Source organism: Cytobacillus sp. C11.1 (assembly GCF_058145115.1).
Window position 1 is genome coordinate 1,554,763 of record NZ_CM176935.1, and the last position, 230,686, is coordinate 1,785,448.

226 protein-coding genes, 21 tRNA genes, 3 rRNA genes, 5 pseudogenes and 3 riboswitches (2 of these 258 running past the window's edge) are annotated in these 230,686 nt (G+C 41.2%); of the genes and pseudogenes, 185 read left to right on the plus strand and 70 right to left on the minus strand.

Features of this window, described 5'->3' with window-relative positions; translation table 11 throughout:
* Window positions 1-1,489: pseudogene (locus AC3ZVC_RS07620) on the plus strand (MMPL family transporter); it begins 1,639 nt to the left of the window's first position.
* Between the two features lie 131 nt (window positions 1,490-1,620).
* Here AC3ZVC_RS07620 and AC3ZVC_RS07625 read toward each other — a convergent pair.
* Window positions 1,621-2,337, minus strand: coding sequence for a 3-ketoacyl-ACP reductase (locus tag AC3ZVC_RS07625; RefSeq protein ID WP_490067757.1), 717 nt, complete (start codon window positions 2,335-2,337; stop codon window positions 1,621-1,623).
* A gap of 144 nt (window positions 2,338-2,481) precedes the next feature.
* Here AC3ZVC_RS07625 and AC3ZVC_RS07630 point away from each other — a divergent pair, with 144 nt between their 5' ends.
* Window positions 2,482-3,474, plus strand: coding sequence for an LLM class flavin-dependent oxidoreductase (locus tag AC3ZVC_RS07630; protein ID WP_490067758.1), 993 nt, complete (start codon window positions 2,482-2,484; stop codon window positions 3,472-3,474).
* 472 nt (window positions 3,475-3,946) lie between these two features.
* Here AC3ZVC_RS07630 and AC3ZVC_RS07635 read toward each other — a convergent pair whose 3' ends face one another.
* Both AC3ZVC_RS07635 and liaG read right to left on the minus strand, forming a co-directional pair.
* The gene (locus AC3ZVC_RS07635; RefSeq protein ID WP_490067762.1) at window positions 3,947-4,636 is read right to left on the minus strand and encodes a C39 family peptidase; all 690 of its coding nucleotides are present in this window, start codon (window positions 4,634-4,636) and stop codon (window positions 3,947-3,949) included.
* Window positions 4,637-4,761: 125 nt separating this feature from the next.
* Window positions 4,762-5,619, minus strand: a complete 858-nt coding sequence (liaG, locus tag AC3ZVC_RS07640) for a LiaG family protein (RefSeq protein WP_490067764.1) — start codon at window positions 5,617-5,619, stop codon at window positions 4,762-4,764.
* Between the two features lie 172 nt (window positions 5,620-5,791).
* Here liaG and AC3ZVC_RS07645 point away from each other — a divergent pair, with 172 nt between their 5' ends.
* From AC3ZVC_RS07645 to AC3ZVC_RS07675, 7 genes are all read left to right on the plus strand, one after another.
* Window positions 5,792-5,938 (plus strand): hypothetical protein, encoded by a 147-nt coding sequence (locus AC3ZVC_RS07645; protein ID WP_490067765.1) that lies wholly within the window; start codon window positions 5,792-5,794, stop codon window positions 5,936-5,938.
* Window positions 5,939-5,973: 35 nt separating this feature from the next.
* Complete coding sequence (locus tag AC3ZVC_RS07650; RefSeq protein ID WP_490067767.1) at window positions 5,974-6,195, plus strand: GNAT family N-acetyltransferase; 222 nt, start codon at window positions 5,974-5,976, stop codon at window positions 6,193-6,195.
* A 113-nt stretch (window positions 6,196-6,308) separates the two neighbouring features.
* Window positions 6,309-6,866, plus strand: a complete 558-nt coding sequence (locus AC3ZVC_RS07655) for a tyrosine-type recombinase/integrase (RefSeq protein WP_490067769.1) — start codon at window positions 6,309-6,311, stop codon at window positions 6,864-6,866.
* Between the two features lie 17 nt (window positions 6,867-6,883).
* A complete protein-coding gene (locus AC3ZVC_RS07660; RefSeq protein ID WP_490067772.1) occupies window positions 6,884-8,374 on the plus strand; it encodes a potassium/proton antiporter in 1,491 nt (496 codons plus the stop codon).
* A gap of 162 nt (window positions 8,375-8,536) precedes the next feature.
* Window positions 8,537-8,728, plus strand: coding sequence for a helix-turn-helix transcriptional regulator (locus tag AC3ZVC_RS07665; RefSeq protein WP_214723836.1), 192 nt, complete (start codon window positions 8,537-8,539; stop codon window positions 8,726-8,728).
* Window positions 8,721-9,299, plus strand: a complete 579-nt coding sequence (def, locus tag AC3ZVC_RS07670; RefSeq protein WP_490067773.1) for a peptide deformylase — start codon at window positions 8,721-8,723, stop codon at window positions 9,297-9,299. The genes AC3ZVC_RS07665 and def overlap by 8 nt, the downstream gene beginning before the upstream one ends.
* A gap of 121 nt (window positions 9,300-9,420) precedes the next feature.
* The gene (locus AC3ZVC_RS07675; protein ID WP_490067774.1) at window positions 9,421-9,633 is read left to right on the plus strand and encodes a hypothetical protein; all 213 of its coding nucleotides are present in this window, start codon (window positions 9,421-9,423) and stop codon (window positions 9,631-9,633) included.
* Between the two features lie 36 nt (window positions 9,634-9,669).
* On the opposite strand, the gene AC3ZVC_RS07680 is transcribed toward AC3ZVC_RS07675, so the two are convergent.
* A complete protein-coding gene (locus tag AC3ZVC_RS07680; RefSeq protein WP_490067775.1) occupies window positions 9,670-9,801 on the minus strand; it encodes a hypothetical protein in 132 nt (43 codons plus the stop codon).
* Window positions 9,802-9,933: 132 nt separating this feature from the next.
* Between AC3ZVC_RS07680 and AC3ZVC_RS07685 the strand changes: the two genes are divergently transcribed.
* From AC3ZVC_RS07685 to AC3ZVC_RS07710, 6 genes are all read left to right on the plus strand, one after another.
* Window positions 9,934-10,680 carry a DUF2935 domain-containing protein gene (locus AC3ZVC_RS07685; protein ID WP_490067776.1) on the plus strand — a complete coding sequence of 249 codons (747 nt, stop codon included), beginning with the start codon at window positions 9,934-9,936 and terminating at the stop codon, window positions 10,678-10,680.
* A 274-nt stretch (window positions 10,681-10,954) separates the two neighbouring features.
* Window positions 10,955-11,773, plus strand: a complete 819-nt coding sequence (locus tag AC3ZVC_RS07690; RefSeq protein WP_490067777.1) for an amino acid ABC transporter substrate-binding protein — start codon at window positions 10,955-10,957, stop codon at window positions 11,771-11,773.
* A complete protein-coding gene (locus tag AC3ZVC_RS07695; RefSeq protein ID WP_490068859.1) occupies window positions 11,760-12,461 on the plus strand; it encodes an amino acid ABC transporter permease in 702 nt (233 codons plus the stop codon). Before AC3ZVC_RS07690 ends, AC3ZVC_RS07695 begins: the two co-directional genes overlap by 14 nt.
* 24 nt (window positions 12,462-12,485) lie before the next feature.
* Entirely contained in the window at window positions 12,486-13,220 is a 735-nt protein-coding gene (locus AC3ZVC_RS07700; RefSeq protein WP_394139709.1) for an amino acid ABC transporter ATP-binding protein, read from the plus strand.
* A 234-nt stretch (window positions 13,221-13,454) separates the two neighbouring features.
* Window positions 13,455-14,333: a GNAT family N-acetyltransferase gene (locus AC3ZVC_RS07705; protein ID WP_490068860.1), complete on the plus strand. Its 879-nt coding sequence runs from the start codon at window positions 13,455-13,457 to the stop codon at window positions 14,331-14,333.
* A gap of 74 nt (window positions 14,334-14,407) precedes the next feature.
* Window positions 14,408-15,043 (plus strand): adenine nucleotide alpha hydrolase family protein, encoded by a 636-nt coding sequence (locus tag AC3ZVC_RS07710; protein ID WP_490067778.1) that lies wholly within the window; start codon window positions 14,408-14,410, stop codon window positions 15,041-15,043.
* Between the two features lie 94 nt (window positions 15,044-15,137).
* On the opposite strand, the gene AC3ZVC_RS07715 is transcribed toward AC3ZVC_RS07710, so the two are convergent.
* From AC3ZVC_RS07715 to spoIIP, 3 genes are read right to left on the minus strand one after another with little or no spacing between them, the layout of a single operon-like run.
* Window positions 15,138-15,893 (minus strand): (S)-benzoin forming benzil reductase, encoded by a 756-nt coding sequence (locus tag AC3ZVC_RS07715; RefSeq protein WP_490067779.1) that lies wholly within the window; start codon window positions 15,891-15,893, stop codon window positions 15,138-15,140.
* 57 nt (window positions 15,894-15,950) lie between these two features.
* Entirely contained in the window at window positions 15,951-16,136 is a 186-nt protein-coding gene (locus tag AC3ZVC_RS07720; protein ID WP_490067780.1) for a hypothetical protein, read from the minus strand.
* The gene (spoIIP, locus tag AC3ZVC_RS07725; RefSeq protein WP_490067781.1) at window positions 16,120-17,256 is read right to left on the minus strand and encodes a stage II sporulation protein P; all 1,137 of its coding nucleotides are present in this window, start codon (window positions 17,254-17,256) and stop codon (window positions 16,120-16,122) included. The genes AC3ZVC_RS07720 and spoIIP overlap by 17 nt, the downstream gene beginning before the upstream one ends.
* A gap of 130 nt (window positions 17,257-17,386) precedes the next feature.
* Here spoIIP and AC3ZVC_RS07730 point away from each other — a divergent pair, with 130 nt between their 5' ends.
* The 5 genes from AC3ZVC_RS07730 to AC3ZVC_RS07750 all read left to right on the plus strand — a co-directional run bounded on the left by AC3ZVC_RS07730 (window position 17,387) and on the right by AC3ZVC_RS07750 (window position 21,433).
* The gene (locus tag AC3ZVC_RS07730; RefSeq protein WP_490067782.1) at window positions 17,387-17,998 is read left to right on the plus strand and encodes a LysE/ArgO family amino acid transporter; all 612 of its coding nucleotides are present in this window, start codon (window positions 17,387-17,389) and stop codon (window positions 17,996-17,998) included.
* Window positions 17,999-18,012: 14 nt separating this feature from the next.
* Entirely contained in the window at window positions 18,013-18,159 is a 147-nt protein-coding gene (locus AC3ZVC_RS07735) for a hypothetical protein (RefSeq protein WP_490067783.1), read from the plus strand.
* Window positions 18,160-18,329: 170 nt separating this feature from the next.
* Window positions 18,330-19,088, plus strand: a complete 759-nt coding sequence (locus AC3ZVC_RS07740; RefSeq protein ID WP_490067784.1) for a FixH family protein — start codon at window positions 18,330-18,332, stop codon at window positions 19,086-19,088.
* Window positions 19,089-19,193: 105 nt separating this feature from the next.
* Window positions 19,194-19,976, plus strand: a complete 783-nt coding sequence (locus AC3ZVC_RS07745) for a DUF4931 domain-containing protein (protein ID WP_490068861.1) — start codon at window positions 19,194-19,196, stop codon at window positions 19,974-19,976.
* Between the two features lie 284 nt (window positions 19,977-20,260).
* Window positions 20,261-21,433, plus strand: a complete 1,173-nt coding sequence (locus tag AC3ZVC_RS07750; RefSeq protein ID WP_214723866.1) for an FtsW/RodA/SpoVE family cell cycle protein — start codon at window positions 20,261-20,263, stop codon at window positions 21,431-21,433.
* A gap of 37 nt (window positions 21,434-21,470) precedes the next feature.
* Here AC3ZVC_RS07750 and AC3ZVC_RS07755 read toward each other — a convergent pair whose 3' ends face one another.
* The 4 genes and pseudogenes from AC3ZVC_RS07755 to AC3ZVC_RS07770 all read right to left on the minus strand — a co-directional run bounded on the left by AC3ZVC_RS07755 (window position 21,471) and on the right by AC3ZVC_RS07770 (window position 26,676).
* A complete protein-coding gene (locus tag AC3ZVC_RS07755) occupies window positions 21,471-22,529 on the minus strand; it encodes a Ger(x)C family spore germination protein (protein WP_490067785.1) in 1,059 nt (352 codons plus the stop codon).
* Window positions 22,526-23,629 carry a GerAB/ArcD/ProY family transporter gene (locus AC3ZVC_RS07760; protein WP_490067786.1) on the minus strand — a complete coding sequence of 368 codons (1,104 nt, stop codon included), beginning with the start codon at window positions 23,627-23,629 and terminating at the stop codon, window positions 22,526-22,528. Before AC3ZVC_RS07760 ends, AC3ZVC_RS07755 begins: the two co-directional genes overlap by 4 nt.
* 63 nt (window positions 23,630-23,692) lie before the next feature.
* Window positions 23,693-25,186, minus strand: a complete 1,494-nt coding sequence (locus AC3ZVC_RS07765; protein ID WP_490067787.1) for a spore germination protein — start codon at window positions 25,184-25,186, stop codon at window positions 23,693-23,695.
* Window positions 25,187-25,705: 519 nt separating this feature from the next.
* Window positions 25,706-26,676, minus strand: a pseudogene (locus AC3ZVC_RS07770) (ABC transporter substrate-binding protein).
* Window positions 26,677-26,997: 321 nt separating this feature from the next.
* On the opposite strand from AC3ZVC_RS07770, the gene AC3ZVC_RS07775 reads away from it, so the two are divergent.
* The 5 genes from AC3ZVC_RS07775 (at window position 26,998) to AC3ZVC_RS07795 (ending at window position 30,966) form a co-directional block, all read left to right on the plus strand.
* Window positions 26,998-27,999, plus strand: a complete 1,002-nt coding sequence (locus AC3ZVC_RS07775) for a FecCD family ABC transporter permease (protein ID WP_490067788.1) — start codon at window positions 26,998-27,000, stop codon at window positions 27,997-27,999.
* Window positions 27,999-29,054 (plus strand): FecCD family ABC transporter permease, encoded by a 1,056-nt coding sequence (locus tag AC3ZVC_RS07780; protein ID WP_490067789.1) that lies wholly within the window; start codon window positions 27,999-28,001, stop codon window positions 29,052-29,054. Before AC3ZVC_RS07775 ends, AC3ZVC_RS07780 begins: the two co-directional genes overlap by 1 nt.
* Before the next feature lie 78 nt (window positions 29,055-29,132).
* Window positions 29,133-29,951, plus strand: coding sequence for an ABC transporter ATP-binding protein (locus AC3ZVC_RS07785; protein ID WP_490067790.1), 819 nt, complete (start codon window positions 29,133-29,135; stop codon window positions 29,949-29,951).
* 2 nt (window positions 29,952-29,953) lie between these two features.
* Window positions 29,954-30,703 carry an IucA/IucC family C-terminal-domain containing protein gene (locus tag AC3ZVC_RS07790; protein ID WP_490067791.1) on the plus strand — a complete coding sequence of 250 codons (750 nt, stop codon included), beginning with the start codon at window positions 29,954-29,956 and terminating at the stop codon, window positions 30,701-30,703.
* Between the two features lie 17 nt (window positions 30,704-30,720).
* On the plus strand, window positions 30,721-30,966 hold the full coding sequence (locus tag AC3ZVC_RS07795; RefSeq protein ID WP_490067792.1) for a YusU family protein: 246 nt from the start codon (window positions 30,721-30,723) through the stop codon (window positions 30,964-30,966).
* A 135-nt stretch (window positions 30,967-31,101) separates the two neighbouring features.
* Here AC3ZVC_RS07795 and AC3ZVC_RS07800 read toward each other — a convergent pair whose 3' ends face one another.
* From AC3ZVC_RS07800 to AC3ZVC_RS07810, 3 genes are all read right to left on the minus strand, one after another.
* Window positions 31,102-31,455, minus strand: coding sequence for a spore coat protein (locus AC3ZVC_RS07800; protein ID WP_214723884.1), 354 nt, complete (start codon window positions 31,453-31,455; stop codon window positions 31,102-31,104).
* Between the two features lie 14 nt (window positions 31,456-31,469).
* Window positions 31,470-31,742 (minus strand): hypothetical protein, encoded by a 273-nt coding sequence (locus AC3ZVC_RS07805; protein ID WP_490067793.1) that lies wholly within the window; start codon window positions 31,740-31,742, stop codon window positions 31,470-31,472.
* Between the two features lie 234 nt (window positions 31,743-31,976).
* Window positions 31,977-32,108, minus strand: coding sequence for a YuzL family protein (locus AC3ZVC_RS07810; protein ID WP_214724073.1), 132 nt, complete (start codon window positions 32,106-32,108; stop codon window positions 31,977-31,979).
* A 287-nt stretch (window positions 32,109-32,395) separates the two neighbouring features.
* On the opposite strand from AC3ZVC_RS07810, the gene AC3ZVC_RS07815 reads away from it, so the two are divergent.
* The 28 genes from AC3ZVC_RS07815 to AC3ZVC_RS07950 all read left to right on the plus strand — a co-directional run bounded on the left by AC3ZVC_RS07815 (window position 32,396) and on the right by AC3ZVC_RS07950 (window position 62,491).
* Entirely contained in the window at window positions 32,396-34,777 is a 2,382-nt protein-coding gene (locus tag AC3ZVC_RS07815) for a 3-hydroxyacyl-CoA dehydrogenase/enoyl-CoA hydratase family protein (RefSeq protein ID WP_490068862.1), read from the plus strand.
* A 39-nt stretch (window positions 34,778-34,816) separates the two neighbouring features.
* The gene (locus AC3ZVC_RS07820) at window positions 34,817-35,992 is read left to right on the plus strand and encodes an acetyl-CoA C-acetyltransferase (protein ID WP_490067794.1); all 1,176 of its coding nucleotides are present in this window, start codon (window positions 34,817-34,819) and stop codon (window positions 35,990-35,992) included.
* A 298-nt stretch (window positions 35,993-36,290) separates the two neighbouring features.
* On the plus strand, window positions 36,291-38,075 hold the full coding sequence (locus AC3ZVC_RS07825) for an acyl-CoA dehydrogenase FadE (protein WP_490067795.1): 1,785 nt from the start codon (window positions 36,291-36,293) through the stop codon (window positions 38,073-38,075).
* Between the two features lie 406 nt (window positions 38,076-38,481).
* Window positions 38,482-38,841, plus strand: a complete 360-nt coding sequence (locus tag AC3ZVC_RS07830) for an arsenate reductase family protein (protein WP_490067796.1) — start codon at window positions 38,482-38,484, stop codon at window positions 38,839-38,841.
* A gap of 90 nt (window positions 38,842-38,931) precedes the next feature.
* The gene (gene gcvH / locus AC3ZVC_RS07835) at window positions 38,932-39,315 is read left to right on the plus strand and encodes a glycine cleavage system protein GcvH (RefSeq protein ID WP_490067797.1); all 384 of its coding nucleotides are present in this window, start codon (window positions 38,932-38,934) and stop codon (window positions 39,313-39,315) included.
* Window positions 39,316-39,420: 105 nt separating this feature from the next.
* Complete coding sequence (locus AC3ZVC_RS07840; RefSeq protein ID WP_490067798.1) at window positions 39,421-39,678, plus strand: YusG family protein; 258 nt, start codon at window positions 39,421-39,423, stop codon at window positions 39,676-39,678.
* A 773-nt stretch (window positions 39,679-40,451) separates the two neighbouring features.
* On the plus strand, window positions 40,452-40,805 hold the full coding sequence (locus AC3ZVC_RS07845) for a toprim domain-containing protein (protein ID WP_026584726.1): 354 nt from the start codon (window positions 40,452-40,454) through the stop codon (window positions 40,803-40,805).
* Window positions 40,806-40,815: 10 nt separating this feature from the next.
* Window positions 40,816-41,121: a thioredoxin family protein gene (locus tag AC3ZVC_RS07850; protein WP_490067799.1), complete on the plus strand. Its 306-nt coding sequence runs from the start codon at window positions 40,816-40,818 to the stop codon at window positions 41,119-41,121.
* A 211-nt stretch (window positions 41,122-41,332) separates the two neighbouring features.
* On the plus strand, window positions 41,333-42,604 hold the full coding sequence (locus AC3ZVC_RS07855; protein ID WP_490067800.1) for an MFS transporter: 1,272 nt from the start codon (window positions 41,333-41,335) through the stop codon (window positions 42,602-42,604).
* Between the two features lie 156 nt (window positions 42,605-42,760).
* Window positions 42,761-43,090, plus strand: a complete 330-nt coding sequence (locus AC3ZVC_RS07860; RefSeq protein WP_490067801.1) for an SCP2 sterol-binding domain-containing protein — start codon at window positions 42,761-42,763, stop codon at window positions 43,088-43,090.
* 68 nt (window positions 43,091-43,158) lie between these two features.
* A riboswitch (SAM riboswitch) is annotated at window positions 43,159-43,261 on the plus strand.
* A gap of 479 nt (window positions 43,262-43,740) precedes the next feature.
* The gene (locus tag AC3ZVC_RS07865; protein WP_490067802.1) at window positions 43,741-45,057 is read left to right on the plus strand and encodes an O-acetylhomoserine aminocarboxypropyltransferase/cysteine synthase family protein; all 1,317 of its coding nucleotides are present in this window, start codon (window positions 43,741-43,743) and stop codon (window positions 45,055-45,057) included.
* Between the two features lie 147 nt (window positions 45,058-45,204).
* Window positions 45,205-45,308: riboswitch (SAM riboswitch) on the plus strand.
* Between the two features lie 176 nt (window positions 45,309-45,484).
* Window positions 45,485-46,510, plus strand: coding sequence for a methionine ABC transporter ATP-binding protein (locus AC3ZVC_RS07870; protein WP_490067803.1), 1,026 nt, complete (start codon window positions 45,485-45,487; stop codon window positions 46,508-46,510).
* Window positions 46,503-47,171: a methionine ABC transporter permease gene (locus AC3ZVC_RS07875; protein WP_490067804.1), complete on the plus strand. Its 669-nt coding sequence runs from the start codon at window positions 46,503-46,505 to the stop codon at window positions 47,169-47,171. The genes AC3ZVC_RS07870 and AC3ZVC_RS07875 overlap by 8 nt, the downstream gene beginning before the upstream one ends.
* An 11-nt stretch (window positions 47,172-47,182) precedes the next feature.
* Entirely contained in the window at window positions 47,183-48,031 is an 849-nt protein-coding gene (locus tag AC3ZVC_RS07880) for a MetQ/NlpA family ABC transporter substrate-binding protein (protein WP_490067805.1), read from the plus strand.
* Window positions 48,032-48,183: 152 nt separating this feature from the next.
* Window positions 48,184-48,555: a carboxymuconolactone decarboxylase family protein gene (locus AC3ZVC_RS07885; protein ID WP_144540942.1), complete on the plus strand. Its 372-nt coding sequence runs from the start codon at window positions 48,184-48,186 to the stop codon at window positions 48,553-48,555.
* Window positions 48,556-49,087: 532 nt separating this feature from the next.
* The gene (locus AC3ZVC_RS07890) at window positions 49,088-49,240 is read left to right on the plus strand and encodes a YuzK family famiily protein (RefSeq protein ID WP_490067806.1); all 153 of its coding nucleotides are present in this window, start codon (window positions 49,088-49,090) and stop codon (window positions 49,238-49,240) included.
* Between the two features lie 389 nt (window positions 49,241-49,629).
* The gene (gene sufC / locus AC3ZVC_RS07895) at window positions 49,630-50,415 is read left to right on the plus strand and encodes a Fe-S cluster assembly ATPase SufC (protein ID WP_490067807.1); all 786 of its coding nucleotides are present in this window, start codon (window positions 49,630-49,632) and stop codon (window positions 50,413-50,415) included.
* A gap of 17 nt (window positions 50,416-50,432) precedes the next feature.
* The gene (sufD, locus tag AC3ZVC_RS07900; RefSeq protein ID WP_490067808.1) at window positions 50,433-51,743 is read left to right on the plus strand and encodes a Fe-S cluster assembly protein SufD; all 1,311 of its coding nucleotides are present in this window, start codon (window positions 50,433-50,435) and stop codon (window positions 51,741-51,743) included.
* On the plus strand, window positions 51,743-52,972 hold the full coding sequence (locus AC3ZVC_RS07905; RefSeq protein ID WP_490067809.1) for a cysteine desulfurase: 1,230 nt from the start codon (window positions 51,743-51,745) through the stop codon (window positions 52,970-52,972). Before sufD ends, AC3ZVC_RS07905 begins: the two co-directional genes overlap by 1 nt.
* Window positions 52,962-53,411 carry a Fe-S cluster assembly sulfur transfer protein SufU gene (gene sufU / locus AC3ZVC_RS07910; RefSeq protein WP_214723918.1) on the plus strand — a complete coding sequence of 150 codons (450 nt, stop codon included), beginning with the start codon at window positions 52,962-52,964 and terminating at the stop codon, window positions 53,409-53,411. The genes AC3ZVC_RS07905 and sufU overlap by 11 nt, the downstream gene beginning before the upstream one ends.
* Window positions 53,412-53,591: 180 nt before the next feature.
* On the plus strand, window positions 53,592-54,989 hold the full coding sequence (sufB, locus tag AC3ZVC_RS07915) for a Fe-S cluster assembly protein SufB (protein ID WP_490067810.1): 1,398 nt from the start codon (window positions 53,592-53,594) through the stop codon (window positions 54,987-54,989).
* 523 nt (window positions 54,990-55,512) lie between these two features.
* On the plus strand, window positions 55,513-55,728 hold the full coding sequence (locus AC3ZVC_RS07920) for a helix-turn-helix domain-containing protein (protein WP_490067811.1): 216 nt from the start codon (window positions 55,513-55,515) through the stop codon (window positions 55,726-55,728).
* A 103-nt stretch (window positions 55,729-55,831) separates the two neighbouring features.
* Window positions 55,832-56,773 (plus strand): IS3 family transposase, encoded by a 942-nt coding sequence (locus AC3ZVC_RS07925; RefSeq protein WP_490067812.1) that lies wholly within the window; start codon window positions 55,832-55,834, stop codon window positions 56,771-56,773.
* A gap of 358 nt (window positions 56,774-57,131) precedes the next feature.
* Entirely contained in the window at window positions 57,132-57,977 is an 846-nt protein-coding gene (locus AC3ZVC_RS07930) for a DUF72 domain-containing protein (RefSeq protein ID WP_490067813.1), read from the plus strand.
* Between the two features lie 129 nt (window positions 57,978-58,106).
* Complete coding sequence (locus AC3ZVC_RS07935) at window positions 58,107-58,409, plus strand: YunC family protein (protein ID WP_490067814.1); 303 nt, start codon at window positions 58,107-58,109, stop codon at window positions 58,407-58,409.
* Window positions 58,410-58,575: 166 nt separating this feature from the next.
* Complete coding sequence (locus AC3ZVC_RS07940; protein WP_490067815.1) at window positions 58,576-59,670, plus strand: HD-GYP domain-containing protein; 1,095 nt, start codon at window positions 58,576-58,578, stop codon at window positions 59,668-59,670.
* Window positions 59,671-59,732: 62 nt separating this feature from the next.
* Window positions 59,733-60,479, plus strand: a complete 747-nt coding sequence (gene yunB / locus AC3ZVC_RS07945) for a sporulation protein YunB (protein WP_214723935.1) — start codon at window positions 59,733-59,735, stop codon at window positions 60,477-60,479.
* Window positions 60,480-60,546: 67 nt separating this feature from the next.
* A riboswitch (Lysine riboswitch) is annotated at window positions 60,547-60,753 on the plus strand.
* A 157-nt stretch (window positions 60,754-60,910) separates the two neighbouring features.
* Window positions 60,911-62,491 (plus strand): Na+/H+ antiporter NhaC family protein, encoded by a 1,581-nt coding sequence (locus AC3ZVC_RS07950; RefSeq protein ID WP_490067816.1) that lies wholly within the window; start codon window positions 60,911-60,913, stop codon window positions 62,489-62,491.
* Window positions 62,492-62,630: 139 nt separating this feature from the next.
* Here AC3ZVC_RS07950 and AC3ZVC_RS07955 read toward each other — a convergent pair whose 3' ends face one another.
* Window positions 62,631-63,509, minus strand: coding sequence for a YsnF/AvaK domain-containing protein (locus AC3ZVC_RS07955; protein ID WP_490067817.1), 879 nt, complete (start codon window positions 63,507-63,509; stop codon window positions 62,631-62,633).
* A gap of 519 nt (window positions 63,510-64,028) precedes the next feature.
* Here AC3ZVC_RS07955 and AC3ZVC_RS07960 point away from each other — a divergent pair.
* A complete protein-coding gene (locus tag AC3ZVC_RS07960) occupies window positions 64,029-65,540 on the plus strand; it encodes a sodium-dependent transporter (protein WP_490067818.1) in 1,512 nt (503 codons plus the stop codon).
* Window positions 65,540-65,647, plus strand: a complete 108-nt coding sequence (locus AC3ZVC_RS07965; RefSeq protein WP_490067819.1) for a methionine/alanine import family NSS transporter small subunit — start codon at window positions 65,540-65,542, stop codon at window positions 65,645-65,647. The genes AC3ZVC_RS07960 and AC3ZVC_RS07965 overlap by 1 nt, the downstream gene beginning before the upstream one ends.
* A gap of 57 nt (window positions 65,648-65,704) precedes the next feature.
* Here the strand turns inward: AC3ZVC_RS07965 and AC3ZVC_RS07970 are convergent, their stop codons facing one another.
* The gene (locus AC3ZVC_RS07970; RefSeq protein WP_490068863.1) at window positions 65,705-66,646 is read right to left on the minus strand and encodes a M23 family metallopeptidase; all 942 of its coding nucleotides are present in this window, start codon (window positions 66,644-66,646) and stop codon (window positions 65,705-65,707) included.
* A gap of 386 nt (window positions 66,647-67,032) precedes the next feature.
* Between AC3ZVC_RS07970 and lipA the strand changes: the two genes are divergently transcribed.
* The gene (gene lipA, locus AC3ZVC_RS07975; RefSeq protein ID WP_490068864.1) at window positions 67,033-68,007 is read left to right on the plus strand and encodes a lipoyl synthase; all 975 of its coding nucleotides are present in this window, start codon (window positions 67,033-67,035) and stop codon (window positions 68,005-68,007) included.
* Between the two features lie 61 nt (window positions 68,008-68,068).
* On the opposite strand, the gene AC3ZVC_RS07980 is transcribed toward lipA, so the two are convergent.
* Window positions 68,069-68,755, minus strand: coding sequence for a YhcN/YlaJ family sporulation lipoprotein (locus AC3ZVC_RS07980; protein WP_490067820.1), 687 nt, complete (start codon window positions 68,753-68,755; stop codon window positions 68,069-68,071).
* Window positions 68,756-68,922: 167 nt separating this feature from the next.
* Between AC3ZVC_RS07980 and AC3ZVC_RS07985 the strand changes: the two genes are divergently transcribed.
* Window positions 68,923-69,198 (plus strand): YutD family protein, encoded by a 276-nt coding sequence (locus AC3ZVC_RS07985; RefSeq protein WP_214724080.1) that lies wholly within the window; start codon window positions 68,923-68,925, stop codon window positions 69,196-69,198.
* Window positions 69,199-69,241: 43 nt separating this feature from the next.
* Here AC3ZVC_RS07985 and AC3ZVC_RS07990 read toward each other — a convergent pair whose 3' ends face one another.
* From AC3ZVC_RS07990 to glpX, 3 genes are all read right to left on the minus strand, one after another.
* On the minus strand, window positions 69,242-69,529 hold the full coding sequence (locus AC3ZVC_RS07990; protein WP_214723951.1) for a cytosolic protein: 288 nt from the start codon (window positions 69,527-69,529) through the stop codon (window positions 69,242-69,244).
* Window positions 69,530-69,637: 108 nt separating this feature from the next.
* Window positions 69,638-69,904: a DUF3055 domain-containing protein gene (locus AC3ZVC_RS07995; protein WP_214723953.1), complete on the minus strand. Its 267-nt coding sequence runs from the start codon at window positions 69,902-69,904 to the stop codon at window positions 69,638-69,640.
* 52 nt (window positions 69,905-69,956) lie between these two features.
* Window positions 69,957-70,925, minus strand: a complete 969-nt coding sequence (gene glpX, locus AC3ZVC_RS08000; RefSeq protein ID WP_490067821.1) for a class II fructose-bisphosphatase — start codon at window positions 70,923-70,925, stop codon at window positions 69,957-69,959.
* A gap of 301 nt (window positions 70,926-71,226) precedes the next feature.
* Between glpX and AC3ZVC_RS08005 the strand changes: the two genes are divergently transcribed.
* From AC3ZVC_RS08005 to AC3ZVC_RS08020, 4 genes are all read left to right on the plus strand, one after another.
* Window positions 71,227-71,553, plus strand: a complete 327-nt coding sequence (locus AC3ZVC_RS08005; RefSeq protein ID WP_490067822.1) for an EAL domain-containing protein — start codon at window positions 71,227-71,229, stop codon at window positions 71,551-71,553.
* A gap of 147 nt (window positions 71,554-71,700) precedes the next feature.
* Entirely contained in the window at window positions 71,701-72,141 is a 441-nt protein-coding gene (hepT, locus tag AC3ZVC_RS08010; protein ID WP_490067823.1) for a type VII toxin-antitoxin system HepT family RNase toxin, read from the plus strand.
* Window positions 72,142-72,247: 106 nt separating this feature from the next.
* Entirely contained in the window at window positions 72,248-72,874 is a 627-nt protein-coding gene (locus tag AC3ZVC_RS08015) for a helix-turn-helix transcriptional regulator (RefSeq protein WP_490068865.1), read from the plus strand.
* A gap of 289 nt (window positions 72,875-73,163) precedes the next feature.
* Window positions 73,164-73,931 (plus strand): TIGR01457 family HAD-type hydrolase, encoded by a 768-nt coding sequence (locus AC3ZVC_RS08020; RefSeq protein ID WP_490067824.1) that lies wholly within the window; start codon window positions 73,164-73,166, stop codon window positions 73,929-73,931.
* Between the two features lie 35 nt (window positions 73,932-73,966).
* On the opposite strand, the gene AC3ZVC_RS08025 is transcribed toward AC3ZVC_RS08020, so the two are convergent.
* On the minus strand, window positions 73,967-74,470 hold the full coding sequence (locus tag AC3ZVC_RS08025; protein WP_214723961.1) for a phosphatidylglycerophosphatase A family protein: 504 nt from the start codon (window positions 74,468-74,470) through the stop codon (window positions 73,967-73,969).
* A 201-nt stretch (window positions 74,471-74,671) separates the two neighbouring features.
* On the opposite strand from AC3ZVC_RS08025, the gene yutH reads away from it, so the two are divergent.
* The 5 genes from yutH (at window position 74,672) to thrB (ending at window position 80,268) form a co-directional block, all read left to right on the plus strand.
* Window positions 74,672-75,679 (plus strand): spore coat putative kinase YutH, encoded by a 1,008-nt coding sequence (gene yutH, locus AC3ZVC_RS08030; protein WP_490067825.1) that lies wholly within the window; start codon window positions 74,672-74,674, stop codon window positions 75,677-75,679.
* 72 nt (window positions 75,680-75,751) lie between these two features.
* Entirely contained in the window at window positions 75,752-76,720 is a 969-nt protein-coding gene (locus AC3ZVC_RS08035; RefSeq protein WP_490067826.1) for a 2-hydroxyacid dehydrogenase, read from the plus strand.
* Between the two features lie 253 nt (window positions 76,721-76,973).
* On the plus strand, window positions 76,974-78,272 hold the full coding sequence (locus tag AC3ZVC_RS08040) for a homoserine dehydrogenase (protein ID WP_490067827.1): 1,299 nt from the start codon (window positions 76,974-76,976) through the stop codon (window positions 78,270-78,272).
* A complete protein-coding gene (gene thrC, locus AC3ZVC_RS08045; RefSeq protein ID WP_490067828.1) occupies window positions 78,269-79,330 on the plus strand; it encodes a threonine synthase in 1,062 nt (353 codons plus the stop codon). Before AC3ZVC_RS08040 ends, thrC begins: the two co-directional genes overlap by 4 nt.
* On the plus strand, window positions 79,327-80,268 hold the full coding sequence (gene thrB, locus AC3ZVC_RS08050; protein ID WP_490067829.1) for a homoserine kinase: 942 nt from the start codon (window positions 79,327-79,329) through the stop codon (window positions 80,266-80,268). The genes thrC and thrB overlap by 4 nt, the downstream gene beginning before the upstream one ends.
* A 117-nt stretch (window positions 80,269-80,385) precedes the next feature.
* Here the strand turns inward: thrB and AC3ZVC_RS08055 are convergent.
* Window positions 80,386-80,607: pseudogene (locus AC3ZVC_RS08055) on the minus strand (NifU family protein); the annotation flags it as partial.
* 185 nt (window positions 80,608-80,792) lie between these two features.
* Here AC3ZVC_RS08055 and AC3ZVC_RS08060 point away from each other — a divergent pair.
* On the plus strand, window positions 80,793-81,119 hold the full coding sequence (locus tag AC3ZVC_RS08060; protein ID WP_490067830.1) for a YuzD family protein: 327 nt from the start codon (window positions 80,793-80,795) through the stop codon (window positions 81,117-81,119).
* 113 nt (window positions 81,120-81,232) lie between these two features.
* Here the strand turns inward: AC3ZVC_RS08060 and AC3ZVC_RS08065 are convergent, their stop codons facing one another.
* Window positions 81,233-82,300 (minus strand): NAD(P)/FAD-dependent oxidoreductase, encoded by a 1,068-nt coding sequence (locus AC3ZVC_RS08065; RefSeq protein ID WP_490067831.1) that lies wholly within the window; start codon window positions 82,298-82,300, stop codon window positions 81,233-81,235.
* Between the two features lie 448 nt (window positions 82,301-82,748).
* Between AC3ZVC_RS08065 and AC3ZVC_RS08070 the strand changes: the two genes are divergently transcribed.
* Window positions 82,749-82,988, plus strand: a complete 240-nt coding sequence (locus tag AC3ZVC_RS08070; protein ID WP_214723977.1) for a YuzB family protein — start codon at window positions 82,749-82,751, stop codon at window positions 82,986-82,988.
* 81 nt (window positions 82,989-83,069) lie between these two features.
* Here AC3ZVC_RS08070 and AC3ZVC_RS08075 read toward each other — a convergent pair whose 3' ends face one another.
* Entirely contained in the window at window positions 83,070-83,759 is a 690-nt protein-coding gene (locus tag AC3ZVC_RS08075) for a DUF2225 domain-containing protein (protein ID WP_490067832.1), read from the minus strand.
* A gap of 201 nt (window positions 83,760-83,960) precedes the next feature.
* On the opposite strand from AC3ZVC_RS08075, the gene AC3ZVC_RS08080 reads away from it, so the two are divergent.
* Complete coding sequence (locus AC3ZVC_RS08080; protein ID WP_490067833.1) at window positions 83,961-84,323, plus strand: HesB/IscA family protein; 363 nt, start codon at window positions 83,961-83,963, stop codon at window positions 84,321-84,323.
* A gap of 126 nt (window positions 84,324-84,449) precedes the next feature.
* Here AC3ZVC_RS08080 and AC3ZVC_RS08085 read toward each other — a convergent pair whose 3' ends face one another.
* On the minus strand, window positions 84,450-85,448 hold the full coding sequence (locus AC3ZVC_RS08085) for an NAD(P)/FAD-dependent oxidoreductase (RefSeq protein ID WP_490067834.1): 999 nt from the start codon (window positions 85,446-85,448) through the stop codon (window positions 84,450-84,452).
* Between the two features lie 394 nt (window positions 85,449-85,842).
* Between AC3ZVC_RS08085 and AC3ZVC_RS08090 the strand changes: the two genes are divergently transcribed.
* The 5 genes from AC3ZVC_RS08090 to AC3ZVC_RS08110 all read left to right on the plus strand — a co-directional run bounded on the left by AC3ZVC_RS08090 (window position 85,843) and on the right by AC3ZVC_RS08110 (window position 89,612).
* On the plus strand, window positions 85,843-87,060 hold the full coding sequence (locus AC3ZVC_RS08090; protein WP_490067835.1) for an NAD(P)/FAD-dependent oxidoreductase: 1,218 nt from the start codon (window positions 85,843-85,845) through the stop codon (window positions 87,058-87,060).
* Window positions 87,061-87,409: 349 nt separating this feature from the next.
* The gene (locus tag AC3ZVC_RS08095) at window positions 87,410-87,901 is read left to right on the plus strand and encodes an NUDIX domain-containing protein (protein ID WP_490067836.1); all 492 of its coding nucleotides are present in this window, start codon (window positions 87,410-87,412) and stop codon (window positions 87,899-87,901) included.
* A gap of 158 nt (window positions 87,902-88,059) precedes the next feature.
* Complete coding sequence (locus AC3ZVC_RS08100) at window positions 88,060-88,185, plus strand: YuiA family protein (protein ID WP_490067837.1); 126 nt, start codon at window positions 88,060-88,062, stop codon at window positions 88,183-88,185.
* Between the two features lie 187 nt (window positions 88,186-88,372).
* A complete protein-coding gene (locus tag AC3ZVC_RS08105) occupies window positions 88,373-88,696 on the plus strand; it encodes a YuiB family protein (protein WP_490067838.1) in 324 nt (107 codons plus the stop codon).
* A gap of 202 nt (window positions 88,697-88,898) precedes the next feature.
* Window positions 88,899-89,612 carry a 3D domain-containing protein gene (locus AC3ZVC_RS08110; RefSeq protein ID WP_490067839.1) on the plus strand — a complete coding sequence of 238 codons (714 nt, stop codon included), beginning with the start codon at window positions 88,899-88,901 and terminating at the stop codon, window positions 89,610-89,612.
* A 238-nt stretch (window positions 89,613-89,850) separates the two neighbouring features.
* Here the strand turns inward: AC3ZVC_RS08110 and AC3ZVC_RS08115 are convergent, their stop codons facing one another.
* From AC3ZVC_RS08115 to AC3ZVC_RS08125, 3 genes are all read right to left on the minus strand, one after another.
* Window positions 89,851-90,636: a cobalamin-binding protein gene (locus AC3ZVC_RS08115; protein WP_490067840.1), complete on the minus strand. Its 786-nt coding sequence runs from the start codon at window positions 90,634-90,636 to the stop codon at window positions 89,851-89,853.
* A gap of 15 nt (window positions 90,637-90,651) precedes the next feature.
* Window positions 90,652-91,128 carry a divergent PAP2 family protein gene (locus tag AC3ZVC_RS08120; protein WP_490067841.1) on the minus strand — a complete coding sequence of 159 codons (477 nt, stop codon included), beginning with the start codon at window positions 91,126-91,128 and terminating at the stop codon, window positions 90,652-90,654.
* A 431-nt stretch (window positions 91,129-91,559) separates the two neighbouring features.
* Window positions 91,560-92,228: a hypothetical protein gene (locus AC3ZVC_RS08125; protein WP_490067842.1), complete on the minus strand. Its 669-nt coding sequence runs from the start codon at window positions 92,226-92,228 to the stop codon at window positions 91,560-91,562.
* A gap of 161 nt (window positions 92,229-92,389) precedes the next feature.
* Here AC3ZVC_RS08125 and AC3ZVC_RS08130 point away from each other — a divergent pair, with 161 nt between their 5' ends.
* The 5 genes and pseudogenes from AC3ZVC_RS08130 to AC3ZVC_RS08150 all read left to right on the plus strand — a co-directional run bounded on the left by AC3ZVC_RS08130 (window position 92,390) and on the right by AC3ZVC_RS08150 (window position 98,171).
* A complete protein-coding gene (locus AC3ZVC_RS08130; RefSeq protein WP_490068866.1) occupies window positions 92,390-92,767 on the plus strand; it encodes a DUF309 domain-containing protein in 378 nt (125 codons plus the stop codon).
* 100 nt (window positions 92,768-92,867) lie between these two features.
* Window positions 92,868-94,370, plus strand: coding sequence for a leucyl aminopeptidase (locus AC3ZVC_RS08135; protein WP_490067843.1), 1,503 nt, complete (start codon window positions 92,868-92,870; stop codon window positions 94,368-94,370).
* A gap of 587 nt (window positions 94,371-94,957) precedes the next feature.
* Window positions 94,958-96,270: pseudogene (locus AC3ZVC_RS08140) on the plus strand (Na+/H+ antiporter family protein).
* A 412-nt stretch (window positions 96,271-96,682) separates the two neighbouring features.
* Entirely contained in the window at window positions 96,683-97,276 is a 594-nt protein-coding gene (locus AC3ZVC_RS08145; protein WP_490067844.1) for a sulfite oxidase-like oxidoreductase, read from the plus strand.
* 133 nt (window positions 97,277-97,409) lie between these two features.
* A complete protein-coding gene (locus AC3ZVC_RS08150) occupies window positions 97,410-98,171 on the plus strand; it encodes a DeoR/GlpR family DNA-binding transcription regulator (protein ID WP_490067845.1) in 762 nt (253 codons plus the stop codon).
* 255 nt (window positions 98,172-98,426) lie between these two features.
* Here the strand turns inward: AC3ZVC_RS08150 and AC3ZVC_RS08155 are convergent, their stop codons facing one another.
* The 5 genes from AC3ZVC_RS08155 to AC3ZVC_RS08175 form a co-directional block, all read right to left on the minus strand.
* Window positions 98,427-98,948 (minus strand): MerR family transcriptional regulator, encoded by a 522-nt coding sequence (locus tag AC3ZVC_RS08155; RefSeq protein ID WP_490067846.1) that lies wholly within the window; start codon window positions 98,946-98,948, stop codon window positions 98,427-98,429.
* 101 nt (window positions 98,949-99,049) lie between these two features.
* On the minus strand, window positions 99,050-99,484 hold the full coding sequence (locus AC3ZVC_RS08160) for a phosphatase PAP2 family protein (protein ID WP_490067847.1): 435 nt from the start codon (window positions 99,482-99,484) through the stop codon (window positions 99,050-99,052).
* Window positions 99,485-100,050: 566 nt separating this feature from the next.
* Window positions 100,051-101,082 carry an alpha/beta fold hydrolase gene (locus AC3ZVC_RS08165; RefSeq protein WP_490067848.1) on the minus strand — a complete coding sequence of 344 codons (1,032 nt, stop codon included), beginning with the start codon at window positions 101,080-101,082 and terminating at the stop codon, window positions 100,051-100,053.
* Window position 101,083: 1 nt separating this feature from the next.
* Window positions 101,084-101,467 (minus strand): hypothetical protein, encoded by a 384-nt coding sequence (locus AC3ZVC_RS08170; RefSeq protein WP_490067849.1) that lies wholly within the window; start codon window positions 101,465-101,467, stop codon window positions 101,084-101,086.
* 75 nt (window positions 101,468-101,542) lie between these two features.
* The gene (locus tag AC3ZVC_RS08175) at window positions 101,543-102,316 is read right to left on the minus strand and encodes an SDR family oxidoreductase (RefSeq protein WP_490067850.1); all 774 of its coding nucleotides are present in this window, start codon (window positions 102,314-102,316) and stop codon (window positions 101,543-101,545) included.
* Window positions 102,317-102,506: 190 nt separating this feature from the next.
* Between AC3ZVC_RS08175 and AC3ZVC_RS08180 the strand changes: the two genes are divergently transcribed.
* Complete coding sequence (locus AC3ZVC_RS08180) at window positions 102,507-102,752, plus strand: hypothetical protein (protein ID WP_490067851.1); 246 nt, start codon at window positions 102,507-102,509, stop codon at window positions 102,750-102,752.
* A gap of 49 nt (window positions 102,753-102,801) precedes the next feature.
* Here the strand turns inward: AC3ZVC_RS08180 and AC3ZVC_RS08185 are convergent, their stop codons facing one another.
* Window positions 102,802-104,211 carry an alanine/glycine:cation symporter family protein gene (locus AC3ZVC_RS08185; RefSeq protein WP_490067852.1) on the minus strand — a complete coding sequence of 470 codons (1,410 nt, stop codon included), beginning with the start codon at window positions 104,209-104,211 and terminating at the stop codon, window positions 102,802-102,804.
* Window positions 104,212-104,529: 318 nt separating this feature from the next.
* Between AC3ZVC_RS08185 and AC3ZVC_RS08190 the strand changes: the two genes are divergently transcribed.
* The 3 genes from AC3ZVC_RS08190 (at window position 104,530) to AC3ZVC_RS08200 (ending at window position 107,635) form a co-directional block, all read left to right on the plus strand.
* A complete protein-coding gene (locus tag AC3ZVC_RS08190) occupies window positions 104,530-105,786 on the plus strand; it encodes a PucR family transcriptional regulator (RefSeq protein WP_490067853.1) in 1,257 nt (418 codons plus the stop codon).
* Between the two features lie 117 nt (window positions 105,787-105,903).
* Entirely contained in the window at window positions 105,904-107,034 is a 1,131-nt protein-coding gene (gene ald / locus AC3ZVC_RS08195) for an alanine dehydrogenase (protein WP_490067854.1), read from the plus strand.
* 355 nt (window positions 107,035-107,389) lie between these two features.
* A complete protein-coding gene (locus AC3ZVC_RS08200) occupies window positions 107,390-107,635 on the plus strand; it encodes a hypothetical protein (protein ID WP_490067855.1) in 246 nt (81 codons plus the stop codon).
* A gap of 58 nt (window positions 107,636-107,693) precedes the next feature.
* Here the strand turns inward: AC3ZVC_RS08200 and AC3ZVC_RS08205 are convergent, their stop codons facing one another.
* Window positions 107,694-107,963 (minus strand): YuzC family spore coat inner layer protein, encoded by a 270-nt coding sequence (locus AC3ZVC_RS08205; RefSeq protein WP_490067856.1) that lies wholly within the window; start codon window positions 107,961-107,963, stop codon window positions 107,694-107,696.
* Window positions 107,964-108,390: 427 nt separating this feature from the next.
* Here AC3ZVC_RS08205 and AC3ZVC_RS08210 point away from each other — a divergent pair, with 427 nt between their 5' ends.
* Window positions 108,391-109,014, plus strand: coding sequence for a DedA family protein (locus AC3ZVC_RS08210; RefSeq protein ID WP_490067857.1), 624 nt, complete (start codon window positions 108,391-108,393; stop codon window positions 109,012-109,014).
* A gap of 48 nt (window positions 109,015-109,062) precedes the next feature.
* Here the strand turns inward: AC3ZVC_RS08210 and AC3ZVC_RS08215 are convergent, their stop codons facing one another.
* Entirely contained in the window at window positions 109,063-109,245 is a 183-nt protein-coding gene (locus AC3ZVC_RS08215) for an asparagine synthase (protein WP_214724031.1), read from the minus strand.
* 106 nt (window positions 109,246-109,351) lie between these two features.
* On the opposite strand from AC3ZVC_RS08215, the gene AC3ZVC_RS08220 reads away from it, so the two are divergent.
* A complete protein-coding gene (locus AC3ZVC_RS08220) occupies window positions 109,352-109,735 on the plus strand; it encodes a hotdog fold thioesterase (protein WP_490067858.1) in 384 nt (127 codons plus the stop codon).
* 145 nt (window positions 109,736-109,880) lie between these two features.
* On the opposite strand, the gene mnhG is transcribed toward AC3ZVC_RS08220, so the two are convergent.
* The 7 genes from mnhG to AC3ZVC_RS08255 are packed head-to-tail and all read right to left on the minus strand — an operon-like array spanning window position 109,881 to window position 115,637.
* Window positions 109,881-110,249, minus strand: a complete 369-nt coding sequence (gene mnhG, locus AC3ZVC_RS08225) for a monovalent cation/H(+) antiporter subunit G (protein ID WP_490067859.1) — start codon at window positions 110,247-110,249, stop codon at window positions 109,881-109,883.
* Window positions 110,233-110,517 carry a Na(+)/H(+) antiporter subunit F1 gene (locus AC3ZVC_RS08230; RefSeq protein ID WP_110064770.1) on the minus strand — a complete coding sequence of 95 codons (285 nt, stop codon included), beginning with the start codon at window positions 110,515-110,517 and terminating at the stop codon, window positions 110,233-110,235. The genes mnhG and AC3ZVC_RS08230 overlap by 17 nt, the downstream gene beginning before the upstream one ends.
* Complete coding sequence (locus AC3ZVC_RS08235) at window positions 110,517-110,993, minus strand: Na+/H+ antiporter subunit E (RefSeq protein WP_110064771.1); 477 nt, start codon at window positions 110,991-110,993, stop codon at window positions 110,517-110,519. Before AC3ZVC_RS08235 ends, AC3ZVC_RS08230 begins: the two co-directional genes overlap by 1 nt.
* A gap of 2 nt (window positions 110,994-110,995) precedes the next feature.
* Window positions 110,996-112,489 carry a Na+/H+ antiporter subunit D gene (locus tag AC3ZVC_RS08240; protein WP_490067860.1) on the minus strand — a complete coding sequence of 498 codons (1,494 nt, stop codon included), beginning with the start codon at window positions 112,487-112,489 and terminating at the stop codon, window positions 110,996-110,998.
* Window positions 112,482-112,823: a Na(+)/H(+) antiporter subunit C gene (locus AC3ZVC_RS08245; protein WP_026584029.1), complete on the minus strand. Its 342-nt coding sequence runs from the start codon at window positions 112,821-112,823 to the stop codon at window positions 112,482-112,484. The genes AC3ZVC_RS08240 and AC3ZVC_RS08245 overlap by 8 nt, the downstream gene beginning before the upstream one ends.
* Window positions 112,823-113,245, minus strand: a complete 423-nt coding sequence (locus tag AC3ZVC_RS08250; RefSeq protein WP_026584030.1) for a Na(+)/H(+) antiporter subunit B — start codon at window positions 113,243-113,245, stop codon at window positions 112,823-112,825. Before AC3ZVC_RS08250 ends, AC3ZVC_RS08245 begins: the two co-directional genes overlap by 1 nt.
* On the minus strand, window positions 113,232-115,637 hold the full coding sequence (locus AC3ZVC_RS08255; protein ID WP_490067861.1) for a Na+/H+ antiporter subunit A: 2,406 nt from the start codon (window positions 115,635-115,637) through the stop codon (window positions 113,232-113,234). Before AC3ZVC_RS08255 ends, AC3ZVC_RS08250 begins: the two co-directional genes overlap by 14 nt.
* A gap of 839 nt (window positions 115,638-116,476) precedes the next feature.
* Here AC3ZVC_RS08255 and AC3ZVC_RS08260 point away from each other — a divergent pair.
* Window positions 116,477-116,695, plus strand: a complete 219-nt coding sequence (locus tag AC3ZVC_RS08260; RefSeq protein ID WP_490067862.1) for a hypothetical protein — start codon at window positions 116,477-116,479, stop codon at window positions 116,693-116,695.
* Window positions 116,696-116,736: 41 nt separating this feature from the next.
* On the opposite strand, the gene AC3ZVC_RS08265 is transcribed toward AC3ZVC_RS08260, so the two are convergent.
* Window positions 116,737-117,279: a hypothetical protein gene (locus AC3ZVC_RS08265; RefSeq protein ID WP_490067863.1), complete on the minus strand. Its 543-nt coding sequence runs from the start codon at window positions 117,277-117,279 to the stop codon at window positions 116,737-116,739.
* Between the two features lie 164 nt (window positions 117,280-117,443).
* Between AC3ZVC_RS08265 and AC3ZVC_RS08270 the strand changes: the two genes are divergently transcribed.
* Window positions 117,444-118,001, plus strand: coding sequence for a DUF5366 family protein (locus AC3ZVC_RS08270; RefSeq protein WP_490067864.1), 558 nt, complete (start codon window positions 117,444-117,446; stop codon window positions 117,999-118,001).
* 117 nt (window positions 118,002-118,118) lie between these two features.
* Here the strand turns inward: AC3ZVC_RS08270 and AC3ZVC_RS08275 are convergent, their stop codons facing one another.
* On the minus strand, window positions 118,119-119,975 hold the full coding sequence (locus AC3ZVC_RS08275; protein WP_490067865.1) for a transglycosylase domain-containing protein: 1,857 nt from the start codon (window positions 119,973-119,975) through the stop codon (window positions 118,119-118,121).
* Window positions 119,976-120,191: 216 nt separating this feature from the next.
* On the opposite strand from AC3ZVC_RS08275, the gene kapD reads away from it, so the two are divergent.
* Window positions 120,192-120,812: a 3'-5' exonuclease KapD gene (kapD, locus tag AC3ZVC_RS08280; protein ID WP_490067866.1), complete on the plus strand. Its 621-nt coding sequence runs from the start codon at window positions 120,192-120,194 to the stop codon at window positions 120,810-120,812.
* 39 nt (window positions 120,813-120,851) lie between these two features.
* Here kapD and kapB read toward each other — a convergent pair whose 3' ends face one another.
* Entirely contained in the window at window positions 120,852-121,232 is a 381-nt protein-coding gene (gene kapB, locus AC3ZVC_RS08285) for a kinase-associated lipoprotein KapB (protein WP_490067867.1), read from the minus strand.
* A gap of 160 nt (window positions 121,233-121,392) precedes the next feature.
* Between kapB and AC3ZVC_RS08290 the strand changes: the two genes are divergently transcribed.
* The 5 genes from AC3ZVC_RS08290 to AC3ZVC_RS08310 all read left to right on the plus strand — a co-directional run bounded on the left by AC3ZVC_RS08290 (window position 121,393) and on the right by AC3ZVC_RS08310 (window position 124,622).
* Window positions 121,393-122,124, plus strand: a complete 732-nt coding sequence (locus AC3ZVC_RS08290) for a peptidylprolyl isomerase (RefSeq protein ID WP_490067868.1) — start codon at window positions 121,393-121,395, stop codon at window positions 122,122-122,124.
* Window positions 122,125-122,239: 115 nt separating this feature from the next.
* Entirely contained in the window at window positions 122,240-122,449 is a 210-nt protein-coding gene (locus AC3ZVC_RS08295; protein WP_490068867.1) for a hypothetical protein, read from the plus strand.
* Between the two features lie 106 nt (window positions 122,450-122,555).
* Entirely contained in the window at window positions 122,556-123,119 is a 564-nt protein-coding gene (locus AC3ZVC_RS08300; protein WP_490067869.1) for a superoxide dismutase family protein, read from the plus strand.
* Between the two features lie 115 nt (window positions 123,120-123,234).
* Entirely contained in the window at window positions 123,235-123,609 is a 375-nt protein-coding gene (locus AC3ZVC_RS08305) for a PH domain-containing protein (RefSeq protein ID WP_490067870.1), read from the plus strand.
* A 98-nt stretch (window positions 123,610-123,707) separates the two neighbouring features.
* Window positions 123,708-124,622, plus strand: coding sequence for a nuclease-related domain-containing protein (locus tag AC3ZVC_RS08310; RefSeq protein ID WP_490067871.1), 915 nt, complete (start codon window positions 123,708-123,710; stop codon window positions 124,620-124,622).
* Window positions 124,623-125,375: 753 nt separating this feature from the next.
* On the opposite strand, the gene AC3ZVC_RS08315 is transcribed toward AC3ZVC_RS08310, so the two are convergent.
* A complete protein-coding gene (locus tag AC3ZVC_RS08315) occupies window positions 125,376-126,545 on the minus strand; it encodes a MalY/PatB family protein (RefSeq protein WP_490067872.1) in 1,170 nt (389 codons plus the stop codon).
* 119 nt (window positions 126,546-126,664) lie between these two features.
* Here AC3ZVC_RS08315 and AC3ZVC_RS08320 point away from each other — a divergent pair, with 119 nt between their 5' ends.
* The gene (locus tag AC3ZVC_RS08320) at window positions 126,665-126,925 is read left to right on the plus strand and encodes a DUF1871 family protein (RefSeq protein ID WP_110064786.1); all 261 of its coding nucleotides are present in this window, start codon (window positions 126,665-126,667) and stop codon (window positions 126,923-126,925) included.
* Between the two features lie 73 nt (window positions 126,926-126,998).
* Here AC3ZVC_RS08320 and AC3ZVC_RS08325 read toward each other — a convergent pair whose 3' ends face one another.
* Complete coding sequence (locus AC3ZVC_RS08325) at window positions 126,999-127,838, minus strand: alpha/beta fold hydrolase (protein WP_490067873.1); 840 nt, start codon at window positions 127,836-127,838, stop codon at window positions 126,999-127,001.
* 255 nt (window positions 127,839-128,093) lie between these two features.
* Between AC3ZVC_RS08325 and AC3ZVC_RS08330 the strand changes: the two genes are divergently transcribed.
* Window positions 128,094-128,597 (plus strand): Lrp/AsnC family transcriptional regulator, encoded by a 504-nt coding sequence (locus AC3ZVC_RS08330; RefSeq protein WP_214726626.1) that lies wholly within the window; start codon window positions 128,094-128,096, stop codon window positions 128,595-128,597.
* On the plus strand, window positions 128,597-129,778 hold the full coding sequence (locus AC3ZVC_RS08335) for an aminotransferase (protein WP_490067874.1): 1,182 nt from the start codon (window positions 128,597-128,599) through the stop codon (window positions 129,776-129,778). The genes AC3ZVC_RS08330 and AC3ZVC_RS08335 overlap by 1 nt, the downstream gene beginning before the upstream one ends.
* Before the next feature lie 112 nt (window positions 129,779-129,890).
* Here the strand turns inward: AC3ZVC_RS08335 and AC3ZVC_RS08340 are convergent, their stop codons facing one another.
* Both AC3ZVC_RS08340 and AC3ZVC_RS08345 read right to left on the minus strand, forming a co-directional pair.
* The gene (locus tag AC3ZVC_RS08340; RefSeq protein ID WP_214726628.1) at window positions 129,891-130,253 is read right to left on the minus strand and encodes a helix-turn-helix domain-containing protein; all 363 of its coding nucleotides are present in this window, start codon (window positions 130,251-130,253) and stop codon (window positions 129,891-129,893) included.
* Between the two features lie 227 nt (window positions 130,254-130,480).
* On the minus strand, window positions 130,481-131,824 hold the full coding sequence (locus AC3ZVC_RS08345; RefSeq protein WP_490067875.1) for a sodium-dependent transporter: 1,344 nt from the start codon (window positions 131,822-131,824) through the stop codon (window positions 130,481-130,483).
* A gap of 435 nt (window positions 131,825-132,259) precedes the next feature.
* Between AC3ZVC_RS08345 and yugI the strand changes: the two genes are divergently transcribed.
* From yugI to AC3ZVC_RS08360, 3 genes are all read left to right on the plus strand, one after another.
* Window positions 132,260-132,658: a S1 domain-containing post-transcriptional regulator GSP13 gene (yugI, locus tag AC3ZVC_RS08350; RefSeq protein WP_490067876.1), complete on the plus strand. Its 399-nt coding sequence runs from the start codon at window positions 132,260-132,262 to the stop codon at window positions 132,656-132,658.
* A 317-nt stretch (window positions 132,659-132,975) separates the two neighbouring features.
* Window positions 132,976-134,403 carry a Na+/H+ antiporter NhaC gene (gene nhaC / locus AC3ZVC_RS08355; RefSeq protein ID WP_490067877.1) on the plus strand — a complete coding sequence of 476 codons (1,428 nt, stop codon included), beginning with the start codon at window positions 132,976-132,978 and terminating at the stop codon, window positions 134,401-134,403.
* Window positions 134,404-134,553: 150 nt separating this feature from the next.
* Window positions 134,554-134,919: a group I truncated hemoglobin gene (locus AC3ZVC_RS08360; RefSeq protein WP_490067878.1), complete on the plus strand. Its 366-nt coding sequence runs from the start codon at window positions 134,554-134,556 to the stop codon at window positions 134,917-134,919.
* A gap of 283 nt (window positions 134,920-135,202) precedes the next feature.
* On the opposite strand, the gene AC3ZVC_RS08365 is transcribed toward AC3ZVC_RS08360, so the two are convergent.
* Window positions 135,203-136,624, minus strand: a complete 1,422-nt coding sequence (locus AC3ZVC_RS08365; protein WP_490067879.1) for a sigma-54 interaction domain-containing protein — start codon at window positions 136,622-136,624, stop codon at window positions 135,203-135,205.
* A gap of 216 nt (window positions 136,625-136,840) precedes the next feature.
* Between AC3ZVC_RS08365 and pruA the strand changes: the two genes are divergently transcribed.
* From pruA to AC3ZVC_RS08380, 3 genes are all read left to right on the plus strand, one after another.
* Entirely contained in the window at window positions 136,841-138,388 is a 1,548-nt protein-coding gene (pruA, locus tag AC3ZVC_RS08370) for an L-glutamate gamma-semialdehyde dehydrogenase (RefSeq protein ID WP_490067880.1), read from the plus strand.
* A gap of 120 nt (window positions 138,389-138,508) precedes the next feature.
* Complete coding sequence (locus AC3ZVC_RS08375; protein WP_490067881.1) at window positions 138,509-139,708, plus strand: ornithine--oxo-acid transaminase; 1,200 nt, start codon at window positions 138,509-138,511, stop codon at window positions 139,706-139,708.
* A 78-nt stretch (window positions 139,709-139,786) separates the two neighbouring features.
* Window positions 139,787-141,073 (plus strand): Glu/Leu/Phe/Val family dehydrogenase, encoded by a 1,287-nt coding sequence (locus tag AC3ZVC_RS08380; protein ID WP_214726096.1) that lies wholly within the window; start codon window positions 139,787-139,789, stop codon window positions 141,071-141,073.
* A 68-nt stretch (window positions 141,074-141,141) separates the two neighbouring features.
* Here AC3ZVC_RS08380 and AC3ZVC_RS08385 read toward each other — a convergent pair whose 3' ends face one another.
* A complete protein-coding gene (locus tag AC3ZVC_RS08385; protein ID WP_144546736.1) occupies window positions 141,142-141,375 on the minus strand; it encodes a DUF378 domain-containing protein in 234 nt (77 codons plus the stop codon).
* A 219-nt stretch (window positions 141,376-141,594) separates the two neighbouring features.
* Between AC3ZVC_RS08385 and AC3ZVC_RS08390 the strand changes: the two genes are divergently transcribed.
* From AC3ZVC_RS08390 to AC3ZVC_RS08405, 4 genes and pseudogenes are all read left to right on the plus strand, one after another.
* A complete protein-coding gene (locus AC3ZVC_RS08390) occupies window positions 141,595-142,758 on the plus strand; it encodes an iron-containing alcohol dehydrogenase (protein WP_490067882.1) in 1,164 nt (387 codons plus the stop codon).
* A gap of 40 nt (window positions 142,759-142,798) precedes the next feature.
* Complete coding sequence (locus tag AC3ZVC_RS08395) at window positions 142,799-143,026, plus strand: hypothetical protein (RefSeq protein ID WP_490067883.1); 228 nt, start codon at window positions 142,799-142,801, stop codon at window positions 143,024-143,026.
* A gap of 225 nt (window positions 143,027-143,251) precedes the next feature.
* Window positions 143,252-144,601: a glucose-6-phosphate isomerase gene (locus AC3ZVC_RS08400; RefSeq protein ID WP_490067884.1), complete on the plus strand. Its 1,350-nt coding sequence runs from the start codon at window positions 143,252-143,254 to the stop codon at window positions 144,599-144,601.
* Between the two features lie 269 nt (window positions 144,602-144,870).
* Window positions 144,871-145,279: pseudogene (locus tag AC3ZVC_RS08405) on the plus strand (YugN-like family protein).
* Here AC3ZVC_RS08405 and AC3ZVC_RS08410 read toward each other — a convergent pair.
* The 3 genes from AC3ZVC_RS08410 to AC3ZVC_RS08420 form a co-directional block, all read right to left on the minus strand.
* Window positions 145,276-146,268 carry a potassium channel family protein gene (locus AC3ZVC_RS08410; RefSeq protein ID WP_490067885.1) on the minus strand — a complete coding sequence of 331 codons (993 nt, stop codon included), beginning with the start codon at window positions 146,266-146,268 and terminating at the stop codon, window positions 145,276-145,278. The pseudogene AC3ZVC_RS08405 and the gene AC3ZVC_RS08410 overlap by 4 nt on opposite strands.
* A 108-nt stretch (window positions 146,269-146,376) precedes the next feature.
* On the minus strand, window positions 146,377-146,526 hold the full coding sequence (locus AC3ZVC_RS08415) for a hypothetical protein (RefSeq protein WP_181396162.1): 150 nt from the start codon (window positions 146,524-146,526) through the stop codon (window positions 146,377-146,379).
* Window positions 146,527-146,776: 250 nt separating this feature from the next.
* Window positions 146,777-148,132 carry a DUF4910 domain-containing protein gene (locus tag AC3ZVC_RS08420; RefSeq protein ID WP_490067886.1) on the minus strand — a complete coding sequence of 452 codons (1,356 nt, stop codon included), beginning with the start codon at window positions 148,130-148,132 and terminating at the stop codon, window positions 146,777-146,779.
* A 706-nt stretch (window positions 148,133-148,838) separates the two neighbouring features.
* Between AC3ZVC_RS08420 and AC3ZVC_RS08425 the strand changes: the two genes are divergently transcribed.
* Window positions 148,839-151,211 carry a M14 family zinc carboxypeptidase gene (locus AC3ZVC_RS08425; RefSeq protein ID WP_490067887.1) on the plus strand — a complete coding sequence of 791 codons (2,373 nt, stop codon included), beginning with the start codon at window positions 148,839-148,841 and terminating at the stop codon, window positions 151,209-151,211.
* A gap of 564 nt (window positions 151,212-151,775) precedes the next feature.
* Here AC3ZVC_RS08425 and AC3ZVC_RS08430 read toward each other — a convergent pair.
* The 6 genes from AC3ZVC_RS08430 to AC3ZVC_RS08455 all read right to left on the minus strand — a co-directional run bounded on the left by AC3ZVC_RS08430 (window position 151,776) and on the right by AC3ZVC_RS08455 (window position 156,093).
* Window positions 151,776-152,369, minus strand: a complete 594-nt coding sequence (locus AC3ZVC_RS08430; protein WP_490067888.1) for a redoxin domain-containing protein — start codon at window positions 152,367-152,369, stop codon at window positions 151,776-151,778.
* A 14-nt stretch (window positions 152,370-152,383) separates the two neighbouring features.
* Window positions 152,384-153,073 (minus strand): hypothetical protein, encoded by a 690-nt coding sequence (locus AC3ZVC_RS08435; protein ID WP_490067889.1) that lies wholly within the window; start codon window positions 153,071-153,073, stop codon window positions 152,384-152,386.
* Entirely contained in the window at window positions 153,070-153,465 is a 396-nt protein-coding gene (locus tag AC3ZVC_RS08440; RefSeq protein ID WP_490067890.1) for an OsmC family protein, read from the minus strand. The genes AC3ZVC_RS08435 and AC3ZVC_RS08440 overlap by 4 nt, the downstream gene beginning before the upstream one ends.
* Window positions 153,466-153,551: 86 nt before the next feature.
* Window positions 153,552-154,622 (minus strand): HAMP domain-containing sensor histidine kinase, encoded by a 1,071-nt coding sequence (locus AC3ZVC_RS08445; RefSeq protein WP_490067891.1) that lies wholly within the window; start codon window positions 154,620-154,622, stop codon window positions 153,552-153,554.
* Window positions 154,609-155,307, minus strand: coding sequence for a response regulator (locus tag AC3ZVC_RS08450; protein WP_490067892.1), 699 nt, complete (start codon window positions 155,305-155,307; stop codon window positions 154,609-154,611). The genes AC3ZVC_RS08445 and AC3ZVC_RS08450 overlap by 14 nt, the downstream gene beginning before the upstream one ends.
* Window positions 155,308-155,379: 72 nt before the next feature.
* On the minus strand, window positions 155,380-156,093 hold the full coding sequence (locus AC3ZVC_RS08455) for a cytochrome c biogenesis CcdA family protein (RefSeq protein ID WP_490067893.1): 714 nt from the start codon (window positions 156,091-156,093) through the stop codon (window positions 155,380-155,382).
* 187 nt (window positions 156,094-156,280) lie between these two features.
* Here AC3ZVC_RS08455 and AC3ZVC_RS08460 point away from each other — a divergent pair, with 187 nt between their 5' ends.
* The 41 genes from AC3ZVC_RS08460 (at window position 156,281) to AC3ZVC_RS08660 (ending at window position 197,666) form a co-directional block, all read left to right on the plus strand.
* Window positions 156,281-157,663 (plus strand): MBL fold metallo-hydrolase, encoded by a 1,383-nt coding sequence (locus AC3ZVC_RS08460; RefSeq protein ID WP_490067894.1) that lies wholly within the window; start codon window positions 156,281-156,283, stop codon window positions 157,661-157,663.
* 704 nt (window positions 157,664-158,367) lie between these two features.
* Window positions 158,368-158,982: a protein kinase family protein gene (locus AC3ZVC_RS08465; RefSeq protein WP_490067895.1), complete on the plus strand. Its 615-nt coding sequence runs from the start codon at window positions 158,368-158,370 to the stop codon at window positions 158,980-158,982.
* 78 nt (window positions 158,983-159,060) lie between these two features.
* Window positions 159,061-159,705, plus strand: a complete 645-nt coding sequence (locus AC3ZVC_RS08470; protein ID WP_490067896.1) for an SDR family oxidoreductase — start codon at window positions 159,061-159,063, stop codon at window positions 159,703-159,705.
* Window positions 159,706-160,286: 581 nt separating this feature from the next.
* The gene (locus AC3ZVC_RS08475; RefSeq protein WP_490067897.1) at window positions 160,287-161,633 is read left to right on the plus strand and encodes a cytochrome ubiquinol oxidase subunit I; all 1,347 of its coding nucleotides are present in this window, start codon (window positions 160,287-160,289) and stop codon (window positions 161,631-161,633) included.
* A complete protein-coding gene (locus tag AC3ZVC_RS08480; RefSeq protein WP_490067898.1) occupies window positions 161,630-162,655 on the plus strand; it encodes a cytochrome d ubiquinol oxidase subunit II in 1,026 nt (341 codons plus the stop codon). The genes AC3ZVC_RS08475 and AC3ZVC_RS08480 overlap by 4 nt, the downstream gene beginning before the upstream one ends.
* A 12-nt stretch (window positions 162,656-162,667) precedes the next feature.
* The gene (gene cydS, locus AC3ZVC_RS08485; RefSeq protein ID WP_375137358.1) at window positions 162,668-162,769 is read left to right on the plus strand and encodes a cytochrome bd oxidase small subunit CydS family protein; all 102 of its coding nucleotides are present in this window, start codon (window positions 162,668-162,670) and stop codon (window positions 162,767-162,769) included.
* Window positions 162,770-162,886: 117 nt separating this feature from the next.
* Window positions 162,887-164,220, plus strand: a protein-coding gene (locus AC3ZVC_RS08490; RefSeq protein ID WP_490067899.1) for an IS3 family transposase whose coding sequence is annotated in 2 segments (ribosomal slippage) — window positions 162,887-163,297 and window positions 163,300-164,220 — 1,332 coding nt in all. Because the reading frame shifts where the segments join, the coding sequence is not laid out codon by codon here.
* Between the two features lie 292 nt (window positions 164,221-164,512).
* A complete protein-coding gene (locus AC3ZVC_RS08495; RefSeq protein ID WP_490067900.1) occupies window positions 164,513-166,450 on the plus strand; it encodes an asparagine synthase-related protein in 1,938 nt (645 codons plus the stop codon).
* A 14-nt stretch (window positions 166,451-166,464) separates the two neighbouring features.
* Window positions 166,465-166,596, plus strand: coding sequence for a paeninodin family lasso peptide (locus AC3ZVC_RS08500; RefSeq protein ID WP_490067901.1), 132 nt, complete (start codon window positions 166,465-166,467; stop codon window positions 166,594-166,596).
* A 143-nt stretch (window positions 166,597-166,739) separates the two neighbouring features.
* Window positions 166,740-167,681, plus strand: a complete 942-nt coding sequence (locus AC3ZVC_RS08505) for an aldolase (protein ID WP_490067902.1) — start codon at window positions 166,740-166,742, stop codon at window positions 167,679-167,681.
* Complete coding sequence (locus AC3ZVC_RS08510) at window positions 167,671-167,964, plus strand: lasso peptide biosynthesis PqqD family chaperone (RefSeq protein WP_490067903.1); 294 nt, start codon at window positions 167,671-167,673, stop codon at window positions 167,962-167,964. The genes AC3ZVC_RS08505 and AC3ZVC_RS08510 overlap by 11 nt, the downstream gene beginning before the upstream one ends.
* A 27-nt stretch (window positions 167,965-167,991) precedes the next feature.
* A complete protein-coding gene (locus AC3ZVC_RS08515) occupies window positions 167,992-168,444 on the plus strand; it encodes a lasso peptide biosynthesis B2 protein (RefSeq protein ID WP_490067904.1) in 453 nt (150 codons plus the stop codon).
* A 12-nt stretch (window positions 168,445-168,456) separates the two neighbouring features.
* Window positions 168,457-169,635 (plus strand): nucleotidyltransferase domain-containing protein, encoded by a 1,179-nt coding sequence (locus AC3ZVC_RS08520; RefSeq protein WP_490067905.1) that lies wholly within the window; start codon window positions 168,457-168,459, stop codon window positions 169,633-169,635.
* A gap of 12 nt (window positions 169,636-169,647) precedes the next feature.
* Entirely contained in the window at window positions 169,648-171,441 is a 1,794-nt protein-coding gene (locus AC3ZVC_RS08525; RefSeq protein ID WP_490067906.1) for an ABC transporter ATP-binding protein, read from the plus strand.
* A gap of 175 nt (window positions 171,442-171,616) precedes the next feature.
* A complete protein-coding gene (locus AC3ZVC_RS08530) occupies window positions 171,617-172,339 on the plus strand; it encodes a YveK family protein (protein WP_490067907.1) in 723 nt (240 codons plus the stop codon).
* Window positions 172,317-172,988: a CpsD/CapB family tyrosine-protein kinase gene (locus tag AC3ZVC_RS08535; RefSeq protein ID WP_490067908.1), complete on the plus strand. Its 672-nt coding sequence runs from the start codon at window positions 172,317-172,319 to the stop codon at window positions 172,986-172,988. Before AC3ZVC_RS08530 ends, AC3ZVC_RS08535 begins: the two co-directional genes overlap by 23 nt.
* A 278-nt stretch (window positions 172,989-173,266) precedes the next feature.
* Window positions 173,267-173,407 (plus strand): hypothetical protein, encoded by a 141-nt coding sequence (locus tag AC3ZVC_RS08540; protein WP_490067909.1) that lies wholly within the window; start codon window positions 173,267-173,269, stop codon window positions 173,405-173,407.
* 33 nt (window positions 173,408-173,440) lie between these two features.
* A complete protein-coding gene (locus AC3ZVC_RS08545) occupies window positions 173,441-175,270 on the plus strand; it encodes a polysaccharide biosynthesis protein (protein ID WP_490067910.1) in 1,830 nt (609 codons plus the stop codon).
* A 17-nt stretch (window positions 175,271-175,287) separates the two neighbouring features.
* On the plus strand, window positions 175,288-176,169 hold the full coding sequence (gene galU / locus AC3ZVC_RS08550; RefSeq protein ID WP_490067911.1) for a UTP--glucose-1-phosphate uridylyltransferase GalU: 882 nt from the start codon (window positions 175,288-175,290) through the stop codon (window positions 176,167-176,169).
* Window positions 176,170-176,179: 10 nt separating this feature from the next.
* Window positions 176,180-177,346 (plus strand): glycosyltransferase family 4 protein, encoded by a 1,167-nt coding sequence (locus AC3ZVC_RS08555; protein ID WP_490067912.1) that lies wholly within the window; start codon window positions 176,180-176,182, stop codon window positions 177,344-177,346.
* Window positions 177,309-178,370 (plus strand): glycosyltransferase, encoded by a 1,062-nt coding sequence (locus AC3ZVC_RS08560; protein ID WP_490067913.1) that lies wholly within the window; start codon window positions 177,309-177,311, stop codon window positions 178,368-178,370. Before AC3ZVC_RS08555 ends, AC3ZVC_RS08560 begins: the two co-directional genes overlap by 38 nt.
* Before the next feature lie 11 nt (window positions 178,371-178,381).
* A complete protein-coding gene (locus tag AC3ZVC_RS08565) occupies window positions 178,382-179,479 on the plus strand; it encodes a glycosyltransferase family 1 protein (protein ID WP_490067914.1) in 1,098 nt (365 codons plus the stop codon).
* A 14-nt stretch (window positions 179,480-179,493) separates the two neighbouring features.
* Window positions 179,494-180,393, plus strand: a complete 900-nt coding sequence (locus AC3ZVC_RS08570) for a glycosyltransferase family 2 protein (RefSeq protein WP_490067915.1) — start codon at window positions 179,494-179,496, stop codon at window positions 180,391-180,393.
* Between the two features lie 27 nt (window positions 180,394-180,420).
* A complete protein-coding gene (locus tag AC3ZVC_RS08575; RefSeq protein WP_490067916.1) occupies window positions 180,421-181,491 on the plus strand; it encodes an EpsG family protein in 1,071 nt (356 codons plus the stop codon).
* Between the two features lie 28 nt (window positions 181,492-181,519).
* Window positions 181,520-182,611 (plus strand): UDP-glucose 4-epimerase GalE, encoded by a 1,092-nt coding sequence (gene galE / locus AC3ZVC_RS08580; RefSeq protein WP_490067917.1) that lies wholly within the window; start codon window positions 181,520-181,522, stop codon window positions 182,609-182,611.
* 9 nt (window positions 182,612-182,620) lie between these two features.
* On the plus strand, window positions 182,621-182,788 hold the full coding sequence (locus AC3ZVC_RS08585; RefSeq protein ID WP_490067918.1) for a YwzD family small protein: 168 nt from the start codon (window positions 182,621-182,623) through the stop codon (window positions 182,786-182,788).
* A gap of 3 nt (window positions 182,789-182,791) precedes the next feature.
* Entirely contained in the window at window positions 182,792-183,415 is a 624-nt protein-coding gene (locus tag AC3ZVC_RS08590; RefSeq protein ID WP_490067919.1) for a sugar transferase, read from the plus strand.
* Between the two features lie 36 nt (window positions 183,416-183,451).
* Complete coding sequence (locus AC3ZVC_RS08595) at window positions 183,452-184,270, plus strand: formyltransferase family protein (RefSeq protein ID WP_490067920.1); 819 nt, start codon at window positions 183,452-183,454, stop codon at window positions 184,268-184,270.
* A 90-nt stretch (window positions 184,271-184,360) separates the two neighbouring features.
* Window positions 184,361-185,524 (plus strand): DegT/DnrJ/EryC1/StrS family aminotransferase, encoded by a 1,164-nt coding sequence (locus AC3ZVC_RS08600; protein WP_490067921.1) that lies wholly within the window; start codon window positions 184,361-184,363, stop codon window positions 185,522-185,524.
* A 37-nt stretch (window positions 185,525-185,561) separates the two neighbouring features.
* Window positions 185,562-185,909 (plus strand): helix-turn-helix domain-containing protein, encoded by a 348-nt coding sequence (locus AC3ZVC_RS08605; RefSeq protein WP_490067922.1) that lies wholly within the window; start codon window positions 185,562-185,564, stop codon window positions 185,907-185,909.
* A gap of 25 nt (window positions 185,910-185,934) precedes the next feature.
* A complete protein-coding gene (locus AC3ZVC_RS08610; protein WP_490067923.1) occupies window positions 185,935-186,669 on the plus strand; it encodes a glycosyltransferase family 32 protein in 735 nt (244 codons plus the stop codon).
* A gap of 12 nt (window positions 186,670-186,681) precedes the next feature.
* Window positions 186,682-187,323: an acyltransferase gene (locus AC3ZVC_RS08615; RefSeq protein ID WP_490067924.1), complete on the plus strand. Its 642-nt coding sequence runs from the start codon at window positions 186,682-186,684 to the stop codon at window positions 187,321-187,323.
* 50 nt (window positions 187,324-187,373) lie between these two features.
* Window positions 187,374-188,600: a glycosyltransferase gene (locus tag AC3ZVC_RS08620; RefSeq protein ID WP_490067925.1), complete on the plus strand. Its 1,227-nt coding sequence runs from the start codon at window positions 187,374-187,376 to the stop codon at window positions 188,598-188,600.
* Window positions 188,601-188,618: 18 nt separating this feature from the next.
* On the plus strand, window positions 188,619-189,656 hold the full coding sequence (locus tag AC3ZVC_RS08625) for a glycosyltransferase (protein WP_490067927.1): 1,038 nt from the start codon (window positions 188,619-188,621) through the stop codon (window positions 189,654-189,656).
* Window positions 189,657-189,673: 17 nt separating this feature from the next.
* A complete protein-coding gene (locus AC3ZVC_RS08630) occupies window positions 189,674-190,834 on the plus strand; it encodes a polysaccharide pyruvyl transferase family protein (RefSeq protein ID WP_490067928.1) in 1,161 nt (386 codons plus the stop codon).
* Window positions 190,835-190,849: 15 nt separating this feature from the next.
* Entirely contained in the window at window positions 190,850-192,040 is a 1,191-nt protein-coding gene (locus tag AC3ZVC_RS08635; RefSeq protein WP_490067929.1) for a glycosyltransferase, read from the plus strand.
* Between the two features lie 11 nt (window positions 192,041-192,051).
* Window positions 192,052-193,266, plus strand: coding sequence for a glycosyltransferase (locus AC3ZVC_RS08640; RefSeq protein ID WP_490067930.1), 1,215 nt, complete (start codon window positions 192,052-192,054; stop codon window positions 193,264-193,266).
* An 80-nt stretch (window positions 193,267-193,346) separates the two neighbouring features.
* The gene (locus tag AC3ZVC_RS08645; protein WP_490067931.1) at window positions 193,347-193,790 is read left to right on the plus strand and encodes an acyltransferase; all 444 of its coding nucleotides are present in this window, start codon (window positions 193,347-193,349) and stop codon (window positions 193,788-193,790) included.
* Between the two features lie 147 nt (window positions 193,791-193,937).
* Window positions 193,938-195,146 carry a glycoside hydrolase family 88 protein gene (locus AC3ZVC_RS08650; protein ID WP_490067932.1) on the plus strand — a complete coding sequence of 403 codons (1,209 nt, stop codon included), beginning with the start codon at window positions 193,938-193,940 and terminating at the stop codon, window positions 195,144-195,146.
* Between the two features lie 42 nt (window positions 195,147-195,188).
* Entirely contained in the window at window positions 195,189-196,070 is an 882-nt protein-coding gene (locus AC3ZVC_RS08655; protein WP_490067934.1) for a glycosyltransferase family 2 protein, read from the plus strand.
* Window positions 196,071-196,124: 54 nt separating this feature from the next.
* On the plus strand, window positions 196,125-197,666 hold the full coding sequence (locus AC3ZVC_RS08660; protein WP_490067935.1) for a lipopolysaccharide biosynthesis protein: 1,542 nt from the start codon (window positions 196,125-196,127) through the stop codon (window positions 197,664-197,666).
* A gap of 88 nt (window positions 197,667-197,754) precedes the next feature.
* Here the strand turns inward: AC3ZVC_RS08660 and AC3ZVC_RS08665 are convergent, their stop codons facing one another.
* The 3 genes from AC3ZVC_RS08665 to AC3ZVC_RS08675 form a co-directional block, all read right to left on the minus strand.
* The gene (locus tag AC3ZVC_RS08665; RefSeq protein ID WP_490067936.1) at window positions 197,755-200,907 is read right to left on the minus strand and encodes a chitobiase/beta-hexosaminidase C-terminal domain-containing protein; all 3,153 of its coding nucleotides are present in this window, start codon (window positions 200,905-200,907) and stop codon (window positions 197,755-197,757) included.
* A complete protein-coding gene (locus AC3ZVC_RS08670; protein ID WP_490067937.1) occupies window positions 200,882-201,148 on the minus strand; it encodes a hypothetical protein in 267 nt (88 codons plus the stop codon). The genes AC3ZVC_RS08665 and AC3ZVC_RS08670 overlap by 26 nt, the downstream gene beginning before the upstream one ends.
* A 273-nt stretch (window positions 201,149-201,421) precedes the next feature.
* The gene (locus AC3ZVC_RS08675; protein WP_490067938.1) at window positions 201,422-203,515 is read right to left on the minus strand and encodes a right-handed parallel beta-helix repeat-containing protein; all 2,094 of its coding nucleotides are present in this window, start codon (window positions 203,513-203,515) and stop codon (window positions 201,422-201,424) included.
* A gap of 499 nt (window positions 203,516-204,014) precedes the next feature.
* Between AC3ZVC_RS08675 and AC3ZVC_RS08680 the strand changes: the two genes are divergently transcribed.
* The 7 genes from AC3ZVC_RS08680 to AC3ZVC_RS08710 all read left to right on the plus strand — a co-directional run bounded on the left by AC3ZVC_RS08680 (window position 204,015) and on the right by AC3ZVC_RS08710 (window position 209,390).
* Window positions 204,015-204,482, plus strand: a complete 468-nt coding sequence (locus AC3ZVC_RS08680; RefSeq protein WP_490067939.1) for a VanZ family protein — start codon at window positions 204,015-204,017, stop codon at window positions 204,480-204,482.
* A gap of 295 nt (window positions 204,483-204,777) precedes the next feature.
* Window positions 204,778-204,978, plus strand: coding sequence for a hypothetical protein (locus tag AC3ZVC_RS08685; RefSeq protein ID WP_490067940.1), 201 nt, complete (start codon window positions 204,778-204,780; stop codon window positions 204,976-204,978).
* 60 nt (window positions 204,979-205,038) lie between these two features.
* Complete coding sequence (locus AC3ZVC_RS08690) at window positions 205,039-205,821, plus strand: hypothetical protein (protein WP_490067941.1); 783 nt, start codon at window positions 205,039-205,041, stop codon at window positions 205,819-205,821.
* Window positions 205,821-206,084, plus strand: a complete 264-nt coding sequence (locus tag AC3ZVC_RS08695; protein WP_490068868.1) for a PqqD family protein — start codon at window positions 205,821-205,823, stop codon at window positions 206,082-206,084. The genes AC3ZVC_RS08690 and AC3ZVC_RS08695 overlap by 1 nt, the downstream gene beginning before the upstream one ends.
* Complete coding sequence (locus tag AC3ZVC_RS08700) at window positions 206,074-206,529, plus strand: S24/S26 family peptidase (protein ID WP_490067942.1); 456 nt, start codon at window positions 206,074-206,076, stop codon at window positions 206,527-206,529. Before AC3ZVC_RS08695 ends, AC3ZVC_RS08700 begins: the two co-directional genes overlap by 11 nt.
* A gap of 17 nt (window positions 206,530-206,546) precedes the next feature.
* Window positions 206,547-208,358, plus strand: a complete 1,812-nt coding sequence (locus AC3ZVC_RS08705) for an ABC transporter ATP-binding protein (RefSeq protein ID WP_490067943.1) — start codon at window positions 206,547-206,549, stop codon at window positions 208,356-208,358.
* A 24-nt stretch (window positions 208,359-208,382) separates the two neighbouring features.
* Complete coding sequence (locus AC3ZVC_RS08710; protein ID WP_490067944.1) at window positions 208,383-209,390, plus strand: nucleotidyltransferase domain-containing protein; 1,008 nt, start codon at window positions 208,383-208,385, stop codon at window positions 209,388-209,390.
* Window positions 209,391-209,445: 55 nt separating this feature from the next.
* Here the strand turns inward: AC3ZVC_RS08710 and AC3ZVC_RS08715 are convergent.
* Together AC3ZVC_RS08715 and AC3ZVC_RS08720 are read right to left on the minus strand one after the other, a co-directional pair.
* Window positions 209,446-209,518: transfer RNA gene (locus tag AC3ZVC_RS08715), tRNA-Ala, on the minus strand.
* A gap of 75 nt (window positions 209,519-209,593) precedes the next feature.
* Complete coding sequence (locus AC3ZVC_RS08720; protein WP_214728892.1) at window positions 209,594-210,292, minus strand: MgtC/SapB family protein; 699 nt, start codon at window positions 210,290-210,292, stop codon at window positions 209,594-209,596.
* A 154-nt stretch (window positions 210,293-210,446) separates the two neighbouring features.
* Between AC3ZVC_RS08720 and AC3ZVC_RS08725 the strand changes: the two genes are divergently transcribed.
* Together AC3ZVC_RS08725 and AC3ZVC_RS08730 are read left to right on the plus strand one after the other, a co-directional pair.
* Window positions 210,447-211,361: a DMT family transporter gene (locus tag AC3ZVC_RS08725; RefSeq protein WP_490067945.1), complete on the plus strand. Its 915-nt coding sequence runs from the start codon at window positions 210,447-210,449 to the stop codon at window positions 211,359-211,361.
* Between the two features lie 11 nt (window positions 211,362-211,372).
* Window positions 211,373-211,918 carry a GNAT family N-acetyltransferase gene (locus AC3ZVC_RS08730; RefSeq protein ID WP_490067946.1) on the plus strand — a complete coding sequence of 182 codons (546 nt, stop codon included), beginning with the start codon at window positions 211,373-211,375 and terminating at the stop codon, window positions 211,916-211,918.
* Between the two features lie 40 nt (window positions 211,919-211,958).
* Here the strand turns inward: AC3ZVC_RS08730 and AC3ZVC_RS08735 are convergent, their stop codons facing one another.
* The gene (locus AC3ZVC_RS08735; RefSeq protein WP_214728898.1) at window positions 211,959-212,135 is read right to left on the minus strand and encodes a hypothetical protein; all 177 of its coding nucleotides are present in this window, start codon (window positions 212,133-212,135) and stop codon (window positions 211,959-211,961) included.
* A 666-nt stretch (window positions 212,136-212,801) separates the two neighbouring features.
* Here AC3ZVC_RS08735 and AC3ZVC_RS08740 point away from each other — a divergent pair.
* The 23 genes from AC3ZVC_RS08740 (at window position 212,802) to AC3ZVC_RS08850 (ending at window position 219,802) form a co-directional block, all read left to right on the plus strand.
* A 16S ribosomal RNA gene (locus tag AC3ZVC_RS08740) occupies window positions 212,802-214,351 on the plus strand.
* Window positions 214,352-214,660: 309 nt separating this feature from the next.
* Window positions 214,661-217,595 (plus strand): 23S ribosomal RNA (locus AC3ZVC_RS08745).
* Between the two features lie 126 nt (window positions 217,596-217,721).
* Window positions 217,722-217,838, plus strand: a 5S ribosomal RNA gene (rrf, locus tag AC3ZVC_RS08750).
* Together the 16S, 23S and 5S rRNA genes with 20 tRNA genes alongside form the textbook arrangement of a ribosomal RNA operon.
* Window positions 217,839-217,847: 9 nt before the next feature.
* Window positions 217,848-217,923, plus strand: a tRNA-Val gene (locus AC3ZVC_RS08755).
* Window positions 217,924-217,944: 21 nt separating this feature from the next.
* Window positions 217,945-218,020, plus strand: a tRNA-Thr gene (locus AC3ZVC_RS08760).
* Between the two features lie 30 nt (window positions 218,021-218,050).
* Window positions 218,051-218,126: transfer RNA gene (locus AC3ZVC_RS08765), tRNA-Lys, on the plus strand.
* A gap of 9 nt (window positions 218,127-218,135) precedes the next feature.
* A tRNA-Leu gene (locus AC3ZVC_RS08770) sits at window positions 218,136-218,220 on the plus strand.
* A 9-nt stretch (window positions 218,221-218,229) separates the two neighbouring features.
* A tRNA-Gly gene (locus AC3ZVC_RS08775) sits at window positions 218,230-218,304 on the plus strand.
* 7 nt (window positions 218,305-218,311) lie between these two features.
* Window positions 218,312-218,400 (plus strand) — tRNA-Leu (locus AC3ZVC_RS08780).
* Window positions 218,401-218,416: 16 nt separating this feature from the next.
* Window positions 218,417-218,493: transfer RNA gene (locus AC3ZVC_RS08785), tRNA-Arg, on the plus strand.
* A gap of 5 nt (window positions 218,494-218,498) precedes the next feature.
* Window positions 218,499-218,575: transfer RNA gene (locus AC3ZVC_RS08790), tRNA-Pro, on the plus strand.
* A 13-nt stretch (window positions 218,576-218,588) separates the two neighbouring features.
* Window positions 218,589-218,664, plus strand: a tRNA-Ala gene (locus AC3ZVC_RS08795).
* A gap of 23 nt (window positions 218,665-218,687) precedes the next feature.
* A tRNA-Met gene (locus AC3ZVC_RS08800) sits at window positions 218,688-218,764 on the plus strand.
* A gap of 17 nt (window positions 218,765-218,781) precedes the next feature.
* Window positions 218,782-218,858, plus strand: a tRNA-Ile gene (locus AC3ZVC_RS08805).
* A gap of 15 nt (window positions 218,859-218,873) precedes the next feature.
* A tRNA-Ser gene (locus AC3ZVC_RS08810) sits at window positions 218,874-218,966 on the plus strand.
* An 18-nt stretch (window positions 218,967-218,984) separates the two neighbouring features.
* Window positions 218,985-219,058 (plus strand) — tRNA-Met (locus AC3ZVC_RS08815).
* A gap of 3 nt (window positions 219,059-219,061) precedes the next feature.
* Window positions 219,062-219,138 (plus strand) — tRNA-Asp (locus AC3ZVC_RS08820).
* A 159-nt stretch (window positions 219,139-219,297) separates the two neighbouring features.
* Window positions 219,298-219,370, plus strand: a tRNA-Phe gene (locus tag AC3ZVC_RS08825).
* Between the two features lie 18 nt (window positions 219,371-219,388).
* A tRNA-Gly gene (locus AC3ZVC_RS08830) sits at window positions 219,389-219,462 on the plus strand.
* Between the two features lie 4 nt (window positions 219,463-219,466).
* Window positions 219,467-219,543 (plus strand) — tRNA-Ile (locus AC3ZVC_RS08835).
* A 10-nt stretch (window positions 219,544-219,553) separates the two neighbouring features.
* Window positions 219,554-219,628, plus strand: a tRNA-Asn gene (locus AC3ZVC_RS08840).
* Window positions 219,629-219,633: 5 nt separating this feature from the next.
* Window positions 219,634-219,724 (plus strand) — tRNA-Ser (locus AC3ZVC_RS08845).
* 6 nt (window positions 219,725-219,730) lie between these two features.
* A tRNA-Glu gene (locus AC3ZVC_RS08850) sits at window positions 219,731-219,802 on the plus strand.
* A gap of 155 nt (window positions 219,803-219,957) precedes the next feature.
* Here the strand turns inward: AC3ZVC_RS08850 and AC3ZVC_RS08855 are convergent.
* Entirely contained in the window at window positions 219,958-220,155 is a 198-nt protein-coding gene (locus tag AC3ZVC_RS08855; RefSeq protein ID WP_490067947.1) for a hypothetical protein, read from the minus strand.
* A gap of 224 nt (window positions 220,156-220,379) precedes the next feature.
* On the opposite strand from AC3ZVC_RS08855, the gene glgB reads away from it, so the two are divergent.
* The 4 genes from glgB to AC3ZVC_RS08875 all read left to right on the plus strand — a co-directional run bounded on the left by glgB (window position 220,380) and on the right by AC3ZVC_RS08875 (window position 228,356).
* A complete protein-coding gene (glgB, locus tag AC3ZVC_RS08860; protein ID WP_490067948.1) occupies window positions 220,380-223,412 on the plus strand; it encodes a 1,4-alpha-glucan branching enzyme in 3,033 nt (1,010 codons plus the stop codon).
* A 63-nt stretch (window positions 223,413-223,475) separates the two neighbouring features.
* A complete protein-coding gene (locus tag AC3ZVC_RS08865; protein ID WP_490067949.1) occupies window positions 223,476-224,504 on the plus strand; it encodes a GlgC family sugar phosphate nucleotidyltransferase in 1,029 nt (342 codons plus the stop codon).
* Window positions 224,501-225,952: a glycogen synthase GlgA gene (glgA, locus tag AC3ZVC_RS08870; RefSeq protein WP_490067950.1), complete on the plus strand. Its 1,452-nt coding sequence runs from the start codon at window positions 224,501-224,503 to the stop codon at window positions 225,950-225,952. The genes AC3ZVC_RS08865 and glgA overlap by 4 nt, the downstream gene beginning before the upstream one ends.
* Window positions 225,942-228,356, plus strand: coding sequence for a glycogen/starch/alpha-glucan phosphorylase (locus AC3ZVC_RS08875; RefSeq protein ID WP_490067951.1), 2,415 nt, complete (start codon window positions 225,942-225,944; stop codon window positions 228,354-228,356). Before glgA ends, AC3ZVC_RS08875 begins: the two co-directional genes overlap by 11 nt.
* Window positions 228,357-228,818: 462 nt before the next feature.
* Here the strand turns inward: AC3ZVC_RS08875 and AC3ZVC_RS08880 are convergent, their stop codons facing one another.
* Entirely contained in the window at window positions 228,819-229,667 is an 849-nt protein-coding gene (locus AC3ZVC_RS08880) for a dimethylarginine dimethylaminohydrolase family protein (protein ID WP_490067952.1), read from the minus strand.
* Window positions 229,668-229,832: 165 nt separating this feature from the next.
* Between AC3ZVC_RS08880 and AC3ZVC_RS08885 the strand changes: the two genes are divergently transcribed.
* The gene (locus tag AC3ZVC_RS08885; protein ID WP_110066403.1) at window positions 229,833-230,045 is read left to right on the plus strand and encodes a hypothetical protein; all 213 of its coding nucleotides are present in this window, start codon (window positions 229,833-229,835) and stop codon (window positions 230,043-230,045) included.
* 79 nt (window positions 230,046-230,124) lie between these two features.
* Here the strand turns inward: AC3ZVC_RS08885 and AC3ZVC_RS08890 are convergent, their stop codons facing one another.
* A protein-coding gene (locus tag AC3ZVC_RS08890; protein WP_490067953.1) for a TraR/DksA C4-type zinc finger protein crosses the window boundary here: on the minus strand, window positions 230,125-230,686 show its 3' portion. 194 nt of this gene lie beyond the right edge of the window; 562 of the gene's 756 nt are visible here — the last part of the coding sequence; the start codon falls outside the window, past its right edge; it ends in the stop codon at window positions 230,125-230,127.

Below are 230,686 nucleotides of genomic sequence, written 5' to 3' on the forward strand. Positions count from 1 at the left end.
AGGGATCGCAGGTTCAGAGGAAATTAAAGCAGGATTGGCTAAAACGAAAGCAGGGGCGGAAGAACTTCTTGCAGGCTACCAGCAGCTTTTAGCTGGATATGAATCTGCGGAAGAAAACATTCCTAACTTAATTGGCGGGTACGAACAAATTCAAAACAACTTGAATGAGCTATCTGCAGGCATTGAACAGGCTAATGCAGCATTGTTTAACTATGTTGAGGGCCAATATCCTGAATTGGCACAAGATCAGCAATATCAAGGAATCAAAGGCCAGGTAGCAGGTCTTCAGCAGCAGCTGCCCAAGGTTTCTGAAGGAATCACTGAAGCCAACAAAGGATTATCCCAGCTGCAGGCTGGCTTGGAAATAGCTAATACAAACTTTGAAAAAGCACTAGGCGGCCAAAAAGAATTAGCTGCTGGCCTGCAAAAACTAATCGATGGAATCGATGCACAGCAGGCAGGCCTTGACCAGCTTGCCGACGGCCAGGGACAAATCGTCAATAGCTTCCCGCAGCTGACAAACGGTTTGGCTGGAATCAATGGCGGACAGGAACAGCTGCTTGCAGGCTTTGGTGACCTGGGCGGGCAAATCACCCAGCTGACAGATGGGCTTGGCCAGAGTGCGGATGGCCTGGAACAGGTATCAGAAGGACTGGGCTCAGCACAGGAGTACTTGACAGGACTATCAAGCTCGGAAAATATGGACGGATTCTATTTGCCGCCAGAAGTTCTTGAAGATAAAGAGTTTGCTCAAGTATTCGATACGTACATGTCTGAAGACCGCAAAGTTATGACAATGGACATTGTGCTGGAAGCCAACCCTTATTCCAATGAAGCAATTGGCCAGGTTGATGAAATAAAAGAAGCGGTTGAAAGGGCAACAAAAGGAACAAAACTTGAAAATGCCATTGTGGCAGTCGGCGGTATCACAAGTACGAATGCCGATCTAAGCACAATGTCAGACCAGGATTACTCCCGTACAGTTGTACTGATGCTGCTTGGTATTTCCATCATCCTTGTGTTCCTTTTCAGATCAATTATTATGCCAATCTATCTAATTGGTTCACTGATATTAACGTATTATACAAGCATGGCGATGAATGAGGCCATTTTTGTGAACCTTCTCGGATACTCAGGCATCAGCTGGGCGGTTCCATTCTTCGCGTTTGTTATTTTAGTTGCACTCGGCGTGGACTACAGCATCTTCTTAATGGACCGCTTTAACGAATATCGCGATCTTTCCATAGCAGATGCCATGCTGCTATCCATGAAAAAGATGGGTACCGTCATCATCTCGGCTGCCGTCATCCTCGGAGGAACATTCGCTGCGATGATGCCATCCGGAATGCTATCACTATTACAAATCGCATCCATTGTCCTCATCGGACTCATGCTCTACGCACTGGTCATGCTGCCGCTCTTCATCCCGGTCATGGTCAAAAACTTCGGCCAGGCAAACTGGTGGCCGTTTAAAAGAAGCGTTAATTAAAGAGGGAAGAGGCTATCCTTGTTGGGTAGCCTTTTTTTTGGGACTCCTCCGAAAGAGACCACCGGCAAAAACAAAGGCAAACGCTATATCCTCTAAAAAAAGCAGACCCATACCGGATCTGCCATTAACAATTATGGATTTGTAGACCACATGCCAGCAGTTTTTACAAACACACGCGGATTTAATTTCAGCTGTGCCACGATAAACTCTGCAAGGTCTTCCGGCTGCATCACCTTATCAGGATTGCCGTCAGTCAGGTTTGTTTCAATCGCAAGGTCAGTTGCAACTGTGCTTGGAGTCAGTGCGCTTACACGGATATTATGCTTTCTCACTTCAAGCATTAGCGATTCCGTCAACCCCAGAACCGCAAACTTAGATGCACTGTATGCACTTGTGACTGGGGCACCTTTTTGGCCGGCTGTGGATGCAATGTTGATAATATCCCCGGACTTCTGCTCAATCATATCAGGCAGGACTGCTCTTGTAGCATTATACACACCCATTAAATTAACTTGGATAATGTTTTCCCATTCCTCCGGTGAAAGTTCCAGGAAACCGCCGAATTTGGCTATGCCCGCGTTGTTGATCAGGATATCCACAGAACCGAGATCCGATTTAATATGCTCAACAGCATGTGTTACAGCTTCAAGATCGGCAACATCAGCTGCAGCAGCAGAAACGTTCACATCAAACTGGCTTAGTTCGTCTGCCACTTTTTCAAGGTTCTCCATTGTGCGGCCCAGCAATCCGATGTTGACACCTTCTTTTGCAAGCGCGATAGCGGTTGCACGCCCGATTCCTCTGCCAGCTCCGGTAATCAGTGCTGTTTTGCCTTTTATTGTATGCATCGTTTTTTCCTCCTTTTAAAAAAATCATTCATATACTACCAAAAAGTATGTGAATTTCCTAATAAACCGCCTGCTCAAATTGAATATTTGAGAAAAGCTCCCTCCGTATGGTAAGATCATTTTCAACAAAAAGGAGGGCTGCCCATGAAGCTTAGCATACTGGATCAATCAGTCATCACGAAAGGGGAATCTGCCGGTGATGCTCTCCGCAAAACGGTAAAGCTGGCCCAGTCCGCGGAAGAGCTTGGCTACACCCGGTTCTGGGTAGCCGAGCACCATAACTCCAATGGCATAGCAGGTTCCTCTCCAGAAGTCCTCATCTCCCATATTGCTTCAAGCACCAGCAATATCCGTGTTGGCTCAGGAGGAGTTCTGCTGCCTCAATATAGTCCTTATAAAATTGCCGAAAATTTTAATATGCTAGAGACTCTATTTCCGGGCAGGATCGATCTCGGTTTAGGCCGGTCACCCGGAGGTTCTGCATCTACCCGGCTCGCGCTGACTGATGGATTAAGAAAAAGCCTGAACGAATTTCCGAGGCAGGTAAAGGATCTCCAGGATTTTTTATACAAGAAACTGCCAGAGGGACATCCTTATCAGACTGTCGAAGCTTTTCCACAGGTGGCTGATCCAGCCCAAATGTGGATGCTGGGTATAACGCATCGGGGTGCAAGGCTGGCTGCCGAGTATGGAACCGCATTTACATATGGCCACTTCATAACTCCTGCCAACGGAAAAAGGGCCATGGATACGTATATTAATCAATTTCGGCCCTCAGCCGGGCTATCAAAACCGAAGGCAAATGTGTGCATTTTTGTTGTATGTGCCGAAACACAGGAAAGGGCGGAAGAGCTGGCATTAAGCCAGGACATGTGGCTGCTGGCGGTAGAAAAGGGGAGGGACACGAGGATTATCTCACCCTCAGAGGCAAAAAGCATCACTCTGACACCAGAGGAAAAAGCAAAAGCAGTGGAAAACCGCAAACGGATGATCATCGGTACGCCTGCAAAGGTAAAAGAAGAATTGCAGCTGCTCAGTGAAATATATCAAACAAATGAATTCATGGTCATCACCAATATTTATGATTTTCAGGACAAGCTGAATTCCTACAGACTGCTGTCCGAAGCTTTCACATAATGATAAAAGATCCCCGAAATGAGGATCTTTTACATTATGCACAAGATATCCACGGCTCGAGGATAATTGTTGTTTTATAAAATTAAGAATCGGACCTAATAATCAAATTTTACACAAGTAATCCATCACATAAGGGTTTCTTCCTTCAACTTATACACAACTAATCCACCACATAAGAATGTTCACTTGCAAAAGCGATTTTATCTAATTATGCACAGCTTATCCACCAAATGAAGATAGGGGATCCAAACTGAAGGATTCTTTCTAATTGTGGATAAATAATTCACTGACTTTTTTTATTTTTCTGAAGTAATCCACAATATAATGTGTTTTCAATTAAAATAATCCACATGTAGTGGATAATTCACAACAAGGGCTTCTTTTTCGAAAAGTATCCACAACATAATAATCGATCATTGTACATTCCCTAAAGTTATCCCCAGCCGAAGGTTTTCCCTCCCAGAATCTTTCCTCAATCCACATACGTAATGGCCTGTTTTCCAATCTGCTCCCAGCCGGCAATGAACTCATCCCTTGGGTATTGGGTGTTTTTCTCTTTTAGCGGGTCGTTTGCATAAATATGTTCATCATCATAGCCAGTGACTAAAACGGCGTGCATTCTGTAAGTGACTTTTATCGGGCCATCTTTTGTTTCCCAGGTTTCCCATTCCGATTCAGGCAAGACGTCATAGGTGCTTGTAATAATGACCCATACAGGGCGCCCTTCATCAAGCTGTTCGATGACTTTATCAAAATCACTGCCTGTCAGATCATTAATTCTTCCCGGCAGGTATTTTTCAGCGAGTTCTGCCACAGGTTCGTGGTAGGCTCCAAGTCCGGGTTCATCCAATGTTCGCATGTTGCCTACAAAACCTTCATGGATGTTTCCTTTGTAGCCGTCCTCTTCAAAAGGGACCCGATTGATTTGCTCTGATAGTGTCATTTTATCCGTTTCCACTCCCGCATCATTTAAAAGCATGGCCAGGCTGGTGACTTCGCAGCCTCTTTCCAGCTCAGGCTTTTGCAAATAATGGGGAGCATCAATCAGGACCTTGCCGTTCTCTTGCTCAACAGACTCTTTTTCAGCTTCCTGCCCCGTGTTTCCTGAAGGCGCTGAACATCCCGTGAGCAGTACCATAGCCAGTAAAATAGCTTTCCTCAAAAAATACCCTCCTTTAAAAAATTTCGTTTATCAAAATATCAGTTATAAGATTATTTCCCAATGAAGACCGTGGTTAACCATCCTAAGCACATCAAAAAAAGCCGGTTTCCCGGCTTTACCAATTTTTATTTAATTTCCGCTTTCCCGCTCGATACGGACACATTAATATCATGTTCACCTGTTCCTTGCTTGCCGGAAATATCATTCTTATCCAGATTTTCCTCGTCTAGCGAAAGGCTGCTGCTGATATGTCCGCTGCTCGCTTTCCCTTTCAATGTAAAGTCAGCGTCATCAGGCAAATCAAGGCGAACGAAGCCCGAGCTTGCTTCCACACTTACGGAATCAGTTAATTTTTCCATCATAATATCAAGCTGACCAGAAGAAACTTCCGCATCCAATTTTCCCTGGTAGTTTTGGACTTTTACTCTTCCCGAACTCATGTCAATTTCCCCGCTGCGGGTAATCAGATGATCGGCATCCATCATCCCTGAGGAACCTTCATGCTCAAATTCGTTAGCTTTAATATTTGAAAGGCTGACTTTTCCGGAACTCATATCAATATTCAGCTTTTCAAGCTCGAAAGGTTCGTTCTCAGATTCACCTGCAAAATCCAAACGCCCAGAACCAATATTAATCGACATGGACCTGCTATAATCTTCCGGAATGTAGATCTTCAAGTTGCTTTTATTGTTAAAAAATTGGAAGCCATCAAGCCATTTACGTTTGTATTCCACATGAACTTCATTTCCGGATTTATTTACCGTTACTTTCCCTTTGCCGTCAAGCTGTGCTCTAACATCGCTGCGCTTTTCCGGAATAATCACAGTATCTGAGCCGGAAACATCGATGCTGATCAAGTCCGTTCGATCGTTAATGGAAGCTTCTGTTGCGCTGCCTCCGAAGGTCATCCAGCTAGTGACACCAGTAAACAATAGATAGGAGCCGACCAGGATGATAAAAATCATAAAAATCCTTTTCAACATAATCCCTGCTTTCATTCATTAGATTTCTTATCTTTATTTTATGAAAATCCTCAGCTGAGCACATTGAGCCGCAGATTTAATTTCAGCTAAGACTTGAGGCTTAAAGATTTGTAAAAAAGGATTTTCTTTCACCGTCTATATTTTATCATAAAAGGAAAAATCAGGAGAATGCATGAAAACGATTACGCTTGCAAATGGAAAGACAATTGAAGTGGAATGCCTGAGCTGTGCTCTTACCAGCGGAATGATGGAACCGGATGGCGGAACGATCTTTGAATCAGAGAACTTTCATGCACACCAGAGAGGTCCTCATGATTAAAGCAGAGTTAAACACCTTTAAAATTACAAAGAAATATGAAGCTTCAGCAAATGTCGGTGAAAACAGCATTCCGCAATAGGGGAATCGCCAGAGCGATGCTGCAAGTACTGGAGAGCCAGGCACAAGCAGACGGTTATAAAAAAATTGTCCTTGAAACCCATTTGGCCTGGAATAGCGCCGTCACACTCTATAAAAGCAGCGGATATAAGGAATCTTTACAGGAAGAAAGAATGATCCATCTATTCAAATCAATATAAAGGATTTGCCTCAGGGCAGGTTCTTTTTTTTGTGCTTTATTAAAACGCATATGAAATGCAATGTTACATAATATAGTGTATAATGAACTTATGTTACATTACAGGGTGATCAAATGAAGACTGTTGAAGCAATTAAAGATATTCACAAGCTGGAAGTGATGAAAAAATATCTGGAGCACAGATATTCCCGGGACTACTGTTTATTCCTTTTTGGCATAAACACCGGTGTACGCATCCATGACCTTCTGAACCTCCTGGTCAAGGATGTGCTCGATGAGAACAATCATGTTCTTCCCTTTCTTTCCTCTACTCCATACAATAATCCGCCTGTTTATTTAAACCCAAATGTTCGTCAATCCATCCTAAACTGGATTGAAGAAGGATCCCTTACATCAGATGATTACTTATTTAAATCCAGAAAGGCCAATGCGCCGATTACGCGCCAGCAGGCCTACCGCATTTTAAATGAAGCTGCTAAAGAAGCTGAAATAGAAGGTCCCGTTGGCACTCATACTTTAAGAAAAACGTTTGCCTTACATGCTTATCGGAAGGGAATTGCGATCTCTCTGATTCAAAAAAGGCTGCAGCAATCCTCGCCTGCAGAAACCCTGGCTTATCTCGGCATTTCAGACCGCCATTCCGTTCCCATTGTTCTTGATGTGAATTTATAGAAAGAAGGTGATGACCATTGGCTGAGTTTATTTGGCAAACAGATGCACTTATTTTATTAGCCGCCATTCTCTTTATAATCGGTGTTCTAACAACGAAGTTCTCCGCCCGCCTTGGAGTGCCGGCCCTTGTTCTCTTTATTGCTGTCGGAATGGCTTTGGGTCATTTCATTTATTTTGATAATGCGAGACTTGCACAGATGATTGGCGTACTTGCTTTTATTATTATTCTGTTTGAGGGCGGGCTGCAGACAAATTGGAAAACTGTAAGGACTGTTGTTGCCCCTTCTTTATCATTGGCAACCCTTGGAGTTCTTATCACAACAGGGCTTGTTGCAGTCGCTGCCAAGTTCATTCTAGGGGTGGATTGGGTGGTTGCCCTTCTGTTTGGCGCGATTGTCGGTTCAACAGATGCTGCTGCCGTTTTCGCCGTATTAAAAGGCCAAAATATTAAGCCTAGAATTTCTGCAACGCTGGAGGCTGAGTCAGGTTCCAATGATCCAATGGCTGTGTTCCTGACTGTTGCCATGATCGAACTAATTACAATACCGGAATCAAGTATGTTTTCTCTCATAGGTTCATTCTTTATCCAGATGGGCGTGGGGCTGCTGCTCGGACTGCTATTTGGTAAATTGGCTGTATTCGCTCTTAATCGCATTAATTTGGATTCCAGCGGACTTTATCCTGTATTCGCAACCGGTTTTGCGATGCTGACGTATGGTATTACTGCTTTTTTCGGGGGAAGCGGGCTGCTGGCTGTGTATGTTGCCGGAATTATCATCGGAAATACCGATATTGCTTACCGCCATTCCGTCTTTCGATTTACCGAAGGCTTTGCATGGATGATGCAAATTTCGATGTTCGTCATTTTGGGGCTGCTGGTTTTTCCCGATGAGCTCTTTCATACGGACATATTATTAAAAGGCCTTGCCATTTCTGGTCTTCTTATTTTTGTTGCCCGGCCGGCGGCAGTCTACCTATCTACGATTAAAATGGGCTACACGCATAAAGAATTAATTTTTCTATCATGGGCCGGATTGAAAGGAGCAGTACCAATCGTACTTGCCACTTTTCCGCTGCTATCGGGTGTGGAAGGAAGCCACGAAATTTTCAATGTTGTCTTTTTCGTCGTCCTGACCAGCGCCCTTGTCCAAGGGTCTACGATCACCATCCTTGCTGAAAAACTGGGTCTTTCAGGTCCTGAAAAAACAACGCCTATGCACTCTCTTGAGCTTGTTTCCCTTGGCAAGGCTGATGCTGAAATGATTGAATATGAAATAGAAGAAGATGCCGTTATTATCGGGCATACACTCCTGGAAATTCCTTTTCCTGAAGGCGCACTTGTCAATGCCATTATCCGTAAAGATGAGCTTATTACACCTACAGGAAACACGACCATTGAGCAGGGGGATTTTCTGTATATCCTCACAAAAAGAAAATATAAAAGGGAACTAAAGCAGCTGCTGAAAAAGAAAAAACTGCCTGAAGAACTGGCAGAGGCAGAAGCATAGTTAGCAAAAGGTCTGTCTGTGATAGGGCAGGTCTTTTTTTTCACGGATATAACCGAGATTTCGCGGATAAATTTTTCCGCGCAGAAGAATGTCCAATTAGTTGGACATCACCACAGCCAAAATGATACGATAAATACAGTTTCAGCCCAAAAAGGTGATAATATGAAGAATAAAATAAAAGAAATGCGGAAAAAGCTGGGGATTACACAGGAAATGCTGGCAAAAGAGTGCAGTGTGGTCAGGCAAACGATCAATTGCATTGAAAATAATAAGTATGACCCAACCCTGGAGCTCGCTTTTAAGATTTCCAAAACATTAAATGTAAAGGTAGATGAAGTATTTATTTATGACTAAATTCGATGCAAATACAATAATTACTATGAAAGATATTGTTCGAGAAGGCGATCCGGTTCTGCGCGAAGTGACGAAGGAAGTTACAATACCGCTTACTGAAGAGGACCGTGGAACGTTAATCGCGATGATGCAGTATTTGAAAAATAGCCAGGATCCTGCCACGGCGAAAAAATATAGCCTGCGCCCGGGGATAGGTTTATCAGCAAACCAAATTGGACTGAACAAGCGCATGTTTGCAGCGTATTTTACCAATGAAAAAGGCGAGCCGCAGGAATATTATGTGATTAACCCGAAAATCATCAGCCACTCAGTGGGCGTGATTTTCCTTCCTGATGGGGAAGGCTGCCTGTCTGTAGACCGGGATGTTAAAGGGTATGTCCCGCGTTATGAACGCATTAAGGTAAAAGCCTATAACCTGGAGGGCGAAGAAGTAACCCTTCGTTTCAAGGGCGTCCCATCCATTATTATGCAGCATGAAATCGATCATTTAAACGGGATCATGTTTTATGACAGAATCGACAAAAACGACCCATTCAAAGTGCCGGAAAACTCCGTGATGGATCATCTTTAATAACGAAAGCATAGGACAATAAGGAACTGTGTTCTATGCTTTTTTGTTTTACCTGAGTACAGGTGTGGTAAATATTTAATACTCATTTATCAAATACTAAAACGAAAAAGGAGGAATCTTAATGGACGAGAAAACTGCTGAAACGAATATAAAGCTGAATGAAAAGCTGGAAGATCAGACTGTCCACTCTAAAATGAGCAGCAAGACAGAAACAGAGGATGCCAATCTTAAGCTTCAGGAAGCGATGAATAATAGAGAAGAGCATCAGAACATGGCACCAACCTATCTGTATAACAATACGCCTGCTATTAAAATTACAGGGGACGATGAATAGGAAAAACCGGCTTTGAACAGAAAGCCGGTTTTTCTTTTAATCCAAATCCGTCTTATCGTTTTGATCCTTATTTCGCTTATTGCCTTTGCTGTTATCTCCGCTAACCGGTGATTGATTTCCTCTTGGCGAGTTTTGATTTTTGCTGCCTTTGTTATATTTTTTCGTCATGGTGATTCTCCTTTCTTAAAAATGCTCCCTTATTTTCTGTAATTCACCCCTTTTTTATCCGAAATGCTTAATTCATGATTCATTTTCGAAAAGCATATACATCTAAAAGGATTAATATGGGGGGATAGCAGGATGAATGAAATAGGGCTGACGCCTTGGGAGGAGCATGCCTTTTGGCTGGAAATTCTCGAGGACCATGCGATTTTTGTAAGAGACCATCTTTCACCGACAGAAACAAAATACGTAAAGAGAGCAGATGAATATAGACAAGCCTTTCGAAATCTGCAAAGCAGGCTGAACCAATTTCCGCCTTCCGCACAGGCAAATTCCCAGGAAGCCATTTCTTTTGCGATGGAAGTCTGGCCAATTGCAAACGGCTATTTTCAATTCGAAGGGAAGCTGCAGAATTTACGGATTAATAACGTGGTTAATATTAACCTTTCACCGACATACTTCAACGGTACATTAAGCGAGAACGAGGAATACTTGCGGCTGCTGAGCTATTATGCAATAGGGCTGACACCGCCGCCTCAATCTCTTGTTGACTTACTTGATTTATGGCTGGAGGACCAGCTTGGCCATATTGTTCTGCTGAGGAATTCGATTGATCCAATTGAGGTTTTTGTTGAGGAGCAGGCCGAAGTCTATACGCGGATATTCCAGGGCTTCATGGTGCAGAACCGCCATATGAAGGGATATCTGAAATTCACACATCCGGGATTTCCGCGCCAGCAGGAATTTGCACATGATGTTGGGCTTGCTGTTATTGAAATGAATGAATACATTAAGGGAATTGTTCAAAAATACGCCGGCAAAAGGATCCTTAATAAAACGACGTTAAGATTTCTCGAACACATTTCCCGGAAGCTTGCTATTTAATAAAAAAACTTAGTTACTATGCTCCCGAGCTGGCAGGAGAAGCTTCCAAATGCTCGCTGAAAAAACCTTCTTATTAATAATCCTTCCTTTTAACCTTCTTGCTCAAAGAAGGTTTTTTGTTTGGGAAAAAGTCCCGTTCAAAGAAAGATTGCAGTTGTAATTTGGCTATTAAAGGAAAAGCTATAAAAGTAAGATTTTTTCTTTTGACAGATGTTAATTCATATAATAATATTGCTAATGCTAATAAAACACATCAGAATTAGGGGGATTGAAAATGAAAAAATTTACTATGCTTCTCATGCTGCTTATGAGCACTTTGTTGTTAATTGCAGGCTGTGGAACGAATAAAGCGAATCCAGAAAACACTGCAGAGGAGAAAAATACGAACGAGGACCTATTGGCTAAAGTTCAGGATGAAGGAAAGTTGTTAATCGGAACAGAAGGGACCTACCCTCCATTTACATTCCATGACGATAAAGGGGAACTTACCGGTTTTGATGTTGAAATTGCGAAGGAAGTTGCCAAAAGGCTTGATGTGGAGCCAGTATTCCTGGAAACACAATGGGACGCAATGTTTGCCGGTTTGGATTCAAAACGTTTTGATATGATTGCAAACCAAGTTGGAATTCGACCTGACCGTCAGGAAAAGTACGACTTTTCGGATCCATATATTTCTTCAGCCGCAGTACTGATTACTCATGAATCCAATAATACTGTTTCGAGCTTTGAAGATATTGAAGGACTAAAAGCTGCCCAATCCATGACAAGTAATTATGCCGATCTTGCAAAGTCCAATGGAGCAGAAATTGTGGGTGTGGAAGGATTTAATCAAGCAATTGAGCTAATAAACTCAAAGCGTGCAGATGTTACAATTAACGATAATTTATCGTTTTTAGATTTCAAAAAACAAAAACCTGATGCTCCTGTTAAAATAGTTGCGGAATCTGAAGATGCTTCTCAAAGCGGCTTGATGTTCCGAAAGGGAAGCGACACATTGGTGGAAGAAGTTAACAAAGCCTTAAATGAAATGATTGAGGATGGCACGTATCTAAAAATCTCGGAAAAATGGTTTGGCGAAGATGTTCTTAAGTAGTATTTTTTTAGACCCGGAAAGGGTCGCAAGGCTTATGGAGATTGGCAAGAATTCATTCCAGCCTTTACTTGAAGGTGCCATTATGTATACCATTCCATTAACGCTGATTTCATTTGTGTGCGGTTTGGCATTGGCGATTTTAACGGCTCTTGCACGAATTTCAGGCAAAAAGGTGCTGCAGACAATAGCTAGAATTTATGTATCAGCAGTAAGAGGAACCCCATTGCTTGTTCAGCTTTTTATTATTTTTTATGGGCTGCCGACCATCGGAATCATAATTGACCCATTCCCTTCTGCTATTATAGGATTTTCGTTAAATGTAGGGGCATATGCTTCTGAAATCATACGTGCAGCGATCTTATCGATTCCCAAAGGGCAATGGGAGGCTGGATACTCAATTGGAATGTCATATCCGCAAACTCTTAAGAGGATTATTCTTCCGCAGGCATCCAGGGTATCGATACCGCCTCTTTCTAACACATTTATCAGTCTTGTAAAGGATACATCTCTGGCTTCCATGATCCTGGTTACAGAGATGTTCAGAAGAGCACAGGAAATAGCAGCAACCAATTATGAATTTTTGCTCCTGTACATGCAGGCTGCCCTTATTTATTGGGTAATTTGCTTTTTGCTCTCTGTCGTGCAGGGAAGGATTGAGAACCGCCTTGACCGGTATGTTTCTTCATGAAAAGGCTAGACAAGGAGCAATTCAATGATTAAGATAAAGGATTTGCATAAGCAGTTTGATCAGCTAAAAGTATTAAAAGGAATTAATCTTGAAGTGGCTAAAGGAAAAGTTGTAGTGGTGATTGGACCGTCTGGATCAGGTAAAACAACATTATTGCGCTGCCTGAATGTACTGGAACAGCCCACATCTGGGCAAATTGCGATTGAGGATCAAGTTCTTGATTTCTCACAGCAAGTGCCAAAGAAGAAGATCCCTTCTTTTCGCCGCCTTACCGGAATGGTTTTTCAGAACTACAATCTCTTTCCCCATATGACTGCACTCGAAAATATCATGGAAGGACCTGTAACAGTTAAAGGTGAAAAGAAGGAAGCTGCCAGAAAAAAGGCCGAAATGCTTTTAGGGAAAGTAGGTTTGGGTGATAAGATCCATTATTATCCCTTTCAGCTTTCGGGAGGCCAGCAGCAGCGGGTAGGGATTGCAAGGGCACTTGCTATGGAACCAAAGGTCATGCTCTTTGATGAGCCCACTTCTGCCCTTGACCCTGAGCTTGTTGGGGAAGTGCTGAAGGTGATGAAGGATCTTGCCAATGAAGGAATGACGATGGTCGTTGTTACCCATGAAATGAGATTTGCCAGAGAAGCAGCAGATGAAGTCATTTTCATGGATGCCGGCGTGGTAGTGGAACGCGGCAATCCTGAACAGATATTCTCTAATCCAAAAGAGGCTCGCACCAAACAATTTTTAAATCTGATCCAATAAACAAAAACTCCGCTGATAAACAGCGGAGTTTTTACATATTATCTGCGTTCTCCCTCATAGAATGGCGATTTTCTCTTTTGCAAAAAAAAATGCTTCCAATTTGGAAGCGAAAAAAAGGGGGATTTACACTTGTAGGAATAGTATGTCCAGCCCTATTATTCTTTATTCACGTTTCTATAAAAAAATTCAAAAAAATCTGCTATTCTAATTAGTATAGGGGGAAGGAGCTTGCCTATGCTGAATTTTATCAAAGACTATAAACACCATGAACTGTACCGGGAGAGCTTTAACAGCCTTGCCTGCAAAGTATTCGGAATCACTTTTGAACGCTGGTATAGGGAAGGGTTTTGGGGAGATAGTTATATTCCCTATTCCTATGCGGACAAAGATGAGATTGTCGCCAATGTATCTGTTCATTTTGTTAACCTATTGATACACGGGGAAATCCATAAAGCGATCCAGATCGGAACTGTCATGACACATCCGGATTATCGGGGCAGAGGGCTATCTATAGATTTGATGAATAAGGTAATCAATGATTATGAAAACAAATGCGATCTAATATATTTATTTGCCAATAGGTCTGTGCTTAACTTCTACCCGAAGTTTGGCTTTAAGCCTTATGAAGAAAAGCTTTTTTGGATCGGTACCGGTGACCTTATACCTTCATCGCTGGATGGCATCCGAAAGCTAAATGGTTCGAACAGCGAAGATCTTCAATTCATTCAAAAGTTTGCCTCCAAGAGAATGCCCCTCTCGACCAGCCTGGCAGCTGAGGGTACGGATGACATTCTTATGTTCTACTGCAGCAATGTTTTCAATGAGGATATTTATTGGCTCGAGAATGAAAGAGCGATCGCTCTATTAAAAGAAGAACAGGGAACGCTGCATGTCTACGATGTGATCTCCCACGCAATGATACATATAAAACCTGTCCTTTCCAAATTCATTTCAGGCAGTACGAAACAAATCCTGTTCCATTTCACCCCTGGCTTTCCGGATATTAATCCAGCAGCAAGAAGCTTTTATCCGGATGAGGTGCTTTTTATCCGCGCCACAAAAGAACTGATGCTTCCGGTCAATTTTAAGCATCCGCTGACATCACAGGCTTAGCTCTGGAAGAATAAGGTTTATTCCCCTGTTAGAGTGCTATACTAATTATAGGATCAGGTGAGAGAGGTGTGGAGATGAGAGAAAATATTTTAGTATGTGTCAGTAATCCCAACAATGCGGAAAGGTTGGCCCAAAGAGGAAAAATCTTAAAAGACGCTTTTCAGGGTGAAGGGTATATTCTCTCGGTAGAAAACCAGAAGGATGTAGATCTTGACTTTAATGAGCTGCAAACAAAGTTTCTATTCGAAAGTTTAGCAGAAAAATACGGACTGCAAATGCTATCGAAGTATTCAGAAGGCAAAAAAATTGCCAAAGTGATAGCGGACGCGGCACAGCAATATAAGATCACCCAGATTATTCTTGGGCAGGCTGTCCAGACCAAGCTTGAACGAATGGTAAAGCATTCGCTTATCAATGATTTATTCGAGCTGCTGGAAGGGGTGGACGTCCATGCAGTGGAGGTAACGAGAAAGATCCATAATCCATCAGAGGATTGGGATAAAGGCTTTCCGGCCCAGCTTGTCAAAAAAGGTTCTGAATACCATTTAACAATCGGCGAAAAGCATGAGAAGGGTATCGACGGAATTTTCTTTAAAGAGTTATCTTCTGACTTCTCGAACGGATTTTTCGTTATTCAAAAAGATAAAAACCATGAAGTCGTCCGGATTCACCATGGTGTCGTGGACAGTGATATTTTAGGAAAAGAATAACTTCTATAATTGTCTAGCTCCAGGTGCCTTGTGCTTTTCTAATTAAAATGCCGGCTGTTCAAAAGACCAGCCGGCTTCGCTATTGGAGCTACTATCAGATCAAGTCGTTCACATAATAAACTTTTCCGCTTTCAATCTCCTTATTCAGCATAAGGTCAATCAATGCATTTGCCACGGTATCTGTGTCTCTAAGCATGCCCTTTTCCTTGTATGTTTGGAACTTTTCAAGGTCATGAAAATCTTCCTTTGCCGAGGAACGGATGATGCCCTGCATATCTGTGTCCATTACTCCAGGGCTGTAAGCGATGATTTTATGGCTGCTGCCTGCTGTTTGCTGCTCCAGTGCGGCTGTTTCTGTGAACATATTTATTCCTGCCTTTGTGCTGCAATAAGCACTCCAGCCCTGAATTGGCCTTTCTGCCGCGCCCGAAGTAATATTGACAATCGTCATATCCCGTAAAGCTTCACCCAGCAGAATGTTAGAGATCATGAAAGGTGCGATTAAGTTGACGTGAACATTTTGAATTAAAGCCTTGTGGTCCAGGTTGCCGGCTGTCCCGATTGGATCAATGACTCCGGCATTGTTAAAAACATAAAGAGCTTCCGGCTGCTTTTCCCGCAATAGCCCTGTAACTTCCCTAAAGACGGATTCCACTTCCTCAGGCGAAGCCAGGTTGCAGAAATAGTGACCGTAGAAGACTTGATTCTCTGCAGCAAACTCTGTCAGTTCCGGGTTTTCTGTTCTCGATACAGAGATGATGCCTGTTCCTTCTTTGATCATTCTCTTTGCGATGGAAGCTCCAAGGCCTTTGGAGGCGCCTGTAATTATGGCCAGTTTCAATTTAATCACTCCTATTTCCTGTCTTATTATGTCTATTAAAACAGAAAATAATAAATATTGCCTGCATCAGCTATTGCGGTTCGGCCCGTATTGTTTCATTTCGTCTTCTATTAAGTTGATAATCGAGAGAATGACTCCCGAGAGCAGGCAGGCAACTGTGAGGGTGCTGAGGCCAAACAAAAGGTAGGTAATAATGGTGCTGAAGAATGTAAACAGGAGGCAGTAATGGCTTGGTTTAATTTCCTTCCGCATTGACCGTCTCTGCCTTCCAGTAATATTCGCTGAACACTTCAGCAAAAGCCTCAATCGAATGGTTCAGCTCATCCAGGTTATTTTCCACTCCTCCGAATTCCAGCAGAAGGGCTCGCTCGGAAAGGTCCTGGTTATATATGCCGTTACCCTCGCTTTTCCCTTTTACGAAGACTCCCCTGCTGATCCCTTTATACTTTGCCTCAAGTGCTTTATGGAGCTCCGAGGCTACTTCCAGGTTTTGCTCGTAATTTTTATGCTCTTTTCCAACGACAAAAAACAGCCGTGCATACTGCTTCTGGCCGATTAAAGCCGTTGTTTCCTCCCGGGGAAGTGAATCCCTGTGAATATCAATTAAAAAGTTTACGTCCTTATTCTCAGCCATGGCGGTTTGTACAGTCTCCCTTGAAAGAGAATAAGAGTTTTCCCAGCTCCAGCCCTTCTTTTTTAGCTCTGCGGCTGTATTCGTTTTATCATGCTCAGCGCCTATGCCTTTTCTCGCAAGCTCTTCACTCAGCTTTTTCCCGACAGCTATCACATTAACCTGTTCATTTGGGCTGACCGCTTCATTTGATTCCTTCACATCTTTTAAAAGCGGTGCAAACGACTCCCAGCTATGAGAATGATAGATGAGGACACTTTTTTTATCCGGAATGACTGGCGGGGCGGCGAGGCCCCCGCTATCCCCATTATTCAGAGCAAGCTCTCTTTCTTTTAAAAGAACTTCAAGAGGCGGTGCAGACTCTACCGGGAGATTGGTAAAATCGGTTCCCTCTCCGGCAACGGCAATGCCGGTGTCAAAGATAGAAAAACCAGGCAGTTCGCGTCCAAGGAATGTTCTGACGTCCTGTGGCTGGGTGTTGGTGGCCAGCTTGAAGAGTGTTCCTGAAAGGGAATAGCTTTCGGTTGGCACATCCCGGTAAAAATAATGGTTTTCTGCTTTCAGGAAGTGGATGAACAGCTGATCTGCCTTAATATCCTTTAGCAGCAAATTCATATGGGATGAAGTAAAGGCAGACGGATAAAATGTTACAAGCCCAGCAAGAACCATAACCGCACAAATACTGAACACCCAGCTGTTTATGTAAAAGAAAACAGAATGGACTCTTAATTTTGAATTCATTTGGATCCCTCCATCTCTTCAAATATATGACGGATAAGCTAATTTAGAAGATGAGCAGGAAGGAAAAAGGGAAATGGGAAACGAATAAAAAAAGGTCCATTGTAAAAGAAGCACGAAAGGAATTATTAGTATGTTGACTGCAATTGTCCATGGCTTTGTGCTTGCATTTGGCTTGATTTTGCCTCTTGGTGTCCAAAATGTCTTCATCTTTAATCAGGGTGCACAGCAAAAACCATTTGTAAAAGCCCTTCCTGCCGTTGTTACAGCGTCACTTTGTGATACGATGCTGATTTTGCTGGCTGTGCTGGGAGTGTCAGTCGTTGTCCTGGCTAATGCCGTTCTTAAAACTGTTCTTCTTGGTGCGGGAATTTTGTTCTTGATCTACATGGGGTTTGTAATATTTAGAAACAAACCTGCCACCCAGGAAGATGCCGCAGCTGCTAAGTATTCTCCAAAGAAACAAATCCTGTTTGCTGCCTCCGTTTCTTTATTAAATCCGCATGCCATTCTGGATACAATTGGGGTCATCGGCACCAGTTCCATCAGCTACAGCGGTCAGAATAAATGGGCCTTCGCAGCAACTTGCATAGTCGTATCCTGGCTTTGGTTCACTGGCCTGGCATTGGCGGGCAAGGTAACCGGGGAGCTGAAATCAGCGGGTACTCTTGCTGCCATTAATAAAGTGTCCGCCTTGATCATTTGGGGTATGGCATTGTTTCTGTTTATTGATCATTTTTTATAAAAGGAGAATGCAAGATGAATTCCATTTTAGAAGAGGTCAGTGAGGAGCAAAAGCATGTGCTTGGAAACCTCCTGGAGTACTATGTGTATGAATTTACTACTTATCTGGATATCGACTTAAATGTGGAAGGACGATACGGCTTTAAAGATCTGGATCTATAAATGACCTTGCTTCCGTTTAATATTAGCAAACCCGTGTAATGCTTTTGAAAATTTTTAACAAGAGACCTATAAGGGTCTTTTATTTTTTGAAAAAATTTCATCGTTCTATCACAAATTCCTTTTATATTTACGTTATAAAATGTAAATACAGAAAAAGAGAGGGAAACAAATTGAAAAAATTAATCGTTTTTATAATGGCAAGTTTCTTTATTCTTGGAGGATGCAGCCAGTTCAGCCAGGAAGAGGCCAATGAGAGTGCAGAGACCCCTCAGGTGATTGAAGCGATCTTGCAGGTGCCTGAAACACTGGAAACAAGTGAAGAAGCGTCCCTTTTTGTTACTGTGAAACAAGGCAATGAAGCCGTTACAGATGCAGATGACGTGAAATTTGAGGTTTGGAAGGAAGGCAAGAAAGAAGAAAGTGAAATGATAGAGGCGAAGCATAATAAAGAGGGAAAATATATGGCTGATTATGTATTCGCCGATGAGGGCATCTACTATGTGCAGTCCCATGTTACAGCAAGAAGCCAGCATACGATGCCTAAGGTTTCTATCCAAGTTGGAGACATGAAAGCTGAGAATAATGGCCATGAACATGTGGAAGAAGAGCATAAAGAAAGCCACTCCCACGGCCATGACGGAGAAGTATCCATAGAGCTGAAAACATCTGACCATGTCCATGCAAAAGAGAAGACTGATTTGTCAGTAATGCTTGATAAAGAAGGTAATCCGCTAACAGAAGCTAAAGTTAAGCTCGAAATCTCCCTTGATGGTTCTACACCTGAATGGGTTAACCTAACCGAAAGTAAAGAAGGCGAATACACAGCTGACCATCAATTCTCAGAAACTGGCACATACATCATCACCATCCACGTCGAAAAAGGCGAAGACCTCCATGAACACACCGAAACAAAATTAACGGTAGAATAAAAGTACCAGGTACCTATACCAGTTGGCCGAACTGGTACAGGTACCTGGTACTCGTTTTCATGATAAAATAGGGGGAGAGATTATAGAAAAGCAGGTGTAAGAGTGATGGCAGATACGCATTTGCATTTTAATACCGGGATTGGAGTCCAGAAGCCTAATAGTATTCGGAATAAGGATATTAGCTGCCCTTTTTGTGCGAGGGAGGAGCTGACGGATATTATTGAGATGCAGGATTCAATCATTTTATTGAAAAATAAGTATCCTGTGCTGGAAAATGCATATCAAACAGTTTTGATTGAAACGGATCAATGTGACAGTGAGCTTTCTGTGTATCCTGAGGAGCATTTAATCAGGCTTATTTCATTCGGGTTAAAACACTGGAGTGAAATGGAAGATAGTGGAGAGTATGAATCTGTCCTTTTTTTTAAGAATCATGGACCTTTATCGGGAGGAAGCGTTGCCCATCCGCATATGCAAATTGTTGGGCTTAAAAATATCGATTATAAGGAAAAAGTCCATGCAAACGATTTTGAAGGGCTTCTCATCCATGAAGAAAGCGGAACGGTCTTCACGTTATCGACTTCACCTAGAATCGGCTTCTATGAATTCAATGTCAAGCTTGCCGATGAGGAGGATATTCCGTACTTCGCCAAATGTATCCAGACTGCGGCCCATTACATTTTAAATGGCTTTCCTTTTCCAAGCAACAGCTACAATTTGTTCTTTTATAGGCTGGGCAAGGATATTTACGCCAAAATCGTTCCGCGTTATGTAACCACCCCTATTTTTATCGGCTATAGCATCCCTCAGGTCCCCAACAACCTGGAATGGATGAGAGATGACATTAAAGTGCGTTATTTCAGCGGTGATTATAAAAATAGGTCCTAATCCACCCAGAGAAAACGGCTTTGGGCACCAAGGCTGACCTGCAGCAGTGAGTGCTAGGCAAAAGTAATCATTTTGGTTTCGCAAAAACTTGAAATAATACCCATTGCCTCTTTAGAAGTTGTGATTTATCTCTATAAAAAATATAATGGAATATTGTAGCGAGGATTAATGAGAGGTACATAAACAAATTTCTGGATTCCCTCATTTCCATCCTTAAGCTGCGTCATACTCCGTTATGCCTGGCAAAATTCCAAAGGCAGATGGTTTTTTAAAGGAGAATGATTATGACTTCTAATCGGCATACACCCCCTAAGCTTGATTGGGGCTTAGTATTAATATTGATGCTTTTATTTTTAGTAAGCGCGATCTCGATTTACAGCGCGCAGACAACGGGACAATATACTGAAAATTTCCTTTTGAAGCAGATTGTCTGGTATATCGTTGGAACAGGGATCATTGCCGCTGTTATCACATTGGACTCTGACCAGCTAAAGAAGATTTCCTGGTATGTCTACGGCCTTGGCATCCTGCTGCTCGGCTTTTTGATTATTGCGCCAAGCAGCATTGCTCCTGTCATCAACGGAGCCAAGGCTTGGTATAAGGTTCCTGGGATGGGCTCCCTGCAGCCGGCAGAGCTCGTTAAGGTGTTTATTATCCTTGTTCTGGCAAAAACGATTGATGATCATCATCAAAAAAATGCCATTAAAACCATACAGACCGATTTATGGCTGCTTATTAAACTGGTCGGTTTAACCATGGTACCGCTCATGCTTGTCATGCAGCAGCCGGATTTGGGTACAAGCCTGGTTTTTCTTGCGATTATGCTTGGCCTGATTTTTATATCGGGAATCAGCTGGAAGCTGCTGGCTCCGATTTTTGGCACAGGAGCTGCACTGGCCGGCACCATCCTTTATTTCGTCCTCTGGCATCCTGACATTCTTGAGAAATATCTGGGAGTCAAGGAATATCAGTTTGCGCGTATTTATTCCTGGATTGATCCCTACAATTACCAGAGCTCAACAGGGTTCCAGCTTACCCGGTCTCTCCTTGCCATTGGATCAGGAGAAACAAGCGGCAAAGGGTATGGAACAAGGGAAGTTTATCTGCCTGAAAGCCATACTGACTTTATCTTTAGTATTGTAGGCGAAGAATTTGGGTTTATTGGAGCAAGTATTGTAGTCAGCCTTTTCTTCCTGCTGATTTATCATATTACCAAGATTGGCATGGAAACAAAAAACAACTTCTATACTTATATTTGTGTAGGGGTAATCAGCATGGTCACCTTCCATGTCTTTCAAAATATCGGCATGACCATCGGACTTTTGCCAATTACGGGCATTCCGCTTCCATTCATCAGTTATGGGGGAAGCTCGCTTATGGGGAATATGCTGGCTATGGGGCTTATATTCTCAATCCGCTACCATTATAAAAAATATATGTTCTCAACGAGCGACTAAAAAAGAGCGGGCCCGAAATTAAACGGCCGCTCTTTATTTATTCAATAACACCTGTTTCTTCAATCAGCACATTACATCTAACATTGAAGCTCATATTCTTGTAGTCATCTTCCCATTTCTTAAAGTCAAAATTTCTGTTCTGCGATTTCTTTAATTGGCCTATGCCGATTGGATCGATCCCCTGCTCCTGAAACCTTTTCAAGAGCTTTAAGCATTTTGTTTCCACTTCTTTCTCCAGATTTTTTTCAATCTTTTTTATCACGTCAGGAGTTAAAGCATCACCAGTGAACTCACGGATAACGCCCCTGATTTTTATTTTTATATCTGCTTTATTGTCTAGAATTTTTATTTTATGCTTGGATCTGATGCTTTTTACGGCAGCCTTAGCATCTTTGGATACAGAAACATCAAAATTGCCTTCGCTGTATTTGTCCACTAATAATTTAAAAAAGAACAAATTTTCTACTCGCAGGATATCTACTTCTTTATCCTCCTTAAATAGGCTAATACCGGAGATCTCCACTTTATCCTTGCTGACCTGTTTTAAACGCGGGAGGAACGGGTCCTTTCCTTTTTGGTAAAAATCATGGGCAGCCAGGTGCAGGTTGGTCTTTGGAATATCCCTTTTTTCGACGTTATGGCTAATCATATTATATATGTAGGTGGAATTCCCCCTTGATCCATATTCACCTTTTAATAGATCTTCAGTTTTTCCATCCGAGGTGGCAACAAATAATCTCGCACCGATGCTGGCATCTCTTTGCAGAGAATCCACAATATCATACATTCCCTTTTTTACAACTTCAGGACCGAAGATCGCCAGTTTTAAGCCGCCGGTGACTACAGGTTCAGAAGACTGTTTGGATATTTCCATTCTTATGTCCTGCCTTATAGTGCCCTCACCGCTGAAGGTACGGTTAATCACGCTCTTATCAGGCTGGAATTCCTGGAACAGAACAGTGCCTCTGTATTTATCTTCAGAATCCTCCAGCATGTCATAGCCAACAGCTACCTCAATATTAATATCATCAAGAATTTCTTTTTCTACACATCCTGTAAGAAGCATGGCAAGAAATAATATCAATAGCTTTTTCATTTCTTCTTTCCCTTCTTCTTCAGTTTTTTTGCTATCATAATTGCGAAAAAGAGCATGGGGATATAAATAAAGGTAAACGCAAATCCTATTTTTCCTATATTGTTGTTGAGCATGTTTATTTTTTCGCGTGTATCCAGAAAAGTAATTAAGAACAGAACCGCCCCTACAATAAAGAACACGCCTATTTTTTGCCTGATATTAAAAATTCTTTTTACCAGGCGGGAAGCAATCCACATCGAAATGCAAACATTGGGAAGAATGACTAGATTCCAGTTTGCAATGCCGATATATTCAAAGCGTTCTACAAAGGGCATTTCAACTATTTTCCACATAGTAAGTGTAGCCCAGATTTGTTTTGCCAGCTGTTCTTCTGCAAAATAGGCAAAAGTGATAATTGCTAAAACTGTATAAATGAGGGTAGTGGCCAAAACAGCCAGATGGGCCCATTTTTGGGATTTTTTTGGCTCTTTTATAAAAGGGTAGAAAAACAAGATGATTTCAAACCCAATAAAAGTAAGCGACATATGAAAGGAGGCTGTTAGAATCTCCTTGATGGAATGGTCCCAAATGGGCAAGAGATTATAGAAATTGGCGAATTTGGTAGCCCAGCCAAATGTCAGAAGCAGATAAGCAGGAAGGACAAGGCCGAAGAAGGCTGTCCCGACTACAGTCCGAAATCCGCCAAAAATGATATAAACACAAAGGATCATGAATCCCAAAGAGAACCAGAATGTGTTTAATTCCGGGAACATCCACACCTGAATAACCTCAATAAATGTCCTGACAACTGTTAAGCTGTATAGGATGTAATATCCAATGAAAATGGAGCTGAGGGCCTTGCCGAAGAAATTTCCTAACAGAAATTTATGGGCAGTTACGATGTCCCCGTTAACCGCTTCGCAAATTTTATAGATCATCCAAACAATGACATGAATACATCCCCCAGCAAATAGGATAGATATCCATGCATCATAGCCGGTATCCATGGCAATAATTCGCTGATAGCCCAGGACACCGATTCCAATTTGCATAGACATAATCATATAAAATACCAAAAAAGGGGATATCTTCAGTCTGTCTGGTACTGCCTGCTCCTGCATCTGGTTCACCTCCGCTCCATGCTTGTTAACGGGTGGATCATTATTTGGGCTAGCACTTTCGTGTTATTCATCAATATCCTTTTTCTCCTGTGCCTTTTTCTTGCTAAACCGGATAGGATTTTTTGTTCTTAAATAGATAGGCCTCTTGGATTGCCTTTCAAATGGCAGTCTGATAAGCGCATCTTTCATATCTACAACCCGAGGAGGGTAGAGCGGCTCAAGAAACGGCCTTCCAAGTGAAGTAAGCCGCACTAAATGGGTCAGCAGTAAACAGAAACAGAAAACGATTCCCAGCAGCCCCCAAAGCTCGGCAAAAAATAAGAAAGGGAAGCGCAGCAAACGGATTGTGTTGCCCATCCGATAAACAGGTGTCGTAAAGGAAGCGAGAGCGGCAAGGGCAACGATAATGAGGAGGACGTTACTTGTCAGGCCAGCTTCTACTGAAGCCGTTCCGATAACGATTCCGCCCACGATACCGATTGTCTGGCCGACCTTGGTAGGCAGCCGGGCCCCGGCCTCACGCAGCAGTTCAATTGTCAGTTCCAGAAACAACGCTTCAAGAATAGGTGGGAGGGGAATCTCCCTCCTTGACGTAATCAAAGTACTTAGTAAATCTTTTGGAATGAGTTCATAATGATAAGACAAGGTCGCCACATAAATGGGCGTTACAAGAATTGAAAAAGCAACCGCAAACAGACGAATTAGACGGAAAAAGGATGATAAAATCCAATTTAAAAAATAATCTTCAAATGAACTGAAGAATTCAACCAGAGTAGTTGGCGTGATTAGAACATGGGGCGATCCATCCACCACAATGGCAATTTTCCCTTCAGCCAGAATGCCCGCCACCCGGTCGGGTCTTTCCGTATCCAGAAGCTGAGGGAAAGGGGAGTTCGAGTTATCCGAAATAAGCTGTACAATGTAGGAACTGTCTGTTATGGCATCAAACTTTACATTCGATAGCCGCTGCCTGACGGTATTCACATTGTCCTCGTTTGTAATATTTTCCATGTACAGCATCACGACACTGGTTTTTGACAAACTGCCAAGTTTAAACTCCTCGATTATCAGTTCTTTTACAGGAAGGCGCTTGCGGATTAAATTCAAATTTTGCCCGAGAGACTCAACGAACGCTTCCTTAGGCCCAATAACGGAAAACTCAACCTCCGGCTGGCTGATTCCCCTGACAATTTCTTTTTGCGCTGCGATAAAGCCGAAATGCTTAAGCTCTGTTTCAATTGTCAGCATCACATAGCCGTTCATAACCTTTTGTTCGATTAAAGAAGGGTCATCACAAATTTGGACATCGGCAACAGGTACCAGCTGTTTAATATCCTCAATTTCCCGGAATTCCTCATCCAGCAGATTTGGGAGAATACCTTCCTGAATGATATTTTCATCCACCAAAGTAGACATGAACGTAAGCCCAAATCGAACATTTGTTTTTTGGTTATAATAAAAAACTTTCTTAAAGTCTTTAGATTTTATAAAGGACTGTTCCCATTCCTTGTGCTGAACATCCTCTTTAATTCGCTTATTTTTCAACCATCTTTTCATAGCAAAATCACCATCATTTTCGGCATTACGCTTATTGTTGCCGGTTTTGGAAAACTTATGAATGGAAGGCAATAAAAAAGTGGGGAGTGTCTTGAAAAGGGGAGACGGAGCAATTATTTTATTTTTGGTCTGTTAAAATGTCCTGTTGATTTCCGCTCCAATCAACAGGGTACCCTAATCAAAATGAGTTTTATATTCCTATATAAAAAAAAGGCAAATTTGGCCGTAAAAAAGGAACCTGCACAAGACAGGTTCCTTTATATATGAGCTCTCATAAAAGAGGGGGATTATGGGAGCGCAATCACTAAGTTTTTATTTGAAAAGAGAGTAGTGGTTGATTTCCGCTCCAGGATGCTCAGCGAACCGCGGGGCGGGCGGTGAGCATCTTCGGCGCGCGGCGCCTGTGGGGTCTCACCTGTCCCACTCCTCCCGCTGGAGTCTCGCACCTTCCGCTCCAATCAACCAACCTTGTACCCTTTTAGAAAAGAGCCTTAGAGCAACAAGTTTCGAAAACAGCTTTTACTTAACAAGATATTTCTCAATGTCATCCAGAAGCAGGTTTGCCGCAATGACGCCGCCGGCAGTATTCCAGATGGTGTCGCTGACTTGATAAACATTGCCTTCCTGGGCAACTTTCAGATTTTTAAATAACGGATCTCAATCCATTCCTTTTCAAGCTGGCTTGCTTCGCCGTCGCCTGTTTCATACGTGAAGTAGAACAGTACATCTCCATCCATAGCCGGGATTCGTTCTTTTGTGGCATTTTTTTCAGCAAAGTCATCAACATTTTGGCTTTCAGGACGTGCAAGGCCGATTTGGTCTAGAATAACTCCGGAAAATGAATCTTTATGGTAAATACGGACATCGCCGGCCATAAAGCGGACAATCGATACTTCCTGACTTAATTTGTCGCCAAGGTTTGTTTTAATCTCTTCAATGCGGCTGTCATAATCAGCAATAACCTTTTGCCCTTCTTCCTCTTTATTAATTGCCTTTGCATATAGCTCAAAGTTTTCCTTCCAGTTTCCGCGCAATGTTTCAGCAAAAATGGTAGGAGCAATGTCATTTAATTGATCATAGATTTTTTCCTGGCGCATCTTGTTTCCGATAATAAGGTCCGGCTGAAGTGCAGCGATTGCTTCAACATTTACTTCGCTTTCTGTTCCAACAACCTGGACATCTGTCATATCATCTGCGATGTGCTCATACCATGGATCACCTGTCCAAGACTGTACAGCTCCCACTGGAGTAACGCCCAAGGATAAAAGAGCTTCAGTTCCTTCATTTGTTAAAATGACAACTTTTTCAGGGGTTTTCTCCAAAGTAGTAGTTCCCATTGCATGCTCAACAGTATAGCTTGTATCTGCTGTTTTGTTTCCTTCGTTTTCTTTTTCAGCAGCCTGATCATCTTGTTCATTGTTATTTCCGCATGCGGCTAAGAACAAGATAGTCAAAACTGAAAGTATGGCAAGTAAAGATTTAAATTTCATAATGCATCCTCCAATATGTATTGTTAATGATAATCATTTTCATTTGACAACTTTATAATAAAATGGATTCTTCCGTCTGTCAATGGGTAAATGATAATCATTTTCAATTATTTATTCGATCCTTTAATAACCATTATTAAAGGCTTTTTTGCAAAATTAAATTAGGGAACCACCAGCATATGGGAAAACCATGTCATTACATTAAACGTGATAAATTGCCAGTGAAAATGATTTTCAAACTCATTGACAGCGATTAGCCCTGTACAATAGACTTATATTGTAAATAAACCTTATTAAATAGAAGCTGGAAAGGTTTTCACTATGCTATTAAAAACGAATTTCCTAAGATGGGCAGGGCTTATTTTAACTATGATCCTGCTGTTAGTATTAATGTCTTTCAGCATTGTATACGGATATACGGACACAACCTGGAAGATGGCCATTGATGCATTTACAGAATTTGATGGATCCAATGAACATATCATTATACAATCTGTCCGCCTTCCCAGGGCGTTAATTGCAGCGGCGGTAGGGGCAAGTCTAGCGATAGCCGGGGTATTGCTTCAGACACTAACAAAGAATCCGCTTGCTGCTCCAGAAATATTTGGGATAAACGCAGGGGCAGGATTTGCTGTTGTGATCTCTGTTTCTCTACTATCCATTAGTAATCTTCAGTTTTTTACATGGATATCATTTCTCGGAGCGGCTGTCTCATTTATCTTTGTTTATATTATCGGTTCGATTGGCAGGGAAGGGTTAACACCCATGAAACTGACGCTTGCCGGTGCGGCAATAAGTGCCATGTTTGCCTCCATGACACAAGGCTTTCTTGTTTTAAACGAGACGGCCCTTGAGCAGGTCCTGTTCTGGCTTGCCGGGTCTGTATCCGGAAGGAAATTGGAAACTCTTACTGCGGTGATTCCTTACCTCCTGGCAGGCTGGATTTTTTCATTGGTTATCGCGGGGAAAATGAATGTCCTATCAATGGGCGAGGATGTGGCAAAAGGGCTGGGCTTAAAAACCGGAATGCTTAAGCTGGGTGCCGGCATTATTGTCGTTCTTCTATCCGGAGGGGCTGTAGCGGTTGCAGGTCCTATTGGCTTTCTCGGCATTGTCATTCCTCACCTAACCCGCGCAGTTGTTGGCATTGACCACCGCTGGGTCATTCCATATGCAGGGCTTTTTGGCGGGATGCTTCTTCTGGTGGCAGATATAGCAGCAAGATATATCATCATGCCGCAGGAGGTTCCTGTTGGGGTCATGACCGCTGTGATCGGAACTCCTTTCTTCGTGTACATAGCCAGAAGGGGGTTCAATCAATAATGAAAAAATACTATAATTTGCGCCTTTTTGGCGAGAAGGTTTCCTTCTTAATTGACCGCAGGGCACTAATGATTTTCTTTATCCTGATTGCTTCTGCTGCAGGGGTTTTTATCATTAGTACAGGGACGGGTGAAATGAAGATCGGCCCACTAAAGGTTTTGCAGGTCTTCTTTGGCGGAGGCTCGGATATGGAAAGACTTGTTATTCAATCCTTTAGGCTTCCCCGAATTATCGTTGCTCTCATGGTAGGGATTGCTCTTGCAGTAGCTGGAGGCATTTTGCAGGGGATGATCCGTAACCCGCTTGCTTCACCGGACATTATCGGAATAACCGGGGGTGCCTCTGTAGCGGTGGTCGGTTTTCTTGCCTTTTTTAGTGATGAAAACAATGCATTGACCGTAAGCATAAATTGGATGCCTCTTGCTGCGTTTGCCGGAGCTGCTATTGTAGCTTTTCTTGTTTATTTTTTAGCTTACAAGGACGGAGTTTCGCCGATCCGCCTTGTTTTGATCGGAATCGGCATCGCCAGCTTGATGAAGGCCTTAACGACTTTAATGATGGTTTTCGGCCCGATTTACCAGGCAAGCCAGGCGAATATTTGGATAACTGGCACAGTTTACGGTTCTAATTGGGGAAATGTAGCCATTTTAGTGCCATGGACGCTTATTCTTTTGATTCTGGCATTTATTTTAGCCAGAAATGTCAATATCCAGGAGCTTGGGGATGAAATTGCCACAGGCGTTGGCAGCACGGTGCAAAAATACCGATTCCTGCTCCTGATGGTGAGCACTGCTTTGATAGGCGGAGCCGTGGCATTTGCCGGCGGGATAGGCTTTGTTGGGTTAATGGCACCCCATATGGCACGGAGGCTGGTTGGTTCAGCCTTTGGATCTTTGCTGCCGGCCTCTGCTTTAATCGGAGGAATCCTGGTTATGGCTGCGGATCTGATCGGAAGAACTTTATTTTCTCCGCTGGAAATCCCGGCAGGTGTCTTTACAGCCAGCATCGGTGCACCTTACTTTATTTATTTGCTTTTTAAAACAAGGAACTCATAAGCATAATAAAAGAAAGTTTCTGCAGCGGAAATCAACAGGCCAATTTAACAGAGCCTTAAAAAAAAGGAGAGGGCAGACATGGCAACAGGGCAAGCGATCGCAACAAAGGATTTAACACTGTCATATGGAGATACTATTATCATTAATGAGCTTAACTTGGAAATCCCAAAAGGGGAAATCACCGTTTTTATCGGTGGAAATGGCTGCGGAAAATCGACCTTGCTCAGATCCATTGCCCGGCTGCTGAAACCTAAGTCAGGTGCAGTTTTACTGGAAGGGGAGGCCATAGCCAGGCTATCAACAAAAGATGTTGCCAGGAAAATGGCAATCCTGCCCCAATCTCCTGCAACTCCTGAAGGCTTGACAGTGCTCCAGCTTGTGAAGCAAGGACGGTATCCGTACCAGACCTGGCTGAAACAATGGTCAACAGAAGATGAACTTAAGGTTAGAAACGCTCTGAAAGCAACCGGCATGGAGGAATTAAAGGATCGGACTGTTGATTCCCTATCCGGAGGTCAGCGCCAGAGAGCGTGGATAGCGATGACTTTAGCCCAGGATACAGATACCATTTTACTTGATGAGCCCACCACTTATTTGGATATGACCCATCAAATTGAAATTCTTGACTTGCTCTTTGAATTAAATGAAAAAGAGCAGCGCACGATTGTGATGGTACTCCATGACCTTAATCTGGCCTGCCGCTATGCACATAATATAGTCGCCATAAAAAATCAAAAAGTATTTGCCCAGGGCAAGCCTGAACATGTCATTAATTGCGGATTAGTTAAAAATGTATTTGGCATGGACTGTGAAGTCACGATTGATCCGTTATTCGGCACCCCGCTATGCATTCCGTACGGAAAAGGAAGGTGTATCCTGAAAGGGCAGGGGGTTTAAGAATGGCCCTGCTGACAGAAAAACAGGCAGAAGCACTTACGCAATTCAGGCTCTCCACAGATTCGGCAAACTCTCCTTTTTCCATTGATGTGATTGACCTCCTGGATCCCAAGAAAGCAGGGGGATATCTGGCTAAGGTAAAAGAACATATTGGAGCAAAAGACGAAAAAGCAGCCGCTTCCATTCTGGTTAAAAGATATGCATTTCTGCCTGTGATTTATTTATATAGCATGACCGCCTGGAATCTGAGGCTGGATATTTCGCATGAAAACCTTTCTCTGGAAGGCCAGGAAAAGGACGGACTTTGGCTGCCGGAGTTTCGGTTTAAAAGCCTTAGGGGTGAATGTGCCGGAGCAGACAGGGGGCACTGGAGAGAAGAATCTATTCGTGCTCTATTTAACGGACATGTATTTCCAATCTTGGATAACATCGCAAAAGAAGCGAAGATTTCAAAGCTGATTCTTTGGGAAAATATTGCGATTTATCTATTCTGGCTTTATGAAACGGTCTTGCCAGGAGAAACATCAGTGGCTGAGCAGGCGGACGGGGATTTCAAGTTTATCATGGAAGAAGCCTCTGGGGATCTCTTCGGGGGATATAATCAAAACCCGCTGAAACGGTATCATAACGAGAAAATATTTGTAGAAAGCAAAGGAAAGCTGATCAGGCCGCGAAAAACCTGCTGCTTTTCCTATTTAACGGATAGCGGCAAACGCTGCGGTACTTGCCCTCAGGTTTGCAAGAGCTTATAAAAAGGAGGGAAACGTTAATGGATGACAAATTTAAAGAACAGCTTAATGGACTGCTTGAAAAATATACTGAACTCCTAATTGGCGAGAGCGATCCTGAACTAAAAGAAAAGGTTGAAGCATGGGCATTGTACTCCTTTATCGCTAAATCCATGCCCCCGCTTGCCAAACACTGGAATGATACATATCCGGATGCAAAAGAGGAAATGAAAGCTCTTATTGCTGAAATTAAGAAGATGAATGAGGAATTAAGAAGCAAAAAATGAAATTAAGAATTCATTTTAAATAGGGTTGAAAATGCTTTTTATTCCAGGTTTATTGCAAGTCTCATGATATTTGCAAACTCTTCGTTACTTATGCAAATTTAAAAAAACCGCTGCAGGAAATGCAGCGGTTTTCCTTTATTGCATTTGCCCATTTCCATATGGGAATTGATTGGAATATCCCTGAAATTGCTGATAGGACTGCTGAAGCTTTTGCTGGTCAGCTGCTTCAACTTTATACCAGCCTTTTTTAAACATAAGATTATAAAGGTCTCTCTGGTGGTTTTGCGTTTCATTAAAAACAGTCAGCATATCCTGGTAAAGGCTTTGGTGGCTTGCTTCATTCATCGCAACAGAATAAGCATTTGTCATCCATTTCTCCATTGCCAGCATATCATTTGTAAAGTCGCGGTCGTTCATTTGCGGTGTTTTATTAACCTGGGTTTCAGGATTTTGAATCGTATTTTGGTTTTGATTCTGATTTTGGTTCATTTTTATTTCCCCTCCTATTGCATTCCCATAAAGTTTTGCTGATTTTGCTGATTTAAATGGGTAAGCAGCTGCTCATAATGGCGCTGGTGCATTTGCCCGCACTGTTCGAAATGAGTCTTAAGCTCCTGATCCTGGCACTGTTGAGAGTAAAAATGAGCCTTTTTAAATGCGAGAAGATTCCAGGAAAGCATATCTGTTAAGTACAGGGAATCCTTAGTGGAAACAACTGCAGGAGGCTGCTGCATAATGCCCTGCTGGTTTTGCATGTTCATATTTTGCTGTTGCATAATAAACCCTCCTAATTTATTAATTGACACCGCAAAGCGGTTCGGGAATAAAAGCACTTTTATTCGAACATATCTTTCCTCTGAAAAACGCCAGTTATTCTTAAGGAGAGGATTTATAGATTTACCCTATGTCCATAATGGAAAAAGGCTGACAGACAGCAGCCAGCCTTTGAATGCTAGATGATTACAGCTTGAAGTGCCGCTCATATAAGCCGCCTTGGCATTTAACCCGGATTATCGTTTATATTGATTATTTTGGCTGTTCCTCTTTTTGGGACCTTGTCTCTCAACAGTAGGACCCGCGTCACCCTGCACGCTTGCTGCACTGACACCAGCCCTGGATGGATCCTTCTTCATTTTTCCCATTTTTTTCACCTCCGTTGCAATCAGCTCCTGCCGTCCGACGACAGTTGCTTCTCCTATAGAATATCCAAAAAAACGTTTATCATTTCGCCCAAACAGTCCCAGCAATCATGTTGTCCCTTTAATAAATTTCAAAACATTTTCAAATTTCCACTTAAAATCATTGCGTAAATTTTGCAAATATTTTATAGTTATAACTAACAGGACTCATTCAGATTAGAGGAATATTTTTTTTAGCAGCAAAATGAATGAGTGTTCATTCAAAAAGCTAAAAGGGGGAAATGAAGTTGATCCAACAAATTAAAAAAGCGGCAGTTTTGGGCTCCGGAGTGATGGGGGCAGGAATCGCGGCGCACCTGGCTAATATCGGAATACCAACATTATTGCTGGATATCGTACCTCGTGAACTAACAGATGCAGAAAAAGCAAAAGGGTTTACCCTTGAAAATAAAGCGGTGCGCAACCGCATCAGTGAAAGCAACCGTCAGAAGCTAATAAAGCAAAAACCAGCTCCTCTGACTTCCAAAAAGAATCTTGCTCTGATTGAAGCAGGCAACTTTGATGATGATATGGAACGCCTTAAAGATGTCGATTGGGTAATCGAAGTTGTTGTAGAGAACCTGAATATTAAAAAGCAGGTTTTCGAGAGAGTGGACCAGTACCGCAAACCTGGCAGTATTGTAAGCTCAAATACTTCAGGAATTTCTGTTGAAGCAATGTCTGAAGGCCGCTCGGAGGATTTCCAGAAGCACTTTCTTGGTACACACTTTTTTAATCCGCCACGCTACTTAAAGCTATTAGAAGTAATTCCAACTAAGAATACTGATCCTGAAGTGCTTTCATTCATGAAGCAATTTGGTGAAGATACATTGGGCAAGGGTGTTGTAGAAGCGAAGGATACACCAAACTTTATTGCAAACCGCATCGGCACCTATGGACTCCTGGTCACTGTACAGGAAATGCTGAAAGGCGGCTATAGCGTTGGTGAAGTCGATTCCGTTACAGGCCCGCTGATCGGAAGGCCGAAAAGTGCAACATTCAGAACATTGGATGTGGTAGGCCTTGATACATTTATACACGTTGCGGGCAACGTTTATGAGCAAGTAGAGGGAAAAGAGAAAGAAGTATTTGAAGTGCCGGGCTTCATGAAAGCCATGCAGGAAAAAGGCTGGCTGGGAAGCAAGTCAGGCCAGGGATTCTTCTTGAAAAAGGGAAAAGAAATCCTTGAACTGGATCCGGAAAGCCTGGAATATGGACCTCGCAAAAAGCTTAAAACAGCTTCAGTAGAATTGAGCAAACAGGAAAAGGGCACTGCCGGAAAAATGAAAGCGCTTGTATATGCAGATGATCGTGCAGGCCAGCTTTTATGGAATATTCTTAGCCCGGCGCTTCTTTATTCAGCTCAGTTGCATGGTGAAATTGCAGACGATGTAACAGCAATTGACCGTGCGATGAAGTGGGGCTTTGGCTGGGAGCTTGGACCATTTGAAGCATGGGATGCAATTGGTGTGGAAAAATCAGTGCAAAAGATGGAAAAAGCCGGCGAAGAAGTGCCTGCATGGGTAAAAGACATGCTCGCAAAAGGCTTCACTACTTTCTACAAAGAAGAGGAAGGCCAGCTGTATTTTTATCATAATGGCGAATATAAATTAATCGAAGAAAATCCAAAAGTGATCAACTTAAAGCAGCTTAAAAAGAAAAAGGGTGTTATTAAAAAGAATACTGGAGCAAGCCTAATCGACCTTGGCGATGGTGTTGCCCTTCTGGAATTCCATTCGCAAAGCAATGCGATCGGATTCGATATTATCCAAATGATTAATCTTGCGGTTGATGAAGTGGAGAAAAATTATAAAGGCCTTGTCATCGGAAACCAGGGCAAGAATTTCTGTGTCGGTGCAAACCTTGGAATGATTCTGATGGAAGCACAGGATGACAATATTTACGAGCTTGATATGGTAGTCCGCCACTTCCAGAATGCCATGATGAAAATCAAATACAGCTCCAAGCCGGTTGTGGCTGCTCCATTCGGAATGACACTGGGAGGAGGGGCAGAGGTTTGCCTTCCTGCAGCACATATTCAGGCTTCAAGCGAAACGTATATGGGGCTTGTTGAAGTAGGAGTCGGCCTGATTCCTGGCGGAAGCGGTAACAAGGAGCTATATATTAAGCATCTTGAAAGTATGCCGAATGGCGTCGAATTCGATCTGCAAAAGGTAGCCAACAAAGTATTCGAATCAATCGCTATGGCAAAGGTTTCTACTTCAGGTGAAGAAGCCCGGGATCATAACTTCATGAATATTGCCGATGGCATTAGCGTGAACGGAGACCACCTTCTTTATGATGCCAAGCAGGCTGTCCTCGTCATGCATGAAAAAGGATATAAGCCACGCGTACGCAAGAAGGTGCCAGTGGTTGGAGAAACAGGATATGCAACCCTGCTGCTTGGTGCGCATGCCATGTTCCAATCAGGTTATATTTCCGAGCATGATCTTAACATCGCGAAAAAACTTGCGTATGTGATTGCTGGCGGTAAAGTGCCATATGGAACAGAAGTTGATGAACAATACCTGCTGGACCTTGAGCGTGAAGCGTTCTTAAGCCTGGTTGCTGAGCCAAAATCACAGCAGCGTATGCAGCACATGCTTTTAAAAGGAAAGCCGTTGCGCAACTAATTAATAGATTAAAACATTTATAGAAAGAGAGGGAATAAGATGAGAGAAGCGGTAATTGTTGCAGGTGCCCGGACACCGGTCGGGAAAGCAAAGAAAGGTACGCTTGCAAATGTAAGGCCGGATGATTTAGGTGCGCTTGTTGTAAAAGAAACATTGAAACGTGCAGGAAATTATGAAGGAAATATCGATGACTTGATCATTGGCTGCGCCATGCCCGAAGCAGAACAGGGCTTGAATATGGCGAGGAATATCGGAGCGCTTGCCGGTCTTTCCCACGAGGTTCCAGCCATTACAATCAACCGGTATTGCTCTTCAGGCTTGCAGTCAATCGCTTATGCGGCCGAGAAAATTATGATCGGCCATGCCGATACCATCATTGCCGGCGGAGCGGAATCGATGAGCCTCGTGCCGATGATGGGGCATGTGGTCCGCCCGAACGCCAAATTGGCGGAAACAGCTCCTGAGTACTATATGGGCATGGGACATACAGCAGAGGAAGTGGCCAAGAAATATGGCATTTCACGACAAGACCAGGATGCCTTTGCCGTAAGAAGCCACCAGAGAGCAGCAAAGGCCATTCATGAAGGGCGATTTGCGGATGAAATCGTTCCTGTGGATGTCATCTTAAGATCTGTAGGGAAAGACAATAAACTAACAGAAAAGACAATCCAATTCAGCCAGGATGAAGGCGTACGCCCGGATTCTACAGTTGAAACCCTAGGAAAGCTGCGCCCGGCATTCTCTGTGACAGGAACAGTTACTGCAGGAAACTCTTCACAAACAAGTGATGGAGCAGCGGCAGTAATGGTAATGGACCGTGAAAAAGCAGTATCATCAGGCCTGCAGCCGATGGCTAAGTTCAGAAGCTTCGCAGTAGGAGGAGTTCCTCCTGAAATCATGGGGGTCGGACCGGTTGTAGCAATTCCTAAAGCGCTTAAGCTAGCAGGACTTGAGGTTTCCGATATCGGCTTATTCGAACTAAATGAAGCGTTCGCATCTCAATCCATTCAGATTATCCGCGAACTAGGTTTGGATGAAGAAAAAGTGAATGTTAATGGCGGAGCGATTGCTCTTGGACACCCGCTTGGCTGTACAGGTGCAAAGCTGACTTTATCCCTAATCCATGAAATGAAGCGACGCAACCAGCAATTCGGAGTCGTAACGATGTGTATTGGCGGCGGAATGGGTGCAGCCGGCGTTTTTGAACTTCTATAATACTTAAAGGCTGTTTTAGTAAAGTTTGCTGCTTTTCAACTGCTAACTAAGTTTAACCACCTGAGTTGATTGTAGCGGAGGGCACTTGACTCCTGCGGGAGGAGAGGAAGTGGGAGACCCCACAGGCGAAGCCGAGGAGGCTCCCATTTCTCCCCGCGGAAAGCAAGTGCCCGCAGCGGAAATCAACGGGCAGCATTCATAAGCTAAAACAAAAAAACTATGAATAAAGGTCAACTTACAAAATAACGGAGAAAAGCCCCATCGGCTTTTCTCCCCAAATAGAATGGAGGAAATAAAAATGGCAAATCAAACTGATAACCTAATTAAAGGCGGAAGCTTTTTAATTGAAGATGTTTCCTATGATCGTATGTTTACACCTGAAGACTACACAGATGAGCAGGTTATGATTGCTAAAACAACAGAAGACTATGTGGTAAATGAAGTGGTTCCGCAGATCGAACATTTGGAGAACCATGAGTTTGAACGATCCGTTAAATTATTAAAGCAAGCTGGTGAGCTTGGCCTTTTAGGAGCGGATGTTCCCGAAGAATACGGCGGACTTGCATTAGATAAAGTCAGCTCCGCCCTGATCGCTGAGAAAATGGCGCGTGCCGGCGGATTCTCCATCTCCCATGGTGCACACGTAGGGATCGGTTCCCTTCCTATCGTACTTTTCGGTAACGAAGATCAAAAACAAAAATACCTTCCAGCATTAGCAACAGGAGAAAAGCTGGCTGCATACGCTTTGACTGAACCAAGCTCCGGTTCTGACGCCCTAGGCGCTAAAACAACTGCAAAACTGAATGCAGAAGGTACTCATTATGTATTAAACGGTGAAAAGCAGTGGATCACAAATGCGGGCTTTGCAGACGTATTCGTAGTATATGCAAAGGTTGATGGAGAGCACTTCTCAGCGTTCATCGTTGAAAGAGAGTTCCCTGGTGTTTCTGTAGGGGCAGAGGAAAAGAAGATGGGCATCAAAAGCTCTTCTACCCGTACATTAATCCTTGAAGATGCACAAGTTCCAAAAGAAAACCTGCTTGGCGAATTCGGCAAGGGTCATGTAATTGCTTTTAACATCTTAAATATCGGACGTTACAAATTAGGAGTAGGTGCAGTTGGAGGCGCTAAGCGTGCATTCGAGCTGGCTGTTCAATATGCAAACCAGCGCCAGCAGTTCAAAACACCTATCGCCCAGTTCAACCTGACAAAAGAAAAATTCGGAACAATGGCTTCCAAAATCTATGCAGCTGAAAGTGCAGTGTACCGCACAGTAGGTTTATTCGAAGACCGCATGAGCAAGCTGACTGATGAAGAAGTGAAAGATGGTAAAGAAGTAGCAAACTCAATCGCTGAGTATGCCATTGAGTGCTCCATGAACAAATTCTTCAACACTGAAGTCCTTGACTATGTTGTAGATGAAGGCGTTCAAATCCATGGGGGATACGGATTCATGGCCGAGTATGAAATTGAAAGAGCATACCGTGATTCCCGTATTAACCGTATTTTTGAAGGCACAAATGAAATTAACCGTCTATTGGTGCCAGGCACATACCTTCGCAAAGCTTTAAAGGGCGAGCTTCCATTATTCCAAAAAGCTCAAGCACTGCAGGAAGAGCTTATGATGATGATGCCTGAAGAGCCTGGCGATGAGCCATTGGCACAGGAAAAATATTTAGTTAAAAATGCGAAGAAGATCGGCTTGCTTGCTGCAGGCTTAGCTGCTCAGAAATACGGCAAGGCTCTAGATAAAGAACAAGAAGTTCTTGTAAACATTGCCGATATTATTTCAAATGCATATGCAATGGAATCAGTTGTTCTTCGTACAGAGAAGGCTATCGAAAAAGCTGGTCTTGAAAAGAGCAAACAAAAGCTTCTTTATACACAAATTTTCTGTCAGGAAGCATTCAACAAAATTGAGCAGGATGCAAAAGAAACGCTTGTTGCGGTTGAAAATGGCGATGCTCTTCGCATGATGATGTCAGCACTTCGCAAATTTACGCGCCACACGCCTATCAATGTGATTGCTAAAAAGCGTGAAGCTGCAGAGAAGCTAACAGACGCTGAACGTTTCGTGGTTTGATCATAAGCTGGCTCCCTTCCCCGCGAAGGGGGCTTGTTTTTTTAGCTCTGTAAGCTGATTGTTCATTTTGTACTATATTTAAAGGCGCGGAAGGTGCAAGGCTCCTCGAAAATGCACTTACATTTCCTTCGGGCAAAGTTTATTCGCGGGCGCATATTGCGGGCAAAGGGAGGCCGGCTGGTATAAAACGACCAGGAAGCGGGCGCGGAAAGCATGCGTCGAGCGGTAATCAACAGCGAGTTTATCTGAGACAAACTTTTTAAAAATTTATTCTGCCGGCAGGAACCCTGAAGAAAAATGTCGAATATTATCTTGGTGTTCATTGGTATTCATTTATGGTAGTATTCAATTAAAAGGCAGCAATTTTTTATGAAGCCTGGATATGCTAACATTGGGTGGTGATAGAATGGCGTTGACTTTTTACTGGTATCCCAAATGCGGGACATGCCGGAAAGCGAAGAAATGGCTTGATGAACATAACTTGTCTTATGAAGAAGTACATATTGTGGAGAATCCGCCTTCACGAAGCGAGCTTGAAACGCTTTATAAAAAAAGTGGATTGGACATAAAAAAGTTCTTTAATACAAGTGGCCAGAAATATAGGGAGCTTGGCTTAAAGGACAAAGTGAAAACCTCATCAGAAGAAGAGTTGCTGGATATTTTGGCAACGGACGGCATGCTGATTAAGCGTCCAGTTCTGACTGACGGCCAAAAGGTAACAGTTGGCTTCAAAGAAGAGGATTATGAAAAGGCATGGCTATCCTAAGGGCTGATATTTTGCTCCGATGGGCCATCATGAATTAAGCGATCGATTTTACGATCATAAATTGAAATATAAAAAGTGGAGGGATAAACTATGAGCACACCTAAAGAATTACGTTATTCAGAAGAGCATGAGTGGGTAAAAACAGAAGATGGAAAAGTCCGCATTGGAATTACGCATTTTGCGCAATCAGAACTTGGCGACATTGTATTCGTTGAGCTTCCTGAAGTTGGGGATGAGCTTACTGCAGATGAGCCATTTGGAAGTGTTGAATCCGTTAAAACGGTTTCCGAGCTTTATGCTCCTGTAAGCGGCAAAGTAGTTGAAGTCAACGAAGACCTTAACGACAGTCCTGAATTCGTAAACGAATCTCCATACGAAAAAGCCTGGATGGTTGTTGTTGAGCCTTCAGATTTAAGCGAAGTAGACAAGCTTATGACTGCTGAGCAATACAAGGAAATGACAAACGAAGACTAATTGACTGAAAAGCCGGCTCAATACGAGCCGGCTTTTTTGCTGCATTGCCTTTAATTGCTATTTTTCTTTTATGGAGATAGGGCAAAACTATGAGTACCAAAAGGTATGAAAGGATTGGTTACCATGACATTGAAGGAGCAGAAAATCGATATAACTGACCGGGTTGTCGGCAAGCTGAAAAATGATCATATAGAGCTTTACCTTGAAAATGAAAAAATAGGCCAAATCAGCCTGCCTGAAGGCTCTTCCTTTAATTTGGACCATCATTTTGAAACTGACCAGCAAAAAATTTATCAGAACGTTTCCGTTACAGATGAGGCGCAAGCCCGCTATACTGACTGTGACGAAGGCGGCTGGTGCTAACATCGTAAACAGCGGGAGAATTTCCGCTGTTTATTTAATATGCTAAAGCATAGAAGAAGAGCATATATTGGATTGGATAGTTGGTTCGGTACCATCTAAAGAGCGTCATAATAGGGAGTGGCGCAAATATTCGTAAAAGTGGCGCATAAAACCCGGTAATTGATTCATAAATGTTGAAAGTGACGCATAAATTCCGGGAATTGATTCTTAAACCAAAATAGATGTTAGATAAATTCAAAAACATGCTAGAAAAACCAAGTATCATGCTTGAAAAGAATAAAACATGTTAGACAAATTTAAAAATGACAAAGATTTGCCGGACAAAGCCAAGAAAAAGGGTTTATTTTTTAAAAAGGCATTTTGATTTTACAAGGCTGTTTTAGTAAAGTTTGTTGTTTTTTGAAGGCAAAAGTAATTGTTTTACCCAACTGAGTTGATTGTAGCGAAGGGCACTTGACTCCTGCGGGAAGAGAGGGAAGTGCGAGACCCCACAGGCGAAGCCGAGGAGGCTCGCAACCCTCCCCGCGGAAAGCAAGTGCCCGCAGCGGAAATCAACGGGCAGAATTCATAAACAAACACAACAATCTATGAGAAAAGAAAAGAGCCTTTTACAAATCTAAATTAATAAAATCATCAAAACCCTTCCGCTCAAAAAAAGGCAGGAGATTCACACCATAATCAAGAATAATGAATATATTGGATAAACACTTTCTTTAACGGTTTTTAACTGCAAAGCAATTCAGCTTCAAAATAACTCCTTTCAGGTGATGACGATGAATGAGGCAATTCCGGAGAAAGTTATTATTGTTGAGGGAAAGTCAGATAAAACAAAGGTAAAAAATATCATAAGAGAGCCGGTAGAGATTATTTGCACCAACGGAACAATCAGCATAACGAAACTGGACGAATTAATTGACACACTGTTTGATAAGGATGTATATATATTGGTGGATGCTGATTCAGCCGGGGAAAAGCTGAGGAAGCAATTTAAAAGAGAGTTTCCCGAGGCAGAACATCTATACATCGACAGGATGTACAGAGAGGTAGCCACAGCTCCTGAACATCATTTGGCTACGGTTTTGCTGGGAGCCAATATCGACGTTTATACACAGTACTTAGACAGGTAAGGATGATAAAATGCAGGAATGGTCGCGCCATGAGATTGAAGAAATGGTAAATGGGCAAAAAAGCGCTCTCTTATATTTGTACACGCCTATGTGCGGAACCTGCCAAATGGCGGGCAAGATGCTGGCCGTTGCAGCTGAATTGCTGCCAGACAAAGCAATGGGGAAAGCGGATTTAAATTATATGCCGGAAATCGCTGAAAAGTGGGGAGTCGAAAGCGTCCCTTGCCTCATCATCTTTAAAGAAGGAAAAGTTCACGAAAAGCTATATGCCTTCCGGTCTGTCCCATACTTATTGGAGAAAATCAGGAATATATAAATAAGTGCCATTAGCATGACTGCAGTACCGGCCGAATATTGCCAAAAACCAGGTGTTGATTCCACCTGGTTTTTTCTGTTAAACAACCGAAATCCCACCTTTTAAAATATTCAAAAAATATTTACAAACCTTTGAGGAATGGAGTATGATACTTAGGGAATCGAAATAAAATTGAGTGTGATTTTACATACAGCGCAGGGATGGGATCGAGATGGCATTTTACAGGGAATGGGCTGGCCAGATTAAAGGCTACAATCGCAATATAAAATTTGCCTTTATGGCTAATATACTTACGCAAATAGGCTTTGGAATCTTCATGGTCATTTATAATTTCTATATAAGGGAACTTGGTTACTCCGAAAATATTAATGGTCAGGTTATTTCCATGACTGCGCTCGCAACGGCGATGATTCTTGTTCCGGCAGGGATTGCGAGCGACAGGCTTGGCAGAAAGAAAGCAATGCTGTTTGGAGCTGCAGCCACGGGTGCTGTTATGTTGTTCAGAAGTGTGATTGAATTGCAGTCACTGCTGATTCTGTTTGCATTTTTTACAGGGCTGACGACAGCCTTTTTGCAGGTATCCAGCATTCCGTGGCTGGCCGAAAATTCAAAGGCTGATCAGAGGGTTCACCTATTTAGCATTCATTTTGCGATCATGACCGGAGCTAATGTAATAGGCAATCTGAGCGGCGGGATCCTAACGGACATATTTTCTCTATTTACTACCCACCTGAACAGTCTTCGGATCACGCTTTTAATTGGGAGCCTGTTTTTTATGGCTGGACTGATACCAATACTGCGTTTCAATGAAATGCGTAAAGATAAGAAGGAAGACAAATCCATAAAGAGATTCTCTTTTAAAGACCTTACGTTTAAAAATGACGGTATTAAAATTATTGCCATGTTTGCTTTTGCTCAGCTGCTGATTGGGTTTGGGGCTGGATTAGTTATTCCTTATCTGAATTTGTATTTCGCTGACCGCTTTGCCGCATCAAATTCTGTGATTGGATTTATTATTTCCCTTGGTCAGGCAGCTACTGCTTTTGCAATGATTATCGGCCCTATCGTCGTAAGGAAGGTTGGGGAAGTCAAAGCTGTCGTGTTTCTGCAGCTAATGTCGCTTCCATTCCTGCTTTTGACCGCTTATACGGAACACCTATGGCTGGCTGCCATCGGTTTTCTATTCCGCCAGGCCCTGATGAACGCAGGAAATCCAATCCAAATGTCGCTCATGATGTCCAAGGTAGATGATTCAATGAAGGGGCTCGCAAACTCTATTAATCAAATGGTATTTAATCTTGGCTGGGCGGTAATGGGTCCCGTATCAACCGGAATCGTCATTAAATACGGGGCTTACTGGGGTTATGCACTCGTCTTCTCGATTACTGCGTCATTGTATCTTATCGGATCTCTTTATTTTTTCTTCGTGTTTAGAAGCTACAATAAGACAAAAGCTGCCAATCCTGCAGTAAAAGCAGTATAATCTGACATATTTCTCGGGAAATGAATGATAATGCCTAATAAAAAAAGGGCATTGTCTTTTTTTTATGCTGTATTTGTCGAACAAAAATAAAAGGACTGTAAAACGCAATTACTGAATATAAAAGGAAGAGACCCAGTACGTACAAGGGGTGAGGCTATGGAAGATTTAGCAGATCTATTTGTCAGGGAGAACCAAGCAAAAGGCCATGTAGGATATTTATTAAGAAAATCGACTTTTTCTATCCTTATCCAAGCGGGAAATATTAGCATACCTCTGCAGATTTCAAAAGGGGAAATCAGGAAAGCCAGGCGAACAAAGAAATTTGATGTTAAGATAACAGGTTCTGAAGAGGCTATTCATTCAATTATTTCCGGCAGGGTCAAGCTTAGAGAAGCCCTAACCCGGAAAGATATAGCAATAGACACCACCTTCCGAAAAACTCTTTTGCTTGAGTCCTTTTTCTGTTTAGGCAAGATCAAGATTTGATATGAAAACACTTGACCACTTTTGAAAAAGTATGATAGTATCACTTTAACTTGAAAATTAACTGAATATTCTTATCAAGAGTGGCGGAGGGACTGGCCCAACGAAGCCCGGCAACCGGTAGTTTACACGGTGCTAAATCCAGCAGAGCAATTTGGCTCTGGAAGATAAGAAGAGATGGTATAGCCCTCTTCTTGTGAAGAGGGTTTTTTCGGCTCTTCTAATGGGAAGTTCAAAAAGTCAGGGAAAATTGAAGTACTGCTTTTTTAGCTGAATTTAGTTTATTGGCTGTGTTAAGGCTATTCGTGATTTTGGCACCCTTTTGATTGTAGCGGAAGGCAGAGCTCCTCGTAAATGCATTCGCATTTTCACCGAGTAGGCTCCCGGATCCTGCAGGAAAGTGAGCTATTTTATTAAGGCAGTTTTCTTAGAGTTTGTTGTTTTTTGAAGGCAAACGTATTTTAACCAACTGAGTTGATTGTAGCGAAGGGCACTCGACTCCAGCGGGAAAAGAGGGAAGTGCGAGACCCCGCAGGCGAAGCCGAGGAGGCTCGCAATCCTCCCCGCGGGTTCGCTGAGTGCCCCGTGCTGAAATCAACGGGCAGAATTCATAAATATTTTATTAGACAATAACAAATAAAGGAGAGAGAAACATGACTGACAAACAAAAAAGCTACCGTTTTGAAACACTAGGAGTACATGGGGGACTGAATCCTGATCCGGTTACGGGGGCAAGAGCAGTGCCGATTTACCAGAACAATGCTTACCAATTCAAAAATACAGACCATGCCGCAGATCTTTTTGCATTAAAGGAACCTGGATACATTTATAGCCGGATACATAATCCCACTGTAAGTGTATTTGAGGAAAGAGTGGCTTTGCTTGAAGGCGGAGTCGGTGCTTTGGCGCTTGCAAGCGGTCAATCTGCTATTACTCTGGCAATCCTAAATCTTGCCCAGGCCGGGGATGAGATTGTTGCGGCCTCCAATCTATATGGCGGTACTTATAATTTGTTTGCAGTCACACTTCCTAAGTACGGGATTGATGTCAAGTTTGTGGATCCAAAAGAACCGGAAAACTTCCGAAACGCCATAACAGATAAAACCAAGGCAGTTTTTGCTGAAACAATTGGAAACCCGAGTTTGAAGGTGCTTGATCTTGAAAAGGTGGCTGCTATTGCTCATGAAAACGGTGTTCCAATAATCGTTGATAATACCTTTGCTACACCTTATTTATGCAGGCCGATTGAGCATGGAGCTGATATCGTTATTCACTCAGCGACTAAATGGCTGCTTGGCAATGGAACAACAATGGGCGGCATTATCGTTGATGGCGGAAAGTTTGATTGGAATTCACCGAAGTTTCCTGGCTTCACAGAACCGGATCCAAGCTACCATGATATTGTTTATAGTGAAGCAATTGGCGAGGCTGCTTATATCATTAAAGCCAGAGTACAGCTTTTAAGAGATTTGGGGCCTGCAATGAGTGCGCAAAGTGCATTCCAGTTCACATTGGGACTAGAGACTTTGCATGTGAGAATGAAGGAGCATATTGCGAATACGAAGAAAGTGGTTGAATACCTGGAAGCCCACCCTGCTGTTAACTGGGTGCTTTACCCAGGCCATGAAAGCAATCCGGATAAAGCTCTAGCTGATAAATATTTGCCTAAAGGAGCAGGCGCTGTCGCTGTTTTCGGAATTGCAGGCGGCCGGGAAGCTGGTGCAAAGCTGATTAATAGCCTTCAGCTTTGGGCACATGTTGCCAATGTCGGGGATGCCAAGAGCCTAATCATTCACCCGGCCAGCACGACCCACCAGCAGCTCGATAAAGAAGGTTTAAAGGCTGCAGGGGTACCTGAAGATTTAATTAGGATATCTATCGGGATCGAGAATGCGGATGATTTGATTGAAGATCTTGAGCAGGCAATTGAAGCTGCGACAGGGATAACATCTTTGGCTGCAAAAGCTTAATGACAGCAAGAAAAATTTACCGCCCATTTTTTCAAAAAGTTTAAAAGTTCTTCGTTGACACCTTTTTGAAAGCTATGATACGATAGCAAACGTAATTAAAAAGCTGCTTAAATTATTTAAAGTGTTAATTGAATATAAAACGTTACGCTCTTATCAAGAGAGGTGGAGGGAAGTGCCCTATGAAGCCCGGCAACCGTCATTAATTTGAAATGGTGCCAATTCACTCAAAGCATAGCTTTGACAGATGAGAGAAAGGACTTAAATTTTTAATGCCTTTCTGCTCATGTGCAGAAAGGCATTTTTATTTTTGTGGCTTCAGCTCGTTATTCTGCTCATGAATGAAAGCTGCTGAGCAGTCAAAAACTAGAGAAAAAAGCGGTCTTTTAATTATAATCTGTATTTTCGATTAAAGAGGTGAAATAACACGTTGATTTCCATAAATGATGTAAAGAAGATCTATTCTTCTAAAAAGGGCCAGGTGAAAGCCGTAGATGACGTAAACCTGGAGATAAAAGAAGGAGAAATCTTCGGTGTGATCGGATATAGCGGCGCAGGTAAAAGTACTTTAATCCGCATGCTGAACGGCCTTGAGCTTCCAACACAAGGAAGTGTAATCGTGGCCGGCAATGAAGTTTCAAAAATAAAAGGCAGCAAATTAAGAAAAGCACGCCAGGAAATAAGCATGATTTTCCAGCACTTTAACCTTTTATGGTCGAGAAGTGTCAGGGACAATATTGCATTTCCGCTTGAAATTGCAGGTGTTCCAAGGCAGGAAAGGCTGAAAAGAGTAAATGAACTCATCAAGCTGGTCGGCCTGGATGGCAGAGAGGATGCGTATCCTTCTCAGCTGAGCGGCGGACAAAAGCAAAGGGTAGGGATTGCGAGAGCCCTTGCCAATAACCCAAAAGTGCTGCTTTGTGATGAGGCTACCTCTGCACTCGATCCGCAAACAACTGACTCAATTCTCGATTTGCTTGTTGATATCAATGAGCGTTTAGGTTTAACAATTGTACTGATTACACATGAAATGCACGTAATTCGTAAAATTTGCCACCGTGTTGCTGTCATGGAAGGCGGCAGGATTGTTGAAATTGGTCCTGTGCTGGATGTATTTAAAAATCCTAAAGCGACGATTACGAAGCGCTTTGTCCAGCAGGTCACAGAGCCTGAAGAGACGAAAGAAACAATTGATCATTTAGTGGATTTATATCCGCGCGGAAAAGTAGTGCAATTAGGATTTGTCGGGGAAGCAGCTGAACAGCCATTAATAACGAATTTGATCCGAAATTTCCAAGTGACAGTCAATATTCTTCAAGGGAAGATTTCTCAAACGCAAAATGGCTCTTATGGAACTTTGTTCATCCATTTGGATGGAGATGCAGAAGAAGTTGCCAAAGCAATTGATTATATCCAATCCCAGCAGGTTGGCGTGGAGGTGATTTCCAATGCTTAACGAATGGTTTCCAAATGTAAAATGGGACTCCATGTGGGAAGCTACCTTGGAAACCCTTTATATGACTGCTATATCTGTGGTTGCAACATTTATTTTAGGTGCGATTTTGGGGCTGCTTCTCTTCCTGACCTCAAAGGGGAATATCTGGGAAAATGCTGCAGTCAATAAAGTCATTTCAGCTTTCGTAAATATTTTTCGTTCTATTCCGTTCATTATCTTAATTGTTCTTTTAATACCTTTTACCAAATTCCTAATCGGAACAATGATCGGGGAGGATGCAGCATTGCCTGCATTAATAATTGGGGCAGCGCCATTTTACGCGCGGATGGTTGAGATTGGACTTAGAGAAATTGATAAAGGCGTCATTGAAGCGGCCAAGTCCATGGGTGCCAAAACAAGCACGATTATCTGGAAGGTCCTTCTTCCTGAATCCATGCCAGCCCTAGTTTCAGGTATTACAGTGACAGCCATTGCCCTGGTTGGCTACACAGCTATGGCCGGTGTGATCGGTGCAGGAGGACTTGGCAACCTTGCATACCTGGAAGGATTCCAGAGAAGCCGTAATGATGTCGTTTTGATGGCGACCATTATTATTCTTATCATCGTATTTATCATCCAGTTTATTGGTGATTTAATAACAACAAAATTAGACAAACGATAGGAGAGATCAACATGAAAAAGTGGTTATCACTCGTTCTTGCACTTGCAGTGGCACTTGTACTTGCAGCTTGCGGAACTTCAGAAGAAGAAGGAAATAATGCAGGGGATGGCGGAGATAGCAAAGAAAGCACTAAAATTACTGTAGGTGCTTCCAACGTACCGCACGCTGAAATTCTTGAAGAAGCTAAACCGCTTCTTGAGGAAAAAGGCTTTGAACTAGATGTTGTTACATTCCAGGATTATGTGCTGCCAAACCAGGCTTTAGAGTCTGAAGAGCTTGATGCAAACTATTTCCAGCACATTCCTTACCTTGAATCACAAAAAGCAGAGCATGGCTATGACTTTACAAATGCTGGCGGAATTCATATCGAGCCAATCGGTGTGTATTCTCAAAAATATAAGAACCTTGAAGAGCTTCCTGAAGGTGCAACAATCATCATGAGCAACTCTGTAGCAGACCATGGCCGGATCTTAGCCATGCTAGAAGCAGAAGGCCTTATTACCTTAAACGAAGATGTTGAAAAAACAGAAGCTACCTTAGAAGATATTAAAGACAACCCTAAGAAGCTGGAATTTGATACAGAATATGAAGCTTCCCTGCTTCCGCAAATTTACAACAATGGTGAAGGCGATGCCGTTCTAATCAACTCTAACTATGCAATTGACGCAGGCCTGAATCCATTAGAAGATTCAATTGCGATCGAGGATAAGGAGTCACCATATGTTAACGTGATTGCTGTCCGCAGCGGAGATGAAGAAAAAGAAGGAATTAAAGCTTTAGTAGAAGTTCTTCGTTCAAAGGAAATTCAGGACTTCATTCTTGAAAAATATGAAGGAGCCGTTGTACCGGTTTCCGAATAATAGAGCTAAAAAAAGCAGGCGCGTATGCCTGCTTTTTTGTATGCTTATTAGGTTTCCATTATATGCCCAGCCTATTGGCTTATCTATCCGCATAGTTTGAAAAATAATCAAACATACTAACGTTTATAATAATTTGAATGGAGTGGAGCAAAATGGAACATTATCATGAACCATCAAACTCAATAGAAGCAGCTCTTCATGATTATAAAGTAGGATTAGGTGTATTCACTGAAAAAATGCCTGATTTAGCCCAGCACTATAACGCATTTACAGAAGCTTGCTTTAAGGAAGGAACATTAAGCCAAAAACAGAAGCAGCTCATTGCACTTGGAATCAGTTTATATTCTCAGGACGAATACTGCATTATTTACCATACAAAAGGCTGCCTTGATCAGGGAGCTTCAGAAGAAGAGATTCTAGAAGCGGTAGGTGTAACAGCTGCATTCGGCGGCGGTGCAGCAATGAGCCAGGCAGTTACTCTTGTGCAGGAAGCCATGACTGAATTGAATCAGCTTAAACAATAAATAAACCTTCAGCTCCTGCCTAAAAGCAGGAGTTTTATTTTTTAAGGCTCTTTTCTCATGGATTGTTGTTTTTGTTTATAAATATTGCCCGTTGATTTCCGCTGCGGGCACTTGCTTTCCGCGGGGAGGGTTGCGAGCCTCCTCGGCTTCGCCTGTGGGGTCTCGCACTTCCCTCTCTTCCCGCTGGAGTCAAGTGCCCTCCGCTACAATCAACTCAGTGGTTAAAATACGTTTGCCTTCAAAAAGCAACAAACTTTACGGAAAAGTCTTTTCTATAAGCCTGTATAATTTCAGAAAATTTATGAAACAACCATTTATCAGGAGGAAATAGCCATTATTGTAAGAATGGGCGAGATGGAAGCGCTTCACCAAATCTGGTTCCTTATTTTACTAAAAAAATCAGGTTTTTTCGGCTTTGTGCAGGGTATAAGTTGAGTGTTAAGATTTTAAATGTAAAAACTAAATGCGAAAGCATAAAAACCGAAAGGATTGATTCATTATCAGTCAGTTACAGCTGAACTACACGAGTGAAATGGAGAAAGCAATGCAAGCTGCCCATGGAGTTGGATATGAAGTGTACAGCCGGAAACATGATGTTCGTATGGAAGTTGAAAAGAAACGTGAAGAAGATTATCTACAAAGCCAGCGTTTAGTTGCCGATCTTGAAAGAAAAATTCATTCCTAGGATTTAAACCATATATATAATATAAAGAAGAAAAATGGAAACCAGCTGCTCTGTGCGCTGGTTTTCTTTTTTATAAATATTTTGACTTAACCCTTCAATCCATTCTCATTTAAGCTTTCCATACATGAATCAACCATCTGAGGAAAAAATAAATAGGACATGCCTGTTTTTTTAAGAACGCACTCTTTGATGAAGGATAGATTCTATGATAAAATCTTCATTTAAAGGCTTTCTAAACATTTTTGTTTGAAAAGTTTGTTAAAGGGTCTTAAAGAGTTGCTATGAAATTTCATTTGTTATAAGATTGTAATGAGAATAAAATGAGAATAGAGATTTGCGGCAAACAGCCGATTTACACAAATCTTCTTTTATTGACGGAGGTATATATTATGGCAGGATCAGTACTAACTATCAAAGACCTTCATGTTGCTATTGAGGGGAAAGAAATATTAAAAGGTGTAAACCTTGAAATTAAAGGCGGAGAAATCCACGCAATCATGGGGCCTAACGGAACAGGTAAATCTACATTATCATCTGCAATCATGGGCCATCCTAAATATGAAGTAACTCAAGGCAGCATTACTTTAGATGGTAAAGATGTTCTTGAAATGGAAGTTGACGAACGTGCACAAGCCGGCCTTTTCCTTGCAATGCAATACCCAAGTGAAATCAGCGGTGTTACTAATGCCGATTTCTTGCGTTCAGCAATCAACAGCCGCATGGAAGAAGGCAATGAAATTTCTTTAATGAAGTTTATCCGAAAAATGGACAGCAAAATGGAATTCCTTGAAATGGATCTGGACATGGCTCAGCGTTACTTAAATGAAGGATTCTCTGGCGGTGAAAAGAAGCGCAATGAGATTCTTCAATTAATGATGCTTGAACCAAAAATCGCCATCCTTGATGAAATCGATTCAGGTTTGGATATCGATGCATTGAAGGTTGTTTCTAAAGGAATTAACCAAATGCGCGGAGAAGATTTTGGTTGCTTAATTATCACTCACTACCAGCGCCTTCTTAACTACATCACTCCTGATCATGTACACGTGATGATGCAGGGACGCGTTGTAAAGTCAGGCGGTCCTGAGCTTGCACAGCGTTTAGAATCAGAAGGATATGACTGGATTAAACAAGAATTGGGCATTGAAGACGAAACAGTTGGGCAAGAAGCGTAAGCGTTAGGGGGATCACTATGACAACGGAAATAAAACTACCATTTGACAGGGAATATGTAAGTTCCTTCTCAAAAGATATGGGCGAGCCGGCATGGCTGACAGAACTCCGTCTAAATGCGCTTGCAAACGCGGAAAACCTGCCAATGCCAAAGCCTGATAAAACAAAAATAGATAAATGGAACTTCACACAGTTCGAAAAACACATCGTAGGAAGTGAAGACTTTGCTTCCTTAAACGACCTTCCTGAGGATGTTAGAAATCTGATTGATCTTGAAGCAGGCGACCAGAATCTTTACATTCAGCGCAATAACAGACCAACACATCTGTCTCTTTCAAAAGAGCTTCAGGGAAAAGGCGTTATTTTCACTGACATCTTTACTGCTGCAAGAGAACATAGCGACCTTCTTCAGAAGTACTTCATGAAGGATGGCGTGAAAACAGATGAGCATCGTTTGACTGCGCTGCATGCAGCCCTTTTAAACGGCGGAGCTTTCTTGTATGTTCCTAAAAACGTGGAAATTGAAGAACCTATTCAGGCTGTATATATCCACGATAATAAAGAAGCAAACCTTTTCAACCATGTATTGGTTGTGGCTGATGATAACAGCTCTGTCACATATGTCGAAAACTATATTTCAACAGTTGAAGAAGCAAACGGAATTTTCAATATCGTGACTGAAGTGATTGCCAATGGAAACGCTAAAGTTCAATACGGTGCTGTTGATACGCTTGCAAAAGGCACAACTGCTTATGTTAACCGCCGCGGTGTTGCAGGGCGCGATGCACGCATTGAATGGGCTCTTGGCCTTATGAATGATGGCAACACGGTCTCTGAAAATACGACAAACCTTGTTGGCGATGGCTCCTTTGGAGACACAAAAACAGTTGTAGTCGGACGCGGAGAACAAACGCAAAACTTCACTACAAAGGTCATCCATTTTGGAAAAAATTCAGAAGGATATATTTTGAAGCATGGTGTTATGAAAGATTCTGCCTCTTCCATCTTTAATGGAATCGGAAAAATCGAGCATGGCGCTACGAAGTCAAATGCCGAGCAGGAGTCACGCGTACTAATGCTAAGTGAGAAAGCGCGCGGAGACGCCAACCCAATTCTATTGATCGATGAAGACGACGTAACCGCAGGACACGCAGCATCAGTTGGACGGGTGGATCCTTTGCAGCTTTACTACTTAATGAGCCGCGGGATTTCACAAAAAGAGGCAGAGCGCCTTGTTATTCACGGATTCCTTGCACCGGTTGTTAATGCTCTTCCAATTGAAGGAGTTAAAAAGCAGCTGACAGCCGTCATTGAAAGGAAAGTAAAATAATGAATGTCCGGGATATTCGGCAAATGTTTCCCATCCTGGATCAGGAAGTCAACGGAAAGCCTCTTGTTTACTTAGACAGTGCGGCTACTTCCCAAAAGCCTGCTCCTGTTATTGAAGCGCTTGATAAATACTACCGGGAATACAACTCCAATGTTCATAGAGGAGTCCATACACTCGGAACAAGAGCAACGGATGGCTATGAAGGTGCAAGGGAAAAAGTCCGTAAGTTTATTAACGCTAAATCGACTGAGGAAGTTGTTTTTACAAGAGGAACAACAACAGCAATCAATACAATTGCTGCAAGCTATGGACGTGACAACCTGGATGAAGGCGATGAAATTGTGATTTCCTATATGGAGCATCACAGCAACATCATTCCCTGGCAGCAGGTTGCCAAGCAAACGGGTGCAACACTAAAGTACCTTCCTCTTCAGGAAGATGGAACGATCTCCTTGGATGATGTAAGGGAAACCGTGAATGGCAATACCAAAATCGTTTCGATCATGCAGGTATCGAACGTACTTGGCGTGATGAACCCGATAAAGGAAATTGCAAAAATTGCCCATGAAAATGGCGCTATCATGGTTGTGGATGGCGCTCAAAGTGCTCCTCATATGAAGATTGATGTTCAGGACTTGGATTGTGATTTTCTTGCTTTTTCAGGCCATAAAATGTGCGGCCCTACAGGCATCGGCGTTCTGTACGGAAAGAAAAAGCATCTGGAGAAGATGGAGCCGGTCGAGTTTGGCGGAGAAATGATCGACTTTGTCGGCCTTTATGAATCCACTTGGAAAGAGCTTCCCTGGAAGTTTGAAGGGGGCACGCCAATCATTGCTGGTGCCATTGGTTTAGGTGCTGCAATTGATTTTCTTGAACAGATTGGCTTGGATGAAATTGAAGCATATGAGCATAAGCTCGCTGCTTATGCAATGGAAAAATTGTCCCGCATTGAGGGAATGACGATTTACGGCCCGAAAGAAGCATCTAAGCGTGCCGGACTAGTCACTTTCAATATTGACGATGTCCACCCTCATGATGTGGCTACTGTATTGGATGCAGAAGGAATTGCTGTTCGTGCCGGCCACCATTGCGCACAGCCGCTAATGAAATGGCTCAAGGTTTCTGCAACTGCACGTGCAAGCTTCTATCTGTACAATACGGAAGAAGATATTGATAAGCTTGTTGCAGGGCTTGTCAAAACAAAGGAGTATTTCAGCGATGTCTTCTAAAAATTTAGATACCCTTTACCGCCAGGTGATTATGGATCATTATAAAAATCCTCGTAACAAAGGGGTACTTGAAGATGACAGCTTGACGATCAATATGAATAACCCTACATGCGGAGACCGAATTCAATTGACGTTGAAGCTTGAGGATGGCAAAGTGACAGATGCGAAGTTTGAAGGCGAAGGCTGTTCGATTTCCATGTCTTCAGCTTCGATGATGACTCAAGCCATCAAGGGTAAAAATATTGAAGAAGCATTAAAGCTTTCCAAAGTTTTCTCTGACATGATGCTGGGAAAAGAATATGATGAAGATGATTTGGATCTTGGCGATATCGAAGCTCTTCAGGGTGTATCCCAGTTCCCGGCCAGAATCAAATGTGCCACATTGGCATGGAAAGCCATGGAGAAAGGCATTAACGAGGAAAACGAAGACCAGGAATAATAATTCAATCAAACGTTTGATTGAACCTTTAGGGAAGCTGTTTTATAGCTAAATGTTAACAGAGCCAAAGAAAAAATAATCAAACTTTTGTTCAATAATTTTTTCACCTGCCTTGTGTGATAAAATATTATGAAATGATTGGGCGAGGGCCCTTTCCTAAACGAATGGAGGAATACGACGATGGCAAAAAAAATGCCTGAGATCGGCGATTACAAGTATGGTTTTGCCGATAAAGACGTTTCCATTTTCCGATCAAAACGCGGTTTGACAAAAGAAATTGTTGAAGAGATTTCAAAATTGAAGGAAGAGCCACAGTGGATGCTTGACTTCCGTTTAAAATCATTAGAGCATTTCTATAACATGCCTATGCCGCAATGGGGCGGAGATTTAGCGTCATTAAATTTTGATGAAATTACGTACTATGTTAAGCCTTCTGAAAAAACTGAGCGCTCCTGGGATGAAGTGCCTGAGGAAATCAAGCAAACGTTTGATAAATTGGGTATTCCGGAAGCGGAGCAGAAGTATCTTGCTGGTGTTTCTGCACAGTACGAATCAGAAGTAGTTTATCATAACATGCAGGAAGACCTTGAAGCTAAAGGAATTGTTTTTAAAGATACTGATTCCGCTCTTCGCGAAAATGAAGACATTTTCCGTGAGCACTGGGCAAAGGTTATCCCTCCAACAGACAACAAATTCTCTGCGTTAAACTCAGCGGTTTGGTCTGGCGGATCGTTCATCTACGTTCCTAAAGGTGTTAAGGTGGATACGCCATTACAGGCATACTTCCGCATTAACTCCGAGAACATGGGACAGTTTGAGCGTACGTTAATCATTGTTGATGAAGGTGCACATGTACATTATGTAGAAGGATGTACGGCTCCTGTTTACACAACAAATTCACTTCACAGTGCGGTTGTTGAAATCATCATCAAGAAAGACGCATACTGCCGGTATACAACGATTCAGAACTGGGCGAACAACGTATTTAACCTGGTTACAAAGCGTGCGGTTTGCGAAGCGAACGCAACAATGGAATGGATTGACGGAAACATTGGATCAAAATTAACAATGAAATATCCGGCAGTTATCCTTAAAGGGGAAGGTGCACGCGGTATGACCCTTTCCATTGCTTTAGCAGGTAAAGGCCAGCACCAGGATGCAGGTGCGAAAATGATCCACCTTGCACCAAACACTTCTTCAACGATTGTATCTAAATCGATTTCCAAACAAGGCGGGAAAGTAACATACCGCGGTATCGTACACTTCGGCCGCAAAGCGGATGGAGCACGTGCAAACATCGAGTGTGATACCCTAATCATGGATAATCAGTCAACTTCTGATACAATCCCTTACAATGAAATCCTGAACGATAACATCTCACTAGAGCATGAAGCGAAGGTTTCTAAAGTATCCGAAGAGCAGTTATTCTATCTAATGAGCCGCGGCATCTCCGAGGAAGAAGCAACAGAAATGATTGTAATGGGCTTCATTGAGCCATTCACGAAAGAGCTTCCAATGGAATACGCAGTAGAAATGAACCGCCTGATCAAGTTTGAAATGGAAGGTTCAATCGGATAATAAATATGAGTTGTTAAAATGATTGAACGGTTATCCCGTTCAATCATTTTTTTGTTTGGCTATGTTAAAGCCATTATTGATTTGTACCTTGTTGATTGGAGTAGAAGGCGCCATACTCCAGCGCAGAAGAGCGTGTGGATGAGAGACTGCATGCGGGGAATGCGCCGAGGAGAACACGGATACCTGATGTTTTTTTCCAAAACCCGTTTACTACTCAAGGTAAGCGGGTTTTTAAATAGGAAGGGTTATTTGAATGAACTAGAGGAAAAATCTGCAAATAAAACAAGGGTTTTGCAAATAAGCCTCTGATACCATGCCGCTGTCTTTAAATCCATCAGCTTGAATTAGCCAAAGATGCAGATATATCAAAAAAGTTGCCGAAATATTGCCCGAGTTGATGATATATTTGGAAATTTGACGATAAAATTGCTAAAGTCTTTTAGGACCCCTTAATCATTTGGACACGAACCTACTGGAAAAAGTAAACTAGAGGTAAGGATTCTATGAGGAAAGGAGTGTCCAAATGCCCAAACAAAGAATTGATATTATTGAAGATGTTAAGAAGAAATATGTTCGGATGGCTATAGAGACAGGGAACATTTCTTCCATTGCCCGTAAAGCAGGTATTTCAAGGGAAACTTTAAGAGCCTGGATGCGAACCTATGAAGATGAAGTTCAGGACTTGATGGATAATGAAGGTACAGTGAGGCTTTCTGAGATCCTTCTAAGGATGAGTTAATGGAAAAATACGAACAAGCCATGAAGCTTCTTGGAGAAAAAGAACTTGAAGTAGCTATGTTAAAGAATTTATTAAAAAAAAGAGAGTGACCGTACAGGAGCGTTTGGCAGAGGTTGAACTTTGGGTATCTGAAGGCTTCCCTATTAACAGGGCCATGAAAGCATTGGAGGTTTCTCGATCCATGTACTATTATGAGCAGAATAAGGAAAAGACATCTACAGATGTCAAAAGAGGAAGACCTTTTCCGGGGTATTCTTTGACAAACACAGGAGAAAGAATTCCAGACGAGCAGATAGAAGAATTTTTAATGGAAGCTATCGAAGGAGAAGAAGGAATTTACGGATATAAGAAGCTGACTCATTACCTTCAAAAACAACATAACCTTGTGATTGATAAAAAGAAGGTTTATCGGTTATGTGCGAAGTTAGATATTCTATTACCGAAACGAACTGCTCAATCAAAATTCCCTAGAAGAATGGCTAAACAGCATGTGATCACGCAGCCTAATCAACTATGGCAGCTAGACATTAAGTACGGATCCATTGAGAAGAGTGGAAGGTTCTTTTTTCTGGCTAGTGCCATTGATGTATTTGACCGGAGTATCGTTGGATATTATCGAGGTTCAAAGTGCCAAGCAAAGGATATTACTAACATGCTTAAAGAGGCATTAAAGACCCGTCAGGTTTATAAAACTAACGAAAAAGATGAATATAGTATCATTATAAGAACCGATAATGGCCCTCAATTTGTCAGTCATCACTTCGGGGAGTTTTGTACGGAAAACCAGATATACCATGAAAGAATCCCACCTAAATCTCCTAACTTAAATGCATTCATTGAATCATTTCACAGTGTGATTGAACGGGAGTGTTACCGTAGGTATACTTTTGAGTGCTTTGAGGAGGCCTATTTTCGGATAGATGAATTTATGGAGTTTTACAATTTGCGAAGATTTCATGGGAGTTTGAATTACAGGGCCCCTCTTGAGTTTCATGATATATATAAAGAGCTAGGAAATACAGAAGAAATGGCGATTAGCTTATAGCATCGCAAAGGTACTCCTTCTTCACTTAAACCGCTCATAGATGATGAAGCGAAAGGGTCAAGCGTAGTGGGCTTGACGCTTGAGTGAAATCATCTATTATGCAAAAAGTGAAGAAGGATAGAAAAAATAAAAAACTGTGAAAAGACAAGAAAAGTCGAGTATGTGTCCGAAATTAGGGGGCCAAGCCGAAGTTGATGATATATTATCTTTTTTCTTAAAATAGACCTGTTTTTTCTTAAAAAGAGTACGTGTTTAGGGCCCAAAGTGTCTTTGTTATAAATAAAACTTAAATGTGTGCCAGAATGGGATTTTAAATCAAATTTACAGAGTAAAAAATCAACAAAACGGAGGTGTTTCGATGATTATCATTGGCGTTACAGGGTGGGGTGACCATGATAGCTTATATACGGGCAATATTTCGCAGAGAGATAAATTAAAGGAGTATGCAGGCCATTTTCCGACGGTTGAGGTGGACTCTGCTTTTTATGCGGTGCAGCCAAAAAGGAACTCCTCCAAGTGGGTAAAAGAAACCCCAGCATCTTTTCAATTCATAGTAAAAGCTTATCAGGGCATGACAGGCCATCAAAGGGGAGAAATCCCCTTTGATAATAAAGAAGAGATGTTTGACGCTTTTAAAGACTCTTTGGAGCCATATATCGAAGCTGGAAAGCTCGCTATGGTGCTGTTTCAGTTCCCGCCCTGGTTTGACTGCAAAAAGGCAAATGTAGACTACCTGCGCTGGTGCAAAGAGCAGATGGGCGATATCCCATGCGCGCTTGAATTCAGGAACCAATCCTGGTTCAGGCCTGAATTTAAAGAAAGCACCGTGCATTTTATGAAAGAGGAAGGCTGGATTCACAGCATTTGCGATGAGCCGCAAGCAGGCGAGGGCTCTGTTCCAACCGTTTTGGAAACGACCAGCCTTGATAAAGTGCTTGTTCGCTTCCATGGCCGCAACTTCCATGGGTGGCAAAAGAAGAATGGGGAAAATTGGCGCGAAGTCCGCTATCTTTACCGCTATAACGAAAAGGAACTTACCGAATGGGCGGCCCATTTAAGGGAGCTTGAGAAGACCTGCCAAACCGTCTTTGTCGTATTCAACAACAACTCTGGCGGAGATGCGGCAGACAATGCAAAGCAAATGATTGATTTACTAAATATCGAATACGAACAACTCGCTCCAAGACAGCTCGATCTATTTTAAAAGGTACCAGGTACCTATACCACTTAAGCTAACTGGTATAGGTACCTGGTACTTTTCGCTTTTTAAATACACGCTTTTCCTTGTCCGCACATATTGTGTAATGGAAAAGGGAAAGGAGTGGCGGTAAAATTGATTGATTTGAAACCGATTGATATAGATGGCCATACTTTTTTAAGTGTTTCGGTGCAATTGCCGAAAACGAACTTACTAGTTGTAACCAATGATAAGGGATATATAATGTGCGGTGCGCTGGATGTCGGATTGCTTAATGAAAAGCTGAAGGACCGTAAAGTCATAGCAGGCAGGGCAGTTGGTGTTAAAACGATTGAGCAGCTGTTAAATGCACCTCTCGAGTCTGTAACTTACGAAGCCAAGGAGCTTGGCATCCATAAAGGAACGATTGGAAGGGAAGCTCTTCTGAAAATGCTATAAAGGCATGCCTTATAAGGGCTGCCTTTTTTCAATTTCATTATATCCCTCGCACCTTTCCAACCGAACAATGAAAATTTTGTCGCATAATGTAAATAAACCTTATAAAGACCCGATATGGATATGATTAAAAAGGGTGCAATTTCAAAAATGGAAACAGGAGAAACATATGAGATTAGCTGCAACAGAAACGATTGAAGCTGGCAGCGTTTTAGCCAAGGCTATATATAATGATAAAGGGCAGGTCCTCTTAAATGAAGGGGTAGAGCTGGCAGAAAGGCTGATTAGAAGGCTGCAGGAAATGGGCATCACCTACATTTATATCAGAGATCACCGCACAGAGGATATTCAATACAAAGATCCTTTGCCGTCCCATATGCGCAAGGAGGCCATTCAAACGATTGAATCCGTATTCAGCCAAGTGGAGGAAGACAGGAATTTAACAAGCTTCTTAGTGATTGAAAAAGCTTCTAAACGGTTCTCTGATTTAATTCGCCGGCTGCTTGGAGAGGTAAGAGGAAACAAAGAGCTGCTGACGATTCTTTCTGATGTTTATACATATGACCACTATATTTTTACTCATTCCCTTAATGTCACCCTCTATTCACTGGCAATCGGAATGGAGATGAAAATGGCGCCAAAGGAGCTGGAAACTTTGGGAATGGGGGCCATTTTGCATGATGTTGGAAAAATGAAGATTCCTGCCGATATTTTGCTGAAGCCAGGAAGATTAAATGCTGAGGAGTTCGATGAAATAAAAAAGCATCCGGAAGAGGGCTTTAATATTTTAAGAGGCGTCCAGACAATCCCGCTGATTGTTGCCCATTGTGCATTTCAGCATCACGAACGGCTTAATGGTTCGGGCTATCCGAGAGGTCTGCAGGGGGAACAGATCCATGATTATGGGAAGATTATTGCGGTCGCAGATGTATTTGATGCGGTAACATCCAATCGAATATACAGGCAGGCAATGCTTCCGCATAAGGGCCTCGAAATTTTATATGCTGGAGCGGGAACCCTTTATGAGACAAAACTTATTGGAGCTTTCCGGCAGGCAGTTGCGATTTATCCTGTTGGCATAACAGTTGAATTGAGTGATGGAAGAAAGGGAGTTGTCTGCAGGCAGAATGCAGGACTCAGCGACAGGCCGGTCATTCGGATTTTGGAGGAAAACGGAAGCGGAACCAATCCGTATGAAGCAGATTTAAGGACTGAGCTGAATGCTGTTATTATAGGCTGTGACATTACTTTTGTAAAACAATGAACGATTTTGGATTAGTTCCCTCCTTTATAGCATACATATAGCTTGTAAAGGGGGGATTTGTTTTGGCAAAATTTCGCGGCCGGCTGCCCCGGAAAGGTCCACTGCCGTTTCGGTATGTTTTTCTGCTGACCTTCGTCTTTTTTGTTTTTTCAACAGCTGCCGGCCTATGGATAATCAATGAAGGACTTAAACCCACACTTATGAGCTATGCCGATTCTCAAACAAGAAAAATCGCATCGTTGGTTATCAACAATGCGATCAATAAAAAAATTACAAATGTAATGGATTTGGAAGACATGTTTGAAGCAAGCGAAAGCGGTGTCGTCAGCATAAATGTTGAAAAACTGAACAGGGTAAAGGCTGAAGTGACCGAACTCGTTCAGGATAATATTAAAAAAGCGGAAAAAGGAGATCTCGATGCCTTAGAATCGTTTACAGATGTTGAGATTAATACAGAACAAAAGCAGAGTTCAAATGGCATTGTCTATTATGTGCCGCTTGGGCAGGCGACCAATAATGCGCTTCTCGGGAACTTGGGGCCGAGGATTCCCGTCAAGTTTAATGCAGTTGGTTCTGTTACGTCCAACTTCATAACCGAAACAAAGGACCACGGCATCAATAATGTTGAAGTGAAGGTCCTGGTTCGTTTGGATGTGCAGGTTCAAATCATTATCCCTTTTGCGACCAAAATCATTACCGTCCAAGAAGATGTGCTTGCTGCGTATGGTATATATCCTGGAAAGGTTCCTCAATTCTATAATGGCGGCGGAGGCACATCGCCTTCCATAGAAATACCTGCAGGTCAATAAAGGCTTGCCAGAAGACTCGTAGTTTGCTATACTTATAAATACAATTGTATAAAAACCTTATCATATCCGATGGGGTAGAGGTGCAGGATTCAAGAGTAAGCTGTGTGAGGATGACAACCGTGACCACAGCTAAAAGGGAATTTTGCCGAAGCAGAATAAATGGGTCAGCTTTTATTCCGCTGGGGTTACTTCGAATAGGAGTAACACTGTCATTATGAGGGGAAGGTATGAATATACTTTGTCAAAGCCTTCATAATGGGGAGCTACAGATCGTGATGGAGAAACTAATTACTTCAAAAGAGTAATGATAGATTTTTCTCTATCGTTACTCTTTTTTTATTTTCGCTCTGTCATCATCCATGTTGTTCCCCCTGATTGAAAAACGGACGTGCCTTAATGGTGCGATCCAAAAAACAAGAGGAGGACAAGTAATGGCAAACACGATTTTCTCCCTGCTGCCGCCGCTGGTAGCCATCGCAATGGTCATCCTGACTAGGCGCGTTCTGCTATCATTGGGAGTGGGGATCGTCACAGCAGCCCTGTTGCTGGCTGAATTCAGCATTACAGAAACATTTAGCATTATTTTTGATGCAGTAAAAGGAATTTTTGTTTCAGACGGAGAGCTGAACACCTGGAATGTTTATATTCTTTTATTCTTGCTTGTATTAGGAGTTATTACAGCATTTATATCGATCTCAGGTGGAAGCCGCGCATTTGGCGAATGGGCGATGAAACGGGTAAAAACCCGTGCAGGCGCACAGATTGTCGGAGCTGTTTTAGGAATTATCATTTTTATTGACGACTATTTCAATGCTCTGGCAGTCGGGCAGATTTCACGTCCGATAACGGATCGCCAGCGTGTATCCCGTGCAAAGCTGGCATACCTGATTGATTCAACTTCAGCACCTGTTTGTGTTGTGTCGCCGGTTTCAAGCTGGGGAGCATACATCATTGCTTTAATTGGTACCATCCTTGCTGCCCATAATGTAACCGAGTATTCTGCATTCTCGGCTTTCATTCAGATGATTCCTATGAATCTTTATGTTTGGGCTACTTTGGCTATTGTGTTTATGGTAGCATTAAGAAGAATTGAGATCGGGCCAATGAAGGTTCATGAAAAGCGTGCTGTTGAAGAAGGGTTAGTCATGGATCCCGATAAGCCTGCACCTGGTGAACTAAAAGATGATCTTCCAACAAGCACAAAAGGCTCTGTCGGTGATCTTGTATGGCCGATTGTTGCTCTTGTTATTGGTACAGTAGGCGCAATGATCTGGACGGGTTCCCAAGCAGTTGAAGGAAACGCAACTATTTTGCAAATCTTTGAAAACACAGATGTTTCGAAATCACTTATCCTTGGAGGACTAATTGGGCTATTTGTCACAATGGCTTTATTCCTCCGCCAGGCGTTTGTATTAAAAGGAATTAATTCAAATGTTTTCGGAAGAGGAGTATGGGAAGGCATCAAATCCATGCTTCCGGCCGTTTATATCTTATTATTTGCTTGGGCGATCGTTGATCTGATTGGCCGTCTTGAAACGGGGACATACTTAGCCGGGATTGTTGAAAGCTCAAATATGAGTACTTCATGGCTTCCTATCATCCTATTCCTTATTGCAGGAATCATGGCGTTCAGTACTGGGACTTCATGGGGATCATTCGGCATACTGCTTCCGATCGCGGGTGATATTGCCGCTGCAACAGACATCAATCTATTGTTGCCGGCAATGGCAGCAGTACTTGCAGGAGCAGTATTTGGAGACCATTGTTCACCTATCTCTGATACAACCATACTTTCCTCAACAGGGGCAGGATGTAACCATATTGACCATGTGATGACGCAGCTGCCATATGCGCTGATCTCGGCAGGAATCGCATCGGTCGGATACTTGATCATTGGTTTTACAGGAAGCACAATTTTTGCCTTGCTGACTGTAGCTGTCCTTGTATTTGCCTTTGCACTAATAGCAGGCAATAAAAAAGATGGTACAATGCAAGAAAAAACGGCAAGCTAAACATTTATATCTGAAAAAGGCTTTCTCTTTGTGAGAGAGCCTTTTCTATAGGTAATTTAATTTAGTACGGATTCAGCCCGAATTTTAGTCCTTTTTCCATATTAAAAGGGGGCTCCTTATGGAGACCCCTTCAACTCTATTACCATTTATCGTTATCTTTTCTATTAACCGGACGGTCCATATCTTTTTCCTCAGATACGAACTCACGGCCGCCATCTAGATGAACTTCTTCTTTTTTTAGATCCTCCGTTACCTGCTGTGTTTCCTGTACTTCACGCTTGCCGACAACTACTTCATCGGTTACAACAGGCTTTTTGGAGACTTCCACTCGTTCTTCTGTGATTGGAATGCGGATTGTTTCATCGTCCCCAATTGGTGCAGTACTTGCTGCAGTGGGATCATCCACTTTTCTTCTTTCTACATATACTTCTTCATGCTCAACCGGCACGTTGACGGTTTTTTGTTCTTCCACAACATCCTTATGGACCTCCACTTCTCCAGCCTGAACACGATCCTTTGTCACATCCAGCTGTTCTTCACGAAGCTTTAATGATTGCTCTTCATCTTCAGTTAGACCGTTGCGCTGGTCATAACCATCAGTGTAAGTGCTATCCATTCTAGCTTCAGTTGTTCCTCCTGTAAAACCTGTTGCGGTATCAATTCTGTCGCTATATAAGATGATTTTTCCTTCATTCACATATGTTTCGTATTTGCTGGCTTCATCGTCAGACATGCCCAGCTCTCTAAATTTTTCCACTGTAGAACCTTGATTTGTGCGACCGTCATCAAACCATGATGTTAAACTGTTTAAGAATCCTGCACTTTCACTGCTGTCTCTATCCTTTGTTTCGAAGGTCTCTGCATGAACACCTGTTTTATCTTCAAGAGATGAATCTAGATGTTCTGTTTGAGCGATGATGGATAAATCCTGAACAGGGTATCCGTCATTCTGCAGTTCCTGAATTGCATCTACTACTTCTCGCTGTGAATTATAAACTCCGATAATATTGGCATCCATTATTAAAAACCTCCTATAAATAAAGTTGCGCTTTACGCTTTAAATTTTTTGTTAAAGTGAAGCACATTGATTTTATTCCCGGGTCTTGACAAAGCAAACAAGTTTAATATTGGGAACTTGTCCAAAATTTTCATAATGTGCTATATGATATTAAAAACTCAAGAATTGAAATTTCCGAATATTTAATGAAAGTTTTTGGCTGTTGGGAATAAAGTTTATTAAAGGAGGTGTGGACAACGGATAAAAACCAACACTTGATAAAATAGATCCTGGTACAGTGGTTTTAGTTAAAAATTAAAATAGAAAAATACTAATTTTGAAAGAGATTTTACTTTAGTTTAGTGTTCGGTTAAAGGATTTTGAAAAATATTACTATTGCCAAAATAATGTTTTGACAGAATTTAAAAAAATAGCTATACTAGTTTTATGTTAGATAGAATTATCTGAAAATATAAAAAGTTCCCATTGTTCTTTTTAATTGGGAGAAAAGTAATTTATTTACAGGGGGTAGAAAATACTATGGATAATCGTCCACAGTGGGGTACAAGAGCAGGCTTTATTTTAGCTGCTGTAGGATCGGCTGTCGGCTTGGGAAACATTTGGCGATTCCCGGCAGTAGCCTATGAAAATGGAGGAGGAGCGTTCTTCTTTCCTTATTTATTTGCATTATTGACAGCAGGGATTCCTTTGCTGGTTATGGAATTCACAATCGGCCATAAATATCGTGGATCTGCACCGCTGTCTTACGCCAGATTAAGCAAAAAATATGAGTGGCTTGGCTGGTGGCAGGTAGCAGTATCATTTGTAATTTCCACTTATTATGCAGTTATCATCGCTTGGGCTATGTCTTTCGCAGGTTTTTCATTCAGCCTGAAATGGGGAGATGATCCTGAAGGATTCTTATTCGGAAGCTACTTAAACCTAGCTGAAGCTCCCGGCCAGGTTGGATCCATTGTTCCAGGCGTATTCATTCCATTGATTATCGTTTGGGTCATTACACTTGGAGTCTTATTTAAAGGTGTTAAAAAAGGTATTGAAATTGCGAACAAAATCTTTATTCCTGCACTTGTAGTATTATTCTTAATTATTGTTGTTCGCGCCCTTTCATTGGAAGGTGCTGCACAGGGACTTGATGCTTTCTTCAAGCCTGACTGGAGCCAAATTGCGAACCCAAAAGTTTGGGTAGCAGCATATGGACAAATCTTCTTTAGTTTATCCATTGCCTTTGCAATCATGGTAACTTACTCAAGCTACCTGCCAAAGAAAACTGATATTACAAACAACGCCTTTATTACAGGATTTGCTAACTCAGGATTTGAGTTGCTTGCCGGTATAGGAGTATTCGCTGCTCTAGGATTTATGGCAAATCAAGCTGGAGTCCCAGTCAGTGAAGTTGTATCTGCCGGTGTAGGTTTGGCATTCGTTGTCTTCCCGCAGATCATCAATGAATTCCCTGCGTTAAATGGCCTTTTCGGCTCACTATTCTTCATCTGTTTAGTGCTTGCAGGATTGTCTTCTTTAATCTCAATTGTGGAAACCTTTGTTGCTGGGGTACAGGACAAATTCAAGGTTTCCCGTACAAAAGCGGTTTTATACGGTGGAGGATTATCTGCCATTATCTCGATCTTGTTTGCCACTCAGGGCGGTTTATACTTCCTTGATGCAGCCGATTATTTCATCAACCAATTCGGTGTTGCGCTTGCAGGCCTGGTTGAAGTTGTGATTGTAGCTTGGGTACTAAAAGAGCTTAAGAATCTTCAAAACCATGCAGACAGCATGTCTGATATCCGCCTTGGCGGCTGGTGGAGAGTGTGCTTGGGCATCATTACTCCAGTAGTTTTAGGTTATATGATGGTTCAAAACATCATTACCAACATTAAAGACAATTATGAAGGATATCCTACTAGCTTCCTGCTATATTCCGGCTGGGGAGTGGCAATCGGAGCGATTGTCCTTGGGTTTGTCTTCATGTCCATCAAATGGCAGAAAAATACGCTCGATATGCCTGAAAAGAAGGAGGTATCTCAATAATGTCCGGTAGCGCGATTACAATGATGGTGATTGGGATGCTCATTATTTGGGGCGGCCTAGCAGCAAGTGTTATGAACGCAGTTTCCAAATCGAGAAAAGCTAAATAAGATAAATAAATTAGGACTGTCCCTGATATAAAGAGGCAGTCCTTTTTATTTTTTATATTATTTTTTCCTCGCTTTTATCCGATCTTGCCTTTCCCAAAGTCTTAAGTGAGGATATGGATCATAGGACCATTCAGTATAACCGTTATCCTTGTATATGCCGTAATGAAGGTGGGGAGGGAATTTTCCTGAAGTACCAGGCGGGCCATAGCCTGAACTTCCAACTCCGCCGATTAGCATTCCGGGCTCAACGATTTGGCCAAGCTTAAGGTCCTTGGCAAATCCGCTTAAGTGGGCAAAGTAATGATAATTATTATTTATATCGCGAATGCCGATTCGCCATCCTCCATATTTATTCCAGCCTTTCATTTCAACAATGCCATAGGATGTTGCCCTGACAGGCACTCCATAATCAGCAAAAATATCGGTTCCCTCGTGTATTCTTCTTCCACCCCAGCCCCTTGCGTCCCCCCAAGTATTTCTGTAACTGTAATTGCTCCTTAAAGGAACGGGAAATGCGTGGTCATCGAGGTTAAGGCGTCCAAAATGCTTATACACTTGTGCTTTTCCGATGATGATGCCCACCGTTTTATCGCGCTTATAATAATTCCACAATCCGATTTTTAAATTGTCATGATCTGTACCATAGGCTAGAAGGAAATTTGCAAAGGAATGAAGTACATCTTCATCGCTTTTCAGGCTTGCTTTTCCGTCCCCATCCCCGTCGATTCCCATTCCATCGAAAAATTGAATGGATGTAGGATTCTCATCATGTGTATCCGGGTTTAATATTCCAGCCCACTCTTCAGGCTTAAAATAAATCCCGGTAATGCCATCGGCTTTGGGAATATCCCTTCTGGACTGCCTGACATTCCGCTCATACTGGTCAATTCCGGCAAGGTAGTACCATGGAATATTCGTGACGGCTTCTACTTTTTTATATAGCTCCATCCTTTGCTTATAAGGATCAGACTGATTTTCCTGAGCGCTTACTGTACACATAGAAGTCAGAAATAACGATAAGGCCGCAGCAGCGGTTATTAAAATCCGCACGGAAATCCTCCCTTCTTTTCTGGTCTGCCTATCGCAGTCTAACGGGCAGCGTAGCTAAGCTATTCCCCGTATAGGCCCGGAGTAGGAACTCAGGCTAAAGGGCGCCACAAACTGTGGCAACGCCTGAGTGACCCGCAACGTGCGGGACTCAACTAACACTCAACCACTGAGTGAAGCTTTACTTAATATAGTTTGTGAGTAAAGGTAAATTTAATTAATATCAATTAATGGTAATACCAATATCTTCGGCTTGTCCTCTTTAATTCATTATGATAAAGTGGCATCAGGTGAAGCCTAATCAGCTTAGTCGGAATTTTTTATGACTGGCTTTTTTAATACGTCTAGCTTCGGCGCATGATAAATGCGCTTACGATTTTCTAAGGAGTGGGAAAATGAGCAAAAAAGAAGAGTACTTGCGCAAGCCCGAATGGCTGAAAATAAAATTGAATACGAACGAAAATTATAATGGCCTCAAAAAGATGATGAGAGAGAAAAATTTACATACTGTATGCGAAGAGGCCAAATGCCCAAATATCCACGAATGCTGGGCAGTAAGAAGAACGGCAACATTTATGATACTCGGGGATGTTTGTACGCGTGCCTGCCGCTTCTGTGCGGTTAAAACGGGACTGCCAACAGAATTGGATCTTCAGGAGCCGGAACGCGTAGCAGATTCAGTTGCGCTGATGAACCTAAAACATGCTGTTGTAACTGCAGTGGCACGAGACGACCTAAAAGACGGCGGCGCAGCTGTTTTTGCTGAAACAGTCCGTGCAATCAGAAGAAAAAGCCCATTCACAACGATTGAAGTATTGCCATCTGATATGGGCGGTGTTTATGAAAACCTGAAAACATTAATGGATGCCCGTCCTGATATTCTTAACCACAATATTGAAACCGTTGAACGTCTTACACCAAGAGTGAGAGCACGTGCAAAATACAAGCGTTCTCTTGAGTTTTTAAAGCGTGCCAAAGAAATGCAGCCTGATATCCCAACAAAGTCCAGCTTAATGATCGGCCTTGGCGAAACTAAAGAGGAGATTATTGCAGTCATGGATGATCTTCGTGCGCATGATGTTGATATTATGACAATTGGCCAGTATCTGCAGCCGTCCAAGAAGCATATAAAAGTTGTGAAGTATTATACTCCAGAGGAATTCCAGGAGCTCAGAGAAATTGCCATGGGCAAAGGCTTTAGCCACTGTGAAGCAGGTCCGCTTGTGCGTTCTTCTTACCATGCAGACGAGCAGGTAAATGCCGCTTCCAAACAGAAGCAGCTAATGGGGGAACAAGAAGTTAAGGAAGCTTAATATCAAAAAAAGAGTTCAGCGCCATATCGCTGGACTCTTTTTCGTTTGAAATCATGCTTTTTTAACGGTTTCCTGCTTTTTGGAGAGATTCGCTCAGATCATCTTTATCCATATCGTCATTTCGTTCTCCTTGCATTTCACCGTTTTCATTTTCGCTTTCGCTCATTTTTTCTCCCTGAGGGGATTTGAGCATTTGCTTGATTAATTGTTCTACGCCATGATCTGCATTTCGGCCGTCTGAGTCAACAGTGGCGAAATTCTCCACGTTTTTTCTTAAAGAAGTATTATCACTCACATAAACATGATACCATCTAGGTACAACAGACATTGCCATCTTTTTAACCTGGTCAGCGGTTTGATTGCGATTTTCCGAATTTGTATTGTAGACAATTAGGACTTCCTCATCTGTAACAAGGGTAGATATATCATCTACATTTGGAATTTCAGTACAGTATTTGCCAATAATATCAGCAACTTGTTCACGGTCAATTGCTGCATAATGGTCAGCGGAAACATTGTCCCCCATAATTGGGCTTTTTTGGTGGCGAACATACCCGAAGTCTTCGCCTGCATTGTTTCTTCCATTTCTGCCGTTGCCCATATCCCGGTTATATAATTCTGCACGCTGGTCATTGACGTTAATGGTGTTGCCGCTTTCTTCGTAAATATCCTCCCTTGCAGCATTGTTTTGGCATGCTGTCAGTGCAGCGATTCCGCAAATTCCAAGAATGATTAGTGATTTTTTCACTATAAAACACCTCCTCATCTATAGAATTTCCACCAGCACATTTTTTTCTCTTAGTAATTGATGGGGAATCAGTTATAATTTAAATAGGACATTCAGAATCAGTTTTCATATATCGTTATTTTTCAATATAATACTGATACATAAGCTGTTAAGTTGAGGTGAAAAAGATGGTTTGCATTAATAATATTTGTTATGAAGTAATCGAGGAAGAGCGGGATGGTTTTAATGAGGAAGCGTTTCGCGGGAGATATAGTGAAATTCTGTCCAGATATGATTACATTGTTGGGGACTGGGGTTATGGCCAGCTTCGTCTCCGGGGTTTTTTTGATGACCAGAATCAGAAAGCATCCTTTGATACAAAAATCAGCACATTAACAGAATATCTGTACGAATTCTGTAACTTTGGGTGTGCCTATTTTGTTGTTAAAAAGGTAAAAAGCTAAAAAGGGCTCGGGTGAAACCCGGCCCTTATCCTCTGTCTGATTGTTAAGTCTCTGTATATGGCGGTTCTTCGTTTTTATCGGGATCATCATGGGGAGGATGCGCCCCGTCCATCTGCCGCGGCAGGTTTTGGTGAAGGGACTTGAATTCATAATTGAACGCACTGTAATAACGCTGCCCTTCACGCCAAGGAGTGCTTTTATTTTCTACAGGTTCATCCGCATTCCTGGGAGCGCCATAGGGCCCTTCCGGCAGGTCTTCAGGAATGAGGAAGTTCCTTTGCGTTTCCACATTTGAAAAGTCTGTATAGGTCCTTCTTTCTTTATCGTCCATGCTTTTCACTCCTTAAGAAGTATCTGGATGGAGATTTTTAATACAAAATGAAAAAAGGAGAACCCATTAAACAAGGGTTCTCCTTTAGTATTTGTTGATTATTTAATATTAAACAAGTTCCATCAGAAATGACCGCAGTTCTTCGGCATCTTCTTCTGAAAGCTGGAATACATGTTCAAGGTAGCCTTCTTCCTTCAAATCATCTTCCCCGATGATCGCGAAGCGGCTTCCCTGAATATCAAGCACTAATTGTTTGCCATAATAACGATCAGAACGAATAATGGCGAGATCGAATCGCTGATTTTCACCCATAAAGCTGACAAACCGGGTTTTTGTATTTTCCAGGTCATCGTATAAGAAAAAACGTTCAGCCATATTTGCACTCTCCTCTTTGTGAATAATAATAGACGACATGCAGGCACGGTAGTTATAACATCACCAGGTGAGGTTTATGCTCAAGATGATGGTGCGCCGTTATGTAGCGGACGGTTTTGGTTTTGGAACGCATAACAATAGAGTGGGTTTCAACTAAGTCACCGCCAAGAAAGCGAACCCCATCAAGCAGCTCTCCGCTTGAAACGCCTGTTGCAGCAAAAATGGCGTCATCTCCAGAAACAAGGTCGTTCAGGAACAGAAGCTGTCGCGGGTCCTTTAGGCCCATCCCAATGCATCGTTCTTCCTCTGCTTTTGTATAAGGGACGAGACGTGCCTGCATATCTCCGCCCAGCGCTTTTAAAGCGGCAGCCGAGATTACCCCTTCAGGCGCGCCGCCAATGCCGACAAATAGATCAATCCCTGTATGAGGCAGTGCAGTCGCAATCGCGGCACCCACATCACCATCGCCAAATAATTTAACGCGGGAGCCTTTAGCCCGGATTCTTTCAATTAAATCTTCGTGACGGTCCCGCTCTTGAATAATAACAGTCAGATCCTGGACACGCTTATTGTTTGCTTCGGCTACAATGTCAATGGTCTTCTCGATTGGATCAAGTAAACTCACTTTCCCGGCAGCATTTTTTCCAACAGCGATCTTTTCCATGTACATATCAGGGGCGTGCAGCAGTGTGCCTCTATCAGCAACTGCGATAACTGCCATGGCATTGTTGTGCCCTTTTGCCACAATGCTTGTACCCTCCAAAGGATCAACAGCTATATCTACCCTGGGTCCCATGCCTGTACCAAGCTTCTCGCCAATATAAAGCATTGGTGCCTCGTCAAGTTCTCCCTCTCCAATAACGACAATGCCGTCCATATTAACTGAATCAAACATTCCGCGCATGGCGGCTGTTGCAGCGCCGTCTGCTTCGTTCTTTTTCCCTCTGCCCATCCACTGCGCAGATGCAAGTGCGGCAGCTTCTGTAACACGGACAATATCTAAAGCCAGCTCACGTTCCACCAGGTTCCCCTCCCGTTAGCAATACTCTTTCTAATTTTTGTAAAATCACAGTCGTATAGGCTTATGCGCTTACATTATCAATTTGCATCAGCATGCAGCTTCTGCTTCTGCTTCCTTTACTATTTTATCAGAATTATCCCTAATACTGAATGTCATTCCGGCAAATTCGACAAAATTCCAGCCAATCAATATTTCTATAATAGGAAAAAAAATAAATTCAAAATATTGTGATACAATTGAAACATAGAAATGGAAACGTTTTTGGATGTTTAGATCCAGACACCCGAGAGAAAGAAAAGTTATGGTTCGACATTGTCTAAAGAAAATGAACCCAACCGGAAGTGAACGGTTAGTCAGGGATATAAAAAAGGTGCTGGCCAAAAATAAAAATATCTTTCCCAGCAGGATTATACTCGAAGTTACGGAGAGGGATGCCATTGAAGGGATGGAAAACTTTATATACAATATAAAGGTACTAAGAACTTTGGGATTTCGGGTGGCTGTGGATGACACTGGCGCAGGATACGCCAGTTTGCATTCTATTAGTGAGATTATGCCGGACCTTATTAAAATCGACGGTTCCGTCATTCAGGCATTGATACAAACAGGAGGGCCTTCTTTTTACTAGCAAAAGAAGCGGGTTCTTTAGTTGTTGCCGAGGGAATAGTAAGCGAAGGGAAAGCGTCTGTACTCTCCAGAAACAAAGTCAATTATTACTACGCTCCGCCAGATACTTTAATAAGAGCCTGAAATTTTCTAGGAGGAAGGAAGCATTATGTATTTCGTAGACAGGGAAAAAATAGAAGACACGCTTAATTACTTGGAACAGCAAATCTCCCTTTTTGAAGAAGTGAAGGAGTGGACATCCCCTATTGAAAAGGCCGCACTGGAACGCATCGCCCAAATTATAATCGAGGCCATCCTTGATACAGGAAATGCGATGATTGACGGCTTTATCATGAGGGATCCAGGCAGCTACGAGGATATTGTAGACATTCTTGACGATGAAAAAGTTATCAGCAAAGAGATGAGCGAAAGCTTTAAAGAAGTGATTACATACCGTAAAATGCTCGTACAAAGTTATACAAAGGTTAATCATGAGGAAGTTAAGGCGGCATTCAGCAAACATTTGCTGATGATGAAAGAATTTCCGGACCGTGTAAGGGAGTATTTAATTAATGAATTAGGGCCGGTTTCTGCATTTAAACCGCAATAAAGATCGGAGCAATCCGGTCTTTTTTTTCTAACTGGCCTGATAAAATATAAATAATTGTGATGGTTTGCAGTTTTAAGCTAATATATAAGGAAGGACGGTGAATTTCATGCTTGTTGGAGCAAAATCTACTAAAGATCTTATCCTGCGATTAATTAAGACATCCGGAAGATTGTCCATTATCGAATTGGCGAGCGAATTAGGGATATCCGAAATGGCTGTCAGGAGGCATATCCAGATGCTTGAAAAGGACGTCTATCTAGAGTCAGTTATTCTAAGGCAGACAAAGGGACGCCCTTCAAAGCTTTATCAGCTAACGAAAAAAGGCGAAGACTTGTTTCCTAAAAAATACAAACAGCTGAGTGTCGAGCTCTTAAAAGAACTAAAAAGCATGGGACAGGAAAGCTTAATCACGGAATTGTTCACAAGACGAAAAAACCGCCTGGTACAGCAGTATGAAATTCAAACATCCGAGAAGACCTTTGCGGAAAAACTGGAAATCCTCACTGAAATCCAATCGATGGAAGGCTTCATGCCTGAAATCCGAAAAGAAGAAGGGCAAATCCATCTGAAAGAATACAATTGCCCCTATATTGAAACAGCCGCAGAATTCAAACAAATATGCAAATCTGAAAAAGAATTTATCAAGGACTTTTTAGATACAGAGGAAGTCGAAATCAAATCCTGTATGGCCACCGGTGACGGCTGCTGTCATTATATAATAAACCAAGACTAGTATGGCTCCTGCTGAAGGAGTTTTTTCTTTTTAATCCGGTTGAGATGATTAGAACTGATGAAAGTTCTTATTCATGCATGATCAGAACTAATCGAAGGGGATAGAAGAAGTAGGGGGACCACATGTTTTTATAGATGGAGACACCTAATTTGAGAAACGACCAAATCGTGAAAAATTGCACAAATGCTGACTATCCTTTAAGATAACTTTTATGGGTATTTTACGTAGCTAAAAAGCCAATCTCATACAAATACTAAATTTGGCCATGATAAATTTGGGAGTGATTTTTTTGAAAAAATATAAAGGCTACTTAATAGATCTGGATGGAACGATGTACCGCGGAACAGAGCTGATCAGCGAGGCTGCTGACTTTGTGAACAAGCTGCGTGAGCAAGACTTGCCGTATTTGTTTGTGACAAACAATTCTTCCAAAACACCTGCACAGGTAGCGGATAAGCTTGTTAAGTTCGGTATTCCTGCGGAAGAGGGTCAGGTTTTTACAACAAGCATGGCAACTGCCAACTACATATATGAACAGAAAAATGAGGCATCTGTTTATGTGATCGGTGAGGAAGGAATCCGTGAAGCATTGGCTGAAAAAGGATTAAGCTTTGCCGAGGAGCATGCCGATTATGTTGTGGTAGGGCTTGACCGCTCCATTAATTATGAAAAGCTGTCAATCGCCTGTCTGGCCGTTAGAAATGGAGCCACGTTCATTTCAACAAACGGCGATATTGCCATTCCAACTGAAAGAGGGCTGCTGCCAGGGAATGGTTCATTAACTTCAGTCATCACGGTGTCAACTCAAACCCAGCCTGTGTTTATCGGCAAACCTGAATCGATTATTATGGAACAGGCTTTAAAGGTGCTGGGCACCGCGAAGGAAGAGACGCTTATGGTGGGAGATAACTATGATACCGATATATTGGCAGGCATGAATGCCGGCATGGATACACTGCTTGTCCATACAGGCGTGACAACGAAGGAGTTGCTTAAGGGGTATGAAAAAAAGCCGGCATTTGTGCTTGATTCTTTAGCAGAATGGGATTTAAAATAAACAAAAAAGGATGGAGAACACTCTCCATCCTTTTTCTATTCTACATGTGCAGCGCTGTGTGCCAGGCGGCTTGATGCTGCCGCTGCGATGGCCCCAACAATATCATCAAGGAACGTATGGCATCTGCCTGAGCTTTTATCGTTTAGGTCCTTTAGAATACCAGGCTTTAATTTATCGATATAACCAAAGTTTGTAAATCCGATGGATCCATATACATTAACGATGGATAATGCCAGTACTTCATCCGCTCCATATAACCCTTCGTCAGACTCGATTATCGACTGCAGCGGTTCCAAAAGCTTTTTCTCCTCTGCAAGCATGTCAAGCTGAATGCCTGTCAAAATAGCATTTTGCACTTCTCTTTTTGATAAAACCCTCTGGACATTATTGATGCAGTCTTCCATCTTTAAATCAGGGTGATATTTTTCCTGAAGAAAGAAGACTAAATCAGCTATATCCTGAATTTCCACGCCTCTTTCATGGAGCCATTTCCGCGCTGTCTGTTCTGTAACACTTACTACTTTTTCTTCTCTATTCATTTGGCGTCACCTTTTCTATTTATTTTCCCTATGTATATACCCTTTTTTGCAAAAATATGCCCGCTGCCGGCAAATGTGATTAGTTTCATTTCTTTTATCAATATCTCCATGGTACATAGTCTTATTCAAGAAAACAACAAGTTTTCCTGTGCGCTTTCATATATATTCCCTAAGGACTCATTCCCAAACGAGGTGGTAAAAATGTTTACAAAGTTGCTGAAGGAGCAATTTGGCATAGAGGCAGAAGGTACGATGCGGATCGGAAAATATGATGCATGCCGAAAGCAAGGGCAGCTTTACTTGCTTGTACCTGCGGGGCATGTAGCTGAAGAAGAGCTTGAAGAACTGGAGAAAATGGCTGAGCATCTTGTGAAAAATGGTGACAGGAACATTAGTGCCTTTTTAAAAACGAAGGATGGAAAGCAGTATATTGATTGGCAGAATAGCCGTTATTGTGTTCTGGTCAATCAGCATGATCAAAATCGAAAACTGACTAAGTTTGGCCGAAAGCTGGCCAAATTCCATTATAGAGGAAGGACTATTTCTTTTCCGGTGAAAAAAATGAGCAGAATCGGGCAATGGAAACAGCTCTGGGAACAGCGGCTGGACCAAATGGAAAAGGTTTGGAATGAAATGCTGTTTCAGAAGCCCGATAATGATTTCGAGCGGATGTTTCTGGAATCTTTTCCTTACTATATGGGGCTTGCCGAGAACTCTATACAATATCTTGTTGATGCAGAGCTGGATGATGAGCCGGTCATGGTTGACAGCGGGACGGTTTGCCATGTCAGGTTATTATCTTCCACCTGGGGAGATTCCTATTATATGAAGAATCCATTTGACTGGGTGTTTGACCATTCTTCGAGAGACTTGGCCGAGTGGACGCGGGAAAGGTACTTCCATAATATTAAAACCTACCAGCCGGAGCTTCGCCAATTTTTATCGGAATATCAAAGTGTCGCGCCGCTGTCTTCTTTTTCTTGGAGGCTCTATTACGCCAGGCTCCTGTTTCCGCTTCATTACTTTGAAACGATTGAGGACTATTATGTGACGGATTCTGAGCAGCAGAAACTGCTGCTGCAGGAGCGGCTTCAAAAGTACCTTTGGCAGTCTGATGACCATGAACGCTTTCTTGGAGGATTTTTCGAATTTGCCGAGGTTCCTGTGAAGAAATTCAGGATTCCGGTGCTTGATTGGATCAAGAGTTAAAGAAAAGAGGAAGGGATAATGGCCCATATTAGCGAAAGAAACATACAGAAGAGAAAATAAGAGGGGTGCTGTATGAAACCATATATCTTTATAAGCAGAAAGCTGCCTGATGATGCAGTCGCTATTCTAAAGGAAAAATACGATGTCCATATGTGGGAGCAGGAAGATGTGCCTGTCCCTTATGAAATATTCCTGAAGGAAGCAAAAAAAGCGGATGCCCTATTGACGATGCTTTCCGAACCTGTCAATGAAGAAGTCCTCAATGCAGGCGAGAGGCTGAAAATTGTTGCCAATATGGCTGTTGGCTATGACAATGTGAATGTTGAGGCAGCATCAAGACTGGGAATCACAGTCACCAATACACCTGATGTGTTAAATGATTCAACGGCCGATTTAACTTTTTCCCTTGTGCTGGCTGCTGCCCGCAGAATGGTGGAAGCGGCTGAGTTTGTGAAGGAGGGTAATTGGAGGAGCTGGAGTCCGCTGCTGCTGGCTGGCCAGGATGTGCATCATAAAACGATTGGGATTGTTGGAATGGGGAACATTGGGAAAACCGTAGCGAAGCGTGCAACCGGGTTTGAAATGGAGATCTTATATCATAACCGTTCCAGGAAACCGGACGCTGAGCAGGAGCTTGGAGCCCAATATGTCACCTTTGATGAGCTGTTGGAACGTTCGGACTTCGTTGTCTGCCTGACTCCCTTAACGGACGGCACAAGAAATCTATTTAATCGCGATGCTTTTAAAAAGATGAAGAAGCATGCTGTTTTCGTTAATGCCTCCAGGGGGCCGGTTGTGAATGAACAAGATTTATATAAAGCATTGCAGGAAGGTGAGATCGCAGCAGCGGGCTTGGATGTATTCGCTGAAGAACCAATTGGCTCCGATCACCCCCTGTTAGAACTAAAGAATGTAGTGGCTATGCCTCATATCGGAAGCGCAAGTACGGAAACACGCTATGCCATGATGAAGCTTTGCATGGATAATATCGACCTTGTCCTTTCAGGAAATCCGCCTAAAACACCTGTTAATACGAAATGAATTGTACTAAGCACCCATATAGCTGGGTGCTTTTTCTATAAGATGTTTTATCGCGAAAACACCCACATTTAAAAGAACCTTCAGTAAAAGAAAAATATTTTTACTATTAAAACCGCAATATGATAGGGTGTTAAGCGTTTTCAATATAATTTTTCGGAAAATTGCCTATTGTAAAAATTAGCATACACCCCTATAATGTCTACTATACAAATACAAATGTACTTACATAGTGAACATTAAAGGGGGAGCTAGCGTGGAATCAATCTCAATCGGTTTATTAGGATTAGGAACAGTTGGATCAGGTGTCGTGCAAATCATTGAGAAGCATCAGGATAAGCTCATGCATCAAGTCGGTTGTCCTGTTGTCGTAAAAAAGGTGCTCGTTAAAAACTTGGAAAAGGAAAGAGCGGTCAGGGTGGATCGGAATATGCTGACTGCGAATCCGGATGATATTTTAAATGACAATGATATAGATGTAGTAATTGAAGTAATGGGCGGAATAGAAGAAACCAGAAATCATCTAAAGAAAGCATTGAACAACGGCAAGCATGTAGTGACAGCAAATAAAGATCTAATGGCCGTTTACGGTCCGGAGCTGCTATCTGCTGCTTCGCAAAATGGATGCGACCTCTTTTATGAAGCGAGTGTCGCAGGCGGTATTCCAATTCTAAGAGGACTTGTGGACGGCTTGGCCTCGGACAGAATTACAAAAATGATGGGAATCGTCAACGGAACAACAAACTTTATTTTGACAAAAATGAGCAAGCAGGGCAGCGCTTATGAAGAAGTACTTAAGGAAGCACAGGATCTTGGGTATGCTGAAAGTGATCCGACCGCCGATGTAGAAGGCCTTGATGCAGCTAGAAAAATGGCTATTCTATCAACACTCGGCTTCTCCATGAATATAGACTTGGATGATGTGAAGGTGAAAGGAATAACTGAAATTACTGAAGAGGATCTTCAATATGGCAAACAGCTTGGCTACACAATGAAGCTAATCGGCATTGCCCATCGGGAAGGAGAGAAGGTGGAAGTCAGCGTACAGCCGACATTGCTCGCTGAATCCCATCCGCTTGCGTCTGTTCAGGATGAATATAACGCTGTATATGTATATGGTGAAGCTGTAGGAGAAACCATGTTCTACGGCCCCGGGGCAGGCAGTCTGCCAACTGCAACCGCCGTTGTATCCGACCTTGTTGGTGTGATGAAAAATATGCGTCTTGGCGTTAACGGCAAAAGCGCCGTAACTCCTCAATATGAAAAGAAACTAAAGGATGCAGATGAAATTTATTCAAAGTACTTCCTAAGGCTGCATGTGAAAGATGAAGTTGGCACTTTTGCCAATATAACTTCCATTTTTTCAGACCATCATGTTAGCTTTGAAAAAATCCTGCAGCTGCCTTTAAAGGAGAAGGGCCTTGCTGAAATCGTCTTGGTTACACATCAGGCCTCACTGCAAGATTACGAGGATATTTTAGTAAATTTAAGAGACTTGCCTGCGGTACAAACAATTGAAAGTTCTTACCGAGTAGAAGGGAGTGCAAAGGTATGAGATGGGAAGGGCTAATAAAGACATATAAAGATTTTCTGCCTGTAAATGAAAATACGCCAATGCTGACGCTGAATGAAGGCAACACACCCCTGATCAGGCTTGATAAGCTCTCAAGGGATTGGGGCATTGACCTTTATGTAAAAACAGAAGGTGCCAATCCGACTGGATCCTTTAAAGATAGAGGCATGGTAATGGCAGTTGCCAAGGCGAAGGAAGAGGGAAGCGATGCCATCATCTGCGCTTCAACAGGCAATACGTCTGCTGCAGCGGCTGCCTATGCGGCCAGAGCGGGTATGAGATGTGTTGTTGTCATTCCTGAAGGGAAAATCGCCATGGGCAAGCTCGCACAGGCTGTCATGTACGGTGCAGAGGTCGTTTCAATCGAAGGTAACTTCGACCAGGCGCTGGCGATGGTTCGGAAAATCAGCGAAACAGAACCTATCACTCTCGTAAACTCGGTGAATCCATATCGTCTTGAAGGGCAGAAAACAGCTGCCTTTGAAATCTGCGACCAGCTGGGGGGAGCTCCTGATATCCTCGCTTTGCCGGTCGGCAATGCTGGCAATATTTCTGCCTATTGGAAGGGCTTTAAAGAATACCATGAAGCACGCAAGACTGGACTGCCTAAAATGCACGGAGTCCAAGCTGAGGGAGCAGCAGCCATTGTCCATAACCGTGTTTTTGAAAATCCGGAAACAGTTGCGACAGCAATCCGAATCGGAAACCCGGCAAGCTGGCATTTAGCGAACGCGGCTTTGGCAGAGTCCAATGGGAAAATAGATGAAGTCAGTGATGAAGAAATTCTTTGCATGTACCGCAAGCTTGCTTCATCAGAAGGGATTTTTGCCGAGCCTGCTTCATGTGCTTCACTGGCAGGAATTTATAAGCAGCTGCGGAATGGCGAAATTCCGCATAAAACAAAAGTTGTCGCGATTCTGACAGGAAATGGGCTAAAGGATCCAAGTACAGCTATTGATTGCAGCCCTGTAAAGCCGATGCTGCTGCCAAATGATGAACAAGCGGTGGCTGAGCATATTAAGGGAGTCGTCAATGTATGAGCGAAGGTGAAATGCTCGTCATCAAAGTTCCCGGCAGCACGGCAAATCTGGGGCCAGGCTTTGATTCCATCGGCCTCGCATTAAACTTATATTTAACGCTTGAAGCAGAGAGGTCTGATAGGTTTGAAATGATCCCCCTGTCAGCGCCTTTGAGCATTTACCCTACCGATGAATCGAATTTCATTTTTCAAGTTGCAAGGGATACAGCAAATAAGTATGGAAGAGAGCTTCCGGCCTGCAAAGTCAGGATTACCAGTGATATTCCGTTGACAAGAGGCCTTGGTTCAAGTGCTGCAGCCATAGTAGCCGGAATCGAGCTGGCAGACTCGCTCTGTAACCTTCATTTAAGCCAGCAGGAAAAATTGGAGCTGTCTTCACGAATGGAAGGCCATCCCGATAACGCAGGAGCATCGCTGCTGGGCGGGATGGTGATTGGCTGCCAATCAGAGGAAGAGGTCCATGTCCAATCCATTAAAAATCTTGAATTGGATGTCGTTGCAGTCGTACCAAAGGAAGAGCTTCTTACGAAAGAATCGAGGGGCGTTCTGCCTGAAGAATGGTCTTTTAAAGAGGCGGTACAAGCAGGAGCGGTAGGTAATGTCATGGTAGCGGCTTTGCTGAGCGGCAACTATCCATTGGCAGGGAAGATGATGCAAGCTGACTTATACCATCATCCTTACCGCAAAAAAATGGTTCCACATCTGGAAGTTGTTGAAAAAATGGCTCCTAAGCTTGGCGCCTTTGGTGCAGCCTTAAGCGGTGCAGGACCAGCAGTACTCTGCCTTGCAGAAGCAGGATTGGCTCCATCAGTGGCAGAGGGGCTGCAAAAGCTGCTTCCGGATATGGATATCCTCTGCCTTCAGATTGATCAGGCAGGCAGCAGTGTTTTAAAAAAAAGCCTAGCTGAAGAACAGGAACCGGAATTTGGCCATATATAACCCGCCTTCCGTTCCAGGCAACAGGGTTCCGATATCTACAATAAGCTTTAGCAGAGGCATAAAAAAGAAAGCAAAAAAAAAGCGATGTCATGCCGACATCGCTTTTTGCAAATGAAATTAAAATACTTGTTCTACTTCGACTACACCCGGTACTTCTTCTAAAAGAGCGCGCTCAATACCGGCTTTTAACGTGATTGTTGAGCTCGGACAGCTTCCGCATGCACCAAGAAGGCGTAATTTTACGATACCGTCTTCAACATCCACCAATTCGCAGTCCCCGCCATCGCGAAGAAGGAACGGGCGCAATTTATCTAATACTTCCTGAACTTGTTCAGTCATAGTCGTTTGTTCTGCCATGTGAAATCGACTCCTTTCCTTATATTTATTATAATCAAATCAATCCTAAAAATCTATTCCCGGAACATAATTTCCACACATTAGGAAAAATATTTTCTAATGTTAACTGTTTGTTTATATTGTAAAATGGAGCTAAGAAGAGCGTGAGCAAAGAGGGGGATTATGAAATGAAGAAAGAAATAGAAATAACTGTATATGGAGCAGAACAGCTTTGCCCAAGCTGTGTGAACCTTCCTTCATCAAAGGAGACCTACGAGTGGCTGGATGCAGCCCTATCCAGGAAGTTTGCAGAACAGCCTTTTAGGATCGTGTATGTTGATATCCATAACCCGCCTGAAGAAGAGGATAAAAAGGAATTTGCGCAGCGGGTCATTGAGGAGGATATGTTCTACCCTGTAGTCCTTATTGAGAATGAGATCGTCGGCGAAGGGAATCCCAAGCTGAAAACCATTTATGCAGAAATGGAAAAGTACGGCTATCAGGCTGTTTTATAAAAAGGCTCAATGCTGATTATTGCACTTTGTTGATTGGAGCAAAAATCAACAGGCAAACATAGCCAATAAAAAAGAGCATCCTGGCGAGGATGCTCTTTAAATTTACGGTTGGATCAACCGTTGTGGTACTTGTACATCCATAGAATTCCGGATTTCAAGAGGCGGGCTACACGGCCAGTGATTGGGCGTTCAGCCACCAATCCAAAACCATGTTTCTTCCCTAGAGAACCTAAAACCCCTTTAAGCTTAATGACAGGCAATGACTCAGGAAGTTCTTCACCTTTCCAGCGTTTCAATAGGATTTGAACAATTTGCTCAGCCTGACCTTCAGCAAGCTGTGCACTAGGTGCATGAGGAAGACTTGCACAATCGCCAACTACATATACATGTTCATTGTCAGGAATATTGTGATACTTGGTTAAAACAACACGTCCTTGCTGATCTTTTTCTACATCCATATCCCGGACTACCTTATTAGGCTGTATTCCGGCAGTCCATACGATCGCATCGCAATGGATGGCTTTATCATGATTGAAAAGTGTATTCTCTTCAACTTTCGTTATATTCGAATGGTTAATAATTTCAACATTATGTGATTCAAACCAGTTTTCCACATACGTGCTTAATCTCTCAGGGAATGCTGATAAAATATGCTTGCCTCTGTCGAATAATTTCACCTTCAAATCTGGACGGCTTTCATTCAATTCGGAAGCGAGCTCCACACCGCTTAATCCTGCTCCGACAATCGCAACAACAGATCCTGGAGATAAATTATTTAAGGTTTGGTATGTTCTTCTGGACTTTTCGATCGTTTGAATGCTGTAAGTGTGGACGTCCGCTCCAGGAACATTATGGTACTTATCCTCACAGCCGAGGCCTATTATTATATCATCATAAGAAACAGGCTCTTCATCTTGGAGATAAACCTTATTTTCCTCAATGCTGATTTTTGTTACCTCGCCATATTTAATTGATAATCTTGGATGTTCCGGGTAGGAAACACGTACATGCTGATCGGAAATTGTGCCGGCAGCAAGCGCGTAATATTCCGTCTTCAGGCAATGGTATGGCACTCGGTCTATTAACGTAATGGAGACATCTTCAGGAAGCTGGTTAGGCAAAAGTCGGGCAAGCACCCTCATACCGCCATAGCCTCCGCCAAGTATCACAAGATTTTTCATAGTATAATTCCCCTTTATGTCCGTACTGTTTATCTGTTAAGCTTTGTTAATGCTCAGTGTTGATATTGGCACCCTGTTGATTGGCTCCAGCTGTAGAAGCGGGTCAAAGGGAGACCCCGCGGCGCATGACGAGGAGCGTTGGACCGCCCTCGGAAAGCGAACGCCTGTAGCGAAATCAACTGCTAAATAAGTCTTTCTCTCTTTTATTCAGAACTTTTACTTAAGCGTATACAAATTATCTTAAAAAAATAAATAAATGATATTAATAACCTTAAACCCATAAAAAGTATAACGAAATTGTGACAAAATCACAACACATATCGGCGGGAAACTTGACAATATACGACATGAAGTGGTAAATATGTGCACTTAAAGGAGAGAAAGGAGTCCAAATCTTGCAGAATTCCCTTAAAAAAGGTAGCATTAACAGGGTAGTGAGGTGATAGATGTGATCAAGCCAATCATCGAATTTTGCATAAGCAATTTGGCCAGCGGCTCGCAAAAAGCATTGGAAACATTAGAAAAGGACTATGACCTTGATGTGATTGAATATGGCTGTCTGGGCTATTGCGGAAAATGTGCAAGCACTCTTTTTGCTCTTGTAAATGGGGAAGTCGTTACGGGAGAAACGCCAGATGAACTGGTTGAAAATATATATCAATATCTGGATGATAATCCGATGTTTTAATAGAGAAAGGAGCGAATGGTTCGCTCCTTTTTTGTTTAAGCCTAGTTCTGAATAGGAATCAATGTTTTTTAAATAGCTATTTTAGTTAACCGCTGATTTTTGCTCTGCCCTCATTTCATACCATTGTTCTCTTGCCATTTCAATTAGCTTTGTCTCTTGGCTTCTCTTTTCGATTACTTTTGAAAAATACTTTATATCCTGTTCAATTTGCTGTGTCCTCTTCGAAAGCTCTCCAATCAGATAGAATAGCCTTGTTTCTGAAACTGGCGATCCCCTAAAGTCATCTGCCATATACGATTCCAGATATTCCTTAATGGCGAGTTTCATAAAGCGCTGTTCCTGTTCAATATTTTTCAATGAGCGGTACAGCCAGGCAAGCCTCATATATAATCCGGCGAGGATCAGATGTTTTTCCTTTTTTAATGTCCCGCAATAAACAGCTAGCTTGTATGTGCTAATAGCATCCGTTATACTTCTCTCCCTGCTGTAGTCATGAGGTTTCCAGGCATAGGCTACTTTCATGTTGATAAGTTCCAATGCTCCAGGAGGAAAAAAGGGTGAAAAATCTTCTGATTCTGAAAAGCCGCAATGAGGGCAGGTGTGGATATGGTAATAAAGTGGGTTCATGCCTTCAGCAGAGTAGTTGGGACAAAAATCAGTGTCATAACTGGAGACTTTCACAAATCTGGAGCGAAGTTTTTTAGTGGTAAAACTCTTTTTGCAGACTTTGCATTCTAATTTTTTATCATAAGTGGGCTCTAATTGCTGCATTTGAATACCACCTCCGGGGAAATTTGATGATCATGACTATTGTACCATGTCTTGTTAGTGAAATTGAGTAAAAAGAACTATTTTGAATACGGAATTTATAAATGGCAAATAGATAGTTAAGCTTCTTAAGTTGAGCGCATAACATTTACTGTATATACTATGAATATAGAAGTATCCTTACATTGACAGGAGGGAATAAAAATGGAACAAGTAGTGGTCATTACAGAAGCAGCGGCTTTGCATATAAAAGAAATGATGAAACAAAATGAAGAAGAAAATGCTTACTTGCGTGTGGCGGTAAAGGGAGGCGGCTGCAGCGGCCTTTCATACGGAATGGGATTTGCCCATGAAGTAGAGGAAAGTGATATCCAGGCAGATCACCATGGCATTCAGGTCCTTGTCAGCAAGGAAGATGCGGCGATCTTAAAAGGAACAAAAATCGATTACAAAGAATCCATGATGGGCGGCGGATTCACGATCGACAATCCAAACGCCATCGCATCATGCGGCTGCGGATCCTCTTTCCGTACGGCTACAAACACTGGCACACCTGAAGAGTGCTAATCGAGCAGGAGAGAGAGCTCCTCTTTCCTTAGACCGCGTTTTAATGCAAACTGAAAACGGAACAGGCTAATTATTTCATTCCAACAAAAAAGGGTGGACCCCATCAGGGCCACCCTTTCGCTATTCTTATTTGCCAAACATAGAAGAGCTATGCATTGGCTGTACTTTTGCTTTTGGATCGATAAAGGATTTGGCATGGTTGACTGCAGTTGGTGCTTCACCAAAGCCGCAGGCAATTAGCTTTACTTTGCCATCGTATGTGCAGATGTCGCCTGCAGCATAGATGCCTTCAACGTTTGTTTCCATTCTGGAGTTAACAACGATTGAGTTCTTCTCGATGTCAAGTCCCCATTCCTTGATTGGTCCAAGAGAAGAAACGAAACCGTAATTGACGATTACTGCATCAACGTCGTACACTTCTTTTTCTTTGTCTGTTACGCCTTCAAGAACGACTTGTTTGATTCCTTCATCGTCACCGATTAGCTCTGCAGGTACGTAAGGTGTTTTGACTTCCACCTTGGAGTTTTGCAGGTTTTCCACACTGTGCTCATGCGCGCGGAATTTATCGCGGCGGTGAACAATGGTTACCTTTTCGGCAATTGGTTCAAGCATGAGTGCCCAGTCAACAGCAGAATCTCCGCCGCCGAATACAACCACTTTTTGGCCTGCGAATTTATTTAGGTCATCGATGAAATAATGAAGGTTTTTTCCTTCATATTGTGCTGCACTATCCAGTTCAAGGCGGCGTGGCTGGAATGCGCCATTACCAGCAGTGATGATGATTGTTTTGGAATAGTGGATTTCTTTATTGGTAGTCAGCTTAAAAGTTCCATCAGCCTGCTTTTCCAATTTTTCAACAGACTGTTCAAGAGATACAGTCGGCTCAAATTTAGCCATTTGTTCTTTCAGGTTATCGATTAATTCCTGAGCGCGGACTTTCGGGAAGCCAGCAACATCGTATATGTATTTTTCAGGATAAAGAGCAGATAATTGTCCCCCAAGCTGCGGCAAGCTTTCAATTATTTTAACTGAAGCTTGTCTCATACCCCCGTAGAAAGCAGTGAATAAACCAGTTGGCCCCCCGCCAATAATGGTTATGTCATACACTTTTTGATCTTCATTCATGCTATATCCCCCCAAGTATGTATTTCAATTCCACTCTATATTCTAACATAAATCAAAAAAAACCTCACTAATCGTGGTAAATATTATGAATAATAAAAACTCTCTAAAAAGGATACATAGAGGGATGAGAATCATAAACACGTATATTCTCTTAGAAAGTGTTAAAATTTTTAAGTTTTTCAACTATTTTTTTAGGCTTGAAAAACAATTGGAAGTAGAATAATATGTAAAGTAGGCATAATGTTAATATTTTGTGACAATTTCAAGGCATTTTTTTGAATTTGTTAGTGAATAAAATCACAAACTTTTTTATATTTTTTGAAATAAAAAATATAAAGCAGCGGAAGATAAGAAAAACATTAGAAAATACTTAATAAAGGTGGAAGTGATACACTTGAGAAAGCCAAAGATTCTTATCCTAGGTGCAGGCTACGGCGGATTGATGGTTGCAACCCGTTTGCAGAAATCTTTAGGAACAAATGAAGCAGAAATTGTATTAGTGAATAAAAATGACTACCATTACGAAACAACATGGCTACATGAGGCATCAGCCGGAACCCTTCATCACGATCGTGTACGCTACGATATTAAAGATGTTATTGACCGCAATAAGGTTGAATTTGTTCAGGGAACTGCACTTGAAATTAAAGCAGAAGAAAAGAAAGTCATTTTGGAGAACGGCGAAATTGACTATGATTATCTAGTAGTTTCCCTTGGCGCAGAACCAGAAACTTTCGGAATCAAAGGGCTTAAAGAACATGCATTTTCGATTGTTAATGTGAATGCAGCACGCCAAATCCGTGAGCATATTGAATATCAATTTGCTACTTATAATACAGAAGTAGAGAAAAAGGACGAGCGCCTGACGATCGTTGTCGGCGGAGCTGGCTTCACTGGAATAGAATTCCTTGGAGAATTGGCAAACCGTATTCCTGAGCTTTGCAAAGAGTACGATGTCGATTACCATAAGGTAAAATTAATCTGTGTAGAAGCAGCCCCAATGGTACTTCCTGGCTTTGATCCAGAGCTTGTCGATTATGCGGTGTCCCACTTGGAGAAAAAAGGCGTACAATTCATGATCGGCACTGCCATCAAGGAAGCTACACCTGAAGGCATCATCGTTGGAAAAGGCGAAGATGAGGTTGAAGAAATCAAAGCCGAAACAGTCGTTTGGGCAGCAGGTGTACGAGGAAACTCTATTATTGAGAACTCCGGCATTGAAGCAATGCGCGGCCGAGTAAAAGTTCAGCCTGATTTACGTGCTCCTGGCCATGATAACCTGTTTATCATCGGAGACTGCTCTTTAATAATCAATGAAGAAATTAACCGTCCATACCCTCCTACTGCACAAATTGCTATGCAGCAGGGTGAAGTGTGTGCAAGGAACTTAACTGCACTTATCCGCAACAAGGCTGAGTTAGAAACATTCACTCCTGATATTAAAGGTACTGTATGTTCACTTGGTGAAGACGATGCAATCGGTGTTGCATTCGGCAAAAAAATGGTTGGTTCCAAAGCTTCATTTATGAAGAAAATGATTGATAACCGTGCACTATACATGGTTGGCGGACCTTCCCTTGTATTGAAAAAAGGTAAATTCAACGTTCTTTAATAAAGGCTCTTTTCGTATAGATTGTTGTTTTTGCTTAAGAACTCTGCCCGTTGATTTCCGCTGCAGGCACTCGCTTTCCACGGGGCTACCGGGAGCCTCCTCGACGCTCTGCGTCTGTGGGGTCTCCCTTGGAACGCTACTCCCGTAGGAGTCTCGCGCCTTCCGCTCCAATCAACTCAGTGATTAAAATGGTTTGAAAGCAACAAGCTTTGCGAAAACAGCGTTAATAAAACAGCTCTTATATTATAGTGAAGGGATAGACCTAATGGGTCTGTCCCTTTTTGATGCCCAAATAAGGAGCTAACCGGATTAAGCTCGTGATACAATATTTTTAAAAGGGGGATGTCAGATGGGAGTGGAACATAAAAGGGGTAAAGTCTGGCTGGCTGTATCAGGACTGGTTATTTCTCCTGATGGCAAGTGGCTTGTTGTGAAAAAGAAGTACGGCGGTTTGAAAGGGAAATGGTCACTGCCTGCCGGGTTCGTGGAGCCAGGAGAAACAGCGGATGAAGCTGCAGTTCGGGAAATTGAGGAAGAAACAGGAGTTAAATGCACAGTGAATGGGATGATAGGCTTGCGAACAGGGGTCATAAAAGGCGAAGTCAGTGATAATATGATTCTTTTTATGTTGGATGCAGTGCCTGGTCAAACCTTAAAAGTGCAGGAGAGCGAGCTTTTTGATGTACAATATCGTGATCCGGGGGAGCTGGCAATCGATCCGGACTCTTCAGTTCTTCTAAAATACATATTAAATTCTTCGGATTCCTCTGTAAAACCCTTAATAGATGGAATTAACCCAGGGGATACATTTGGATATACAGCTTACAAAGTATTTTTATAATTTTCTGAAATTTAGAGATAAAGTGAGATTTCAGAAGCAAAACATGCTTGTATGCGTTTCCACCAATAGTTTTTCATGAAATTTGAAGCTTTTCATTTATTCGAATCCTTGGTATATTATCAGAAAATTCAGTTACAAAAACAAAGGAGATGAATGACATGGCAGCTAAGAATTATGAAAACAAAGAGTGTTTGTATTGCTCAGGTAAAGGATATTTCCAATTATTATTGGGAGGTTCAGAAACCTGCTCATGCTGCGGCGGCACAGGCAAGGAAAAAGACTAAGAATGAAACTTCGCGGGGAGCGAAGTTTTTTCTTTGTGAATACTATTATGGCGGAGGAAGGGCTATGACTAAAGGTTAGAACTGCCCGCTAAAATTGGGGCTTTCAGGTGCATGCGCTTTTCTTATTGACTCCCTAACCCACATTAAGTACACTAAATATTGATGTGCTAAGGGAGGAAACAAGTCTATGCAAATGACGATCTTCGTTTTGCCTATCTCCATGCTCCTGTTTTTTGTGCTGTTTTTTGGGATAGGTTTTATATTGAATATGCTGTTGAGAATGTCCTGGATTATGGCCATTATTTATCCAATCATTGCGGTCTTGATTATTGATAAGGTCCGTTTTATTGAATATTTTCAAAATACAGGTGAAGCCTTCTCCAGTCTCGGTGTTGAGTTATCAAGTCTTGCTCTGGCGGATATTCTAATTTTAAGCAGCGGAATGGCAGGGGCCATTGTTGCCGGAATTACAATAAGGCTGCTCCGTAAAAATGGTTATCGTATGTTTTAAAAATACCATTAATATACTAAATCTCTGCTAAAAGCAGGGGTTTTTTTATTTTTTTTGAATAGTGTGTTCAAATTCGGATGAGCCCTTGGCATTATTGGCTCCATGCTGTCTGTAAATGCTTTCTGGAAGCCTTGCGCTCTTTAAAGTTATGAATATTTCTCTGAAAGATGGGAAATGAATAACTTTGGGAGGAGTGTTTTAGATGAACAGATTAAAAAAATGGACAAAACGATCCATCATGTCAGCTTTATTTTTAGGGGCATTGTTAACGACTTTTCACTCGATATCCGGAGTAGAAGCTAGATCGATCGTTAACTTTTATCAAAGTGAAGCTGAGCAAACGAGCAAGGATGAACAATCAGGTTTTGATCATACATTTAAGTCGGTTGGAGTGGCATTTAAATTCTTAAAGCGTGTAGCCAGTCTGGATCCAAAGATTTCAGCCAGCGAAGCGGTTGCAAGCCAACCCCCAACTTTGGAGGAATCCATTGACTGGTCGCAATATCAGACAAAGCAAGTCATTGCTACGGGTTATACGGCATTTTATGAATCAACAGGAAAAAATCCTGATCACCCTTCATTTGGCATTACATACTCAGGAGTTAAAGTAAAACGAGATTTATATTCTACTGTTGCAGCAGATTTAAATGTTTTTCCGATTGGGACAATCCTGTTTATCCCTGACTATGGCTATGGCGTTGTGGCCGATAAAGGCGGCGCGATTAAAGGAAACAAACTTGACCTTTATTATGAAACGGTTGAAGATGTTTATAATAATTGGGGAAAAAAGACGCTTGATGTCTTTATCATTGAAATGGGCGATGGCACTCTGACGGAAGAAGATTTAAGAATACTGAATGAAAATGAGTCGATGCAGGTTTTTAGGCAGCGATATATTCAATCCGAGCAAAAATAAATAGCAAGGAGGCAAATCCAAATTATAACGGATTTGCCTTTTTAGTTTTAAGCTCTGTTAAATTTGCCTGTTGATTTCCGCTGCAGGCACTCCCTTTCCGCGGGCGGTCCGGGAGCCTCCTCGTCGCTTTGCTCCTGTGGGGTCTCCCTTTGAGCCGCACTCCCGCAGGAGTCTCGTGCCTTCCGCTCCAATCAACAGGGTTCTGAAAAACAACAATAAGCTTTAACAGAGCCTAATTTTATAAAGAGGAGAATGCCTCTGGATGAATTTTCTTAGCTAAACTTACCGCTCCTTCAATCAACCGTGGCGATGGCCTGCAATAAAGTTCTTCTTCAAGGACAAGAATCTTATTCTGCTTTACGGCCTCTAACTCGCTCCAGCCGGGACGTTTCAACACTATTTCCGGATTTACCTTTTCCCTTCTGACACCTACCCATGCGAGGCAAATATAATCCGGCTGCCTTTTCAGCACATCATCCCAATCGGTTTGGACACTTGCAAGCTCAACTTCCTTAAATAGGTTCTTAGCTCCAGCAATCTCACTGATCTCTGTGAGCCAATTGACTTTGCCGGGTGTAAAAACAGGCTTCGGCCACCATTCCCAATATAAGCTGGGTTTTTCCCTTATCGCTGCTGAGATTTTCTTGAGCTCTTCTATTTTTGCCCGAAAGTCTTTAGCTGCAGAAATGCCTACTTCAGGCTTACCGATTTTTTCGGCAGCAGTGATTAAATCTTGCTCAATATCCTCCAGGCTTTGCGGGTTTAAAACTATGTGGGGGATGTGCCTTTTCTTCAATTCCTCCACATTCTTTTCCATACCCGGTACGCTTAAAGAGGCAAGCACCAGGTCAGGCTTCAATTCTTCAACCATATCCATATTGATGGACAAGTCGGGCCCCAGCCGCGGAAGCCCGCTAATTTGATCAGGCCAATCTGAGTAATCATCCACACCGGCCAGCATATGGGTAAAACCTAAATATTCCATTAACTCCGTATTGCTCGGACATAAAGAAAGGATTTTCATTTCCAATCACACCTATCAGGATAATAAATAATGAAGTCCTAAAGTTAATAGGATGCCTGTTAAGCCGCCAAATAAAACTTCAACTGGCTTATGGCCAAGCAGCTCCTTCAATTCTTTTTGCTTTTCCTTTTCCTCTTTCTTTTGCCACATCTTTGCTTCTTCAACAAATTTATTGAAATCCGCGACAAGCTGGTTTAAAACGATTGCCTGTTCCCCTGCCTGGCGGCGTACGCCGGTAGCATCAAACATGGTGATGATGGCAAAAACGGCAGAAACGGCAAATACAGCGGAGTCCATCCCGGTTTCAAGTGCAACACCAGTGGAAAGGGCTGTAACAGCCGCAGAATGGGAGCTTGGCATCCCTCCAGTACTTGTCAGCAGTGACCAATCAACTTTCCTGGAAGCGATAAATTGAATAGGCACTTTTACAAATTGGGCAAAGAAGATGGCTGCGAGAGCAGACCATAGAGGGAAGTTCGTGAATAATTCCATTTGAGACCACCTTTAAGTTGTATGTTACTTTACTGGAACTGTCATCGTTTTTTTTAGCATGTTTTCTTATAGATTGTTGTTTTTAGGAATTTGCCCGTTGATTTCGGCTCCAGGCACTCGCTTTCCACGGGGCTACCGGGAGCCTCCTCGACGCTCTGCGTCTCCGGGGTCTCCCTTGGTATGCTACTCCCGTAGGACGTTGAATAAGCTTCCTCGAATGGCACCGCACGAAGAAAATACGATAGGATTTTCGAGGATCTCGTGCCCTCCGCTCCAATCAACTCAGCGGTTAAACTTAGTTAGCCTTCTCAAAGCAGCAAACTTTAAGAAAACAGCCTTTTTTAAAATGCAGTTCAACAGATTGGCTGAAATTTCTTAAAACTTATATCTAATATTCTCTAATAGTTTTCCTCTTCCTGCAAGCAGTTCTCTTATAAGCTTTGTGAAGAGTTATTCTTTTTTTGAAAATGGGCCGTTGCAGTTAAAGAAAGCAAGAGGATTAATTCAAACGCATTAACAGCTGCAGCACTTTCGATAGGGAGCTTTATGGGGCTTCCAATGATCATGATTAGAGATCCGGCAAAAAACCAAAACCATTTTTGTATGCGCCAAATCAAAATTGAGGATGCCAGCAGAACAAGAGAAACGATCAGGACCATGATAGGCGGTCCGCTTTGAGCTTCTGCACTGCTATAACTCAAAACATTGTATTCCCATTGCCGCTCGAGTTTAAGGCCAAACACCTCTGTAATAAGCTCAAGCATAATTAATCCTGCAGTCAGGAGAAATGCTATAATTTTCAGCCAGCTTTTACTCGCCCACTCAATGTCTGCCTGTTTTAAGGTACTCCAGGAATAAAGAACAAGCAAAGGCGTGAAAAAGGCATGAATCCAAAAACGGGCATAATTCAAGAATTCAAGTGCGATTCCCTCTCCGATAAAACGGCCGGCTGCCAGAATTCCATTATCATAAATCAGACCGGCTATAACGGGCAGCAAGAAGGCAGCACTCGCAGACCCACTGTTTTTTACCAAAACGAGCGCCCAGAGGAAAAGCAATATATAAGCGATAGCGAATCCGGCAAATAAAATCGTGTCCATATCGTACTCCTTTCTTTCTCTATTCTTCTTTACCCATTTATGCCGGAATATACTTAATAAAAGGTGCTGAAGCTGTTGATGTGCGAATAATCTTTCCTTTTGCTAAAATGGGCAGTAACAGCAAGGCAGGGGCTTGTAAAATGAAGTGGGAGAGGATGCTCTTGGTAGATTACCCGATTGAATATTATGAGTTCTTCATCAGCTTTAATGAAGGTGACTATTATACGTGCCACGACCTTCTGGAGGAAATGTGGATGACGGACAAGGGCAACCTCTTTTTTAAAGGGCTTCTTCAGATGAGTGTAAGCATTTATCACTACGAGTATGGCAATGTAAAAGGAGCAAGGCTTATGATGCAGGCAGCCCATGATTACTTGCAGTCGTACCGGCCGAAGCATTGGGGGCTCGACTTGGAGAATGTATATAAGTTCATTGAGGAATGTCTCTCTATTTTTCCGAAGCAGATCGATCGGGTGCCATTTAAAGAGGTCGGAAATCTTCCAAAGCTCCCTCAACTCGTATTGTATCTGGAAGATTAGGCAGGAAGGATAGTGTTATAAAATTAGATAGTCGAAATAATTCTGTGTTTTCGATATAATAAGATGAAGTTATGAGTGAAGCTATTATGGGGGTGCTAAAATGTTTTCAGTAAAAAAGGAATTCAATTTTTCAGCTGAACACGAATGCCTGATTGTCGGTGTGTTTGATAAACCAAACAAGTTTGAAGGTGCTCTTGCCAGTGCAGACGAGCAGTTTGACGGCCAGCTGACAGAGCTTGTGAAAAGCGGAGATATTTCTGCAAAGAGAAAAGCTGTTGCAAAAATACATACATTTGGAAAAATTGGGGCCAAGCGCTTAATTGCAGTGGGTCTTGGGAAGGAAAAAGATTTTAGCTTTGAGCTTCTGCGCGAAGCATTGGGCAGAGCTTTTAAAGAGGTGAAATCGTCCAAGCTTCAGGATGCAGCAGTATACCTTGATACTTTTACAAGCGAAAAAGTAGATGCGCTGGACACAGCCCACGCAGTCAGTGAAGCATTTGCTCTTGCTACATACAAATTTGAAGATTACAAACAGAAATCGAATGAACCGGAAAAAGAAATTGAAAGCGTTGTGGTGTATAGTGATGCAGCGGATGAAGAAGATGTTAAGGCATCCCTAACGGTTGGATATGCATACGGAAAGGGAACGAACTCAGCCCGTACACTGGTAAATTTGCCAGGGAATATGCTGACAGCTACAGATATGGCAAATTACGCTTCAGAGCTTGCATGGAGATATGGATTCGAAGTTGAAATCCTTGATAAAGAAGACATGCTTAAGCTTGGCATGGGTGCCCTCTTGGCCGTTAACCAGGGGTCAGCAGAGCCTCCTAAAATGATTGTCCTTAAATATCAGGGCAAGGAAGAATGGAAAGACGTAATTGGTTTGGTCGGTAAAGGGATTACCTTTGATACAGGCGGTTATTCCATTAAGCCGAAGGACGGCATTGTCGGCATGAAAAGCGATATGGGCGGGGCAGCAGCCGTGCTTGGCGCAATGGAAGTGATCGGAGAGCTAAAGCCTGAGCAAAACGTGGTCGCTGTCATTCCTTCCACTGATAATATGATCAGTGGAACAGCCTTCAAGCCCGATGATGTTATCACATCCATGAGCGGCAAGACTATCGAAGTCCTTAATACGGATGCGGAAGGCCGTCTGGCTCTAGCGGATGCGGTAACGTACGCAAAGCATCATGGAGCAAACTACCTGGTTGATGTAGCAACACTGACAGGCGGTGTGATCGTCGCGCTTGGCGAGGAGACAACAGGAGCTTTAGCCAATAATGAAGAATGGTTTGAGCAGGTCCTTGAAGCATCCTATGAAGCAGGCGAACCAATCTGGCGCTTGCCGCTTTTTGAAAAAGACAAGGAAAGAATCAGAAACAGCAAAGTTGCCGATTTGAACAACTCACCTGGCCGCGCCGGGCATGCTATTATGGGCGGAGGATTCGTAGGCGAATTTGCCGAAGACACTCCGTGGGTGCACCTTGATATAGCAGGAACAGCGACAACGACGAAAAACTATGACCTTGGTCCATCAGGCGCAACAGGAGTAATGGTCCGCACACTGGCCCTGCTGGTGGAAAGATTTGAAACTAAATAATATTTTCTTAGAACTCCGGAGAAATCCGGAGTTTTTTATTGGGGAAAATTTGCAGGTAAAGCCTTTTTTTCGGATAAAAAGGGAATATCGAGGATATATTGATTTTTTCACTGATAAATGAAAAACTTCGTTAGAAAGTTCAAAAAAACAGATTTTGTATTCCATTTCCATGAAAATTCAGCTTAAATGCGTCTCTGGCCAAAATTTAATATTAAGAAAGCAGGCAAAAAAGGCCTCTTGCCGGCCGATAGGAACCAAATAGCCAAAACTAGCAAAATACCGGCCGCAGCCGTACATTTACCGGCCAAAACTAGCAAAATTCCGGCCAAACTGCATGCTTTACCGGCCGATCGATAGGTATCAGCCTTAGTACCTGGCAAAGGCCGGCTGCTCCTCTACTTTTCGCAAATCTTCCAGCGTCAAACCCTATTTCCACCTCTGGTCTAAACTCCCAATACCAATCTACTAAAAACAGATTGACACCCAAAGAGAAGGTATGATAATTTAATACTTGTGTTTTAATACTCTACCAATTTAGCAGAGTAAAGTAAAAATAAAAAGGTAGCAAACAGAAAGAGGGTTACATCATGAATGCAGTTGTACTTGCAGTTCTAATCATGCTTGTTCTCAGCCTTTTGCGTGTGAATGTGGTTCTTGCCCTTGTGGCGGGTGCACTAGCAGGCGGGCTGGCAGGCGGTTTAAGCATAGATAAAACAATTGAAATCTTTTCAAACGGACTGGGAGGAAGTGCTGAAGTTGCTTTAAGCTACGCCTTATTAGGTGGCTTTGCCATTGCAATCTCGGCAACAGGCCTGCCAAATCTGATGGTTGAATGGGTTCTCGCAAAAGTCGGCAAGGATGGTGAATCCAGAGGGAAAACTTTATCGAAAGCACTGATCGTATTTTCTATCTTAATGATGGCGATTTTTTCCCAAAACCTGATTCCAATCCATATTGCGTTTATTCCGATTTTAATTCCGCCTTTATTGAAGGTCATGAATGAGTTGAAAATTGACCGCCGATTAATTGCTTCTGTATTGACATTCGGTTTAACGGCACCTTATATTCTATTGCCGGTGGGCTTCGGCCATATTTCCAAGGGATCCTAGCAGAAAATATGGAAAGCAGCGGTTTGGCGGTAAACATGTCCGACATTCCAAAAGCGATGCTGATTCCGACTGCAGGTCTTGTTGTTGGTTTGCTCATTGCGATTTTTGTTTCTTACCGCAAGAAAAGAGACTATCAAACAACAGAAATCGTTGAGATGGAAAAAGGCGAGTACTCAAAAGCGGGCATTATCTTGTCCCTAGTTGCGATTGTTGCAGCATTGGTTGTTCAGCTGCAGCTTGATTCCATGATTTTTGGTGCTTTGGCCGGTATTTTAGTGATTTATATCAGTGGGGCTGTTAAGTGGCGCGAAGCTGATCAGCTTTTAACAGAAGGTATGAAGATGATGGCCTTTATTGGATTTGTTATGCTGGCAGCTTTCGGATTTGCTGATGTTTTAAAAGAAACGGGAGATGTGGAAAGGCTTGTTGAGCAGGCAGCAGGAGTCATTGGTAACAATAAATCGCTTGCAGCATTGCTTATGCTACTTGTTGGTTTGCTTGTGACAATGGGAATCGGTTCCTCATTTTCAACGATTCCAATTATTGCAACCATTTTCGTTCCGCTTGCACTTGAGGTTGGCTTCAGCCCAATGGCGACAATCGCATTAGTTGGAACTGCCGCAGCGCTCGGAGATGCTGGATCCCCGGCATCAGACAGTACTTTAGGGCCGACAGCAGGCTTAAACGCTGACGGGCAGCACAACCATATTTGGGACACTTGTGTGCCAACATTCGTGCACTATAACATCCCGCTGATCCTCTTTGGATGGCTGGCAGCGGTTATTCTTTAATAAAAGACTGTGTATGTAAAGTTTGTTGCTTTGTGAAGGCAATTATAATTTAACCAACTGAGTTGATTGTAGCGGAGGGCACTTGACTCCAGCGGGAAGTGAGGGAAGTGCGAGACCCCACAGGCGAAGCCGAGGAGGCTCGCAACCCTCCCCGCGGAAAGCAAGTGCCCGCAGCGGAAATCAACGGGCAGAATTCATAAACAAAAACAACAATCTATACGAAAAGAGCCTTAATAAAAGGCTATGTGGCACCCTGCTGATTTGGGGGGAAGGTACGAGATCCTCAAAAATCAACAGGCAGCAGAGCATAGTAAAAGCAGCTTCTCTTTTTTAGGGAGGCTGCTTTTCTATATACTTTTAACCACCTTAAAAGTAGGTTACCATAAAGAAAAAACGAACCGAGGTGGCGGCAGTGTATTTTGGGAAAGTAAGAAAACAGGTTTCCGGCAGGGTACCGCCCAACCAGAACGTTACGACGTCCTTTCCTGTTTTGCATTATGGAAATGTCCCCTATTACAGCGATATGCAGGAATGGTCTCTAAAAATTTCTGGGGAAGTGGAAAAGGAGGTTGCGTTATCTTATGACGAGGTGATGAATCTCCCGCAGACTGAGTATAAAAATGACATCCACTGTGTCACGGGCTGGTCAAAACTTGATAATGTGTGGAAGGGAATTTCGGCTGTAGAGCTGGCCAGGATTGCAGGTGTAAAAGAGACTGCAAAATTTGTCATCCTCCATGCAGAGGAAGGATGGACAACTAACCTTCCAATTGATGATTTTCTAAGAGAGACCAGTATGCTGGCGCATACGCATAATGGTGAAATATTAACACCTGAGCACGGATTTCCGTTGCGTGCAGTGATTCCCCATCTTTATTTTTGGAAAAGCGCCAAGTGGGTGAGAGGCATTGAATTTTCAGAATCTGATAAGCCGGGATTCTGGGAGAAAAACGGTTACCATAATTATGGGGATCCCTTTAAAGAAGAACGCTTCAGCTGGGATTAAATCCATCATAAGCATTGGCAGAGTTTTTCATTATATTCACTTGAAAACACTTATAAAAAAAGTTTATAATAAGATAACTACTTATTATTGCTTACGCAAAAGCAATTTCACTTAAAAAAGCAGGCGGTATAATATGTTCCAAGAAGAAAGATTGATAGCGATACTGAATTATCTGGAAAACAATAAGCGGATATCGGCAGAACAAATTTGTACATTGTTTAATGTATCTAGAGACACGGCAAGGCGCGATCTGGTTAGGCTTGAAGAGGAACAGAAGATTATCCGGACAAGAGGGGGAGCAATTCTGCCAACTCCCCGCCATGAAGTAAAGGATTATGCCAATCGGCTAAAGATGGTTTCTTCCGAGAAAAAAAGAATCGGGCAAAGTGCAGCATCCCTTATCCAAGACGGTGAAAGAATTATTTTGGATACCTCCACGACCGTTCAGGCATGTGCCGAAAATATGGGAGAAATTTCTTGTACGGTTATAACTAATTCAATTAACCAGGCGGAAATACTTTCATCAAATCCCAATGCGGATATCCTGCTGCTTGGCGGCATGCTGCAAAAAGAGCACCGCTTTTTATACGGCTCTTCTGTTATTGAAAAGCTTTCACAGTATCAAGTGGATAAAGCATTCATTGGAGTAGTCGGCCTTTCGGAAAGCGGCCTAACTCTTGCTCATGAGGAAGATGGTATGGTTAAAAGAAAAATGATCAGCCAGGCGGACCAGGTAATCGTCCTTGCTGACCATACCAAAATCGGTGTAACCGAGTTTTTTCGGTTTGCCGAGTTAACTGATGTTGATCTTCTTATAACGGATAAAATGCCTAAAAAAGCTTTTATCGACATATTGGAGAGGTTTAATGTGGAATTGCTGATAGCAGAGGGCTAATCAAATAGGCGCTGGCGTAACCCGCTTGGGGCGTGACGGTCTGTGCTCTCTAACTGAAGTATTCCCTTAACCATAAAAGCGTTACTAGCTGGAAAGCAGCTGTAACGCTTTTTTATTAGCAGGATCTGTTTACCTTGCCCGTTGATTTCCGCTGCAGGTGTTCGCTTTTCACGGGCAGTTCAAGAGCCTCTTGCCCCTTCCGCTCCTATCCGCAAAGATCTTTAACACAGCTTATTAGAAGGAGACTGCCGTCCACTAAAACCCAAAGAGCATAGAAAAGATATTTTTCTTTTTAAGCCTTTTCTTTGGTTTTTCCTGATCAAAAACCAAAAGAGTATCAGCCGGAATTTTACGGCTGTTTCCAGCTTGTTTGGCTTCAAGTGCTTCAATCCGTTTATTCAAGCGTTCTATCTCTTTCTGAAATTCTTCTATTTCCCGGCGGTGCTGAAGCAGCTGATAAGAGACAACGTCATCTGCTTTTCCGTTCAGTCTCTGCTCAAGTTCGCTTATTTTTAACAAAACCTTTTCCATGGCTGGGTTCGTTTGTTCGTTTTGGACAGTTCCTTTTCTGGCCTTTTTGCCCCTTACGGTTACATCCTGCAAAATCAATCCCTGATTTAGCTGATCCTGAACCTGCTTCAGCAGATCAATATCTTCATTCGTAAATAAATAATGCCCCAATTCATTCCGTTCCGTCCGGAGTTCCAGTTGTTTGACCCATCGCTGCACAGTGCTTGGTGAAACCCCTAATAATTTGGCTACAGCACTCGTATTCATCCTGATCCCCTCCCGTTTTCCAAACCCAATTCTCTATTGAAAACAAGAAGTCCTTCCCGGGTGACAAAACAAGTTTTCTTTCGCCAAAGATAGTGTTAATTTTACATTTTTTTGAATTCCTCGTTGTGCTCTGAGGAATTCATCTTGAAAAATCTATCGGTAATCCAGCCAACAGTGCTTCCTATCATGGCGCTTCCAATGATGTCAGAAGGGTAATGATGGCCAGCCCAAATACGTGAAAACCCAGTAAGAACTGAAAGCCAGCACAAAACATTGCCTATAAATCGGTTTCCGTTTTGGATGACAACAGAAGCAGCAAATGCCATTACTGTATGCTTGCTTGGAAAAGTGGAATCCCTTTTTGATGGAATCAATATCCCTACCTTTCTTTTTACAAAGGGCCGCGGTTTAAAATAGATAAGCTTGATGAATCTGTTCAGGACTAGTGCGAACAGAGAAGCCAGCACAGCCTTTTTTGCTGTCCTTCTTGCTGGCCCTTTTGCCAGCCACATACCTGCCAGTGCAAATAAAAACACATACCTTGCCTTATTCGAAATGAGAATCATCAGAGATCCAGGGGGGCAAAACGGCCGGATATCCGGGTTATTGCGTTGAAAAACTTTTCATCCATTTTACAATCTCCTTTTGCCTTAATACCCTTAATATTTGCCACTTTGCCCTTATTAACTCAAAACCTGATATGGGAATTTGCTGAAGCAAGCTGTTCGCAGACTAATGATTGTTTCATGGATATATTGCCAGCATAGCGGGAGCCTCCTTAAACAAAACCTCTGTAGTCTGCACTCCCTCAGGACATTAAATAAGCATCGCACGAAGGAAAGGCGAATCCCGCGCTTTACGCTTTAAATCAATAAATACACCCATACGCTTTACCACAGCCTAAAACAAAGTAAAAACCATGCAGCAATAGCATGGTTCTTAACAATACTTAATTTTTAAAAAAGTCTTTGAAAACAAGGGAAGCGAAGCCCATATACGCACTGATGGTATGTCCGCTTTTATCAAAATGGGTGTAATTCCAGAAAAACATTGAGGTACCTCCTTTAAAATTGAACTCCCCCGCTTTGGCAGGGGAAGAGATTTACTTTATCTGTTCAGAACGGACCGAGAGCCATTCGTTCATATAGCCAGGAACCTTTCCATCCGATGTAAGGTTGGCATGTCCGCCCTCCAGCAGGTGAAATTGTTTATCCTTGCTTGACACCAGGTTCATGACGGGAAGAAGCTGTTCTTTCGGTACAAGGCGGTCATAGCTTGAAGCAACTGCAAGGAGATTTGCGTTAATATTGCCAAGAGATGCTTTTTTTCCATCGATGACGAGGCTGCCTTTGACAAGCTTGTTTTCTTTTCCGAGATCATGCAGTATTTGCTTTAAAGCTGCACCGGCAAACGGAATATGGCCATTTGTCCAGTGGTTGAACCGCTTCCACCTTTTGGCGTATTCTTCATTGTCGGCACGGCTCAGAAGGGTTAAATAAGGGGAATAATAGACAGGCGAGGTAACCAGCCGCATTCCCGTTTTAATGGCCGGGGCAGGAATTAGGCCCCATGCATCCAAGATGGAATCCAGGTCAGCGTCTGTTTCCCGCAATTCCTCTGCCCACTGGTCGAACACCGGGACCAGGCTAAAATCAATCGGCGCAACAGATAGGATCAAATTTTTAACAGGCTCTTCTGCAATGGCAGCATAAATGGCTGCAAAAGTCCCGCCCAGGCAAAAGCCCATAACCGTTATTTCCTCTGCTCTGGAATGGTATAGAGCTCTCCTGACACCCTTCTGGATGTATTGGACAATATAGTCATCCATCGTAATGTCTTTATCCTCATAGCCTGGAATGCCGAAATCGAGCAAGTAAACATCATAGCCGCTGTTGGTCAAGGCTTCGATTAAACTATTCTGCGGCCCCAAATCAAGAATAAAAGCTTGATTTACCAAGGAATAAACAAGGAAGACTGGCACCCTGTATTTCTTTTCAGCGGGTGCATAATGCCAGAGAACAGCCTTGTTTTTCTTCCAAGCAGCCGTGCGGGGAGTGAACCCTGTTTCCGGTTCAGGCTGCTTGATGGTTTTGAAAAACCCTTGCAATTTTTTATATAAAGGAGTTTCTGCCATCTTATTGATCCGCGCTTTCACTGCTGCTGGAAGATTCTAATTTTGATTGTGGGCCGCCAAGCGATTTTATTAATTCCTCCATCGATTGAGCCAAAGACATCACTCTTTCATCGATCAGATCCATTTTTTCTTCCGCCTGAACCGTCAATTTAGCGGCATTTGCCACATCTGTTTTTGTAGGGAAATTTAGAGGGATAGAGAGAGTTTCAATGGCTTGCTGCAGCTTTTTCATAGCGGCGGCCGTGACCTCAGAGCGGGTGAGCATATTGTTTAACACATCTTCTTTATTGATGGAGCTCTGGATCGATTCATTCAGCTCTTTCTCCACCTTCATCCCTACCTTTTTTATAGCGTTCAATAGGGCGTCTGTATGGTTTATGGTCATATTCATTCTCCTTTCTATAAGATGCGGTTCAAAAAGTCTAATCCTCCTTTTTGAACGGTAATCATAAATAAAAAACTAAAGTGATACAGTCATACCGCCGTCGACGACTAAAACCTGGCCTGTAACGTAATCAGAGGCTTTTGAGGATAGGAAGACAGCAGCTCCTTTTAAGTCATCATCATTGCCGAATCTTCCAGCAGGAACGTTTTTGAGGATGACTGAGCTTGATTTTTCCAATGCCTTTGTCATTTTGGTTGGAAAAAAGCCTGGAGCAATGGCATTTACCTGGATACCTAAAGGGGCCAGTTTTACAGCTAAATCCTTTGTGAGGGAGATAACTGCTCCTTTGCTGGTGCTATAGGCGACTGCGTCCAGAAAAGCCGAATTTGCCCCCCTCATGCCGTTAACAGAAGAAATATTGATGATTTTTCCGCTGCCCTGTTTCGTCATCACCTTTGCGGCTGCCTGTGAAAATAAAAACAGACCTTTTAAATTTACATTCATGACTTTGTCCCATTTATCAGCAGGCAGTTCCAGTACGGGAGCAATCCATGACGTGCCGCTATTATTGATCAGGATATCAATGCTTCCGAATTTTTCTAAAGTTTTATTGATTACTTTTTGGATGTCTTCTTCGCTCGTAATGTCACACTCCATGGCAAGCGATTCGATTCCTTTTGCAGTTAAGCTGCTGCTGACGCGCTCGCATGCTTCGAGATTGCGTGAACACACTACAACGTTCGCTCCTGCGTCTCCAAGTGCATTCGCCATTTGCTCGCCAAGTCCGCGTCCGCCGCCTGTTACGATTGCCGTTTTATTATCCAAATGAAATAACTCATTCAGTTCCATCGTCATCCCTCCCTTTAGCAAAATTGTGTTTGCCATTCTTTTAGCAGATTTATTTTAAAATAGACTTCGATATAGTATAGACAAGCAAACCGCCAGTGGTGCCAAAATTGGTATTTTCGCCTTGTCCCAAAATGTATAAGGGAGAAGGAAAGAGAAAAGGATGAATAATAAACTGAGGGGAGGCCGAAACATGGACAGGGAACAAATCGAGGAGATCTTTAATGAATCCGGCTCTCAAGTGCTTAACAGCGGACTGGCTTTTAAAGTGTGGCTGAAAGGGGAATGGGATACGGATAATAGGGAGGATATAGAGGAATTTCTGAGTGCTTATTCCTTTGTTGGCGAAAGAGAGCTTTATGCAGATGAACTTCTCTATCACTACCGCATATTTAAATATATCTCGGATAAAAATGAGCTTTCTTTTTTCTCGTGGTAAACAAAAACAAACACAGATCAGAGACCTGTGTTTGTTTTAGATATTATTATTAACTAGCCATTTTCTGCTGCTTGCTAGCTGCTTTGTAGTGGTTTTCAAAGAATTCGTTTGTATCTTTTACAACTACTTTGCTAAGCAGGATTAATGCAATTAAGTTTGGAATCATCATTAATGCGTTTGCCATGTCAGCGAAAGCCCAAACGGTTGTCAAGCTTGCAACTGCTCCAATTCCAGTAGCAAAAATGTATACTCCGCGGTATGCCATAATGCCTTTAGTTCCAACAAGGTATTCAAAGCATTTTTCACCGTAAACATACCAGCCCACGATTGTAGAGAAACCGAAGAAGATAACGGAGAATGCTACAATATACTCCCCGACTGTGCCAAGGGCGTGTGTGAATGCTGCACTCGTTAATGCGCCGCCGTCAAGATTGGCTTCGTGCTGAACGCCTGATAGCAAGCCGCCTGTTGTATCCCAGAATCCTGTAATGATTAGAACTAATCCAGTCATTGTACAAACAACGATTGTAACAATAAAAGTACCTGTCATGGCTACTAGCGCCTGTTTAACAGGGTGGTCTGTTTTTGCGTTACCAGCAATAAGGGCAGCTGTACCAAGACCTGCTTCGTTAGAGAAAATACCTCTCGATACACCGTTTTTAATTGCTTCAGATACAACAACACCGACAAATCCGCCAGTTGCTGCAACCGGATTGAAGGCATAATAGAAGATTGTTTCAAAACCAGGGATGATCTGGTCGTAGTTAACGGCAAGGATAATCAAAGCCCCGCCAATATAAAGAACTGCCATGATTGGTACAAAGAATCCGGCAACTGTACTGATGCGCTGAATTCCGCCAAAAATAATTAACGCTGCAAGTACTGCTAAAACAATCCCTGTTACCCAGTTATTAATGCCAAAAGATGTATCCATTACAGCTGCGATTGTGTTTGATTGAACACTGTTCCCGATTCCAAGTGCTGCAAATGCGCCAAATATGGCAAATGCAACTGCCAGCCACTTGAATTTTTTGCCCAGGCCGCGCTCTACATAATACATAGGCCCGCTGGAATACTCGCCATTTGCATTTTTAACACGATATTTCATAGCCAATAGCGCTTCGGCATATTTGGTTGCCATTCCAAGCAAACCAACGACCCACATCCAAAAGATGGCACCAGGACCCCCTAGCGTGATCGCCGTTGCCACACCGGCAATATTACCGTTACCGATTGTAGCAGCCAGAGCCGTCATAAGGGCTTTGAAGTTACTCACATCTCCCTCATCATTAGAGGAAGCTTGCCCTTCCTTTGTAAATCCTAATTTAAATGCATACAGCAGTCTTCTGAACTGAAGACCTTTCAGCATGACTGTTAATAGAACACCAGTACCAAAAAGCAAAATCAAACTTGGTGTACCCCAAAGCACCCCATTAATTTTATTAAGCGTTTCAAGCATAAAATCGTCGCCTCCCAGATGTTAACGCTTTCAATTTTAATAACCTAAACTAATAAACTATGATAACTTTGTGAACATGTCCTATTGTAAAATTATCTGAATATAACTTCAACCCATTTTCACAAATTAAAACTATTGGGAATTTTATAAAAAAAGTACCAGGTACCACCCGAATTTTGTCGAATCGCCATTATAGCTTTGGTAGAGAGTTGGGGGTGGAATGAGGTATAATATTATAGGTTGGAAATGGTGTTATTGGAATTTCAATAGGATATTAATTATGAGAGTATATATTAGTGGTTTAAAGGGGTTTTAGGATTGGGTGAAGATAAATTGGAAAAAGATCCGTTTAAGAGGACGTTTGGCAATCTCGAGGAACTGGTTGATAAGATTCGGGATGTTTTGGAATGTCCAGTGACAATAGAGGATGTCAATCATCGCCTGATTGCCTACAGTACGCATGACGACCAGACGGATACGGCAAGAATTGCAACGATTATCAGCAGAAAGGTGCCGGAAAAGGTCATTAACCGTCTATGGAAGGAACGGGTGATTCCCCAGCTCATGCAAAGCGGTGAACCTTTGAGAATTCCGGAAATAACGGAAATCGGCCTCGGCAATCGGGTAGCAATCTCCATCCGTAATCATAATGAAGTACTGGGCTATATTTGGGCAGTGGAGGAAGAAGCGCCTTTAACAGCAAGCAAGCTGAACCTTCTAAAACTGGCTGCCCAGTCTGCAAGGACCGAACTGTTAAAACTAAACTCGCAAAAAAAGAAAAGAGTGGAAGGGTACCAGGACTTTTTCTGGGAGCTGTTAACCGGCCATTTTCAAAGCCATAATGAAATTTTGGGCCGATTCGAGGATCTTAATATCAAACCGCCAGCCCCCTTTGCCGTTCTCGTCTTTCAGTTTAAGGAAGAAATCACGTCAAAAATTGAACAAAATATTATCTATCTGATTACTACTAGCCAGAAAATTAATATTACCTTTTATGCAGCGATGGGGAATGAGTTTATTATCCTTGCAGCACCGCCTGAACCTTCTTTATCTGAAAAACCATTCATTGAGTTCATCCAGTTCTTCATCGATCAAATGAAAACCAGGTTTACCATTGACCACATTAGCGGGGCCACCGGAACCATCTACGACCGCTATGAAAAAGTGGAAAAGAGCTACCAGGAGGCATTAAAGGTTCTTAGGCTTAAAGATCAATTTACGGAAGAAACCCAGGAGGTATATAGCTATCAGCAGCTTGGCATATTCCGGTACCTTGATTCGATTCTGGAGAAAAAGCGGGCAGAACCTTATGAGCACCCTGCAATCGAAAAGCTTGTAAAATACGATGCTGAGCATCGAACCAATCTATTAGCTACTCTGGAAGCTTTTATCGACCATGACAGCAATGTAAACGAAACAGCAAAGAAACTTCACGTCCATATGAACACACTTAACTATCGGCTGAAGAGAATCACAGAGATAGGGGAAGTCGATTTAAAAAATACCAATACAAAGCTCTCCTTGTATCTTGAGCTGAAAATAAGGCGTTTGGAAAAAAAGAGCCCTCATTTGTAGATTTCCACAAATGAAGGCTCTTTCATTTTACCGAATTAACAATGACAGCGCTTTTATAAAATTATTATACTGAGTATAGTAAATTTCATACTTGATAGATTGAAAGGGGATTTTTCCATGATTATTGGAGTACCTAAAGAAATTAAAAACAACGAAAACCGTGTTGCTGCAACACCAGCAAGCGTTGATGCACTAGTTAAATCCGGACATAAAGTACTTGTTGAAATCGACGCAGGAATTGGAAGCGGTTTCACAAATGAAGACTATACAGAAGTTGGAGCTGTCATTGTTGATACAGCAGCAGAAGCTTGGGCTGCAGAAATGGTCATGAAGGTTAAAGAGCCACTTCCATCTGAGTATGGATATTTCCGTGAAGGTTTGGTTCTTTTCACATATCTTCACCTTGCAGCTGAACCTGAGCTAGCAAAAGCATTAACTGAAAGTGGTGTTACTGCTATTGCTTATGAAACAGTAGAAGTAAACCGCACACTGCCTCTTCTTACTCCAATGAGTGAAGTGGCAGGACGCATGGCTTCTCAAATCGGAGCTCAGTTCCTTCAAAAAACAAATGGCGGCATGGGAATTCTTTTAGCCGGTGTTCCTGGCGTATCACGCGGCAAAGTGACAATCGTTGGCGGCGGTGTAGTAGGTATCAACGCTGCGAAAATGGCAATCGGCCTTGGTGCACAGGTTACAATTATCGACTTAAGCCCAGAGCGTCTTCGCCAGCTTGATGATATCTTTGGAAACAGCATCCAAACGCTAATGTCTAACCCATTCAATATTGCACAAGCAGTTAAAGAGGCAGATCTAGTAATCGGTGCTGTTCTTATCCCAGGAGCTAAAGCACCTAAGCTTGTAACAGAAGAAATGATCAAAACAATGAAGCCTGGTTCTGTAGTTGTAGACGTGGCAATTGACCAAGGCGGTATTTTCGAAACGGTTGACCATATTACAACTCATGACAACCCAACTTATGAAAAGCACGGCGTTGTACACTATGCAGTTGCGAACATGCCTGGTGCCGTTCCAAGAACATCTACAATCGCTCTTACAAACGTTACAATTAACTACGCTCTGCAAATTGCGAATAAGGGCGTTGTAAAAGCAATTGAAGATAACGCTGCACTTAAGCTTGGCGTGAACGTTGTAAATGGCAGCATCACATACCCAGCGGTTGCAAAAGACCTTGGCTATGACTATGTATCTGCAGAAGAAGCATTTGCTAAAGTTAAAGCAGTAAACTAATATACCAAAAACCCCCTAGCGATGAGGCTCAGGGGGTTTTGCTTTTGGTACTGGCCGACTATTTTTCCACCAAAATATTCTTGTATAAAAACCACCCATAAAAAGACGTCATTCAGCGAATCTTTATAATAAGGTTGGTAAGCCTTAATTATTTCCTCCCTTTCCTGATTAATAGGAGAGGGCTTTTTTATGTGCGCTGGTATGATGAAATAGGTTTGAAATTTGAGCTTGGATAGCTGTCCTGCGCAAAGCGCCTGCCCCCTCGAAGCCTTTTGCTTTTCTTAATAGCCCACTCAAAATGAGGACATCTGCATATTAAATAGAGAAGGCAATGAAAATAAGGAGGTTACCCAATATGCATCACTATAGAAGCCCTTATCATCGCGGGGGCGACAGATTCTTTTTCGGAGGACCGTTTATAGGAGGTCTGCTTGGCGGTTTTTTGGGAGGCGGATTAGGGGCAGCATTATTTACTCCAAGGCCATTCTACGGCCCGCCGCGGCCATTCTATGGGCCCCCGGCACCGTTTTACGGTCCTTATGGCGGCGGATACCCGGGATACGGCCCTTATGGATACGGAGGAAATCCTTATTATCAATAAAAAGTTAAAGCTCTCTGGCTGGAGAGCTTTTTTATTTTCTGCAGAAATGAATCTTATCCTACATCCACCGAAGCTTAAGAGTCAAATCACAGCATTTCACATTACCTTCCTTCTCGGATTCGAAATGAAGGCTGAGGCCATCTGGCGTATAAGACACAGAAGGTACTTGAGAAATGCCTGTTGATTTTATCATCTTTTCAACTTCACTCATTTTTGATTGTTGGGCAGCTGACATCAGATCATACGAAAATTTTTTTGATTCCGCCATGTTTACCAGTAATGTGCTGGCATCCCTCATAATTACTTCCATTTTTTTTGCCGAGCTCATGAACATCTCGGGATCCACACCAGGAAATGTCCTATAAAAGTAAACAGGATGGTAAAAGCCTTGATAATTTACAGGATAATGCTTGAAGCCATGAGGTGGAGAATAGGGTCCTGGCCTTGGGTATCGAAAATAATAATAGGGGTGCATCCGGTTCTGCCCCTTTCTTCATGTATATTCACTGAACGCATTTCCAATATATGAAAAAAGGGCTCTTCCTATGAAAGTCATTTCTGAAATGTTAGGAAACCAAAATTCACTTTTTGTCCTCCGTCATAGAAAAAAGGCTTTCGCATATGGTTGCTTTAGAAGGGCAAATTTTGAAAGGATTGATATAATAATTAAAGGGGTAAAGGAAGGGAATGAAGAATATATAAATGCGTGTTAGTGAAATTGGGAAACACAATTAAAACAGGATAGGAGGCCCCATATGGAATTGGAATTGATTTTGGAAGTCATTGAAAATAACGGGTATTTGGGGCTGTTTCTATGGCTGTGGGTAGGCGTTTTTATTTTTCCTGTTCCCAATGAATTGATTGTTATGACTGTCGGTCTTTCTTCCTCTTTAAAATCGCTTCATCCTGTACTCGCGTTTATCGTGATTTATTTCGGAATACTGGCAGCCCTTACCACTTGCTATACAATCGGCCGTTTTATCGGCAGGCCGCTTCTGAAATATTTTCAGAGAAGCAAAAGGTTTTCCAGAGTGATTGACTCCTCATTAAAGCTAATGGAAAAGTATCATGCCTTTTCTCTCTCCTTCAGTTATTTTGTTCCGGGCATCCGAAATTTCCTTCCCTTTTTGTATGGCTTCAGTAAATTGCCTTTTAAAAAATTCGCTCTGTTTGCATACAGCGGCGCGCTGTTATGGCTTTCCCTAACTTTTACACTGGGATACGTATTTGGGGATCATATTAATACAATAATCAAATATGAAAAGGAACTATTGCTTGGACTGGCGGCTGTAGCTGTGCTTACGATTGCGGTCCGTCTTATTCGAAGAAAGCGCGGGAAAGAACATGAAAAGCTTCATGACCAGGGTTTGGGATTATAGATTAAAAAGGCAGCTGAGCAGCTGCCTTTTGTTTATTAAAAAAGCCGCCTAATACTGATTTCGATGCTCAACAAGGTCGATGGCGCCAAGCACAATATGGGCGAGCCCAAAACCAACGATGGTGTTTGATACTGTTTTATTTGTTCTGCGGCGCTGATTCATTGCATAGCCTGCAGCAGTAACGGCAGTGCCGAGTACAGCCGGAATTAATCCTTCGCGAACACGATTCATGGCGGTCACCTCTTTTATCGTGATTGTCCAACAGGACATACCTATTTTGTTCTTATATAATGAATTATAGTATGACAACATTTTACATAAGAAAGGGGATAGGGGAATGGATTTGAAAGATACATTAATCGAAACGCTTGGAATGGAAATACTGTCTCTTGAGAAAGGCCGTGTGGTGGCTACTATGCCTGTTGACGGCCGGACCCGCCAGCCGTTTGGATTGCTGCATGGCGGGGCTTCCGTCGCTCTCGCTGAAACCGTAGCAAGCATTGGTGCTTACGAGCTTTGTGACAAGGAAACAGAATCAGTAGCCGGCCTTGAAATCAATGCCAACCATATCCGTGCTAAAAAGGACGGAATCGTGACAGCGGTCGCAACAGTCTTGCATCAGGGCCGTACAACTATGGTATGGGATATTAAAATTACGGATGAAGACGATAAACTGATCTGTACCTCAAGATGTACAATGGCAGTTATTAAAAGAAAATAAGGGATTAAAAAAAGCTTGTTTCTGTGGAAACGGGCTTTTTTTGTGGAGAAGAGATGTCGGGCTGCCTCAACAGGCAAGTTTATCAGCCCCTTTTTTAAGCAAGATAAAAACCCGCGGAAGTGCATAACTCCCGCGGGTTTATGATCTATTGATCCTTACTGGCTGACTTTTTCATATGCGGTGCATTTTTCAAATCATCCTGTACGCTTTTATCCCAGAGCTTGACGCCAGAATTATAAGCAGCACGGGCGATTAAATGACCGGCGACAGGAGAAGTCATGAAGATGAACACAATACCGAGCAGCACTCGGGAATTGAAAAAGCCATCTTTTACATAAAAGAAGAGCAGCGTTCCAAGCAGAATGGACATCACACCCAAAGTAGCTGATTTTGATGCCGCATGGTTTCTCGTGTAGATATCCGGAAGTCTAATGACGCCATATGCTGCTACAAGACTTAAAAAGGCCCCGATTATGATTAGCACAATGATGGTAATATTAGCGATCTCGTTCATTTTCTATAATAACCCCCTTCTCCAAATATTTAGAGAAGGCTACAGTCCCGATGAAAGCGAGAATTCCAATAAGAAGGATGACCTCCACAAACGCATTTGTATTCAGGGCGATTGAAATAAGAGCGACAATCGCCACGAGATTAATTCCGATTGCGTCAAGCGCTACCACTCGGTCGGGAGTTGTAGGCCCTTTAATGACTCTGTAAATCAATCCTATGGTGGCAGCCGATATGATTAGAATGGCAATTAACACAACAGTATTCAGCATTATCGGCTCACCTCCATAATCGCTTTTTCAAACGTGTTTTTAATTGAATCAATGGTTTCCTTTGCATCATCGATATCGATCGCATGAATGTATAGGATTTTGTTATCAGGTGAAACGTCTACAACCAGTGTCCCGGGAGTCAGTGTGATCAGGTTGGAAAGCACCATGATTTCCCAATCCTCTTTCAGCACAGTAGGATAGGCAAAAATTCCTGGGCGCATATCAAGCTTTGGCTTTAACAATACTTTAAGCACGCCAATGTTAGCAAGGATAAGCTCCTTAATAAAAATAAACAATAGATTGATCACTGCCACAACTCTTAAAAGATAAAAACGGGAATCGAAAAATCTTCTGAAAGTAAAGATGATGAGCAGGCCAAAAAGGTATCCTTTAAGGAACGCAACCGGTTCATATGATCCTGTTAAAAACATCCACATAAATCCAAGGAACACATTTAATAATATTTGAAATGCCATACTCAATACTCCTTTAAAACTGCTTCAATATAGATATTTGGATTTGCAAGAGTTTCAGCAGCCTGTGAGATATACGGATAAACAAATTCAGAGCCGACACCGTAAAGAACGGCAATGGCAACAAGGATAACAGGGGCAATCATCATTTTTCTTACAGGTACTTTGTCTTCCCCTTTATAAGTGCGAGGAGTTCCCCAGAATCCATTGATAAAAATTTTCATAATTGAAAATAGGACCAGAAGGCTGGACATTAAAACGATTCCAGCTCCCCAGTATTGCTCCGCTTCAAATCCGCCTTTCACAATGAGAAGCTTTCCAATAAAGCCGCTTAGCGGCGGGATTCCAGCCAAGGCAAGCGCTGCGATAAAGAAGGTCCAGCCTAAGCCTGGATAGCGTTTAATCAAACCGCTTATCTTTTGCAAATCACTCGTTCCTGCAATCGCAAAAACGATTCCGGCAAGTAAAAATAATGCCGCTTTAATAATCATATCATGGACCAAATAAAAGATGGACCCGGAAAGAGCATCCGGTGTCATTGCTGAAATACCAAACAGGATGGCACCCACAGCCACAATAATATTGTAGATGATAATCTTTTTAACATCCCAGTATGCAATCGCGCCAATTACACCGACGATAATTGACATAATCGCCAGAATGCTTAGGAGCTGATGGGTAAACCCGATGTCATGGTAAAAGAACAATGTATAGGTCCTTGTGATTGAATACACGCCGACCTTTGTCAGCAAAGCTCCGAATAAAGCCAATATCGGAGCCGGCGGTGCGTAGTACGAACCTGGCATCCAGAAGTATAAAGGGAAAATGGCCCCTTTTAATCCGAAAACGATCAAAAACAGAACGGCTATAACTGTTATAATTCCTGGTTGTGCAACTTGGCTGATTTCGCTGATGCGAACAGAAATATGCGCCATATTTAGCGTGCCGACAACGGAATACAAATAGGCTACAGCTATAACAAATAAAGCGGAAGAAATTACATTCACTAGAATATATTTAATTGACTCCCTGAGCTGGGCTTTCTTCCCCCCCAAAACAAGCAAAACATAGGAGGCCATCAGCATAACTTCAAAAAAGACGAAGAGGTTGAAGATGTCACCGGTTGTGAAAGCACCATTCACACCAACAATCAAAAAATTGAATGCAGCATAATAATAAAACTTTTCCCGATCTTCTCCTATGCTCCAAAAGGAATAAATCAGGCATGCAAAAGCGACTATGCTGGTTGTGAGAACGAGAATGGCAGACATCATATCAGAAACAAGCGTAATGCCAAAGGGTGCCTCCCAGCTTGAAACATCTAAAGTTTGTATCCCGTCAGTCCTCACCTTCTGAACCAATAAAGCTGAAACCATAATGGTTATCACTGATGAAAGGCCTGCAATCCACCTTTGCAGCATGATTTTTTTAGCAAAGAAGATGAGAAGGACTCCCGTAATCAAAGGGATCAGGATGGGCAATATCAAAAAGTTAATCATTTCCTTCAGTTCCTCTCATTCGATCCATATTATCTGTGCCAAGTTCCTGGTAAGCACGGTAGGCCAACACAAGGAAGAAGGCTGTAACCCCAAAGCTGATTACGATTGCAGTCAGGATGAGCGCTTGGGGAATTGGATCTGTATATGAGCTCGCATGTTCGCCGAGCAGCGGGGCAGCTCCCCTCTTTAAACCGCCCATAGTTAAAATCAGCATATGTGCGCCATGGCTCAGAAGGCCTGTCCCGACGATAATGCGCAGCAAGCTTTTTGACAGCATTAGATACGTAGCTGACATAAATAAAATGCCAATAACAAAAGCCATTAATATTTCCATTATTCATCCTCCCCTATCGTTTGAATAATGGTCATCGTAACGCCTACAACAACCAGGAAAACACCCAGATCAAACAGTGTAGCCGTATGGAGTGAAGTATCTCCCAATACAGGCAATTCGACATGACCAAACGCATGGGTTAGGAATGGAACGTTAAACAGCAATGCTCCCGCCCCTGTTCCGATTGAAAAAAGGAGCCCTACTGCAATCATATGAATATAATTGACAGGGAGAATTTTTGATACTGTTTTCATGTCAAAAGCCAATAACAGCAGAACGATTGCTCCGGATGTCAGCAAACCGCCAACGAATCCTCCGCCTGGAGTATAGTGGCCAGCAAAGAAGATATGAACAGAAAAAAGAACAATGATAAACAAAACAACCTTTGTTGCCGTCTGCAAAATAATGTCATTTGTTTTCATTTTTCTTTCCTCCTTCCAGGCGAAGCTTGATCATGGCAAAAATTCCAAGTGCCGCAATCCCGAGAACGGTAATTTCGAACATGGTATCAAAACCACGGAAGTCAACAAGGATAACATTGACCATGTTTTTTCCTGCTGCCTCTTTATACGTATTTTCTACATAGTATTGTGCAATCGAATCAAACATCTTATTGCTGTGTGCTGAAAGGGCTATCATGGTTACAACCGCACCAACTCCCACAGAAATAAGGGCGTTTGTCATTTTAAATCTGATCCGCTCTTCATGCCGCAGCTTTGGCAGATGATAGAATGCGAGCAGGAATAATGAAACAGAAATGGTTTCGATTACAAGCTGTGTCAGGGCAAGGTCAGGTGCACGGAAAATGACAAAGAAAAGCGAAACGGTGTACCCAACTGCTCCCAACAAAATAATGGAAGTCATTCTTGATTTGACAAAAAGGATTGTAATAGAAGCAGCTGCAATCCCTAATGCCAGCAGGACTTCAGCATAATGGATCGGTGCTACATTGCTCGTATCGAATTTAAATGCATCTTTAATAAATAAAGTAGCTGCCAATGCAACAATAAAAAAGGTAAAAATATACACAAGATAGGTCCGGATAAACCCATTCATATATAATCTTGTCAAATTAAAGGAAGCTCTCTGTGAGATTTCAAGCATCCCATCATAAAAACGATTTAATGCAAGCTTCTCAGGGAACATATCATATACTTTTCTCCACTTCGGCAGAGTTGCAAATAGCAATATTCCCAGAGTAATGACACCCAAAGTCATAAACAATTCCGGCGTAAAACCATGCCAGAAGTAAATATGAGCATCATACATATATCCTTCTGCAGGCGGCATAATGGCTGCCTGTGCAGGTGAGATAAGCGTGTTCGCAATAATGTTAGGGAAGAAACCGATAATGATGACCAAAGAAGCCAGTACAATTGGTGAAATCAGCATTCCAATCGGAGCTTCATGCGGTTTCTTTTCCAATTTTTCAGGCTGGAATTTGCCTGTGAATGTTTTGAATACAAGCACCATGCTGTAGATGAATGTGAATACACTTGCCACCCAGGCCAGAACTGGGAATAAGAAGCCCCATGTATCCAAATTGAAAATATCCATATCCAGAACACGGACCATGCCTGTAAAGAACATTTCTTTACTCAGGAATCCGTTGAAAGGCGGAAGTCCTGCCATTGCAAATGTGCCAATGATCGCCAGAGTAAAGGTGATCGGCATAAAATTCATTAATCCGCCAAGCTTGCGGATATCGCGGGTGCCGGTTTCATGGTCGACGATTCCAGCTACCATGAAAAGACTGCCCTTAAAGGTTGCATGGTTGATTAGGTGGAATACAGCAGCTGTTGTAGCAACAGTAAAATAACTATCTTCAACCGTTTCAAAGTGAAGAGCGGCAGCGCCGATTCCGAGAAGGGACATAATCATGCCCAGCTGGCTGACAGTTGAAAAAGCAAGAATGGCTTTTAGATCCGTCTGTTTGACAGCCGAGAAGGAGCCCCAGAATAGCGTTACTATACCAAACCCGGCTACAAGCCACAGCCAAAGCGAATGCTCGGCAAATACCGGACTCATTCTTGCCACTAAGTAAATGCCGGCTTTAACCATTGTTGCTGAGTGCAGGTAAGCACTGACTGGTGTTGGCGCTTCCATGGCATCGGGAAGCCAGATATGAAAAGGAAACTGTGCTGACTTTGTAAATGCACCAAGCAAGATGCAAAGCAAAGCAGGAACAAATAATGGATTCGTAAAAATTTCATCTGATTGTGCAATGATTTCCGTAATGCTGAAGGTCCCAGTCATTAGATATAAGAGAATAATCCCCGCAAGCATGGAAAGACCGCCGAAAACCGTTATGATCATCGATTTTTGTGCACCGTAACGCGATTTTTCTCTGTGATACCAATATCCGATTAACAGGAAGGATGAAAAACTTGTAAATTCCCAGAAAGTATAAAGCACGAGCAAATTATCCGATAGAACAACTCCTAGCATCGCTCCCATGAAAAGAAGCAAATAAACATAGAAGGTATTCAGCTGTTCCTTATTTTTATCCAAATAATAAATGGAATAAAGAACAACTAAGGCTCCAATTCCGGTAATCAGCAAAGAAAACAGCAAGCCTAATCCATCGACTTTAGCCGTGAAATCGATTCCAAGTGATGGAATCCATGAAAAAGATTTTGTTACTGATTGCTGATTAGAGGTGATGGATAAGTAAGAGATAAAATAACTGAATAAAAGGATTGGCAGAGGAAGAATAAACCAACCCGTATGTATTTGCCTAAAAAGCTTGTACGCAATTGGCACAAGTATGGCAAGTAAAAATGGTGAAATTATTGCCAGGTGAAGCAAAGACAAAACATTACCCCCTTTAATATGTATGTAATTTTCAGCAGCATGGCCATTTGTTTTAACACTGTAATCTCTTAAACAGGAAAAATTTCTTACGTATAGAAAGAAAGAATGTATTTTTCCTAATCAGAATGAATAAACTCCCCCTCATTTATCTCCTGAATCTGATTGTAAAAACCTTCACATTGCTCTCCTAAATTAAAGGAAGCGCTTTATAAAAAGTTTTTCCTTCTTGAGTAATAATATCCAATCACATGGCAGTGTGACTTGATTTTGCCAGCCAAATGGAAATCATAAAAGTCAAAAATTCGACCCGCCCATGCACCTAGAACAAATTATACCCTAAATTAAAAGTCTCTGCATTCATCAAACCCTTATCATTACAGGTTTTATCCCTTCTTTATTAAATAGGTAGAAACCCGAATCCATTAGGAAAATTTTTTTGAAATTAATTTTTAAAAATAGCTGTTTTTCGCAAAATTTGTTGCTTACAAACCAGTTTTAATTTACTGAGTTGATTGGAGTGGAAGGCACTTGATCCTCGAAAATGCATTCGCATTTTCTTCGTGCGGTGCTTATTCGAGGAAGCTTATTCAATGTCCTGCGGGAAGAGAGGGAGCGGGAGACCCCGCAGGCGTGAAACGCCGAGGAGGCTCCCGTTCCTCTGGAGCGGAAATCAACGGGCAAGTTTTATAGTCCAAAAACAACAATCTATACGTTGTTTTTAACAAGTAGTGAGAAGAGTTTGATTTCCGCTAAATGGTGTACAGTTTACAAAAAAGCAGCGCATCCCAGTGAATAAATAATACATTAATTATGCACACTACTCTTAGGGTGGTGTTTGTATGATCAGACATAAAGTCTCAGCAGCCATTGCTATCTTTGCCCTGCTTTTCGCAGGAGCCTGGATACTCGATCATCAAACGAAACGGGATTTCTATATTCCTGGAGAAGAAGAAGTGGTCGAGATGATACCGGCAAATTATGAATTGGAAGCCGGGGGCAAACAAAGGCTGAAGGTATTTGAATCAAGGGAATATGTGAGGATACAGACAGCGTCATAATAAAGAGGATGAGTTTCCTCATCCTCTTGACTGCTGTCCTATTAGTATTTGCTTCGCCCGCGGTTGTGAAAAATCATAATGGAAAGCGGGACGGTTATAATAAACGAAAGGAAAAACAAAAATAATAACTTAGAAAATGCCGTAATTTTTTTCTCGATGTCATCTACATACATATCGAAGAATTCACGAATGGAATCATTGCCTAATACATTTGATGCGGTAAGAAATTCTTCTTTGTCAAAGTCATAATAATAAAATTCTTTTTTCTTAAAAATAAATAGTTTATCTCTTTTTTGTTCCAATTCCAGAAATACAACACCGATATGTGAGGAGTATTCCTCGATCTCTTCCTCATTCTCCGAGGTGGAGGGGTCATCTGATGTAACAATTTTTGTAACGTTGCCCTGCATGCCATATGCATCAATGACTGTAAATGAGTTTTCATTATAATAGTGAACAGTACTGCGCAGCTGCTCTTCAAGCACTTCCTCAAATCCTTTTTCCACTTCCGAAGCTCCTGCCGGGTTTATAAATACAACCAATAACAAAAGAATGGCCATAAGAAAACAAAATCCTTTTTTCAAATGTGTTCCCCCTTTTTCTAAAGGACAAATGGAGTTGCTAGAATATGGTTTATATCTATGCCGGGAAAAACTGAAATATACAGATCGGGGCGGCTATTGTAAAAATTATGAAAATCGATGATAATAGATAGCTAGAATAAAAGAGTTATTTGAATGGGGAAGAAATGAAGAATACATACTTAACGAGTTATTTTCCGCTTTTAGCGATTATTTTGTTTAGTACCTCTCTAGCAATTAAAACCCAGATGGAATTGGTTATCTTTTTGAAGAAATCAGGGATCTATAAGGGGATGCTGGAGTTTTTCTCAGAAGGCGGAGTTAAGCTATCTCTGACCATTTTGCTATTAGTCATGTATTTCATGGTTTTTGCCGCTTTAAAACTGGTAGCTGATACGATTAATGGGCTTTCTCTTCTGTTTTTTTCAAAGGATTTGGAAGGAGATAGTCTGACAAAGATACGCCGTGGTTCCACCATATATTTTATTGGAGGCGCTCTATCGCTGCTTAGCCTGTTCAGCTATACAGGCATCGGAATCATATTCGCAGCAGCGACTCTTATTTACTTTATCTATTTTGTGTACAAGGCAAGTACATCGTTAACTTTTGCGGGCTTGACCGGTGTGATTTTTTTTCAGGTTATCATCTGGTCCTCTATACTGACCGGCGTGGTCTATCTTTCTATTAAAATTTACAACAGCATCATGGCGAGTCTGCCGATTTAAAAAGGAGGGCGTACCGTAAAGGGTGCCCTCCTTTTTAAATCTTATCAAAGAGATATTGGAATTTACCAATGAAAGATTCATTTTATCAGCTAAACCATTTTGATCGGTAAACAATTTTTAGTCCGACATCATATCCTTCCAAATCAGCAGCTGGGGAGCTTGTGATTGGATAGACTTGAGGCTGCCTGGATTGTCTTTTCCAATCCAGACTCCGGCCGTATACTGACCAGTTAAGCCTATGAACCAGTAATCTTTGTACCCGTTGGTTGTTCCTGTTTTACCGCCAGCGTATCCATTGGACATGCGTGCTTTTCGTGCAGTACCGGATTGGATCGTTTTCGCCAATAATTGCCGGAGCTTGTCTGTTGTCCTATTGCTCCATATCTGAACAGAAGGCTCATTCCAGCTATAAAGGAGTTCGCCTTCTAGATTGGTAACTTTTCGTATCGCTCTTGCCGGCCGGTAATATCCTTCATTTGCAAAAACGGTATAAGCAGAAGTAAGCTCCAGTGGTGTCATTCCGTACAAGAAGCCGCCGACTGCAGCAGATAAGCCAAGGTCTTTTTTAGAAACCATTTTAAAACGGAACTGTGATAAATCCTTAAATCCCATTTCAATCCCGATCGAATCCAATAGCCTTACAGCAGGTGTATTATAGGAGTGAATGAAGGCTCTTTCCAGAGACACCATCCCATAGCGGGCCCCGCCATAGTTCTTCGGACAGTAGCCGTTCCTGCAAAAAGCACCGGCATTTATTTGATCCTGAAGAGAAGCGTTTGTGCGCTCGATATATGGCGCATACACAAGGAGCGGTTTTATGGCAGAGCCTGGCTGCCTGTAGGCCTGGAATGCCCTATTAAAATCGTATTTATTATAATTTTTTCCGCCGGCTAATGCGGATATCTCCAGGGTGCCGTTGTCAATTACAGCTGCGGCACCTTCAACATCCTTGTAGGGCAGCCGTTTTTGAAGCGAACTTTTTACTTTGTCCTGGAGAACAGGGTTCAAGGCTGTATCAATTATGATGCCCTGCTCCATTAAGCTGGAAATTCTTTCATCGAGCTGTGTATTTAATTCTGCTTTCTTCTGTTCGTCCGCAATTGAAATCTTTTCATAGTAGCCCTCTTTTTGGGAAATCAATTCCCTTAGTTCTGCTTCAACGTACGTTACATAGTCCGGGTACAAGTCAATCCTTTGCTTCATCTGAAGGCTGATAGATTCACTTTTTATCGTTTCTGCTTCCTCCAGGCTAAGGAGATTTTCTTCCTTCAATTGGTCAATTAGCCTTTCCTGTCTCTTCTTTGTCCTGTCAAAATGCTTAACTGGGTCGTAGAAGGAAGGATTATTTGGGATAGCAGCGAGAAATGCAAGCTGTGCTTTTGACAAATCCTCCGCACTTTTTTGAAAATAAAGCCAGGATGCAGCTTCGATTCCATAAGCGCCATTCTGGAAATAAATCGCGTTGATATACAATTCCAGAATTTCCTCCTTTGAAAATTTCCGCTCCAGTTCATAAGCATATAAAATCTCACTGAGCTTGCGGTTATAGGATTGTTCATGAGTCAAAAATACATTTCGCGCAAGCTGCTGGGTAATCGTGCTGGCTCCTTGTTCAATATCATCAGATTGGATATTGATCGCCAGAGCCCGGCCAATTGCAGCTATGTCAAATCCGGCATGTTCATAAAAGTGCTGGTCCTCTGCTGTGATCAATACATCCTTAAGAAAGGAAGGTATGCCAACGGAAGACAAGTATACCCTGTTCACGGGCTGATGTATTTCGGAGATTACCTGGCCATTGCCTGCTTTTATATAGCTGGTAAGCGGCAAACGAATTTCTTTTATTTGCAGGTTTTCATCCAGCACCTCATGAAAGCCCTGCACCTTTTGGGTTTCCGAGGAAGTGGCAAACACCAGTACGACAAAAATGGGCAGCAAAAAAAGTATGATAAAAAAGCCTGTCCATGTACGCAAATGCCCATAACACCGCCTTTTTGCAGTTTTTAAAGTCCTATCCTATTTTTCGGCTTTTTCCGCGGGGAGTTAAGTTTTTTGTCAGTGCATGTGAAACCGGGGACGACCTGTTAAAAAATCAGGGCTGAAAACCAAATTACACAGAAAATTGAAATATTTCGTGCTATAATATAAGAAATTATGTGCGTTAATTTTAAAGTGAAAGCAGGTGAAAGCGTGGGGGAGGAGCACCAATACTTATTTATTGATTTTGAGTTTACAATGCCTGAAAAAGGCGGTGCATATAGAGGGTTTTATCCGGAGATCATTGAAGCTGGAATCGTATCCGTTATTAACAATCAAATCTGTGAAGAGTTTTCTTCCTATGTAACTCCTGTCCGTTTTCCAAAATTGTCCGAGCGATGCAAGTCTTTTTTGCATATCTCTCAGGAACAGGTGGACCAGGGAATTACTTTTCTTGAGCTTGTTGAAAAAATGAATGAAATGAACCAAAACCGGCCTTGCACAATCATTACATGGGGCAATATGGATATGAGGGTCTTAAAAAATAACTGCAATCAGGCAGGAACAGCTTTTCCATTCAGAGGCAAAGAAGTGGATCTGTCGATGGAATATAAACGTTTTTTCGGAGACCAAAACCAGACTGGTTTATGGAAAGCCGTCCAGGAGTACGGCAAAGAAGGAACCGGGAAACATCACCGTGCCTTGGATGATGCATTGACTACCTACAATATTTTCAGATTGGTAGAAAAGGATAAAAAGTATCTTCAAAAGCCGGAGCCTACAACAATTGGAGACCGGGTCGATTTTTCCAAGCTTTTTAATAAATTTGCTTAACAAGCCAAATCCAACAAAACGATTTGGCTTGTTTTCATTTTACTTAAAATAGTCCCTTTCCAATGCTTCAATATTGTTCAGGCTTTGTTCAGCCCATGCGGATGAATCCTCCGCCAACTCTGACCTCATTTTATCAAGTGCCTTTTTAAGAGAATCCTTATATTCAGGTATTTCCTCTTCAAATGGCTTGACCATTTGCTTCGGCACATTGGTTTGCTCCCTGTATGCCAATGCACGCCGTTCGTGAAAAAGCATAACGTCTGCCTCTTTAGGGTTATGTAAATCGCCCTGCATTGGATGTTTTAAGACCGCCAATACTCTTACCAGGTAATGCTGCGGGCGGATATCTGTTACTTCCCCGATATACTTGCCGGTTTTATAAATGGCTGTAACTTTGTCGCCGATATTGATGTCTGCCATTGTCATCTCTCCCTTCCATTCTTCTTTAGCCCTATTATGACTTACATGTTTGAAAAAACAAAGTGCAAATTTTCAATAAATCAGGTAAGCTAAAAAATAGCAGAAATTTGATTTGCCTTATGGAGAGGCTGTCAATATCGTACATAGGAGGAATGAACACATGAAATGGCGTATTTTTGCTCCGCTGCTTGCCTTAATGCTAATCCTGGCTGCATGCGGGACAAGCACTGAAAAGGAAACGGACAATGCAAACGGTTCCGAAAACAAAGAAACCCAAACTGAAAACCAGGCAAGTGAAACTTCGGATAGTTTTCCGCAATTAACAGAAGAGGTCCAGGAAAATGAAAGACTGGTTGAAATGCAGACAAGCAAAGGGAATATTAAAATCAAGCTCTTCCCTGAGCAGGCTCCAAAAACAGTCGAAAACTTCATTAAACATAGCGAAGATGGCTATTATGACGGTTTGATCTTCCACCGTGTCATTGAAGACTTTATGATTCAGGGCGGCGATCCGCAGGGAACAGGCATGGGTGGAGAAAGCATCTATGGACAGGCTTTTGAAGACGAATTCTCCAATCAGCTCTTTAATATTCGCGGAGCGTTATCCATGGCCAATTCCGGACCGAATACGAATGGAAGTCAATTCTTCATCGTGCAAAACACGACAGTGGATCCAAGCTTGAAGGAACAAATGGAAAAGGCAGGCTATCCGGAAGAAATCATTAAAGCCTATGAAAAAGGCGGAACACCATGGCTTGACCACAAACACACTGTTTTTGGCCAGGTTGTTGAAGGAATGGACGTAGTGGACAGCATCTCAGCAGTCGAAACAGCAGAGCAGGATAAACCTGTTGAAGATGTGGTGATTGAAAAGATCGAGGTATTGAAATAATTAAAGTGGCACAATCAACCAGAAGCTTGAACAACCGCTAATAAATTGGACAGTATTTTTATAGCTGATATAATAAACCATTGAACCACTGCTTTTGCAGAAAGGATAGAATATGATGTTGCAATGGTATGTACTGTCGCTGTTTCTATATTTTCCGGAAGATAAATCAGAATACGGCCCTGCAGCCGTTACGTTTGCCATCTTTTTAGTTGCCGCCATCCTGACAATGAGATTAATTATCCGTATTTCAAAACGCGAGGCTGCGAAGGCAAAGGAACTTGAAGATCGCATAAACAGGCAAAATGGGCAGGAAGAGAACAGCTGAGAGCTGTTCTTTTTTTGTCTGATCCGTCCATTTTTTTTATTCTCTGTTTATCAAAAAATTGATTAGGCAACACTAAAGACAAAATGTCTTGATGGAGGATACTAACATGAGAAAAGGTTGGTTGCTTGTTTTTGTAGTGCTTCTGGCTGGGTGTGCAGAAGAAAATATTACAAATACGGAAGTGGAAATGTTTAATGCCGTGGGAGATTCCTTAGGTACAATCAAGGTTGAGGAACAGTCGAGCGGCGTTATGCTGAGTCTTGATCTAAACGGCCTGCCGGCGGGAGAGCATGCCATCCATATTCATGAAGATGCAAAGTGCGAGCCGCCAGATTTTAAAACGGCCGGAAACCATTTTAACCCGGACAACAAGGAGCACGGACTGCTTCATCCGAAAGGTGCCCATGCTGGAGATCTTCCCAATTTAATTGTCGAGGATGACGGCAAAGTGAAGGTAGATCTAATGGCTCCGCAAGTTACGTTAAAAGACGGCAAAACCTCGTTGCTCACTAAGGAAGGAACTTCAATTGTCATCCATGAAGGAATGGATGATGGTATGACCCAGCCAGCTGGTGATTCCGGAGAGCGCATCGCATGCGGCAAGATATCAAAGGATAAAGACGAAAAGGACCAGAAAAAGGCTCAGGATGACCAATCGACTGAAGGATAAAACAAAGAACAGCTTCTCTGCTAAGGGAAGCTGCTTTTTTTCATAATCAGAAAGCTGGGAAATATCCGATATTATTCGTATAATAGAATCAACCCTTGTTAAGGAGGTTATTTACATGGGATTATTCGATGGTTTTATAGGCAATGCTTCTGAAGCGAAAATTGAAGAGGTTCAGGAGGAATTTGCAGCGGTACTGGCTCCGAGCGAACAAGTGGAAAAAGCCTATCGGCTGGTCCGAGATTTATTCATTTTTACAAACAAGCGCCTTATCCTGGTAGATAAACAGGGGATTACAGGGAAAAAAGTAGAATACCACTCTATCCCATATAAAAGCATTACCCACTTCAGCATTGAAACCGCAGGCAGTTTCGATCTGGAAGCTGAATTGAAGATTTGGATTTCAGGTTCAGAAGAGCCAATTGAAAAGCAATTTAACAAAAGCTTAAATATATACGAAGTACAAAGCGTTCTTGCTGAATATGTACTGTAATACCACCCTTTACTGGCAGCCGGTAAGGGGTTTATTTTGCTTGTTAAAATAGTAAAATTTTCATAGAATGGATTTATCTTAAAGAAGGGTTGTGAAATATGATTATAAAACCTCGCTTTGAATCAGAAGAGTTAAAAGTGTTACGCTATTTGTATCGCCGTCTGGAATTATCAGTGAAGGATGAAAATCACTATCTTAATTTAGAAAAAGGAACTGCTGGTGAACTGCAGTTTGACAGGATGCTAAAGGATTTGCCGGATGATTGGATCATTCTGAATGACCTTTTGCTGGAAAGCAACAATACAATGTTTCAAACTGATGCTCTGCTCATCAGTAGCGGTACCATTTATATTTTTGAAGTAAAAAATTATGAAGGTGATTACTACATTGATAATGAGAGGTGGTATTCACTAATTTCAAAAGCAGAGATAAAAAATCCCCTCCTTCAGCTGCAAAGGAGCGAAACACTTTTAAGAGGAATCCTCAAAGAACTTGGCTTCAACCTTCCCATCAAATCGAATCTAGTATTCGTTAACCCCGGCTTCCAACTCTACCAAGCCCCAAAGAATCTGCCCGCTATTTTTCCAGCCCAACTAAACCGCTTTATAGAAAAATTAAAAGGTACGCCCGCAGCATCAAAAGCAAGAAATGTGAGGCTTGCAGAACAGTTAATCTCTCGTTGCTTGAAAGAAAATCCTTTTTTACGAATTCCTGAATATACCTATGAGCAGCTTGAAAAAGGGATCCCGTGCTCATCTTGTTCATCATTTCTGGTTCCATTTAGGCAAGGCACCTTAATATGCAACGACTGCGGTAACAAAGATGAAATTGATTCCGCCGTTCTGAGAAGCGTGGATGAGTTTAAAACCCTTTTCCCGAAAATGAAGATTACCTCAAATGGTATTTATGAATGGTGCAGCATAATTAGTTCTACTAAAGTAATACAAAGGATCCTTTCGAGGAATTATGAGAAAAAAGGAAGAGCCAAATCTTCTTTTTACGTTAGTAAGTAGGCCATTAATTTTAGTATAATTTTGAAGTAAATCTTTATAAATTAACGACGAAACTATGGGTGGTAAGCGGAAAATGGTAGCTCATCATTATGATTAACGCCGAAGCTAGAGGCATTAAAACGGATATGGTAGCTCATCATTATGATTAACGCCGAAGCTAGAGGCATTAAAACGGATATGGTAGCTAATCATTATGATTAACGCCGAAACTGGAGGCATTGAAACGGAAATGGTAGCTCATCATTATGATTAACGCCGAAACTGGAGGCATTGAAACGGATATGGTAGCTCATCATTATGATTAACGCCGAAACTAGAAGCATTGAAACGGATACGGTAGCTAATCATTATGATTAACACCGAAACTGAAGGCATTGAAACGGAAATGGTAGCTCATCATTATGATTAACGCCGAAACTGGAGGCATTGAAACGGAAATGGTAGCTAATCATTATGATTAACGCCGAAACTGGAGGCATTGAAACGGAAATGGTAGCTAATCATTATGATTAACGCCGAAACTTGAGGCAGTAAGTGAAAAATAGTGGTTAATCCATATAGTTAACGACAAAAATGAGGCATTGTAACGAATTTTGTAGTTAATCCAGTTGAGTAACCACGAATCTTGTTAAGGGAATCTCTTATTGTAGTTAGATTATTTAATGGCACTGTTTCATCTCATGATGATAACAAGTTTAGGCCCGGGTAGAAAGAATAAAAGCACGGAACCCTCCTCCGTGCTCATTCCCCATCTTATCCCAAAGCTCTCTTCAGTCTCTCCAGTCCATCCGCCAAGACCTCATGCGGGCAGGCGATGTTCATGCGGACAAATCCTTCACCGCCTGGGCCGTATTTTGGTCCTGGTTCGAGGGCGAGTTTACCTTTTTCCAGGAGTTGCTTTCTAAGCTCCTCATCATTCATATCAAGCCCGCGGCAGTCTAGCCATAATAAATATGTACCATCAGGCTCAATCATCGTAATGCCAGGTAATTCTTCTTTAATAAACTTTGCGGCTGCTTTCTTGTTTTCCTCCAGATAGTCCATTAATCCATCCAGCCATTTTTCGCCATGGCGGTAGGCTGCTTCCATACCGATGATTCCGAAGGCGGAAAGGGTGAAAAAGCCTTGTTTGCCCTGTTCCTCCTGGAAGGTTTTCCGCAGTTGTTCATTGCTGATGACAGCAGCGGATGCCTGGATTCCTGCGAGGTTCCATGTTTTCGTCGGAGCGATGCATGTGACTGTAATATCAGCGAATTGCTGATCGAGAGAAGCAATCGGTATATGTTTATTTCCTTTGAAAATCAAATCGGAGTGGATTTCGTCCGAGAGAATTATACAATCGTATTTAACGCACAGCTCTCCGATTTTCAGCAGCTCTTCCTCAGTCCAAATTCTTCCTCCCGGATTATGCGGGTTGCACAACAGGAATAACTTCACGCCTTCCTTAAGCTTGCTTTCAAAATCCTCAAAGTCAATCTCATATCTGCCGTTTTCGAGCTTCAGCTGGGAATTAACAACTGTTCGGCCATTTTTTTTGATCATTTCGAAAAAAGGTGTATACACCGGAGACTGCAGCATCACTTTATCATCTTTTTCGGTAAAAGCCTGGATGGCTGTTGCGATAGATGGAACGACTCCGGTGCTGTACAGGAGCCAGTCTTTTTTAATCTCCCAGCTATGCCGCCTGCTGAGCCACTGCATGATCGCTTCAGAAGTAGAATCAGGAGCGTATGTATATCCAAAGATGCCGTGATCCAATCTTTCCTCAAGTGCTTTCTTTACTTCTTCAGGTGGCTGAAAGTCCATATCCGCCACCCACATTGGCAATACATCTGTTGTGCCGAAAACAGCCTTGGTCATATCCCATTTAACAGAAGCTGTATTTTCCCGTGCGATTTTCTGATGAAAATTAAATTGACTCATTCCTGTCACCGCCTATATGATTCTTTTATGTATCCTGACTCTATGATATGATATTGATACTAAAAATTAAAACAAAGCGGCTTCAATCTGGCAGCCGTACGATAAAAAGGTGATAAAACATGGAAATTCAGCAAACAAACCTTTTGCTTGTCCACACTCTGGATCAATGGGATCCATTTGGAATCGGACCAGGGAATTATGATACAGAAATCGCAGATTCAGTCCAGGCTGTTCACGATCTCGATGATAGGGACAAGCTTGCAAGGAAAATACAATCCATATATGAATTCTCCTTTGAAGAAATCATCCCCTTGGAAAAATGCAAGGAAATATCCGCCCAGCTTCTTGATATTAAGAATAATGGTTCATGCACCATTTAATTATTCTAATACGGCAGTTAGCAATTTAGACTGCAATAAAACGGCAGCCCTACCCGGTATGCCGTTTTTTCGTCTATACACTCTCTGCAGTCTTCATAAACCTTTTTATATGCTGAAGGACATCTTCCGGACGTTCTTCAGGTACGAGATGACCGGTATCTTTTAAAATAACCAGCTTGGAGTTCTTCAAATCTTTATTCAGTCTTTTCCCGATGTGAAGCGGAACGACCCTATCATGCTCTCCCCAAATTAACAGGCATGGAGTTTCAATCCTTTTCAAGGCAGCCGGCGGCAAGTCCCCTTCCCGGTCGCGGATCATCCTGGTTAATGCACGAAAAATATCATCCTCTAAAAATGGCGATAAATATCCATAGAGCATCTCGTCATCGATCATGGAATGGTCATGGACGACATTTTTCAGATTCTGCTTGACCCCGGAACGCTGTAAATATAATTTTACATACAAATGAAAGAAAGGTATGTAACTGGAAAAGATAATATGGGGTTTCATCCTTTTCATATAGCCGGAGCTGCATAACAATACCGCCTGGTCTACGAGTTCAGGCCTGGAATGGGCGACATTTAGAACAATCTGTCCTCCCATAGAATGGCCAATTAATGTAACTTTTTCAAAGCCAAGCTTTTCTGATAGCACGATGACTGTTTTCGCCAGATTTTTGTATGAGTAAACAAACTGGCGGGACTTCCCGCTTTTGCCAAAGGGCGGCAAGTCAATGGAAACAACATTGAATTCCGTTTTCAATAGAGGAATCAGCCTGCGAAAGCTAAACGTGGATGACAGGAAGCCATGCAGCAGGACCAGGGTTTCCCTGGAAGATTCATGTTTATAATACTCATAGTAAACCTCAGTACCATTAATCGGTTCTGTTCCTGAAAAAGTTACCTCTTCCATTGGCGTTCCCCTCCTTGTTTTAAACTAAACGATAAGAAATTAACGGGCAGCAATCCCTGACAGGATCGTTGGCTTCAGCGTGCTAAATAGGCCCGAAAACTGATGTTTCCCTATATTTTCCCCTCAATCTCCATCCTGACACATAGGATTTTATAAATTTAAAAAAATATATAAGTGACGCATATATTTTCGGCAGTTTTTGCTATAATGGAACTATTTTATAGAGTAAAACACTAAAGGATAGGAGCGACAAAGATGAAATTAACAGATAAACAAATAGAAATTTTGGAAATTTTAGAAAATAATAGTGCGCGGATCCCCGTTGAAGACATTGCGAAAATGGCTGAATTGAGCATTGAAGAGACAAATGAGGCGTTAGAAAAGCTTGAGGAATTAAAGGTTTTAGTCAGATATAATTCGGTTATTGATTGGTCGAAGGTGGATGGGCATGAGGGTGTTACGGCTATGATTGATGTGAAGGTTGCTCCTAAACGCGGGGTAGGCTTTGATGAGGTTGCCCAAAGAATTTATCGCTTTAAAGAGGTAAGATCTGTGTATTTAATGTCTGGCGCCTATGATCTTTCCGTCATTATTGAGGGCCGTTCCATGAATGAGGTTGCACGGTTTGTTTCTGAAAAATTGTCAACACTCGATTCGGTCCTGTCTACGACGACCCATTTTATTTTGAAAAAATATAAGCATGACGGAACAATCTTTGAACAAAATGAAGATGACAAACGAATCGTGGTGTCTCCGTAATGAACCGTACAAAAACGTATCTTTCCAAAACGGTTGAAGAGCTGAAGCCTTCGGGAATTCGCCGCTTTTTTGACCTGGCTGCAGGAATGGAAGGCGTCATCTCCCTGGGTGTGGGGGAACCTGATTTTGTTACGCCCTGGTCTGTAAGGGAGGCTGCGATCCTGTCCCTTGAACAAGGGTATACGTCTTATACGGCCAATGCCGGTTTATTGGAGCTTCGGGAAGAGATTGCGGGTTATTTGCAGAAAAGCTTCGGTGTGTCCTATTCTGCTGAAAAGGAAATCATCGTCACAGTCGGAGCGAGCCAGGCCTTGGATATTACTCTAAGAGCCATCCTCGATCCCGGTGACGAAGTGATTGTTGTCGAACCTAGCTTTGTTTCCTATGTCCCCTTGGTAGCTCTTGCGGGCGGGGTGCCTGTACAAGTGCAAACGCTAAAGGAGTTCGGTTTTAAAATTCAGCCTGAACAGCTGGATAAAGCAATCACAGGACGAACAAAAGCGATTATGCTTTGTTCTCCGAATAATCCGACAGGAACAATGCTTAGCAAAAGTGAGCTCCAGGAAATTGCGCAGATCGCAGAAAAGTATGATCTGCTAGTGCTGGCAGATGAGATTTATGCAGAGCTGGCTTATGAGGGAGAATATACAAGCTTTGCTGCCATCAGCGGTATGCGGAAGAGAACGATATTAATTTCAGGGTTTTCAAAGGGGTTTGCGATGACAGGCTGGAGGCTGGGGTTTGTTTGCGCGCCCGAGGAAATCTCTCAGGCTATGCTTAAAATCCACCAATATGCGATGATGTGCGCTCCGACTATGGCGCAATTCGCTGCCCTGGAGGCTTTAAAAACAGGCAGGGCAGATGTAGAAGAAATGAAAAAAAGCTACCGGCGCAGGCGGAACTATTTTGTTCAGTCACTTAATGAGCTTGGATTAACATGTCATGTGCCGGGTGGAGCATTTTATGCGTTTCCGTCTATTGAAAGTACAGGCTTAACCTCAGAAGAATTTGCAGAAGAGCTATTATTGGCAGAAAAAGTAGCAGTCGTGCCGGGCAATATCTTTGGCGAAAGCGGGGAAGGACATGTGCGCTGCTCCTATGCTACGTCCATGGAACAGCTGCAGGAGGCCATAAAGCGGATCGGCCGTTTCCTTGAACGAAGACAAAGTCAAAAGGCATAAAAAAAGGACAATCCATAACAGATTGTCAACTTCAAAAAGGGGGGGGAATACTAGAAAGCCTTATACTACAAGGCTAACCAGTATTCCCCTTTTTATACTTGGTTTTTAAAATTTATTTATTATGATATTTGATTTCGTAGAGCATTTGCATAACCCTCAGAAAATCCTCTTCACTGATTTCCTTTGCTTTTCTTAGTATGAGCTTTGCCTTTTTTGTGCCTATTTCACGTACAAGCTGTTCAATTTCATAATCGATTCCAGTCTGGTTTGTCTGCAGCTCCTGTTCAAGCAGTTCTGAAGCAGGTATATCAAGTGCTGTTGAAATTTTTAAAACAGTTTGGGTATCCGGAATTTGATCCCCGTTTTCGTATTTTGCAATGGTACCAGTTCCAACCCTCACTTTTAACGCAAGCTGCTGTTGGGACATATTCGCACGTTCCCGGCATGCCTTTATGTTATTGCCGATGTTTGACATGATCCATCACCCCTTTTATCATTTTCTCCTATTACTAGTTTATCATGTGGGGCTGTTTGTTATGGATGCTCTTCGTGAACATTTCGTTAACATCTCCGGCATGACCGGACAGTAAGAGTTTCCTCAGGAATTCCGAAGAGCGTGAATGGGAGTTCAAACAGTCCGGACTCGCCTGTTTGGTTCCCTGGTGTTAAAAAGCTGCAATGACGGGAGTTTCACTAAATTAACTATAGAATCCCAAACGAATGAAGGAAAACAAATATGATTGCCACGGGGACAAGATACCGGATGGAAAGGTACCATAAGTCAAAGATCAGGCCAATCCCCTTTGTGCCGGCATTCAGTTCCTCCTTTACAGTTTGACGGGGGATTCTATATCCCACGAACAGAGAAATAAATAACGCTCCAAGCGGAAGGCCGATATTGCTGGTGATAAAATCAGCCAAATCGAAAATGGTTTTATTAAAAATCAGTACATCCGACAAAACGCCAAATGAAAGGGCGCTTGGAACGCCTGCAAGGAAAATAAGCAATCCGAAAGACCATGCCGCTGTTTTTCTTTTTTCGGTTTTATCCTTTACCAGGGCTGCCACCCCAATTTCCAGGATGGAAAAAGCGGATGTTAATGTAGCGAATAAAAGCAGCACGAGGAAGATGGTTAAAAAGATACCTCCAAACGTGATTTCATTAAATACGGCAGGCAGTACGACAAATACCAGACCTGGTCCGGCACCAGGTTCAAATCCCAAAGCGAAAACCGCAGGGAAAATAACCAAGCCGGCCAAAAGGGATATGATAATGTTTAAGCCGACTACGGAGAAGGCCGATTTTGTCAGGTTATCTTCTTTGGAAAGGTAAGACGCATAGGTAACCATGACGGAAATCCCTACGCTCAGTGCAAAAAAGGACTGTCCAAGCGCAAGAAGGACCGTTTCGGCATTCAGGTTATTAAAATCAGGCTTTAATAAAAACTTTACTCCCTTGAGCGCACCTTCCAGGGTAAGCGAACGGAAAACTAAGATGACAAAAAGAATAAATAAAGCAGGCATCATATATTTGCTTGCCCGTTCGATCCCTTTTTGAATGCCGCCTTGGACAACTGAAATAGTCATAAGCATAAAAATCAATTGCGCAACAACAACCTCTGTTGGATTCGCAATAATATTTTCAAAGAGGGTTGCGTATTCCGCCTGTGAAAGGCCGGTTAAAGTACCTGTAAAGCTTCTCCACAGGTATGAAAGAATCCATCCGCCGACAACACTATAAAAGGAAAGGATAATAAACGAGACAGCGACTCCGCCAATCCCAAGCCAATGCCAGCCAGTTCCGGGTGCTAAAATCCTGTAAGCTGTAACAGCATCTTTTTGTGTTTTGCGGCCAATAATAAATTCAGCAATTAAAATGGGAGCGCCAATAAAAATGGTTAAGAGAAGAAAAATGGCAAAAAAGATTCCGCCCCCATTTGTGCCAGCCATATAAGGGAACTTCCATATAGCTCCCAAGCCAATGGCAGATCCCGCTGCGGCTAAAATAAAGCCAAGTTTTGAAGTCCATTGTTCATGTTTTTTCATAAATAACTCCTTTAAAATGATGTACAAATTCTTTAGCTGGAGAACTTTTACCCTTATGTAGTAAAGACCCCAAAAAAGATATTTGTCCATCTTACTATGATTTACGAAAATTGTGTAGGGTGATTCTATTGTTTGCAGAATGTTTCCTTTATATTAGGCTCGGTAAAGCTCAGTGTTGATATTGGCACCATGCTGATTCGAGCGGAAGGGGTGAGACTCCAGCGGGAGAATCGGGTCAAAGGGATACCCCGCTGGCTTTAGGCGGGCGCCGAGGAGCATTGGACTGCCTGAAGCGGAAATGAGGATGGAATATAAAATGGAATAAAATAGGTTTATTGTTAATCCATTTTCACTTTTGATATTTTCCTTAAGTTATGGTATAATTTTTTATTGCGTATAAAGAGATAAAATTTGAATTTAAATAGGAGTGTTTTCATGTCTGAGAAAATCGAAGTAGGCAGTGTTATTACAGGAAAGGTTACGGGTATTCAGCCATACGGTGCGTTCGTTGCACTGGATGAGAATACACAAGGATTAGTCCACATTTCCGAAGTAACTCACGGATTCGTTAAAGATATTAACGAGCATCTTAAAGTGGGCGACGAAGTAAAAGTAAAAGTTTTATCTGTTGATGAACAAGCAGGTAAAATCGGATTATCAATCCGCGCAACTGAAGAAGCGCCTCAAGCAGAAGCAAAAGCTAAAAAGCCTCGCAAACGCCAGGCAGCACCAATTAAAATGGAAGACGAATCTGCACAAGGATTCAACACACTTAAAGATAAGCTTCAAGAGTGGATTGAACAATCCCAGCGCGAAGATTTTATCAAGAAGTAATACATGGGAAGCCGGGCTTTTGCCCGGTTTTTTATTTTATTGGTTATAAAGCTGAATCAGAGTCACTGGCTGTGCTGGCAAAAGAACTTTAAATGCGCAAAAAATATTTGCTTCTACATGCAAAATGAGCGTGCGCTCGACAAAATATTTTGCATTGTAAATTACATAGAAACTCCTAGCTGATACATTTTATCGGGAGAATTCAGAAAAGTGACGTAATTTTGTGTTTTGGCATTAATCTTGCAAAGGATACTCTAAGGGGAGCGGAAATCAACAGGACAATTGAAACAGAAATATTATTTAAAGGAGGAACCTATATGGAAGAAACGAGAGGGATGAAGATTCCATTCTGGATGGCTGTGCTGCCGTTAATCGTAATGATCGCTGTTATGGCTGTCACGATTGTAAAATTTGAGGGAAGCCCGCATGTACCATTAATTACAGGCACAATTGTATCCGCTTTCATTGCCTGGCGTTATGGATTTAAATGGAACGATATAGAAGAAGGCTTTTATAAAGGGATTCGATTGGCTCTTCCTGCCATCCTTATTATCATTATGGTAGGCTTGACGATTGGTTCGTGGATAGGCGGCGGAATTGTCGCAACGATGATTTATTATGGATTAAAACTTATTACGCCTTCAATGTTCTTAGTTTCAATATGCGTTATCAGTGCAATTGTTACACTGGCGATTGGAAGCTCCTGGTCCACAATGGGAACGATCGGGGTTGCAGGCATGGGAATTGGAATCAGTATGGGCATTCCGGATCCAATGGTGGCAGGAGCCATTATTTCAGGTGCGTACTTTGGGGACAAGATGTCGCCGCTTTCCGATACAACTAATTTGGCTGCAGGGATTACCGGCACGGACTTATTTGAACATATTCGCCACATGTTTTACACGACCATCCCTGCTCTGGTGATTGCGGTCATTGCGTATTGGATTATGGGCAGGCAGTTTGGCAGCAGTGCATTAGATAATGAAAATATTACAGAGGTAATGAAGGTGCTTTCAGAGAGCTTCGTCATTTCTCCTTGGCTTCTGCTTGTGCCTGTACTGGTTATCTTTCTGGTAGCCAAAAAAGTTCCGGCCCTGCCTGCATTGGCGGCTGGAGTAGTGCTTGGCTGGCTCTGCCATATTTTCGTTCAAGGTGGTTCAGCAGGAGATGCTGTAAATACGCTGCAGGGCGGATTTTCGATTGAAAGCGGAAATGGCCTTGTGGATGACCTTTTCAACAGAGGCGGCATCGATGATATGATGTACACCGTTTCACTGACCATTGTCGCGATGACCTTTGGCGGTGTCATGGAACAGACAGGAATGCTAAAAGCGATTGTCGATCAGATTTTGAAGCTTGCCCGTTCAGCTCGGAGTCTTGTAGCTACTACGGTTCTATCATCCTTTTTCACAAATATTGCTGCAGCAGAGCAATATATATCCATACTGCTGCCTGGAAGAATGTATGCACAGGCCTATAAGGATAAAAATCTGCAATCCAAAAATCTTTCTCGCGCACTAGAGGACGGAGGGACTGTAACTTCTGTATTTGTCCCGTGGAATACCTGCGCGGTGTTTATTTTTTCGACACTAGCCGTGCATCCATTTGAATACGCCCCATATGCGATATTGAATTTCACCGTGCCAATCCTGGCCATCATCTTTGCCATGCTTGGCTACAAAATTACTTTTATGAGTGATAAAGAGAGAAAAGAAATGGAAGCAAACGAACAAAAGGCATCTTAAAAGATGGCTCTGAATATTTCAGAGCCTTTCGCTTTATTTTGATTATTGGAAAATTAACTGGGTAAAGGTAAATTGAAGCAACCCAGTTAATTTATGAATAGGGGCTTTCACTTTGTCAAAGAATACATTTTGTTGAAAGGAGTGACAGTTATGTCAGAGCAAACATTATACGAAAAAGTAGGCGGAGCGGAAGCCATTGAAAAGGTAGTGGATTATTTTTATGAGGAGCTAGTATTGAAGGATCCGACCGTCAATCAATTCTTCGAGCACACTGATATGGTTAAACAGAAACGCCATCAATCGAAATTCATCAGCTATGCGCTGGGAGGGCCTAATCAATATTCAGGCAACTCGATGGCAAAAGCACACGAAGGCATGAACTTGCAGCCGGAACACTTTAACGCCATCGCCAAGCACCTCCATGACGCGCTTGCCCACTTCGGCGTGAGCGAGAGGGATATTGACGAAGCATTAACCCGAGTTGCAGCGCTTCGGGATGATATTCTATACAAATAAAGCTCCCCGCGGGGAGCCTTTATTTTTTTTAGCTAATAATAGCTGTCTGACGTACTTTTGCTTGGAAAAAGAGCGGATATACCCGTTTTATCCGCGGAATTCTGAATATAACCGCGACAAACTGTTATATTGCTGTCTCTTCCCAAAGCAGCAATCCCCGCCCTTTTAGAAATATCAACGAAAATCCGATTATATCAACGGATTTTTCAATATATCAACGTAAAACCACATTATATCAACGAAAATTCCAATATTTCAACGAATCGCCTACTCGCAGCCTAAATTAGCTATTCTCCTTCTTAACTCCATACTTTCGCAGCCTGTATTGCAGGTTTTGCCGGCTCATGCCAAGAGATTTTGCGGCTTGGGTTATATTATTGCCATGATGCTTGAGCACTTTCTTTAGATAATAGGTTTCAGCTTCCTGGATGTATTGCTCAAGCGGCTTGATCGGCTTGTTTTTCTGGATCAGCAGGTCGTCCATCGTGCTGGTCTCGTGCTGTTCCTCCTTGAATTGCGGTTTGTTGCGGAAATGGAGAGGCAGGTGGACGTAGCTGATGACTTCTTCCTGGTCGATAAGATTCATGGCACCTTCAATAATATGCTCCAATTCACGGACATTCCCAGGCCACTCGTATTGCTCGAATTTGCTCATTACGTCTTCATCGAGCTCAGCGACATTCATTCCAAAGAGCTGATTGTATTTTTCAATAAAAAATTGAGCGAGGTCCTGGATATCTTTTGTTCTCTCCCGTAAAGGAGGTATAAAAAGGGACACGACACTTAATCTATAGTATAAGTCCTTCCGCAAACGGCCTTCCGATATTGCATCGATTGGATCCTCGTTGATTGTGGCGATTATTCTTACATCAACCGTCCGATCTTTCGTATCGCCAATCCGACGGACCGTTTTTTCCTGCAAAACTCTTAAAAGCTTCGCTTGCAGGGACGGATTTAGAGAGTTAATTTCATCCAGCAGCAGGGTTCCTCCATCAGCCTGCTCAAATAGACCCGGGCGCTCAATCGAACCGGTAAAGGCGCCTTTTTTTGTACCGAACAAAAGACCCTCTATCAAGCTATCAGGTAATGCCGCACAGTTTTGGGAGATAAATGGTTTAGAAGAGCGGCTGCTGCCGTTATGGATGCTTTGCGCAAAAAGTTCTTTCCCGGTACCGGTTTCCCCGATGACTAAAACAGACGAGCTCGTCCTGGTCGCTCTTTTGCTTGCCTCGATCACTTCCCGAATCTCATCGCTGCTCCCTATAATGCTATCAAAGGTGTAGCGGGTATCTCCTCGTTTGTTCATGTTTTCCCTGATTAGCTTTTCAAGTTTAGTTACATCGCGGGCAATTTCCATGGCGCCTATTTGCACATTTTCCTCAATGAGAGGAAAAGTGTTATTAATCGTTGTGATTTCCTGGCCTTTATTGTTAAAGTACGTTTGCTTGGCGTTTTTAATATTCCTACCCTTTTGGAGGGCTTGAAGGAGTGTACTGTCTTCGTTATGGTTAAAAGAAAAGACATCAAGCAGGTTCTTATCCAATACATCTTCATAGTTCATGCCTTCTATCTCAACCATTTTTCTATTGTAGATAATCGTTTTTCCTTCGTCATCTACAACATGGACACCCACATCGATTTCATCCAAAATTCGCTGAAAGATCATATTTTTTAATTGAAGCTGTTCGAATTCAAGCTGATTCATTTTGGTCTCCTCATCCTGTATTTTATTTAATAGTATAAACTAAATTGAAATAGTGCAATGGAAATTTGCACCCAAAGATAAGAATGGCATATCAATACGCAAAAATATTTTGCTTTCAAAAACAACAAACCTTTATTTAACCGCTTTTTAAAGTTGGCACAGTTCTTGCATTATAAAACGACGGATGCAAAAAACGACTTAAAGGGGGATGGAATCATGGTACAGCCGTACAAACATGAACCTTTCACAAATTTTAAAACAGAAGAAAATCGCGAAGCATACTTACAGGGATTAAAAACAGTCGAAGACTATTTAGGCCAAGATTATGAATTGTTAATTGGCGGAGAGAGAATCTCCACTGAAGATAAAATCGTATCAATCAATCCTTCTAATAAAGAAGAAGTTATTGGCCGTGTTTCAAAGGCAAACCGCGAGCATGCCGAGAAAGCAATGCAGGCTGCTGTTGAAGCGTTCAAGACTTGGAGAAAAGTAAAGCCGGAAACACGCGCAGATGTGCTGTTTAAAGCTGCTGCGATTATCCGCCGCCGCAAGCATGAGTTTTCTGCCCTTTTAACAAAGGAAGCAGGAAAGCCTTGGAATGAGGCAGATGCTGATACTGCGGAAGCTATTGACTTCCTTGAGTACTATGCACGCCAAGTATTAAGAATTAAAGACGGTGTTCCCGTAAACAGCCGTCCGAATGAATATAACCGTTATGACTATATTCCATTGGGAGTAGGCATCATCATCTCTCCTTGGAACTTCCCGCTTGCAATCATGGCCGGTACAACCGTTGCGGCAATCGTGGCAGGAAATACTGTTCTTTTAAAACCAGCTTCTACAACTCCTGTTGTGGCAGCGAAATTCGTTGAAGTGATGGAAGAAGCAGGCCTTCCGAAGGGCGTCCTGAACTTCGTACCGGGAAGCGGTGCAGAAGTGGGCGACTATTTGGTTGACCATAAGGATACTCGCTTCATTTCATTCACAGGTTCACGTGATGTTGGTCTCCGCATCAACGAGCGCGCATCTAAGCTGAACGATGGACAAATTTGGCTGAAGCGCGTCATCGCGGAAATGGGCGGTAAAGACACAATCGTTGTTGATAAAGAAGCAGATCTAGAGTTGGCTGCTACTTCGATCGTGGCATCTGCATTCGGCTTCTCAGGACAAAAGTGCTCTGCGTGTTCACGTGCAGTAATTGTGGAGGATGTGTACGATCAAGTATTAAACCGCGTGGTCGAGTTAACAAACGAATTAACTCAGGGCAATCCGGAAGATCAAAGCCATTTCATGGGTCCTGTAATCGACCAGGGTGCATTTGATAAGATCATGAGCTATATTGAAATCGGCAAAGAAGAAGGCAAGCTGATGACAGGCGGAGAAGGAGACAATTCAAAAGGCTTCTTCATCAAACCGACTGTATTCGCTGACCTTGCGCCAGATGCACGCTTAATGCAGGAAGAAATTTTTGGACCGGTAGTAGGCTTCACAAAAGCAAAAGATTTCGACCATGCGCTTGAAATCGCGAACAACACTGAGTATGGCTTAACAGGTGCTGTCATCACGAAGAACCGTGAGCACATCCAAAAAGCACGCGAAGACTTCCATGTTGGAAACCTATATTTCAACCGCGGATGTACAGGAGCCATCGTTGGATACCAGCCGTTCGGCGGCTTCAACATGTCAGGAACTGACTCAAAAGCAGGCGGACCTGACTACATTCTGCTTCATATGCAGGCGAAGACAACATCTGAAATGTACTAAAATGATTAAGAACTGTGCAGGATTTTCGTATCCTGCACATGCTATAACCGTAAATAGTTTAAAGACAACCGGCGTAACGTTACAATAAAAGGGACTATTCTGAAAAAGGAGGAATTTTAATTGACTGAAGCGACTAAATCAAAATCACTTATCGAACAAACTGAAAAATATGGTGCCAAAAACTATCATCCGCTTCCAATCGTTATTTCTAAGGCGGAGGGTGTGTGGGTTGAAGACCCAGAAGGCAATAAATATATGGATATGCTAAGTGCCTATTCTGCTGTAAACCAGGGGCACCGCCATCCAAAAATCATCCAGGCGCTAAAGGATCAGGCAGACCGTGTAACCTTAACTTCACGTGCTTTCCACAATGATCAGCTTGGACCTTGGTATGAAATGATCTGTGAACTGACAAATAAAGACATGGCCCTTCCGATGAACACGGGTGCGGAAGCAGTTGAAACGGCAATCAAAGCTGCACGCCGCTGGGCTTATGATGTAAAAGGCGTTGCAGATAATCAGGCTGAAATTATTGCTTGTATTGGGAATTTCCATGGACGTACAATGACAGCGGTTTCTCTATCTTCTGAAGAAGAATATAAGCGCGGTTTTGGTCCAATGCTTCCTGGAATTAAGCTAATTCCTTACGGTGACCTGGATGCGCTTAAAGAAGCAATCACTGAAAACACTGCCGCATTCCTGATCGAGCCAATTCAAGGGGAAGCCGGCATCGTTATTCCGCCTGAAGGCTTCTTAAAGCAAGCGTATGAAACTTGTAAGGAAAACAATGTCCTATTTATTGCAGATGAAATCCAGGCTGGCCTTGCCCGTTCAGGCAAAATGTTCGCATGTGAGTGGGAAGGTGTCGATCCGGATATGTATATCCTTGGAAAAGCGCTTGGAGGCGGAGTATTCCCAATCTCATGTGTTGTAGCGAACAAAGATGTTCTTGGTGTATTCAACCCTGGTTCACATGGTTCAACATTCGGCGGAAACCCAATGGCTTGTGCCGTCTCGGTTGCATCGATGAATGTCCTTGTTGAAGAAAACCTTGCGGAGCGCTCACTTAAGCTTGGCGAATATTTCATGGGTAAATTAAAAGAAATCAATAACCCTATCATCAAAGAAGTACGCGGCCGCGGATTGTTTATTGGTGTGGAGCTGAATGAGCCAGCACGCAAATATTGTGAAGAATTGAAAGAAGAAGGTCTTCTTTGCAAAGAAACGCATGACACAGTTATCCGCTTTGCCCCTCCATTAGTGATCTCGGAAGAAGAGCTGGACTGGGCAATTGAAAGAATCAAAAAAGTATTAAGCTAATTTCAGGATTAAGTGTAAATCCCTGCATCCAACAGATGCAGGGGTAATTTCCTAAATATTTAATCAAGAGGTGCCGTTATGGGAGCTGCAGGAGTAGCTGGTAAACAAGCTGAACAAAAATTGGAAGAGTCTTTAAATTTATTTACTTCAACTCAAGTGGTAATCAAAGAAGCTTTAGGCAAGCTCGGCTATTCAGATGAAATGTATGAGCTGCTAAAAGAGCCGTTAAGAATGCTGACTGTAAGGATTCCGGTAAGAATGGATGATGGTGCCATCAAAATTTTTACCGGGTATCGCTCTCAGCATAATGATGCGGTAGGGCCAACCAAAGGCGGTGTCCGTTTTCATCCGGAAGTGAATGAAGATGAAGTAAAAGCTTTATCCATGTGGATGAGTTTGAAGTGCGGAATTGTTGACTTGCCTTATGGCGGAGGGAAAGGCGGTATCATCTGTGATCCGCGCACAATGTCGATGGGCGAGCTGGAACGCCTAAGCCGCGGATATGTCCGGGCGATCAGCCAGATTGTCGGGCCGACAAAGGATATACCAGCTCCGGACGTTTACACGAATTCACAAATCATGGCGTGGATGATGGATGAATACAGCCGCCTTCGCGAATATGATTCACCTGGTTTCATCACCGGCAAACCGCTTGTTCTTGGCGGATCGCAGGGCAGGGAAAAAGCAACTGCGCAGGGCGTTGTAATCTGCATCGAGGAAGCTGCCAAAAAACGCGGCATTTCGATTGAAGGTGCACGTGTTGTGGTTCAAGGATTCGGAAATGCGGGAAGCTTCCTGGCGAAATTCATGCATGATGCCGGCGCTAAAGTGGTTGCGATTTCTGATGCCTATGGTGCCCTTTATGATCCGGATGGCCTTGACATCGATTACCTGCTGGATAGACGCGATAGCTTTGGAACGGTGACAACCTTATTTGATAACACTTTGACAAATGAAGAATTGCTGGAACTGGAATGTGATATCCTGGTTCCTGCGGCTGTTTCCAATCAGATTACTGCTGCTAATGCCCATAATATCAAGGCACCAATTGTCGTGGAAGCTGCAAACGGCCCAACAACTCTTGAAGCAACTAAAATTCTATCAGACCGAGGGATTCTTCTGGTTCCTGACGTCCTGGCCAGCTCAGGCGGTGTGACGGTATCCTATTTTGAATGGGTACAAAATAATCAGGGGTACTATTGGACAGAAGAAGAGGTTACAGAAAAGCTTCAAAAAGTGCTTGTTCAGGCCTTTGAAAATGTGTACCAAACAGCGCAGCAGAGAAACGTGAATATGCGTCTTGCGGCTTACATGGTTGGTGCCCGTAAAATGTCTGAAGCCTCCCGCTTCAGAGGCTGGATCTAAGTAATCCCCTTGGCAAATTGCAAATTAAAGAAAAATCCTTGCACTTAAGTGCAAGGATTTTTTGCATTCTAGCGTGTAGGCTTTGCCTCAGGCTCTCTTTCAAGTTCTTCATTTGGTTTGAATAATAGCCCCAAATTGATTAAACCTGCGATGCCTACCAAGCCATATATAATTCTTGAAAGGGCAGAATCCTGGCCGCCAAAAATAGCTGCCACAAGATCAAATTGGAAGAACCCGATTAAACCCCAGTTAATTGCGCCAATAATTGTAAGAACCAGTGCAATACGTTGAATGCCACTCATGATGTTTCCTCCTTGTAGTATAGGTTCATAATTAGCTTGTTCACTGGAATAAAAAATATTCATTGAACCACATGTAGTAGGTCATAATGTTACAGGGATATTTTTTAGCTTTAGGTAAGCTTTCTGTTTGTCTCATTAAGGAAGTGGCTGGCTGTGAATCGGTCTTTTTGCAATGGCTTTTAAATTGAAAGATAATAATGTGGTAAAGGAGATGAGAAGATGCAAAATTTTACCTTTTATAATCCGACTAAATTGATTTTTGGAAAAGGTCAACTTGACCAGTTACAAAAAGAAATTCCCCAATACGGCAAGAAGGTTCTTGTTGTTTATGGCGGAGGCAGTATTAAGCGCAATGGTTTATACGATAAAGTGATTGCACAGCTCAATGAATTGGGAGCTGAGGTTTTTGAAGTTTCCGGAGTTGAACCAAACCCGAGGATTTCAACTGTCCGCAAAGGCGTTGACATTTGCAAGAATGAAGGCATCGAATTCCTCCTGGCTGTAGGCGGAGGCAGTGTGATTGATTGCACTAAGGCAATCGCTGCAGGTGCAAAATATGACGGCGATGCCTGGGATTTAGTAACCAAGAAAGCTTTTGCCTCGGAGGCTCTTCCGTTTGGAACCGTTCTGACTCTGGCAGCAACCGGTTCTGAGATGAATGCCGGATCGGTTATTACAAATTGGGAAACGAATGAAAAATACGGATGGGGCAGCCCGGTAACGTTCCCGAAATTCTCAATTCTTGATCCTGTCAATACATTCACCGTGCCGCGGAACCAAACTGTATATGGCATTGTGGATATGATGTCACATGTGCTTGAACATTACTTCCATCTTGAAGAGAATACAGATTTCCAGGATCGTATGTGTGAATCTTTGCTGATCACCATTATGGAGACAGCACCAAAATTGCTTGAAGACCTTGAAAGCTATGAGCATCGTGCAACGATTTTATATAGCGGTACGATGGCATTGAACGGAATTCTGAACATGGGCTACCGCGGTGACTGGGCTACCCATAATATCGAGCATGCCGTATCAGCTGTTTATGATATTCCGCATGGCGGAGGGCTTGCGATCCTGTTCCCGAACTGGATGAAGCATAACCTCAGCGTGAAGCCTGAACGATTCAAACAGCTTGCTGTTCGCGTATTTAATGTGGATCCAGCAGGCAAAACAGATGAAGAGGCAGCAATGGAAGGCATTGATAAGCTGCGCGAATTCTGGAATAGCATTGGTGCACCATCACGACTTGCGGATTATGAGATCGATGACAGCAAGCTTGAATTGATGGCAGACAAAGCTACAGTCAATGGAGAATTCGGCAATTTTGCGAAATTGAATCATGATGATGTAGTTTCAATTTACCGAGCATCTTTATAAACTAAGTTTTATCTACTGAGTTGATAGGAGCGGAGGGCATTTGATCCTCGAAAATGCATTCGCATTTTCTTCATGCGGTGCTTATTCGAGGAAGCTTTTTCAATGTCCTGCGGGAGGAGAGGGAGTGGGAGACCCCACAGGCGAAGCTGAGGAGGCTCTCATACCTCCCCCGCGGAAAGCAAATGCCCGCAGCGGAAAGCAACGGGCAGAGTTCTTAAGCAAAAACAACAATCTATACGAAAAGAGCAATAAAAAAAACCTTATGTAACCCTGATTGGACTCTGCGAATAGTGGGGTCCTTTTCTATTTTTCGCTAGGAAATAACAATAATCAATTGAGCGTAAAAAATATGTCAAAATTGGACACGCTTACAATATAGGATGATTCTTGATTATGCTTGAGGCTTTGGTTAAAGTGGTATAAGGGATAAAAGCAGAGGTTTATTTTTGCCGATAAAACTGCTGTTTAAAATTGAGAAAAATGGAGGACATTCATGACACACGTTCGTTTTGACTACTCAAAAGCACTTCCTTTTTTTGGGGAACATGAAATTACATATTTGCAGGATGCTGTAAAAGTTGCGCATCACTCACTTCATGAACAAACAGGAGCAGGCAGCGACTTTTTAGGCTGGATTGATCTCCCTGTAAACTACGACAAAGAAGAATTCTCCCGCATTCAGAAAGCAGCTGAAAAAATCAAAAGTGATTCCGAGGTACTTATTGTAATCGGTATTGGCGGATCATACTTGGGAGCGCGTGCGGCGATTGAAATGCTGCAGCATAGCTTCTACAATGCTCTTCCAAAAGAAAAGCGCGGAACTCCTCAGGTTCTATTCGCCGGCAACAATATCAGCTCTGCATATATGAAGGATTTAATGGATCTTCTTGATGGAAAGGATTGGTCCATTAACGTCATTTCCAAATCCGGTACAACAACAGAGCCTGCTCTTGCTTTCCGTATTTTCCGCAAGATGCTTGAAGAAAAATATGGTGTGGAAGAAGCACGCAAACGTATCTATGCAACAACAGACAAAGCAAGAGGAGCGTTAAAAACACTTGCAACAGAAGAGGGATACGAGTCATTCATCATTCCGGATGATGTCGGCGGCCGTTATTCCGTTTTAACAGCTGTTGGTTTATTGCCAATTGCCGTGAGCGGTGCAAACATCGAAGACATGATGAACGGGGCTGCCCAGGCGCGTGAAGACTTCAGCAAGTCTGAGCTTCAGGAAAACGCTGCTTACCAATACGCTGCTGTCCGCAATGTTTTATACAACAAGGGCAAAACCATTGAAATGCTGATCAACTACGAGCCAGGACTTCAGTATTTTGCTGAGTGGTGGAAGCAGCTGTTTGGTGAAAGTGAAGGAAAAGACCAGAAAGGAATTTTCCCTTCATCCGCAAACTTCTCTACTGACCTTCATTCATTAGGGCAGTATGTACAAGAAGGACGCCGTGACCTATTCGAAACCGTTGTTAAGGTAGAAGAATCACGCCATGAACTTACGATTGAGGAAGCGGATAATGACCTTGATGGCCTAAACTATCTCGCAGGCGAGACAGTAGACTTTGTTAACAATAAAGCCTTTGAAGGAACTATGCTTGCACATACAGATGGCGGAGTGCCAAACCTAATCGTTTCCATTCCAAAAATGGATGCCTACACATTTGGCTATCTTGTATATTTCTTTGAAAAAGCATGTGCGATGAGCGGCTACCTGCTGGGAGTCAACCCATTCGACCAGCCGGGCGTAGAAGCATACAAAGTAAACATGTTTGCCCTATTAGGCAAGCCTGGATTCGAAGAGAAGAAAGCTGAGCTTGAAAAGAGATTGAAGTAATAAAAGGAAGCGTCTGCCTGAGGGGTAGACGCTTTTTTACTGGGAAATTAAGGGCATCTGCGAACGTGTTTGGGAGAGATGCCTTAATAAAGCTTCATTTTTTTGTGGCGTTCTTTGCTATCAAATTGGATCACTCTCTTGTTTTATCCGCGAAACGAAATAGTAACGATACTATATCCGCTAAACTGATTCATCTCTCCAAAATTGAATTCATGATATCCCTTTCTTTGGAGAAACTAAGCAAAAAGCATGGAAAGGGGATGGATGCAGTGATCGAGATTCCTTCAAAAGTGGAAGGGAAGCATTTTGATTTGTATAAGCTGGAGCAGGCGCTGAAGCCGATTGGGTATTCGATTGGCGGGAATTGGGATTATGACCATGGGTCTTTTGATTATAAGATTGATGATGAGGTGGGTTATCAATTTTTACGGCTTCCGTTCAACGCAATTGACGGGCAGCTTGATGATCCCAAGCTGTACGGTGGAATTGGGCAGGCCATTTTTGCTTTCCCACAAATATCAGCGTGGCCTTGATGACCACGCCTATACAGGGAATTTCACCGGCTCATTTGACCAATTTTCAGAGCCTGTAGATAAAGATGCAAGTTTTCCGAAAGAATACATTGATCTGGGCAAAGCACTTGTCAAGGAGCTGGAATCTGTTTTAATAAGGGACTAGCCTAGTATAACAATAAGCTGGTCCTGCTGGAGAATTTTAAAAGGCTGGGGGGGATTGACCAGAGTTTCTTCCCCTCTCTTCACACCCAATAAAAGAATACCGTCTTTCATAAGCTCGGCACTTAGTTCAGCAAAGGTCTTATCTGCAATTTCTTCCGAAGCAGGCTGAAAGGTCAATTTGCGTTTATCAAGCTGGCCAAGCAAGTCTAAAAATGAAGTAACAAGTTCCTGAGACGAGATGCTATTAATCATAACGAAGCTTGTAAGGACATTCGTCTGGACAATTTCATCTGCACCGGCTCTTTTGGCATTCGCTGCTTGTTCCGAAGTCAAAATCTCTACAATACATTGAACTTCACTGTTCAATCCTTTTATAGCCAGCAATGTTAAAATAGAATTCATATCTGCATGAAGTTCATCTTTATTCTGGTCAGAAGTTATAATCACTTTTTTGGCTTCATATATATTTGCCTTGATTAGAACATCATCCCGATTGGAGCGGCCTCTTATAAAATGTACATTATTGTGGGGAACGGGGTTTGTTTTAAGGGTTTCATCAATTAAGGTGATGGAATGATTCATTCCGTCTCCTCCAAGAGTATTAACTATTTCCCGTGAACGTTCATTCCATCCAATCACGATAATATGATTTTTTCCTTTGTAGTCCACTTTGCCTTCCAGGAAATCATTTTGCCTAGTAACGGCTGCAGTTGCAAGTGAAATAAAATAAGTGGATAAAAAGCCTGCACCGGTTAAGATTAAAGCAATTCCAACGATACGGCCAAACACGGTTTCAGGAACAAAGTCACCAAATCCCACAGTGGATGCGGTAACAACAGCCCACCAAATGCCATCAAAAATTGTTGGAAAGGTTTTTGGCTCAATAATATGAATTAATCCTCCGTAAAAAAGGATAACGAGAAGGGCAATAAGCAAAATTCTAATGACAAGCGGCAATCGAATAAAATTGTAATATAGCTGCTGCGGCACAATCTACACTCCCAAATACAAGTATTTTTCAAAGAAAATATGTAAGCGGCAAGCTTAAAAATCAACCTGCCGCTGATAAATATAAAAAAAAGCCATGCCAACATATACTCAATTAAGAATATCGTCTATTGCACGGCTCAGTAGTTGAATGTCTTTGGATATTTCCGTTTTCACGTCGTCAATCTCGCACCTTTCATATTCATCCATGAGAAGGGAGAGTTCTCTCTTTAATATGACAGCCTCCTGTTCAAAATCCATGATGACTCCCTCCTTTGGGGGTATAAAGGACTATCATTTCGATAGTTGAATTCTCTGTTATGTTACATTTATGTTACCCGAATTTCTTTCAATTTAAACGGTAACAATCATAATTATTTGGACGCAAATTTAGAACGAATATACTTTACCCTCTTATGCTGCTCTTAAACCACCATTTATACCAAATAAGCCGGAAAACCCTCGAAGGAATAAAGATTCCCGGAAAAAGTCCGGGGATACTAATTTCAAGTTACTTTCGTATTAAGCTATAAACAGAAGCGCCAACTAAATCTCCCGCTTCTTTTAAACGCTCGGCACTGATATGTTCAATGGTATCAAGCGGTGTGTGATAATACGGTTCAAGGCTGGCGGTGCCAGGCTCCCGCCTGATAAAGTTAACAGCTGGAATGCCTGCATCATGAAAGGAGACATGGTCGGAAGAGCCGCGCTGGTAAAGAACTAATTCAGATGCTGTTCCAATTCGTTCAGCTGTGGCAAGAGCCGTTTCTGATACGAGATTTGACTGCCCGTCGAGTGTGTTCAGGTAGATTGCGGTTGCTTTTTCCCAGGAAGTCCCCACCATGTCCATATTAAAATTGGCAATGCTCCGCTTTATTTCATTCTCGCTCAATTGGCTGACATAATACTCTGAGCCAACCAGTCCAATTTCTTCTGCACCGACAAAAGCAAATCGCAGTTCTTTATCAGTAGGATAGCTTTTCAAAACCCTTGCCAGCTCCAAGGCTACAGCGGTTCCTGAAGCATTGTCACTCGCTCCTGCAGCAAATGGAACACTGTCAAAATGAGCTGAAATGTGGACGATTTCAGTGTCATTGCCCTTAGTAGGCTGCTTGGTGGCAATGATGTTTTGCGATGTAACATTTTCGATTCGTTTTACACTAAGTGTCACCATTTTGTTCTGTGCCACAACATCCTGCAGAAGTGCCTCTCCGCTGGCTTTCGTTATGCTGCCGACAGGTATGTCATAGGGTCCTCCGATTGAAGGGTTCATTGGAGCCGGCTGATCAATATTGTTATAGATTAAAACCCCGACTGCCCCTGCAGCCGCTGCATTCGCAACCTTTTCTGCAAAAGAAAAATCCCCGCGAGAGATAAGGGCTATTTTTCCCGCTGCTTCTTCTGTAAAATCAGTTGCCCTTCCTAAACCTGCATCAAATAACCCTGCAGTAATTCCTTCTTCAGGAGTGGAACCTGAACCTGAAGGAATCGTTATTAAAACCTCTTGCTTGTCACTTGTATGCAAGTCTCCAATCATTTTGTCAGGAATGCTGAATTCCTGTGTTTCTACTGTATAGCCATATAATTGAAGGCGTTCCCGGATAAAATCCGCTGCCTGCTGTTCCGCTTCCGTTCCTGTAACGCGGGGGCCAATAGTCTTTGTTAAATAACGAACATCTTCGAGCATGCGTTCTGCATCAATTCTTGCAATCACCTTTTGGTCAAATGCTTTCAAACCTGGGTTCTCAGCAGCTTTGCTCTCTGCCGCTTCAGCTGTCTGGACAAATTGTACAGGCGCTGTATACAAACTGGAAGCTGTCAGAACTGCTGCAAGCATGACAGTAGCAGGTTTCTTTCCAAATTTCATTTTTGTACCTCCTAAATTAATAATCCAACTACATGTATTCGCTTACATTCATTCGGTTCCTTTCAACGGAAGGGAAAACGAATCTAATAGCCTAGTAGTTTTTTAAATAGTAAGCGAAAAGAAATACTAATCGTTTTTAAAGAAGTTTAAATGAAAGAACTAATTGCCCATTTTTGGAAGGAGAGTAACAGCCTAAATAATTCATGACTTTAGAAGTGTGTTAAAGGAAGATGAGCTCAAGATTATTTTCCAAAAACAGGTCTTTCGGCTATCGAAATTTATGCGGATTTCTTCTATTCTGAAAACCATAAAGGTTCTGATCATTACAGAGAGGAGGAAATCTATGAAAAAGCAGCCTTAAAAGTGATGATGACACCGGCAATAACTTTTCGCTGATTGCGGGTGGATTGATGTCTGTCATGGATAAATTGGCAAGCCGAATACAGCTTCAGCTGAGACGAAATAAAAATCAAGGACGGAATTGACTCCCCCATGAAAGAAGCCCTATTATGCTTCAATTACAGTGGAGGGCAAAGGCAATTTTCAGCAGAGATGAAAAGGCGGGAGGATCATTCTTTGGTCGCTTCTTTCGTGTTTATGAGAAATATATTTTAGGAGAATAGAACTATTGTCAAAGGCGAATAAAGTGAATTAAAATGTATTTTATCTTATAAATATACAAAACTATTACATCTGGAGGTACATAATGAATAAAAAGAAGGCTCTATCGGGAATCCTTGCAGCAGGCATTTTGGCATCCGTTCCATTGAGTGCTGCTCAAGCGATTACGCCGAAATGGATAAATGTTAATGTGTCAGAAGAACAGGATAGCAGTAAATTTAATGCCCAAAACTATGATTTTATGAAATTCTCTGAGATTGGCCCTAAGCTGGCAGAGATTGAAAAGCAGTCCAATCGTGTTAAGGTGGAGGTTAAAGGAACTTCTGCAGATGGCTACCCTCTGTATGTTGTAACAATTGCCGACCCTGGTGCACATGGCAAATTCGGCAAAATCCAGGCTTTAAGAAAGCAAATGTTTAAAAATCCAGAGAAGGCTCAGGACTGGATTGCCAATAACCCGGACTTTAAAGTGCCAATCATGATCAATGGATCCATCCATGGCACCGAATTTGTCGGCAGTGATGCAGTGATGCAGCTGATCGAACGCTTTGCAACAAAGAATGATGAAGAAACAACGTCTATTTTGGAAAATAACATCCTGATCTTTAACGTAGTGCAAAATCCGGATGGCCGCGTAGATGCAACCCGTTTTAATGGAGAAGGAATTGACCTGAACCGTGACTTCATTACCCAATCACAGCCGGAAACACAGGAAACAGTTGCGCTAATAAAGGAATGGAATCCAATGGTGTTCCTGGATACACACGGTTATGTTAATTATGACCAAAATAATCCAGGCCTAATTGAACCTTGTACGCCGCCTCATAATCCTAACTATGAGTATGACCTGTATGAAAATTGGGCTCTTGACCAGGCGAAAGCCATGGAAGCAGAAATCGTTGGGGATAAAGCGCAATATGAGGGTGACTTATACAAAAACATGGAGGGCACATATATTCCGCAGCGTGATGATTCTGCAGGCTGGGATGATTATCCGCCAATTTTCACACCGATGTACGCAATGTACCATGGTGCTTACGGCCATACACTTGAAGCTCCGCAAAATGATGAAGATGGAGTACGCTGGATATACAATGCCATCATGGGTGCATTGAAATTTGCCACTGAAAATAAGGAAGAGATGATTACAGACCAAATTGAAATGTTCAAGCGCGGCATCAATTTTGACCACCCATTCCATGAAGAAGGGTTCTTTCCTAAAGCATATGTTCTTCCTGTGAATGAGGAAGATCCTACGGTTACGAACAAAGCCGTGAATCATTTAATTAACAATGACATCGAAGTCGTACAGGCTGCAAAAGCATTTGAAGCTGATGGCAAGTCTTATCCAAAAGGCACATACATTGTGCAAATGGATCAGGCAAAAGCCGGCCTTGCCAATACCATGCTTTGGGATGGCGAAGATATAACAGATGATACGCCTGCCATGTATGATATTTCTGCATGGAGCCTTCCTGAGCTTTGGGGCTTTGAAGCCGTTGCAGTCCAAGGGGATGTAGACGCAGTTGCATCTAAAGTAACGAATGTGAAAGAACAAGGTTCGGTAAGCGGAAAAGGTCCTTTCATGATTCCAAACAGCTCAGTAAAAGCAGTTCAGCTTGTAAACCAGCTTTTGCAGCAGGGTATTGAGGTTAAACGCGACAGCGAAGGAAACTTCTATGCTGAAGCGGCAGCCAATGCTATTTCACCAGCTGTAAAAGAATCCGGCTTGAAAATTGGGGCGGGTAAAGTACCTGCTGATGCTGTGTCGATTGAAAAAGTAAGTGTTGCCATATTGAAGGATGGGGGAATGGGCAAAGCCCAATCACATTCCGGAACAAAGCTCGCACTTAAGAGACTGGGCTTTGATGTAAAAGAGATTGCTCCATCTGAAGTCGCCAAGCAAGGTCTTGCTTCCTATGATGTTTTTGTATACAGCGGCACAGAAAACCTGATTTCCTTAAATTTAAGTCCTGCGAACAAAGAATTTGGCCTTCAAAGCCAGCAAGAGCTTAATGCTTTCAAAGCTAACATTGAATCATTTGTTAATGAAGGCGGCAAGTATATTGCTGTCGGAGCTAGTGCCTCTCGTGCAACCAAGACATTAGGCCTGACAGATGATGAAATTAATTCTGGCGGCTATAACAGCAACGGCATTATTAAGGTAGCTTACGAAGGAACAGGTGCAACAGCAGGATACGGAGAAGATGACCTTGGTTTTGTTTACCGACCTGTATGGTATACAAGCACGGATAATGATGAAGTTCTTGCAACAATTGCGGATGACGAAAACTTCTTTGTTGCCGGACACTGGGCTGATCGAGAGGAAGCACAGGGTCAGGCTATCATGGTCAAAGAACAGGATAAAGATGTAACATTAATCGGACTGGAAGCCGGCTTCCGCGACCATACAGATTACCTGTTCCGTCTCCTTTCTAATTCCATTTTTGAAAAATAATGAGCATGATCGGGGATGTCCAAAGGGGCATCCTCTTTTTGCATAAGCCTCTAAATTTTCCGGAAAAAGTTATATGCAGAGAAAAAATTTTATACGCAGAGAAAAAAAGTTATATGCAGAGAAATGCCAGTTATACGCAGACAAATTTTTTTATACGCAGAGAAATGTAAAATGAGCATTAAATTTAGCCAGCAAATTTTTAAATGAACGCTAATATTAGCTAAAAACTACCCAAATGATCAAAAGAAACACCAAAAACAGTAAAAGAAAGCTAAATTCAGCAAAAAGTCCGACCATCAGCACTAAATTCAACCAACTCTGAAATCTACCTCTTTTAAAACCGCAAACACAATCCTTTTTCTATACCCAAATGGGTTTCTGTCTTCAATTTTACGGGATAACTATTCTGGAAGAAAGGAAGTGGCAGAGTGGTAAAGAAGGACCGGAAAATTATAAATGTGTAATAAAAAAGACGTGCGCCTGCACGTCTTTCTTTGTAAATAGTGTAAGCCTTGCAGGAACAAGTGGTTTTTCTTGTTTCGAAGAGCTCATCCGCTTTTCTAACTAATTAATGTCCTTCGTCAAGCTTTCCATCATCGCTTCATCCATAGGGCCGACAATTTTCTTTGTGATGACGCCCTTGGTATCAAGGATATAGCTTGTTGGAATCGTGAAAGCCTGATATTGCGGGCCAATCATGCCTTCTTCGTCGAGCGGGATGGAGAAGGAAAGGCCGTAGTCCTTTACGAATTTCTCAATATCTTCCCGGCCGTTGTCAATATTCGTGAGATTGACGGCTACGACTTCAATGCCATCCTCTTTATGCTTCTCGTAAAAGTTTTGCATATGGGGCATTTCAGCTTTACATGGCGGGCACCATGTTGCCCAGAAGTTCAATATGACCTTTTTACCTTGATAATCTGATAGCTTCATGGTTTTGCCATCCAGTGTCGTTAACTCAAAGTCAGGAGCTGGCTTTCCTTCCTGGACCTGAGAGAGATCTGATCCTGGAATATCTTCAGCTGCTGTGATGTCTTCTCCGCTTTCAACCGCAGCATTGCTGGTGCTTTCTTTATCTGCAGAGGGTTTCCATAGATTGACGAATACAATTGCCAGAGCCAATAGAATGATGGCTACTGATAACAAATTTTTATTCAAATCTTTACACCGCCTTAAGAAGTTGGTTTGGGACTTAGTTTTTTATGATCCAAGATAGCCAGAGTGTACACCGTTAAAGCCAGCCAGCTGAATGTCAGGATTTCAAGAGATAAGATTGGCTGAAAAAAGCTTACAACAAGCAGCTCGCTAAGCATAGTTAACGCAAATACCTGCGATGACAGGATTCCTTTTTTCTTTTTTGAAATTGCTCTATTAAAGCTAATTGATGAACCAACATCCTTGTTTAACAGAACACCAGAAATAGACAGAAAAACAACATAAAAAATCAGCAGCAGCAGATGTGCTATTGCAGCAAGGGTGTTTGTAATAAGTGCATATTTAATGCCTTCAAAACTAATAAAGAAGAGCGGAAATAGCTGCAAAGCATCCTGATGTAAGGATGGATAATTTTTTCTCACTTTATAGAGAAGGTAAACAGAAAGGGATGCCAGAGCAAGGAAGTGCCCTTCTGTGCTTCCATTAAAATAAACGATGGAAAGAGGCATCTCTATGACCATTTTAAAATGAAAAAGAATATAGCTTAATTTCCATACAAGAAAGTATAAAAAAAAGCTGTTCCAATACCATTCCTCAACCTTTTTGCCTGAAAGATACCTGTGTAAAAGCGCTGTTATAAATAGGGCAAGCAGAACCGCCAGCCATACAGAAGGGATCGTCAGGCTCCCTATATTAAAATAGGTCAATTAGAATCACCAGGAAAAACTACCTCGAAGCTAATATCGATGGTTCCCATAACAGATTGAATCATTCCGCAGTTTTTAACAGTAAGCTCTGCAACCTTTGCTGCTTGTTCTGTAGAAAGTTTCTTATCAGCATGAACCTCTGCGATAAATGAGAGCTTTTCTATGCGGTTTGCTTCATCAGGATTTCTGACAGCAGAAACATTTACTTCAATTTTCTCGATCGCAAACTTCTTCTTTTGAAGGATATTCCGCAGCAAAGTCCCGCTGCAGCCAACTAAAGAAGAAACAAAAAGTTCAAATGGACGATAGCCTAAAGTATCATCCGGAGATATTGGCAGCTCTCCAAAGCCTAGTTTTCCTGTTATCTTTTCATGATCTACTGTAAACTTCATTTCTCCACCCCTTTTCTGCCAATAGTATGTAATGGTTTTGTTAAGGAATGATTAAGAAACGAAAACTAAATGTTTTAAATAAGGACTTACATTTTCTCTGCATTCCCTGCTGGAAGCATAATTTTGAAGGTATGCAGACTGCCATCTGTATCCAAAACAATGTCTCCCTTATGGGCAGTTATAATACTTTTTGCGATGGCCAGCCCCAAACCTGCTCCATTCACTTTTGTGCTCCTGGACTCTTCAAGCCTGTAGAAACGTTCAAATATCAGATCCTTTTTTTCAGGATCAATGAATTGCCCAGTATGGGAAAAGGTGATGGTGTATTGACTCCCGGTTAAAGAGGCATCTATGGCTAGATCCTTTCCGGCATTGTAATCAAGTGTATTTTGAAGAATATTTGTAAAGACCTGTTTTAGTCCGTCCTTATTCCCCATAATTATTGCCTGTTCAATATGGATTTGCTGATTTTCAAAAGAATCGTCAAGCTTAAGCCTGAAGGCATTCAACGATTCGGTCAAAACCTCGTCTATCGCTAATGGTTCAATGGGCTTTTCCATAAAGTAAATCCCGGTGTTCCAGGAATTGAGTTCTGTTATGAGCTCCACAATCCTGGTGATCCTTCTTGATTCCTCAAGAAGGGAGCCGAACAATTCAGGATCGCCTTCCATTACTCCGTTTTGCAGTGCTTCGAGGTAGCCATTGATATTGGTTAAGGGGGTACGAAGCTCATGGGCAATATCACGGAGCATTTCTTCCCGTTTTTCCTGTATGGATACAAGGGAAGCAGCCATAGAATTAAAGTTTTCCGTAAGCTCCTTCAATTCACCTGATGAAGGAGCATCCACTTTACCGGGGGCTTTGCCTTCTTTAATTTCTTTTGCAGCCAGGGATAAATGCCTGATCGGGCGGACAATTTTCCGGACGGTGAAATAATGGAATAACCCGGCGATTACAAATGCCGCAATACTAACCATCCATAAAAAACCGTTTAAGGTATCGACCAAATCCTGGCCGGTGACGTCTTCAGAATTAACGAGAAAGCAGGCATAATCCTTAACTGAAAAGCCTGCCAGGAGAATCACAAGCAGTATGACAAGGCTATTTAGTGCAACAAGCTTTGATAACAGGTCGGAAAACTTTTTAAACACCGACAAATTTATACCCCATTCCTCTTACTGTTTGAATATAATCCTTTGGCGTCTTTTCCTTCACCTTTTCTCGCAAATGCTTAATGTGCACATCAATAGTCCGCTCTGAAACGGCCTTTTGGTTATTCTCGTAAATATAGTTCAAAATCTGCTCTCTTGATAAAACCTGATTAGGGTGCTGCATGAACATGTGGAGAAGCTTGAATTCGAATTGTGTCAATTCCAGAGGCTCCCTATCAATCAGGGCCTCTCCCTTTGCCGGTTTGATTGTAAAACCGGTAAAACTTAATTTGCCGCATCTGCTGGCTGTTCTTCTTAATACTGCTTCAATCCGCACCATTAGTTCAGCTGGGCTGAAGGGTTTAACGACGTAATCGTCAGCACCCAGCTTAAACCCCTGGATGCGGCTTTTTTCAGAAGCCTTGGCCGTAAGCATAATGATCGGCATCATGCTTTTTAGGTCTTCCCGGACCCAGCGGCAAATTTCTTCGCCGCTCACACCAGGCAGCATTAAATCGAGGATTAAAATACAAGGATCAAATTCTTCAATTTTCTTCATGGCTTCGTGGCCATCAACCGCTTCAATCACTTCATAACCGTCTTTCTTCAAATAGATCTTTACAAGGTTTCGGATTTTTGCATCATCTTCCACCACTAATACAGATTTGCCAATGAGGTGTTGATCAATCAAGACAATCATCCTTTTTAAAAGATTAAAAACGTACAATTCAGCTGTGAAATAAAATCGGGCATTTTACCTTTTCTAGAATTGAAATAGACTATATGCTGAAAGCCATGCGCTGATTTTTTGCATCTGACCGCTTAGGACAAGCATTCCGAGTGCAACCATAACCATTCCATTGATAAAGGCAAGCTTTGATAAATACTTATTAATTTTTCGCATCGTTTTTAATGAATAAGAAATAACCACCGAAATAATGAAAAAGGGGATAGCCATTCCAAGAGAGTAAGCCACCAATAAGAAAACTCCCTGTCCTAGCGTATCGGATGAGCTTGCCAATAATAGTATGGACGAAAGGGCAAGTCCAACACAAGGAGACCAGCCGCTGGCAAATGCCATTCCCAGCAAAACAGAACCAAAGATCCCTTTAGATTTGTTTTCAGATTGAAATCTTTTTTCCTTCATCAGAAATTTGAATTTGAGTAAGCCGGCCATCTGTAAACCGAAGATAATGATCAGCAGTCCGGCTACCTGCATGATTATCATGCGGTAATTCATGAGAATTTTTCCGATAAAGCTGGCGGAGGCGCCGAGTGCTATAAAGATAATACTAAATCCAATTATAAATCCAAAAGAACGTAAATAAAGCTTTGCCCGATCCACCTGCATTTTTGAGTCTTCAATTTTTCCTCCAGTCAGATGGGTAACATATGCAGGCAGCAGCGGGAACACACATGGAGAAAAGAAAGAAAGTACGCCTGCTGCCAGAGCAAAAAACATTCCAATTTCATTCATTAAACATTCACTCCTTTTCACCTTCATTCTGTTATGCTTTTGTTAAAATTTCATTAAAAATAAAAAATGAATTATTTACATGAAAAACCCGGGCGTAACCCGGGTCTATTCCATGAACTGTTTAATCACTGATAATTCGGGTACCTTACGAGGTATATAGATGATATTTACCTGAGGAGGAATAATCGTGTATTTTAAATCTTATTTTGATGAACAGCTCGCCAACATGTCCTATTTGATCGGCTGTCAAAAAACAGGCGAAGCGATCGTCATCGATCCGGCCCGTAATATAGATCCTTATCTGGAAACTGCAAAAAAAGAAAGCTTCACTATTACCGGCGCCGCCGAAACCCATATTCATGCTGACTATCTTTCAGGAGCGCGAGAACTGGCCCATCATCACGGCGCCAAGCTCTATGTCTCAGATCAGGGAGATAAAGACTGGAAATATGAGTATGTCCAAGATTACAAGCATGAGCTGCTGAAGGACGGATCATCCTTTTCGGCAGGAAACGTTTTATTTGACGTTATCCATACGCCAGGCCATACACCGGAAAGTATTTCTTTTCTGCTGACTGACAAAGGCGGCGGTGCCAACGAGCCTATGGGGATTTTTAGCGGAGACTTTTTGTTTGTCGGCGATGTAGGCCGGCCTGATCTTTTGGAAAAAGCAGTCGGTGCAGCTGGAAGCTCTGAAACAGGTGCAAAGGATATGTTTGCCTCGCTTCGGAAAGTAGAAGAGCTGCCTGATTTCCTTCAAGTCTGGCCTGCCCATGGTGCCGGAAGCGCCTGCGGAAAATCACTTGGTGCTGTTCCTATGTCCACCCTCGGCTATGAAAAGAAATTTAATTGGGCTTTCCAAATCAAAGAGGAAGCACAATTTATTGATGAGCTATTGGCAGGCCAGCCAGAACCGCCGAAATATTTCGCTCAAATGAAGAAGCTTAACAAGCAGGGGCCGGAATTGCTGAGAAAAGAAGAAACGCCAAAGCTTTCCGCCCCTGTAAAAATTAATGCTGTAACTGTTGACACTAGGCCTGCTGATGAATTTTCCAAGGGCCATTTCGAAGGCACTTTAAATATCCCATATAATAAATCGTTTACGAATTGGGCTGGGTGGCTCTTAAGCTATGAAAAGGATATTGTTCTTTTTGCGAATGAGGAAAATCTTGATCAAATCAAAAGATCCCTGCAGTCAATCGGCCTGGATCAGGTAACAGGCTACTATGATTCAAACGAGCTAGCCAATCATACGGAATCTTATGAAAATATTGAGCCGGAACAAGCGAAAAAACTCCTTGAGAGTGATGAATACTATCTTCTGGATGTCCGCAGCCAGGATGAATGGAACAATGGCCATATCCCCGGAGCGCATCATTTTATGCTCGGGAATTTGGAAGATAAGATAGAGGAGATTCCAAAAGATAAGACACTTATGGCCCACTGTGCCTCTGGGGCGCGGTCCGCTATTGCTGTCAGCCTTCTGCAGGCCAATGGCTTTAAAGATGTCCTCAATGTAAAAGGGGGATTCAATGCCTGGAAGGAAAAAGGCCTTCCGGTTAAAAAATAGGCTCTGTAAAGTTGGCCTGTTGATTTCCGCTGCAGGCACTCCCTTTCCGCGGGCGGTCCGGGAGCCTCCTCGTCGCTTTGCTCCTGCGGGGTCTCCCTTTGATCGCACTCCCGCAGGAGTCTCATGCCATCCGCTCCAATCAACAGGGTGCTAAAAAAACAACAATAAGCTTTAACAGAACAAAAAACTAAAGAATGCGTCGTATTATTTGACTAATTGCATGCTGAAGCCATATAATTTAAGTAATAAAATAGTTCGGATTCTTCCTTAAAGGGGAGTAGCTGTTAAGTAGGGCCGTCAATACGGGATGCATATCTCCGGCCTTACTGGCAACACACGTTGCTGGCGAGACCTTTACCATTTATTTGGTAAGGTCTCTTTTATTTAAAGGACGCTGAGACCGGATAAATGGTCCAGCGTTCTTTTTATTTGGCTGTTTCCTAAAGTTTGTTGTTTTTTGAAGGCAAACGTATTTTAACCAACTGAGTTGATTGTAGCGGAGGGCACTTGACTCCAGCGGGAAGAGAGGGAAGTGCGAGACCCCACAGGCGAAGCCGAGGAGGCTCGCAACCCTCCCCGCGGGTTCGCTGAGTGCCCGTAGCGGAAATCAACGGGCTGAATTCATAAACAAAAACAACAATCTACGAGAAAATAGCCTTTTATTTAAAGGTAGGAAGGATCCGATGAACAAGGAGGTTTTCGGGATGAAACGATATAAACAGCTTGCAGAGAGTGTTAAGTTTTCCAGAAGCAGGAATTGGACCAGGCTCCTTGAAAAGGATAATGCTCTGGAATGTATCGGGGCAGGGAGAAGTGCGTTTGCATTTAGGGTGAAAGAAACAAACCTTGTTTTAAAAGTATTTTTCCCAGAGTTTAAAAGAATTGCACAGGCTGAGGCGGAGATTTATGAAGCCCTTCCTGACCATCCTTATTTCCCGGCCTTGTACGATTCCGGCGAAAACTATATTGTGATCGATTATGTGGATGGCCTCACTTTATTCGAATGCCTGGCTAAAGGTATTCCAATCGAAGAAGAAAAAATCAATGAAATAGACGAAGCGTTATTTTTGGCAAGGGAAAAAGGTCTGAATCCATCTGACATTCATTTACGCAATATTATTCTTACACCGGAAGGCCATATAAAAATCATTGATGTGGCACGGTTTAAACAAAATAAAAAATGTACACAATGGGATGACCTGAAGCATGCTTTCTATACATTTTACAAGAAACGGTATTTTCCAAAGAAAATCCCGGTGTTAGTAATGAACACGATAGCTGCTCTTTATAAGAGAAAGATTGTACGGCCCGGGTCCTAAACAGTTCATTTGATATCGTTTTTTTCTTTTGAAATAATGGAAGAATAAATCCGCAAATGCAGAAAGGGGCATGAACAGATGAAGGTTCTTATTGTTGGTGCAAACGGCCAGATTGGGAAACAGCTTGTTAAGCTTATAAATGAAAGCAGTAATCACACAGCAAGGGCTATGATTAGGAAAGAGGAGCAGGCTGGAGATTTTGAGAAAATGGGTGTGGAAACAGCTATAGCCAGTCTTGAAGGAACAGTTGAAGAATTGGCGGAAGCTGCAAAAGGCTGTGACGCGATTGTATTTACTGCCGGTTCAGGCGGGCATACTGGCTATGACAAAACACTTTTAATTGATCTTGATGGGGCCGTAAAAACAATGGAAGCGGCACAGCAGGCAGGCATCGATCGTTTTGTAATGGTCAGCGCCATCCAGGCGAACAACCGGGAAAAATGGAGCGATGCGATTAAACCTTATTTTGTCGCTAAGCACTATGCAGACAGAATGCTGGAGAATAGCGGTTTAAACTATACAATCGTACGCCCGGGCGGACTGACAAATAATCCCGGCACAGGCCAAATCAAAGCAGCAGATAATCTGGAACGGGGATTGATCCCGCGCGAAGATGTAGCCAAAACCATTTATGCTGTTTTAGATAAAGAGAATACCTTTAAACGTTCGTTTGACCTGGTGTCAGGCGAAGAAGATGTAGAAACCGCTTTAAAAAATCTATAGAAGCCCTACCCGGTGCGGCTGTCCCACCGGGATTTTATTTGCCCTGCTGTCAATTGGAAAAACATAGTATAAACTCCTTCCGTTCGAACGGGTTAATAAAAAAAGGGAGTCAGGGCAATGGATACATAAAGAGTCTATACCTTGTTTATAGGGGATATTATGAAATACAGCGGGTAAGGGTTAAAGCTGATGATTGCGCGGGATGGATAGAGCAGCCGCCGGAATCAGCGGACAGAAAATCATTTTATAAATTGGACTACCTGAAAAACACCAAGGTAAGATGTACTTGATTGGCGTTTTTTTCTTTCGTTTTAACCCCGCTTCAAATGGGAATAGAAGGATGTATAGGATTTACATAAACGTATTTTCTTCACATTTTCCTCATAAAGATGTTGTTAAATTGTAACGGTCATGGGCTCTGAAATGTGGAATAATGTGATGTAGTGAGCATTCATATAGGAGTGGTTGAATGTATAAAAAGCAGGAACGAATCTTAATGTGGCTGGCCTTTGCTGTAGCTTTGATCATGGGCCTTTCTTTTATTGGACGCATCTTTGCAGGATAGAAAAGGGGGATGTTAAATGGGAAATGAAGAATCAGTCTTTTTCAGCCGTGTCTTAACCGAGCTGACATTATCGTTCCATATCATTTATGCAACCATTGGTGTGGGCATCCCGCTAATGATTATGATTGCACAATGGGTGGGAATCAAAAAACAGGATGAACATTATATTTTGCTGGCGAGAAGATGGACGCGCGGCTTTGTCATTACCGTTGCTGTTGGTGTCGTAACAGGTACAGCCATTGGGCTGCAGCTTTCACTGCTCTGGCCAAACTTTATGGAGCTCGCTGGGAATGTCATCGCCCTGCCTTTGTTTATGGAAACCTTCGCCTTTTTCTTTGAAGCGATTTTTCTTGGAATCTATCTATACACATGGGACCGGTTTGAAAATCAGAAAAAGCATATGCTTTTATTGATTCCAGTTGCCATTGGGGCATCGTTTTCAGCTGTATTTATCACGATTGTGAATGCTTTTATGAATGCTCCGCAGGGCTTTGACATTGTTAATGGTCAGCTTGTCAACATAAATCCGGTACTGGCGATGTTTACACCGGCCATGCCAACCAAGGTTGCGCATGTGCTGTCAACCGCCTATATGACGTCAGCGTTTGTTCTGGCATCTATTGGCGCTTACCGCCTTCTTAAAGGGTCAAACCATGTGTATCACAAGAAGGCTTTATTTTTAACGATGAAAATCGGGTTGATCTTCTCAATCGCCACAGCAGTAATAGGTGATTTCTCAGGAAAATATCTGGCTGAATACCAGCCGGAAAAACTGGCTGCAGCCGAATGGCATTTCGAAACAGAAGAAGGAGCACCGTTAATGCTTTATGGGGTGCTGGATGATGGAAAAGTGAAATATGCGATAAAAATTCCCTATGCACTAAGCATTCTTGCCCACAGCAACCCGAATGCGGAAGTGATCGGGCTTGAGGAATTTCCGGAGGATGAAATTCCACCGCTTTACATCCATTATTTATTTGACATTATGGTGACCATTGGAATGTGGATGACTGCACTTTCTCTCTTATACGTAGTTGGCACCTGGCTTAAAATGCGCTTTGTTTCGTCTAAATGGTTTCGCTGGCTGGTTGTTTTAGGCGGTCCTTTATCAATGATTGCCATTGAAGCAGGCTGGTGGTTTACTGAAGTTGGGCGCCAGCCATGGGTGCTCCGCGGGATTATGCGAACAGAAGATGCCGCAACAACAAGCGGCCAGGTAGATCTCATGCTGCTTCTTTTTGCCGGATTATACCTTGTGCTGGCGGTCGGAAGCATAGTCGTCCTCACCCGCATGTTCCGCAAAAATACAGTGGAGCAGGAACTGGCCGACCGTGAATTAGAGAAAGAAGGTGACCTGCGATGACATTGGAGATAATCGGAATTTCCGTACTGTGGCTCTTTCTCTTTGGCTACGTCATCGTTGCCTCGATTGACTTTGGTGCAGGGTTCTTTAACGCATACAGCCTATTCAGGGGAAAACAGCATATTTTAACGCGGATTATCCAGCGCTATTTATCACCGGTTTGGGAAGTGACCAATGTATTCCTTGTGTTCTTCTTCGTAGGAATTGTCGGTTTTTTTCCTAAGACAGCTTATTATTATGGAACCATTCTGCTTGTACCGGCAAGCATCGCAGTTGTTTTGCTTGCCATTCGCGGTTCCTATTATGCTTTTACAACCTATGGCGGTCTAAAGCAAAAAAAATGGACCTATTTGTATGGTCTCTCAGGGCTGTTTATTCCCGCTTCATTGTCGATCGTTTTGACCATTTCAGAAGGCGGATTTGTTAGCGAAACAGCAGCAGGGCTGGAATTGGATTACTGGGCACTGTTCACCAGCCCGCTGACCTGGAGCATCGTGGTGCTCAGTTTGGCAGCAGTATTATACATTTCAGCCGTCTTTTTAACATGGTATTCCCATAAAGCAAAAGACCAGCCGGCCACAGAGCTGCTGCGGAAATACGCACTCATCTGGTCAGTGCCTGCCATCGTTACAGCAACAGGCATTATTGTTGAACTGCAGGGCCATAATCCTGAGCACTTCAGCCGGTTAATGGATTTATGGTGGCTGTTCGGCATCTCATTTATTATGTTTGCCGGTACAGTCTATCTAATATGGAAGCGGAAATCATATGGAGTTGCATTCGGCCTATTAACAGGGCAATTCCTGGTTGCTTTCTTTGCCTATGGAGTCTCACATTATCCGTATCTTCTCTATCCATACCTGACTATTTACGACAGCTTCACAAACGAAGCAATGGCCATTGCCCTCATCATCGCATTCGTCGCAGGACTGGGACTGCTGCTCCCATCATTGTACCTGCTGTTAAGGCTGTTCTTGTTTAACAAAGAGTATGTTCAGGGGAAACGGAATGACCATGCCTAGGAGGGATGAATCGTGGCGGAATTTGTAATGTTCTATGCTCCCTTTATTGTGATTATTGGATCCATTGCTGCTGCTTTTTGGCTGGCAGGGAAGGATGAGGGGATAGGGGAGTGACGTGGAAGACCAACCTGATTTTAAACTGTACCCTGTGTAGTAGACACATTAAAAAAAGTCCACTGCACAGGGTCTTTTTATGTACAATAGATAAAAAATGGGGACGGGAGAACAATTATGAGTAAAAAAATATTCACGGAAAAAGAGATTCAAATACTTTCTAAAAATATTTATGTCAAATCAGTATCCTCAAAGGGGATTACTTATACTGATGAGTTTAAGGAGCTTTTCATAACACAAAATGAACAGGGAAAGACCCCTAGAGAAATCTTTGAGAAGTGTGGGTTTGATGAAGAAGTCATTGGTATTGACCGTATTCGTTCTTCAGGAAAAAGATGGCGTGAAGCCTATCGTCAAAATGGAGTGCTTGGCCTTCGTGATACAAGGCCCGGAAACACAGGTAGACCAAGGGAAAGAGAGCTTTCCATTGAAGAAAAATATGCAAGGTTAGAGGCCGAAACTAACCTGTTGAAAGCAGAGAACGAACTATTAAAAAAGATACGATTCGCCGAAAGGGGGATGAAGAAGAAATAAAGTTATCGGCTGACCTGAAATTCAACCTTATTCATTCCGTCATCGAGAAATACAATCTAACTGGGATGGTTTCACACCTCTGTAAAGTAGCTGGTGTTTCCCGTCAGGGTTACTATAACTACTTTTCAGCTAAACAAGTTGAGAGAAGGAAGGATCGGGCGAAACAGGATGAATCCCTACGAGACCTAGTTTTAAAAGCATACAATTTCAAGAACCGTAAGAAAGGGGCTCGCCAAATTAAGATGGTATTGGCAGGTCAGTTTGGTATTGTCTTCAATCTCAAGCGAATCAGAAGAATCATGAAGAAGTACGGGATTGAGAGTCCTTTTAGGAGAGCGAATCCTTATAAGCGCATCATGAAGGCTACCCAGGAGCACAAGGTCGTCCCGAACCTGCTTAACAGGGAATTCAAACAGGGAATCCCCTACAAGGTCCTCCTTACGGATATCACCTACCTATATTTCGGAAAAGGAAAAAGGGCTTATTTATCAACCATTATTGACGCTTCCACCAATGAAGTCTTAGCTCATCAGGTCTCTGATCGAGTTACTCTTGATATCGCTACGGATACACTTAAGAAGTTAAAGAAAAACAGGAGAATCAAACTGGCTAAAGGAGGCTATATACACTCTGATCAGGGAGGTCACTATACCAGCCCTGTTTATCAAAAGCTCGTGAAAAAATCCAGATTGGGACAATCCATGTCCAGGAGGGGTAACTGTTGGGACAACGCCCCACAGGAATCATTCTTTGGTCATTTTAAGGACCTGGCTGATATAAAATCATGTGAAACCTTAGAAGAGCTTAAACAAGAAGTGAAAGCTGCCATCCACTACTATAATCACTACAGATATCAATGGAATATGAAAAAGATGACCCCTGTTCAATACAGAGATCACCTTCTTAAAGTAGCATAGCCTTTTTTTAAAATGTCCTTTACAAGGGGTACAGATTATTTTGTGGGTTGGTCTTTTTTTATCAGAAAATTTATTAGAATTGGTTGACAGTGGATTAGAGAGGTGGTATTTTTATTTTAAGGTTGTTCTTTATATAGAACTTATTGGACTTTTTATAGAAAATGTGTTTGATAGAAAAATCATTCATATTAAGCGGGATAAATGTATAGATATATAATTATGCATTTATGTTCTTTAATAAGAACAAATTTGTTAATAATAGTGAATACATAATGTTTCACAGGAGGCAATAATGAGTGCAATCGCTGGGATTTACAACTTAAACGGAGAACCGGTTTCTATCGAACAGAGCGGCGGAATGATGAAGGCTTTCGAAAAATTTCCTGCAGATAATATACAGACATGGCATCAAGAAAACATCTTCCTGGGCTGCCACGCTCAGTGGATCACACCCGAATCCATTGGTGAACAGCTGCCATTCTATGACTACCAAAGACAGCTTGCCATCACAGCAGACGCCATCATCGACAATCGTGAAGAACTCTTCGAAAGACTCCAAATAGACCGGGAAGACCGAAAAAAAATAACAGACAGCCAGCTGATCCTGCTCGCCTACCACAAATGGGGAGAAGAGTCTCCTAAATTTCTGGTTGGGGACTTTGCCTTTATGATATGGGATGAAAAAGAGCGGAAGATGTTTGGGGCTAGGGATTTTTCTGGGGCACGGACGCTTTATTATTATCGTGATAACCATAGGTTTGGGTTTAGTACGACGATTCTGCCGTTGTTTTCGTTGCCTGGGGTTAAGAAGGAATTGAATGAGCAGTGGCTGGCTGAGTTTATTGCCATTTCAGGAGTAGTTGATGTGGTTGATACTTCAATGTCTGTGTATAAGAAAATTGAACAACTCCCTCCATCACATTCTATCACCATAGAAACTGAAAAAGTAAAACTAGCCAGATACAGCTATTTAAAAAAAGACAAAGAGGTAGCCTATAAGTCAAAAGATGAATATATTGAAGCGTTCCAAGAGATCTTTCAACGGGCAATAAAAGAAAGGATACGGACCCATAAGGATGTTGGAGCACATTTAAGCGGTGGGTTGGATTCTGGCACTGTTGCCAGTTTTGCCTCACGGGCATTGCAAGAAGATAAGAAGGTCTTGCACACATATAGTTATATCCCCCCTAGTGACTTTGTTGATTTTACTCCAAAGTATCGGCTAGCCAATGAGAAGAGCTTTATTGAGTCAACAGTTAACCACATTGGAGGATTAAATGAGAATTACTTAGATTTTGAAGGGGAAAATCCTTTTTTTGAAATAAACGATTTTCTAGATTTATTAGAGATGCCATATAAATTTTTTGAAAACTCTATTTGGATTAAAGGGATTTTTGAACAAGCACAAAAAGATAATGTCGGATTGCTGCTTAATGGAGGAAGAGGAAATCTCTCTATTTCTTGGGGACCTGCCCTGGAGTATTATGCTGTCCTATTAAAAAGATTGAAATGGATTTCTCTTTATAAGGAGTTAAAACAATATAGTGCAAATTTAGGTGTTAAGGAAAGACGAACATTTTCATATGTTACAAGAATGGCATTTCCTTTTATTAATAAATTATCTCCAACAATCAAACCATATCAGTCACGTGTTCTCATTAATAGCGAGTTTGCAGAGAAAACAGATGTATATAAAAAGCTTAATGATTATGGTTTAAATGAACTTAATAAATCTATACCTGATATTTTTTCTGAAAGAAAAAAGCATTTTGAACAACTATACCATTGGAATGCAACCAATACACTAGGAACAAAGCTTTCTCTGCGGTATGGCTTGTGGAAGCGTGATCCCACAAATGATCTAAGAGTAATCCAGTTTTGTTTATCGATACCTGAAGAGCAGTATGTCCAGGATGGGTTAGATAGGGCCCTAATACGAAATTCTACAGAAAATTATTTGCCAGATAAAGTTAGGCTTAATCAACGATATAGGGGTGTTCAAGGTGTAGATTGGGTGCATCGGACAGCACCATCGTGGAAAAATCTAATCAATGAATTGGATGAACTCGAACGGGATAGTCAAGTTTATGAGTATTTAGATAAAAAAGTTGTAAAATCAGCAATTCATAAAATTAAGGAAGGGCCCAAAATCGAAAATTCTATCGATCCTGATTATAGAATCGCCATACGCAGTTTAATAATATATCGCTTTTTAAAGAAAATTGCTTGAGAGGGGGTGATAACGTGAAAAAACAATGGCAAAAACCAAGTTTAGAAGAACTTAATATTGACCAGACCATGGCGGCTGGTTACGAAGGATATCATGATGAGGCTTATAATGGTGAACCAGCTTACGGTCCCCATCATGAATCATAATCTAATGTTCTTTTAAAAGTGTTTCTAGGTGCCCTTGTACATTAATGTTGTATGAGGGCTATACCTACTTTAAAGAAGTCATCAACCCTTTTGCAATTCAAATTACGGTCTTCGAAAACTATTTCAAATTAAGAGGGGAAAAGATGTATAACACTATTGAAAAAGTAATTTACAAAGCGTTTGGATTACAGGTTATTAGTGATATTCGACTACCTGAACTCCATCTATGCAATAGTATGGTTGATAGGGTAGACATAAAAATTAAAGTTGAAGATTTATCAGCACTATGGGGGAAATACTCAGAGCCTGCTAGCTATTTTATTATTAGAGAGAATATAGTTATGTTTCAAATCCCTGATACAGCTACCTTTTGCATAAGGGATGGAAAAGAAATAATTGTTTCTCCTATGGCTGGCTCAAACGAAGACCAAATACGTCTTTATGTGTTAGGAACATGCATGGGTGCCCTCTTAATCCAAAGAAAATTCCTTCCTTTACATGGAAGTGCAATAGCTATTAATGGCAAGGCTTATGCAATAGTAGGTGATTCCGGTGCAGGAAAATCAACTCTTGCTTCAGCTTTTTTAAATAATGGATATCATCTTTTGAGTGACGATGTCATTCCTGTACATTTCTCTGAAGGTGGAACTCCTATTGTTACGCCATCCTATCCACAGCAAAAGCTTTGGCAGGAAAGTCTTAATGCCTTTGGTATGCAATCAAACACTTATAAGCCCATATATGATAGAAAAACTAAATTTGCAATTCCAGTCAAATATAAATTTTCTTCTGAACCTATGCCTTTAGCAGGTGTTTTTGAACTAGTGAAAACAAATAATGCTGACATCAGTTTAAATCCAATCTTTAATCTTGAAAGTTTGCAAACTTTATTTAAGCATACATATCGTAATTTTTTAATTTCTGAGCTCGGCTTAATGGAATGGCACTTTCAGTTTACAGCGACCTTAGTAAATCAAATACATGTATATAAAATTGAAAGGCCACAAGACCGTTTTACTGCAAACGATTTAACAACATTGATATTAAACAATATTAATATGGAGGGGAATTACAATGATTACTAATCAAGGAATTTCATTAAATTACAAGGTTTGTCAAGTTGAGGGCAATATTGTAAGTGATATGGGTGGTGAAAAAGTGATGTTAAGCATAAAAAATGGCAAGTATTATAATCTTGGAGAAATTGGAGGAGATATTTGGGATTTAATTAATAATCCAATTGAAATTAGTCAAATAATTAACACATTAATTTCCAGGTATCACGTGGGTATAGAGGAATGTGAAGAACAAGTTATCGATTTCATCAATCTATTGTCTAACCAAGGATTAGTTGAAATAGTCAAATAATCATCTATCTTTAAACAGGGGATAATTATGTTAAAATTAGTAACATTTATTAAGACTGACCACAAAACAAGGCTTCTTTTATTTGAGGCGTATTTTTATTTAGGATGGGCACGTATTCTTAAAATGGTGCCATTTTCTAAAGTATCTCCTTCCCTAGGTGATCATATGAGAGAAACTTCCTATGATTATATTGAATCGAACCATGAGCAAATAAAAAAAGTCTCCCATGCTATACATATAATGAGCAGGTACACCTTTTGGGAAAGTCAGTGCCTAGTCAAGGCCTTTGCGGGAATGAAGATGCTGAAAAAGAGAGGGATTGATAGTACTCTTTATCTCGGAACTGCAAGGGATGAAACAGGGAAGATGATTGCACATGCATGGCTGAGAAGTGGCCCTTTTTATATATCAGGATCAGAGGGGATGAATAATTTTACAGTCGTTGGTATGTTTGCTAATCAAATTAAAAGACTTTATTAGAAGGGAAAAGATATGACGAAAAATTTAAAAATTAACCAGAGTAATATTCCCCGAGAGCTTAAATTGATTTTAGATATTATTAAAAACGAAGATATTTGTATTGCTTTCCATGACTCTACAAAAGAGATAAACTGGGATTTATTTCTCCAACTGGCACTTCACCATCGACTATTTCCATTATTATATTCAAAGCTAACTAAGGTTGAGAATACTTCAATTCCTGAAAAAACTCTTAAAGTTTTGAAAGAGCTTTATAGAAAAAACACGCTCCAAATGCTTCAGTTATGTGGGGAAATGGAACAGCTTAGTAAATTATTTACGGAGAATAAAATACGATCCATCTTTCTTAAAGGCCCCATTTTGGCTGTAGAGTTATATGATGATATTTCACTTAGAACATGCGGTGATCTGGACATCCTTATTCCAATCGAAGACCTGAAAAAAGTGGATCAGCTACTAACTAGTATAGGGTATAAAAAAGATGAATATATCCAAAGTCTTTTAGATGATTGGAAATGGAGACACCATCACTTTACTTACTATCATCAAAATAAAAACACAAAAATAGAGATTCATTGGAGGCTTAACCCTGCCCCCGGTAAAGAACCTGGCTTTGATGAATTGTGGGAAAGAAAAAGACAGACAACATTTACAGGATCTCCATCCCATTACCTAGGAAGAGAAGATTTATTCTTTTTTCTTGTTACCCACGGTGCACGCCATGGATGGTCACGGCTGCGCTGGCTTACAGATATCTATCAAATTATCAAGAAAGATCTCAATTGGGAAGAAATAAGTAAAACATTAAAAAAATATCATAGTACTCATATAGGTGGACAGTCTCTAATACTTTCAGAAAATCTTATAAGCACGCGATTAACCACAGAAATGAAACAGCTTACAAAAGGGCGACGTCCAAGAAAACTGGCAAATGAAGCATTATTCTATTTTGATAAGATGGTTAATTTGCATACTGATCCTGTACCTAAATATATATCTGAGTATCATGCAAAGCACTTATATTCATTAATGTCTTTCCAGCAAAGAATTATTTATCTATTAAGCCTACTGCACCCGTACCATATTGATGCAGAAACCTTACCCTTACCAAAACAACTCCATTTTCTTTATTTTCCACTTCGTCCATTACTTTGGATTATTAGAAAGAAAAGGAAACATGCATTACCTTAGGAGGATATTAAGGTGAAATCAGTTTTTTATTTTTTTAAGCAGTTGTATTCATATTCTGGAAAAAAAATATTTCTTAATCTTCTAGGGATGGTGTGCATTAGCCTTTTAGATGGAATTGGACTTTTACTTTTAATACCGGTTATCAGTCATAGTGGTATTGTGAGAGTTGAAGGAGGAGATCCCTATTTAACAAATGCATTTGCCTTTCTGCAGGAATTACCAGCAATGTTTGGCTTAACTTTTATTCTCGGAGTCTTTTTACTAGTGAACATACTTCAAAATCTTCTCCAGCGATATGTGACGATACAAAATGTCAAAATTCAGCATGGGTTTGCAAGGTACTTACGATCAGAAATTTATAGTGACCTGCTCAAAGCTAACTGGGGTTTTTATCTAAAAAAAAGAAAATCAGATCTTATTAATACAATAACTGCAGAGTTAGGACGTGTTAGTGCGGGAACTAATACCTTTATTCAATTTATTACCGCTATTATTTTTACTTTAATTCAAGTGGCTATTGCATTCTTTTTATCTCCCGAGATTACAGGGTTTGTATTATTGAGCGGTGTGATTTTGGCTATTTTCTCCAGTAGTTATATCAAAAAATCTCGCTTGCTCGGAAGTAGTACTTCCCAGGTTGGGAGGATTTTCATGGCGGGGATAACTGATAACTTTAATGGTATTAAGGATATTAAAAGCAATGCGTTAGAACAATCCAGAATGAATTGGTTTAATTCCGTTTCTCAGCAAATGTATGAAGAACAAATGGGATATGTAACGTTAAAAACAGCTTCACAATTTTATTATAAAGTCGCTTCAGCTGCTCTTATTTCCCTATTCATTTTCTTATCTTTGAATCTTTTTAATGCTCAGTCAGGTGAACTAATGTTAATTATTATTATTTTTACAAGATTGTGGCCGAGAGTGACAGGTATACAGTCGGGATTGGAGCAGATAGCATCAACCATACCTGCGTTAAAATCAGTTATTAATTTAAGAAGTGAATCCCTTGCAGCTAGAGAGCTGGAAAGTTTCGATTCTCTAGATATAAAACCAATAAACATAAAACAGGGAATTAAATTTGAGAATGTCTTTTATAGATACAATGCGTGTGAAAATTATTATGCATTAAAGAATATTAATATTTTATTTTCTTCAAATCAAATGACTGCAATTGTTGGAAAGTCCGGAGCAGGCAAAAGTACATTAATAGACCTTGTAATGGGATTAAACCAACCTGAAAAAGGGAATATAAATATTGATGGAAGAATTTTATCTGAAGAAAATCTTTTAGCATTAAGGAGATCTATTAGTTATGTTCCGCAAGACCCATTTTTGTTCAATACTACTATTAGAGAAAATTTGCAAATTGTGTATCCGGATGCATCTGATGAACAGATCCTCGAAGCACTAAAATTTGCAGCAGCTGATTTTGTTAAAGAACTTCCACAAGGTTTAGATACACTTATAGGTGATAGAGGTGTAAGGCTTTCAGGAGGAGAACGGCAGCGTCTCGTTCTAGCTCGAGCCATCTTACGAAACCCTTCAATCCTTGTTTTGGATGAGGCAACAAGCGCATTAGATACAGAGAATGAAACTAAAATCCAAGAAGCTCTCGAAAGGTTAAATGGAAAGATGACCATTATTGTAATAGCTCATCGTCTTTCTACTATTAAAAATGCCGATCAAGTTGTGGTTCTGGATAAAGGGGAAATTATTCAGCAGGGTGAATTTGGGCAGTTGGCAAAGGAAGAAGGCAGCATGTTTAGTAACATGCTAAGAAAACAGCTGGAAACCGCTGTTTAAGAAAAATATAAATTTTAAGATTGGTATTGACTTGTTCTGTATAGAGAACTAAAATAGAGACATGATAAGAAACTCCTAGTAAATATGTTGCTAATTTAATACTGTTTAAGTTTGTTATTTTTTTGGATCATTTGTTCTCTATTCAGAACATTATCTTACCAATAAGGTGGTTTTTATGAGTCATTTCCAGGATCAAAAAATTGCTAAAGAAATTAATCTTAAAGATCTGTATAGAGTAATTAAAAAAAGGTATTGGATTTTAATTTTATTTGCAGGGTTAGCCACGATAGCAGGATGGTTTTATAGCAGCATTAATAAAACGGTTCCATTATATGATACCTCAACAAACATAATCATAAATGCAGAGTCAGGATATCGTAATACCCTTCAGGTAATTATTAAGGACACTACCGTTTTAGAAGAGGTTATTAAGGAACTCGGACTTGAAAAATCCCCAGAAGCACTGGCTGCATCCATCAATGTTGCAAGTATTGATGATACACAGGTTGTGAAAATTAGCGTGATTGATACGGATCCCAAAAGGGCTGCTGACATTGCAAATACGACTGCAGAAGTGTTTATAAAAGAAATTCCAAAAATTATGGACTTTGATGATGTACGGGTGTTATCAAGTGCCAAAGAAGATCCTATACCAATTAATGAGAGCAAACAAAGCAAAATTATTCTCGTCGCATTTATATTTGGAATAATTGCAGGAATAGGATTAATCTTTTTAATTGATTCATTAGATGATTCAATCAATTCAGAGCGTGATATTGAAATGCTGCTTGAACTCCAGGTTTTAGGGAGTATTTCGAAAATGAATAAAAAGAATATAAATAAAAAGAAACTTAAAACTAAAATTGAGTTCAGAGGTGAGACGATTGGTTTTAAGTAAAAGAAGAACTTTGGCTTCTACAAAAAAACGAAATTTAATTACTTACACAAATCCTGATTCGATCATTTCTGAACAATATCGGACTATCCGGACAAATCTCCATTTTATCCATGGAGAAAAGAAAAATAACACTTTGCTAGTCACTTCTCCAAGCAAACATGAAGGGAAATCCACAACCATTGCTAATATAGCTGTCTCCATGGCACAGCAGAAAGAAAAGGTTCTTTTAATAGATGGAAACTTAAGAAGTCCGAGTATTCACCAAATTTTTAAAACCTCAAACGAAAGCGGGCTCACGGATGTTCTCTCGAGTAAGGCAACATTTGAAGAAACGGTTTTTTCTTCGGAAATTGGCAGCCTTGATATTCTTTCTAGCGGTACAATTCCTTTTAATCCTGCAGAATTGCTAGGATCAAAGACAATGAGAGAATTATTGGAAAAGGTCAGCATGCTTTATGACATCATTTTAATTGACTCACCATCTGTACTAGAAGTGACAGATACAAAAATTTTAGCTAATTTAAGTGATGGGGTTGTCCTGGTAATAAGGCAGGATAAAACGAATAAAGAATATGCGGTTGAATCTAAAAAAGTTTTAGAGTATGCAAAGGCTAAGATTGTCGGAGTTATTTTAAATGAGAAAAACTAGTAAAAAAGTAGTATGTTCAGCTAGGAGCTGACATATATTTTTTTAAGGATTTGTTCGTTATTTAGAATTAAATGTTCTTTAATGTGGTGATGTCTCCTTACCCTTATCAATGGAGGCACTCGGTCATGCTGTGGGTTGAGAGACCTTAGACGCCGGTCGTCGAGAGTGTGATGTGAGGAGGGGTTGAATGCCCCAATTATTAATAAAAATCTTCATAATAAGATTTGGTCTAAACCCTATTATGAAGGTTTTTATTACTTATCAAAGGAGATGCGGGAATGAAAGAAATTGATAACTTTCCAAAGTCAATTAAGAAGGCTGTAAGGTATATAAAACAAGATGCTACTAGAGAACAATTGGAAGAGATCAGGAAGCTGGTTGAATACGCCATACAGCGAAGAAATATAACTCTTGAATAAATGCAATCGAAAATCATGTAAAGGAGGGAAAACATGTCGTATCGACAAAGACTGTCGCTGTTTATTTTGGCTGATTCTTTTATTGTTCTGTCTGCCATTTTCCTGGGACGATTTTTAGTAGATGCCAACATTTATGTGATCACCTTACCTGTTTTAATAAGCTCCATCGGCATTATAGTAAGTCATCATATATTTTCATTTAAATTTAAAATCTATCATAAAGCTTGGGAGTATGCTAGTACTGGTGAGTTAATCATCATTTTTAAAGTTGTTAGCTTATCCATATTGACAGCAGTCCTGATCCAGCAAATACTGCTGCAGGAAATATACTACAGGCTTCTGGCTGTAACCTGGCTGCTGCAAATGCTCCTTATTGGGGGATCAAGATTTTGCTGGAGAATTTATCGCGACAACTACTTAATAAATAATAACAACAAGAAAAGAACCCTCATAATAGGCGCTGGTTCAGCCGGCACGATGGTAGCGAGGCAGTTATTAAAAAATAGTGAAGCTGAGCTGCATCCAATCGCTTTTATTGATGATGACCGCAGAAAGGATCAATTGCATATTCTAGGGTTGCCTGTTGTCGGCGATATAACGAAAATACCTGAAACAGTGGATAAGTTAGGTATTGAAAACATCATCATCTCCATTCCATCACTAAGCAGAAAAGAATTAAGTTTGATTTTTCAGGAATGCGCTAAAACGAGAGCTAAAACCCAAATACTCCCGATGCTGGAGGACCTGGTAACAGGAAAAATTTCTGTGAATGCTTTCCGGGATGTAAAGGTTGAAGACCTTTTGGGAAGGAGTCCTGTTGATTTGGATATAGAATCTATATCTGAATATGTAACGGGCAAAACAGTTTTGGTGACAGGTGCAGGCGGCTCTATAGGGTCTGAAATCTGCCGTCAAATATCAAAATTTAACCCGCAAAGACTTGTGCTTCTGGGACATGGTGAAAATAGCATCTATTCCATTGAACTTGAGTTAAAAGAGAAATTTAGCCATCTGCCAATCGAGTTCTTGACGGAAATAGCCGATTTGCAGGACGGAAAAAAGATGATGTCTGTAATGAGTACGTACCAGCCTGATGTGGTATATCATGCTGCTGCCCATAAGCATGTGCCATTAATGGAGAGAAATCCTGAAGAAGCGGTAAAGAACAATATTATTGGCACCAGAAATGTTGCAGAAGCGGCTAGCTGGCATGGAGTGAAAACCTTTGTCATGGTCTCTACGGATAAAGCGGTTAATCCAACAAGTGTTATGGGAGCTTCCAAGCGTCTGGCTGAAATGATTGTTCAAAATATGGATCAAAACAGTGAGACAAAATTTGTTGCTGTCCGCTTTGGCAATGTCCTCGGATCACGAGGCAGTGTCATTCCCCTGTTTAAAAAGCAAATCGAAAAAGGTGGACCCGTAACTGTCACACATCCCGATATGATTCGCTATTTTATGACCATTCCCGAGGCGTCGAGATTAGTCATACAGGCGGGTGCTTTAGCAAAAGGCGGGGAAATATTTGTGCTTGATATGGGAGATCCGGTGAAAATAGTGGATCTTGCAAGGAACTTAATCAAATTATCCGGTCATTCTATAGAAGAAATTGGAATAAAGTTTACTGGCATTAGACCAGGAGAGAAGCTTTTCGAGGAATTGCTTAAGGACGAAGAAGTACATGACCAGCAGGTATATCCAAACATTTATATTGGAAAAACGGCAAATCTTTATCTTGAGGATATTAATGAAATTATACAAACCTATCATACCCTTGATAAGGGAGCTTTAAGAGAAACACTTATTAACCTGGCAAACAACAAAGCTGCAATACCTGAGCCGGTTATGTCAATTTCAAGTTAAGAAAGGTGGATTATAAAATGAAGAAAGTAAGAAAAGCTATTATTCCTGCTGCAGGATTAGGAACGAGATTTTTGCCCGCTACAAAAGCCATGCCCAAGGAAATGCTGCCAATCGTTGATAAGCCAACAATCCAATACATAATAGAGGAAGCTATAGAAGCAGGGATTGAAGATATTATTATTGTAACAGGGAAAGGTAAGCGAGCAATTGAAGATCACTTTGACCATTCCTTTGAATTAGAGCAAAACCTTTTGGAAAAAGGAAAGCTAGAGTTATTGAATGAAGTGCAAAAGTCATCACAGATGGCGGATATCCACTATATTCGCCAAAAGGAGCCAAAAGGGTTGGGCCATGCCATTTGGTGTGCTCGCAAATTCATCGGAAACGAGCCTTTTGCCGTTTTGTTAGGTGATGATATCGTGCAGGCCGAAAAGCCTTGTCTTAAGCAAATGATCGAGCAATATGAGCGATATAACGCTTCAATCCTAGGAGTCCAAACCGTTGCAAATGAAGAAGTGTCCAGATACGGAATTGTGGATGGAAATGAAATCGGAAATCGTTTTTACAGTGTTAATAGTCTAGTAGAAAAGCCAAATCAGGAAGAAGCACCGTCCAATCTGGCGATTATGGGAAGATATATTTTAAACCCAAGAATTTTTGAAATATTAAGTGAGCAGAAACCTGGAGCTGGCGGTGAAATTCAGTTAACGGACGCCATTGCAGGATTGAATTTACATGAAGCGGTTTACGCCTATGATTTTGAAGGTGTCAGGTATGATGTCGGCGAAAAAATGGGTTTTATTCAAACAACGATTGAGTTTGCGTTAAAACGTGGGGAATTAAGAAAAGATCTATTAGATTATCTATCATCTGTTCTTGATAGACAATTAATCAAATAGGCAGGAGCTTATGAGAAAACGAGTGTTATTTTGTGCAACAGTTGATTATCACTTTAGTGCCTTTCACTTGCCATATCTAAAATGGTTCAAGGAACAAGGCTGGGAGGTTCATGTCGCAGCTGCCGGTGAGTTGGACCTCCCTTATGTAGATCAGAAATTTAATATACCTTTTCAAAGATCCCCCTTCAAAAGGAAGAACATTGGGGCATATAAGCAATTAAAGGCAATTATTGATGGAAACCAGTATAAAATTATCCATTGCCACACTCCGATGGGTGGTGTATTGGCCAGGATTGCTGCCGGATCAGCCAGAAAGCATGGAACAAAAGTCATTTATACGGCACATGGATTCCATTTTTGTAAAGGGGCTCCACTCTTAAATTGGCTTATCTATTATCCTATTGAAAGAACTCTTGCCCGATTAACAGATTGCTTAATAACGATTAATGATGAAGACTATAGTCTTGCTGTAAAACATGGATTTAAGGCGAAACAGATAGAACATGTTCATGGCGTTGGAGTGGATACTGATCGGTTTTGCTCTATAAATAAGTTTAATAAGTCTGTTTTACGAGCAGAGTATGGATATAAAGATGAAGATTTTATATTGTTTTATGCAGCTGAATTTAATAGAAATAAAAATCAAACTCTCCTTATACAAGCTTTAGCACATATTAAGGATTCAGTACCGAATGTAAAACTATTATTAGCAGGTGAAGGTCCTTTACTGCAGCAATGCAAGGAGCTGGCAGAGAAGTTGGAAATTGCAAAAATGATCAATTTTCTTGGTTTTCGTGATGATGTTGAATTGCTGCTGAAAATGAGTGACCTTGCGGTGGGATCAAGTATTCGAGAAGGACTCCCAGTAAATATAATGGAAGCAATGGCGTCTGGTTTACCCGTAGTAGCAAGTTCAAATAGGGGACATAAGGAACTAATACAGGATGGAATTAATGGGTTTACTTTATCGCCTAAGAATTATCAGGATTTTGGTTTGAGGATTCTTGAGATATATCAAATAACAGAGCTGCGCAGGATGATGGGGGTTGAAAGTCGTAATCGCGTTAAAAAATATGCGATTGCTCAAGTTAGTAGAGAATTACAAAGTGTCTACTCAACTTATATGGCGGAGGAAACGAATGAGACCAAAAGTAAGCATAATCGTGCCTATATATAATGTGGAAAAATATTTGAGTAGATGTTTCGACAGTTTGCTTTCACAGGAATTAGTGAATATCGAAATAATTGCGGTCAACGATGGGTCGACAGATTCTAGTGCAAGTATATTAAATGAATATAAAAAAAGAGATTTGCGTATAAAAGCAGTCCACTTGAAAAATGGTGGAGTTTCTTCGGCAAGAAATGAAGGGCTAAAATTAGCAGCTGGAGAGTATATTGGTTTTGTTGACCCTGATGATTGGATTGAAAACGACATGTATAAAACTTTGTACTATATTGCTTTCCAAGAAAAAGCAGATATTGTTATGTGTACTTATACAAGGGAATTTGGAACACATTCTAAAGAAAAGAAATTTGAATTACCCGAAAAAATCCGTTATACGGGAACAGAGGTCCAAAGCAAAATCATGAGACGCTTAATTGGCCCCCTGGATAATGAGTTAGCCAATCCTGAGCTTTTAGATGCTTGGGGAACTGTTTGGTCAAAGATTTACCGTGCAGAAATTATAAAAAATTTACGCTTCACCGATCTTAAAGAAATAGGAACGAATGAGGATTCTTTATTCAATATTGAAGCCTTATATTATTCTAAGTCCTTTATTTTTATTAATAAACCATTTTATCATTATTGGCGTGAAAATAATGCATCCGTAACATCTTCCTACAAACCTGACTTAGTAATCCAGTGGGAAAACCTTTATAAAAAAATGAAAACCTTTATTGAGTCTGAGAAAATGGATGAAGAATATAATACTGCTCTCAATAATCGAATATGCATGGGTACACTTGGTCTCGGTTTAAATACGATAAGTGCTGACAACCCGGCAAACTCTCTTGAAAAAATAAAAAGAATAAAATTAATTCTTAATAATAAACAAATCATAAGTTCTTTTAAACAATTAGACTTGTCGTCATTTCCGGTTGTTTGGAGAGCTTTTTATTTTTGTGCGAAAACTAGATCGGCATTAGGAGTTTACTTAATGTTAAATGGGATTAACTTTTTAAGAAGGGCAATTAGATAGGGGGGATTTCCTTGGATCCTATACGAGTACTGCAAGTAGTTACCATTATGAATCGCGGCGGTCTGGAAACCATGCTGATGAATTATTACAGAAAAATAGACCGAAACAAGATTCAGTTTGATTTTATGGTCCATCGAGATGTAGAAGGGCATTACGATAAGGAGATCCTAAGTCTTGGTGGAAGAATCTTCAAAATGCCTAGAATTAGGCCAGGTAATTATCGCAAATATTTTAATAAACTAGACGGATTTTTTGAATCTAATAAAGGTTATAGAATTGTTCATTCCCATATTAATGAAAACAGCAGTTTTGTATTAAGGGCTGCCAAAAGAGCTGGTATACCGGGGAGGATTGCTCATAGCCATCTAAGCGATTTGGGTATCGATGCCAAGCTTCCTTTCCGCTTATATGCCCGGTATCTTATGAAAGATGTTCCTACCAAATATTTTGCTTGCTCGGAAAAAGCTGGGCAATGGCTTTTCGGTAAAAGTTCAAATGAGATAACGGTCTTAAATAACGCTGTAAATGTAAGTGACTTTAATTTTAATCCTGAAGTTCGAAAAAAGGTAAGAGAGGAATTGGGAGTTGGCAATAAACTAGTAGTTGGTCACATCGGAAGGTTTAATAAACAGAAGAATCATGAGTTTCTAATTGATATTTTTAAATGCCTTCATCAAAATAGACCAGATGCAGTTTTGGTATTAGCTGGAGACGGTGATTTAAAGCCATCAATCGAAAAAAAAGTTAAAAGCTTAGGTTTGACAAAAAACGTTTTGTTCATAGGAGTACGATCTGATATCGCTGACTTAATGCAGGGGATGGATTTGTTTTTATTTCCATCATTATTTGAGGGTTTACCTGTTGTACTTGTGGAAGCACAAGCAGCAGGATTAAAGTGTATCGTATCAGATGCTATTACACAGGAAAGTGATGTTACGGGGAGAGTCGAATTTGTCAGTCTAAATAATACACCTGAAAGTTGGGCCAATAAAATTATTTCTTCTACATATGAACATGCCAACACTGCTGACATGTTGAGCCAGCTTGGTTATGATACAGCCACCATGGCTGAATGGTTAAGCAAGTTTTATTTATTAGAAGCCAAATGAAAGGAGGTTCCAAGTTGAAGCCAACACTTACTGTGTTTACACCAACATTTAATCGGGCATATACTCTTCATTTGTGTTATGAAAGCTTAAAGAGGCAATCTTGCAAGGATTTTCAATGGTTAATTATTGATGACGGATCTAGTGATAAGACGAAAGAATTAGTTGATGAGTGGATTAAAGAGGGAAAAGTTCCTATCCATTATCATTATCAAATTAACCAAGGTATGCATGGAGCGCATAACACGGCATACGAGTTAGTTGATACAGAACTCAATGTTTGTATCGATTCCGATGATTATATGCCAGATGACGCTGTTGAAAAGATAGTATCCTTTTGGAAAGCTTATGGAGGCAATAACTATGCAGGAATAGTCGGACTAGACGCCAATCCGAAAGGAGAAATAATCGGAACAAAGATACCAGCGAGTTTAAAAGAATCAACTCTTTCCAATCTTTATGGGAAACATAAAGTAAAAGGAGATAAAAAACTGGTATATAGAACAGAGCTAACTAGAAACACACCCGCTTATCCAATTTTTTCAGGAGAGAAGTATTGCCCCCTAAGCTATAAATATATACTCATAGATCAGAAGTATCCTTTGCTTGTCATGAACGATGTTTTATGCCATGTAGAGTATTTAGCAGATGGTTCCAGCATGAATATAATCAATCAATATAAAAAGAATCCACAAGGGTTTTCTTTTTTTAGAAAAGTTGCAATGCAGTATGCACCGACATTTAAGGAAAGATTAAGGGAAGGTATTCATTATGTATCAAGCAGCATCATGGTAAAGAACTATAGATTTTTGATTGAATCCCCTAATAAAATTACTACCTTATTTGCCATGCCATTTGGTATTATTTTATATTTTTTTATAAACAGTACAAGTAAAACAACTGTAATGAAGAGTTAGAAATTAATGATTTGAAAGGGTAATGTAATGACAATAATGTGGATTAACCTTTCATTAGTATATATTTTTTCATTCTTGTCCAGATATTTTTCTAATCCTATTGATGTTAACTTCAACTTTATAAAACCTAATAGAAGTTATATGTATTTGGTAGTAATCACCTTAGTTTTAGTATCAGGATTAAGGAACAATATCGGGGATACCTACTTTTATATGCATTCTTATAAAACCAATATCCTAACATGGGATAAGATTGATTTCTCAGGTGACTTTGGCTTCAATATAATGCAAATGTTTCTTCAAAAGCTCTCAGCATATCCGCAAATCCTTATTTTAACGACTGCTATCATAACTAATGTTCTAGTAGTTACAGTTTTATATAAATATTCCAGAATATTCGAACTAAGTATCTATGTTTATATCACTTCAGGTATGTATACAACCTCTATGAATGGGATCCGTCAATATTTAGCTGCAGCAATTGCATTTACAGCAACAAAGTACCTTCTTGATGGGGATTTTAAGAAATATGCAATTATTATATTTCTTGCATCGACAATTCATCAGAGTGCACTAGTTCTATTGCCAATGTTTTTTATTGTAAGAAAAGAGGCATGGACAAAAATAACCTTTATACTTTTAGGTTTATCAGTCTTAATTGTTCTAGGGTTTAATCAGTTTTCTAGCATCCTATTTTCAGCAATAGAAGACACCAAATATGGTCACTATAGTGATTTTGCAGAGGGAGGAGCAAATTTTCTCAGGGTTCTAGTAAATGCAGCTCCAATAGTTATCGCATTCATAGGGAGGCATAAACTGAGAGAAATGTGGCCAAAAAGTGACTATATTGTAAATATGTCAATTGTTAGCATGGTATTTATAATTATTGCATCCCAGAACTGGATCTTTGCCAGATTTAATATATATTTTGGGCTATATAATTTAATATTGATTTCCTGGATTGTAAAGCTTTTTTATGAGAGGGATAGGAAATTAATTTATCTTGCTATATTAATTTTCTACTTTATTTATTATTACTATGAGTCAGTAATAGGCTTTGGTCTTATTTATGAAAGTGATTATATTGACCTTTCATAAACTTTGATGAGATGGAGGGAGAAAAATTGTGACTATACTTATTACTGGTGGAGCCGGCTATATCGGCAGTCACACTTGTGTAGAATTATTAGAAGCAGGTTATGATGTTGCAGTTGTTGATAACTTTATCAATAGTAAGCCGGAAGCCCTGAAGAGAGTTCAGGATATTACAGGGAAGACCATTAAAATTTATAATCTTGATTTGATTGATGAGGAAAAGATTGAAACAGTATTCATTAATAATAATATCGAAGCAGTTATCCATTTTGCTGGTTTAAAAGCGGTAGGTGAATCGGTTCATTTACCGCTTAAGTATTTTTACAATAACATCACAAGCACAGTAACATTGTGTAAGGTGATGCAAAAGTATGGGGTAAAGAATCTGGTATTCAGTTCATCTGCAACGGTTTATGGGACGCCAGAAAAGGTCCCGATTGTTGAAGATTCACCATTGTATGCGACCAATCCATATGGTCGGACGAAATTAATGATAGAAGAAATGCTAAGGGATTTATATGAATCAGATAACAGTTGGAGTATTGCACTTTTAAGATATTTTAATCCAATTGGCGCCCATCAGAGTGGATTGATTGGAGAAGATCCTAATGGAATCCCCAATAATTTAATGCCTTATATTACTCAGGTAGCAGTTGGGAAACTAAAGGAATTGAGTGTCTATGGAAGCGGCTATCCGACAAAAGATGGAACTGGGATAAGAGATTATATTCATGTGGTTGACCTTGCAATGGGCCATTTGAAAGCACTTGAAAAAGCGGCAGCTGAAACTGGAATTGAAGCCTATAATCTTGGAACTGGAAATGGCTATAGTGTGTTGGAGATGGTTGAAGCTTTTGAAAAGGCTTCTGGTGTTAATATATCTTATAAAATTACAGACCCACGACCTGGAGATGTCGCCATTTGTTATGCAGACCCTGCTAAAGCTCATCATGAACTAGGATGGAGGGCAGAAAAGGGAATTGAAGAGATGTGTACGGATTCCTGGAGATGGCAATTCTGCAATCCTAATGGATATGAAACAAAAAATAATATGGAATTGGAAGAAAATCCTCGCTTAATTAATAAAAGCGAGGATTTTACTATAGAAAGCTTAGTAAAGTGAGGAATAGTAATGAGCTTATCCAGAAAATTTTCGCAGGAGCAACTAAAGGAATTACTGGAAGATATTTATAAAAAGGTAAATCAATCAGAGTACATCAAAACGGAAGAAGTTTTGGATGAAATACAAAATAAGATTCGCAGCTTTATTGGAACACCAGAAAAAACTTGGGAGTTGTAGGTATTGAAAAGGCTGTTAGATCTTTTTGCATCGACTCTGTTGCTTATTATTGTTTTTCCAGTAATTTTAATATGTGGATTATTAATAAAAATAAAATTAGGCAGCCCCATCCTGTTCAAACAAGAAAGACCGGGGTTAAACGGTAAACCTTTTTATTTATATAAATTCCGAAGTATGACAGAGGAAAGAAATGACAAGGGCTATTTGCTCCCGGATCACATCAGGCTGACCTCATTTGGGGAATTTTTAAGAAGGTATAGCCTGGATGAGCTGCCTCAGCTTATAAACGTAATCAAAGGAGATCTTAGTTTGGTCGGTCCCCGTCCACTATTAATGGAATATCTGCCATTATACACACCAGAACAAGCGAAGCGCCACCTTGTCAGGCCAGGTATAACCGGCTGGGCTCAAGTGAACGGACGCAACGCATTAAGCTGGGAGGAAAAGTTTAAGCTTGATGTGTGGTATGTAAACAACCGAAACCTACTCCTTGATCTAAAGATATTGATATTAACCATTAAAAAAGTGATCAATTCTGAAGGAATTAATCAACCAGGGAACGCGACTGTGGAAAACTTTAAAGGATCAAAGAATAACATAAAAAGCAGATATAGTAATATCTACTAGAATATTTAATAACATTATTTTTTGGGAGGAAATAATGTGGGAAGTGTAGAGAAGTCATTAAACATAATTTTATTAGGAAGAAAATATTGGAGTGCGAAGGCTTTAATGCACCTATTGGATAAAGGGCATAATGTTTTAGCGGTAGTTGGTAAACCAGCAATAGAGGAATTAGATTCAAAAAAAGGTTCTTTAATTGATCTTGCTAAAAAACATAACATTTTAACACCAACAATAGATGAACTATATTCTTGGTTTAGAAATCCGCTCAATAGTCCTATACCCGTAAAAAAAATAGACCTAGTTATTTCTTATCTCTTTTGGCAAAAAGTAAAGCAACCGCTCTTATCAGCTCCTAAATTAGGTGCTATTAATTTTCATCCTGCGCCACTTCCTGATTATAAAGGGTTGGGTGGTTATAATATAGCTATAATGGATGGGTGTTCAACTTATGGTGTGTCCGCTCATTTAATGAATGAAGAAATAGATGAAGGGGAAATTATTAGAATAAGGAGATTTAAAATAAATAAAGAAAATGAAACTGCTTTTTCATTGGAAAACAAAAGTCAAATAGAAATGTTTGAGCTGTTTAAAGAGACATTGACTCTTGTTGAAGAAAATAAACTTAAAGATTGTCTGACTAAAAACCAAAAATCAGAAGGTATCTATATTAATAGGGAAAAATTTGAAGAAATGAAATTTATTAATGAAGATGATCCAGAAGAAATAGTCAAAAGAAAAATCAGGGCTTTTTGGTATCCGCCCTATGAAGGGGCTAAGATTAAAGTGGGAGAACAATTTTTTACACTTACAGATAGTAAAATACTTTCAAGCATTTCAAAGGTATTACATTCTTAAAAATAATCTTTGGAATATTAAAAATTACTTATTTATCATTGATTGCATATTTAATATAGCAAGTTAATTCTAATGATTGAAGGTGGATAAATGAACCATACATCAAAAAAAAGTCGTATTTACCTTTCACCACCGCATTTATCTGGCAATGAGATTAAGTATATACAGCAAGCGATTAAAACTAATTGGATCGCTCCGCTCGGACCTAATGTGGATGCTTTTGAAAAAGAAATAGCTCAATATACAGGAGCCAATGAAGGAGTAGCTGTAAGTTCAGGAACAGCTGCAATTCATTTGGCTCTTTCTTTATTGGGCGTACAAAAAGGTGATACTGTCTTTTGTTCTTCACTTACTTTTGTAGCAAGTGCCAATCCGATTCTTTATCAAGGAGCAAAACCCGTCTTTATCGACTCAGAACCGGAAACGTGGAACATGTCTCCGGAAGCGCTTGAAAGAGCATTTGTTGAGGCTGCCAGAGAAGGAAAGCTCCCCAAAGCAGTGATTGTGGTCAATTTATACGGACAGAGTGCCAAGATGGATGAGATTCTTTCAATCTGCAATAGTTATGATGTTCCAATTATTGAAGATGCGGCTGAATCCCTTGGTTCAAGCTATAAAGGAAAGCCTAGTGGAACCTTTGGAAAGTATGGGGTATTTTCATTCAACGGGAATAAGATTATCACTACATCAGGGGGGGGAATGCTTATTTCAGATGATGCAGAATCGTTAAAAAGAGCGCGCTTCCTAGCTACTCAGTCAAGAGACCCAGCCCCTCATTACCAGCATAGCGAAATGGGCTACAATTATAGGCTGAGTAATATTCTGGCAGGAATAGGAAGGGGGCAGCTGGAGGTTTTAGATGAAAGGGTAATTGCACGAAGATTAATATTCTCTCAATATCATCGAGAGTTGCATCTTCTTCCAGGCATTCGATTCATGCCTGAACTAGAGAACACCTTCTCAAATCGCTGGCTTACTACATTAACAATAGATGAGCAAGCAGCTGGTGTCTCGACAAAAACACTTCTTGAATCTCTGGAAGATGAAAATATTGAAGCGAGACCAGTTTGGAAGCCTTTACATCTGCAGCCGTTATTTAAAGGGGTGAAATATTACTCCCATAAAAAGGATCAAAGTGTGTCAGATAAATTATTTTTGTCAGGCATATGCCTCCCTTCAGGATCAAATTTATCTGAAGAAGAAATTGCAAGAGTAACTGAATGTATAAGAAATACCATGAGAATAAAGGTATAGACCAACACCCATCTCCAAGGATAAAGAGGTATCTAGAATGATAGGTAAAAATATATATGAAATACGAAGAAGGCGGGGTCTTACCTTAACAGAGCTCGCAGATTGGGCGGGGATTGCAAAGTCCTATTTGAGCAGTATTGAAAGGAACTTAAATAAAAATCCTTCAGTAAATGTTATGGAAAAACTGGCACTAGTTTTAGGTGTTGATCTTAATGCTTTACTTAACACTGAGAAACAATTTGAATCAGAAAATCAGCAACTTGATAAGGAATGGATGGAATTTGTAACGGATTTAAAAGATTCTGGGATTGATAAAGATGAGCTGAAAGAATACAAAACATTACTTGAATTTATAAAATGGCAGAATGAAAAAAAGATGAAATAGCCATCCAAGGATTGGAGATACAAAGATGAATACTAAAATTCCTAAAGTCATACATTACTGCTGGTTTGGCTCCAAAGAAAAGCCCAAAATCGTCCAGAAGTGTATGGACTCCTGGAAAAAAAACTTGCCAGATTACAAGATTATTGAGTGGAATGAAACTAACTTTAATATCCGTTGCAATTCATATGTTAGCGAGGCATACAAGGCAAAAAAGTTTGCTTTTGTTAGTGATTATGTAAGAGTTCATGCGTTGTATAACTATGGAGGGATATATCTTGACACGGATGTAGAAGTATTCAAGTCCTTTGATGATTTATTGCATCATGAATCATTTTGGGGATTCGAACAAGAGAATTATATTGCTACAAGTACGATTGGATCTTGTCAAAGCAATGTCCTAATTGGTGAATTTAAAAGCACTTATGAAAAAAAGAGTTTTCTCAAAGAAAATGGAGAGATAGATCAATTAACCAATGTAGCTATAATTACTGACATACTTAAAAGTAAAGGACTGGAATTAACGGGAGAATATCAGGAGCTTAAAGGGATTGGAGCTTTTTATCCACAATCATACTTTTCCCCCTATGACTATATTAATTGCAGAAAATTTATAACTAAAAACACTTATACTTTGCATCACTTTTATAAAAGCTGGCTGCCTCCAAAGGCTAGATTGAGGAGTCTAGCGAAAAAAGCTATCGCACAAGTAATTGGTGGAGAAAGAATTGCCAAGCTAAGAAGTTTAAGAGGAATGCAATAAAGGAGAAATCTTATGGATGCTTTGAGAAAAGTAGTTGTCTCTATAAATGCAGAAATACGTGACAGAGGAATATATATTGCATTCATGATGAATTTCGTACATCTTGTGGGTGTAATACGAGGATTATTGAATAGGATTATGTATCTGAAGAATATAAAATCTTCAGTTTTTTTTCTGCAAGCAAATAGCAAAATTGAAATATTTAATAAAAATTCAATAGTCCATATTGGGAAATTTGTTTTTATTCGGAAGAATGTAAGCTTTCGTATTGATTTTAATGGTTTTCTTGATATAGGGGAAAAAGTTTTTATAAATGATAATTGCAATATTAATTGTGTAAATAAGGTCACAATTGGAAGGCATACAAAGATCGCACCAAATGTATGTATCAATGATCATGATCATAATTATAAGGATCCGAGTAATCATCACCTTTCAGTCGGAGAAGTAATCATAGGGGAAAATGTTTGGATTGGCTCTAACGTAGTGATATTAAAAGACACGATCATAGGCAACAATGCAGTAATTGCAGCAGGGAGTGTGGTTAAAGGCTATATTCCTGACAACACACTCTTTGTAAATAAAAGAGACAATCTATTAATTCCTTACAGTAAGAATGAACTAAAGGAAGAAAGAATAGAATTGTCCAGTTAACTAAGCTGAGAAGTGAAGAATTAGAAATATGTAGCATGGAGAGAATTGAAATGAAAAAAAACATTTTAATTTCTGCGTATGATTTGGAAATAGGCGGAATAGAAAGAAGCCTAATAAATATGTTAGAAAGCTTTAACTTTGATAAGTATCAGGTAGATCTTCTAATTTATCATCATTCCGGTGAGTTTTTAAAATTAATCCCTAATTCCGTTCATATGATTTCAGAGGTAGGGGAATATTCAGTCTTTCGCAAGCCAATTGCCCAATGTCTTAAAGAGGGGTATTATCTTACCTCGCTGATTAGATTAATCTGCAAACCCTTAGCTAACATTAAAGCAGGCTTCATGAAGTTAGAAGAGGGTTCTGGCTATATTCAAATGCAGCTTGCGATTAAATATGCATCAAGATTTTTGCCGAAATTGAAAAAAAATTATGATGTCGCAATAAGCTTTGCCTGGCCACATGATATTTTAGCGGAAATAGTAAATGCAGATAAAAAAATTGCATGGATTCATACAGATTATAGCAAGCTTGAAATCGACCATAAACAGGACCTTAGAGTATGGGGAAAGTTCGATAATATTGCGTCTGTTTCCGAGGATTGCACTAGATCGTTCCTGTCAGTATATCCCTCTTTGGAATCAAAAATTATAGAAATAGAAAACATAACATCTCCAGAATTTATAAAATATATGGCAGAAGAAACTAAGGAAAAAAACATTTTTGATAAGGATGCTTTCAACATTGTCTCTGTTGGAAGATTATCATATGTCAAGGGATTTGATATGGCGGTTGAAGCTTTAAGAAAATTGCATGACAAAGGGTATAAGGATATAAATTGGTTCATAGTCGGTTATGGGGGCTTTGAAAAAGAGCTTACAGAATTGATTAAGGAGAACAATTTAGAAGATAGCTTTAAATTACTTGGAAAAAAAACAAATCCTTATCCTTATATAAAAGCAAGTGATTTATATGTCCAGCCTTCAAGGTACGAAGGGAAAGCAGTTACTGTAACTGAAGCAAAAATATTAGCAAAGCCAATTATTATAACAAATTATCCAACGGCTAATAGTCAAATCATTGATAGGACTGAGGGATTAATCTGCGGGTTGAATGCTCAAGGTATGGCAGAGGCTATAGAAAAACTTTACCATAACCATGAATTGAGAATGAACTTATCGAATTCTTTAAGAGGGCTAGATTTTAGTAATGAAAGTGAGTTGGAGAAGCTATATTCATTGTTTGGAGATGATGAAGCGCTCAAAATTGTCATTTAGGTTAGGAGGATGGAGGTTATGAGAATGGATATAAAGTTAAGCGTAATTATCCCAGTCTACAATGCTGAGAAATATCTTTCATATTGTATTGAATCACTCCTAATTCAAACCTTGAACTCATGTGAATTTATATTTATAAATGATGGATCTGATGATAATAGCAGAAAAATTATTGAGGAATATGCTGAAAGGGATTCTCGAATCCTATTAACCAATCAATCGAACCAGGGTGTCAGCGCGGCTAGAAATAAAGGGTTAGATATAGCATCGGGGGAATACATTGGATTTGTTGATGCAGATGACTACGTAGAGAAAGAGATGTTTAAAACTCTTTATAACTCTGCGAAAGACAATAATTGTGACGCAGTAATTTGCAATTTTAAAAGTGAAATGGAAGGAAAGAAATTTATAACCAATTATCTATTCCCAAAAAATCAGGTTCTAAATAAAGATTTTATAGATCAGGAATTAATACCTTATTTTATTAAGGCAGATAATCTTAATAGTGTAGTGAATAAGATATATAAGGCTGAAATAATTAAAAAGAAAGGGTTAGAGTTTCCGGAAAAGGTTGCACTTGGTGAAGATGGTTTGTTTAACATGAGATTCTTTAGTATTGCAGCATCAACTATTTATATAGAGTATGCAGGATACCATTACAGAGAGGTTGCTGGAAGTGCTACCAGGAATATATCGGGGAAGGACTACTTCAAAAGGTCCTTAGAAGTGTACCATTGTCCCTTGCCGGAAATCTATACTCTAAAAATTGATAATGTAAGAATCCGGCAGCTCAAGTCAATAAAGCTTGTGAATAATGTGATGTCATACATACATGTGTATCTAAAACCTGTAAAAGATATGAGTTTTAATAAAAGATACAAATATGTGAAAAATATGATAAGCAATAAAGATGTAGGGGAAGCATTAATTTTCTACTATAGAGAGTTATATGAACCATTAGGAAGATATGAAAAATTCATTTTAAGTATGATTAAATGGAAATCTTTCATGGGCATTTATTGCGCTGTTACCTATAGTAGATTTAGAAACAAGTAAACTATGGAGGACCTTTTATGAAAATAATGATGTTTGCACATGGCGGAAGTCTTAATAGGGGATGTGAAGCAATCGTTAGATCATCTGCAAATATAATTAAAGAAAGATTAAAGGGTGTTAGTGTTTATTTAACATCAGGTAAACCGGATACAGATAAATGTATAAAATCATTAGATGGGATATATGATGGGTCTCCCAGCATGATAAAAAGGTATTCCTACGATTGGGTACTCTCTTCTCTTAGAGTAAAGCTATTTAGAGATGAATCCTACGCACTAAGAAAAATTGAAAGTAATACGATTAAACATATAAAAGACATGGACGTATTTTTATCAGTAGGTGGAGACAATTATTGTTACGGAGAACAGCCAGCATTATATGAAATTGATAAAAAGGTTAAAGAGCAAGGAAAGAAATTAGTTTTATGGGGCTGCTCAATTGGCGAAGAAGATGTGTCAGAGAAAACCTTAGATGACTTAAAGTTATTTGATTTAATCTTGGCTCGTGAAACCATTACCTACAATATGTTAATTAACAAAGGTCTTACTAATGTTAAGTTATGCGCTGATCCGGCATTTACCATGGAAAAAGAAGAACTAGAACTGCCTGAGGGCTGGCAGGAAGGCAATACTGTAGGATTAAACTTTAGCCCGCTGGTTTGGGAGCGAAACAAAAAGTCTCAGGAGGCTGTAAAAGACCTTATAAATCACATTTTAAAAACTACTGATATGACAATTGCTCTTACACCACATGTTATTGCAGATGGCAATAATGATTATGAAATACTCTCAAGATATTATGAAGAGTATAAGGAAACAGGCAGGGTCATCATATTACATGATCATTTAAATGCCGTTCAATACAAGGGTTATATAGCCAGAATGAGATTTTTTATCGGTGCCAGAACACATGCAACAATTGCTGCTTACTCAAATTGTGTCCCCACAATGGTATTAGGCTACAGTGTAAAATCAAAGGGGATCTCAAAAGATTTATTTGGGGAAGAAAAATTAGTTCTAGGCATTGAAGAGATATCTGATTCCAATAAATTAATTAAAGCATTTAATGAAATGATTAGTGAAGAAATACAAATTAAACATCAGCTCCAGCGGTCCATTCCTAATATTAAGAAAATGTCATATAAAGCAGTTGAATATTTAAGAGAGCTTGTTGAATGACATGAGGTATTTATTATGAAGAAAAACTTATTATTTGTTATACCCAGTTTGTCCGCTGGCGGTGGTGAAAAGAGTTTAGTCAATTTATTATCACAGATAAATTACGATTTATACAATGTAGATTTGTTTATGTTAAACCAAGAAGGGATATTCATGGAGTTTTTGCCAAAACAAGTAAATGTATTATCTCTCCCAGAGACCTATAAGCTTTTTTCTTTACCATTGTTTAATTCAACTTGGAAACTCCTACAAAGCAGGAAATTATCACTAATATATCATCGCATTATTTTTACAATAAAGAACAAATATATATTAGATGTTTCTAAAAGGGAGCAGAATACCTGGAGGCAACTTTCAAGATCAATAGATAAATTCGAAAAAAAGTATGATGCAGCTATCGGGTTTTTAGAAAAAACATCCACCTATCTATGCATTGATAAAGTTGATGCACGCCAAAAAATAGGCTGGGTACATATTGATTATGATAAGTTAGGAATGGATCCAGAATTTGACTTTCCATATTTTAAGAAACTATCAAGAATAGTTACAGTATCGGAAGAATGTGCAAATATATTTATGAAAAGATTTCCATCTCAAAGTGAAAAAGTTGATGTTATATATAACATCGTTTCACCAACCATCATTAATAAAATGGCTAATCAAAAGCTGGAGGATGGTTACTTCAAAAATAGTGGCGATACTACTATTCTTACTATTGGACGGCTGCATGATCAAAAAGGGCTGGATTTAGCAATTAAAGCATGCAAAGGCCTGCTGGAAAAGGGACATAAAGTAAAATGGTATGTCATTGGAGAAGGAGACGAAAGGGAGAAGCTTAGTAAGCTCATAGAAGAGAACAAGGTAGGTGAACACTTTAAATTACTGGGGCTGAAATCGAATCCATATCCTTATTTAAAGCATGCTGATATTTATGTTCAATCTTCCAGATTTGAAGGAAAGTCAATTGCAATTGATGAAGCAAAAATATTAAATAAACCGATAGTTGTTACGGATTTTAGTACGGCGAAGGATCAGATTGAAAACAATGTCAATGGTTTAATTATTGATATGGATTCTGATGGACTTGTTAGAGGTATTGAGAAATTAATAATGAATCCTGCATTAAGGAATACCTTTATTCGAAATTTAAAAAAAGAAAAGTTAGGAACAGAGGATGAAATTAATAAACTATATAAAATTATCTAGGGGGTGATAAATTGAAAAGGAATATTCTCTTTGTGATGAATCATTTAGTGTGCGGGGGTGCTGAAAAGTCACTTTTATCCTTATTAGAAGCGATGGATTACTCAAAATATAATGTTGATTTATATTTGTTTAGCCATAAAGGCTTATTCCTGAACAAGATTCCAAAGGAAGTGACGCTGCTTCCAGAACCAGAAAATTATAAGTATTTTAATATGGCCTTTAAAACTGCCACAGAAGAGCTGATTAAAAAGAGAAAAATTAATACGGCATTCAACCGTTCTATCTTGGGGTTTTTAGCGAAAACCGAAAAAAATGGAGCTGTTATGGAACAAAAGTTTTGGAGATACCTTTCCAAATCAATTAATAAGATTGATAAAGACTATGATATAGCAATTGGATTTCAAGAAAAAAACCCTATCTATTTTTGTGTAGATCATGTAAAAGCCAAAGTGAAGATAGGATGGATACACACTGACTATAAAAAATTAGGGATTGATCCTGAAAAAGATAAATCCTATTTCGCAGAGTTAGACTATATTGTCACAGTTTCTGAAGATTTGGTACATAGCCTTAAAGAACAATTCCCTGAGTCGAAAAATAAAATAAATTATATTTATAATATTGTCTCTTCAAGAGCTATTAATAAAATGTCATTAGAAAAAGTGAATTTGAAAACTGTAAATGATAGCAGTACATCAATCATTTCCATAGGCAGATTAGCTAAAGAAAAAGGCTTGGATATTACCCTAGATGCTATCGATATTCTTGTTAAAAAGGGATATGACATTAAATGGTATTTGATTGGGGAGGGAAATGTTAAATCAGAGTTAGAGAAGAGCATTAAAACACGAAAGCTGGAAGAGAGAGTTGTATTCCTAGGGATGAAAGAGAATCCTTATCCTTACATTAAAATTGCAGATATTTTTATCCAGTCATCAAGATATGAAGGAAAATCCATTTCTATTAATGAGGCGAAAATATTAGGAAAACCGATTGTTATAACCAATTTCAATACAGCTAAAAGCCATATAAAAGATAATTATAACGGATTAATTTCAAATATGGATCCAGTCTCAGTAGCAAATAATATAGAAAGGTTAATAAAAGAGGATGATTTAAGAAAGAAGTTCATAACCAATTTAGAAAAAGACCAACTTGGTACTGAGAATGAAATTGAGAAATTATACGAGTTAATAGAACATGGATTAAATAAAATCATAAGTTGAAGGCATACACCCGACGTAAATCGAGTGTTTTTTTAAAGGTTAAAATTAATTCTTTATCATTCACTATTGGGGGTACAAAAATGTTTTCAAGGATTTTTAGATCCTTATTAATACGTCTTGGCAAAACTACTAGGGAAGAATTAACGGTAAGAGCTTGTATTGAAAAAGGAATGAAAGTAGGAAAAGACTGCCATGGATTGGCAGGCACAATAGATTATGCACATTGTTGGTTAATAGAAATCGGTGATAACGTTACATTTGCTCCTCAAGTATACTTATTAGCACACGATGCAAGCACAAAACGGTACTTAGACTATACAAAAATTGCAAAAATAAGGATAGAAGATAATGCGTTTATTGGAGCTAGGGCAATAATAATGCCAGGTGTTACAGTAGGAAAGAATGCAATTGTGGCTGCCGGAAGTGTAGTTACTAAATCTGTTCCAGAAGGTTATGTAGTAGGCGGTAATCCTGCAAGGGTGATTATTGAAACTGAGGAATATATTAATAAACATAATTCATAAATTTTAAATGCAGCGGTATTTGATGAACAATGGACTATTGGTGGAAATATTATATCTGAAATGCGAAAAAAAATGACATTAGAACTGGATAATGAAATTGGGTATGTAAAGTGATTGAAAATCATTTAATGGGAAGGATTTTTAAAAATGTTAATGCAAATTTTAAGCATAATTCTATCCTTTATATTTATACTTATAATTACTTTTGATGCAATCCCTCAAATAAAGGATTGGGTTGGTAGAATCAGAATTGGAAGATTTGAAGCTTATGAAGATTGGAATAAAAGATTAGCAGAAAGAGGGTTAAAGTGGGTAATAAATACCCCAAAAATAAAAGTTACTGATAATACACGATTAGTAATATTAGACATGCTAAAAGGGAATTATAGCAAAAGTGCTATACAGCATTGGCAAGAGGCATCACTCTTGCTAGGATTATCAGAGTATTTGAAACATAATGATGATTTAGAAGTGAAAAGCAGAATTAATAAATACCTGGTTTCTAAGTTCGATGATAGTGGTCAATGGATTAATAAGCCAAGTAATGTAGATGAGGCAATTTTAGCATATGCCGTTATGAAATTGAACTTTTTAAATACCAATAAATATAAGAATGCACTAGATTATACATTTGAAATGATTAAACAAAATTTGGGAGAAGATGGTACGATAATGTATCGGCCCTCAATGAAAAATTATAGATATGTCGATACTATCGGTTTCATTTGCCCTTTCCTAATATCTTACGGGATTAAATATGGAAACGAAGAGAGCATTGAACTTGCTGTAAAACAAATTTTCTCTTTTGAAAAGAATGGGATGCATAAAGAATATCATATTCCTGTGCATGCTTATGATACTGAAAACAATATGCCACTAGGACTCTATGGATGGGGAAGAGGACTTGGATGGTTTGCCATTGGCTTAATAGATACTTGGAGTGAGCTGCCGGTTAACCACAAATATAAATCGAAACTTGAAAAAAGCATTATTAGGTTTGCTGAAGGGATTTTAAACTTCCAACATAATGATGGAAGCTGGAAATGGATAGTTTCAAGAGGTGAAAGTAATACAGATTCTTCTGCGACAGCTACTCTATGCTGGTTCTTATTGAATGCAGCAAAAATTGATGCAATTGCAGGTAAATGTATTTTGAGTTCAGAAAAAGCTCTTCATTATTTAATGAAGGTTACACGAAGAAATGGTGCCGTTGACTTTTCACAAGGAGACACAAAAGATATTGGAGTTTATTCAACGATATTTAACATTTTACCTTTTACTCAAGGATTTTGCATTAGATCAATAAATTTTTATTTGAACGAAACAAATCATTCATATAAGCAAAATGCTGGATAATAGGTTTCACTATTAAACAATCTTGAAAAAGGAAGTCAGTCTATGAAAATAACAGTCTTTACCCCAACATTTAATCGTGGCTATATTATTGAGAAGTTGTATAGATCATTACAACAACAAACTTATCAGGATTTTGAATGGCTAGTAATTGATGATGGGTCAACGGATAATACGGAGGAGTTGTTTAAAGCATGGAGATCAGAAAACAATCCTTTTTCGATTAGATACTATAAGGTTGAAAATGGAGGCAAACATAGGGCCATAAACAAAGCGACCGATTTAGCGAATGGGGAGCTCTTTTTTATTGTTGATTCTGATGATTTTCTAGTGAATAATGCTCTTGAGTCAATTTGTAATTGGGAGCAGAATTTGCAAAACAAAGAATCATTCTGTGGAGTATCAGGTAATAGAGGTAGAAATCATTCAGATATTATTGGAAACACCTTTGTTGGAGAATACATGGATGCCACATCACTTGAACGGACCCAATATAATATCACAGGAGATAAAGCAGAAGTATTTTATACAAAAATTTTACGTAAGTATAAGTTTGATGAAATTGAGAAAGAAAAATTTATTACAGAGGCAACCGTATGGGATCGAATGGCCAAAGATGGATATAAGATTAGGTGGGTTAATAAAACTATTTATATCTGTGACTATCTGGAAGATGGATTAACGAAAAATATAGAAGAGATATTTTCAAAGAACCCAAAGGGTACAGCTGTGTATATTAAGCAGCAAATTAGGTTTAATAACTATAGTCTAAAGGGCCGATTATCAAATTATAATCTATATTATAATTTTGTTAAGAGAAATACCGGGCTATCTCAAGCTGCTAAGTACTTGGACATCAAACCTATAACACTGCTAACCGTAATATTCTTATTTAAGTGTAAAAATCTTTTAATGAATAATAAATAATCAAGGAGCTCATAACGTTAAATATGGGCTTTTTGTATTATATGGAGAATGAAAATGAGAGTTAAAAGTTCATTAATCAATATTGGAGCAGGATTAGCAAACCAAATCATCATTACATTATTAAGCTTTATTTCAAGAACGGTATTTATTTATACACTGGGTATAGAATATCTTGGGATAAACGGTTTATTTACAAACATCCTAGCTATGCTGACTCTTGCTGAGGCTGGTTTAGGCGCGAGTATCATGTATAGCCTTTATAAACCAGTAGCAGAGAATGATCATTACACGATTAATGTCCTGATGAAATTTTATAGAAACGCCTACATGGTGATAGCTTTGGTGATTTTATCCTTAGGTCTTGCCATTATGCCATTTCTTGATTTTATTATAAAGGATTCAAAGGTAGAAAATATTCATATAATATATTTAATTTTCTTACTTAATACTGTTGCGCCCTATTTTTATGTGCATAAAAGTTCGTTTTTGAATGTTTGTCAAAAGAGCTATATTGTTACAGCCATTTATTCAGTTTCATCCATTTTGTCAGTATTAATTAAGATCGCAATTCTCCATTATACCGAAAATTATATTTTATATTTAGTTATTGACAGTGTTATTACGATTACAAATTCAATTATACTAGCGGTTATAGTAAATAGGATGTACCCATATTTGAAAAATAAAGTAAAAGGCAAATTAGATAATGAAACTAAAAAGGGTATTACAAAAAATGTTAAAGCTATCGTACTTCAAAATGTAGGAAATTACTTGGTTTTTGGAACTGATAACATTATTATTTCCTCTTTTGTGAGTGTAGCAGCTGTTGGCCTTTATTCGAATTATAATATGCTAATAGAAATTTGCAGAACTTTTATCAATCAAGTTTTTAATAATATTTATCATAGTGTTGGCAATCTGGTAGCCAAAGAGAATGTTGATAAAGTATACAGTATATATAAAACTTATAGATTTCTTAATTTCTGGCTGTATTCTTTTTTTACTATTTTCTTAGCCATTATGCTGGAGGATTTTATTGCTCTCTGGATTGGCTCTGAGTTTATTATGGAAGAAGGCTTGCTTTTAGTATTAATGATTATTTTTTATGAAAGAGGTATGAGGAATTCTATAACTACAATAAAAACAACCTCTGGAATATTTAATGAAGATCGATTTGCTCCACTTTGTCAGGCTGCCATAAATTTAATTGTTTCAATAATATTAGTGCAAAAGATGGGGATTATAGGTGTCTTTTTTGGCACTCTGGTAAGCGCGCTGGCTGTCCCCTTTTGGACTACACCATATTTGGTTTTTAAGATGGCATTTAAGATGCCAGTAAGAAATTATTTCATGGTATACGGGTCATATCTGATAATTGGAATTGGAACATATATTTTGACGAATCTAATTAGTGGGTTTCTTCAAGTAGATAGTGTACAAAATTTGTTATTAAAAGGGTTGATCTGTTTTCTTGTTCCTAATTTAATATATTTTATCCTTTTTTATAGGACATCAGAGTTTCAATATTTATGGAAAGTCTTAAGTAATATTACATTGAGACTTGGGAGAAAAACAAAGGTTTATAGTTCTTCTTAATAAGGGTAGATTCTGTATACCTCACAACAAAAAACCCGAATAAGAAAATCTTTTCTTTATCCGGGTTTTTTGATATTTTCTAATTTAATTATACAACCGTATTAAAGATATCATGAACTTTATAATCAGCCCCACTATGGTGAATACCTGTTGTATAAGTGGCATTATCCGTTAATATATTTCTAGCAAATACAGAATCACCCTGTGTTTTAAAATCATTCATGAAAGAACCTCTTCCATTAAAAACATTATTATATACTCTGTAATTTTGCGTTCGTCCCCATACCGTCATTGTCGATTGATTAAAGGTATTATTGAAAGCAGCCAAACTGCTTCCAGCACTTAAAATAACTCCAATCTGAGAGTTGAAATTGTTATTTTTTAGAACATCTCCCACCATATGCTCCCATCCATCTTCCCAGTCAATATCACACCCAGGCATTCTTCCTTTGTTATTGGACAAGGTATTGCCTTCTATCAGCCAGCCTTGTCCACCACAAAGTGCTAGGCCCGTACTAAAGTTGTTTTCGAAAGTGCAGTTTTTGATATAACAGTTTCTTGGCATTCCCATCGTCCTAATAAAAGCAACTGCTCCGTTAAAATCCGAATCGCCGGATGATGGAGGGGCTTCCTGGTAAATAACAATTTTTGCGTATTTAGCATTAGAAGGCTTTTTATAATTATAGTATTGAAGGTTAAACATTTGTGCCTCGATATGGTTATAGTTCAAATCATAAAAATGAATGGAATATAATCTAGATCTTAGATGCGGATATCCATGATAGCCTTGAGTGTATCCTAACAAATAATATTCTCCCAAACCTGATACATCCATATATTGATTATATCTATAGTAGTTTGTTGTTTTGCTGTGATCGAGCTGCCCATTCTCATCAATATTCCCTGGCTCGAAGTTAAATCTGCTGACGGAAACGCTCTGAGTAGGATTTCCCATATTTCTGTTTCTAAGGGTACCGGTGATCACATTGAAGCCCGGCGATTTGCTAAATGTGCAAGATTCCAAGCCTGTATTTATACAGTCGTCTATCAAAACACTTAAACAACCTTCTACAGAATCCTCGATAGTGGTTGAATCCCGCTCACCGTATACATGGGCCCTCATTAATTTGGTGTTTTTTACATTTGTAAAATAGAACATTTTGTACCCAGAAGAGGTTAATGCACTGTGTTCAATGTTGAGAGTGGAATCACTAAAATCAATAATTATATCTGATGGAGGGTATATTGTTCTTACAGCGGGGCTAATTAAATAAGTGCCATATGGAAAGATAACTTTTTTATAGCCATTACTAGAAGCATAGTTTAAAGCAGTTTGAATGCCATTTGTAGTATTAGCAGAATCGGTATTATCTAATTTAATATTATAATTATTTGGAATGACATAATAAATTTCGTTTTCAGGTAATGGATTTTCAATAGCATCAATTACTTCAATATCGAAGCTTTTCATATATGTCTTAGTTGCATCATACGCAGTCAGCGTTGCAGTTCCAGGTGAAACGCCTTCTACAACACCATACTGTACTTTAGCTACATTAGTATTAGAGCTTTCCCAAATAACAATATTATCGTTAAATATGTCATACGGAAGTTCACTGGACAAAGCAGTAGCCATTACAACGAAATTTTCTCCAACCTTAAGTGTATCGGTTTTCCTGTTTATCGACATCCCGTCAATAACCCGGGATGAAGCAGGAGGAGTGATTACAACCCCTCCTACTTTCACATTTATATATTCAGTAAATGTTTGGTCCCTATAAATAGCAGTAACTGAAACATTCGTTTCTCCATCAGCTACCCCGGTTAATATTCCATCTTCATCAACAGTAACATATCCCTCATTGCCGCTTTGATATGAAATATTTAGTAGTTCAGTATAACGATTGGGAAGAGCTTGTACGAATAGCCGTTGATTCTCACCTGCCTTTATTTCTACCGAAGAAGGATTTACTGTTATTCCTTCAAAAGTGTCTTTATTACTAAAGAAATTATAATTGTTTCTTACCTCATCGTTTGTAAGTTCGCGATTATAAAGGATAAAAGCAACCAGTGTTTCAGGACCGGTGTTATGCCCAACAAAATCCTTTCTTAATTGCAGGGGAGATGTGGCCATTGAATTAATATATGATACAAAATCATTTGGGACTGGCCTGCGTCCATTGTCATTTATTGCATCATTAATAAATATACTTCCGGTTTTATCTGCATTTATTCTTAGTGTAAATACATTAACGGCGCTAGATCCGCTAGGATTTACCCATTCTTGATAACTTTTCTTGTTTCCTGTACTATCAACAAACCAAAATGAATCTATGCCTATACCTCCTTCGGTGCTATCCGCTTTCCTGTATCTAGCGAACGATCCTGATTTAGCAGATGTAAATTTCCCATCTTCAGTTTTCCAATGCGAACCATTGGTTTCATAACTGATCATTTGAATGGTTAACCCATTATTTAAATCAATTAAACTATTTAATGGGCTTGTGTTACTAGGGATCTGTACATAATCCTGTATTTGTAGCAATATTCCTTTATTATCCACATAACCATCAGTAACCCCATCATGAGCAACACCAACTATAGTAGCTGCAACATTGTTTACTTTATCGGTAATCGTATTAGAGGATGTTCCAGCTTTATTAGTAAAATCATAATGCAGGATTAGCCCATCAGTTACCATACTTGGCTTCGTATAGGTCACGGTTTGAATGTCGCTTTCATTCCCTGCTGTATCCTTTGCAAATGCTTTTATGGTGGTTGTTTCTGTTAGAGTTAGCGGTGCTGAATAGACAAGACTTGATGTGGTTGGCTCAGTTCCATCCAAAGTATAGTAGATCGTTGCTGGTTCATTTGTGGACATGGTCACTGTTTGCGTATCAGTAAAAGTTCCCCCGGCGGTAATGGATAATTCAGGTGGCGCTGTATCAGATGCTTCTGTAGTAATTGTCACATTTGTACCGCTTGATTCATTTCCAGAAACATCTTCAGCACGGACACTGAATGTATAAGCTGTCAATGGAGTTAACCCACTAACTTCAAAGCTTGTACCCGTAATAGATGCCAGGAATGATCCATCTTTATAGACATTATAACTCGCCACATCATCTGAATTAGAGGCTGTCCAGGATAGAGTTAGACTGGTTGAGGTAACGCTGGTTGCAGATAAGTTTGTTACTTCATTTGGTGCCGTGGTGTCAGGCGGGGGGAGCAGTCGTTCCATCAAAAAGTGCTGAAACGGTAGCGCGGTAAGGAACTGCTGTGTTAATAGCAATGGATCTGAATGGGGCGAAATTCCCCTTAAAGGTCTCCATGGCTTTAACGGAAATTGTTATGCCGTGTATCGTAAAAGTTAAGCTCGTTGTATTATGATTGTTTGTAATATTTAACCCTATCATGTCTTCTTGATAGGTCTTCGTTACATTAGAACTCCCTTCAAAGTAATCCTTGATTACTAAAATCATTTCAGTTTCGCCTCCATTTTTTCTTGAGGTATTTTGTAGTTCGATGGCTCAATCTATTATGTGTTCGATATTTATCTTTAATAGTTTATGATTGTTTTCTCTATTTGTTATACGGCAATTTATTCATTTTCTATTTTACTTATGAGAAATTACACATATTTCAAGAGAAGGTTTAAGAATCCTTTAAATCTCCTTGGTATAAAAATAAAAAGAAGAAATAGCTAGCGAATTTTTCGGCAGCTGTTTCTTCTTTTTACAAAATCACAAAACTAATCAATTTTTATAATGCATTTCTTTCAGCTCTAGCTTTAAATTACCAGCATTATCTTCAATTTCATAGGAAGGTGCATTTACGCCTGCATGAATAGTAGAAATGCCAACTGCTTCCTTATCTTTTGACGTTAATTTATTCCCTTTAATGATAAGATTAGAGACTGTATATTTCTCATCCTTTTTCCAATAATCCCCCACTTTAATGACAGCCAGATGATCGTTGGGGATTAAACCGGTTTTAATTGTATTGTTTTCAATGATCACTTGTTTCCCAGCTTGTATGGAAATACCTGAGTTGTTATCGCCTAACACATGTATTGTGGAATTTTTCAGGGTCACTGAATCAGGCATCCCATGTACTTGGTTTATTTCAAATCCGCCTCTATGGGAGGTAAAGGTACTATTATTGAATTCATATATACCTGAATTATTAACAGCCACTCCGCCTTGTCCTTCCGCTGCTTCAAACACAGTGTTATTGTACGTCCCTCTTGGTAATTGGGATCTTGCGTATCCAATTACTTTTAGGTTATCAAAGATGCTTCCATCGGGTGCGTTGCCAGCAAAGCTGTCTAGTGCTGCCTGTCCTGTAATGGTTACATTCTTTAGGTGTATAGGATTATTGTTTATCCCAAATTGAGTATGCTGCTTTTTCGTATTGTTAACGGTGATGTTAGAAGCTTTAATACCAAATGGCTTTGAACTTGCAAGATTGACAAGGCTGTCGGAGAACTCCATTTCTTCAATGACAAGGTCATGACCTAGGAATGCAGCCATGGCATCATTCATTTTATTGTCTTTAAACGTTGCATAATTATAGGCATAGATCCTCGAACCATCAAAATGATTGTTTGTGATTTCGGCATATTTAAAGGGTTCAGAAATTGCTAAGCCAATTGATTTGGAAGCAAAATGGTTTCCTTCTACTATCGCATTTCGGCCATCATATAAGATCAAGTCATAGGCTTGGTTATTATAAAAATAATTATTTTTAATGGTTATTCGATTATTTAAGTTATAGCCAGCTTCTATATCAATTCCTGATTGAGGGGCCGTACCTTTCATATCGTGAATCTTGTTATTTATAATTAATACATCCTGTGCACCGCCAACAGTTATCCCTTGACGTCGGTTATAGGCGAACTCAGAGTTTTTGACGGTGATATTTTTAGAAACACCTTGCATCCAAAGTTCCAAATAAATATTGTTGTCAACCTTGCCAGTATCAAATACAACATGCATATAGCTTGCGTCTTTTGGGATCGAGGTTACACCCCAGCCAACAGAAGTATTAGTCGTGCTGCTATCGTGCTTTGTAATGAAAGTGCCATCCTTTTTGAAAAAATAGGCTGCATATTGTTGTGCTTTTTTCGGCATATTTTGCTGATGGATAAATTGAAAAGTTTTTTGAATATCAAAATATGGATCAGTTAGTTGCAGGTTTTCTAATCGTATTTTATCATCATCTTTGATTAGCTGACCTGAATCATTAACTGAACCGGATTTGAAATCTTCATTATAAAATTCGTCAATAAGTTTTCCCATTGCCCCGATCGCTAAACCATCTCCAGTAAAATCCATGGACTTAATGCCTTCAATAGTTATGTCTGTAGCTCCGGCTGTAACAATACCGTAACCGCCTTCATGTGTGCCGCCGCTTGAATAATCATGTGTATCTTTATCACCTTTAAATGTACCACCTTTTAGAGTTACATTATGTATGCCTGGCCCAAGATGTAGAAGAGTATAGTTACTTAAATTATTTGATTCCTTTTGCAGAACAGCACCCATTTTCAATTCAAAGGTTATATTGCTTACCATATTAATTTGAAGATCTTTAGAGATTAAATATGTTCCATTAGGGACAATAAAGGTATTATAACCATTTTCACTAGCCCATTTTAGTGCCTTATTTATTCCTTCTGTCGTTTCCTTTGGATGGGTGCCATTGTTGTAAATTCCCCAACGGCTAATCTCCAAGGTATAATTTTTTTCCGTATCAGCAAAGATGCTTTTAGTGCTTTCAAAATTAAATGTTATAAAGATTAACAAAAAAGCCAGAACAAAAATGGCTGGTTCCTTCCTTTTATTCATCGTAAACACTCCTCTTACTTATGATAGAAATTGAAATTCATTAACATTATGTTCTTTCTAGATTATTTTTATAGTTTGAAGTAAGGTGAAATTGAATAGGCAGGGTAGAATGTAAGGTTATATTCTAAAGAAATTACTGCTAATCCAATTAAGTTTCTCTATTCAATCGGAGTATAACTAACTTTCTCAAAAAACTGTTTAGTCCATATATATGATAGTTATGCAAACCAAAACTTATATAATTTATAAAAAGATTGTTTGACTATAGTCTAGATAGATAATATATTAATAACAAAAAGTTCATTATAAAGAACAATTATTTGTTTTAATGCGGTAGAGATGGAAATTGACATGAGATAAGAAAATGATGGTTAATTAATAACCATTTAAACGTACGAGGCAAAAATATAAATTTAAAGGGGGTCCCAAGGACTTATGCAAGAAAAGAGATTCTTTAAACACAATAATGATGCAAACATTAAGAAATGGCAGGTGAAAAATGCTAATTATTAGGTATATTCTTGTCGTTCTTCCAATCTTATATATGGCAATAATCTGGCTTCAATCCAGTCATTTTAACCCTGAGTCTGTTTTTGCTTTATCAAGTCACATAAGTATAAGTATTATTTTGTTAATAGGAGCAACTCTGGAGCTTGCTCATTTTTTTGAATTTGGCTTCCTTTATTTACTCTTAATTTTGCTATTTCTCACTTTTGGAAAACTTGATTCAAAAAAAGAAATTATCGCCGCTTCTATAGCAATTGCTTATGGGCTTATTGATGAAATTCACCAGCATTTTGTGCCTTTTAGATCCTTTTCCTATTTTGATTTGCTGAAGGATAGCATAGGTGTATGGATCATTTGGTTTGTTGTCCATAAAAATTATTATAAGAGTTCACGGTTAGGCACTAGTTTAAGAAAAATTACTAATCTATATAGAAAAGATAAAAAAGATGTGACCCTTTGAAATTTGGGATTATGCTATTTAACAGCGTCACTATCTAGTATGAAAAATCTAGTCATTACAAGAATAACCTCCTGCAAACTTCATTTCTTCCTGAGTTATTCCTATTACTTAAAATAAAATAAAAATGTCGAAAAAATGTTCTTTAAAAAGAACGATCTATGTTTTATAATTAATTATTATTAGACTTAGTTCCTAAAGTTCTATTTTTTACGGTTTAAAGTATAGGTCAATGTAACATATAAGGTTCAGTGTTCGTTATAATGAATTTTATTTAATATATTTAGGAGTTGATTAAGTGAAAACACTTGATTTTCAAGAAAGCAAAGAATATAAAGTCCCATTGGTTTTAAGTCACCAAGCTATTAGGTTCGAGACGTCTCAAAGTTGGAATAAGGGGCGTGGACCAGTATCAGGTGATCCAGGAAATAGTGATGGGGATTATTACCCGCATGATCCTTTCGAACCTAAAAAACCTCATCCTAATAAAAATAGGTAGATTAGTGGCAGCCACTCTGAAAGTCTATGTACTAAATAAAAATTATAAGGAGCTTCACCAATGAAAGTTCGTTATTTAAAAGTTGGGGAACATGTAGTGGAAGTTGAGGGAAATCCAGAGTTATTCTTTGAGATTATCGATTATAAATTTCAACTTTTAAAGGATTTTGAAAGCCAACCGAACTTGATTCTTAAAATCAAAAAAGGCTATGGCACTCCCTTCCAAAACTACAGCGTCCAAATCACCAAAGATCCCAACAAAATCTGCTTCCGCCGAGCTGACTATCTAATCGAAGCCACACATGATTACAGTGAAGCAACTATCTTGGTTTATGACCAACTAGCCTTAAAACATGCCCTGATGAATCTTTACAGCTCCTTCATCGTCTACCACAACTGGGGCCTTTTAATTCATTCTTCATGTGCCATAGAAAATAGGAAAGCTCATATCTTTTCAGGTCAATCGGGGGCAGGAAAATCGACGGCTGCCAAACTGTCTGCGCCAAGAGAGCTGCTTTCCGATGAGGCGACAATTTTAAAGATTGATAATGGAAAAATAACTGTCTTTGACTCCCCATTCCGGAGTGAGCTGGAAGCAAGGGGATTGAATGAGACTGCTCCATTAGCAAGCATACAGCTTTTACATCAGGCTTTGAGCAACAAAAGAACGAATCTTAAGAAGTCTGATGCTCTTATTCACTTAATGGATAAAGTATTTTACTGGGCCCATAACTCTGATGAAACGAAGCAGGTTATAAGGCTGCTTAATAAATTAGTAGAAACTGTACCAGTATACGATCTTCATTTTCAAAAAAACAATCAGTTTTGGGAGTTGATTTCTTGATGGCCAGATATGTTCAGAAAAGCAGCTATGAGACGACACATCTGGATAATGAGTACATTATATTGAATACCATTGATTATACAGTTACAAAGTTGAACGATGTTGGAGGAGTATGCTGGTTATTGCTGGAAAAAGATCAAACGGCCGAATCTATAGCTAAAATTCTTTGCCAGGAATACCAGACAAGCGATGTTAATGAAAAAGATATAGAGGAGTTCTTATCTCATTTAATGGAATGTGGGCTGGTCAAATATGCTGTTTGAGCAGGAAGTGATTGACTTATTAAAACGGACCATCCAAAAAGACGGGTGCATTGACCTTCCTTCCGAGGGAGATAGTATGTACCCGGTAATCCAAAAAGGGGAGATTTGCAGGTTTATCCCTTGTGAACCTTCTTTGCTAAATAAGGGGGATATTACATTGTTTTGGGCAGAATCTGGTCAGTTAGTTGCACACCGATTTTACCGTGCAGAAATGATTCACGGCCTCCCTCATTATGTATTTAAGGGTGATACGAATCTTGGATTTGATCTGCCTGTCAGCAAGGACAAGATTGTCGGGAAGCTCCTTTATGTTCAGAAAAACAGCCGGAAGGTAAATGTGGAGGACTTGCAGGCATATGCATGGGGGAAGCTTATTTTGGCGATGCCTGTTTTATCCGGTTTATTAAGAAAATACATAAATAAAAGAAAAAGCCCTCAATTTTAGAGTTTTGGAGTGTACATATGAAAATCACTAGAAGGCGGCAGCTGATTAAAGTGTTTAAGGAATATTTTACGATGAAGGATATTTTAAAGGCGTTTTCTTTATTAAAGCCCTTTATTGTAAAGCATAGGACTGCTTATTTTGTTTTATTTGGATTATTAGCGGTGGATATTTTTTTGACGATTGCCTTTGCATCATTTTTCGGAAAAATTGCTGATGCCGCGGTCCAGGCTGACTTTAATCAAATTAAGTCCTTAGTTCCAATCGGAATCTGCCTTGTGCTGGTCAGCGTTGTTACTTCTTATATGGATATTTACTTTGAAACGGTGGCAACCAATGGTGTAAAAAGGGATCTTAAAAACCATTTATTTAGCCACATTTTACGGCTGCCTTCGAGTAAAGTATCAAATATGAAATCAGGGGAAGTAATTTCCCATTTTACGAATGATGTTCATAGCCTTGATGGGATGATCGGATATAGTCTTATCAATTTAGTGAGGCTGCCCCTTATTTTTACCGCGGTATTTATCTTTCTTATCCAAATCAATGTTACGCTTTCACTTCTTAGTATATTGATTACACCTATTGCCCTTCTGGCAGGGATTTTATTTGGCTTGCTCCTTCGCCGGAACAGCCGGTTGATACATAGATTATTCGGAAAAATTAATACTCACTTAAACGAGACTTTCCATGGAATTGGGGTTATCCGCTCTTTTACCCTTGAAAAACAATCCTATGAAAAGTTCGAAAATAAAAATGAAGAGCTATTCCAGCTGGAGAAAGAAAACGCCAAGCTTCAAGGCTGGTTTTATTCAGGTGGAAGTTTGATCAGTTCAGCCGCTTTTTATGTAAGTCTGCTCTTGGGTGCTTATTATGTATCCAAAGACATAATGACAGTGGGGGCGCTGTTAACCTTCGTAAATCTTGTTAACCATTTGGTGTATCCGCTTACTGGTCTGGCAGGGCAGTGGGCAGGTTTTCAGCGTTCGGTAACGGCAGTTGAGAGAATCGTTGATGTATTGGAAGAGCCTGCTGATTCAGGTGATTTGCCTTCCTACTCTTATGCGAAGTCCCTATTAAAATCTATTCAATTCCGTGATGTTACTTTTAGCTATGATGAAAGCAGCAAAGTCTTTGATAAATTAAATTTAACCATTCCCGCTGGCAAGGTGGTGGCGATTGTCGGTCCAAGCGGGGCAGGAAAGAGTACCTTATTTAACCTGTTGCAGAGCTTTTATAAGCCGCAAACAGGTGACATATTTATCGATAATGTCGGCATTGGCGATTTTACTTTATCTAATTTGAGGAGCATGATTGCACACGTTCCACAGGAGACTTTTCTATTTGCTGGCACATTCCGTGAAAATTTGTTGATCGCTAAACCTGGAATAAGTGAAGAAGAAATGATTGCAGCTGCTAAGGATGCTTATATTCATGACTTTATTATGTCACTCCCGGATGGCTATGACACGGAGATCGGTGAAAGAGGGATTAAGTTATCAGGGGGACAAAAGCAGCGTGTAGCTATTGCTCGTGCAATATTAAAAGATGCATCCATCTTGTTATTGGACGAAGCGACATCTGCTTTAGATAGTGAAACGGAATTCCATGTGAAAGAAGCTTTGGATGACTTAATGAAATGCCGGACGACTCTTGTAATTGCGCACCGGTTATCAACCGTTGAAAATGCAGATGTAATTGTTGTCATGGATCAGGGGAGGATTGTCCAAATGGGTACACACCAGGAATTAATGACTCAGCAGGGACTGTACCGCAACCTTCATAAAACTAAATTTCAAAGTAAAAAGGGTTCTGCCTTATCACTTGCGTAACTGTTTTTGAAAGGAAGTATTTTTATGAGCATGAAATGGATTCAGGCATTATATGATCCAGGCACCCCGTTGCCTGATCATCCTAGCTTTTTTAAGAAGGCACTAAAGGATATAAGTTGCTTCGGTGTCTCTTCACAGGTTTATTATCTATTAAAACAGCAAGGGAAACTATGCCAAACACCGGTCTATTTTCAGGAGCGGTTGAAGGAGAAGTATAATGAGGCATTATATCTTAACCTTTTTATTAAAAGTGAGTTAGGGAAAATTCTAAGTAGTTTTGAAAAGCTTGAAGTGGAGACCATTCCTTTAAAAGGCATTCTCTTTGCCGAGAAATATTTCGGGCATATTGGAGCAAGGGGAACCTCTGATATTGACTTGTTGATTAGGCCCAACCAATTTGAAAAAGCCATTAAATGCATAACTTCATTGGGCTTTTTAGTAGAAGAAGAGCCTATCCCATCTCATTTTCATTACAGCTTTAGCAAAGAAATCCCTGGTTCGCGAATTCCTTTAACAGTGGAACTGCATTGGGATCTGCTGAAGGAGAATTCTTCTTCTCTTAATATTAATGAATTCTGGGAAAAATCCGCTCCCATGCAGTCCTATAGTTTTATAAGAGAATTATCGGATTATCATACTTTTTATATGATCTGTATTCATGGATGGCGGCACAATATGGATTCCCTGAAATACTTTTTTGATATCATCCAAATGATTTATTTTTTTAACGATCGATTGGATTATGGGATCTTGTTGAGTGATGCTCGCAAGCATAAGACCCTAAAGAGAATGATCAGAACATTAACGATTGTTTATGAGCAAAATCCATATTTGCATCAAGTAAAAAGGCTGCCTGCTAAGCGTGTTAGTCTTTGGGACTATAATGCTTTTAAAACAGGCAACCGAAAATCTCTGAAGAAATACCTGGACTTTGTTGACTATCAGTTTTTAAGCTATGATACGGCAAAGCATAGTTTGAAGGAATTTTTTGAATGGGTTAAGGTTACGAATCTAAAAGCCCGAATAAAATAGTTAAAACAAAAAAGCTGCAAAGCCATTTCAGGCCTTGCAGCTTTTTTCTTCTTTATGGAGAATAGGGGGCTCGAACCCCTGACCTCAACGCTGCCAGCGTTGCGCTCTCCCAGCTGAGCTAATCCCCCGGGTGGTTGGTACAAGAAAAATTATAACCACATCGGAGTCTGCTTGCAAGAGGGATTTTAAAAAAATTTTCAATTTTATTGCATGCTGTCAATTTCCATGCATTGAACACCCTTAATATTCGATACGCTGTAATATACATCCGTGGTTCTTCTTTTATAGTCAACCGCTACAATGAGCTGGACAAGGTGCTGCTGTTCTTCCTCCAGATCTTTTATCCGGATATGCTTGATAGATATGTCGAGATCCTTAACTGCCGGGATGATGTCTGCGATGTTTGCTTTATCCTTTACTTTCAGCTGAAGAGTAATTTCTTTTTCTCTTAATTGTCGAGGTCCAATTAAGCCCATTACCAAAGGAACTACTTCGACAGAGATGATGAGCAAAGCGACTCCAGCCATAGCTTCAATATAGAATCCAGCTCCGACTGCAATACCGATGCCAGCCGCTCCCCAGATTAAAGCTGCGGTGGTTAGTCCTGAGATGCTGTCATTTCCTCTCCGTAAAATAACACCTGCACCCAGGAAACCTATACCCGAAACGATTTGTGCTGCTAAACGAAGCGGATCCATCGTTATGTTGATGTCATCATTTCCGGGGAACATATAAGCTGATTCGATGGATACAATCGTAAGCAAACAGCTGACAATTGAAATAACCAAACTTGTTTTTAAACCAACAGGCTTTCTTTTTAATTCCCGCTCAAGCCCAATTACGAGGCCCAAGACAGCTGAAATCCCCAATTTCATTAAAATTTCTATCTCTAAACTGCTCATGCTATCTCCCGCTTTTTTAATGTATTATATATCCAATATGATTTCTTTTAAATCCTTAAAAAGAAAATAATAAAAGCATAGTAAAAGTTCAACAGTACGTTGTAAAATAGTTTATACCCTAAAATTCAGGAAACAGAAACAAGGAGTAATGAAAATGTCAGATACAAAAGTAAACCCTTATGTCGCTCTTGCGATTGGTGTTATTTCCGTCTCCACATCGGCGATTCTTGTGAAAGTATCCAGTGCTCCATCAGGCGTAATTGCCTTTTACCGGCTCTTTTTTTCTGTCCTTTTCATGTTGCCTGTATTTCTTATAAAATATGTTCCGGAACTTCGTCTTATTACAAGGCGGGATTGGATCTACTCAATCATTGCCGGCGTGTTTTTAGCATTCCACTTTATTCTTTGGTTTGAATCGTTAAATTACACATCAGTAGCAAGTTCAACTGTACTCGTCACCCTGCAGCCACTATTTGCTTTTGCGGGAACGTATTTCTTTTTTAAAGAAAAGTTTACCTGGAAAGCGATCTTAAGCGGGCTATTGGCTATAGGTGGAAGTGTCATTATAAGCTGGGGTGATTTCAAAATAAGCGGTTCCGCTTTATTTGGGGATATACTGGCTCTCATTGCCTGTGCTTTGGTAACGGCCTACTTAATGTTTGGCCAGACTGTGAGAAAAAGACTCTCCCTTGTCACTTACACCTTTGTTGTATATAGCATAAGCACTGTTACATTGTTGTTATATGTACTTATCGTACAGGAGCCATTATTGCCGTACGGAACGAGTGATTGGGTATATTTTATTTTGCTGGCCCTAATTCCAACATTGCTTGGACACACATTGTTTAATTGGTCGTTAAAATGGCTTAGTACCTCAACCATTTCCATGGCCATTCTATTTGAACCAGTTGGTGCCGCTGTCTTAGCTTATTATCTCCTGCAGGAGTCGGTTGTTTGGACCCAGGTTCTTGGAGGAGCCATTGTAATTGGAGGAATCTCTCTTTTTTTATTAGATGAGAGAAGAATCCGCATGAAGGAATTAAAGAAAAAAACAACGATTTCCGGGTAAGGGGAGAAACAATGGCTGTTATTCCCAGAGCGGTATTCAATGATGCAAGAGCTATTGCGGAAGTACATGTGAAAAGCTGGCAGGAGACCTATAAGGGGATTTTGGAACAGGGGTTTCTGAGTAACCTTAAAGTTGAAAGCCGCGAAAAGATTTGGCTGGAAGCTCTCGGTACAAAGAAAGAGAATGACTTTGTTTTTGCAGCAGAAACTGAAGAAGGACAAATTGTTGGGTTTGCAGCAGTGGGACCTGAGCGTACGAAACGGTTTGGTGCTGATGGTGAATTATATGCGATCTACCTTTTAGAAAATTACCAAGGAAACCAGATAGGAACAAAGCTTTTTCTGGCTGGTGTCGAAGAGCTTTCCAAAGCGGGATTCAAATCGGTCCTAGTTTGGGTGCTTGCAGATAATAAAAGCAGGCAGTTCTATGAAAAATTCCATCCAGAGAAAGCAGATGAAGAGGAAATAACGATAGCGGGCACAAGATGTGTGGAAGTTGCTTATGTGTGGAGTGATATAAAAGGGCTTATTAATAGTTTAGAAAAAAGTATTCAATAAATTTCCTTATAAAAAAATCTCCCGCAAAGTGGGAGATTTTTTATATAAATACATACGTAAGTCCGGAGAAAATAAATGCTGCTGTAACCGAAAGTATGAAGGTGCCCCCATAGACCTCTTCATCGGAATTCGCTATTTTAATTCCTTCTGCATACGCATAAGCAAACAGATATACTGCCATGATTACTGATAGATATAGTGCTGCGGTTTCCAGCATAATTCACACCTTCCGTTTTAATAGTAGAGTTAATAGATTTTATGAAGTTCAGACTAAAACTATTACTATTTCTTAACTCCTCTAATGGGTATATGGATAAAATATAATGTGGAAAAAGTGTATAAAGTTATCCACATCTTGTGTATAACCTTGTTGACAACTTATATTAAAGGGAGTGAAAAGTGGATAAGTATGTGGGTATATGGGGGAGAACACTACTGAATTGAGTTCTTACCTATATAATGTTATTGGACGGCAGAATAGAACAGTGTAAAAACGGAATATTTATTCAGAGGTTAAACAAAAAGCTATCAAGAGGTTGAATTTCTGATGAATAACATTATATAGAGGGAAGAATGAACGTTATAGTTTATATACCTAATTAATAGAGAAGTAAACTTTTTTTCTAAAATTATATTGCAAACATTTCTTATGCATGGTATATTAATTCTTGTCCTCAGCGAGACAAGTTAAACAACTTAATTTACTTTAAAAAAGTTATTGACTTTTAATTGGGTGACATGTTATATTAATAAAGTCGCTTCTGAGCGATAAGGTAAAATGTAGCAAAGAGAAAATTGATCTTTGAAAACTAAACGAACAAAAACGTCAACGTTAATTCTTTAGTCTTTTTTGAAAAGACAACTTATGAGCTTAATCAACTCTTATATGGAGAGTTTGATCCTGGCTCAGGACGAACGCTGGCGGCGTGCCTAATACATGCAAGTCGAGCGGACGGATGGGAGCTTGCTCCCTGAAGTCAGCGGCGGACGGGTGAGTAACACGTGGGCAACCTGCCTGTAAGACTGGGATAACTTCGGGAAACCGGAGCTAATACCGGATAACTCTTTCCCTCACATGAGGGAAAGCTGAAAGATGGTTTCGGCTATCACTTACAGATGGGCCCGCGGCGCATTAGCTAGTTGGTGAGGTAACGGCTCACCAAGGCAACGATGCGTAGCCGACCTGAGAGGGTGATCGGCCACACTGGGACTGAGACACGGCCCAGACTCCTACGGGAGGCAGCAGTAGGGAATCTTCCGCAATGGACGAAAGTCTGACGGAGCAACGCCGCGTGAGTGATGAAGGTTTTCGGATCGTAAAACTCTGTTGTTAGGGAAGAACAAGTACCGGAGTAACTGCCGGTACCTTGACGGTACCTAACCAGAAAGCCACGGCTAACTACGTGCCAGCAGCCGCGGTAATACGTAGGTGGCAAGCGTTGTCCGGAATTATTGGGCGTAAAGCGCGCGCAGGCGGTTCCTTAAGTCTGATGTGAAAGCCCCCGGCTCAACCGGGGAGGGTCATTGGAAACTGGGGAACTTGAGTGCAGAAGAGAAGAGTGGAATTCCACGTGTAGCGGTGAAATGCGTAGAGATGTGGAGGAACACCAGTGGCGAAGGCGACTCTTTGGTCTGTAACTGACGCTGAGGCGCGAAAGCGTGGGGAGCAAACAGGATTAGATACCCTGGTAGTCCACGCCGTAAACGATGAGTGCTAAGTGTTAGAGGGTTTCCGCCCTTTAGTGCTGCAGCAAACGCATTAAGCACTCCGCCTGGGGAGTACGGCCGCAAGGCTGAAACTCAAAGGAATTGACGGGGGCCCGCACAAGCGGTGGAGCATGTGGTTTAATTCGAAGCAACGCGAAGAACCTTACCAGGTCTTGACATCTCCTGACAACCCTAGAGATAGGGCGTTCCCCTTCGGGGGACAGGATGACAGGTGGTGCATGGTTGTCGTCAGCTCGTGTCGTGAGATGTTGGGTTAAGTCCCGCAACGAGCGCAACCCTTGATCTTAGTTGCCAGCATTCAGTTGGGCACTCTAAGGTGACTGCCGGTGACAAACCGGAGGAAGGTGGGGATGACGTCAAATCATCATGCCCCTTATGACCTGGGCTACACACGTGCTACAATGGATGGTACAAAGGGCTGCGAGACCGCGAGGTTAAGCGAATCCCATAAAACCATTCTCAGTTCGGATTGCAGGCTGCAACTCGCCTGCATGAAGCCGGAATCGCTAGTAATCGCGGATCAGCATGCCGCGGTGAATACGTTCCCGGGCCTTGTACACACCGCCCGTCACACCACGAGAGTTTGTAACACCCGAAGTCGGTGGGGTAACCTTTTGGAGCCAGCCGCCTAAGGTGGGACAGATGATTGGGGTGAAGTCGTAACAAGGTAGCCGTATCGGAAGGTGCGGCTGGATCACCTCCTTTCTAAGGATATTTACTTGAGACGTGACGTGTTTTGTTCGTTTAGTTTTGAGAGACCAATCTCTCATTGAATTATTCGTTCTTTGAAAACTAGATAATGTTAATGAAGAAGCAATAACCGAGTAATCGCCATCTTAGTTTTTTTCTCTTATGTAAGTTTTTTAAAACCAAGTAAGAGCACAAACCATGAGGACGATGAGCGGCAAGAAGCTCAAGGAAGCAACCGAACGAGCACCGAAGCGTACGGGAGTACGTGAGGAGCACAGTGACGAAGCTGACGCAGAGATTCGCAGTCGATCAGCGGCCGAAGTAGGTTAAGTTAGAAAGGGCGCACGGTGAATGCCTTGGCACTAGGAGCCGATGAAGGACGGGACTAACTCCGATATGCTTCGGGGAGCTGTAAGTAAGCTTTGATCCGGAGATTTCCGAATGGGGAAACCCCCTATCCGTAATGGGATAGGATCTTTACCTGAATACATAGGGTATGGAAGGCAGACCCGGGGAACTGAAACATCTAAGTACCCGGAGGAAGAGAAAGCAAACGCGATTCCCTGAGTAGCGGCGAGCGAAACGGGATTAGCCCAAACCAAGAGGCTTGCCTCTTGGGGTTGTAGGACACTCTACACGGAGTTACAAAGGAACGAGGTAAATGAACAGGTCTGGAAAGGCCGGCCAGAGAAGGTAAAAGCCCTGTAGTTGAAACTTCGTTCCCTCCAGAGTGGATCCTGAGTACGGCGGGACACGAGAAATCCCGTCGGAAGCAGGGAGGACCATCTCCCAAGGCTAAATACTCCCTAGTGACCGATAGTGAACCAGTACCGTGAGGGAAAGGTGAAAAGCACCCCGGAAGGGGAGTGAAAGAGAACCTGAAACCGTGTGCCTACAAGTAGTTAGAGCCCGTTAATGGGTGATAGCGTGCCTTTTGTAGAATGAACCGGCGAGTTACGATTACATGCGAGGTTAAGTTGACAAGACGGAGCCGCAGCGAAAGCGAGTCTGAATAGGGCGAATGAGTATGTGGTCGTAGACCCGAAACCAGGTGATCTACCCATGTCCAGGGTGAAGTCCAGGTAACACTGGATGGAGGCCCGAACCCACGCACGTTGAAAAGTGCGGGGATGAGGTGTGGGTAGCGGAGAAATTCCAATCGAACTTGGAGATAGCTGGTTCTCTCCGAAATAGCTTTAGGGCTAGCCTCATGTAGTAAGAGTCTTGGAGGTAGAGCACTGTTTGGACTAGGGGCCCTCATCGGGTTACCGAATTCAGACAAACTCCGAATGCCAAAGACTTATCCATGGGAGTCAGACTGCGAGTGATAAGATCCGTAGTCAAGAGGGAAACAGCCCAGACCACCAGCTAAGGTCCCAAAGTATACGTTAAGTGGAAAAGGATGTGGAGTTGCTTAGACAACCAGGATGTTGGCTTAGAAGCAGCCACCATTTAAAGAGTGCGTAATAGCTCACTGGTCGAGTGACTCCGCGCCGAAAATGTACCGGGGCTAAACGTATCACCGAAGCTGTGGATGGACATCTGCGATGTCCGTGGTAGGAGAGCGTTCTAAGGGCGTTGAAGCTAGACCGCAAGGACTGGTGGAGCGCTTAGAAGTGAGAATGCCGGTATGAGTAGCGAAAGATGGGTGAGAATCCCATCCACCGAATGCCTAAGGTTTCCTGAGGAAGGCTCGTCCGCTCAGGGTTAGTCGGGACCTAAGCCGAGGCTGAAAAGCGTAGGCGATGGACAACAGGTTGATATTCCTGTACCACCTCTTTACCGTTTGAGCAATGGGGGGACGCAGGAGGATAGGGTAAGCGCGCTGTTGGATATGCGCGTCCAAGCAGTTAGGCCGGTAACGAGGCAAATCCCGTTACCACACAGGCTGAGCTGTGACGGCGAGGGAAATTTAGTACCGAAGTTCCTGATTCCACACTGCCAAGAAAAGCCTCTAGCGAGGGAAAAGGTGCCCGTACCGCAAACCGACACAGGTAGGCGAGGAGAGAATCCTAAGGTGAGCGAGAGAACTCTCGTTAAGGAACTCGGCAAAATGACCCCGTAACTTCGGGAGAAGGGGTGCTCATTAGGGTGAATAGCCCTGATGAGCCGCAGTGAATAGGCCCAGGCGACTGTTTAGCAAAAACACAGGTCTCTGCGAAGCCGCAAGGCGAAGTATAGGGGCTGACGCCTGCCCGGTGCTGGAAGGTTAAGAGGAGAGGTTAGCGCAAGCGAAGCTTTGAATCGAAGCCCCAGTAAACGGCGGCCGTAACTATAACGGTCCTAAGGTAGCGAAATTCCTTGTCGGGTAAGTTCCGACCCGCACGAAAGGCGTAACGATCTGGGCACTGTCTCAACGAGAGACTCGGTGAAATTATAGTACCTGTGAAGATGCAGGTTACCCGCGACAGGACGGAAAGACCCCGTGGAGCTTTACTGTAGCCTGATATTGAATTTTGGTACAGCTTGTACAGGATAGGTAGGAGCCGTAGAAACCGGAGCGCCAGCTTCGGTGGAGGCGTCGGTGGGATACTACCCTGGCTGTATTGAAATTCTAACCCGCGCCCCTTATCGGGGCGGGAGACAGTGTCAGGTGGGCAGTTTGACTGGGGCGGTCGCCTCCTAAAAAGTAACGGAGGCGCCCAAAGGTTCCCTCAGAATGGTTGGAAATCATTCGCAGAGTGTAAAGGCACAAGGGAGCTTGACTGCGAGACCTACAAGTCGAGCAGGGACGAAAGTCGGGCTTAGTGATCCGGTGGTTCCGCATGGAAGGGCCATCGCTCAACGGATAAAAGCTACCCCGGGGATAACAGGCTTATCTCCCCCAAGAGTCCACATCGACGGGGAGGTTTGGCACCTCGATGTCGGCTCATCGCATCCTGGGGCTGTAGTCGGTCCCAAGGGTTGGGCTGTTCGCCCATTAAAGCGGTACGCGAGCTGGGTTCAGAACGTCGTGAGACAGTTCGGTCCCTATCCGTCGTGGGCGCAGGAAATTTGAGAGGAGCTGTCCTTAGTACGAGAGGACCGGGATGGACGCACCGCTGGTGTACCAGTTGTCTTGCCAAAGGCATCGCTGGGTAGCTATGTGCGGAAGGGATAAGTGCTGAAAGCATCTAAGCATGAAGCCCCCCTCGAGATGAGATTTCCCATAGCGTCAAGCTAGTAAGATCCCTGAAAGATGATCAGGTTGATAGGTCAGAGGTGGAAGCGTGGCGACATGTGGAGCTGACTGATACTAATCGATCGAGGACTTAACCAAGTTATTGGTGAATACTCGGTAACACTTCTTCATGCATTATCTAGTTTTGAGGGAATGAAAAATATTAAATTTCCTCTTGAAAAATCTTAAAAAGACGGTATAATAAACCTTGTCTTTGAAAAATAGTCTGGTGGCGATAGCGAGAAGGTCACACCCGTTCCCATACCGAACACGGAAGTTAAGCTTCTCAGCGCCGATGGTAGTTGGGGGCTGTCCCCCTGTGAGAGTAGGACGCTGCCGGGCTTTAATAATGGAGGATTAGCTCAGCTGGGAGAGCATCTGCCTTACAAGCAGAGGGTCGGCGGTTCGATCCCGTCATCCTCCACCATTGAATTTAAATGTACAAGCTGCCGGTGTAGCTCAATTGGTAGAGCAACTGACTTGTAATCAGTAGGTTGGGGGTTCAAGTCCTCTCGCCGGCACCATTTTCTCTTCAATCTCTTTGAGATTTTTATGAGCCATTAGCTCAGTCGGTAGAGCATCTGACTTTTAATCAGAGGGTCGAAGGTTCGAGTCCTTCATGGCTCACCATTTAAATATGCGGGTGTGGCGGAATTGGCAGACGCACCAGACTTAGGATCTGGCGCCGCAAGGCGTGGGGGTTCGAGTCCCTTCACCCGCACCATTTATTTTTGCGGAAGTAGTTCAGTGGTAGAACATCACCTTGCCAAGGTGGGGGTCGCGGGTTCGAATCCCGTCTTCCGCTCCATTTAATTGCCGGGGTGGCGGAACTGGCAGACGCACAGGACTTAAAATCCTGCGGTAGGTGACTACCGTACCGGTTCGATTCCGGTCCTCGGCACCAGTTGAATTTTAAAAACGCGCCCGTAGCTCAATTGGATAGAGCGTTTGACTACGGATCAAAAGGTTAGGGGTTCGACTCCTCTCGGGCGCGCCATAAAACGGGGAGTAGCTCAGCTTGGTAGAGCACTTGGTTTGGGACCAAGGGGTCGCAGGTTCGAATCCTGTCTTCCCGACCACTAGATACTAAATGGGGCCTTAGCTCAGCTGGGAGAGCGCCTGCTTTGCACGCAGGAGGTCAGCGGTTCGATCCCGCTAGGCTCCACCATAAATATAATATCATATCATTTTGGCGGTGTAGCTCAGCTGGCTAGAGCGTACGGTTCATACCCGTGAGGTCGGGGGTTCGATCCCCTCCGCCGCTACCATTTTTATAAACGAAGCTGGACCTTTAGCTCAGCTGGTTAGAGCAGACGGCTCATAACCGTCCGGTCGTAGGTTCGAGTCCTACAAGGTCCACCATTTTCACTTATATACGGAGGAATACCCAAGTCCGGCTGAAGGGATCGGTCTTGAAAACCGACAGGCGGGTCAAACCGCGCAGGGGTTCGAATCCCCTTTCCTCCTCCATTATTTTAATACTATTACCGCGGGGTGGAGCAGTCCGGTAGCTCGTCGGGCTCATAACCCGAAGGTCGCAGGTTCAAATCCTGCCCCCGCAATCTGGTCCGGTAGTTCAGTTGGTTAGAATGCCTGCCTGTCACGCAGGAGGTCGCGGGTTCGAGTCCCGTCCGGACCGCCATTTTTATAATATGGCTCAGTAGCTCAGTCGGTAGAGGATTTTAAAAGAATGCAGCTGCGAAGCATTAACATCCCTGAATGGCATGCTTTTAAAATCTGCAACAAAGAACACAGTGCTTTGGAGCACATGTTTCAAGCTTTAGGATTACTAATTTTATATGGCTCAGTAGCTCAGTCGGTAGAGCAAAGGACTGAAAATCCTTGTGTCGGCGGTTCGATTCCGTCCTGAGCCACCTTTTATACAACCTAATGCGGGTGTAGTTTAGTGGTAAAACCTCAGCCTTCCAAGCTGATGATGAGGGTTCGATTCCCTTCACCCGCTCCAAAATGGGCCTATAGCTCAGCTGGTTAGAGCGCACGCCTGATAAGCGTGAGGTCGATGGTTCGAGTCCATTTAGGCCCACCATTTTGATTGTTCCGCAGTAGCTCAGTGGTAGAGCATTCGGCTGTTAACCGAACGGTCGTAGGTTCGAATCCTACCTGCGGAGCCATATATGGGGAAGTACTCAAGTGGCTGAAGAGGCGCCCCTGCTAAGGGTGTAGGTCGGGCAACCGGCGCGAGGGTTCAAATCCCTCCTTCTCCGCCATATATTGGCCCCTTGGTCAAGCGGTTAAGACACCGCCCTTTCACGGCGGTAACACGGGTTCGAATCCCGTAGGGGTCATACAAAAAAGCTGTCAACATGATGTTGGCAGCTTTTTTGTTGTCCTTTTTCTTTTGTCTGTGTTAAAGCTTTATGCTTATTTTAGCACCTGTGTATTGGAGCAGAGCTCAACAGCAAGGTTAACACTCCCATTGTTTAAAAGTGGGCTTTACCTCCTAATCAAACTTCTCTTCCTTCTCACTCAGCTTATTCCCTGGATTATTCAAATCAATTTCCGAAGAAACCCCTGTGTATGGTCCTCTGAACATATCTCCTGTGGCCAGGATTTTTCCATCAGGTGCTTCAAATAGTGGAATCTTCACTTGGTCTTTATTTGCCTCGTTTAATAAAAATTCTTCTTCTTTATTACTCAAAATATTATTCTCCCTTCATTTATTGCTTGCATAGTTTGTGTTATTTTGTCTAAGTTTGTTCCAGATTATGTCGAAGGCTGCTGAATAAAGTAAAAACGTTCCGGTTTTTAGCGCATTTTGAATGTTACTGTCATAAAATTAAAAAAACTTTTACAAGGATTTTTTCTTCCTTGCACGAATATAAAAGGAAAGTCATAAGAATTTGAGACTGGGTGGGGAGAAGGATGCTAGTGGATACTTTGTTTCCAACCGATTATCAGCTGCATTTGTTCCATGAAGGAACATTTTTTGAGAGTCATCAGTTATTTGGTGCGCATGTAGTTGAGGAAGATGGAAGAGTTTTTACCCGTTTTTGTGTTTGGGCACCGAATGCTGAAATTGTCAGATTAGTCGGTGATTTCAATGATTGGAATGGAGAAGGCTATACCTTACATAGAGTGAATAATGAAGGTGTTTGGTTTATTCAGCTGGATGAAGACATGCAGGGTGCCTTGTATAAGTATGAAATTAAAACAAAGGAAGGAATGGTTTTACTAAAGTCAGATCCGTACAGCTTCCATTCAGAGGTCAGACCCAATACGGCTTCTATTGTGTCTTCATTGGAAGGCTATCAATGGAATGATAGCAAATGGATGCAGAAAAAGGAGAAGAAGAAGATTTATTCAGAGCCTGCTGTTATTTATGAGGTGCATTTGGGGTCCTGGAAAAAGAAAGAAGATGGCAGCCTGCTTTCTTACAAGGAGCTTGCAGATGAACTGATTCCTTATGCAGTGGAGCATGGCTTTACCCATATTGAACTGCTTCCTGTCATTGAGCATCCGCTCGACGCCTCCTGGGGCTATCAGGGAACGGGCTATTATTCGGCAACAAGCAGATATGGGACTCCGCATGAACTTATGTATTTTGTTGACCAGTGCCACCAGCATGGGATTGCTGTGATACTGGACTGGGTTCCAGGGCATTTTTGCAAGGATGCCCATGGCCTTTATCAGTTTGACGGAACCTATTTGTATGAGTACGAAACTGAAGGAGACAGAGAGAATCGTGTTTGGGGAACAGCCAATTTTGATCTTGGCAAAAATGAAGTGCAAAGCTTTCTCATCTCCAATGCTGTTTTTTGGATGGAAAACTATCATATTGATGGCTTCCGGGTTGATGCGGTTGCAAATATCATTTATTGGCCAAACCGGAACGGAGAAAAGGAGAATCCATTTGGTGTCCGTTTTCTGCAGAACTTAAATAAAGTTGTCTCTCAATATGATCCCTCGTTTTTAATGATGGCAGAAGATTCAACAGATTGGCCACAGGTGACTTCACCGGTCCATTATGGCGGGCTAGGCTTTCATTACAAGTGGAATATGGGCTGGATGAATGACGTGCTTACATATATGGAAACAGCGCCTGATAAGCGCTCCGCCGTTCATGGGAAAATGACGTTTTCCCTTTTGTACGCTTTTACGGAGAACTTTGTTCTTCCGCTTTCCCATGATGAAGTTGTTCATGGAAAAAAATCGCTGCTCGATAAAATGCCGGGTAATTACTGGGAGAAATTTGCCCAGTTAAGGCTGCTTCTTGGCTATATGATTGCACATCCTGGAAAGAAGCTTCTTTTTATGGGCAGCGAACTTGGACAGTTCTCTGAATGGAAGGATAAAGAACAGCTTGATTGGCACTTGCTCGATTATGAGATGCATAAAAAAGCAAATGACTATGTGAAAGAGCTGATAAAGGTTTATAAACGCTCCAAGCCGCTATATGAGCTGGATCATCTGCAAGATGGTTTTGAATGGATTGATGTTAATAATTCAAGCCAATCCATCTTTTCTTTTATCAGAAAAGGGGCAAAAGAGGATGACTTCCTGGTCATTGTCTGCAATTTTACACCTGCTTTATATCAAGATTACCGTGTTGGTGTTCCAAATGAAGGTTCATACCGGGAAATCTTCAATAGTGACAGTGAAAGCTATGGAGGCTCCAATTGTATTAATAAAAAAGTGCTTAAGACAGAGGAAAAAGAGTTTCATGGGAAACCATTCAGCATGAAAATGTCTATTCCGCCATTTGGCATTTCAATTTTGCGTCCAGTAAAACATCGGAAGGAGAGGAAGGGAAATGGGAAAGAAAAAGTGCGTAGCCATGCTATTAGCAGGGGGAAAGGGAGCAGGCTTAGTTCGCTGACGAAGAGTCTTGCAAAGCCGGCTGTCCCGTTTGGAGGAAAGTATCGGATTATTGATTTTACATTAAGCAACTGTACGAATTCCGGCATTGATACAGTAGGTGTTCTAACCCAATATCAGCCGCTTGTGCTAAATTCTTATATTGGCATTGGAAGTGCATGGGATCTGGATAGGAAAAATGGCGGGGTGACTGTGCTGCCGCCTTACAGTGAATCCTCGGAAGTCAAGTGGTATACAGGAACAGCAAGCGCTATTTATCAGAACCTAAACTATCTGAAGCAATATGATCCTGAATATGTCCTCATTTTATCAGGTGACCACATTTATAAAATGAATTACGAACTGATGCTGGAATACCATATTGAAAAAGGCGCGGATGCAACGATTTCGGTCATAGAAGTGCCTTGGCCGGAGGCAAGCAGGTTCGGCATCATGAACACGAGTGAAGATATGAGGGTCGCTGAATTTGATGAGAAACCAGCTTTTCCTAAAAATAATCTGGCATCAATGGGAATATATATCTTTAATTGGTCTGTTTTAAAGGAATATTTGGAAATGGACGACCGGAATCCTGAATCAAGCCATGACTTTGGCAAAGATATTATTCCTCTTATGCTTGACGAAAATAAAAAGCTGTTTGCTTATCCATTCAATGGATACTGGAAGGACGTTGGAACAGTTAAAAGCCTGTGGGAAGCAAATATGGATTTGCTGGATGATGAATGCGAGTTGAATCTTTTCGATCATGACTGGAGAATTTATTCTGTTAATCCAAATCATCCGCCACAATATATTTCACCTGAAGCTGAGGTAGCGGAATCACTGATTAATGAAGGCTGTACCATTGAAGGGGAAGTTGAAAAATCAGTACTGTTCCAGGGAGTGCTGGTTGGGAAAGGATCTGTCATCCGGGAATCGGTAATCATGCCTGATGCAGTAATAGGCGAGAATGTCTACATTGAAAAGGCGATTGTGCCAAGCGGAATGAAGGTACCTGATGGGTTTGTGATCAGTGCATCGGAAGATACAGATGAAATTATCTTAATTACTCAGGAAATGATACAGGGAATTTGTTCTTAACTAATAGATATATGCCTGGATGCCGGAAACGGCTTCTTGACCAACTTTTCGGGAGGGAATTTCATGAAGAATAGAATGCTTGGTGTGATAGACGCAACAACCTACCATGAAGAATTAGAGGAATTGACAGTGCACAGGTCGCTCGCAGCTGTTCCCTTTGCCGGCCGTTACAGGCTAATTGATTTTGTCTTATCCAATATGGTGAATTCGGACATAGAAAGTGTCGCCATCTTTCCAAAGTATCAATACCGATCTTTAATGGATCATCTAGGTTCAGGAAAGAACTGGGATCTAAACAGGAAAAGGGATGGCCTATTCTTTTTTCCGTCCCCGCTCCTGGATAGCCCGAGCAAGGGAATTGGTTCATTTAATCATTTTGCCGCCAACTTGGATTATTTTTACCGAAGCAAGCAAGAGTATGCTTTGATATCCAATTGCTTTACCGTTTTTAATATGGATTTTAGGCCGGTTCTGGAAAGGCATATGAATACAGGGTGCGACATTACAGTTGCCCGCCAGGATGGACGCTCGCTTGAAATGTATCTGGTTAAAACTTCATTGCTTATCAATTTAATAGAAACGAGAAATGAAACTGGGTACACTTGCATGAGCGATGTTGTTACAGATATCCACCATTCCTATACAATATGCAATTATGAATATACCGGCCTGGCCGTTATGATTGATTCAATCGATACTTATTTTGCTGCAAGTATGGGCCTTTTGGAGCCTCAAGCCTGGAAAACAATCTTTAAGCGCAGCCAGCCGGTTTATACGAAAGTAAAGGATGAACCGCCAACCCGTTATATAAAAGGGGCCAGCGCTCATAATTCCATGATCGCAAATGGATGCATGATTGAAGGTGTGGTCGAAAACAGCATCATTTCCAGAGGCGTCAAAATCGGCAAGGGCTCGGTAGTGAAAAATTGCATTATTATGCAAAAATCACAAATCGGTGAAAACTGTGTTTTAGACTCAGTTATTTTAGATAAAGATGTTAAGGTAGAATCCGGTGCCAAGATAGAGGGGACACGTAATATGCCTCTAGTTATCCGGAAAGGTACCATACAAGGAGCGCTGATGAACTCGTGAAAGTATTGTTTGCTGTTTCTGAATGTGTTCCATTTGTTAAATCCGGCGGACTTGCAGATGTAGCTGGTTCCCTCCCAAAGGAGTTGGCTAAGCAGGGCACCGATGTCCGGGTGATCCTTCCCAAATATGGGTCCATTTCAGAGGATTTTAAAGAGAAAATGTCGAAAAAATGCGAGTTTACAGTACAAGTGGGATGGAGAAACCAGTATTGCGGAATTGAAGAGCTGGAATATCAGGGAATAACATTTTATTTTATTGACAATGAGTATTATTTTAATCGAGAAAATTTATATGGCTATTTTGATGATGGGGAGAGATTTGCGTATTTTAATCGGGCTGTACTCGATGCCCTTGATCATATCGATTTCTATCCGGACGTCATTCACAGCCATGACTGGCATACAGGAATGGTTCCTTTTCTGCTGCGGGTTGAATACCGTGCGAAAAAAGGCTATGAATTCATCCGGACGGTATTTACCATCCATAATCTGCAGTTTCAGGGAATTATGCCGCAGGGGGCTTTAGGGGATTTATTAGGATTGGACTATAGCCACTTTCACCCCGACAAGCTTGAGTTCTTCGGCAATATCAATTTTATGAAGGGCGGAATCGTTGCTGCTGATAAAATCACAACAGTGAGCCCAACGTATAAGGATGAGATTCAAACAGAGTATTACGGTGAAAAGCTGCATGATTTGCTTAAGCGGAGATCCTCAGATCTCGAAGGAATTTTAAATGGCATTGATGATGAATTTTATCATCCTGGCAAAGATCCTTTTATTTATAAAAAATATTCCCTTGAGAAATTAGAGGCTAAGAAAGCAAATAAAAAGCATTTGCAGGAAAAATTCTGCCTGCCTGTGAAAGAAGATATCCCTTTGATTGCCATGGTTACAAGGCTGACAAAGCAAAAGGGCCTAGATCTTGTTAAATGTGTATTCCATGATCTAATGCAGGAGGATGTTCAAGTTTTGGTTCTTGGAACAGGGGATCCTGAGTTTGAGCAGTTTTTTAGGGAAATGGAAGCCAGTTACCCTGCTAAGTGCAAAGCGTATATTGGGTTTGATGAGGGACTTGCACACAAAATTTATGCAGGTTCTGATTTATTCTTAATGCCTTCTCAATTTGAGCCTTGTGGATTGGGACAGATGATTGCGATGAAATATGGCTCGATTCCGATCGTCAGGGAAACAGGCGGCTTAAATGATACCGTACAGGCCTTTAGCGAGTTTACGGGTGAAGGAAACGGTTTTTCCTTCAGCAACTTTAATGCTCATGATATGCTGTACACCATTCGAAGAGCAGTTGGATTTTACGGTGACAGCCAGGTGTGGGAGCAAATTATGAAAAATGCCATGGGAATGGATAACAGCTGGGCGCAATCTGCATTTAAATATAATCAGCTTTATGCAGGCCTTGTCTCAAGGAGTGAAAGCCATGTTTTCTGACCGGGACGAATTCAAAGAGGAATTCCTGAAAAAGCTGGAGATGACCTGTGGAAAAAGCTTTGGGGAAAGTACGGAAAGAGACCATTATTTTACTCTCGGCAATATGATTAGGGAGCATGTCAGTACAGAGTGGATTAACACAAATGAACGATACCGCATCGACCGGGAAAAGCAGGTGTATTACCTGTCCATTGAGTTTTTACTGGGGCGCCTGCTTCACCATAATTTAATAAATTTGGGAATCGAACAGGTTGTCAATGAAGGCCTGGCTGATTTAGGGATTGACCTGAACCGCTTGGAGGAAATTGAAGCGGATGCCGGACTCGGCAACGGCGGGCTTGGACGTTTGGCAGCCTGTTTTATGGATTCATTAGCGTCGTTAAAATTGCCGGGACATGGCTGCGGGATCCGTTATAAGCATGGTTTATTTGAACAAAAAATTGTGGACGGCTATCAGGTCGAGCTTCCAGAGCAATGGCTAAGAAACGGCCATGTTTGGGAGGTTAGAAAAGCGGACCTTGCGATTGAGATTCCATTCTGGGGCAAGGTGGAAACTACGGAGGAAAACGGACGGCTTGTGTTTCGCCATGTAAATGCCGAGACCATCTCAGCTGTTCCTTACGATATGCCTGTTGTTGGCTATAAGACAGATACGATTAATACACTTAGGCTTTGGAATGCAGAACCGTCTCCGTATCCTGTTAACCATGATATTTTAAAATACAAGCGCGAAACCGAATCGGTATCCGAGTTTTTGTATCCGGATGATACTCATGATGAAGGGAAAATCCTGCGTTTAAAGCAGCAGTATTTTCTTGTGTCGGCTAGCATCCGCTCAATTGTACGTTCCTATCGAAAGCAGCATAATAGTTTAAGAGATTTTCATGAGTATGTCAGCATTCATATCAATGATACTCACCCCGTCCTGGCCATCCCCGAGCTGATGCGTATTTTACTTGATGAAGAGGGATTGGGCTGGGAAGAGGCCTGGAATATTACCGTTAATACGATTGCTTATACGAATCATACGACTCTTTCAGAGGCTTTGGAGAAGTGGCCTATCCGCATTTTCCAGCCTTTGCTCCCGCGCATTTATATGATTGTAAATGAAATTAACGAGCGATTCTGCCGCCAGCTTTGGGAACAATATCCCGGTGATTGGAAGAGAATTGAGGATATGGCCATCATAGCGCATGATCAGGTTAAAATGGCTCACCTTGCCCTTGTTGGCAGCTCAAGCGTAAATGGAGTAGCGGCTTTGCATACGGAGATCTTAAAAAAGCGGGAAATGAATCAGTTTTATGAGATTTTTCCGGATAAATTCAATAATAAAACAAATGGAATCACCCATAGAAGATGGCTGCTTAAAGCCAACCCGCTTTTGTCAGATCTCATTTCTGAAAGCATTGGGGCTGGCTGGGTTCGTGATCCTGAAAAGCTTAGTGAATTAACAGATTTTAAGAATGACGGAATTTTTCTCGAGCAATTGCACCAGATTAAACAAAGGAATAAGGAAAGACTGGCAAAGCGGATCGAGGAGCAGAATGGCATTATTGTAGATACTTCCTCCATTTTTGATATTCAGGTGAAGCGGCTGCATGCTTACAAGCGCCAGCTTTTAAATATTCTACATGTTATGCATTTATATAACAGGCTGAAGGAAGGCTCCAATTTCCGCATGCATCCCCGGACCTTTATTTTTGGAGCAAAGGCATCCCCGGGCTATTATTATGCAAAGAAGATTATTAAATTAATTAATACCGTTGCTGAAAAGGTAAACCATGATCCATATACAAAGGATCAGCTAAAAGTTGTCTTTTTAGAAAATTACCGGGTCTCTCTTGCGGAAGAAATTTTCCCTGCGGCTGATATTAGCGAGCAAATCTCAACTGCAAGCAAGGAAGCGTCCGGAACGGGTAACATGAAATTTATGATGAATGGCGCTTTGACAGTGGGAACTCTTGATGGAGCCAATATTGAAATAAAAGAAAAAGCGGGAGATGAAAATATTTTTATCTTTGGGCTAACAGCGGATGAGGTATTAAGCTATTACCAAAATGGCGGATACAACTCAAGAGAATATTATCATCATGATAAGCGAATCCGCCAGGTAGTCGATCAGCTTACGAACGGCTTTTTTCCTGAAGTGGATGATGAATTCGAACCGATTTTTGATTCCCTGCTGATGGAAAATGATCAATACTTTGTATTAAGAGACTTTGCTTCCTACGTGAATATTCAAAAAGAGGCGGGAAAAGCTTATGAAGACAGAAACCGCTGGCTGAAAATGAGCTTAATGAATATTGCCGGCTCAGGCTATTTTTCAAGCGACCGCACGATCAGCGAGTATGCACGGGAGATTTGGAAGATCAAGCCTGCTGGTGTTGAAATAATGAATAAATAGGTATTGAGCAGCGGCCCTTCCGGAGGTGGAAGGGCTGTTTTTTGTATCGTTCTGATGTTTAATCGGTGTGATTTACTAGCAAAATAACCTAAACAGACAAGTATAGGCGTAAATAAATTTGATTAACTCCCAAATAAAAATAAAAGGCCAAATATGGTCGTAAAAAAATAAAATTAACTCCCAAAGTTGAAAGCCTGGGCCTAGTATCGTCGTTAATCATCAGGATTAACTCCAACATCTTGAAAGAACAAAGGAAAATCGTCGCTAATCATCAGAATTAACTCCCAAATCCGGAACGCACAAAGAAAATCGTCGTTAATCATCAAAGTTAACGACCATATTCTTTTAGCATTGGTGCAACCGTCGTTAATAAACAAGGTTACTGCAAAAAGTCTCCAAGCTCACCACAAAAATAACAAAATAATAGGCCCCCACCCCAGGGAGCCCTAGACCATTATATTATTATCCCTTGCTTCGCCTAACTGGCATCGTACAGCAGCGGAAGGCTCCACCGGATTTGATGATCTCGGTAATGTCTACTTCGATAACTTCATAACCTCTTGCGCGGAGCTCTTTATTTACATTTTTATTGACAGGAAGGCTGAAGATTTTTTTATTGCCGATGGAGAGGACGTTAGTTCCGAGTGTAAACTGTTCATCTTCTGATACTCTTATCAGATCATACCGGGACTCAAGCATTTTAACTTTTTCCCCATGGATTTCCCCTGGAAAAATAAGGGCTTCCTCTGGTGAAATAATATTAAAGACACAATCCAGGTGAAGATATGTATCCGTAAAAGGAATGGATATGATCTCATATTCAGGAAGAAGGCTTCGCAAATGCTCGATTGCTTCTTCAAAAGTCCGGTTGCTCACGCCAACATAGATCGTTTTTCCATCAATGAGGACATCTCCCCCCTCAATCCGGTCTCCTGTTAAATTGTAAAAAGGGATTTTCTGCTGTTCCAGCCATTGTTTTAGGACATTTTCTTCCCCTTGACGGATATCAGCAGCCATTTCGGCTACATATACCTTTTCGCCAAGAGTAAAGCCAATATCCCTGGTAAAAACCTGTTCCGGGTACTTTTCAAGAGGAGGAAGCAAAACCACATCGACTCCCTGTTCCTTTAATGCACTGACAAAATGCCTGTGCTGCTTCATCGCCCGTTCAATATCGATGCCTTCTTTTTTGTAATGCTTTTGCGTTTCATTAATAGTATCTAAAATGGTCATATATTGCGGTTCACATAATACGACTTGCTCAAGCTTTTCATATTCGGAAAAACATTCGGCTTTATTTTGTAAAGACATAATAGGCCTCCCACCAAGTTATTCTTAAAATAATATCTCCAACGGAAGGCTGTTTTACTCCATTGGACGAAGCCATCTACTCAATATTAGAAATAATTGCCACTTTAAAAAAGGTTTAAAAACCCTGATAATGTAATCAATAGATATTAAGGGGGAAGCTGTTAAATGTACCAAATCGAGAAGGGATCTATGGAAGAAGTTTTGCTGCATCTTCAGAATATTGGACTGCAACTAAATGAATTCGAAAAGACAAATGAATCCATTCCGGTGAAAAACTATAAAGAACTGCTGGAGTTCAGCATCTCCATTGCCCGCCGTACAAATGATGTTTCTGATACGATAGATGAGATTATCCAGGATATTGAATCCAAGCTTTAAAAAAAGCATATTTAGGTAATCTTATTTTGCCAATTGACATATAAAAAAGCGATGCTCCTCAGCGGGGCATCGCTTTTATTTACTCTTTATCGTCATCTACATAGCCGTCAGTTTCATGGTATGGAACATCCCCATAAGGTGCTTCGATATCATTATCATCGAGCATTGCTTCGTACTCTTCCTGCTTTTTGGAAGGGTAGATTTTTCTTTGCTTGCCTTCCATGTCATTTCCGACAAAGGTTTCATAATCCTCAGTAAAGCCTTCATCATCATGTCCTTCATTATAAAGGGAGTTATAGTCTTCGTAGTCCCCCCTTAAGTCTGAAGGAGTCTCAGAAGTACCGAAGCGGGCAACCTCCTGAAAGCTATCCTCGTTGTCAACAACTTCTCTGAATTGATGATGCTGAAATGTATTGCCGTGTGCAGGTTCAAGAACATCTTCCTCCACAGGGCGGTCTCCCGGCACATTCTGCTCCGGGCTATGTTCTTTGCAGTAAAGAGTTGCAGGAAGGACTTCAAGGCGTTCGTATGGAATTTCAGTTCCGCACTCTTTGCATTTTCCGTAAGAGCCATCCTCGATTGCCTTCAGTGCAGCATTAACTTTATTCAATTCGGAATCATGGTGCTCTTCTAAAGCGAAA

Coding starts and splice junctions, on each gene's coding strand:
- AC3ZVC_RS08675 (WP_490067938.1), bottom strand. CDS start 203,515: ATGAATAAAAGGAAGGAACCAGCCATTTTTGTTCTGGCTTTTTTGTTA.
- AC3ZVC_RS08670 (WP_490067937.1), bottom strand. CDS start 201,148: ATGATTTTAGTAATCAAGGATTACTTTGAAGGGAGTTCTAATGTAACG.
- AC3ZVC_RS08515 (WP_490067904.1), top strand. CDS start 167,992: ATGTTAAAATTAGTAACATTTATTAAGACTGACCACAAAACAAGGCTT.
- AC3ZVC_RS08555 (WP_490067912.1), top strand. CDS start 176,180: ATGAGAAAACGAGTGTTATTTTGTGCAACAGTTGATTATCACTTTAGT.
- AC3ZVC_RS08075 (WP_490067832.1), bottom strand. CDS start 83,759: ATGCAGCAATTAGAGCCCACTTATGATAAAAAATTAGAATGCAAAGTC.
- AC3ZVC_RS07930 (WP_490067813.1), top strand. CDS start 57,132: ATGATTATCATTGGCGTTACAGGGTGGGGTGACCATGATAGCTTATAT.
- AC3ZVC_RS07860 (WP_490067801.1), top strand. CDS start 42,761: ATGGAAGATTTAGCAGATCTATTTGTCAGGGAGAACCAAGCAAAAGGC.
- mnhG (WP_490067859.1), bottom strand. CDS start 110,249: ATGAACGAGATCGCTAATATTACCATCATTGTGCTAATCATAATCGGG.
- AC3ZVC_RS07970 (WP_490068863.1), bottom strand. CDS start 66,646: ATGTGTACAGTAAGCGCTCAGGAAAATCAGTCTGATCCTTATAAGCAA.
- AC3ZVC_RS08025 (WP_214723961.1), bottom strand. CDS start 74,470: ATGAATAGAGAAGAAAAAGTAGTAAGTGTTACAGAACAGACAGCGCGG.
- AC3ZVC_RS07940 (WP_490067815.1), top strand. CDS start 58,576: ATGAGATTAGCTGCAACAGAAACGATTGAAGCTGGCAGCGTTTTAGCC.
- pruA (WP_490067880.1), top strand. CDS start 136,841: ATGGTACAGCCGTACAAACATGAACCTTTCACAAATTTTAAAACAGAA.
- AC3ZVC_RS08865 (WP_490067949.1), top strand. CDS start 223,476: ATGAAGAATAGAATGCTTGGTGTGATAGACGCAACAACCTACCATGAA.
- AC3ZVC_RS08560 (WP_490067913.1), top strand. CDS start 177,309: ATGAGACCAAAAGTAAGCATAATCGTGCCTATATATAATGTGGAAAAA.
- AC3ZVC_RS08095 (WP_490067836.1), top strand. CDS start 87,410: ATGGGAGTGGAACATAAAAGGGGTAAAGTCTGGCTGGCTGTATCAGGA.
- AC3ZVC_RS07625 (WP_490067757.1), bottom strand. CDS start 2,337: ATGCATACAATAAAAGGCAAAACAGCACTGATTACCGGAGCTGGCAGA.
- AC3ZVC_RS08270 (WP_490067864.1), top strand. CDS start 117,444: ATGAAGAATACATACTTAACGAGTTATTTTCCGCTTTTAGCGATTATT.
- AC3ZVC_RS08700 (WP_490067942.1), top strand. CDS start 206,074: ATGCTGTTTGAGCAGGAAGTGATTGACTTATTAAAACGGACCATCCAA.
- AC3ZVC_RS08080 (WP_490067833.1), top strand. CDS start 83,961: ATGGAACAAGTAGTGGTCATTACAGAAGCAGCGGCTTTGCATATAAAA.
- AC3ZVC_RS07800 (WP_214723884.1), bottom strand. CDS start 31,455: ATGAACCAAAATCAGAATCAAAACCAAAATACGATTCAAAATCCTGAA.
- AC3ZVC_RS07745 (WP_490068861.1), top strand. CDS start 19,194: ATGGCAGATACGCATTTGCATTTTAATACCGGGATTGGAGTCCAGAAG.
- AC3ZVC_RS08365 (WP_490067879.1), bottom strand. CDS start 136,624: ATGAATCAGCTTGAATTCGAACAGCTTCAATTAAAAAATATGATCTTT.
- AC3ZVC_RS08380 (WP_214726096.1), top strand. CDS start 139,787: ATGGGAGCTGCAGGAGTAGCTGGTAAACAAGCTGAACAAAAATTGGAA.
- AC3ZVC_RS08630 (WP_490067928.1), top strand. CDS start 189,674: ATGAAAATAATGATGTTTGCACATGGCGGAAGTCTTAATAGGGGATGT.
- ald (WP_490067854.1), top strand. CDS start 105,904: ATGATTATTGGAGTACCTAAAGAAATTAAAAACAACGAAAACCGTGTT.
- AC3ZVC_RS07825 (WP_490067795.1), top strand. CDS start 36,291: ATGGCAAATCAAACTGATAACCTAATTAAAGGCGGAAGCTTTTTAATT.
- AC3ZVC_RS08880 (WP_490067952.1), bottom strand. CDS start 229,667: ATGTCTTTACAAAATAAAGCCGAATGTTTTTCCGAATATGAAAAGCTT.
- AC3ZVC_RS07760 (WP_490067786.1), bottom strand. CDS start 23,629: ATGCAGGAGCAGGCAGTACCAGACAGACTGAAGATATCCCCTTTTTTG.
- yutH (WP_490067825.1), top strand. CDS start 74,672: ATGTTTACAAAGTTGCTGAAGGAGCAATTTGGCATAGAGGCAGAAGGT.
- AC3ZVC_RS08390 (WP_490067882.1), top strand. CDS start 141,595: ATGCAAAATTTTACCTTTTATAATCCGACTAAATTGATTTTTGGAAAA.
- AC3ZVC_RS07875 (WP_490067804.1), top strand. CDS start 46,503: ATGCTTAACGAATGGTTTCCAAATGTAAAATGGGACTCCATGTGGGAA.
- AC3ZVC_RS08300 (WP_490067869.1), top strand. CDS start 122,556: ATGAGAAAAGGTTGGTTGCTTGTTTTTGTAGTGCTTCTGGCTGGGTGT.
- AC3ZVC_RS08035 (WP_490067826.1), top strand. CDS start 75,752: ATGAAACCATATATCTTTATAAGCAGAAAGCTGCCTGATGATGCAGTC.
- AC3ZVC_RS07990 (WP_214723951.1), bottom strand. CDS start 69,529: ATGGACGATAAAGAAAGAAGGACCTATACAGACTTTTCAAATGTGGAA.
- sufC (WP_490067807.1), top strand. CDS start 49,630: ATGGCAGGATCAGTACTAACTATCAAAGACCTTCATGTTGCTATTGAG.
- AC3ZVC_RS08240 (WP_490067860.1), bottom strand. CDS start 112,489: ATGATTAACTTTTTGATATTGCCCATCCTGATCCCTTTGATTACGGGA.
- AC3ZVC_RS08110 (WP_490067839.1), top strand. CDS start 88,899: ATGAACAGATTAAAAAAATGGACAAAACGATCCATCATGTCAGCTTTA.
- AC3ZVC_RS08005 (WP_490067822.1), top strand. CDS start 71,227: ATGGTTCGACATTGTCTAAAGAAAATGAACCCAACCGGAAGTGAACGG.
- AC3ZVC_RS07855 (WP_490067800.1), top strand. CDS start 41,333: ATGGCATTTTACAGGGAATGGGCTGGCCAGATTAAAGGCTACAATCGC.
- AC3ZVC_RS08215 (WP_214724031.1), bottom strand. CDS start 109,245: ATGAATCGTGTTCGCGAAGGATTAATTCCGGCTGTACTCGGCACTGCC.
- hepT (WP_490067823.1), top strand. CDS start 71,701: ATGTATTTCGTAGACAGGGAAAAAATAGAAGACACGCTTAATTACTTG.
- AC3ZVC_RS07795 (WP_490067792.1), top strand. CDS start 30,721: ATGGATGACAAATTTAAAGAACAGCTTAATGGACTGCTTGAAAAATAT.
- AC3ZVC_RS08360 (WP_490067878.1), top strand. CDS start 134,554: ATGTCAGAGCAAACATTATACGAAAAAGTAGGCGGAGCGGAAGCCATT.
- AC3ZVC_RS08385 (WP_144546736.1), bottom strand. CDS start 141,375: ATGAGTGGCATTCAACGTATTGCACTGGTTCTTACAATTATTGGCGCA.
- AC3ZVC_RS08455 (WP_490067893.1), bottom strand. CDS start 156,093: ATGAATGAAATTGGAATGTTTTTTGCTCTGGCAGCAGGCGTACTTTCT.
- AC3ZVC_RS07820 (WP_490067794.1), top strand. CDS start 34,817: ATGAGAGAAGCGGTAATTGTTGCAGGTGCCCGGACACCGGTCGGGAAA.
- AC3ZVC_RS08480 (WP_490067898.1), top strand. CDS start 161,630: ATGACATTGGAGATAATCGGAATTTCCGTACTGTGGCTCTTTCTCTTT.
- AC3ZVC_RS08200 (WP_490067855.1), top strand. CDS start 107,390: ATGCATCACTATAGAAGCCCTTATCATCGCGGGGGCGACAGATTCTTT.
- AC3ZVC_RS08440 (WP_490067890.1), bottom strand. CDS start 153,465: ATGAAGTTTACAGTAGATCATGAAAAGATAACAGGAAAACTAGGCTTT.
- AC3ZVC_RS08680 (WP_490067939.1), top strand. CDS start 204,015: ATGCTAATTATTAGGTATATTCTTGTCGTTCTTCCAATCTTATATATG.
- AC3ZVC_RS07995 (WP_214723953.1), bottom strand. CDS start 69,904: ATGGCTGAACGTTTTTTCTTATACGATGACCTGGAAAATACAAAAACC.
- AC3ZVC_RS08620 (WP_490067925.1), top strand. CDS start 187,374: ATGAAAAAAAACATTTTAATTTCTGCGTATGATTTGGAAATAGGCGGA.
- AC3ZVC_RS08330 (WP_214726626.1), top strand. CDS start 128,094: ATGAAATTAACAGATAAACAAATAGAAATTTTGGAAATTTTAGAAAAT.
- AC3ZVC_RS08885 (WP_110066403.1), top strand. CDS start 229,833: ATGTACCAAATCGAGAAGGGATCTATGGAAGAAGTTTTGCTGCATCTT.
- AC3ZVC_RS08710 (WP_490067944.1), top strand. CDS start 208,383: ATGAGCATGAAATGGATTCAGGCATTATATGATCCAGGCACCCCGTTG.
- AC3ZVC_RS08425 (WP_490067887.1), top strand. CDS start 148,839: ATGAATAAAAAGAAGGCTCTATCGGGAATCCTTGCAGCAGGCATTTTG.
- gcvH (WP_490067797.1), top strand. CDS start 38,932: ATGAGCACACCTAAAGAATTACGTTATTCAGAAGAGCATGAGTGGGTA.
- AC3ZVC_RS08650 (WP_490067932.1), top strand. CDS start 193,938: ATGTTAATGCAAATTTTAAGCATAATTCTATCCTTTATATTTATACTT.
- AC3ZVC_RS08060 (WP_490067830.1), top strand. CDS start 80,793: ATGAAGAAAGAAATAGAAATAACTGTATATGGAGCAGAACAGCTTTGC.
- AC3ZVC_RS07700 (WP_394139709.1), top strand. CDS start 12,486: ATGATTAAGATAAAGGATTTGCATAAGCAGTTTGATCAGCTAAAAGTA.
- AC3ZVC_RS08465 (WP_490067895.1), top strand. CDS start 158,368: ATGAAACGATATAAACAGCTTGCAGAGAGTGTTAAGTTTTCCAGAAGC.
- AC3ZVC_RS07765 (WP_490067787.1), bottom strand. CDS start 25,186: ATGAAAAGATGGTTGAAAAATAAGCGAATTAAAGAGGATGTTCAGCAC.
- AC3ZVC_RS08175 (WP_490067850.1), bottom strand. CDS start 102,316: ATGGAACTGAATGAGTTATTTCATTTGGATAATAAAACGGCAATCGTA.
- glgB (WP_490067948.1), top strand. CDS start 220,380: ATGCTAGTGGATACTTTGTTTCCAACCGATTATCAGCTGCATTTGTTC.
- AC3ZVC_RS07735 (WP_490067783.1), top strand. CDS start 18,013: ATGAATTCCATTTTAGAAGAGGTCAGTGAGGAGCAAAAGCATGTGCTT.
- AC3ZVC_RS07710 (WP_490067778.1), top strand. CDS start 14,408: ATGAGAGAAAATATTTTAGTATGTGTCAGTAATCCCAACAATGCGGAA.
- AC3ZVC_RS08730 (WP_490067946.1), top strand. CDS start 211,373: ATGGCTGTTATTCCCAGAGCGGTATTCAATGATGCAAGAGCTATTGCG.
- AC3ZVC_RS08245 (WP_026584029.1), bottom strand. CDS start 112,823: ATGGAAATATTAATGGCTTTTGTTATTGGCATTTTATTTATGTCAGCT.
- AC3ZVC_RS08305 (WP_490067870.1), top strand. CDS start 123,235: ATGGGATTATTCGATGGTTTTATAGGCAATGCTTCTGAAGCGAAAATT.
- AC3ZVC_RS08610 (WP_490067923.1), top strand. CDS start 185,935: ATGAATACTAAAATTCCTAAAGTCATACATTACTGCTGGTTTGGCTCC.
- AC3ZVC_RS08725 (WP_490067945.1), top strand. CDS start 210,447: ATGTCAGATACAAAAGTAAACCCTTATGTCGCTCTTGCGATTGGTGTT.
- AC3ZVC_RS08120 (WP_490067841.1), bottom strand. CDS start 91,128: ATGGAATTATTCACGAACTTCCCTCTATGGTCTGCTCTCGCAGCCATC.
- AC3ZVC_RS08625 (WP_490067927.1), top strand. CDS start 188,619: ATGAGAATGGATATAAAGTTAAGCGTAATTATCCCAGTCTACAATGCT.
- AC3ZVC_RS07705 (WP_490068860.1), top strand. CDS start 13,455: ATGCTGAATTTTATCAAAGACTATAAACACCATGAACTGTACCGGGAG.
- AC3ZVC_RS08420 (WP_490067886.1), bottom strand. CDS start 148,132: ATGAAATTTGGAAAGAAACCTGCTACTGTCATGCTTGCAGCAGTTCTG.
- AC3ZVC_RS07720 (WP_490067780.1), bottom strand. CDS start 16,136: ATGCGGAAGGAAATTAAACCAAGCCATTACTGCCTCCTGTTTACATTC.
- AC3ZVC_RS08205 (WP_490067856.1), bottom strand. CDS start 107,963: ATGAGCTCGGCAAAAAAAATGGAAGTAATTATGAGGGATGCCAGCACA.
- AC3ZVC_RS07830 (WP_490067796.1), top strand. CDS start 38,482: ATGGCGTTGACTTTTTACTGGTATCCCAAATGCGGGACATGCCGGAAA.
- AC3ZVC_RS08320 (WP_110064786.1), top strand. CDS start 126,665: ATGGAAATTCAGCAAACAAACCTTTTGCTTGTCCACACTCTGGATCAA.
- AC3ZVC_RS08310 (WP_490067871.1), top strand. CDS start 123,708: ATGATTATAAAACCTCGCTTTGAATCAGAAGAGTTAAAAGTGTTACGC.
- AC3ZVC_RS08400 (WP_490067884.1), top strand. CDS start 143,252: ATGACACACGTTCGTTTTGACTACTCAAAAGCACTTCCTTTTTTTGGG.
- AC3ZVC_RS08085 (WP_490067834.1), bottom strand. CDS start 85,448: ATGAATGAAGATCAAAAAGTGTATGACATAACCATTATTGGCGGGGGG.
- AC3ZVC_RS08015 (WP_490068865.1), top strand. CDS start 72,248: ATGCTTGTTGGAGCAAAATCTACTAAAGATCTTATCCTGCGATTAATT.
- AC3ZVC_RS08185 (WP_490067852.1), bottom strand. CDS start 104,211: ATGCTTGAAACGCTTAATAAAATTAATGGGGTGCTTTGGGGTACACCA.
- AC3ZVC_RS08230 (WP_110064770.1), bottom strand. CDS start 110,517: ATGCTGAATACTGTTGTGTTAATTGCCATTCTAATCATATCGGCTGCC.
- AC3ZVC_RS08470 (WP_490067896.1), top strand. CDS start 159,061: ATGAAGGTTCTTATTGTTGGTGCAAACGGCCAGATTGGGAAACAGCTT.
- AC3ZVC_RS08600 (WP_490067921.1), top strand. CDS start 184,361: ATGAACCATACATCAAAAAAAAGTCGTATTTACCTTTCACCACCGCAT.
- AC3ZVC_RS07865 (WP_490067802.1), top strand. CDS start 43,741: ATGACTGACAAACAAAAAAGCTACCGTTTTGAAACACTAGGAGTACAT.
- AC3ZVC_RS08615 (WP_490067924.1), top strand. CDS start 186,682: ATGGATGCTTTGAGAAAAGTAGTTGTCTCTATAAATGCAGAAATACGT.
- AC3ZVC_RS08125 (WP_490067842.1), bottom strand. CDS start 92,228: ATGGACACGATTTTATTTGCCGGATTCGCTATCGCTTATATATTGCTT.
- AC3ZVC_RS07780 (WP_490067789.1), top strand. CDS start 27,999: ATGAAAAAATACTATAATTTGCGCCTTTTTGGCGAGAAGGTTTCCTTC.
- AC3ZVC_RS08545 (WP_490067910.1), top strand. CDS start 173,441: ATGTCGTATCGACAAAGACTGTCGCTGTTTATTTTGGCTGATTCTTTT.
- AC3ZVC_RS08530 (WP_490067907.1), top strand. CDS start 171,617: ATGAGTCATTTCCAGGATCAAAAAATTGCTAAAGAAATTAATCTTAAA.
- AC3ZVC_RS07790 (WP_490067791.1), top strand. CDS start 29,954: ATGGCCCTGCTGACAGAAAAACAGGCAGAAGCACTTACGCAATTCAGG.
- AC3ZVC_RS07650 (WP_490067767.1), top strand. CDS start 5,974: ATGAAGCTTCAGCAAATGTCGGTGAAAACAGCATTCCGCAATAGGGGA.
- AC3ZVC_RS08290 (WP_490067868.1), top strand. CDS start 121,393: ATGAAATGGCGTATTTTTGCTCCGCTGCTTGCCTTAATGCTAATCCTG.
- AC3ZVC_RS08065 (WP_490067831.1), bottom strand. CDS start 82,300: ATGAAAAATCTTGTGATACTTGGCGGAGGCTATGGCGGTATGAGGGTG.
- AC3ZVC_RS07785 (WP_490067790.1), top strand. CDS start 29,133: ATGGCAACAGGGCAAGCGATCGCAACAAAGGATTTAACACTGTCATAT.
- AC3ZVC_RS08665 (WP_490067936.1), bottom strand. CDS start 200,907: ATGGAACGACTGCTCCCCCCGCCTGACACCACGGCACCAAATGAAGTA.
- kapB (WP_490067867.1), bottom strand. CDS start 121,232: ATGGCAGACATCAATATCGGCGACAAAGTTACAGCCATTTATAAAACC.
- AC3ZVC_RS08315 (WP_490067872.1), bottom strand. CDS start 126,545: ATGAGTCAATTTAATTTTCATCAGAAAATCGCACGGGAAAATACAGCT.
- AC3ZVC_RS07950 (WP_490067816.1), top strand. CDS start 60,911: ATGGCAAACACGATTTTCTCCCTGCTGCCGCCGCTGGTAGCCATCGCA.
- AC3ZVC_RS08325 (WP_490067873.1), bottom strand. CDS start 127,838: ATGGAAGAGGTAACTTTTTCAGGAACAGAACCGATTAATGGTACTGAG.
- AC3ZVC_RS07690 (WP_490067777.1), top strand. CDS start 10,955: ATGAAAAAATTTACTATGCTTCTCATGCTGCTTATGAGCACTTTGTTG.
- AC3ZVC_RS08645 (WP_490067931.1), top strand. CDS start 193,347: ATGTTTTCAAGGATTTTTAGATCCTTATTAATACGTCTTGGCAAAACT.
- AC3ZVC_RS08605 (WP_490067922.1), top strand. CDS start 185,562: ATGATAGGTAAAAATATATATGAAATACGAAGAAGGCGGGGTCTTACC.
- AC3ZVC_RS07645 (WP_490067765.1), top strand. CDS start 5,792: ATGAAAACGATTACGCTTGCAAATGGAAAGACAATTGAAGTGGAATGC.
- AC3ZVC_RS08335 (WP_490067874.1), top strand. CDS start 128,597: ATGAACCGTACAAAAACGTATCTTTCCAAAACGGTTGAAGAGCTGAAG.
- AC3ZVC_RS08295 (WP_490068867.1), top strand. CDS start 122,240: ATGTTGCAATGGTATGTACTGTCGCTGTTTCTATATTTTCCGGAAGAT.
- yugI (WP_490067876.1), top strand. CDS start 132,260: ATGTCTGAGAAAATCGAAGTAGGCAGTGTTATTACAGGAAAGGTTACG.
- thrB (WP_490067829.1), top strand. CDS start 79,327: ATGAGCGAAGGTGAAATGCTCGTCATCAAAGTTCCCGGCAGCACGGCA.
- AC3ZVC_RS08220 (WP_490067858.1), top strand. CDS start 109,352: ATGGATTTGAAAGATACATTAATCGAAACGCTTGGAATGGAAATACTG.
- sufB (WP_490067810.1), top strand. CDS start 53,592: ATGGCAAAAAAAATGCCTGAGATCGGCGATTACAAGTATGGTTTTGCC.
- AC3ZVC_RS07755 (WP_490067785.1), bottom strand. CDS start 22,529: ATGAAAAAGCTATTGATATTATTTCTTGCCATGCTTCTTACAGGATGT.
- AC3ZVC_RS08575 (WP_490067916.1), top strand. CDS start 180,421: ATGACAATAATGTGGATTAACCTTTCATTAGTATATATTTTTTCATTC.
- def (WP_490067773.1), top strand. CDS start 8,721: ATGACTAAATTCGATGCAAATACAATAATTACTATGAAAGATATTGTT.
- AC3ZVC_RS08695 (WP_490068868.1), top strand. CDS start 205,821: ATGGCCAGATATGTTCAGAAAAGCAGCTATGAGACGACACATCTGGAT.
- AC3ZVC_RS08735 (WP_214728898.1), bottom strand. CDS start 212,135: ATGCTGGAAACCGCAGCACTATATCTATCAGTAATCATGGCAGTATAT.
- AC3ZVC_RS07805 (WP_490067793.1), bottom strand. CDS start 31,742: ATGCAACAGCAAAATATGAACATGCAAAACCAGCAGGGCATTATGCAG.
- AC3ZVC_RS08540 (WP_490067909.1), top strand. CDS start 173,267: ATGAAAGAAATTGATAACTTTCCAAAGTCAATTAAGAAGGCTGTAAGG.
- AC3ZVC_RS07920 (WP_490067811.1), top strand. CDS start 55,513: ATGCCCAAACAAAGAATTGATATTATTGAAGATGTTAAGAAGAAATAT.
- AC3ZVC_RS07955 (WP_490067817.1), bottom strand. CDS start 63,509: ATGGATGCCAATATTATCGGAGTTTATAATTCACAGCGAGAAGTAGTA.
- AC3ZVC_RS07960 (WP_490067818.1), top strand. CDS start 64,029: ATGGATAATCGTCCACAGTGGGGTACAAGAGCAGGCTTTATTTTAGCT.
- AC3ZVC_RS08105 (WP_490067838.1), top strand. CDS start 88,373: ATGCAAATGACGATCTTCGTTTTGCCTATCTCCATGCTCCTGTTTTTT.
- AC3ZVC_RS08415 (WP_181396162.1), bottom strand. CDS start 146,526: ATGGATTTTGAACAGGAGGCTGTCATATTAAAGAGAGAACTCTCCCTT.
- AC3ZVC_RS08690 (WP_490067941.1), top strand. CDS start 205,039: ATGAAAGTTCGTTATTTAAAAGTTGGGGAACATGTAGTGGAAGTTGAG.
- AC3ZVC_RS08235 (WP_110064771.1), bottom strand. CDS start 110,993: ATGGCATTTCAAATATTATTAAATGTGTTCCTTGGATTTATGTGGATG.
- AC3ZVC_RS07675 (WP_490067774.1), top strand. CDS start 9,421: ATGGACGAGAAAACTGCTGAAACGAATATAAAGCTGAATGAAAAGCTG.
- AC3ZVC_RS08585 (WP_490067918.1), top strand. CDS start 182,621: ATGAGCTTATCCAGAAAATTTTCGCAGGAGCAACTAAAGGAATTACTG.
- AC3ZVC_RS08165 (WP_490067848.1), bottom strand. CDS start 101,082: ATGGCAGAAACTCCTTTATATAAAAAATTGCAAGGGTTTTTCAAAACC.
- AC3ZVC_RS08115 (WP_490067840.1), bottom strand. CDS start 90,636: ATGAAAATCCTTTCTTTATGTCCGAGCAATACGGAGTTAATGGAATAT.
- AC3ZVC_RS07730 (WP_490067782.1), top strand. CDS start 17,387: ATGTTGACTGCAATTGTCCATGGCTTTGTGCTTGCATTTGGCTTGATT.
- AC3ZVC_RS07655 (WP_490067769.1), top strand. CDS start 6,309: ATGAAGACTGTTGAAGCAATTAAAGATATTCACAAGCTGGAAGTGATG.
- AC3ZVC_RS07845 (WP_026584726.1), top strand. CDS start 40,452: ATGAATGAGGCAATTCCGGAGAAAGTTATTATTGTTGAGGGAAAGTCA.
- AC3ZVC_RS08150 (WP_490067845.1), top strand. CDS start 97,410: ATGTTCCAAGAAGAAAGATTGATAGCGATACTGAATTATCTGGAAAAC.
- sufU (WP_214723918.1), top strand. CDS start 52,962: ATGTCTTCTAAAAATTTAGATACCCTTTACCGCCAGGTGATTATGGAT.
- AC3ZVC_RS08635 (WP_490067929.1), top strand. CDS start 190,850: ATGAAGAAAAACTTATTATTTGTTATACCCAGTTTGTCCGCTGGCGGT.
- AC3ZVC_RS08505 (WP_490067902.1), top strand. CDS start 166,740: ATGTATAACACTATTGAAAAAGTAATTTACAAAGCGTTTGGATTACAG.
- AC3ZVC_RS07890 (WP_490067806.1), top strand. CDS start 49,088: ATGGAGAAAGCAATGCAAGCTGCCCATGGAGTTGGATATGAAGTGTAC.
- AC3ZVC_RS07810 (WP_214724073.1), bottom strand. CDS start 32,108: ATGGGAAAAATGAAGAAGGATCCATCCAGGGCTGGTGTCAGTGCAGCA.
- AC3ZVC_RS08475 (WP_490067897.1), top strand. CDS start 160,287: ATGGGAAATGAAGAATCAGTCTTTTTCAGCCGTGTCTTAACCGAGCTG.
- AC3ZVC_RS07685 (WP_490067776.1), top strand. CDS start 9,934: ATGAATGAAATAGGGCTGACGCCTTGGGAGGAGCATGCCTTTTGGCTG.
- AC3ZVC_RS08100 (WP_490067837.1), top strand. CDS start 88,060: ATGGCAGCTAAGAATTATGAAAACAAAGAGTGTTTGTATTGCTCAGGT.
- AC3ZVC_RS08660 (WP_490067935.1), top strand. CDS start 196,125: ATGAGAGTTAAAAGTTCATTAATCAATATTGGAGCAGGATTAGCAAAC.
- AC3ZVC_RS07880 (WP_490067805.1), top strand. CDS start 47,183: ATGAAAAAGTGGTTATCACTCGTTCTTGCACTTGCAGTGGCACTTGTA.
- nhaC (WP_490067877.1), top strand. CDS start 132,976: ATGGAAGAAACGAGAGGGATGAAGATTCCATTCTGGATGGCTGTGCTG.
- AC3ZVC_RS07665 (WP_214723836.1), top strand. CDS start 8,537: ATGAAGAATAAAATAAAAGAAATGCGGAAAAAGCTGGGGATTACACAG.
- spoIIP (WP_490067781.1), bottom strand. CDS start 17,256: ATGAATTCAAAATTAAGAGTCCATTCTGTTTTCTTTTACATAAACAGC.
- AC3ZVC_RS08705 (WP_490067943.1), top strand. CDS start 206,547: ATGAAAATCACTAGAAGGCGGCAGCTGATTAAAGTGTTTAAGGAATAT.
- AC3ZVC_RS07965 (WP_490067819.1), top strand. CDS start 65,540: ATGTCCGGTAGCGCGATTACAATGATGGTGATTGGGATGCTCATTATT.
- AC3ZVC_RS07630 (WP_490067758.1), top strand. CDS start 2,482: ATGAAGCTTAGCATACTGGATCAATCAGTCATCACGAAAGGGGAATCT.
- AC3ZVC_RS08520 (WP_490067905.1), top strand. CDS start 168,457: ATGACGAAAAATTTAAAAATTAACCAGAGTAATATTCCCCGAGAGCTT.
- AC3ZVC_RS07695 (WP_490068859.1), top strand. CDS start 11,760: ATGTTCTTAAGTAGTATTTTTTTAGACCCGGAAAGGGTCGCAAGGCTT.
- sufD (WP_490067808.1), top strand. CDS start 50,433: ATGACAACGGAAATAAAACTACCATTTGACAGGGAATATGTAAGTTCC.
- AC3ZVC_RS07985 (WP_214724080.1), top strand. CDS start 68,923: ATGGTTTGCATTAATAATATTTGTTATGAAGTAATCGAGGAAGAGCGG.
- AC3ZVC_RS08875 (WP_490067951.1), top strand. CDS start 225,942: ATGTTTTCTGACCGGGACGAATTCAAAGAGGAATTCCTGAAAAAGCTG.
- AC3ZVC_RS08345 (WP_490067875.1), bottom strand. CDS start 131,824: ATGAAAAAACATGAACAATGGACTTCAAAACTTGGCTTTATTTTAGCC.
- AC3ZVC_RS08260 (WP_490067862.1), top strand. CDS start 116,477: ATGATCAGACATAAAGTCTCAGCAGCCATTGCTATCTTTGCCCTGCTT.
- AC3ZVC_RS08340 (WP_214726628.1), bottom strand. CDS start 130,253: ATGTCAAACATCGGCAATAACATAAAGGCATGCCGGGAACGTGCGAAT.
- AC3ZVC_RS07905 (WP_490067809.1), top strand. CDS start 51,743: ATGAATGTCCGGGATATTCGGCAAATGTTTCCCATCCTGGATCAGGAA.
- thrC (WP_490067828.1), top strand. CDS start 78,269: ATGAGATGGGAAGGGCTAATAAAGACATATAAAGATTTTCTGCCTGTA.
- AC3ZVC_RS07680 (WP_490067775.1), bottom strand. CDS start 9,801: ATGACGAAAAAATATAACAAAGGCAGCAAAAATCAAAACTCGCCAAGA.
- AC3ZVC_RS08135 (WP_490067843.1), top strand. CDS start 92,868: ATGTTTTCAGTAAAAAAGGAATTCAATTTTTCAGCTGAACACGAATGC.
- AC3ZVC_RS07750 (WP_214723866.1), top strand. CDS start 20,261: ATGACTTCTAATCGGCATACACCCCCTAAGCTTGATTGGGGCTTAGTA.
- AC3ZVC_RS08155 (WP_490067846.1), bottom strand. CDS start 98,948: ATGAATACGAGTGCTGTAGCCAAATTATTAGGGGTTTCACCAAGCACT.
- AC3ZVC_RS07775 (WP_490067788.1), top strand. CDS start 26,998: ATGCTATTAAAAACGAATTTCCTAAGATGGGCAGGGCTTATTTTAACT.
- AC3ZVC_RS08720 (WP_214728892.1), bottom strand. CDS start 210,292: ATGAGCAGTTTAGAGATAGAAATTTTAATGAAATTGGGGATTTCAGCT.
- AC3ZVC_RS08170 (WP_490067849.1), bottom strand. CDS start 101,467: ATGACCATAAACCATACAGACGCCCTATTGAACGCTATAAAAAAGGTA.
- liaG (WP_490067764.1), bottom strand. CDS start 5,619: ATGTTGAAAAGGATTTTTATGATTTTTATCATCCTGGTCGGCTCCTAT.
- AC3ZVC_RS08210 (WP_490067857.1), top strand. CDS start 108,391: ATGGAATTGGAATTGATTTTGGAAGTCATTGAAAATAACGGGTATTTG.
- AC3ZVC_RS08510 (WP_490067903.1), top strand. CDS start 167,671: ATGATTACTAATCAAGGAATTTCATTAAATTACAAGGTTTGTCAAGTT.
- AC3ZVC_RS08250 (WP_026584030.1), bottom strand. CDS start 113,245: ATGAAAACAAATGACATTATTTTGCAGACGGCAACAAAGGTTGTTTTG.
- AC3ZVC_RS07840 (WP_490067798.1), top strand. CDS start 39,421: ATGAAAGGATTGGTTACCATGACATTGAAGGAGCAGAAAATCGATATA.
- AC3ZVC_RS08495 (WP_490067900.1), top strand. CDS start 164,513: ATGAGTGCAATCGCTGGGATTTACAACTTAAACGGAGAACCGGTTTCT.
- AC3ZVC_RS08655 (WP_490067934.1), top strand. CDS start 195,189: ATGAAAATAACAGTCTTTACCCCAACATTTAATCGTGGCTATATTATT.
- galU (WP_490067911.1), top strand. CDS start 175,288: ATGAAGAAAGTAAGAAAAGCTATTATTCCTGCTGCAGGATTAGGAACG.
- AC3ZVC_RS07850 (WP_490067799.1), top strand. CDS start 40,816: ATGCAGGAATGGTCGCGCCATGAGATTGAAGAAATGGTAAATGGGCAA.
- AC3ZVC_RS08180 (WP_490067851.1), top strand. CDS start 102,507: ATGGACAGGGAACAAATCGAGGAGATCTTTAATGAATCCGGCTCTCAA.
- AC3ZVC_RS07885 (WP_144540942.1), top strand. CDS start 48,184: ATGGAACATTATCATGAACCATCAAACTCAATAGAAGCAGCTCTTCAT.